Genomic DNA, 219,519 nt, shown 5'->3' with positions numbered 1-219,519 from the left:
TCAATGTCGCCAAGGGCGTTGGCGCGATCTTCGCCGCTGCTCGCCTTCGATTCTAATCGGCGGAAAGTGGCGATTTAGCCCCGGTCGATTTCCTTCGATGTCGCGACCGCCAGGGCCTCGTCTGCCTCCTTGGAGAGTGTAACGAGCTCGAGGATCGGGCGAGGGGCCGAACAAAACGCGAGGCGATCGCGCACGATGCAGGAAAAGCCGCTATCGGTCGAAACGCGAAACCCTTCCGGGATCTCCTCCTCAAACCATCGGTCACCCGCTTCGATGCAGTCGCGAATATCGTTCAATGTGACGAAGGACGCGCCACCCCACGACGAGGGAACGCGCCCGTGAATTGCGTTGGCCAATGCCATGGGACGAACATGCCCGTTGATCTCCCGCGAATTGGAGATGGGATGAACAGTGTTCATTGGTATTTTCTCCGATAGAATGGATATGAATGTGAAGCGCCGCGAGGGCGGCGGCGCTCCCGCGATCACCGCGCGCTTTTCAAGGCCGCCATCCTTTCCCCGAGCAGCCAAAGCGCCTTGTTGAGCTTGATGTCCTGATCGATACCGTTCACGGCGCGGGATTTCACGCGACGGCGCCCGCCAAGATCGTCGCGGACAACACCACGCAATCCGCCCTTGATGGCGTTTTCCTGCACGACGTTCCAGACTGTCCAAAGATCGTCGGCGCGGTCGTCATGACGGCGGGGGATCAGCAACTGTTCGGCCTTGATCGGCGTCGTGGTCTCGCCATCCTTGTCTCCAAAGCGCAGGACATGGGCGGCGTCCGCGAGAATATCCCTCTCATCACGGTTCAATCGCAGGGTTGACCAATCCTGTGGGGCGACAAGCGTGCGTTCGGCCTCGCCAAGCACGCGATAGGTCTCCTCGATAACCTTGTGCTGGACATCGCCGGAATGGCGAACCTTGATGGCATCGATGGTGCCGGTCCGCGTCACCAGGGAATTGAGGCAACGAACCCGAAACAGTCCCGCCATCAATTCATAGGCGCTGGTGCCGTCATTGGCATTCTTGAGGAGGATTTCGCAAACGGTATCGCCGACATTGTAAACCTTGCCGTCGTCGATGCGGCGCAAGCGGATCAGATGCTTGGTGAAGTCGGCTTTTCCCTCAATGCGACTGTGCGACTGCTTCGCCCCGACCGGCATGAAGCCTTCCCGGACGAGACCCCGCAGAATCTCGATGGTGGGAATAGGCCGGAAGCGTTCCGACCGGCTTTCATGGGCGGTCACCGCGAAAATGGAAGGGGCAATGCGGCGCATTTCGGCTTCAGTCAGCGCGCGGCCAGTGTCGAAACGCGCGGTCTCGGTATAGATGCTCATTGTCAGTCTCCATTGGTTAGGGTTGCCATCCGCAGGGTAAGCCCCTCGGGCGAAGCCTCCCCGGTCTTGCCTGGGGAATGGCCTCTGACATTCCCCGGGACAGAGAGGGGAGGGCGAAAGCCCGCCCCACGGCGGCGAACGGGACTGTCAAGCGGCGTGGCGCGGAAGCCGGGGTATCTTCACGGGTCCGCTTGCGGACTGGCGCGGAAGATGAACCGGCTTCACGGGCCGCTTGACCGGCCTGGGCGGCGATGTCAGGGGCGAGCAAATTGAAGCGGCCCGGCACGGGCCTCATCAACGGATGCGTCAGCGCTGCGTTCGATAAACGACCGTTATCGGCGGAAGAACCGGGTGGGTGCCATCAACATCGAACGCGCTCCTTCGCGGAATGCGCCTCGGCCAGCAAATTGAGAAAAGGCCCCGCCTGATTGGCGGGGCCCCGGATCTCAATCGCGGTTCGGGCGGGACCAGATGAGCTGGTAGCCATCCTCGCCTTCGACCTCCGTGAGCATCGCGTAGATCGGGGAGGGGAAGCTCGGATCGTCCAGCTTGACCGAGAGATAGTCACGGTCGCTCTCGTTGGAGCGCTTCTGCCAGGCGGCGCCGAGCTCAACCGGACCGGCGTAGACGCGGAAGTGCGGACCCTTGTCGGAGGGGCTTTCCACGCGGGTAATGCGTGCCTTTACGTTGAGGGCGAGGGTGCGGATTGAGCCGACGAAGCCGCTTTCAGTCGAAGTGAAGGTGCCGATGGTAGCCATTTTCCTATTCCTTTTACTATTTCGAGCCGCTCCATTGCGGCTCGATGGCAGTCACAAAAGCCGGGGACGATCAGACCGCACCCCGTGGGGCCGGAACACGGTGGAGGGCGGCGCGGAGAGACTTTCTTGTCTCGCGAGGAATGACGGCGAAGCCGGAAGGGGATGAAAGTCTCGTGGCACCGTTGCGGGAAGATGAGCGAGGCGCAGCCGTTCTCCGGTCAGACCTGCCCCATCGAGCCCGCATGTGGAGCCGCGGCGAATTGGCGAGGGAATATGACATTGGCGATCAGCACGGGGAAATTTCGGACAGATGGCCATGTCCGGCTCAACTGGACCGCCAGACTGACATGAAGGCATGCGCATTCCCTCGCGTGACGTCCGGCGAGGGTCGCGCTCGCGGGGCAAACTCGCAGTCATGGAGTTGCCGCGCGATTGGTCGCTTGGAGGAAAACCGCTTTAGCGCACAAGACCGTTTGTCACCGAGTCCAAGCACTCCCGGAAGCGGAGACCCAACACTCCGAATCGGTCGATCTCGGGGGAAATTGGATCTCAGCACCACGGATAGGCCACGTGACCCCGCGAGCCGGCGAGGAAACCGGCACCACCAAGAGCGGCGGCCGGCATTGACGCCCCATCCGGCATGAAGAGCATCAAGCCGCCTTCCAAGCGTCCGCCATGGGCCGCGGTCCGTGGAGGCACCCCCGCTGTCGAGCGCGCGGCCAGCCCATCGACATGTCGTCGCGCTATCGCGAGCGCTTGCGGGAGCGGGTTGGACAGCACCGGAGACGCTTCGGCCGGCACGCTCGGACCTGACTGACGCTCACCGGCGGGCTCCGTTTCGCTGGGAGCTGCCTTGACGCCGCTGTCGCGCCCTGCTCACCCGCGCGGCAGGCCCCGCGAGGAACGATTTACAGGCAGCGCCGGAATATCTAGGCCTGTTGCCGCGATTTCGCGAAGGCCATGACCGTCAAACGCCGCTGTAGCCGCAGCCGCGTAGGAAAAAAGTGGCCGCCTCGCGTGCATGATCTTCCATTTGTGTCTTCACGGGCGTGAGATCGGCATGAAATAGTGAAGAGATCATCATCGGCAGTAACACCAGATCGATGAAGTATCGGGTCGTGGCTTCAAGGCTGGCCGGCGCGAAGGCGGGCAATGGCTTGAGTTCCTCGGCCTCCGCCAACTCCGCCACGAGTTTCATCGCGGTAGCCGTTCCGTGTGCTCGCATGGCGTAGTGGATCGTCGTCGCCAGATCCGGATGGCGGGTCGCTTCACCGATCACGCTGCGTATGAGCCCGATGGTCTCCGACCTTATGGCCCGCTGGAGGATCAGGACCCCCGCGGATTGGAAGCGTTCAAGAATGCTGCCCGATGTGGCGGAGGCGACCATCTCGCCAGATTTTTGCGCCCAACGGATGACGACTTCCCTGAACAAGGTCTCCTTGTTGATGAAGCGCGCATAGATGCTCGGCTTGCCGGCCCTCGCCACCTCGGCAATCTCGTCGATGCTGGCGCCCTCATAACCTCGAGCGATGAAGACCTGGAGCGCGGCCTGCAAAATTCTGTCCTCGACTTCCCCCGCCCTCTCCCTCGGGGGGCGCCCACGTCGCGTCGCATTTGTCTTCCCCGGTATAATCTGGGGTTTTACCATCTCTCGCGGCATGACGGACCTCACTGTTTTTTGATTGGCTTGGAGGCGGTTTAGCACCCTCCGCGGCTCTTGACTAACACCCAGATCAGTTCTACGTCAATATTTAATTGAACGTTTCGTTTCAATTTAAGCCCAATGACGGAAGAGGTAGAAGATGAGCACGCCTCAGGATGAGACCCTCGGAAAATTGATCGTGCTGGAGCCGAAGAGCGCCGGCACCAAGGTAAATCATGAGCAAGGCGGCCTCCCGGCCGAACAGGAAAGAGCGGAAGCGCCGCAGCCCGGCGATAAAACCCTATCCCTCGACGAAAACGAGACGCCGGAGCCGGATGGTCCCGGCCAAGAGGACGCGACTGACGGCCCCTCCCGGCGTCGGCGAATGCTCCTGATCGGCGGAAGCGCGCTCGCTGCCGCGGCGGTGGCAGCCTTTCTCTACTGGGACGACGCCTCTCATTATGAGAGCACCGACGATGCCTTCATCGCCGCGCGTCAATATGCCATCACCTCTCGGGTAGCCGGCTATATTTCTTCCGTCCCGGTCACCGACAACCAGCACGTAGCGAGCGGCGAGGTAATCGCCCGCATCGATGATCGCGACTACCAGACGGCTCTTGAGCAGGCCCAGGCGCAGGTCGCGGCGGCGAACGCCAATATCAAGAATACTGAGGCGCAGAAGCGGGTTCAGCAAGCGAATGTGGAAGAAGCCGAGGCGCAGGTCGCACAGGCCGAGGCCAATCTCGTCTTCGCCCAGCAGCAGAACGACCGCTATCAGGGATTGGTGAAGAGCGGCTCCGGCACTCTTCAGGAAGCGCAGCAATATACCTCGCAACTGCACCAGCAGCAGGCCGCGCTCAACACCGATCAGGCTTCGCTGACCGCCGCGCGGCGTGAGCTAGATGCCTATGACTTCCAGATCGCCAACGTTCAGGCCACTCTCAAGCAGGATCAAGCCCAGCTCGACCAGGCCAAGCTCAATTTATCCTACACGACGATGGCGGCGGCTCAGCCTGGTCGAGTGGTGCAGTTGTCGGCCGGCGACGGCGAATATGTGCAAGCGGGCACGAATCTGGCGATGTTCGTGCCGGACAAGCTCTGGGTCACGGCCAACTTCAAGGAGACCCAGCTCGATCATATGCGTCCAGGCCAGCCGGTAACGCTGACGATCGACGCCTATGGGGGACGTACGATCCATGGCCATGTCGCGAGCGTGCAGCCGGGATCGGGAACGGCATTCTCATTGCTTCCCGCGGAAAACGCCACTGGCAACTATGTGAAGATCGTCCAGCGCGTTCCCGTGAAGATCGAGCTTGATGACGTGCCGAGCGATCTCGCGTTGGGCCCCGGCATGTCCGTCGTCCCGACGGTGCGCACCGATGCCAGCCCCTCTTTGTGGGAAAGCCTGAGGAATGTGTTGTGAGCACGAACGCTGCCGCCGGATCGGCGCCGAACCCTTGGATCATCGCGATCGTCGTCGCGCTTGCCAGCTTCATGGAAGTGCTTGACACAACCATCGCCAATGTCGCCCTGAACTATATTTCCGGCGGCCTTGGTGTCAGCCAGGACGAAGCGTCCTGGGTCGTCACCACCTACCTCGTTTCCAACGCCGTGATCGTGACGGCCACGAGTTATCTCGTGCGAATTCTCGGCCGCCGGACTTTCTTTCTCGGCTGCCTCGCACTCTTCACCATCAGCTCCGTTATGTGCGGTTTCGCGCCCAATCTGCAATTCCTGCTGCTTGCCCGCATCCTGCAGGGTATCGGTGGCGGCGGCATGGTGCCGGTCGCGCAATCCATTCTGGCCGACAGCTTTCCACCTGAAAAGCGGGGGCAGGGCTTCGCCCTGTTCGGCGTAGCCGTCGTCGTCGCCCCCGTGGTCGGGCCGACATTGGGCGGGTGGCTTTCGGATAACTTCTCATGGCACTGGTGCTTCCTGATCAACGGCCCCGTCGGCGTCTTGACGCTCGCCGCCGTTGCCATGCTGATCAAGGAGCCGGCGGGCGCCAAGCAAGAACGTGCCCAGAAACGCGGGCGGGAGCCTGGCTTCGATTGGATCGGCTTCGGGCTAGTCGCCACCTTCCTTGGAATGCTGGAGCTGATGCTCGACAGAGGACTGGAGGACGATTGGTTCGGCTCCAGCTTCATCGTCGTGGCGGCTGTGATCTGCGCGCTTGCCTTCCTGCTGATGATCCCTTGGGAACTGCGGCACCGAAATCCGGCCGTCGACATCAGGATGCTGGTCGGTCGTCAGTTCGGCACCTGCTTTCTGGTGATGATGGCAACCGGCGCGCTGCTGCTCGCCACGACGCAATATCTGCCCCAGCTGGTTCAGCAGAATCTCGGCTACACGGCCACATGGGCGGGGCTGATGCTGTCGCCCGGCGGCGTAGTCACCATGGTCATGATGTTCGTGGTCGGTTTCCTCTCATCGAAAATACAGCCGAAATATCTGATCGCGATCGGCGCCGGCTTCGTCGCCCTGTCGATGTATCAGGTAACCAGCGTCTATGGCGCCGCGGGTTTCTGGTATCTCGCCGCGGCCCGCATGCTGCAGGGGATTGGCCTGCCATTCATCTTCCTGCCGATCACCTCGGCTTCCTACGACGGAATTCCCGCTAGCAAGACCGACCAGGCCTCCGCGCTGCTGAACGCCGCCCGCAATACCGGCGGATCGATTGGCGTGTCGTTGATTTCCAACATTATCACCCATCGCGAACAGTTCCACCAAAGCCGCCTGGTGGAACACATCATCCCGTCGAACAGCGCCTACCAGGATACCTACGGTCAGTTGAGCAGCTATTTCATGGCGCAAGGAAGCTCACTTTCCACCTCCCATCAACAGGCACTCGCCTGGATCAATCAGCAAATTCAGAGCCAGGCTTCGTTTCTTTCCTATGTCGATGCTTTCTGGGTCCTGACGCTGATCTCGCTCGCGGCCATCCCTCTTGCCTTGACGCTGCGCAACGTGACGCTCGGCAAGAAGGCATCCATGGGACATTGATGCGCCGTCACTCCCGGCCGGAGCTTTCGAGGCGACGGAAGTTCCGACCGGGACGAGCCGGCCGCGCATACTGTGAGCGCAACCGTTCATCCGGCCATTGCGATGCATCGACGGTCTTCCTGAACAAAACCCTGACAGCTGTCAGGGTTTTGGCCCAAGCTCGCCAGAGGGGTGACGCGAAGTATATCGCCTTTGTGTCGGTCGCCGGGCGACGCGCACCTACCAAGACAGCCCTTCTAATAGCCGCCGTTTGCAAAACCCTGACAGCTGTCAGGGTTTTCGCGCGTCCACCAAAGCCAGACCACGCTCGCTCCAGCGAGAGAGAACTCCCAACTTCAAAGTTGAAGGTCGCCTCCAACCGGCCGCGATCATTACCCGCGAATATCGCCATTACCGCTACTCGCGCTCAGCGAAGTTCCAACACGTCAATCGAGCATACGCGGCTTTCCTCGTGGCGATCCTGGCGCATCCTGCCGCCAGGTCGCAATGCCGCGTTGATTACCGCGAATTCCATCACCCGTGGCCGCGAGCTCGGACACCCTGGAACAGCCGCGGCAATGTTCGCAAGCCGCGCCGACCGACGTGCTCGGGATGAACGGCGCGCCTGCTCTAGCAGCAGAGTTCCTCGCATGGATACGATGGGCGGCAGCCCCATCTGGTCCATCGAGGCCTGTTCGCCTGGCGTTCATTCGCTCGTGATCCGACTTTCCGCGCGACTTTTTCATTCGCCCGTCCAATCCGGGAATCTTGCTGTTCCATGGAGCTTTCTTTCGACAGCTCGTTTACGGCGGAAAGCAGTATCATTGCGCGCCCCGTGGCGCTTCCAACGACCTTTCCGGCCGTCGCCGCCGTGCTCGGCCGCCGCAGGATGCTGCTTGCAGACAGGGATGGACATCTATTGGGGCGCACGGGAGAATCCGCGATCGTCTTGCCGGAGCGGTCTCTTTCACCTCGACCGCCAGCCCGGCAGCAGCTACGCAACCTTCGCAATCAATGCGGGGCCTATATATTCGCCACTCAGCTTCGGCCATCGAAAAGCCAGGAAAACTTCAGCTTGCCGGTTCTGGCCAATGTTATTCACGCCTGGCCAGAAGCATAAATAGCTGACGAATAACAGCTGACACGAAGGAGAAGACATGACGACTGCTTTACGATTTGTGATCGGCGAGAGCGACGGATGGCTTGTGAGCCACCGCGCGAATTCGGCGCTCCCCGGCTATCTCATCGTCGCGTCCAAAGGATTGGCCAATGACCTCTTCGATTTACCCGATGGCGCGCTACGCGAGATCGGCCCGCTGCTGGCGCTGTCTCAAGCGACCCTGAAACGAGAACTGGGCGCTCCACGCGTCTATATCGGCCGATATGGCCACATTCCCGGACTTCCCTTTCATTTCCATGTCATCCCCATCTACGATTGGGTGGAGAAACTGTTCTGGCAAGATGGCCGATATCGTATCCTCGAACAATTGGCGGAGGGGGAGGGGGAGACCGGGACGGACGGGGCGGAACTAACCCTATTCGTCTGGCGGGAGTTCTGCGAACGCCGGCGGGCGCCTCCGATCGAGGGACCGAGCGTTTCTAAGACCATCGCTCTCCTGCGCGAGACGATGGGGTATCCCCTGCGGGCCATCGAGTCTGGCTAACCGACAATTTCCTTGACTAATGGGCCTGGTTAGCGTGCTATATCGCACGAGACGGACGAATTGCTTCGCTTCTCCTGCCCAAATTTGGCGCCGTCTAAATATCGGATTTTCAAAGAGAATTTTTCCATCGAGAAGCTATAGCAGGGTTAGCTTCCATGAGCCATACAGTATAGATGGAAGCTCCCGAGGCATGGAAACGCGTTGCTACGCGAGCGGCGATTTCGCTCCCGGGATGGGGTAAAATAGCTTGCGGACGGGCATTTTTTGTCAGCTTTTGGATAAATTTCCGCCCAGATTCGCCAATCACCAAATAGCTCGGACCGATAAAACTCCTGGAGTTCGTGCTTGCTCGCTACCATGGCTCCAGTTGCGGCCGGCGAGTGGTAGGCCAGCGGCGAGAGATCGGACGATGAATACGATCGGCCGGGACCGAGTTTGGCCAATGTACCTCAAACCAAGCTCCTTTCGCGTCCACCGCGGACGGGCTCCTCGATCGGCGCCGATCCCCAGATCGCATTACAAAATTGTAAGGGTGCTATTCATTTTCGGTTAAGTCTCGATCGGTCATCAAGGTCATGCGTGAACACGCAGCATCAACCCCCAATGCTTACGAGGTTTAACATGAAAAGCCTGCTTCTCTCTTCCGTGATCGCCCTGGCATCCGTTGTCGCCGTCAGCGCTCCCTCTCAGGCAGCTCCATTCCATCGTCATCACCATGATTGCTTCGTGAAAACCGTGAAGCATAAGGTTCATGGCCACTGGGTCATTCGCAAGGAACGCGTCTGCCGGTAATCCACGGCCCGGATCCGAGCCGCCGGCAATCACCGACGGTCAATGGAACGGCCATGGCTGAAAGATTGGCTTTGGCCGTACCATTTGCTGAAAATGACATATCATGCCGCCCACTCGGTAACGCTCGAGCCCTGGTTCAAGGGCCCTATTACAATCGTGGATATGCTGGAAGCCGAGCAACCATCCGTCATGAAACCCTCGATATGGTAGCGCCGTCGCCGATATTTGCTCGAAGCAATGCCATGAGCGCGGGACCAAGTGAAAATTCACCCCGCGTCGCCTTGGAAGTAAGATCTCGCAGATACGCGCCAGCCGAATTGATATGCCCAGATCGCTCGAGGATGCATGCCATCGTCGCGGCGGCGTTTTCCGGCCCCATTATCTCGCAAGCATCCTGATAGGCCGAAGCACCGACGCCCAGCATCGATCGCACGACGACAGCCGCGGACATCAGGTCCCGCCAGTTGTCGATACCGCCCGTCGGTCCATAAGAGCTTATTTCTGGGCATGCCTTCAGCACGAGGCTTAACGGAAAGATCCGCATCGGTTCTTTCCGCGACCTGTCTCTTTCGATGGATCTCGTTTCCAGCTTTGTTCGAAAGCTTGGTTCAAGTTCATTAAGGGATTCGGGATTCGAACTCTGTATGTGCTGCTCATCCTGGGCATCATTGGTGCTATAATTTTCAACTTTTTGCTGCGTTTCCAAAAGGTTGATGATCTCGCGGCGAAGAAGCTCCATGTCTTCGAGAATACAGACGATCTCGCGGATCGTCGGTGAACGAGGAATGCGGGCGACAATGGCGTTGTAGCTGTCCTCGATCAGCGACCAGTCGCCACCGATGCCTTCCCCGCAGGCCGCCGCGATCAATTTGCGGACGTCGCGCCGGCAGATCGTCAGGCTTTCCTTGGCGCGGCGTAGCGCCATCCGTTCCGCCACGACCTGCTGGGCCATGATTGCGAGTTCCTCCGCGCGCGCCAGCAGCGGTGAGACATCGAAGCCGAATGCGTTTTCGATCTCGCCCGTCCTGCCTTTTCTCGCATAGCGCTTACCGTTGGCGCTATCCTTTCTGACGATCAAGCCAGCCTCGACGAGAAGCGCGAGGTGCCGGCGAAGCGTGGCGCCCGCGATGCCGTGAGCGCGCAAGGTCAGCTGCGCGTTGGATGGAAAGACAACAAGCTGGGCGTCCTGGCGCAGCTCGCTTTCCGGATGGAAGCTCAACAGGGCGTCAAGCACGGCAAGGCTGCGATCCTGCAATCCGAGTTTTTGCCGCGCTTCGGATACGTCTCGAAAGACTTTCCATTTATCGACCGACTTGCCGGGTTCGATCCTGTTCACGGCGATCTGTCGCCGAAGCAGGGCAAGCGTCATTGGCCGCCGCCCAAAAGGCGTCGTTACACTTCCATTCTGCATTTTCCTCACCTTCAAGAGGCAAAAGAAATACGATCACCAAAAACGGTGCCAAAGACTCTTGACTGGGATTCGAGGAAATGCGATTCTTCAGTTGCTACATTGAAGAGAAGGCTTCCACGACGGCAACGTTTGGGGGCCTTTTTTCTTTTGCTAGGTTTCCTTTCTAATCAGAAAACCCTGACAGCTGTCAGGGTTTGCGTTTGTCTCTCGAACGAGTGAAACGCTCGACAAGGTCGGGCAGCTCCTCCTCGACAAATCTTACGAATTCCGTACCCAATTTGCCCTCGGCGGAGATTCGAACCTCCCGGGGCGAGGTCATGAACACACCAAGCCTGGCTCCCGATCCATCGGAAATCGCGATCTGGGTGTTGCGCCCTTCGGGCGAAGGCTTGATTGCCTTCAATGCCACCTGAAATCGCTGGTCCGAGGTTTCATCGGCGTCATTGACGTCGGAGAGAGCGGCGCGCACCACCTCAAGGGCATTGGGGGCCGCGGATATTGTCTTGGCCAACTCCAGCCAACGCGGTCGGCCGACCTTCGGAGCCCTGCCAATCGCTTCGATGATATCCGCCGGGATCGTGCGATAGACGCTCCGCATTCGCGCGAGCTCCGCGTCCTCGATGGAAAGAGCCGCGTAGATATGGCGCGCCTTGATGCCCGCATCGTCCATGCGCGAGGCGAACAAGGCGCGTTCAATCCATGTCAGATCTTGACGACTCGCGTTTTCAATACCCTGGGCCAGCACCAGGTCGAGATCGGATATCTCGACCTCTATGGCACGCACGGCGCGGCCGAGCTCGAGGGCGGCACGCCATCTGCGATGGCCATAGACAACCTGATACCGATCGCTCGAGGTGGGGTGCCGTCGAACCTGGATCGGAACCTTCTGGCCTTCCTCCTCGATGGAGCGCTTGAATCTCTCGAAATCACCCGGATCGTCGTCGGGCAGGCGATCCGGATAGGGCGAGGCATCGATCACATGTGGATCGAGATCCTGGATCCAGCCTTCGCCGGATTCGACAATGGCGCGCAGTCGATCGCGCTCCGCGCGGATATCGCCGATCGCGCGATGCGCCGCGCCGATCACCCCGGCACCGACGCGTCCAGGCTGCGCGGGGACAGGGCTGGAAGGCGACGGTTCTGGCGTGCTCTCGCCGCTTTCCAATTCGGCCGAAAGCAGGCCGAAACTGGCGACGATGGATCGTCTCGGGCTCTTGCTCATTCACGCCCCCAACTTGCATTGATGAGATGAACGATGGCTTCGTTGACGGCGTCGACGGCCTCGCGGGCGCGCTTGTGCGTGTCTCGGCCGATCTGCCCCATCTCGAGTTCGTAGAGGGAACGCTTGGCGAGCCCCGCGGCCTCGACCGCGGTGCTCTCGATCGCCGTCGGCAAGAGAACATCGGTACCGAAGAGATGACGCAGCATCGCGACGACTTGCGATTGCGGCGCATCATTCGGGTCGTGGCGCGTGATCAGATAGCGGATGAAATCCTGGTCGAGCTGCGCACCGCTTTCGTCGAGCACGCTGATCAGGTCGCCCATCATGAGCAGGAACTGGCTCATCGATGCCACGTCCAGCATGGCCGGATGCACTGTGATGATCATGCTCGTGGCGGCGTAGATGGCGCTAAGGGTCAGAAATCCGAGCGACGGCGGCGTGTCGAGGATGACGATGTCGTAATCCTCCTCGACCTCGGCAAGCGCGAGCTTCAGCCGCTCGAAGAAGATGGCGCCGGAGCCGGACCTTTGGGCGAGAACCCGCGGCGTCTCGTGCTCGTACTCCATGACTTCCAGGTTGCCCGGAATGAGATCGATGCCGTCAAAATAGGTTTTGCGGATGATTTCGCGGATCGAGCGCCTCTCGGTCGCCTCGTATCTGAGCGCCGCATAGATGGTTTCATTGGCGCCGACATCGATTTCCGGCTGGGCGCCGAACATGGCCGAAAGCGAGGCCTGCGGATCAAGATCGAGCGCCAGCACGCGATAGCCATGCAGCGCGAGATAATGCGCGAGGTGAACGCAAGTGGTCGTCTTGGCGCTGCCACCCTTGAAGTTGGCGATCGCCATCACCTGCAGATGTTCGCCTGGCCGGCGCCGAGGCAGGAAGCGAAGGGCTTCCGCCGGCTTCTGCTTGGCGAACAGCTCCCGCAATTCGTTGATCTGGGCAAGCGTGTAGACCCGGTGATTGTTCTCCAACCTGCTCGGGGTGGGGCCTCGGCCCTCGCTCGACATCAGCTTCAGGGTCGAATCCGGGATCGAGGTCAGCTTGGATACTTCATTGGTCAGGAACTGGCGCAGCATCTTCTCGGATTTCGGCGGATACATCCGCGTTCTGAGCTGCTGGAGCTGACCAGACAGCACAGTCGCATGGCGCGCGATCTTGCTGCCTGCGTTTTCCTTTGAAGGAGCTATAGTCTCCGTGCGGTTCGCTATCGCCATTTGTCCCTCTTGGCGGCCTGTCGCCGGTTTGCCGACCTTTGCCCGCCAGAAGGTAGAACACGATTCTGTCAGGCCGTCCAGAGATTAACGGTTAATGACCGGTTAACGTGTGACAGCCAAGACCTTGGCCTTTGCTATTTAATACACTGCTTTTCTTCAATTTTCCGCGGTAAGTCGCCGAAGACGATCGCAGCGATGACTCACACCTTTTGATAGCAAGGCGCGGCTACCGTCGATCGTCCGACGCATATCCGGCTAAGATTAGCGAAGAGAATCACTCTACCGGCGTGGGTGAGTCGCCCTCGTTGGCGCCGGCTTAACGACTTCGTTGTGAAGGAGCCGGTATTTGATGCCCATAGCCGAAGCCCAGCCTGCTCACTTCGGACGCCACCCTTTTCCCGCCGAGATCATCGCCCATGCAGGGTGGCTTTGTCACCGTTTTCTGTTTAGTTTTTCGCGATGTTGAAGACCTGCCGGCCGAGCGCGGCATCGACGTTTCATTCCAGACCGTCACAGAATGGCGGCGAAGCTCGGTCTAGAATTCGCTCAGCAGCTGCCAGGGCAAGATCGTAACGATCAAGCTTCCGTCGAGCCGCTAGCTCTTGGAACCGATAGATGCTTTCGCGCCGGAAGCATTAAACGCCATAGATCGCCTGAACGATATCTCGTGGAAAGGCTCCCATGCAGCCTTCGACCGCCGTGTTGGACATGATCGCCGCCGAAATGCCTTCCAAGGGATCGATGAACCAACTGTGTCCATAAACGCCGCCCCAGCTTACCGATCCCTTCGCCATTGGAACCTCCGCCAAGACGGGATCCCGGATCACCGCACCCAAAAAAGAGAATCCTTCTCCTGGTTTGCCCGGGCGCGGGATGTCGCCAATCTGGTTGAGAAGCGCCGCCCTTGCGGTCTCCGCCTTCAAGATGGGCGCGCCGCCGCCGCGAATGGCTTCGAGGAAGGTGATTAGATCCGGCGCCGTGCCCACCATGCCCGCTCCGCCGGATTGGAAAGCCTTCGGATTGAACAGCCTGGTCGGCTCAAAGGTAAGCAGGTTGCCGCTATCATCCGGAACCAAATGGCGATCGCTCATTCTGACGGCCGTCGGAGCGGCATCGGCGTAGGGCGTGGCAAGTCGCTCCGGATCGCTCACCGAAAAACCGGTGTCGCTCATGCCCAGCGGTCCCGCTACATGACGACGCACCGCCTCTTCCAGGCTGCAAGCCTCGATCCGCGCTATGACCGCTCCAAGAACGTCAATGGCGATCGAGTAAGACCAAAGTTTGCCCGGTGCGGCCAGCAGCGGAAAGGTCGACAGTCGACTGAAGTTCTCCTCGAAGTCGAGATCCGTATCGGCGAGGCCAGCGTTGAACATCCGCTCGGATGGCGTGGTTTTGGGATCCGCTCCATAACCGAGACCCGCCGTGTGAGTGAGCAGGTGCTGGATGGTTATATCGGCGATCTCTCCATCTGGCTGCCGGGGTCGGAAATAGGGGAGATAATCTCGGGCGAGGTCGCTAAGCGCCAGCCTGCCCTTGTCGACAAGAGCCAGGGCCGTCGCCGCCACGAGCGGCTTGGTCACGGAAGCGAGACGGAATATCGTCCGCGTATCCGTGGCTTTTTGGGTTTCTCGATCGGCATGACCAGCAGCGCGGCTATAGACGGTCTCTCCGTTTTTGACGACGATCACGACAGTGCCGACGATCTTGCCGGACGTGATCGCCTTTTCGATAACCGCGTCGATCCCTGCCTTCATCGCAACCATCCCTCCCCGTGCTTCCGGATAAGCGGTCGTAGAACCGCATATTCCAGCTTGGTTCGCAAGGCGGCGCGGCGCCGATAGTGTCCTTGTCGAGCTACAAGCGATGCCGGATACCGTGACCTAGACGATCAATCGAGCCGCCCGGCCGTTCTTCCGCTCGGCATCGTTGTAATAGCTGGCGGCCTGCGCGACTGACTTATGCGGGGAGGGCCGCATCGCCTCCCGTTGGGGTATGCCTCGTTCGGCCGCCTCGGTCGGATAAGCCGAGCGCGGGCCGTGTGCCGGGAACGCCTCTGGATCGAGGCCCGCTGGGCTGCGACGCGTTCTTCACAAAAGCACATGTGATCCGCGGATCATCGCCAGCTTCGCTCCAAGGCCATCAATACCTGGTGGGTAATCGCTTCGCCGATCAAGGCGTGAAATTCAGGGCGAACTACTATCGCGTCTCAAGCACGGTTAAGACGGCGCCACCTTTCGACACCGCCTCAGTGTAAACATCGCGCGAATATCCGTTGTGGACGAATCATCACCATCCCTTGTCGAAGGCCGAGTCGGCTCTACTTTGCGAATCATCAATGATTTGTGGGGGTTAGTGATTTTGAGTTATGATTGGAGCGGCGTCAGGACCCGGCGCATCAAGGCGATCAAAATGGCGGTTTCCGTGGGGATCGCCTTGGCGATTCTCGGCACTCCGACGATGCTTTGGCTGCATGGTTCGTTTTGACCACCAAGGCGCTTGAACCGTCCGCGGACGACGCCGAGCAGGTTCATGTCTAGCGCCTTTCGGACAATGGGGTTGGAATGCATAACCCCATTCTTGGCGATGAGAGCGGTCGCTTTCATCGCGAAATGCCGATGTGTTAGGCCTTTTTCTCGACTACCGATCGGCCTGCGAGCCGTGGAATTCCAGATTCTTCGATACATGATCGATAAAACGGGCCAACAGCGGGCTCGCATGTTCGCGATGCCAGCAGATCCCAACCGGCCATCTTGATTCCGGTCCCGTGAGAGACTGTTTGTGGCTGGACCCCGCCAATGCCTGCACGCCACGCCAGGGCAGGAATGCCGCGCCCAGGCCGGCGGAAACGATGGCGTGCACGGTTAGTATGTCGTCGGCATATTGGGCGATGCGAGGCTCGAAACCGGCAAGCGAACACCAGCGCCTGATCTGATCATCCAGTCCCGGTCCGCGCGATGGCGAAAGCGCCACGAAGCCAAGCTCGTTCAACTCCGCCAGCCGATCCTGGGCCGGTATTGTCACCCCGCTTGCAAGCACCAGGGCCAAGTGCTCTTCGATAATGGGCATGAAGGCCAGGCCGCTATCCTCCTCCGGCGCCCGGCAGAAGCCGATATCAAGCCTGCCGTCGAGCAGGCGCTGATGCTGTTCCCGCGATGGCAGATCGTTGAGCGTGATGCTGCAATCGGGCGTCGTCGCACGAAAGCCGGCGATCAGCCGCGGCGCCACGACAAGGGTCGATATTCCAAATCCGACATCGAGGTATCCGGTAAGGCCGGCCATGGCGCGATGCATCTTCCGGTCGACATCGTCGTTCAAATGAAGAAGCGGGCGTGCTTCGCGCCGCAGAAGTTCTCCGAGAGGCGTCAGTTTGGCGCCATGGCGGCCACGCTCGAACAATGCTCCGCCGATCGCGGCTTCCAAGGCTTGAATCTGCTTGGTCAAGGTCGATTGGGTGACGAACAGTTTCGCCGAAGCCTTGCCGTAGTGGCCTGTGTCGATCAATTGAACGAAGGATCGGAGGAGCTTTATTTCCATTCTGTCCAGGAATAATTTCAATCGATAAAGTCATTTTACGAAAGAGAAGCCGCATGGTCAAATTGCTTCATGGCGAAAGGAGCAATCGACATGGCGCTCAAGATTTCATCCGTGCAGTTTCAGCATCGGGCCAATGACAAGGCCTTTAATCTCTCTCGCGTGGAGCATTTCACGGAAGAAGCCGTGCAGGCCGGCAATCAGCTTGTCGTCTTTCCCGAGATGTGCATCTGCGGATATTGGCACGTTCCCAAGCTCGACGGTCCAGCGCTGCATGCGCTGGCGGAGCCGCTCTCCGGTCCTTCGATCAGCCGGGTAGCCGCGCTCGCGCGTAAGAAGGGCATCGCGATCGGCGCGGGCTTCCTGGAATTGGGTGAAGACGGAAAGCTCTATAACAGCTACGCGGTCTGCATGCCGGATGGCCCCATCCATTGCCATCGCAAGCTGCATGCCTGGGAGCATCGCCTCATTTCCAGCGGCGATGCGTTCACGGTCTTCGATACACCTTGGGGAATTCGGGCCGGCATCCTGATCTGCTGGGACAATAATCTGATCGAGAACGCGCGGGCGACCGCGCTGCTTGGCGCCGAACTCTTGATCGCGCCGCATCAGGCTGGTGGCGGGCATTCGGTTAGTCCGCACGGGCTGAAGCGGATACCGGTCGAAAAATGGATCAATCGCCACGAAGATCCGGAGGCGATCGAGGCCGAATTTCGAGGACCAAACGGTCGGGAATGGTTCATGCGCTGGCTGCCGTCGCGCGCCCACGACAATGGAATGTTCCTCGTCTTCAGCAATGGCGTCGGACAGGATGAAGACGAAGTGCGCACCGGCAACGCCATGATCCTCGATCCCTATGGTCGGATCCTGGCCGAAACCTGGGCGGCCGCCGATGCGAGGGTGAGCGCTGAAATCGATCTGGCCTTGCTCGACAAGTGCACGGGCCAGCGCTGGATAAGAGGCCGGCGTCCGGAGCTTTATAGTATCCTGACACAACCCAATGCGAACGGTCTCGCCCCAATGGACGCGCGTTACTCGGAAGCGTCTACCCGCACCGGCGGGTAGGGCGGATTTCCATATCCCGGCCGTCGTCTATTTACCCGTCGTTCCTTCGAGATCGGCATAGACCAGATAGCGCAGCGGTCCCGAGGTCACGGCGTCGAAGGGAAAGCAGGTCGCCAGCACGAGATGGACGCCGCGCGCGTTGGGGTCGATCTCTGCTTCATCCCAGCGGGCAACGGCCATGCGGGTCACGCGGAAAGTGAAGGTCCGACCATCGCTGCGTGTGATGCGGATATGGTCGTTCACACCGATATCTTTCAGGAAAGTGAAATGGGTATCGCGGTGCGCCGCATAGACGGCCGTACCCTCTTGGCCCGCTTGCGGGGTATTGTCGAGATGACCGGGGCCGAAGGCAAGCGCCTGTCCGCTCGCACCCTTGAGCGCGATGGCTAAAACGCCAAGGCGTGGAACTTCGATACGCGCCACCGGCCAGGTGTCGGCCCAGCTCCAGGGCTTGACCGCTGCGCCTGATATCACGCTCTCGGCGAATGCGCGCTCCAGCAGAAGCTGCGCCAAGGCCGCCTTGGCGTAGATCCATCCTCCCTGTGCGGCGAGGAAGAGACCGGCGGCGATGAGAATGCCGGCCGCGAAAGTCAGGAGGGAGCGCGCTGGCGCGCTCCCGATGGTCTGGATGCGAGTGGCGGCGATCATGCCCGGCTCCTTCGCGATGCGAGGACCAGCAGCGAAGCTCCACACAGAAGGGCAAGCAATCCCTGGAGAATGAGAAGCATTCCGGGCGTCGCGGTCTGCGGCAGCGGAACGCCGGCCGGAGCCGGCGCGGAGATGGGTTCAAGCTCCGCATCGCCATCCACACCCTGCGACCTATCAGCTGTCTGCTGATGTTTGTTGTCGGCTTTCGCATCCCGCGCCGCACCGATGCCGAGGAGCTTGTCGTAATCCCAGCCCGCGGGAAGCTGCAATGGAATGTCGGCCTGTGTCAGCGGCGCGTTTGCCGGGCGCAGACGCTTCATATCGACAGCGACGAGACTTGTGAGGCGCGTGACCAGATGATGGTCGAGTGCCAATCGCAGGATACGCTTGTCGGCATCAGCCTGCGTGATCTTGCCGAGCGTGAGATTGACCTCGGCGTCATCGATCTGGCGGCGAGCCCAGATCTTCGAGATGCCCTTGGCATTGCTTGCCTGGTCGAGCGGCAGGGAGATCGTCCACGCGCGATCGCCGATCTCGCCGCTGACGGTCAGGGTTCCGGCTGCCTTTCCCATCCGGGCCGCCAGAACCAGCGGTTCGCCATGGTAGATGTCGGGCAGGAGATTGGGCGACAGGTTGACGTTCTTTTGCGAAAAGGCGGCCGCGACGTCGGTGACAGCCGGGTTCTCCAGCTTGTCGAAGAGGGCGCGCATGTGCTCGTTCACCTCGGCGACCGAACCGATGTGGGTGAAGCTGCCCTGGCCTAGTTCGGCGGCGCGGTTCATCAGGTACGTGTTCGGCGCCGAGCCGATGCCGACCATGAAAATACGAGAGCGTCCCCGCGATTTCGCGATCGCATCGAGAAGCTGCTGCTCGTTGCTGACCTCGCCGTCCGTCAGGAACATGACCTGGCGCAATCCGCTGGCCTGGTGGCTGTCGTCGAGCGCTGCTTGAAGCGGCGGCAGCATTTCCGTTCCGCCGGCGGCCTCCAGGCCGGTGACGAAGCGACGGGCCGAGGCGATATTCTCGGCCGTCGCCATCACCGAATCGGAGAAGAATTTGGTCATCGTGTTGTCGAAGCGAATGACGTTGAAGCGATCATTCGGCTCGAGCCGGGACAGGGCATAATCGAGGCTTGCTCGTGCCTGTTCGATCGAGGTGCCGCCCATCGAGCCGGAATTGTCGATGACGAAGACCACTTCGCGGCCGGCCTTTCGCGGCGTCGCCACCGCCGGCGGCATTACATAGGCAAGCACATAATCATCCTGGCCGACATGTTCGCGGAAGAGGCCGACGCTTGGCATATTGCTCGCGACGGCGCTCCATTCTAGCACGAAGTCGCGATCGGCGGCCGCATCGCCATCAAGGACGATCCGGCGCTCGGTGTCGCTGACCTTGTCGATCTTGACCGCGTGATAGAGGCTTTGGACGTCATCGAGCGGGAAACCGGCGTTGAGATTGACCTTGAGGGTGACGGGGTTGGTGCGATCGCCGCCAGGAGCCATCAGGGGTGTCGAGATGGATTTGTCGCTGACCTCACGCGATGGGCGCTGTTTGGACTGACCCCAGCCGGCCTTTAGATCTGCCTGCTGCGTGATGGGCGATGCGTCTTGCGGGCTGTAGCGCGGTGCGACGACGAGCGGCACCCGCAGGGAGAAGCGACCGTCCGCCAGGCGGACCGACTGCTGATATTCGATCTGCACGACGATCTTTTCATGCGGGCCAATATTCGCGACCGCATTGGTGAAGACATTCGGGCGCTGCTGTTCAACCAGGGACGCTTTCTTTCCTTCTGTGCGCGCTTTCTCGTATATGGCACGCGCGGCCTGCTTCTCCTTGATATCGGCGACTACGACCCGGTTGCCGACGATCATCTTCAGGGAATAGACGGCGCTGTCTTCCGGAAGTGGAAATACGTAGAGGGCTTCGACCCATTTGTCGGTCGTGTTCTCAAAGGCTTGCGTGAGTACCGCGCGTGCCGTCGGTCCGCTGACGTCGAGATCGACATCGGTCGCGAGCCGGGGTGCCTCGATATATTTTCCCTCTTCCTTGGTCTGAAGAAGAAGGCTGCCCGCGCCCATTTCGTCCGGCGTGACGAAGGCTGCGGGTTGCGCGTGCGATTCCAGGGGATGCAGCAGCGCGAAAACGACGGCGAGGACCGGCAGCAGAATGGCATTGCTGAACCAGAGCAGCAGGCCGAATCCGATGAGGAAATTTTGCCGTTTCTGGTAGCGCGAGACGTGTGGCGAGGCTGACATGACAGGCTCCTTATTCGCTGGTGGAATGACTGAAGCCATTGTGAACAAAGGCTATTTTCTCGCCAGCGTAAGCTTTGCCCTCTTTCGTCCGCATCTTGCCGCAAACGGTCTTGCCGGTTACGGCCATGTGTGGAATTGTGAAGAAAATTACGCAATCAGGAAACGAGTGAATGGTCCAGGGCGACCCCTATTTGTCCGACAGCCAGAACAGCGCCGTGGCGGCGCGGGTTCGCGAGGAGATCGCCCGACGGCGCATTTCCAGGCAGCGTCTCGCCAATGATGCGCGCATTAGCCTTTCGACCTTGGAGAAGGCTCTTTCGGGCCACCGGCCCTTCACGCTGGCGACTCTCATTCGGCTGGAGCAGGCGATGGGCGTCGTGCTGCGGGAACCCGCTGGAACGCAAGCCCCCATCGTAAAGGAAAGGCCCGGCCATGCCCCCGAGGAACTTGGTGCCTATTCCCGCGCCTCGGTTTCCTGGCTTGAAGGCACCTACCTGACGCTCCGTCCGTCCTTCGGCGATGCGAAGGCGATTTTCGCCTATTGCACCGAGATCGCCTGGGATGAAGACGGGACCTGCCTGAGCTTCCGCGAACGCGAGCGCAGCGATGCCTCGTTTTCACAGCAGGGCTCGGTGTCGGTGCCGCACCTGTCGGGGCATATCTATTTGGTGACGAATTCGTCGGGGCAGTATCGCATGGCGATATTGTCGAGACCCAGTATCACCGGCGAGATGTTCGGCTTGCTGACGACATTGCGCGCCGGGCAGGGCTCGCATCTCACACCCGTCTCGACGCCGCTCGCCCTCCTGCCGATGGCGGCATTCGCGCAACCGTCGCTGGGCCGCGTCCTGGCGGGCGATCAGAATCACCAGGCATATTCGGCCATCATGCATAGAATTACCGGAGAAAATTACGCCGGCTTCATCGGGTAGGGGCGCCCTTAGCGGGCGTCATGAAAGATGATGCCGACAGTGTGGCGCTTGCCTGAGCGGACCCGGCTTACCCCGTGCCTGAGATTGACACGGTAGTTCCCCTTGGTTCCCCGCACGGGCCGATTATGGACTGCGAAGGCGACGGCATCACCTTGTCGAAGCGGCACGACGTCCACGCGGCTTTGCATGCGCGGCCGCTGTTCGGTCAGGACAAACTCACCACCGGTGAAATCCCGCCCCGGCTCGGACAGCAGAATGGCCACCTGGATTGGGAAAGCGAGTTCGCCGTAGAGGTCCTGATGCAGGCAGTTGAAGTCTCCCGGCACGTATTGCAGCAGCAGCGGCGTCGGACGCCGCTGACCGGCCTCGTGGCATTGCCTCAGGAAGGCGGCATGCTCATCGGGATAGCGTTCCTCAAGGCCCATGCGTTCATTCCACCGGTTTGCGATATCGGCGAGACGAGGATAGAGCGCGGTGCGCAATCCACCGAGAAGCCCCGGCAGCGGATAGTTGAAATAGCGATATTCGCCTCTTCCGAAACCGTGGCGCGCCATGATGACGTGGCTGCGGAAATGACGTTCCTCGGGATAAAGGCGGGAGATTGCGTTGCATTCATCGGGTGCGAGAAGCTTCGGAAGGACGGCGCAGCCGAAGCCGTCAAGTTCTCCCGCCAGCGACGGCCAATCATAGGCGTCGACCCGGGCCACGATGGGGCTTTCCAAGGAACCCGGAGCAAAAGTAGAGATCGATACGTTCATGTTCATATCCTCGGTCTGGGCGGGCTTTCGAGGGCGTTCGAGGCCTGCGAATGCCGCGATAACCTGGAGCCTAGCGCCTGAACCGGAGCTGCCGCCACCCGATTTCCGATGAGCGGCTCACACGAATGGGCCTCGCCGGCTACATTGCGATACAATCGCGCCGTTTCCTGAAATCTCGCGGATACAATTCCAGGCGATCTTCCCGCGAGATCATCCATCAGGCAGGAGGCCAGAATGAAATTTGCGTTCCTCGGTGCATTTGCCGTCTCAGGCCTTGCCGTCGGCGTCGCCGCTTCGCAATCGGCGGGTTCCGCGACGCTGCCGGAAAATGCCTCGCCGATCTATGGTGTGACCATACCGGAAGGCTATCGGGACTGGAAATTCATCGCGCCCGCGCAGGAAGCTCCGCCGCTCGACGAACTTCGCGCCGTGCTCGGCAACGATATCGCCATTGAGGCCTACAAGAAGGGCACGCTGCCTTTCCCGGATGGCTCGATCCTCGTCAAGCTGGCCTACAAGCGCAAGCAATCGACGGAGTTCGCGCCGGCAACGGTGCCGGGAGCGCCGACGACGGTTCAGGTCATGGTGAAGGATTCCAAGAAATATCCCGACAGCCACGGTTGGGGTTTCGGGCGGTTCGTCGATGGCAAGCCGGTCGATCTCGCCCAACATGAAACTTGTCTCAGCTGCCATGTCGGTAACGTTAGGGATCACGATTACGTCTTCACGCGCTATGCGCCGTAAGGTGCGCTAACGCGATTAAGTGGAATTGGCCGGCCTGATCTCATCATAGGCGGCCGGACGGCTATCCATGGTTCTCCTCCCGCCGAGATAGCCGCCTCTATTTGGCCGATGGGCGAGGTTGCTCCGAGCAAGCAGCCATCGAACCGCTTCCATCTTCACGGAAGACAACTTTCACAAACCCGCGCAATCTCCACGGTGCTGCCTCGGGAGAAGTCTCCAAAATTCTTCTTCGCCGGCTAATTGGGCAGGTTCCGGAATTCGGGGCCTGCATTTTGTCGGTGGCAAAGTCAACGCGCGCAGTTCTGTATTCCATTGTAGCCTCGGTCGATCCGGACACGGAAGGATACAATTTGGCTGAGTTGAGGACACAACCGGGATACACGCCGAAAGCATAACTTCGCGGCATTCAACAAACCTCCCAAACTTTTTGGAGATCCTGATGTCGCCTTTATCCTTCTCAATGAACAGACGTGCCTTTGTGACCGCCGCTGCCGTCGCTGGAGCAGCGTCGCTCCTGAAGCCCGCCATGTCCTTTGCCGCATCGGACGCCTTGCCTGATGGTGTGAAGCCGTTCAAGGTCCATGTTCCCGACAGCGCGATCGCCGAGTTGAAGCAAAGGCTTGCGACGGCACGCTGGCCGCTCAAGGAAAATGTCGCTGACGATTCTCAGGGCGTGCAGCTCGAGCGTCTGCGCGATCTCGTCGAATATTGGGCCGACGGCTATGATTGGCGAAAGGTGGAACAGAAGCTCAATTCCCTGCCGATGTTCGTGACCGAAATCGACGGGCTGGATATCCACTTCATTCACGTGCGCTCCCGGCACGAAAACGCGATGCCGCTGATCATGACCCATGGCTGGCCTGGCTCGATCCTGGAAATGCTCAAGGTGATCGATCCCTTGACGAATCCGACAGCGCATGGTGGCAGCGCCGAAGACGCCTTTCATCTCGTTGTGCCATCGATCCCCGGTTTCGGCTTCTCCGGTAAGCCGACGGCGAGGGGGTGGGGCTCTGACCATATCGGCCGCGCTTGGGGCACGCTGATGCTTCGTCTTGGCTACGAGCGCTTCGTCTCGCAGGGCGGCGACTGCGGCTCCGTCATCTCCCAGCGCATGGCGCTCCAGAACGTACCGGGATTGCTCGGTATCCATCTCAATATGCCTGGGATCGTCCCCAAGGAGATTGCCCATATTCTGGCTGCTGGCGATCCCGCTCCGGCCGATCTGACGGATAAGGAGCGTGCCTGCTTCGACAAGTTGGCGGAGTTCTACCGCGATAGCTCGGGCTATGCCAACATGATGGTCACCCGTCCGCAGACCATCGGTTATTCGCTCGTCGACTCGCCGGTGGGTTTGGCTGCCTGGATCTACGACAAGTTCGCCACCTGGACTTATAGCAACAAGCAGCCGGAAAAGGTCCTGACCCGCGACGAGATGCTGGATGACATCTCCCTTTACTGGTTCACGGAAACCGGAACCTCCGCGGCCCAGATCTACTGGGAAGACCATTCCAACAACTTCAATGCCATCCAGATTCCGACCCTGCCGGTCGCGGTCAGTGTCTTCCCGGGCGAAATCTACCAGGCACCAAAGACCTGGACCGAGCGCTGCTATGGCAACCTGATCTACTTCCACGAAACGGACAATGGCGGGCATTTCGCGGCTTGGGAGCAGCCGACGATCTTCACCAACGAAGTCAGGGCGGCATTCCGCTCACTACGCTAAGCGGACGATGCATCTGACTTGGTGGAGGCACCCGCGGGCAAACGATGCCCCACGCTTGGCCGCGGAAGAGGGGGAAGCGTATAGCCTTCCCCCTCGCCAGCCGATAGCGGATGCTGGCTGATTTGATCCAGCCGATTCTCGCTGGATCGCTGAGTCCTTACGCAAAGGCGCTTCGGCGTCCGGAAAGCGAACCCACACCCATCAGGCCGGCCAGGATGACCGGGATGCACACCAGATAGGCGGTGCGAATGCCGGCGTGTTCGGCAATGAATCCAAGCAAGGGCGGCGCCAGGAAGAAGACGACAAAGGACATCTGGCCGAGGGCCGCGACGTTGACATGGGCCGGGCGGTCAGTGCGCTGGGCGGCGGCCGAGACCACAAGCGGATAGACCGCGCTGCAGCCGGCGCCCATGAAGGCAAATCCCAGAAGCGCGACGTTGGGGTGAGGTGCGAGCCAGACGGCGCAAAGCCCGGTTATCGCCAGGAGCATCAGGGAAAGCGCGACGTAGCGGGAGCCGTAGCGATCGACGAACCCGTCGGCGAACAATCGCGTCAGTGCCATGAAGAAGGTGAACAGCGTCAGGCCGAGGCCGCCGACGAAGGGTTCGACGTGAAAGACGTCGCGCATGTAGATCGCCGACCAGTCGATGCCGGCACCCTCGACCAGGAATGCCGCGATGCCGATGACGCAGAGCGGCAAAAGGCCGAGCGTCGGCAACGCGATGTGATGGGTCTCGACATGATCCTCGGTCGGGCGGGCCGGCGCGTTGCGCATGCCGGCAATGGTAATCGAGCCGACGATGAGGACGAAGATAAATGTCAGGCCGAGATGCACGTGCATCGGCACGCCCTCCTGCCGGATCACCGACGACACGAGTGCCGTCACAAAGAAACCGAGGCTCCAGAACCCGTGCGCCCGACTCATGACGCCGCGGCCGAGCTGGGCCTCGATGCGATCGATCTCGACGTTGAGATTGATCTCGAGCGCACCTGCCAGCAATCCCTCGCAGAAGAGGACAGCGAAGACCAGCGGAGCCCAGCCCATCCACGGCACGAGCGCGAGGGATGCGGAGGTTCCGAGCACGGTGATGAATGCCGTCTTGCGCGTGCCGAGGCGTGCGACGATCGGGGAGACGAAGGTGAGTGATATGAGCGCGCCGATCGCCGCACCGATCAGTGTCAGGCCGAGCTCGGATTTGTCGATGCGCAAGGCATCCTGCAGATCGGGAAGGCGCGAAAGCATCGCGCCCATCGAGACCGCGAACAGGAAGAAGCAGACATAAATTCGCTGCTGCGGTTCAAGACGCATTTCGGCGCTCCAGGAAATCTGAACACGAGAGATGGAAAGGGTCTATCCGAAAGCAACCTGCGCTGGCAATACGAAGGCTCTTAATTCATCAGACAAATTAGAAGCGTGGGCTAATTCGGCAAGTGCGCGCGACCGATCAGAAAAAACCCGCGACTGGACAAAAAAATTCGCCGACCTAACTCAGCCGGCGGGACACGCATAAATCGCATCGCTCTCATTTTTCATCCTTCGTCAACAGATCAGGAAACGGCAGATCAGATATGGGATTAGCACCGCTCACCAGGCCGGCGGGCCAGACGTCGCAAACGGATTTGAACAGCTACAGGCTGATACCGCTCTCCAGTTGCCCGATTCTAGGCAGCAGTGCGGCATCGGGACTGCCGTCCGGCGTCGTTTTTTCCGGCCGGTCCTTCGAAGCGGCAAGCGACAGCGCCCTATCCTGCTGCGGTCGCTATAACCTGAGGAACAGCCTGCATCAGGGCGTGGCCGCGATCGGCGATGACGGACATCTGATCTTTGCCGTCAACAGCTGGGTGAGCGGGCAGCGCTGCACGGTCATGGGTGCCTTCGACCCCATGGGCAAGCCAGTCGCGCCGACCAGACCCCAGCAGGATTTGCTTGGAAAATATTTCCAGTCGCCCGAGCGTCCCATCGTTCTTGATTCAAAGGCGAAGAGCGACATCGGCTTCAAGACGAATGGGCTCAATCCGAACGTTGGCGTCTATGTCGGCAACAAGACGATCATCTTCGACGTCAAGGCACGGTCGTCGGATGGTAAGACCGAAGGCAGCGCCACGATCACGACCGATTTCAACGGCAAGGTTCAGGATCAACTCTACGAGCTGTCGACCAAGGGTAACAATTCGTCCCTGAGTGGCAGCTATGAACGCAGAGGCACCCAGACAGCGGAGAGCCTCAAAGCATCATGGGACAAATGGTCCTTGGAGGGCAAGCATTCCCAGGATGGCACAAGCAGGAACCGCGAGCTCAATCTTTCCTATCGCGCCACGGATAAGATAACGATCAAGGCCTCCTGGAGGCCGGACGTGAAGCCGCCATCCACGCCTCCGCGCATAAGCGACTATTCGATCTTCTCGGCCACCAACCCCAATCCGCCGCCGACCCCTCCCAACTATAGCAACTACATGATCACGCTCGAAATCAAACTGCCCTGAGCAAGGCTGTTTCAATTGAGTTAGGCCGTCCGCGGCGAAAGACCGTGGACGGCTTGATTTTAGCGGGCAGGGCATCGAGAAATTTTGATGCTTGATACGGTGGCCAGTGGATTGATCATGCGCCAAAATTTGCCGGCAGCGACGACGGCTTGCGTGTGCCGATCAACACCAGCGCCAGGCCGGCGGCGGCCAGCAGACCTCCGGCGATCGAGACCGCCGCATAGCCAAAACCAAGGCTGATGACGGCGGCACCCGTTGCGGCTCCAAGGGCGTTACCAAAATTGAAGGCTCCGACATTGATGGAGGAGGCAAGGCCTGGCGCTTCCGCCGCCGCTTCCATGACGCGCATCTGCACGGGCGGAACGATCGCGAACGCCGCGCCACCCCAGAGAAGCAGGCCGATGGCGGCTCCTGCGTGGGTGATCATTGCCAATGGCAGCGCGAACATGATCGCCGCGAGCAAGGCCAGGAAGATCTTGGTCGCGCCGTCGAGCGACCAGTCGGCCAGTCGTCCGCCAAGCCAGTTGCCGATCGTGAAGCCGATGCCGATCAGCACCAGTCCGAGGGTCACGAAGCTATTGGAAGCGCCGGTGAGTTCGGTAAGCGTGGGAGCGACATAGGTGTATAGCGAGAACATCGCGCCCGCGCCCATGACGGTGGTCGCCATGGCGATGAGAACCGTAGGATGGGTGAGCACGGCCAGTTCCCGCCTGATATCAGGCATGGCACCGCGCTCGCCTTTCGGAAGAGCGATCCAAAGCGCGGCGATGGCGGCGACACCGATCAAGGCGGTTCCAGCGAAGGCCATGCGCCAGCCGATCGCCTGACCGACCCAAGTCGCGGCCGGCACGCCGCCGATATTGGCGATCGTCAACCCCATGAACATGGCGGCGACCGCGCTTGCCTGTTTTTCCTTCGGTACCACGCTTGCCGCCACGACGGCACCCAGGCCAAAGAAGGCGCCGTGGTTGAGGCTGGTGACGAGCCGGGCAAGCAGCAACGTGAAGTAGCCCGGCGCCATCGCCGACATGAGATTGCCGATCGTGAAGATGCTCATCAGCAGCATCAACGCCGTGCGCTTGCCGAAGGGGCTGAAGGCGAGCGTCATGAAGGGGGCGCCGACCATGACGCCGATCGCATAGGCACTGATGAGGAGGCCTGCCGTCGGGATCGAGACATCGACCCCCTTGGCGATGACCGGGAGAAGTCCCATCGGCGAAAACTCTGTCGTGCCGATGCCGAAGGCGCCGATCGCAAGCGCGAGAAGAGCCCATCGGGCGTGAGAGGGTGTTTGGGCCTTTTCGGCCGTCGAAATCTTGGCGTCCATGTTGAAACTCCTTAGGCGTCCCATTGGGGCGCGAGGCCGGGTGGGCTGACAATGCGGCCATCCGGGCGGGCGAGAGCGGCGATGGCGATCATATCCGCCTCGTCGAGATTGAAGTCGAAGATCGCGATGTTCTCCTTGACGCGCTCGGGATTGGCGGTCTTGGACAGCGCGATGTGGCCCTGCTGGATCAGCCAGCGCAGCCCGACCTGCGCGGCGCTCTTGCCGTATCTGGCGCCGACCCGCTGCAATACTGGCTCTTTCGGCACGGCACCGTCGGCCATGCCGTAATAGGCGGTGATCGCGACATTGTTCGCTTTCGCCGCCGCGATAAGGGCCTGTTGAGGCAGATAGGGATGGATCTCGACCTGATTGGTCACGATCGGCGTGCTGGAAAGTCTGGCCGATTCCCGCATCTGCGCGATATTCTGGTTGCTGACGCCGACGAAGCGGGTCTTGCCGGCGGCCTTGACGGCGTTCAGCATTTCGATCTGGTCGGCGACCGGCACCTTGTCGCCCGGCCAGTGCAGCAGCAGGAGATCGACACGGTCGGTCTTGAGCTTGTCGAGGCTCTCGTCAACCGAAGCGGCGAACTTCTCCTTGCTGTAATTGTCGACCCAGACCTTGGTGGTCAGGAAGAGGTCGTCCCGTCTTGCGCCAGCCGTTTGCAAGGCCCTGCCGAGCGCTGCCTCGTTCTGATAGATCTGCGCCGTATCGAAATGACGGAAGCCGGCTTCGAGCGCGGCCGGGATGGCACGCTCCACTTCCGCGTCCGACATGCGGAAGACGCCGAAGCCGAGCGCGGGAATTGTAGCGCCGTGGGCGGTAACGGTGAGCATCGAAAACTCCTTTTTGAAAATCTCGACGGCCTTGGCCGCCTTGAATGGATGCCGCGCCGGATTTGAAGGCGCGATTTCTTCGGCCTATGAAATAGAGAGAGCATCCGCACTTGATAATTGGGCAGCTTTTCACATTATTTGTGAAACCAAATCAAAAATAGGTGCTCCATGGACAATCGCGTCGGGGAGATGCAGGTATTTCTTCGGGTGGTGGAAGCAGGCAGTTTTTCCGAAGCGGCGCGCCTATTGCGCATGACGCCGTCCACCGTCAGCAAACTGATCTCACGCATCGAATCCCGGCTCGGCGTTCGGCTTGTCGAACGCTCGACGCGACGGCTATCGCTGACCCTGGAGGGGCGGATCTACTATGAGCGCAGCCAGGCCCTGCTGCATGATCTCGACGAGGTCGAGCAGGAACTGGCGCAGGGCGCGACGTCCACGGGCGGCACTGTACGGGTCAACATTTCCGTTGCCTTGGGCGTGCTCGGACTTGAACCGCTCTTGCCGGAATTCTGGCAGAGTTATCCCAATGTCGTCATCGATCTCTCGCTGTCGGATGAAATCGTCGATCTTTATCTCGACCGTACCGACGTCGCTTTTCGGGTCGGGGCCTTGCCGGCGTCAGGCATGATCGCGCGCCGCATCGGCATTGCCCGCCGCAAGATCGTCGCCGCGCCCAGCTATCTCGATCGCCATGGAATACCGTTGACCGTCGATGATCTCTCGCGGCACAATTGTCTGGGGTTCAATTTCCGCCGTCTCGCGCCCGTCTGGCCGGTAAGGGAAAGCGGCCGCATCGTCGATCGCGCCATGACGAGTTCGCTGCTCGCCAACAATGGCGAAACCGTGCGGCGCATGGCGCTGGCGGGTGTGGGGCTCGCCCGCATGGGGGACTATCACGTCCGCGCCGACATCGCGGCAGGCCGTCTCATCGAGGTGCTCGCCGATGTCGTCGAGCCGGATGAGGAGCAGATCCATGCGGTCTTTCTCGGCGGCGCGCGCATGCCGCAGCGCGTGCGCGTCTTCCTCGATTTCGTCGTGCCGCGCCTCCGGCAATTCCTTGAAGGGGAGGCCTGAGCGGCCTTGGTGGGGATTTAATCCCGGCCATGTTCTGTGCCGGCAACCCGCCACCGAGACGTCGGCGGGCAGGGATCACTGCAAGGGTCGCGATATCGCGCCGGGTCGAGGCTGGATCGACGGATTTTCGTCCTCCTGATCGGTCTCGAGCCGCTGCAGGATCGGGCAATGCGGACGATGGTCGCCCTGGCAGGAATTAACGAGCATGGTGAGTGTGTGCTCCATATCCTGCAGGTCGGCGATCTTTTTCTTCAGCGCTTCGATGTGACCCTGAGCCAGGCGCTTGACCTCGGCGCTCTGCCGGGTTTCGTCTCGCCAGAGTTCCAGAAGCTCGCTGATTTCAGTGACGGCGAAGCCGAGATCGCGTGCTCGGCGGATGAAGCGCAGCATGTGCACGTCGTTATCCGAATAGTCGCGATAGCCCGATGCCGTCCTGCCGGCGGCCGGAATGAGGCCGGTCTCCTCGTAATAGCGGATCATCTTGGCCGAAACGCCGGATGCCTTTGCCGCTTGTCCGATATTCATGAAGCTTCTCCAATGACAGGCACCGCCTGATGTCGCCGATGGCAGGTGGGCCTTCCAACCATGGGAAGGTCAATAGCATATTTTTCGCCAGGGGGCACTTGACCTTACCACGGTTGGAACCTCCACCTTGAGCACCATGAGATCAAAACCTACGGGAATTCTCGATAGGCCCACGGTCAAGGTCGAGACGACCGCCTTTCAACCGATACTCGGGCAGGTGGTTGAACAAGCGGGCCGGCCGGCAGTCGCGAACTGGGCAACCAAGGTCATGAAAAGCTCTCCACGATCACCATCGACGCAGAGCCGGTTGAAGACGCCTTCGGTTCAGGGACCAAGGAGCGCGAGGCTGCGGTGAGCGGTACCATGGGGATGTTGCTGTGAGTAAGAGGAAGCAATCGATGCACCGACGTCGTTTTCTAACAGGGCTGGCGGGCCTGGCGATTTCCGGGCCGGCCGCGGCCCAAATGATGCATGACATGGGACATATGGGGGCAAACGGCGCTCATGACATGCCGATGACCGGCGGCAAACCTGTCTTGCCGGAAGGGCAGCCCTTGCGTGAGTTGCCGCGCTTGATGAACGAGGCTGGCGAAGCGGGTCTGTTCAAGGCAAGGCTTGCCGCCGAACCGGGGTCGGTTCGTTTCGCCGAGGGGCTCGACACGTCCGCGCTCCTCTATAACGGCGGAAATCCGGTGATCGAGGCGTATGAGGGCGATAGGGTCGAGATCAGTTTCAGGAACGGCATTCCCGATGAGCCGACGACGGTTCATTGGCATGGGATGCCGGTGCCTGCGGATCAGGATGGCAGTCCCATGGAGCCCGTCGCCTCGGGCAGCGAGCGCCTCTATGCTTTCGATCTGCCGCAAGGCAGCGCCGCATCCTATTGGTTCCATCCCCATCCGCATGGCCTTACCGCCGCGCAGGTCTATCGCGGACTCGCGGGCGTCTTCCTGGTCAAACCCAAGGATGACCCGATCCCCGCCGAATATGGCGATACGATCCTCATGTTCACCGATCTCCGGATCGGCGAAGATGGAAGCATACCAGCGAGCAACATGATCGATCTGATGAATGGGCGCGTCGGCGATCATATCCTAGTCAATGGCCAGAAGAATCCGGTCCTGGCCGTGGCGAAAGGGGAAAAGCGCCGCCTGCGCCTCCTCAACGCGACAAATGCGCGATTCCTGCGGCTGGCATTCGAGAATGCCGCCATGGTGCTCGTCGGAACGGATGGCGGCCTTATCGAAGCTCCCGTCGGCATAGACGATTTGTTGCTCGCGCCGGCCGAGCGCGTCGAACTCATCATCTCCTTCGACAGACCGGGAGCGGCGAAGCTTGTCACGCTCGGGTATGAGCGTGGGTGGATGGGGCCGGGCAAGCCCGAAGAGGTCGGCATGACCTTGCTGACGGCAAATGTGTCGGAGGAAGCCGCGCCTGTCGCGCCGCCGCTTCCCGCGAAGCTGCGCACCATTGACGGCTTCGCGAAACCGTCGGTCACGCGTCGCTTTGTATTGACGGAATCCATGGAAGGCATGGAGATGAAGTTCCTTATCAACGGCGCCAGCTTCGATATGAACCGCATCGACGAAGTCTCGAAGGTTGGACAGGTCGAATTATGGGAGATCGTCAATCAGGCGGACATGGACCATCCGTTTCATGTGCATGGGGCGCAGTTCCAGCTTGTCGAACGCGAAAAGGATGGCGAGGTCACCAAGCCGTCCTACCGCGCCTGGAAAGACACCGTGAATGTTGCCGCCGGCGAGACGGTACGCATCCTGCTGCGACAGGATTTGCCGGGGCGGCGCATGTATCATTGTCACATCCTCGAACATGAAGATCTCGGCATGATGGGCACGGTCGACGTTAAGGCCTGACAAGCTCGGTCATCAATCGAAGCGAAGAGGGAAAATCGTCGTTCCCTTCATCCCTGGCCTCGGATCTCGATCAGGTTGAGGCCGAGTTCGCTTTTGCCGGTGTGGATGTGCTGTTCGGGTCTTGCGCGAACAGCGGGTTCGGCGCTTTTATGTAAGCGCGTCCTACTGCAGCCAAGTGTTCGCGGCGACCTTGGAGGAGGGTCGATCGCGATCCCGCGGTGGATGCCAAATTGTGCTGACGGTGGCATTCAAGGGGAGGACTCGATGGCCGCTAATCATCAGACGCAATACCGCGAACGCGTGCGCTCTGCCCATGAGGCCGTTGCCTTGATACCATCGGGCGCGAAGATCGCCATGCCGATCGCTGCCGGTCAGCCGCCCGCCATTCTCGCGGCATTGGCCGAACGTGCGCGGGCCGGCGCGGTGGACAATGTCCGGCTCTACTACCTGCTTTGTACAGGCGTCGCCGGCTCGAGCGTGCTCGACTTCGACCTGCGTGACCGCATCATTCCAATGAGTTATTTTCATGGAGCGGTGGATCGCGCCCTGGATAAGCGGCGAATGGCCGAGATGCTGCCCGCCGCCGAAATCGTGCCGTGCCATTTCAGTCAGGTGCCGCGTTCCCTGGTGGAGCATGTCGGCGTCGATACGTTGATCGCCACCGTCTCGCCCATGGATGCGGACGGAAATTTCAGTCTCGGCGCCAGCACGGATTATGCCCTGGCGGTCGCCCGCAAGCCCGGTGCCCGGCTGATCCTCGAGGTCAATCCCAGCATGCCCTATGTGCGGGGCAATTGCATGATCCCGGTCTCAAGCGTCACCGCGCTTGTCGAGAACGACGCAAGCCTGCCGGCGCTCTCTGCCGCACCTCGCTCGGAAGTCGATGATGCGATCGGCGCCATCGTCGCGGGACTCGTGGACGACGGCGATTGCCTGCAGATGGGCATCGGTGCGTTGCCGGACGCTGTTTGCGCCGGTCTATCCCAGCACCGCCACCTGGGCATCCACACCGAAATGATGACATCGGGACTTGCCGCTCTGGTCAGGGCCGGCGTGGTCGATAATAGCCGCAAGCAGATACATGTCGGGCGAACCATCTTCACCTTTGCGCTGGGAGACAAGCCGCTTTACGACTTCCTGAACGATAATCCCGATGTCGAAGCACATCCCGTGGATTATGTGAACAATCCCTTCGTCATCGCCCAGAATGACCGCATGGTGTCGGTCAATGCCACGCTGCAGATCGATCTCAATGGCGCGTGCAATTCCGAATTCGTTAATGGGCGGCAGTTCAGCGGCACGGGCGGGCAGGTGGATTTCGTCCGAGGCGCCTATGGCTCACGCGGCGGCCGCTCGATCATCGCCTGTCATGCGACGGCGGCCAAGGGAACGCTTTCGCGTATTGTTCCAACGCTGACAGGTCCAGTAACGACGTCGCGCAACGATATCCATATCGTTGTCACGGAATATGGCTGGGTGAACCTCAAGGGAAAATCGGTGGCGGAGCGGGCGAGGGCGATGATCGCGCTTGCCCATCCCGATTTCCGGGAGGAGCTTGATCGGGCTGCCCACCAGGCGGGGTTCTACGCGCCGGATTGACGTCATCAGCGTTGATCTTGCATGGGGATAAGAAGAACCGGGGGGAAATCGGATCCTTCCGGCTTTGATCGGACGTCAACCGATCGATGGAAGAAGCCTGAGGGATCGGAACCTCAGGCTTCTCATACCCGGCGCTAAGCCGGGTAATTCCATATTAGAAGCTACGCTGGAAGCGCAGGATACCAGCCCACTGATCCTGGTTCACGGAATCGAAGTTGGTGTAGGAGACTTCCGGCTCGATGAGCAGGTTCTTGACCGGGTTCCACTTGACGTTCGTGGTCGCGGCAAAGATCTTCGAGTCGGTGTAGGCGAGCTGGAGGTTCCACTTCAGCTTTTCGTTGATCGGAACGCCAACGCCGCCCCAAACAGCCCAGTCACCCCAGCCGCACTTCGATGCATCGTTAGCCGGGCAAGAAGAGCGAGCCAGGTTGGTGCCCGCGTACTTGTTCAGGTTGTCGCCGTCCGTGTTCCAGCCGCCCATCAAGAAGGCCGAGAAGACGCCGAAGTCAGCGTCGACGCGAGCCTTGATGGCGCCTTCCGACTTAATGGAGTCGTAACCGCCGACAACCTTGAAGCCCCATGCGCCGGACTTGAAGCCGGCACCGGCAACGACGTCGGGAGCGTAGTGGTTGGCCTTGTCGTCGCTTGCCCAGCTCGCGCCATAACCAGCGCCCGAGCCGCTGGAGTTCGAGTCTTCAACCGAGACGACAGCCGTGAAGCCGTTGCCGGCATCGTAGGTGTAGGTCAACTGGTTGAGTTCGTACGGGCCGTCATAGATCACGTCGTCGTTGATGACGTCGCCGGCATAGCCGATGTAATAGTTGAACTGCGAGTCGGCCTTACCGACCAGGAAGCCGCCGAGGCTGATGTTGGCGAACAGCAGCTTGGTGGAGGTCGAGTTGCCTTCCTGCCAATCCCAACGGATGACGGTATTGGTCTTCAGCGGGCCATATTCTGTGTCGGTCGCGGTGTCGAGGCTCAGCTGAGCGCGGGTATGCCAGAGAGTGCCGTTGTGGCTGTTGGCATTGTAGGCATCGTACCACTTGCCTTCGGTACGGACCATGCCGCCGACCTTGAGGCAGGTTTCGGTACCGGGAATGAAGAAGTAGCCAGCACCATATGCGTCGCAGATGCGAACGTATTCCAGCGGCTCCGGCTCGGCGGCGACGATCGCGTCAGCAGCATGAGCACCGGATACCGCCGCCAGAGCGGCAGCGGAGCCGAGAAGAAGGCTCTTGATGTTCATTGTAAACTCCTTGTCGTAATTATTTCTACGTAATCCAAGGAGCGAGCATAATAGGCTAGCATGGAAGTGCTCCCCGCAAACAGGAAGCCAAACCAGGCGCTGCATCTGCAATAGACCGCCGGTACTATCCCCACCCCGATGGGACCTCGTTAGCTGGCGGCTGAAACAACAACCCCACCAGATCGCAAGCTAATCAGATCCCGATGACAGAGCTATATACATTCAGATTGTTTGTAAATCCGACCCGGAGCCATTCGAAAACGGAAAAACTGGTTGTTGATTTAATGCAACACATGCTTGGCGGGAAAATTCGGATAGGAACCCCCATCCAAGCAATCAAGGGATCGATCGAATGCTCGGATGGCCCAACCTCTCTCCTCTCATCGGCGGCGTCAGCATGCGATCGCAAACAGCTCCATCGCATTGGCGAAGCCCTTCAGCGGCTGCCGCCCGATCGAGATCGCATCGGTGATATCAGCCTTTTGCTGGAATGGGCCTGATATCAGGAGCGCTTGGCCGCTCTCGCTGCAGACGTTCTGGATACGGCTGACGATATTGACGTCAGGGCCGATCAAGGTGAAGTCCAGGCGGTTGCCGGAGCCGACATTGCCGTAGCTCACCTCGCCATAGTGCAGCGCGATACCGACCTTGACACGGATGCCTTCATATTCGAAGCCGCTTATTTCATCGAGAATTGTCTTCGCCGCGGTCAGCGCCGCATCGCAGGCTCCGGTCGCATCGACGCCTGGAAAGAATGCCAGAACCGCATCGCCCATGAATTTCAGCACCTCTCCACCTTCGTGGGTGATCGCCGGTATCACCTTGTCAAAATAGGCGTTCAAGAGCCCGAGCACGGTACCGCCTGGCAGCCGATTGGAAAGCTCGGTGAAGCCGCGTAGGTCGCACAGCAGAAGTGCGGCCTCCATGGATTCGATTTCTCCGCGACGGATGTGTCCTGCGAGGATGCGGCTCGCCGTCATCGGGCCGATATAGGTGTCGAGAAGGCTGAGTTCGCATTGTCTGAGGACGCGAAGTTCGCACGTGTTGCGCAAGGCCGGGAGGATGCGTTCGATCAGATCATGCTCGCCGGATGTGAAGCCGCCTGGCCGCCGCGTGGCGAAGACGGCGCAGCTGATCGGTCCGTCGGCGTTGCAAAGCGGCGCCACGATCAATTGCACGAGCCCCCGGCCGGAAAATATGTCGATATGTTGCCAGCGCCCATGCGGACTCTCGCCCGGACCGACGACGAGCGGTTCGCGCATCTCCTGTGCCTTCATGAGCGGCGTATTGGCAAGCGCGAGACGCGAGCCATGTTCGCGATCATGGATCTCGACCGGCTCGCCGGGCGCCCAGGCGAAGGTGCGGCCGATGAATTCGGGATGCAGCGTCGTCAGGTGCAGCGTCAACCGATCGATGGGAAGGCCGAGGGCCCGCAGGCGGCGGCCGAGCCCGGCGACAAGGCCGGCCTCGTCGAGGGCGTGGCATTCATCGCCTGTCAGCCATTCGATCAGGCTGAGGGTAGCCGCAGTATTGACGCCAATATGGCCCGTCCTGGAATTGATGATCGAGGTCTTGGGCATGTCGTGCAGCAGGGTCATGGCTATCTCCTCCTCTTTGAGATGCGGCGCTCAGTGTGCCGCACCGCCGGAAAGGTGGCCGGGTTTCTTCAGAAGCAGGCTCGCGACGAGGGCGATGACCAGCGCGACGCCGAGCAGGAAGAACGTGTCGCTGAAAGCCATGATGTTGGCCTGCTTGCGAAGACTGGCGGCGATGGCGACGATCGCCTTGTGCGTGGCAAGCGCCTGGTCGCTGACACCATGGTTCATGAAGTAATTCGTCAGATTGACAACGCGGGCACGGGTCGCCTCTTCGAATGCCGAGACCGAATTCGTGAGAATGTTGGAATGAAACTGCTCGCGCTTGGTGAGAAAGGTCTGCAGCGCGGCGATGCCGACCGCGCCACCGAGATTGCGCATCATGTTGAAGAGCGCCGAGGCGGAACCGGCATTTTCCTGCTCGATGCCGGCGGTGGCGATCGCTGTCAGCGGCGTGAAGGCGAGCGCCTGGCCGACGGCGCGCACGATATTCGGCCAGAAGAGCTGATCGCTGGCATAGTTGCCGGTTATGTGAACATTCATGAAATTCGAGGCGGCAAAGAGCGCGAAGCCAACGATGATCAGCAGGCGGGCATCGACACGTTTCATCAGCCGTGGCACCAGCGGGATCAGGATGAGCTGCGGAATGCCGGTCCAGGCAAGCACCATGCCGATCTGCTCGGAATTGTAACCCTGAATACGCGTCAGGTAGATCGGCAGGATGAAGACCGAGCCATAGAGGGCGACACCCATCAGGAAATTGGCGACGATGCCGAAGCCGAAATTGCGGCGCGCAAGCAGGCGCAGGTTGAGGAGCGGATGGGCGGCGCGAAGCTCGATGATGAGAAAGAGCGTCAAGGAGACCGCGGCGATGACAGAGAGGCGGACTATGAAAGGGGAACCGAACCAGTCGTCCTTGTTGCCTTCCTCAAGCACGGTCTGCAGCGCGGCAAGGCCAACCGCCATGGTGATGATGCCGGGCCAGTCGCCCTTGGCGAGCAGCGAAAGGTTCATCGGCGCGCGATCGAGCGAGGCCCAGAGCATGCCGATCATGAGAATGCCGGGCACAAGATTGACGTAGAAGATATATTCCCAGCCCCAGTTTTCCGTGAGGTAGCCGCCGATGGTCGGCCCGATCGCCGGCGCGAAGGTCGCCGAAAGGGCGAAGAGCGCGAGGCCGATCGGCTGCTTGGGCTTGGGGAGCAAGGTGATGATGATCGTGAAGGCCATCGGGATCAGCACTCCGCCGGAGAAGCCCTGTATGGCGCGCAGCACGATCATCTGCTGCAGATTGGCGGCAAAGGCGCAGCCGACCGAGAAAAGCAGGAAAAGGAGGGCGTTGGTCAGCAGATAGATGCGCACGGAAAAGACGCGGGCGAGCCAGGCGCTAAGGGGAATGACCACGATTTCGGCGATCAGATAGGAGGTCGAGATCCAGCCGCCATCGTCCGTTCCAGCGCCGATCGCGCCCTGGATGTCGGCAAGCGAGGCATTGACGATCTGGATGTTGAGAACGGCCATGAAGGCGCCAAGTGTCGAACCAACGACGGCGGTCCACATGCGAAGCGGGCTCATGGCGGGCCGGGCAACCGGAGCCGATACGGCTGAATTGTTGTTTGCGGCGATCTGAAGGGTAGCCACGACGTGTCTCCTTCCGGCTCATGCCAGAATAATCTCATGACGATACAGAGGTGATAATCGATGAAGATCGGGAAGGATCATCCAGCGTGGCTGGATAATCCTTGTGCGTCCGTCGTCGATGTCTGGATGGCCTTGGTGTCGATTTCCGGCTCCACCGACATGCCCGAGCGCAGCAAACCGACGAGGTTATCGTCATCGATGACGATCTTCACCGGTATGCGCTGGACGATCTTGGTGAAATTGCCTGTCGCATTGTCCGGTGGCAGCAGCGAGAATTCGAGCCCGCTTGCCGGCGAGAGGCTGTCGACGTGGCCCTTGATGGTGATGTCCGGGAAGCTGTCGACCTTGATTTCGACCGACTGTCCGGGACGTACATAGGTGAGCTGCGTCTCCTTGAAGTTCGCGACGACATAGACCGAGTGCAGCGGCACCACCGCCATCAGCTGCGTTCCCGATGTCACATACTGCCCGACGCGAATCGAGCGGGCGCCGACCGTGCCGTCAACGGCGGCGACGATGTTGGTATAGGAAAGATTGAGCTCGGCCTGCTGAACGGCCGCAGCGGCCCGATCGCGCTGGGCGGCTGCCTGATCTCGCTGGGTCTGAAGCACCGGCACCTTGTTCTGAGCAGCGACGAGCGCGGCCTGATCGCGCTCGACGGCGGCGGCTGCCTGCTTTCTGGCCGATGCCGTCTCTTCGGCGCGCGACTGTGTGCCGACGCCGTTGGTGATCAGCCGAGCCGAACGCGCTGCATCCGATATCGCATAATCCAGGGAGGCTTGCGACGCGTCGACCGTCGCCTTGGCCTGCCCGATCAGCGATTGCTGCAGCTGGATCTGCGCATCGATGTTGGAAATCGCCGCATCCGCGGCCTTCAGATCCGCCTTCGCCTGGGAAAGTGCGGCCTGGAAATCGCGGTCGTCTATGCGGGCGAGCACCTGGCCGACCTTGACCTTATCATTGTCGTTGACAAGCACATCCTTGATATAGCCGGCGACCTTCGGCGCGATCGTGGTGTAATCGGCCTTCACATAGGCGTCGTCCGTGGATTCGATGAAGCGCCCGACCGTCCAGTAGCGATAGCCGAAATCCGCCGCGATCGCGACGCCAGCCAGCAGCGCGGCGATCAGCACGCCGCGCTTGATGAGCTTTCCGCCTGTCTTGGGCGTGGCCGAAGCGACAGGCGCTTCGACGGTCACACCCCGCGGGGCTTCGCTCGTGGGAGACCTTGCGACCTCGTTGGCCGGAGCAGCGTCGGCTTGGCTCGCGTTCTTGAACGCTTCGTTGCGGGGGAGTTCCACCATCGTCCGTTTCCTTCAATGCGCCACCCCTTTGCCCGGGGTCATTTTGATGCGATGAAGATGCATCCGAACCGTCCTTCTGATAATCTCCTCAAATCGGGAAGGATCATCAAGTCACAGTGGATAATCCGAGGACAATATGGATCGGTTGACCAGCCTCACAGTCTTTGGCCGGGTGGTGGAATGTGGCGGCTTCTCCGCCGCCGCCCGCCGGCTCAACATGTCCGTCACCATGGTGGGCAATCACGTGCAATCGTTGGAAGACCGCTTGGGTGCGCGGCTTCTGAACCGGACGACGCGCCGGATCAGTTTGACGGAAACCGGCAAATATTATTATGAGCGTTCCTCACAGATACTGGCCGATCTCGAGGAGGCCGATCGGGCCGCCGGCGCGCTTAGTACCATGCCGCGAGGCACGCTTAAGCTCTATACCAGCGGCGCAATAGTCCGCTTCCTGCTTCCCGTCGTCAACGAATTCATGACGCAATATCCCGCGATCTCGCTCGATTTCAACGTCGGCGAACGGTCGATCGACATGGTCGAGGAGGGTTACGACCTGATGATCCGAACCCTCCCCGCATCCGACTCGACACTCGTCGCGCGCAAGCTCGCGCCCTGGCGGCACATGCTCGTTTGCTCGCCCGAATATCGTGACACACATCCGATGCCGAAGGTTCCGGCCGACCTCGCGGAGCATAATTGCCTGCAATATACCTATTACCCCTATGGCGACGAATGGCGTTTCGAGGATGCTGATGGCAAGCAAGTGGGCGTCAAGATTTCTGGCAATGTCGTCTCCAACAGCGCGGAGACACTGCGCTTTCTCCTGGCGAGCGGGCAGGGCATCTTTCTCGCTCCGAGTTTCATCGTCTTCGAAGAGGTCGCCGCTGGCCGTCTCGTGCGTGTCATGCCCGACTATCGCGCCGTGGAATTCACGATCAGCGCGATCTATCCGAACCGTAGCCATCTGCCGACGAAAGTGCGATTGTTCATCGACCTTTTGGCGGAGCGTTTCGTCGAGCACCGCAAGTGGATGACCTGAGCACAACAAGGCCGAGTCCTTTCCGTCGGTGACGCAGCAGTGAATGGAGCCATCTCAAAGCCATGGCGAACCGAATAACATGCGAGGCTCGTCCGGAGCTGCCTGCGATTCAGATGCGGAACGGATTGACCGACGTCTTCGTGGAAGTTCTCGCCATTGCTGCTTCGGTGTTGGCGCGAACGAGGTCGGAGCAAGCGTTTGCATCCTGGATCGCATCGCGAGATCAGGCGGTCTTGGGACTTGGGGCGGTGGGATTCGACATCGCCGAAATGCCCTGGCACGTCGCGACATTTGCCGCGGATCGGAATTTTGTAATTCGGGCGATCACCGCCGCGGAATCGAAAGTCGGTTGGGAAAAGCTGGGCTACGAGCCGAAGGAAGACTGGCTGATGCCGCGCCTGATGCGTTTGCGAATGCTGGTGTCGGCATTCGGACCACACAATATCAGGGCAAGCGGCGCGGCGATCCATTCGACCTTTTCCGAGAGCGACCTCAGGCGCTGCGAAACGCATGGGATCATCATGCATGCTTACGGATGCCTCGTCTGCAACAGGTCGGGGCCTTCCTGAAATTCACGGGCATGTGGCATGGCCTTACCGATCGTACAGGACGTCCTCGGGTCCATCCGGCCGGTGGCGGCATCATGACTGCGGTTGTTCGGCGGGCTGGCGCGTTTCCGCCTGGCGTGCGGCCGACGCGAGGCGCCGTTGCGCCCGGATGGCGCTCCATTGTTGATCGATCAAGACGCCGATCAGGATGACGCCGCCCATGACGGCGAAGTTGAGCGAGGAGGGGATACCCAAAAGGTTGACGAGGTTCTGCAATTCCTGCAGCAGGATCGTGCCCAGCACCACGCCGATCAGCGATCCTTCACCGCCACGCAGCGAAAAGCCGCCAAGCACCGCCGCAGCGATCGCGTAGAGCTCATAGAATTGCCCATGGCTCGCCGGCGAAATGGAGCGGGTGTACATGGCGAAATAGATCGCTGAAAGCGCCGTCAGCACGCCGCATATGATGTAGGCGACCGTTACCATCTTCCTGGTGCGGATGCCGGAATATTTCGCCGCCTCCTCATTCTTGCCGATGGCGTAGAGATAGCGGCCGTAGACGGAGCGATGCAGAACGATCCACATGACGGCGGCGATGATCACGAGCGCGATGAAGGTGTTCGGCACGCCATAGAAGCGGCCGGCGGTCAGGAATTCGAGGGTGGGAAAGTTCTGGCCGAAGGCGAAGCCTGCCGTGCCGTCCGCTGTGTAGAAGCGCGCCGCGCCACGATAGATCAGGAGGCCGCAAAGAGTGACGACGAAAGGCTGGAGGTTGAGCCGGGTAATCAGCCAGCCATGGATCGCTCCCAGGAGGCCGCCAAGGATCAGGATCAGCGGCAGGGCGATCGCCCAGGGCATGTTCTGGACGGCGATGAAATCGATGAACAGGACGCCGAGCAAGGCAACCAGCGAGCCGACGGACAATTCGATGCCGCCGGTGATGATGACGAAAGCCTGGCCGATCGACAATATCCCGAAAAGGCCGATAAGGTTCGACGTATTGGCGAGGTTGATCGGCAACAGGAAGCGCGGATTGATGATCGTCACGACAATGCCGACAACGATAATCAACAAAAGCAGGCCCAGATCTTTCTTACTCATCTATATCAATTCCCATTGGCCGCGGCCGTTAGAGCAATTCCAAGCGAAGTGCTAAGCATCTTTCGCGGGAAATTGCGCAAAAACAATGAGATAGAGCGGTTCAGGTTTCCTTGGATAGCTGAACCACTCTAGTGTAGCGTTTTGCCGACGGCCAGCAAAAGCACGTTTTCCTGACTGAACTGATCCTTTTCGAGGATGCCGGAGATCCGACCCTCATGCATGACGGCGATGCGGTCGGAGACGCCGATCACCTCTTCCATGTCGCTTGAGATCATCAGGATCGCCACACCGGCATCGGCAAGCTTGCGCATCAGGCTGTAGATTTCGCTCTTCGCGCCAATATCGATACCGCGGGTGGGCTCGTCGAAGATCAGCACCTTCGGGTGCATCGCCAGCCATTTGGCAAGCACGACCTTCTGCTGGTTGCCGCCCGAAAGCGTGCCCGTGCGGGTCGCGATCGATGGTGTCTTGATGGCGAGCTGCCTGCGCTGCGTTTCGGCCATGGCATTTTCCCGCTCCGGCGAAACCATGGAGCGGCGCGCAAAGGCCGGGAGGTTGGGCAACGATATGTTCTGCGAGATCGGCATATCCAGCAGGATGCCATTCAGCTTGCGATCTTCGGGCACCAGGAAAATGCCATTGGCGACAGCGTCCCTGGCGGATCGCAGTTTGAGCTCGCGTCCGCCGAGGGCGATGGTGCCGCCATAGCTATGGTCGACCCCGAACAGGACGCGGGCAAGTTCCGTCCGGCCTGAGCCGACGAGACCGGCAAGACCCAGGATTTCACCGTAACGGATATCCAGGTTGACGGGCTGCGCCGGATAGGCGGCTGTGCGGACCGCCGCGATCTTCAGGGCGATATCGCCCGGCGGACGGGCCGCTTCCACGGAGCGCGCGGCCAATGCCCGCCCGATCATCAGCTTCACCATGCGATCATGGTCGATGGCGTCTTTCGCCAATGTGCCGACAAGCGTCCCGTCGCGCAGAACGATGACGCGATCGGCGACACGTTCGACCTCATGCAGGCGGTGCGAAATGAAGATGACGCTGATGCCTTCGGCTTTCAGCGAGGATATGACGGCCAGCAGCTTTTCCGTCTCGGCAAGCGGCAGGCTCGAGGTCGGCTCGTCGAGAATGACGAGACGGGCATTGATGGACAACGCCTTGGCGATCTCGACCATCTGCTGCTGGGCAAGCGATAGTGACGCCACCGGCGTATCCGGCGAGAAATTGGCGCCGACGCGCTTCAGAAGAGGGGCGACCATCTCGCGCAGGCGGGCGCGGTCGACCAGTTTCAGGGCGCCGCCGCGCAATGGTTCGCGGCCAAGGAAAATATTGGCCGCGACATCGAGATTTTCAAAAAGGTTTAGCTCTTGATGGACGAAGGCAATCCCGGAGGCGATGCTGCTTTCGACCGTGAAGGCCCCGTGCTCGGCTCCATCGAGCCGAATACTGCCATGATCCGGCCTGACGACGCCGCCAAGGATCTTCATGAGCGTCGATTTGCCGGCGCCGTTCTCGCCGACAAGACCGATCACTTCGCCGGGGCTGACGTCCATCGAGAAATTATCGAGCGCGACCACGCCCGGATAGGTCTTGCCGATTCCCGAAAGGCTGAGAAAGGGCATCGTGGTTTCAGCCGATGCCAAGTTATCCGAGCGCTGGTTCATAACGAATATCATGCCTGTGCGATGTGGCTTCGAGAGCCGCGGCGACGTGAGCAACTGCATTCGAGCAGCGCCGGTCCTCGCAACCGGCGCTGCTGGTTGGCCTTAATTGCCAGCCATGGCCTTCAGATTGGCCGCATAGGCATCGACGTCGTCCTTGCCGATGATTTTCGTCGGGATGATGATCAGCTTGTTGGCGGGAATGCCCGATTTGTCGCCCTTCAGGTAGGCGGCCATCAGCTTCATGCCCTGATAGGCCCAGAGATAGGGCTGCTGCACCACCGTCGCGGCGATCGTTCCTTCCTTGACGCCGCCGAGCGTGATCGGATCATCATCGAAGCCGACGACGGTGATCTGGCCGAGCTTGCCGGCTTCGCGCAGTGCTTCATAGATGCGGGGCGTGTTGTAGGAGTAGAAGCCGACCATGCAGGTGACGTCAGGGCTCGCGACGAGCGCGTCTTCGACATTCTTCTTCGCTCTCGTCTGGTCGATGTCGTCGCCGCGCACGTCGGTCAATTCGATCTTCGTGCCCGCCAGGCCATCCTTCATGCCCTGAATGCGCTCCTTGGCATTGTCGGCGCCGAGAAGTCCCACGAAGCCGATGCATTTGCCCCCGTTCGGCATGGCTTTCTTGGCGATCTCGGCGGCCTGCTTGCCGGCATCGACGTTCGATGAGCCGATATAGGCGACGCGGTTCGTATCCGGTGCGTCGCTATCGGTGGTGAACAGCGCCGTTTCCGAGCCGATCTTGTTCAGCCCCTCCGTTGATGTCTTGGGATCGACGGCCGAAACCATGATGCCCTTGACGCCGGCCGCCACGAGGTCTTCCATCAATCGCTGCTGGATCGCGACCGACGATTGTTCAGGATATTTCAATTCCATGTTGAAGTCCGGCAATTCGGCCTGAGCCTTCTTGACGCCGGCTTCGGCCGCCTTCCAGAAGTCGGACGCGCCGTTGACCACAAATGCGAGAGTGGGCTTGTCCGCGGCATAGGTCGCCGTCGCATAGCTCAGCAGCAACCCTGCCGCGAAGGCGGCAGCGCCCCGTGTTACGTATTTCATGATCGTCCTCCCATAGATCCGCCTGCGGGATCTGGTTGCAACTCGCGGCAGGCCGGTCCTGAGCCCCCTCCCAGGGTTTTCTCGCCAAGCGAGATAAGGCACGTCCCACCACGACACCGACGGTATACGACTAATTTCAATTAGTAAATAGTATTAGTAATACAGTTGCCTGCGCGCGAAGCGGCGGACTCTCGAAAATCTAGCTATTTGGTTCAATTGCCAGCGATCTCGCGCTTGAAGATGTGGGTGGCGATTGTATGCCCTATCCGCACCGGTTGCCGAGATCGTGCAATTGATGATAATAAAAATTAGCGCATGAAGGCGGCCGTGGGGATCGTAGGCCGTTTTCGCTTCAGGGGAGATGAGACGCAGTGAAGAAGATATCGGCCGCAAACGGCGATCGCACGGCCACCGACAACAGGGCAACGAAGCGAAGCGGCCGTCGTTCCGGTACGAGGGTCACGATGACCGATATCGCCAAGGCGGCTGGATGTTCGCAAAGCGCAGTATCCTTCGTCCTCAACAATACGCCGGGCATGCGGCTATCGCAGCAGACCCGTGAGAGGGTCATCGAGGCAGCCCGCCAGCTTGGCTATGTCGCGCCGGTGCTTGCCGCGCCGCCGGCGCTGCTGTCTCCGTCGAGGCTCGATGGCGTCATCGGCTTTGCCGTCGACCAGCTTGCAACCAGTCCGGAGGCGGTTGTCGCGATCGAAGGAGCGCGCCAGGCCTGCTGGAATGCCGGAAACGTTCTGCTCGTCGCACAGACCATGAGTGATCCCGTCATGGAGCCGAGAGCGATCAAGGCGCTCACCAACAGCGGCATCTCGGCGCTCATCTACATGACGATCTTCACCCGCGAGGTGGAGGTGCCGGATTATCTTTATGATCTCAATATCCCGATCATTCTTCTGAATTGCTATACGTCCGACTATGCCTTTCCGTCCGTCGTTCCGAGCGAAATCGCCGGCGGGCAGACCGCGACCCGGCATCTGATCTCGCATGGGCATCATCGCATCGCGACGATCACGGGCGAACCGTGGATGCAGGCCGCCCAGGATCGATTGACCGGTTATCGTCGCGCCCTGGCGACGGCCGACATTCCATTCGATCCGGAGCTTGTCATAGAGGGTGACTGGTCGGCGAGCGCCGGCTATGCCGGCACCATGAAACTACTTTCGCTCCGCGAGCGCCCGACGGCGATTTTCTGCCAGAACGACCGCACCGCCATTGGCTGCTACGAAGCGCTGAAGGAGGCTGGCCTCCACATTCCGGAGGACATGTCGGTCATGGGTTATGACGACGAGGACATCTGCCGTCATCTCATGCCGCCCTTGACGACCTCCGTCCTTCCTCACATGGCAATGGGCCAATGGGCGATCGAGCATCTGGAAACGGCCGTCTTGCCGCGAGAGCGCCGCTACCAGATCACCAAGCTCGAATGCTCGCTTGTCAAACGTGCGTCGGTTGCCGCACCGGCTGGCATCAGAACCGGGCGCAAGGTGCGAAAGGTTTGATCGGGTTCGCCGGCAGGCGCGGGGCGATCCGTTCGCCTGGCAACCTGTAGAGGCGTCTTGGCGACTGACGGTTCGATTGCTACCCTGCGCGTCATGACGGTTCTCTCTCCGGATACCCGCCCGCCGCTCCGGCTTTTGTTCCGGCTGCCGTCGCTCACCCTGCGACTGCTGTGGCGCTTCTGGCCGCAGCTGATGGCGCTGTGGCTGCTCGGCCTGATCGGAAATTCGCTTCTCAACGAACTGGCGGTCATGATCGGCCGGCTGAATGCGCTGGCCGGGCTGTCTACCCTGGCCCTTGTCGTTCTCCTGAAGCTTGTCATTATCGTCGCGCTGTTCGAGACCGTGCGACCCGGGTTGGCCTCGCTTGACGCCGCCTCGCGCGCTGCGGCTGCCTCGCCGGAAACCGATACCGGCGACGGCGCCGCGACGCCCAGCTTTACCTCGATACTCGCGCTGACCCTCGTACCATTCTTCGCCTACTATGCCGCCTGGGGATTTCTCGGCGACACGGTGAGGGAATATTCCAGGCTATCGCTCGACCTGATGCCGTTCGGGGAGGATTATAATCCTCTGAAATTCGGCAGCAGTGCCTGGCTCCTCGTCTCGGTTGCCATCGCCTGGGCGGTCAGGCGCTTTGCCAAATTCATGCATTCGCGTTCGAAAGCGCCTGTCTGGGCTGTCATCATCGTTGTTTGTGAGGCGAACTGGGCCTTCATCGGTCTCTTTGTTATTTCGACCTGGGAAGGCGACATCCGTTCCTGGGTCGCTAAGCTCCCCGAAACGATCGGGCATTTTTTCGGCTTTCTCAATCCGGTCGGCGATGCCGCGGCGGCCACCATCTTTCCGCCGACGGCGGAGGACGCGTCGCTTTCCTTTTCCAGGCAAATGCGCGGCCTGTTCCTTTATGCTCTTTATCCCGTCGTCTGGCTGACGCTCGCAGCCTTGGTCTATGGCTACGACATCAATGGCGAGCGCCCGCTGACGGAGGGCCGGTTGGCGCGCACGGTTTCGCGCTGGCGGTCGCTGCCAAAGGCGATCCGTGATTTCATTTCGCATTTCATCGCGGGCACGGCAAAACGCTATCGTGCCTTGGCCGAGGGTGTCGGGCTGACACTCGGCTCCGGTCTCGGGCTGATGCTATCAGTCATTCTGCTTTACCGGCTGCTGGATTGGAGCTCGGCCTGGGCCTGGTACGGCCTCTCCAGGCTGATCGGTCCGCACGATCTGCCTTTGTGGCAGATGATCGCGCAGGCCATTTCGCTCGTCTTCGGCAGTCCCAGCGCGCCGGGTGACGGCGTCCTCATCATGCCGATAAAGATCTGCCTGCTTGCCGCGGCTCTGGAAATCGGTTTCGCGCAGGGGCGGGAATGGCGCCGCGGCGGAAGCTGAAGCACGCAGCGGTTCAGCCTCTCGTGGCTCTGCTTTAATTCAGCCGCAGCGGAAAGGATATGGCGTCCGGTCTCGTCGAAGCGAAGCTCAGCTGTGCCGACAAGGAGGGGATTGCGTCGGCCGGCACGACGAATTTTTCCTCCATGAGCGTATTTGCGCTTTTGGCGGGCGGCTGGCGCGATACGGTATCGCAGCCATCGATGGGAGTGGCCTGTGGATCGAGGTCGCGGCTGAGATCCTTGGAGAGAATGAAATTGAGGGACTGCCAGCGACGGCCCTTCGGGTCCGTCAGGGTCAGGCTGCATTGAGCCCAGGACTGTCCGATATCGTCTTGGGCTCTCGCGGCCAGCCTTACGATCACCAGGCGCATCTGGCCGGGGAAGGTCATTTTCCCGTCACGTCCGTCGCCGATCACCCTTGCCTGGTCGAGTGTCCAGGAGGCCTTGGCATAGGTCTGCCCGCCGATATTGCCGCTTACGCGCAGCTCGCTTCGCTTGATGTAATCCTCGGCGTTGCGCCATGCGTTGATGGCATAATAGCCGGCGAGCAAGAAGGGCAGGCTAAGCAGAGATGCCAACCAAAGCCGTCGTTCTCGTCTAGACGCCATTATTACCGATCTCCGCGCGGTCGCGGGTCTCGACGCTTCCACCGTCGAGCTTGACGCGAATTTCCGAATCCAGCTGAGGTGATGGCTGCCTGGAAAGCACCAGTGTCATATTGCTCGTTTCGTCTTCCGGCAGTTCGAAGATGAAGATGCCTGAGGTCGGCAGGCCCGGCTGCAAGTCCCTGGATGGCAGAAGGCGAGGGGCACCATCGGCACGATGGGTCTGCCGGTAGGAGCGGCCGGAAGCTCCTTCAATCGCCGCGGCCTGGATGGTCATCGTGTCATATTTCGACTGCAGCTCGACACTGACGATCAGCCAGACGCCGTCGGTCTGTCGCTCGACCGGCTTGCCGTAAGAGGTGAATGCGATCGTTTTCGCGCGCAGGAGCTTGGCGACCTTGACGCTGAACGTCTTGCTCGACACGGTGTCCTTCTGCGGTCCCGACGTTTCGATGGGACCGGTTAGGACGGCGTAGCTCGGTGTCGTCGATTGCAGGAAAGCCAGGAGCAGGGCGGTCACGCCGACGAGCAACACGGAAAGCAAGAGACGTGTCAAGGATTTGCTCCTTGCCCCGCCGAAAGCGGCAAGCCGACGCGCGCCACGTCGTTCGGATTGAGCCAGCCCGGCGCGGCATAGAGATTGTCCTTCGGCTTGTAAGTGGTTCCCACGATCGCGACATTCAGCACTTTGGGAAGCGCCTGCGTCGCGGGCAATTGCCAGACGACCTTGACCTTTTCCGGCATCATCGGCTGAAGGTCCCAAAGCAAATCATTGTCCCGGACGAGATAGAATTGCGGGACCGGCGGATTTTCGAGATTTTCGAGCTTCAGCGTACCCCGATAGGAATTCGAGCTTTCCGCCGTCATGTTCTCAAGGGTCAGATCGAGTGTCAGCGCTTTCTTGCCATCGGGAAGGTGTCGGCCATCCGGCGTTTCGGCAGCGACGCGGCCGGAATGAAGCGTCACCATCCATTGGCCGGCATCGACGGGTTTGCCAGACGCCACCTGTGCCACTTCCGCTTCTTCGCGGGTTTGGTAGATCGAATACCCAAGCGAGAGTGCGCCCGCCAGAAGGCCGCCGATACCGGCGATGATCCGTGTATGGAGCGCCTTGTTGACTTTGCTGATGGCGGACTGATTCATTGCCTGATGCGATCGGGTGGTGACTTTCGCGGCCTGCATCCGAAGAGCGGGCGGCAATCTCTATTTGGTTCAGCCGGTCGATACGGCAAGGGTGGGTGGTGCCGGAGCGCTGGAATATGTGCTGATATCACCGGATAGGCACTTGGTAAATCGATTTGCAAAAGCATTTGCAAATCGATTTACAATGCCGTAGCCTGCGCGCATGACCACAATCGCCAAAGTTGCCAAACGTGCCGGAGTGTCGCCGACCACAGTGTCGCATGTGCTCAATCATGCCGACCGTGTCTCGGCGGATTTGCGCAAGCGCGTTCAAGAGGCAATCGCGGAGCTTGGTTATGTGCCGAACCCGCTCGCCCAAAGCCTCAGGACCGGCCGCACCAATCTCGTTGCCATGCTGATCCCGGATATCCGCAACCCCTTCTATCCGGAGATGGTGCAGGCGGCGCAATCCGATCTCGAGGCGATCGGGGTCGATCTCCTGATCTTCAATACCGATGTTCCCGGAGGCCATTCACAGGAGCACGGCGAGCACTATCTCCGCCAGATCCGTAGCCGGCGCATTGACGGTCTTATCGTCGGCGATTTCGCGCTGCACGGCATGCATGACGCGCTGCTTGAAATCGATCTGCCGACCGTGTTCATCGGCGACCTGCCAAACAAGGCGGTCGACAGTGTCAAGATCGACGATTTCGGCGGCGGCCATCAGATGGGAACCTATCTGGCGAAGAAGGGCCATCGTCGCATAGCGCATCTGACCGGCCCGTCCTTCTTCGCCGAGGCCATGGCGCGCGCCGCCGGATTCGAGCAGGGCTTGCGTGACAACGGCGTCGAGCCGATCGCCGAACTGCGGCGGGAAGGAAGTTATCTTGGTCCGTCAGGGCAAGAGGCGGTCGATTGGCTTCTGGCAAGCCATGGCGACAACCTGCCGTCGGTGATCTTCTTCGGAAACTACCTGATGGCGGCGGGAGCGCTCGCCGCCTTCTTCGATCGTGGCATCAGCGTGCCGAAGGATATCGGCGTCGCCGTCTTCGGCGACCAGCCGCAGCTCGAATATGTCAGGCCGAGGATTACAAGGGTCGGCAACACGCCGACGCTGCTTGCCCACCGCGCGACCGAGATGCTGCTGGAGCGGCTTTCGGGAGCTTATGCCGGCCCCGCTCGTTCGGACGTGATCCCCTGCAATCTACACGCCTACGATACCGCATGAATTGAGGCTCCGTCACCCGGGAGGAGAGTGGTGACGGTAATGCAAAATGGGAGGAAGTCATGACTGGTAAGGATAAGTTCATCGCCCCCGCCACCCGTCGCGGCGTGCTCAAGAGCGGCGCGATCCTCGCCGCCGGCGCGGCTGCCGGGTTGAGCGGTTTTCCCTACATTTCGCGCATGGCCGTCCGTGCGCAAGGCGCGCCGTTGAAGTTCTGGCAGTTCTACGCGCCGGGCGGCCCGGTCCAGAGCCAGATCGACTGGTTCGAGAAAGCGGTTGCGGCCTGGAACGACAGCCATCCGCAAAAGGTTGAACTCGAATATGTGCCGAACGCGGAATACATCAATGGACCGAAGCTCGCGACCGCATTCGCCTCTGGCGAGGGGCCGGACATCTTCCTGATCTCGCCGGGCGATTTCCTGCGTTATTACAATGGTGGCGTCCTGCAGGACCTGACGCCCCATATCGATGCCAAGGAGGATTTTCCCGAAAGCGTGATCGCCAACCGCATGGTCGATGGCAAGATCTACGGTATTCCGATGGAAGTCGAGCCGATGGCGATGTACTATTCGGTCAAGGCTTTCGAAGAGGCGAAGCTCAACGAAAACGACGTTCCGAAGACCTGGGACGATCTGCTTGAGCTTGCCAAGAAGCTGACGACGCCGAAGCGTTTCGGCGTGCTCTTCGAGACCCAGCCGGGCTACTATCAGAACTTCACCTGGTATCCCTTCCTCTGGCAGGGAGGCGGCGAATTCCAGGGCAAGGACGGCAAGAGCGCCTTCGATTCTCCCGCCACCGTGCAGGCTCTGAAGTTCTGGCAGGATGCCGTCAACTCGGGGGCGGCTCCGCGCCAGGTGATGGGCAGCGGCGCCAATGACACCGTCGCCAACCTCGCCTCGGGCTATTGCGCCATCCAGAATGTCGGCATCTGGGGCATCTCGCAATTGCAGAGCAACGCCAAGGATTTCAAATATGGCGTCTTCCGCCTGCCGACACCGCCAAATGGCAAATATGTGACCGTCGGCGGCGGCTGGGCCTTCGTCGCCAACGCCAAGAGCAAGAATCCGGATGCGGCGGCACAGTTCTGTGCCTGGGCGCTGGCCTCCAAGGATAAAGGCTCCGTTCAGCGCGTCGCCGATTGGTGCACCAAGGGCAAGTCGGACATGCCACCCCGCGAAAGCGCTCTTGCCGCCGGCGGCGATGCCTTCAAGACCGGCATGATCGGCAAATTCGCCTCCGATGTCTATCCGGGCGCGCGTGCCGAACCGCGCGTGCCGCCAGAGGTCTACAAGATCATTTCCGATGCGATCCAGCAGACGCAGCTCGGCGGCGCCGATCCTCAGGCGGCGGCAACCTCGGCCTCGCAGCAGCTCGACGCGTTCCTTGGTTCCTATAGCGGCGCGCCGATCCTTTAAAAGAAACGTCGGCCGCCGCGGCAATCCGCTCAAGCGGCCGTCTCTCCTTCCGGGACGAGATCATGACGACAATTGCAGATGCGACGACAAGCCATGCGAATGGCAGGCGCAAAGGCCTTTCCGCCCGGCATCGCGAGTGGATCGCGGGCTACCTCTTCGTATTGCCCGACGCCCTCGGCCTCTTTCTGTTTCTCGGCGTGCCGATGCTTCTGTCGCTCGCCCTGAGCGTCTATGAAGTCAACGGCTTCGGTGGCTACAATTTCGTCGGCGCCAAGAACTATATCCGCATGTGGCACGACCCCCTGTTTTGGAAGGGAGCGAGGGTGACGGCGCTTTATGCCGTCATGCTCGTGCCCTCGCTTTACGTGACCGGTCTGGGGCTGGCGCTTCTCGTGCAGCAGACCAACCGTTTCAATGCCGTCATGCGGTCGATGTTCTTCGCGCCAAACATGGTGAGCCTCGTGGTCGTCGCCCTTGTCTGGCAATTCATGGTGATCGACAAGATCGGCGTCGTTGGTCAGACCATGGCGAACCTCGGTCTTCCCGCTATTTCATTTCTCGGCGATCCGAATTTCGCATTGATCACCGTCGTGCTTGTCAGCGTCTGGTTCCTGATGGGCTTCTATATGCTGATCTTCCTAGGTGGCCTGCAGGACATACCAAAGGAGTATTACGAGGCGGCGATGATCGATGGCGCCGGCCCGGTCAAGCGTTTCCGATATATCACGCTGCCGCTCTTGAAGCCGACGAGTTTCTTCGTTCTCATGGTGTCGATGGTTGCCGCCGTTGCCGGTGCCCAGGCCTTCGACATCATCTACGTCATGACCAAGGGCGGCCCGGCCAATTCGACGGCGGTGCTGATCGTCTACATCTATCAGCAAGCCTTTTCTTTCGGCGCCTTCGGCTATGCGGCCGCGATGTCCTCGATCTTGGTCATCGCGCTCATGGCCGTAACAGCCATTTTCTTCGCCGTCACGCGCGGAGGACGTTTCGATCATGCCGAATGATGCCTCCAACGCCTATCTCGCGCGATCGCAGGTAACGCTGGTGCGCTGCCTATGGATGCTGATCGCTGCCATCCTGGCGCTGATGACGCTGTTCCCGCTGCTCTGGATGGTCTCGATCGCCTTCAAGCCGGCAGCCGAATCCTTCTCCTCATCGCTGATACCGGAAGCGCCGACGCTCGACAATTTCATCTATGTGCTGACGGGCGTGCCCTTCATGCGCTACATGCTCAACAGCTTCCTTGTGTCGGCGACGGTGACGATGGTCGCGCTGTTCTTCCACACCATGGCTGGCTATGCGCTCGCGCGCCTGCGCTTTCCAGGCCGTGAGATCATATTCCTGGCGATCTTCTCGACCTTTCTCGTCTCGCTGCCGGTGGTGATCGTACCGCTCTTCATCATCGTCAAGGCGATGGGCATGATCAATTCCTACGCGGGGCTCATCATTCCCGCGATCTTCAACGCCTTCGGCATCTTCCTGCTGCGGCAGTACTATCTTTCATTGCCGCGCGAGATCGAGGAGGCGGCGGTGATCGACGGCGCGGGTTACTGGCGGATCTATTGGAGCGTAATCCTGCCATTGAGCCGGCCGATCATGTCGGCGCTCGCTATCCTGTTCTTCCTCGCCAACTGGAATTCCTTCCTCTGGCCGTTGACGATCACCTCCAATCCGAGCCTCTGGATGGTGCAGGTCGGCATCGCCAACTTCAAGAGCCAGTATTCGGCTTCCTGGAACTACATGATGGCGGCCTCCACCATCGTCGCCATCCCCACTCTCGTCCTCTTCGTGATTTTCCAGCGGCAGATCATGGACTCGCTGAAGACCAGCGGCCTGAAATAGCCGTTTTCCTCAAGACAGGAGACATCTATGAGCAATCTCGGCCTTTCACCCTTGCGTGGGCTGGCTAAACTGCGCGAAGCAAGGACGCGCCGCTTTTCGAGCTACGACCGCACCGGCGGCAACGACGACCGCTTCCATATCGAGCCGGGAAAGACGGAGGTGATCGCCGAGCACTCGGGCGCCGGCATCATCACCCATATCTGGGCGACGCTTGCCTGCGAGAGCGAGAATTTCCTGCGCAAGATCGTGCTTCGCGCCTACTGGGATGGCGAGACGGCGCCGAGCATCGAGGCACCGATCGGCGATTTCTTCGGCATGGGTCATGGCCGCACGGCGAATTACGCCAGCCTGCCGATGCAGGCGAGTCCCGAAGACGGCAAGGCGTTCAACTGCTACTTCCCCATGCCCTTCGGCTCGCACATGAAGCTCACGGTGACGAACGAGGCCGAACACGACCTGCTATTCTACTATTATGTCGATCTCGAGCTTCATCAGACGCTAGAGGAGGACATGGGACGCTTCCACGCGCAATATCGCCAGTCTCAGCCGCAAGGCATGAGCGACACGGGCCTCACCAACGAGGAGTATCTCTTCGGCGGCGAGAACGCCGACGGCAAGGAAAACTACACGATCCTCGAGGCCGAAGGTCGCGGTCACTATGTCGGCGTTCTCTACAATGTTTATTCGCGCCGCCGCTCCGAGGTGTGGGATTGGTACGGCGAAGGCGATGACATGATCTTCATCGATGGCGAACAGGGGCTCTCGGTGCCGGACACGGTGCGCAAGCCCGATCCGCGCATCGGGCCGAAGGCGGGGCTGATCGAACCGCGAGATGAATCCACATCCGGTGCCAACGACGCCTGGCCGCCGACGCTGCACGGCACCGGCACGGAGGACTATTTCAATACGGCATGGTGCCCGACCCAGGAATACAGCGCGCCTTATCATGGCATCATCGCCGCCGGCGGTCCAAACTGGACCGAGCCGGTGACGCTCTACCGTTGGCATATCGAAGATCCGGCGATCTTTCAGAAGCACATCCGCGTGACCATCGAGCACGGCCATGCCAACCGACGCTCCGACGATATTTCCTCGGTCGCCTTCTGGTATCAGGCCGAGCCGCACAGGCCGTTCGGCGCATTCCCCGAGGTCGCGGAGCGCGTGCCGACCTTCCGCCGGCCATTCAAGGAAATGGAGATCGCCGTGAAGAAGGCGAGGGGCTGAGAGCGGCAGCCTGAACTTCACTACAATCGCTATTCCATGCCTTGATTTTGCACAAATGCATCCCTAAAAGAGGTCATATGTGACCTTTTAGGGATTCGCCATGACAACGATCAGCTTAAAGGATGCCAAGGCGTCATTTTCCCATGTCGTCGATCAGGCTGCCGCCGGTGAGTTCGTGACGATTACGCGCCACGGGCGCGCTGCAGCCGTCGTCGTCAGTGTGAGGGCGGCCGAGGCGGCAAGAAAGGCGATCCGGAGCGGCCGGCCGAGCCTGGTGCAATATCTGAAGACCTTTCCGGGTGATTTCGATCCTAGCGATGATGTTTTCTCAAGAAATCCCGCTCCCTCTCGTGAGGTCGATTTGTGAGCTTTCTTCTCGACACCAACGCGATCTCCATGTTCGCCCCCTCCAAGGCAAGTGCATCGAACACGTTTGCCGAATGGGTGGATGACCAGGATCGGCGGGACGCAATCTATCTTTCTGCGTTGACTATCCACGAGATCGAAAAGGGCGTTCGGTTATTGGAAGCAAAAGGTGCGAAGACAAGGGCAGCAGGGATTCACACTTGGCTACAAGGGCTAATTGCCGGGTATGGTGATCACATCCTGCCCGTCGACAAGGATGTTGCGCTTGAATCCGGAAGGCTCGAGGCGAAGGCGGTCATTGCCGGGCATAATCCAGGCGCGGCGGATGCAGTCATCGCAGGAACGGCAAGTGTTCATAGACTCGTCGTGATCACAGCCAATCTCAAACACTTCCTACCGTTTGAAATCCCCGTCCAGTCGCCAGACCAACTCGCGCGCTAATGCTCCGGTTTGAATAGAGCGTCCTGGCAATTGCAAAAACAGCAAGCTGGAGCACATGGCTTGGTAAGCATGCGCTACCGGCATTTCCCTTTCATGCATCAAAGAGATCCTGTGGATTCAACCTGAAAGCGGGATGCTCTCGTGCGAATGGATGAATTGAAAAAGCGCTGCGTTAGGGCGCTTTATGTATCGGGCGCGAAACGTAAGAGGACGGTTTCTTTCGCCGCGTCGGGTTAATGCCATAGGCGAGTTGCTGGTCTCATGCGTCTCATACTTGTCAATGATGTTTCGATCGTTCGCGGTGGCGCGACCAAGGTGGCGCTGCAATGTCTCGAGGCAAGCAGGGATGCCGGGCTGACATGCGCCATGCTGGTCGGTGATGATGGCGAGGGCCTCAAGCCGCGCTTTGCCGACATCCGCACGGTCGCGCTGGGCGAGCGCGCCCTTCGGGAAGGCCCGGCGACCGTCGATATCCTCGCGAAGAACTACAATCGGCGGGCCTATGAGGCGATGGAGGGCCTGCTTCGGGAATCGGATGAGGAAACCGTTGTCCATGTACATGGCTGGTCGCAGATCCTCTCGCCCTCGATTTTCTATGCGCTTGCCAGGCATCGGGTCAAAGTCATCGTCACGGCGCATGATTTCTTCCTGACCTGCCCGAATGGCGGCCTTATCAATTTCCGCAGCGGCGAGGTTTGCGACATCAAGCCGCTATCTCTCGCCTGCCTGACGACCAATTGCGACAAGCGCAGTTATCTCCATAAGCTTTGGCGCTTCCGCCGCACCCTGACACAGCAGGGGGTCGGCGAGAGGTTCTGGAGCCAGGTGGGCATCGTCCTGGCGCATGAGAGCATGGAGGCGTTTCTACGCACTGGCCCCTTCCGGCATTTCACGACGCTGCGCACGCCGACGCAGCCATTGACGCCGGCGCCCGTCGAGGCGTGGCGCAACCGCCGCACTGTTTTCCTCGGTCGCATGTGCTGGGAAAAAGGGGTTCAGACACTGGCGGACGCGCTCAACAAGAGGGGCAGGACGGCAACGCTGATCGGGCGTGGGCCATTGCTAGCCGAGATGCGGCGGCTGTTGCCGCATTGCCATGTGCCTGGCTGGCTAAGCGACGAAGAGGTGAGCGAGATCGCTGGCACAGCGCGCGTTTTCGTCATGCCGTCGCGCATGCCGGAGCCTTACGGCCTGGTCGCCGCCGAAGCATTGATGTCCGGCATCCCGGTCATCGTCAGCAGCAATGCGTTGATCGCGGCGGAGGTCGAGGAGAATGGCGCCGGCCTGGTTTTCGATAGCGGCGATGCGGATTCGCTGGCCGAGAAATTGATGGCGACGGATGACGATCGATTGATGCGGCGGCTGAGCGAAGGGGCATTGGCCCTTGGCCGCCGCATCGCGCCGAGCAGGGCGGAATGGGGGCGCCGCATGGTGGATATCTATCTGGGACGGGGCGATTTTTCCGCATAGTGATTGGGGGGAGACGATGGTGCGCGCATTGGTGACTGGTGGTTGCGGTTTCGTGGGCCGGCATCTTGTCCGGCGGCTTCTTGCCGAGGGCTTGGATGTCGTCTGCGTCGATTCCCTGGTCGCGGGAACGGGCGCGCTGCATCCGGAACTGTGGCAGCGGCTTCGGCGTTCACGCTTCACCTTTTGCGAAGAGGATTGCCGGACGTTCTTCGCACGGCCTCCCGAACATTTCGACTATGTCTTCCATCTGGCCGCGCTCGTCGGCGGTCGCTTGACGCTCGAGACGCGCGCGCTCGACGTCGCCGAGGATCTGGCGGTCGATGCGGAACTGTGGCAATGGGCATCGCGCGCCAAACCCGGTTCGGTCATATTTTTCAGCTCCAGCGCGGCCTATCCGGTGTCGCTACAGACCGTCGCCAATCATCGGCTGCTGTCGGAGGAGATGATCAATTTCGACGCCGCCGTCGGTGTCCCCGATCTCAGCTATGGCTGGGCAAAATTGACCGGCGAATATCTGATGAAACTCTATGTCGAACGCTACGGCCGGCGGGCCATCGCCTACAGGCCGTTCAGCGGCTATGGCGAGGATCAGGATCTTGCCTATCCTTTCCCGGCGATCTGCCGCCGCTTGCTTGCGGAAAAGGGCGCTCCCGAGGTCTTCGTCTGGGGCTCGGGCCGTCAGTGCCGGGATTTTATCCACATCTCGGACTGCATCGACTTCATCTGGCGGACCAGGGAGCTGCTTCCAGACGGGGCAAGCCTCAATCTATCGACCGGCACCGCGACTTCCTTCATCGAACTGGCCGAGACGATCAGTCGGCGGATCGGCTGGCAGCCGGCTGTCAGCGGGCGATCGAATCATCCGGAAGGTGTCTTTTACCGTTGCGGCGACACGGCCCTGCAACGCTCCTACGGACTGACCCCCACGGTCGGTCTGGAGGAGGGGATTGCGCGCATGCTCGCATATCTTCAGGCCGAGCAGGCGTCATACGCAGTCGCCATCTGACCCCATCACCAATCATGGTTGTCACGTCCCGTCGATGAGGTCCGGGGCTGACCGGTTGTGCCCCATCTGAATTCGGCGGCCCACCGCGATCGCTCAGGCCACGCGTCAATTCGACCTCGGGATCATCCACCGATCTGACGAACCGCGAAATAGTGCTTGCGCGTCTCTTATAATTAGGTAAGTTACCTAACAAATGGATCGGGACGCATGATTGCTGGAATTGATATTGGCGGAACCAAAACGCAGCTCATCGCCGAGATGAATGGCGAAACCGTTGGCGAAAGAGTCGTCCACACCGCTGAATGGCGCGCTCGCGTCGATCATGATGCGGATGCGCGGGCCCTCGTTTCGCTGCTTGTGGCGACGACCGGAGCCATCCCAAAGATCACGGTCGTCGGCGCGCATGGCTGCGACAGCGACGAGGATCGGCTTGGGCTGCAAGCAAGGCTCGCCCGGCACTTGCCCGGCGCCGTGCTGGTCCTCAACGACTCCGAGCTGTTGCTGCCGGCGGCGGGCAAGTCGACTGGCATTTCCGTCATCAGCGGCACCGGTTCAATTGCGGTCTCGCGCGATGCCGCGCGCAGGATGATCGCATCCGGCGGGTGGGGGTGGTATCTGGGTGACGAAGGAAGCGCGAGCGGTCTTGTGCGGGAAGCGGCCCGGACCATCCGATTTGCGCTAGACCAGGGCCAACCGCTTGATCTCCTCGGTCGCAGCCTCATCGAGGCCCTTGCGATATCGTCGCCGATAGAGATCGGGCGGGCGTTGGGCGAGATCGGATCGGCAGCCGGCATAGGCCGCTTCGCGCCGCTCGTATTCGAGGCGGCGGATGCCGGTTCGCGATATGCCAACAAGGTCATCACGGAGGCGGGTGCCTCCCTTGCCGAGCTCACCGCGCAATTGCTGGAACGTGGCGCGCCGCGTGGCGATGTCGTTACCGGCGGCGGCGTCATTGCCCGTCAGCCGCGGCTTCTGGCGGCCTTCAAGACCGCCCTCAGTGACCGCTTGCCCGATCTGACGCTGACCCTTCTCGACGAGCCGCCGGTGGCGGGGGCATTGGTGCTCGCCCGCAAGCTCAGTCGTGGTGACCTGCCGGCCACCTTGCCGCCGCCGCATCTCGACGGCGAGCTGAAAACCGCTGATGATTGGAGAGCCGCATGACCTCCCGGAAGATCATTCCCGCACGAAACTGGGGGCAGAGATTGATCGCGGTCGTGCTGATCGCTGTCGTCGTATTGCTGGCGTTCATGGTCGCCACCAGCCGTCACATCGCCTGGTCGGCCATACCGCAATATATCTTCGACGAGACGATCCTGGATGGGGTCAAGCTGACCATCCTGTTCACCGTCTTGTCGATGATCATCAGCATTGTTGCCGGCGCCATCCTTGCCACGATGCGGCTCGCGTCCAATCCGGTGCTGTCCGGTTTCGCGAGCCTCTATATCTGGTTCTTCCGCGGCACGCCGCTGCTGGTTCAGATCATCTTCTGGTTCAACATCCAGCTCTTCATACCGAGTATCGATGTCGGATCGATTCATATCGACACCAACTCGATCGTCACGGCTTTCGTCGCGGCGCTTCTTGCCCTCAGCCTCAATGAGGCGGCCTATATGGCGGAGATCATTCGCGGCGGACTGCTCGCCGTCGATAGCGGCCAGCATGAGGCCGCCAAGGCGCTCGGTTATACGCCCGCCCAATCGATGCTGCGCATCATCTTTCCCCAGGCGCTTCGCGTCATCATCCCTCCGATCGGCAACCAAACGATCTCGATGCTGAAGACGACCTCACTCGTCTCCGTCGTTGCGGCCCAGGACCTGCTGACGCGCGCGCAGAACATCTATGCCAGGAACTTCCTGATCATCGAACTGCTGATCGTTGCCAGCATCTGGTACCTCGTGATGACCACGATCGCCTCCGCCATCCAGCTCGTCATCGAGAGCCGGCTTGGAAAATCCACGAACCAGGCGCCTGGCCTCCTGCAAGGCGCCCTGCGCCTCATGGGCGCGGAAGGGAGAAACGGATGAGTGCTCCTGCAACATCGTCCTCGGCAAGGGCCCTCGTCCAGGCGATCGACGTCCACAAATCCTTCGGTTCGCTCGAAGTGCTGAAGGGCATCAATCTCTCCGTCGACAAGGGCGAGGTCGTCTGCCTGCTCGGTCCCTCGGGAAGCGGGAAATCGACCTTCCTCAGATGCATCAACCACCTGGAGCGAATGACGGCGGGCCGCATTCTCGTCGACGGCCAGTTGATCGGCTATCACGAGCGCGGCGATGCCCTGCACGAGATGAGCGGCAAGGAGCTGGCCGTGCAGCGGCGCGACATCGGCATGGTGTTTCAGCGCTTCAATCTTTTCGCTCACCAGGACGTGCTGACGAACATTTCGCAGCCGCCGATGCTCAATCGCGGCAAGCCGCGCGAGGAGGCTCTGGCCCGGGCGCGGGAGCTCCTGAAGATGGTCGATCTCGAAGGCCGCGGCAGCGCCTATCCCTATCAGCTCTCCGGCGGCCAGCAGCAGCGCGTGGCGATCGCCCGGGCATTGGCGATGAGCCCGAAGCTGATGCTTTTCGACGAGCCGACATCCGCGCTCGATCCCGAACTCGTCGGCGAGGTGCTGAACGTGATGCGCAAGCTCGCGGCGGACGGCATGACGATGATCGTGGTGACGCATGAGCTTTCCTTCGCCCGCGACGTCGCCGACCGTATCGTATTCATGGATCAGGGTGTCGTCGTCGAGGAAGGGCCGGCGCGCGACGTGCTCGACAATCCGCGGCAGGAAAGAACCCAGGCGTTTTTGAGACGGATGCACTGACTGGCAGGCACCGCGACAAGGCCGCACGTCCTTCACGTGCACGAGCAAAAAAGGGGAATGACAATGACAGGGAAGACAAAGCTGACAATCACCTTCGCCTTGGCGACCATGCTCGCGAGCTCCACGGCCTGGGGCGCGGGCGTCGACCAGAAACTGCACGCCATGCTGCCCGAAAAGATCCAGTCCTCGGGCGAGATCAAGGTCGGGACGGAACCGCAGACACCGCCCTACGATTTCTACGGCGAGGACAATAAGACGATCATCGGCCTCGAACGCGATCTTCGCGACGAGATGGGCGCGCGTCTCGGCGTTAGGTTTACCGACGTGCCGGCGCAGTTCGCCAGCATCATTCCCGGCATCCAGGCCGGCCGTTTCGATATGGGCATGTCCGCCTTCGGCGATTTTGCCGAGCGCGAGAAGATCGTCGATGTCGTCAACTACATGCTCGAGGGCACCAGCATCATCGTGCTGGAGGGCAATCCGAAGGGCGTGCACAAGCTGAAGGACGCCTGTGGGCTCAATGCCGGCGCGGTCCAAGGCTCGATCCCGCTTCAGCTCCTGGACAAGCAGAAGACGCTCTGCCCGGCCGATAAGCCGCTTAACGTCATGCAGTTTCCCTCGAACGACCAGATCAAGATCGCGCTGCAGAGCGGTCGCGTCGATCTTTCCATGGATACGACGGGCGTCGCGGCCTACAGCCTCCAGCATCAACCGGCGGGTAACAAGAAACTGGAGCTCCTGACCGGTGCCCAATATGCGGTGGGCTACCAGGCAATGCTCGTCGGCAAGGATGATCCGAAGCTGCGCGATGCCCTGGCGGCCACCATGCAGTCGATGATCGACGACGGCTCCTATGCCAAGATCTTCGAGAAATGGGGCCTTGGCGAGAACAAACTCGACAAGGTCACCATCAACGATGCGGCGCGCTTCGCCGACTACATGAAGCTGGATTGAGATCGGCCAATCCGCAGGCGGCCGCTACTTACGCGGCCGCCATTCCTTGCAACGAAATGGGAATGATCATGACAGACAGAGTGCCTTACCGCGAAGCGATCGCATTGCAGCCCGCTGCCCTCAACACCTGCTTCAATGCCGTCTCCAAACGGCTCGAAACGCTCGATCTGGAGCCGGTAAGGCGTGGACCGACGGTCCTCGTCGGGATCGGCGCCAGCCTCTATGCGGCCGTCGTCGCCGCGGCGCAGATGCGCGCGCAGGGCCTGCGCGCCTTCGCCCTGCCGGGTACCGATCTCCATGACCCATCCGTCGATGCCGGCGAGGCCTATATCGCTTTTTCCGCCTCCGGCCGCAGCGAAGAGCCGGCGCGCGCGATGGAGCTCCGTCCCAACGCCCATTCCTATGGTATCGCCAAGGCGGACGGCACCCCGATTTCGCGGGTCGTGAAGCATATGATCGCAACCGAGAGCGGCGCGGATAGCGGTCCGAATACGACAAGTTATCTCGGATCGCTTCTGAGCGCGGCCTTGCTCATCGACAAGGCCGGTCGCCCGTCCGGCGCGAATTGGCGGGAGCTTTCAGGTCGCGCCGAGGCCGTATTAACCGAAACGCGCGCCCAGGCCGACAAGGGAGCCAAGTTGCTGGCCGGCAAGACGTCAATCGATTGCGTTGGTGCGGGCACGGCACTCGGCACGGCCGGCTATGCCGCGCTCCTGATCCGCGAGGCCGCGCGCGTCGCCGCCCAGGATTGGGATACGCTGAACTTTCTCCATGGGCCGATGGAGCCGAACGACAGGGATAGCGGCGTGCTGTTGTTCGGCAACGGTCGCGAGGTGAAGCTGGCTCGCGATCTCGCCGGCTTCGGCATTCCCTCCGTCCTCGTCACCGCGCGGACCGATATCGCGGATGCCGACAATCTCGTCGTCATCCATGTGCCGGCCTTCTCCGAAGGCATTGGCGATGCCATTCTGCAGGCAATTCCCGCGCAGTTGCTGATCGCGACGCTCTCGGAGGATGCCGGCCTGCCGGTCTGCGAATTCCGCTACCGTCAGACCGATACCAAACGCGACATGTGAACCTCTCAGATGCTGATGCGACCCACGGTCAGCGCATTCGGATAAAGGAAGGCGGCCTTGCCTTCCTCTCCTAAAAGTCTCGCCATGGCGAAGTCGATGGCGAGGCGCACGGCGCCAAGAACGGTCGCCTGGTTCGATAGCTGGCCATTGACCACTTCCACAGGCCAGCACAATTCCCTCACCACATCCCTCACGCCCGGCAGCAATTGCGGGTTCTGCCCGACGCCGCCGCCAAGCACGATCAGTTGCGGATCGAGCACGCTGACGCAGGCGGCGGCCAGGTTTCCGACATCGCGGGCGTGCTGCTCGACAATGGCGCGCGCCGTGCGGGATTGTTCCATGCGGGCAAAAAGCTCGCTGGTGCTTTTCGGCGGCGCACCTTCGTTTTCGGGCCAATCTAGCGCCGCGCGCTCGAGAAGGGCCGTGGATCCCATATAGGTTTCCACTTGCTGCCATTTCGGCCGCTCATGTTGCGACCACGGAAAGGGCAGGTGGCCGATTTCGCCGGCGCCACCCTTAAAGCCCCGGAAAAGCCGGCCGTCCAGCACGATGCCCATGCCGGTCTTCACGCCGATCTGCATGTAGATCGCGAAGGAATACTGTTTTGCCGATCCTTCGTGATATTCGGCAAGGGCAGCGCAGTTGACGTTGTTTTCAAGCAATACGGGCGCGGCGTAGATGGCCTGCAAATGTTCCAGAACGGGTATCAAGGTTTCGCGGCCGGACATTCTCTCCAGCGATGCGGAAATGATGTTCGGCAGGGCGATCGCGATTGCGCGCAACGGCGTCGATCGGGCCTCGAACTGGGAAAGCAATCGTGTGACGACATCTTCTATCAGACGAAACCGTTCATCGGCGGATTTGTCGACAAGCGGCATTTCTACGGTCGCGAGTGTTGTCCCGTCGAGGCCGCGGGCAATGGCGTTGATATGGGTCGTGCCGCAATCGACGCCGACGACGAAGCCCGCCTTTGGTCCTAGACCGTAGGTGACGGAGGTTCGTCCGATCGAGCCGCGATTGATGCCGACCGGCGCGAGCAGGTCGTGCCGTTCAAGTTCGCTGACGGCCGCCGACATGGTGGGTTTCGAAAACATCAGCGCCGCGCTCAATTGCGGTCTGGTCGCGGGGCCGCTGCTCGCGATGGTTCGCAGCACGGCCCGCGCGCTCTCCGTCAGCGGCGGCGCGTCAATTCCGGTCTGTTGCCAAGCTGTACTCAAAGGACACCCGGGGCAGTGAAGTCATTCGTAAAGCTCCCTTACCATCGGTGTCATGAAATTGACAGTCATATCCTATTGAAAAATATCGATTTGCTCGAACGGTCGCATGCGAATGCCATTCTGTCAGATGGCGGTAAAGCCGTTGTCGACGAAGAGGTGGATGCCGTTGACGAAGTTGGACTCGTCGGAGGCCAGATAGAGTGCGGCGCGTGCCACATCCTCGGGCTCGCCGATGCGTCCTTGCTGGGCCGCGATCGCCGCATCAGAGACATCGACGCCGAGAGCCTGCAGCTCCGCAACCTCGCGCAGCCCGTGCGGCGTGCGGATGAAACCGGGACAGACGGCGTTGCAGCGGATATTGCGATCGCGGAATTCCACCGCGATGGCGCGGGCGAACATATGAACCGCTCCCTTCGTCGTGTCATAGAGCACCTCCATCGGTGTCGCCGCGACGGCGGAGATCGACGAGGTGCAGACGATGGAGCCGCCGCCGGCGGCGATCATGCCCGGCAGCACCGCCTTGGTCATCAGGAACATCGAGCGGACGTTGACGCCGTGCAGCCACTCCCATTCCTCGAGCGTCGTTTCGAGGAATGGCTTGATGACGATGGTGCCGGCATGGTTGAACAGTACGGTCACGGCGCCAAAGCGGCCCTCGATGTCCTTGACCGCGGCATTGACGGCCGCTTCATCCGAAACATCGGCAACCCAATGATCGGCGATGCCGCCGGCATCGCGGATTTCGCGCGCGGTCTGTGACGCCGCATCGCCATTTCTGTCGATGATCGCGACCTTCGCGCCTTCGGCCGCGAAAAGGCGGGAGGCCGCACCGCCCATGCCGGTGGCGCCGCCCGAAATGATGGCGATCTTGCCCTTGAGCCTGTCTGTCATGTGTTCCCCCATCCGCCGCGTGTCCAGGACCGGCGCCTTGCGATCATTTTGCGATCCCCTTCGAAATCGTCGAACCTGTCGAGATTATCGCGAAAGATGCGCTCGGTTCCATGGTGAGGCAAGGGCAATCAGGGGGCGGTTCCGGATTACCTCATCGCAGATAGTGAATATGCGGCCGGGAGTGGTGAGGAGAGGCTTCGATCCTTGCCTCGACAGCAAAGACGTTTCTCAGCAGATCTTCGGTCAGCACGGATTCCGGGGTGCCGGAGGCGACTATCCTGCCTTGCTGCATGACAATCAATTCATCGCAGAACATGGCGGCATGATTGAGATCGTGAAGAGCGATGATGCTGGTGACCGGCAGGCCGGCGACCAGCCGCATCAGGCTGATCTGATGCTGGATATCGAGGTGGTTGGTCGGCTCGTCGAGGATCAGTTCCTTCGGCGCCTGTGCCAAGGCGCGTGCGATGTGGGCGCGCTGCTTTTCGCCACCCGACAGGCTCTGCCATCGGTCGTCGCGTTTCTCGCTCATGCCGGCGCGTGCGAGAGCATCTTCGACCGCCTCGTCATCCGCCGCCGTCCAGCCGGAAAACATCGAGCGATGCGGAAACCGGCCGAGCCTCACGACATCGATGATCTTGAGATGGGCGTTGGTGGTGCTGTGCTGCTCGACGAAGGCGATGCGCCTTGCGATCGAACGGCGGGACATCCGTCGCAGATCCTTCTGTTCGAGCGTGATGCGACCGGAATTCGGCCGTTTCAAGCCGGCAAGCAGACGTAGGAGCGAGGTCTTGCCGGAGCCGTTCGGTCCAAGCAGGCCGAGCATCTTGCCCGCGGGCGCCTCGAAGGTGACCCCGTCGACTACGGTCTTTGTGCCGATTTTCCAGATGACGTTGTCGGCCTTGATGCTCATGATGCGCGCTGGAACCGGTAGAGAATGATAGAGAAGAAGGGAACGCCCACCAGCGCCGTGACCACTCCGATCGGCAGAACCTGCTGAGGGATGAGGGCGCGCGAGGCGATATCCGCCAGCACCATGAAGATCGCTCCGACAATGGCGCAGGCCGGCAGCAGCCGGATGTGGAGCGGGCCGACGAAGAAGCGGGCCGCATGCGGCACGACGAGACCAACAAAACCGATCGATCCGACCATGCTGACGATCGTTGCCGTCATCATCGCGGTCAGCGCGAAGAGCCAGATCCGCGCCCGCCCGACATTGACGCCGAGAGACGACGCGGCCTCGTCGCCAAAGGCGAACGCATCCAGCACGCGTGCATAGAGCAGGCAAGCCACGAGGCCGAAACCGACAATGGTCGCGACCAGCATGAATTCCGGCCAGCGGACACCACCGAAACTGCCGAGCAGCCAGAACATCACATCCCGTGCCTGCTGCGCGTTTCCCGACGTCGTCACGATATAGGATGTCGCAGCATTGAACAGCTGTGAGGCGGCGACGCCGGCAAGGATCGTGCGGTCGGCGCCGCCTCGCGTGCCGTTCGAAAGCAGAGCGACGAAGAAGAAGGCCGCGAACGCGCCGGCGAAGGCACCAGCCGAAAGGGAAACCGCGCCCGCGCCGATATTGAGTATGACGATCGCGACCGCGCCGGTCGAAGCGCCCGCCGAGATGCCGAGCACATAGGGTTCGGCAAGCGGGTTGCGAAGGAGCGACTGCATGATCGCGCCCGAGAGCGCCAGGCCCGCTCCACAGAAAGCGGCCACGAGCGCCCGGCTGAGGCGATAGTCCCAGATCACCGTTTCGTGGATGCGGTTAAGTTCGATCCCCGTCCATCCCAGCCTGTTGGTGATGGCATGGAAGGTCGTCGAAAGCGGGATCGGTAGATCACCGATACCGACGCTGACGCCGATCGTCAGGCTGATCGCCGCGAGAGAGGCAAAAAGCAGCAGGCCGATGATGGCGAGCTGCCTCAGGGTTCGATACACGTCGGTCACTTCAGAAGACCAAGCGCCTTCAGCTGCTGGGCGACCTGCTCGGCGCCATAGATCGTCCGGATGGTCGGATTCATGGCCTGGCCGTCCATGACGACAATCGCCTTGTTCTTGACCGCGGCTAGCTGGCTGACGGCGGGATCGGTGGTGAGAAACTTAATCTTGGCTTCAGGCTTGTCGAGCTCCCAGCGATTGCGGTCGAGGCTGGCGACGACGATGACGTCCGGATTGGCGGCTATGATGCTCTCCCAGCCAAGCGTCGGCCACTCCGCTTCGGTGGCAATGGCATTGCGGCCGCCAAGCAGGTCGGCGATATAACCCGAGGGGCTGTTTTTGCCGCCGACATAGGCATCCGCGGATGGCGACGGGCTGGAGAACCAGAAGACATAGGAGAGCTTCTTGCCATCCTTCGGCGCATTCGCGCGCAGTGCCTCTTCCCGCTTTTTGAAATCCGCGATCAGCGCCTGGCCCTTGTCGCGGACATCGAAAATCTGCGAGAGTTCGTCGATTTCCTGGTAGAGCGTGCTCATGTTCCAGACCTGGCTGCGGGCGGCATTGCCGTATTTATCCTGAGAGGCGCCCTGGGCCGGGCAGATGCTGGGGGAAACATAGGTGGGAATATTGAGCTTTTCGAAGTCCTCGCGCTTTGCCACCTTGCTGCTCGGTCCCATCAGGGTCGGCAGCGCGGCAGTGACGAAGTCAGGATTTTCCGAGAGGATCGATTCAAAGGTCGGGAATTCGACCGTCAGCAGCTTGACCTTGGAATTGGCTTCCGCAAGCTGCGGCAGAACCTTGTTGGGCCAGAAGGCGGTGCCGACCATTTTGTTTTCGAGGCCGAGCAAAAGAAGAATTTCGGCACTGTTCTGTCCAAGCCCGATCGCGCGCTCCGGAGCCTTCTGGAACGTGACCTTGGTGCCGCAATTGTCGATGGTCAGCGGATAGCTGGTGGAGGCAGCGGAAGCTGCCGTTGCGGCAAAGGCGAGCGCCGCGCAAAGAGCTGAAACGGTCAAAACTGATTTCAATATCGTCACGAATATGTCCCGGTGGCTATGGTCAGCGCGATCGGACGAAAGCGCCCGCGCGATATAGCCTCGTCGCCCGGTCACAAACAAGAGGAAAAAAGTCATATTATGCTGCGAGCATTTGTAAACTTTGCCCGCCATGCATTCCCGACAGAAGACGTATTTCATCAGCTCCGGTTGGCTGTGTCATCCTCGCGTCCGGGTCTGGAAAGGAGGAGGCGGTTCATCTCTGGAACGAAGCGAACCATTCTGAAGCCTGCCATCTCCGGGATTTTCCTTGAGGCTGTATTTTCAGGATGGGCAAAGGCGCGGACCTCTCGAATCCGCAGTTCCCGGTCCGCCAGCCGTAACGCCGCCGTGACCAATTCCGATGCATATCCGCATCCCCAGGCATCCCGAAAGAAATATCCGATTTCGCAGCCCCAGCCTGGTTCAAACGGATCGTCGTATAGGCGGCCCCAGCCGATGATTTTTGCATCATCCTTTCTGATCACCGTCCAGGGTGCATATCCGTCGCGCCGATGCTGCCATTCATGAACGGCGATCCTGCGACGGCAGGCGGCAGGTGTCGCGTCCACATGAGTGTGCCTCATGGCTTCCCGGTTGCCGAGAAATTCGAACAAGTTGGCGGTATCGGATAGGAGCGAACGGCGGAGCAGCAGCCGCGGCGTTTCGACCTGCGATCCGAAGTTGCTCAAATGATTTCACCTTTCATATGCGAATGTTTCACGAAGCGAACGGCAGGCCGACATGGCCGAGCCTTCAAACCGCCCGTCGGAGGTAGAGGCTACGACTTGCCCAGCCGAAATGGCGTTGAAGAGGGTGGAGAAATGCGATTGGGTGCCTATTTCAATGATCGGGAAATGGAGAGCAGGAGGACCGGAATAATGGCAAAGAATACGATTTGCTTGTGGTACGACAAGGACGCGGAGGCCGCCGCCAAGTTTTATGTCGAGACTTTTCCAGATAGCGCCATGGGCGCCGTCATCCGCGCGCCGGGAAACTATCCGGAGGGCAAGCAGGGCGATGTGCTGGTCGTGGAATTCACGGTCGCCGGTGTCTCCTGCGTCGGCCTGAATGGCGGCCCGGTGTTCAAGCACAATGAAGCCTTTTCGTTTCAGATCTACACCGAGGATCAGGCAGAGACGGATCGCTATTGGAACGCCATTGTCGGCAATGGTGGCCAGGAAAGCGAATGCGGCTGGTGCAAGGACAAATGGGGCGTCTCCTGGCAGATCACGCCGCGTATTCTGATGGAGGCGCTTCGCGAGGGCGGCGATCAGGCGAAGCGCGCTTTCGATGCGATGATGACCATGAAGAAGATCGATGTGGCAGCGATCGACGCGGCCCGGCGTGGCTGAGGACTGAAACGGCTTGCCGAGCACGCATCCCATCCCAAGGTTGCCGAGGTCATGGTGATCTGGGATGGGGGGCGTGCGCGGGGCTATGATTGCTTTTATTCAAGACTCCATTAAATATGCGCTCAGGCATATGAAATCGGCTGTTGTGGATCGGATAATAACAACTTATCCTTGATCGAATGCAGAGGCAGGCCAATGGCGGTTGACTGGTGAGGTTTACAGAGGATGGCCGCACGGAACGCCGCCAGCTGGAATCATTGCAAGGTCACCGCTGTCTTCAGTGGGCGACCTGCACGACCGCGTGATGAACGCCTTGGTCAAGGAATTTGGCTGACCGAACCTGCCAGTCCCCACAAAAGTCGCTTCCGATGCAAAGATTGGCCGCGGGCTGTCATGTGCTTGCGACTGCTTCGGTGCCTGCGGGTTTCCGGGAGGATTGCCGTGAAATCCCGTCACACCGACGCCATCAGAATTCCTCCCGTCCTGTTCCCGAAGAGTAGAGCTGACACTCATGATAAAACGCATGATCATCATGCTGATCATCATAGGCCTGATCCTTGGCGGGATCTTCGGCTTCCAGGCATTCAAGAACCGCATGATCGCGGCCTATCTGGCTAATCTCAAGTCGCCACCGCAGACAGTCTCGACAATCACGGCGGCTATGAGCCCGTGGCAGACGACGCTGCAATCGATCGGCAGCTTCAATGCCGTCGAAGGCGCCAATCTCTCGGCGCAGGTCCAGGGCATTGTCCAGAAGATCGGATTCGAGGATGGTCAGGACGTCAAGAAGGGCGATCTCATCGTGCAGCTGCTTGCCGATCAGCAGATCGCGACGCTGGAACAATACAAGGCGTCGATGACGAATGCGCAGATCGCCTATGAGCGCGATTCCAAGCTGATCAAGGCGAACACCATCGCGCAAAGCCAAGTCGATAGCGATCTGGCGAACTGGAAGGCGGCGCAGGCGCAGGTCGCGTCGCAGCAGGCGCTGATCGATCAATATTCGATCCGCGCTCCCTTCGATGGCCACCTTGGCATCAGGCTGGTCAGCCTCGGCCAGTATCTGCCTGCAGGAACCGCGGTCGTCACCTTGCAGTCGCTCGATCCGATCCAGTTCGATTTTTCGATGCCGCAACAGGCCCTGTCGCAGCTGAAGGTCGGACAGGCGGTGACAGCGACGGTGGATGCCTATGGAAATCAGACGTTCGACGGCAAGATCACGGCGATCAGCCCGCTCGTCGATACCCAGAGCCGTAACATCACCATCCGGGCAACCTTCCCCAATCCCGATCGCAAGCTGTTGCCCGGCATGTTCGGCAACATAACTGTGGTGGTCGGGGATCCGAAGGAATACATCTCCCTGCCGCAGACAGCCGTCACCATCAACCCTTACGGCAATGTCGTCTATGTGGTGACCGACAAGGGCAACGGCGCGGATGGCAAGCCGCAGCTCGTCGCCAATCAGAAGTTCGTCAGCACGGGACAGGCCCGGGGCGACCAGATCTCGGTGACCAAAGGGTTGAACGCGGGCGAAGTGGTGGTGACCTCCGGTCAGCTGAAACTGAATAACGGCTCGCCTGTCATCATCAACAACGAGGTGCAGCCGTCGAACGATCCCAACGCGAACCCGGCAAATCCCAACTGAGGTGTGGCGATGAATATCACCGATATCTTCATCAAGCGCCCCGTTCTTGCTCTGGTGGTCAGCGCGTTGATTATCGTGATCGGCTACCAGTCGTTCCGTTCGCTAACCGTGCGGCAATATCCGCAGACCCAGAATGCCGTCGTCACGGTGACGACCACCTATCCCGGTGCGGCGCCCGACGTCATTGCCGGCTTCATCACGACACCGCTCGAAAACGCCATCGCCCAAGCCAACGGCATCGATTACATGACCTCGACGAGCACGAGCGGCACGTCGACGATCACCGTCAACCTTCGGCTTAACTACAGCGCCGATGCGGCGATGACCGAAATCAACGCCAAGGTATCCTCCGTTCTCAATCAATTGCCCACGGGCACGCAGCAGCCGATCATGACGGTCTCCATTGGCCAGTCGATCGACGCCATGTATATCGGCTTCCGAAGCGACGTTCTGGCCAGCAACCAGATCACCGACTATCTGACGCGCGTCGTCCAGCCGAAATTGCAGGCGGTCAACGGCGTTCAGACGGCCGAAATCCTCGGCGCGCGAACATTCGCCTTGAGAGCCTGGCTGCAGCCGGACAAGCTTGCCGCCTATGGCCTGTCGGCCGGCGATGTCTGGACCGCGCTTGGCGCCAACAACTATATCTCCGGCATCGGCACCACCCGCGGCCAGATGACACAGACGGTGCTGACGGCGCAGACCGACCTGCATTCCGCTGATGAATTCAAGGAAATGGTGGTCAAGCAGATCGGCAGCACGATCGTGCGGCTGAAGGATGTCGCGACCGTTGCCCTCGGGTCCCAGAATCCCGACGTCCAGATCGGCTTCGATGGGCAGGACGGCGTGTTCATGGGCATCCAGATCGCCCCGACAGCCAACCTGCTCGACGTGATCGCCGGCGTGCGTGCGGTGTTTCCAGGTATACAGCAGCAATTGCCGCAGGGGCTCGAAGGCTACATCGTCTACGATTCCAGCACTTTCGTTACCACCTCCATCGATGAAGTCGTAAAGAGCCTGGTCGAGGCTCTCGTGATCGTCATTTTCGTGGTCTTCGCCTTTCTCGGTTCGCCGCGATCGGTTGCCATTCCCGTCGTCGCCATACCTCTGTCGCTGGTCGGCACTTTTGCGATGATGCTGATCTTCGGCTTCTCGATCAATCTTCTGACGCTGCTTGCCCTGGTTCTGGCGATCGGCCTCGTCGTCGACGATGCCATCATCGTGGTGGAGAATGTCAACCGTCACATCGAAGAGGGATCGACGCCCATGAGGGCGGCGCTGGACGCGGCGCATGAACTGGTGGGGCCGATCCTGGCCATGACGGTGGTGCTGATCGCCGTCTACGTTCCGATCGGTTTCCAGGGCGGCCTGACGGGCGCGCTGTTCACGGAGTTCGCCTTCACGCTTGTCGGCGCCGTTACCGTGTCCATGATCATTGCGCTGACGCTGACGCCGATGATGTGCTCGCGCATCCTGAAGCCGCACCTGACCGATCGCAGCGGCTGGGAAGAGCGTATCTCCGACTTCATCGACCGTCGCTTTTCGGAAATCCACCGGCCCTATGTGCGCATGCTGCACGGCAGCCTGAACACGGTGCCGGTGGCATTGGTCTTTGCTGTGATCGTGCTTGGCAGCATCTATTTCCTCTATACCAGCGCCAAGACCGAGCTGGCTCCCAACGAAGACCAGGGCTTCCTGGCCGCGCAGGTGACGAACCCTCCCAACGCGACGCTTCAGCAAAAGCTGCTGAATTCCAACCAGGTCACCAAGATCTTCCGCAGCTTCCCCGAAACCGACAAGACCTTGCAGGTCGAGGTGCCGGGCACATCCTTCGAGGGTATGGTGCTGAAGCCCTGGGACCAGCGCACGAGAACGGCGGACCAGCTGCAGCCACTGGTGCAGGCCGATCTGGCGAAGATCGCCGGCGGACAGTCCGTGGTCTTCCAGATACCGCCGCTGCCCGGCGCCAGCGGTCTGCCGGTGCAGTTCGCCATCGGCAGCACCAGCGGCTTCGAGCAACTCAACGAGGTATCCACCGCCTTCCTGCAGGAAGCGCAGAAATCCGGCGAGTTCATCTTCCTGACGAAGGATCTTTACGTCGATAATCCGCAATATTCGATCCAGATCGATCGCAGCAAGGCCTCGGCCCTCGGCCTGTCCATGAACAATGTCGGTTCGGCGCTCGCCTCCATGCTGGGTGGCGGCTATGTCAACTACTTCAGTATCGACAACCGCTCGTATCAGGTCATCCCGCAGGTCGAGCAACGGTCGCGCCAGACCATCGATCAGATCATGAACTATCCGATCGCGAACGTGAACGGTAACAAGATCCCGCTTTCGGCGATCGCGACGGCGAAACTCCAGGCCACGCCGCGCTCGGTCGCCCATTTCCAGCAATTGAATTCGGCCACGATCTCCGGCGTGCCGGCGCCTGGTGTTGCCGTCGGCGATGCGCTGAATACATTGAAGTCGATCGCGGCACGGACGTTGCCGCAGGGCTACTCGGTCGACTATGGCGGGCAGTCGCGCCAATATGTGCAGGAATCGAGCGGCATGGCGACCACATTCGCGCTCGCCCTGATCATCGTGTTCCTGGCGCTTTCGGCGCAGTTCAACAGCTTCCGTGACCCGTTCATCATCCTCGTGTCGGTGCCGATGTCGATCGCGGGCGCGCTTGCCTTCATCAGCCTCGGTATCGGCGGCGCGTCGATGAACATCTATACGCAGGTCGGATTGGTGACGCTGATGGGTCTGATCAGCAAGCACGGTATTCTGATCGTCGAGGTGGCAAACACGCTGCAGGCCGAGGGAAAGACCAAGCGCGAGGCGATCGAAGGTGCCTGCGGTATCCGCTTGCGGCCGATCCTGATGACGACGGGCGCCATGGTTCTCGGCGTCGTGCCGCTGATCCTGGCGACCGGAGCAGGAGCTGTCGCGCGCTTCAACATGGGCCTGGTGATCGCCGCCGGTCTTGCCATCGGAACGCTATTCACGCTCTTCGTCGTCCCGGCGGTCTATATGCTGCTCGCCGCCGATCATCACAAGAAGGATGCACCGGAAACAGAAGCAGAACCGGCTCCCGCGCATTGAGTGGGGGGCTAGTCAAAATGCGTAGCGAGGCTATCGTGCCGGCTGTCGGTCTTCAGGCGAGGGAGGCGATCCTTACGCAGGGATCGCCATATTGAGTTCTGCCTGACGTCCGAGATGCGTCATCCAGTCGACGAAATCGGGCCGGCTCTTGATCTGGCGACCGTAATGGCGGGCAAGCGCGGCCGTCAGATCGCCCTTTCGGCCGAGCTGTTCGTCGGCAAATCCGATCATCTGGGAGTTCGGCCAGGCCTGCGGACGGATGGCGACCAGACGAGTAAACAGGCTCTCACCGGGCTCATCAGGGTTTGCTTGCGCCATCAAGGACAGCATGGCGGCGGTCGAGCGCGATACGCCCATGTGGCAATGCACCAGCAGATGGCTCGAAGCCCCGGGATATTGTCGCGCCTGAAACTCGGAGCCGAATTTCAGGATGGCTTCGACATGTTCCGGCCGGGGCATGACCCGCCCTGGAGCCGTCGCGATGATATCGTGAAAACGAAGCGTCGTGCGATGATGCTTGGCATAGGAGTGGAAGACATCGAGCTCGGGATATTCCGGATCGAGGAGGGAAAGCACATGGGTGACGTTTCGCGCGCGTTGATCGGGCAACTCCTCAATGCCACAAACCGTGAGTTCTGGAGAGAAAAGCACGCTCATTGTGATATCCTTCAAACCGGCTGGCGATTCCCCGGCGCTTCGATACGATATAGCGCCATCGCTCTGAAGTGAAAATGCTTTTTCCCCCTGTTGCCGCGAAGTGACGCGGCAAGCCGTCCGCGCAGGCTAGGTCCTTGAAAACAAGACGACCCGCGTTTTGATCCCTTCTTCGTCCATCTCCAGGATACGATAGCCGAATGTCCCCGTATCGGCCGTGAGACGTTCGGATTGCTTGACGATCTGATAGGAGACCGCTGGCGAGACATATTGCGTGATGTTTGCCTCCCGGGCTTCGTCGATCATGTGGTAGTGACCGCAGAACAGGGATATGCGGCAATCCATGCTGATCAGAAGCGATCTGACCTCGTCCCGATCGCGCAGGGCTGCCCCGGTTCGATCTATCGGCGTGTCGAGCGGCAGGATCGGATGATGCAGGAAGATCGCGGCCTGCCTCACACCTTCGAGTTCGCGGGCGAGCCACCGGCGCTGGTCGACGCCCACGACGTTGTCGGACGTATCGAGGAAAATCCGTTTCACATGCGGATCTTGCTGCGAGTAGCAAAGTTTCCCAGCCACGGTAGCGCCGCCCATGTCGTGGTACGGCGCGACATCGCCGTAGGTATCGTGATTGCCGAGGATGAGCGACACATCGAAGGCATGGGCGCGCAGATGCTCGAAAAAGCCACCAACCGAGCACGCGGTGCCGATATCGCCGCCGAAGACGATCTTGGAAATGCCTCGGCGGGCAATGTCGCCGAGGACCAGGCGCAGATGATGCTCGTGCTCTCGCGGCGTATTCTCATAGCCCATTCTGTCGCCGGCGATTTCGGTCTTGGTGACCAGCTTCTGGCCGAGATGGGTGTCGGTGAAAAAGGCGAGGATGGTCTTTGTCGTGGGTCGGTTCCGCGGCAATTGCTTGAGCGGTCACTCTAGGACGGCGATCTGTCCCAATGCTTCGACACGTGTCGAAGCATGCGAACTATTTCGGTGTTATGATGCAGGCTGGTGTGAAGGGGCCTAGACATGACGACCCAGCCGAATATAGCAGCCGTTGCCTTTCTGATTGCCGATCCCGCGCGGGCGGCCAATTGTCGGCGCTCCTCGATGGCCGGGCGCGGCCAGCCGGCGAGCTCGCCCACGCGGCCGGCGTGACGGCGCAGACAGCCAGTTCGCATCTCGGCAAATTATTGGCCGGCGGGCTGCTGGCCGTGGAAGCCGAGGGGCGGCATCGATATTACCGTCTCGCCGGTTCCCATGTCGCGCTGGCGCTCGAGACCCTCGCCTCCATCGGTCCGGCGCAATCCGTGCGAAGAAAGCCGTTGACCCGGGATGCGCGGAAGCTTCGGTTCGCGCGTTGCTGCTATGATCATCTGGCCGGCCGCGTTGGGATCGCCCTAACCCATGGATTGGTGGAGCAGGGGTTCCTTGTCGCGGCCGAAAAGAAGCGGTTCGAACTCACGCCTGATGGTGCGAAGTGGTTCGACCGCATGGGCATGAACACGGCCAGCATCAGACCCACGCGCCATGGGCTTGCCCGGCAATGCCTCGATTGGACGGAGAGAGAACATCATCTTGCTGGACCGCTTGGCGTTCATTTGACCAAGTTCCTCTTGGCGAAGGGTTGCATACGGCGGGCACCTTCGTCCCGGGCTGTTGACGTCACGCCGAAAGGTTGGAAGGTGTTGAAGGAGCATTTCGGCATTGACGAGCAAGCCTTGCTCTGACGGGCGCTCTCCGCATTGACTTCATTTCGACAATGGATGATTTTGGTACGCCATATTATGGTATCCGAAGATCGAGGGTGTGGAAATGAATGACGATGCGCATGGCGCCGCGATTCGCGTGGAGCGTCCGACGAAGACGTTGCGGGAGCTCGCCCTCGACAAAGTGCGAGAGGCGATCATCAACGGCTATTTCCGCCCGGGCGACCGCCTGGTCGAACGCGATCTTTGCGCTCAACTCGGTGTCAGCCGCACGATCGTGCGAGAGGTGCTGCGCCATCTCGAATCCGAAGGCCTCGTCGCCAACCTTCCGAACAAGGGGCCGATCGTCGCGCAGCTCAACCATGACGAAGCCAAGCAGATCTACGAGATCCGCGCCGCGCTCGAAGGGATGGCGGCACGGCTTTGCGCCGAGCAGAACAACCCCGCGATCGCGGATGCTCTGGACAAGTCGCTCGAGGACATAAGGCATAGCTACCGCGAGAGGGACATGGCCGGCGTGCTTGCCCACACATCGTCCTTTTATCAGACGCTGTTCAGCATGGTCGACCGCCATGTGGCCTGGGGCGTCGTCAACCTTCTGACCGTGCGCATCAATCACCTGCGCTCCATGACGATCAAGACGCAAGATCGCGATGTTCAAGGACCCGCGCAGATGGCGCGTATCGTCGATGCTATCAGGCGCGGCGACGGCGACGGCGCCTATCAGGCGGCGATGGATCATGTCGCCAGCGCAAGCGCCATCGCCCAGGCCGTGCTTTCCGGGCGGCGGCCGATCGATTGATTTCCCACGAAGGCCATGAAGATGACGGCTTCCTCTTCCTTTCTCGGCTTCCCGGACCGTCTCGATGACGGTCGTCCGCCGCGTGTGGTGATCTTCGGGGCGGGTCATGGCAGTACCTATCCTGGCAGGGACAGCAGCGGTCATGCCTTGTCGGCGAGAGCCATCCGGGACGCCAGCCAGGATGATGCCGGCTTAGTCGATCACTGGGATTTCGATCTCGGTGGCCCGTTGTTTGCTGGTAAGCCCGCTTGCTGCGTCGACGTCGGAAACGTTGAGACTGTCATGCACGACAATGCCGGCAACCGCGATCGGATCGAGGCAAGGACGCGCGGCGTGCTTGCATTGCCGGCCATTCCGATCCTGCTTGGCGGCGATTGTTCCGTCACGATCCCGTTCATCGCCGGCTTTGCGGATGAGGGGCCGGTCTGGATCTTGCAGATCGATGCCCATATCGACTGGCGCGACACGCTGCATGGCGAGCGCTACGGCTATTCAAGCCCGATGCGGCGGGCAAGCGAGATGCCGCATGTCGCCGGAATGGTGCAGGTCGGCCTGCGTGGCGTCGGCAGTGCCCGCCCTTCGGATATCGAGACAGCGCAACGTTATGGCAGCCGCTTTGTCACGGCCCGCCAGATCCATGCCCAAGGGGTCGAGGCCGCTCTCCGGCACATTCCGAAGGGTGCTCGGGTCGTTGTCTCCCTGGATTGCGACAGCATCGATCCCGGCATCATGCCGGGCGTGGCGGCTCGCACGCCCGGCGGCCTCACCTATACGCAGATCATCGACCTGATCGCCGGCCTCGGCCGGCGAGCTGACATCGCGGGTTTTGATCTGGTGGAGCTCTATCCTCCCGCCGATATCGACGGCCTTTCGGCCCTGACCGCCGCGCGCATTGTCGTCAATGTGATCGGCGCCGTCATCCGCCAGGGCTAACGCCCGCGAAAATCTCGCCATGCGACGAGCCGGCTTGCGCCAAGGCGGATGATGTAGGGAGCCGTCACGCCTCATCAAATTGTCGTTTGCCTGGCGGAGCGGGTTGACACTGCTACCCCTTCGGTGTGACGGTATACCATAATAACGAATACGGAAGCGGAATATCGGCGGCTTAAGATCCGCGACGACAAGCATCGCTTTCGCGGGCATTTGCCTCTACCCCTTCATAAGCTACTGATATAGCTGATTATTTCTGACAGCGACGGGTTTTTTATTCCGGTCGTTCAAAGCTGCTTGACAGTTCAGTATTATGGCATACCATCATATCTAATCCTAGATGAGAGCGAGCCATGAGCCTTCAGATCCGAAAAACCGTCCTGCAGATCGAAACGACGCTTGTTGAAGGGGGCAGGGCGGCCACGCCGTTGAAGCTCTTCTCGGCATGCGCGATCGTCAAAAACCCTTGGGCTGGTCGTGGCTTCGTCGCGGATCTGAAGCCCGAGATTCATGCCGCGGCACCCGTTCTCGGCGAACTGCTCACCAAGATGATCATCGATGCGGTCGGATCGGGCGAGGCCGTCGAGGCTTACGGCAAATCCGCCGTCGTCGGTCTCGATGGCGAGATCGAGCATGCATCCGCGCTGATCCACACTCTTCGCTTCGGCAATCATTATCGCCATGCCGTCGGCGCCAAATCCTATCTCGCCTTCTGCAACACGCGCGGACCGGCCAATGCGCCGATCATGATTCCGCTCATGGACAAGAATGATGAAGGTCGCCGCTCGCATTATCTGACAATCCAGACGTCGATACCGGATGCACCGGCCGCCGACGAAATCGTCATCGCGCTTGGTGCCTCGATCGGTGGTCGGCCGCATCATCGCATCGGCGATCGCTATCAGGATCTTAAGGATCTGGGACAGGACGTCTCCAATCCGGCCGGCGTTTAAGAGATCGGGCGTCTGGATGCCGGCGATGGAAACGATGGATCAGAACAAGGCCGATCTTCTGAATGTGGGAGGCTTGCCTCGCAAGCACACGGCGCGCGGCACAGCCTATCATGAAGTCGGCAAAGGTGAGCCGCTGGTGCTGATCCATGGCGTAGGCATGCGGCTTGAAGCCTGGATGCCACAGATCGAGGCTTTTTCCAGAAGCCATCGCGTCATCGCCGTCGATATGCCGGGTCATGGGGAAAGCGTTGGTTTGCCTCCGGGCAGCAAGCTGGAAGTCTTTGTCGCCTGGTTCGGCGGCTTTCTCGATGAGATGGCGTTCAGTGAGGTCAATGTCGCCGGCCATTCGATGGGCGCGCTCGTTGCCGGAGGGGCCGCCGCCACCTTCGGTGAGCGGATCAAGAGGGTCGCCTATCTCAATGGCGTCTATCGGCGCGATCCCGAGGCCAAGGCGGCCGTGCTGGCACGCGCAGCCGCGATACCGATTTCAGGTGTCGACAAGGAGGGCCCGCTGCAGCGTTGGTTCGGCGATGATGCTCAAAGTGGAGTCGCGCGGGAACTCACGCGGAACTGGTTGAGCCTTGTCGATCCGAAAGCCTATGCCACGGCCTATGCGGCTTTCGCCGGTGGCGATGAGACCTATGCCGATCGCTGGCCCGATGTCGGGGCACCGGCCTTGTTCCTGACGGGATCCGACGATCCGAACTCGACGCCACGGATGGCGGAGGAGATGGCCGCGGCGGCACCCAAAGGCTGGGCACGGATCGTCGAAGGGCACCGCCATATGGTGAACCTGACCGCGCCAGTTATCGTCAATGAGCTGCTTGCCGAGTGGCTTTCATGCGGGGAGGACGCAAGATGACGGCACAAGATTTCGATCCAAGGGCGCTGCGCGACGCCTTCGGCGCGTTTCCGACGGGCGTGACGGTCGTCACCGCGCGCGATCAGGCTGGTCTGCCGATCGGCTTTACGGCGAATTCCTTCACGTCGGTATCGCTTGAGCCGCCGCTTCTTCTTGTTTGCCTCGCCAAGACCTCGCGTAATTTCGCGGCCATGACGAGCGCGAAGCACTTTGCCATCAATGTGCTCTCGGAGACGCAGAAGGCGGTCTCCAACACCTTTGCCCGACCCGTTGAAGACCGGTTCGCCGCCGTTGAGTGGACTTCCGGGGCGTATGGCTGTCCGATCCTCGCCGATGTCGCCGCCTGGTTCGAATGTGCCATGAGCGAAGTGATCGAAGCAGGCGATCACGTTGTCCTGATGGGACGTATCGTCTCGTTCGACAATAGCGGCCGCAATGGGCTTGGCTATGCCCGTGGCGGCTATTTCACCCCGATCCTGGCGAGCAAGGCGGTCTCCGCTGCGGCGGAGGGCAATATCGAGCTGGGTGCCGTTCTCGAGCGCGACGGTGAGATCCTGCTGCTCGGGGACGATGTTCTGGCTCTTCCCAATTGCGAGGGCAGGGAGGGCAGCCCCGCCGATATTCTCGGTCAGTATTTACAGACGCTGACCGGCCTAACCGTGACCGTCGGCTTTCTCTATTCCGTCTATGAAGGCAGGAGCGATGGCAAGCATCACATCGTCTATCGGGCCTTTGCTTCACAAGGTGAGCCGCGCACGGGCCGGTTCCTCAAGCCGGATGCGCTCAAGACCGCGCATTTCAAGACCAGCTCCACGGCCGATATCGTCTCCCGCTTCGCGCTGGAAAGCCAGATCGGCAATTTCGGGGTCTATTTTGGCGACGAGACCTCCGGCATGGTGCGACCGGTTTCCGGAAAGGCGGTGCGGGCATGAAATTCTCTCTCTTCGTTCACATGGAGCGCCTCGACGCGAACCAGACGCATAAGAGCCTCTATGAGGAGTTCGTCGCGCTATGCGAGATCGCCGACAGGGGCGGCATGCACGCGATCTGGACGGGTGAGCATCATGGGATGGATTTTACCATCGCACCGAACCCTTTCGTGACCATCGCCGATCTGGCGCGGCGGACATCGCGGGCACGGCTTGGCACGGGAACGGTGATCGCGCCCTTCTGGCATCCGATCAAGCTTGCCGGTGAAGCCGCCATGGCCGACATCATCTGCGACGGCAGGCTCGATATCGGCATTGCCCGCGGCGCCTACTCCTTTGAATATGAGCGATTGTTGCCGGGTCTCGACGCCTGGGGCGCTGGTCAGCGCATGCGCGAGCTGATCCCGGCCGTCAAAGGCATCTGGCAGGGGGATTACGCCCATGAGGGCGAGTTCTTCAAATTCCCGCCGACCACCTCGGCGCCAAAGCCGCTGCAGCAGCCCAATCCGCCGATCTGGGTTGCCGCGCGCGACCCGAATTCGCATGAATTCGCCGTCGCCAATGGCTGTAATGTCCAGGTGACGCCGCTCTGGCAGGGTGACGATGAAGTCGAGGCGCTGATGGGGCGGTTCAATGACGCCTGCGCCAAGAACCCGGACATCGAGCGACCGAAGATCATGCTCCTGCGTCATACCTATGTCGGCTCGTCCGAGGATGACATCGCGCAGGCCGCCCATGAGCTCAGCGTCTATTACAACTACTTCTTCGCCTGGTTCAAGAACGAGAAGCCGATCCATCAGGGCCTGATCGAGCGCATCCCGGAAGAGAACATTCGCGCCAATCCCATGCTGTCGGATGCGGTCATGCGCAGCAATAACGTCGTCGGCGATGCCCAAACCGTGATTGCCCGACTGAAGGCCTATCAGGCGATGGGCTACGACGAATATTCCTTCTGGATCGACACCGGCATGTCGTTCGAGCGCAAGAAGGCATCGCTCGAACGCTTCATCGCCGAGGTCATGCCGGCATTTCAGGAGTGAACGCCATGCAGCGCTTCCAGTATTACATCGACGGCGAATTTCTGGATGGGGAAGCCCGCTTCCAGAGCATCGATCCCGCGACTGGCGCCGTCTGGGCAGAAATGCCGGAAGCGCGGGAGGCTGATGTCGACCGCGCCGTCGATGCCGCCGAGAAGGCGCTTTACGAGGGCCCCTGGGCAAAGATGACGGCGACGCAGCGTGGCAAGCTTCTCTACAGGCTCGCGGATCTCGTCGCGGCCAATGCGCGGAAACTTGCCGAACTGGAGACGCTCGACACCGGCAAGATCATCCGCGAGACCTCGGCGCAGATCGCCTATGTCGCCGACTATTATCGCTACTATGCCGGCATCGCCGACAAGATCGAGGGCTCCTACCTGCCGATCGACAAGCCGGACATGGATGTCTGGCTGCGCCGCGAGCCAGTCGGCGTCGTCGCCATGGTCGTGCCCTGGAATAGTCAGCTTTTTCTCTCGGCGGTGAAGATTGGACCGGCGCTCGCCGCCGGCTGCACCATGGTCGTCAAGGCGTCCGAAGATGGTCCGGCGCCGCTGCTGGAATTCGCGCGCCTGGTTCATGAAGCCGGCTTTCCGGCCGGCGTCGTCAACATCATCACCGGTTTCGGCCCTTCTTGCGGCGCGGTACTCGGGCGGCACCCCAAGGTCGCGCATATCGCCTTTACCGGCGGACCGGAGACGGCACGCCATGTCATCCGCAATTCGGCCGAGAACCTTGCTTCGACCTCGCTGGAACTGGGCGGCAAATCACCCTTCATCGTCTTTGCCGATGCCGATCTCGAGAGCGCCGCGAACGCGCAAGTCGCCGGCATTTTCGCGGCGACTGGTCAAAGCTGCGTTGCCGGCTCGCGGCTGATCGTCGAGGCCAGCGTCAAGGATGCCTTTCTGTCGATCCTCAAGCGCAAGGCCGAGGCGATCCGTATCGGTTCACCGCTCGACATGGCGACGGAGGTCGGCCCGCTAGCTACGAAACGCCAGCAGGATCATGTGGCCGCTCTCCTCGAGAAATCCATTGCGAGCGGCGCTCGGCTGATCACCGGTGGCCAAAAGCCAGACGGCGTGGGTTATTACTTCCCGCCGACGATCCTCGATTGCGATGGCGTCAACTCGCCGTCATTGGCTGAGGAATTCTTCGGGCCGGTTCTGTCGGTTGTCTCGTTCGAGAGCGAGGCAGAAGCCTTGAGGCTTGCAAACGATACCCGCTACGGCCTGGCATCCGGTGTCTTCACCCAGAATCTCACACGCGCCCATCGCCTGATGAAGGGCATCCGCACCGGCGTCGTCTGGGTCAATACCTATCGCGCGGTATCGCCTATCGCGCCCTTCGGCGGCTTCGGCCTTTCCGGCCATGGCAGGGAAGGCGGGCTTGCGGCGGCGCTCGATTATACGCGCACCAAGACGATCTGGCTGCGCACATCGGACGATCCGATTCCCGATCCCTTCGTCATGAGGTGAGACCGATGTTTTACGAGATCCGCACCTACCGGCTGAAGAACGGCACGACCCCGCAATATCTGAAGGTGGTGGAAGAGGAAGGGATCGCCATCCAGAAGGCCCATCTCGGCGATCTCGTCGGGTACTTCTACTCGGAAATCGGTGTCATCAACGAGATCGTGCACATCTGGGCCTATGCAAGCCTCGACGATCGCGAGGCGCGGCGCGGGCGGCTGGCCGCCGACCCCAAATGGCAGGCCTTCCTGCCGAAGATCCGCGACCTGATCGAACAAGCGGAAAACAAGATCATGAAGCCCGCCGGTTTCTCCCCATTGGGATGAACGGCGGGTGCGTAAGGCATGCCTCTAAAAACCGAAAACAAGGACAAGGGAACATGAAAGCAAGAATTGCACTCGCGGCCTTTGCCGCTATGATGGCCGCATCCATGCCCGCCAAGGCCGACACCATGGTCTTCACGAGCTGGGGAGGAACGACGCAGGATGCGCAGAAGGTCGCCTGGGCCAACCAGTTCACGGCAAAGACCGGTATCGGCGTCATGCAGGACGGCCCAACGGATTACGGCAAGTTGAAAGCAATGGTCGAAGCCGGCCAGGTGAGCTGGGACGTCGTCGACGTCGAGGGTGATTATGCCGCGCAGGCCGGCAAGGCGGGTCTGCTCGAAAAGCTCGACTTTTCCGTCATCGACAAGTCCAAGCTCGATCCGCGCTTCGTCAGCGACTATTCCGTCGGTAGCTTCTATTATTCCTTTGTTATCGGCTGCAACGCCGATGCGGTCAGCGCCTGCCCGAAGACCTGGGCTGATCTCTTCGACACGAAGAAATTCCCCGGTAAGCGCACCTTCTACAAATGGTCCGCGCCCGGCGTCATCGAAGCGGCGCTCTTGGCCGATGGCGTTCCCGCCGACAAGCTCTATCCGCTCGATCTCGATCGCGCCTTCAAGAAGCTCGATACGATCAAATCCGATATTGTCTGGTGGTCGAGCGGCGCGCAATCGCAGCAGCTGCTGGCCTCGGCCGAAGCGCCTTTCGGTAGTCTCTGGAATGGCCGTATGACCGCGCTTGCCAACAGCGGCGTCAAGACGGAGACCTCCTGGAGCCAGAACATCACGGCAGCGGATGCCCTTGTCATCCCCAAGGGTGCGCCGAACCTTGAAACGGCGATGAAATTCATCGCGCTCGCGACCTCGGCACAGTCGCAGGCCGATTTGGCGAAGGCCACCGGATATGCGCCGACAAACCTCGGCTCGGCGAAACTGATGGACCCTGAAATAGCCAAGACCTTGCCGGACCAGCAGACCGCCAGTCAGGTCAATGCCGACATGAATTACTGGGCCGCGAACAGGGATGCGATCGGCAAGAAGTGGTACGCCTGGCAGGCGCAGTAAGCGGCGGAGATGACCAGACCACCGCGGACAAATCTCCGCGGTGGGGCAATGCGAGGTCCAGGCCTGTGCCTAGCGATCGCTGCTCAACAGCGCCCATGGTGGGAAAGGATTGCCATGTCGACATACGTAGACGTCGCGGACGCGGCCGCACCGGCGCGCAAGACGGCAGGGTCGACCGGATTCGCGCAGGTCGCGCCGGCCCTCGCCTTCGTCGCGATCTTTTTCATCTTTCCGGTCATCGCCTTGCTTCTGCGCAGCGTGATGGAGCCGGCTTTCGGCTTCGGCAATTACGCCGAATTGCTGGGCTCAGAAACCTATCTAAAGATCTTCGCCAACACGTTCATCGTGTCGGGCGTCGTCACCGTCCTATCGCTGTTGATCGGCTTTCCCGTGGCATGGACGCTGGCGATCATGCCGTCGCGCTGGTCCTCGGTCGTCTTTGCGATCCTGCTGCTGTCGATGTGGACGAACCTGCTCGCGCGCACCTATGCCTGGATGGTGCTTTTGCAGCGTACGGGATTGATCAACAAGATGCTAATCGGCATGGGCCTGATCGACAAGCCGCTTGCCCTCGTCAATAACCTGACCGGTGTGACGATCGGCATGACTTATATCATGCTGCCCTTCATCATCTTGCCGCTCTACGGCGTCATCAAGAAGATCGATCCGGCCGTGCTGCAGGCGGCGGCACTGTGCGGTGCCAGCCGTCTGCAGTGCCTCACTCGCATTCTGATACCGCTTGCCGCTCCCGGCATGATGGCAGGAGCCCTGATGGTGTTCGTCATGTCGCTCGGCTACTACGTCACGCCGTCGCTGCTTGGCGGCACCGCGAACATGATGCTCGCCGAACTCATCGCCCAGTTCGTGCAATCGCTCGTCAATTGGGGCATGGGCGGCGCGGCCGCCTTCGTCCTGTTGGTCGTCACCCTGACGCTCTATGCCGTCCAGCTGCGGCTCTTCGGTGTTCAAAGCACGGGGGGACGCTGAGATGTTGCTGAATTTCGATCGTCTCGGCTGGTGGAAATATGTGCTGCTTGCCATCACCGTCCTGACCGCGGCCTTTCTTCTTCTGCCGATCCTGTTCATCGCCGCCTTGTCGTTCGGCTCATCGCAATGGCTGATCTTTCCGCCGCCGGGCTGGACCTGGCGCTGGTACGCGGAACTGCTTTCCGATCCGCAATGGCTGGCTTCCGCCTGGACGAGCTTCAAGATCGCTTCGATCGTCACGGTGCTTTCGGTGCTGCTCGGTCTTGTGACCTCCTTCGGCCTGGTGCGCGGGAAGTTCATGTTTCGCGATGCGCTGAAGGCACTGTTCCTGACGCCGATGATCCTCCCCGTCGTCGTCTTCGCCGTCGCTCTCTACGCCTTCTTCCTGCGAATTGGGCTGGGCGGCACCTTGGTCGGCTTCGTGTTGTCCCATCTGGTCCTGGCGCTACCCTTTTCCATCCTGTCGATCGCTGGCGCGCTCGAAGGCTTTGACAAGTCGATCGAGGATGCCGCCGTGCTTTGCGGCGCATCTCCGCTCGAGGCGAAGATCAGGGTCACGCTGCCCGCCATCAGCCATGGATTGTTCTCGGCTGCCGTCTTCTCGTTCCTGACGTCCTGGGATGAGGTGGTCGTTGCGATCTTCATGGCGAGCCCGACGCTGCAGACGCTGCCCGTCAAAGTCTGGGCGACGCTCCGGCAGGACCTGACGCCGGTCGTCGCAGCAGCCTCCACACTTCTCATCCTTTTGACGGTCATGCTGATGACGCTGGCCGCGATCGTGCGCAAGGTTCTAAAAAAATGAGCGAATCCTTCCTGAAGATCAAAGGCATCCGCAAGGAATATGGTCCCGTCGTCGCGGTCCACGACGTCAATCTCGAGGTCAAGCGCGGCGAGTTCCTGACCTTTCTCGGCCCCTCCGGCTCGGGCAAGAGCACGACGCTCTATATCCTCGCCGGTTTCGAGAACCCCACCAAGGGTGATATCCTGCTGAACGGCGAGACGCTGCTGTCGACGCCATCGCACAAGCGCAATATCGGCATGGTGTTCCAGCGCTATACGCTATTTCCGCATTTGACCGTCGGAGAGAATATCGCCTTTCCGTTGAAGGTGCGCCGCAAGTCCAAGGCGGAGGTCGACAGCCGGGTCAGGGAGATGCTCCGCCTTGTCCGGCTGGAAGGCTTCGAGGATCGCAAGCCCGCGCAAATGTCCGGCGGCCAGCAGCAGCGCGTCGCTCTTGCAAGGGCACTCGCTTATGATCCGCCGGTGCTTTTGATGGACGAGCCGTTGTCGGCTCTCGACAAGAAATTGCGCGAAGAGATCCAGCACGAGATCAAAAGGATCCACGAGCAAACCGAGGTAACGATCCTCTATGTGACCCACGACCAAGAAGAGGCCCTGCGGTTGTCCGATCGTATCGCCGTCTTCTCCAAAGGCATCATCGATCAGATAGGAACCGGCCCGGAACTCTATGCCAATCCACGTACCCGTTTTGTCGCCGAATTCATCGGCGACAGCGACTTCATCTCCTGTCATCTGCTTTCATCGGACAATGGCCAGGCGACGATCTCACTCGGCGACAAGATCATCTTCGACAGCATCCCGGTTCACGGCCGGCCGGCGTCGGGGAGCAAAGCGGCATTGATGTTGCGGCCGGAACGCATCCGGCTCGGGCGCGAGGCGGGCGTGAGCAAGGGCCTCAGCGCGACCGTCAACGATATCACTTTCCTCGGCAACAACGTGCATGTGACCACGCGGATTGCCGCCGGGGAAATCCTGTCCGTGCGCCTGCCCTTCGGCCACGAAGCCATCTCTGGTCTAAGCCGCGGCGATAACGTGCATCTGGAGTTCGATCCCGACGCCGCGCATGTCTTCTGTTAGCGCTGACCGGAGGCCGGCGTGGTCGAAGCACGATGAAGACAATGGCAGCGAGGACGGCAGCCCTATTTGCGCCAGAGTGCGTTCTATACCATGCGGAGCTCCCTCCATTTGTATTGCGCAGCGGCCAGCCGTTTTTCATCAATGAAAAATACCCTGCAGATTTGGCTGTTTATCGCTCTGGCATCTCTCCCTATGTCTGCCTGCAACGATAGATGATCGTGGAGGACGACATGCTGACCAAACCCGATAGCACGACCACAATGACGCTCTGGAATGGCCGGGAAATCCCGCGCCTGGGCATGGGATGTTGGGCGATCGGCGGACCGTTTTATGCTGGCGATGTGCCGCTCGGCTGGGGTGACGTCGATGATGACGAATCGGTCCGTGCCATCGACCGGGCGGTCGATCTCGGCGTTCGCTTCTTCGACACCGCCTCGAATTACGGGGCTGGTCATTCCGAAGAGGTGGTCGGCAGGGCGATCGGCAATCGGGACGATATCACCATCGCCACCAAATTCGGCTTCGCGACGGACGAGAAGACCAAGCAAGCCACGGGCGCCTTTTCCGATCCTGCCTTTATCCGGCGGTCCGCTGAGACGTCATTGCGCCGCTTGCGCCGTGATCGTCTGGATCTGCTGCAGTTCCATCTTAACGATTTTCCGCTCGAAGCTTCTGACGAGGTATTTGAGACACTCGAAGCGCTCAAGGCCGAAGGCAAGATCGATGCTTTCGGTTGGAGTACGGATCATCCTGACCGCGCCGCACGTCACGTGCATCGCTCAGGGTTCGTTTCGGTTCAGCATACGATGAACGTCTTCGAGCCGGTCCCGGCGATGATCGATGTTATCGAGCGTAATGGTCTGATCTCCATCAATCGCGGTCCGCTCGCCATGGGGCTGCTCAGCGGCAAGTTCACGTCTGACAAGGCAGTCGGAGAAAAGGATGTGCGTGGTGCGGGCCTCGACTGGATGGTCTACTTCAAAGACGGCAGGATTGCTCCCGAATTTGCCGCGCGCCTGGAGGCGGTCCGCGATCTGCTGACCGAGGGGGGCCGCACCCTCACACAGGGTGCGCTTGCCGGGTTGTGGGCGCGTTCGCCGCGCACGCTGCCAATTCCGGGCTTCCGCACGGTTGCTCAAGTCGAGGAAAACGCCGGAGCCTTGGCCAAGGGACCGCTGCCGGCGGATGTGATGGCGGCAGTCGATCGGGCGCTGGCGGGTCTCCAATCGTCGCTCCACGAAAGGATGACGGGGCATGACGGTTAGGTCTCTTTGCCGTCGTGTCGCGGCCGCGATAACCCGTCGGCGATGCGCTCTCAATTGGAGTTTCATTGCGCCGCAGGCAGTCATAACTGCGTAGGACAATGTCGTGGATTTCAGCGGCTGGTGATCTAGGTTGGAAGGGTCATGTGTTCGTGTCCCCTCAAGAGCAGTAAAGTTTCGCAAAAACCTTTGAACATAAATCTCGGGCATCTAGTGAGATTCATCGGCCGGAATATGTAATGGCACGCCCGCATTTTCGGCCGCCGCTCGCAGTCGCCTGTCTCTGGTCCACAAGGCTGCCTTCGGCGCGAAAAGCTTCGTTTGCACTGTGTGATCGTCTACTGACACGCACGGAGGTGGCGAAAGCTCTGCCTCGCTAGCGTGAGACAGAGCTGAGAGGTTTTGTGAACCTCATGCGAAACTTCGATTGGGGGCGCCAGTCTCGCACGATCCAGCCCTAAAACGGATAGCTGACATTGACCTGAAGCGACCAAACCAAACCCGTGTTGGCCATACTTATGGCCGCACAGGAGTAAACGTCAGCCACGCGACGGCTTCCGTCCGCTCTTCAGCGGCTTCATTGTGATGACATCATCGGCCACAGGAACGAAGAACTCGGAAATATCGCAAGCCAGCGCTTCCGCAATCTTCTCGAGCGTCGTGACAGTCGGGTTCCTATTGCCGCGCTCGAGATAGCCCACATAGGACGCTCGACATTGGCCTCAAGCGCGAGGTTGTCCTGCGAGATCCCTCGCATAACCCGTATCCGCCTCAGATTCAGTGCCACTCGCTGCCGTGCATCCATGGCGGAAACACAACATTTGACAGTCGATAAAACCACGTATTATAGAACTATAAAAGATGGTGCTGAACGAACCGCAGGTAGCAGGTTTGCTGTCACCGGGGGTGGTAACCAGTCGCGGTGCGTTTCCCAGTGTTCGATTCTCCGAACGGCGCGGGTTCCGGAACTGAGGCGGCGCCGCCAGCTGGCGCGACCATTCGCTTTTATGCTACCGAGATTCCATTGGGCCACGGGTTATCGTATTAGCTCCACTTCAGCTGCAAGTCCATTCCAGCGTTTCCGAGACCCCTCCACGGACGATCGCTCATGTCCGTCAGACCTTGGCGGTTGCTCCTTCTTCCCGCAGCGTCAGGAACTTTCGAGTGACTGCGGCCAGATTGTCGTCAAGCCATTTTGCCATAGCCTCTTCTTCAGCGAGATTGGACTGAATGGCGGCCATGGCAGTAGTAAAGCCGCCAGCATTCGCGACGGTCAACAAGGACTTGTAGGCGGAGATCTCGAAGTTTTCGAACGCGAAATTGGCAAAGGAATTCTTCAGGATCTCGTCGCCGGCCATCGTGTGACCCATGGCTGTCATCGCGCCGGTGAATGACAGCGCCATGTCCTTGAATGTAGAATGGTCTTCGTCCAGCCCATCGAGTACCTCTTCGAGACGTGCAATCTGGCTATCAGTCTCCCGAATATGCTGTTCGAGTTTCGCTGCGACTTCGGGATAGTTTTCGATGCGTGACAACTGCGGCTTCATAATGCTCAAAGCCTGATTTTCCATCGCGTGGGCATTTCTGAGTCCGACAATAAAGACGTCGCGGATTTCGTTGTCTGCCATGATGTCCTCCATTGGTTCGCAGCTTCGAACTCCGACATGCCGACATTGTTCCTGCAGGAGTCTGATCGGCAGAGGACAGCCCAAGGTACGCCACACGCGCGTGACAGCGTTCAGACCTCAACGCTGCGAAAGATGCTTGAGGCACAGCGTGTGCTTGCGTGGCGGATGGCCGCGCCAGCATCCCCGTCAGGATCTGCGGCGGGCCAGACCGTTAATTCGAAAACGCCCGGAACATTCCTCCAGGCGGTCGGTTAGTTGCGATCACCGAGGAGGGTGTCGCATGTACCACCATGTCAAGAAGCTTATGTATACAGTCCGGGTCGACGAGCCTGACCCGAAATTCGGCAACATGTTGCTCGAGCAATTCGGCGGCGCAACGGCGAACTCGCCGCGGCAATGCAATATTCCATTCAAGGTCTGAACTGTGAGGATCCTAGTCGGAAAGACCTCCTCATGGATATTGGAACCGAGGAGCTCAGTCACCTTGAGATTGTTGGTACTCTGGCCGAATGCATTTGAAACCTCTGAAGTCGGTCAGAGAAGAGCCAGAGACGGACCCGCTGATCGCAATTGCCGGCGGCGGGTAAATCTCTTCAATTCGATGGGAAACCCGTGGACTGCCGATTATCTCAAGATCACCGGAGAATTGGATGTTGATCTGCGCAGCAATATTGCAGCGGAGGCGCGGGCAAAGATTGTCTACGAGCGCCTGATCGATTTTTGCCGCGACCCGGGAACCATGGATGCGCTGCAATTCCCTGATCACAAGAGAAATCACCCACATGCGTGCGTTCTCTCTAGCCCTTGAGAGCATGGGAAAGCCGCCGCTCAGCGTCGGGAAAATCGCGCCGACTGCCGATCTTGTCGATCAGTTTTTCAATGACTCGACGGGAGAAGGCGATCTCGGGGAAGTGGATACGCGAGGCCCTTCGAACGAGGGCGGAGATTGGGAGTTTGTCGAGGCCCCAGCCTTCCAGAACATCAGGAATACCGAGAGCGACGGTCCAGCCATCAAAGCGCGCAGCGCTCTTTCCGAAGGACCGGAAGCGATTCAGGACGTGCTCGTCGATGAGTTGCGTGGCCTGCTGCACGCGGAAAAGCAACTTTTGAAAGCCTTGCCGAAGATGCAGAAAGCCGCTCGCAGCTCGCAGCTGCAAACGCTTTTCGAGCATCATCTCGCTGAAACAGAGACACAGGTCGATCGCTTGATCGAATGTCTCCGTCTTCTCGGTTCGACTGCGCGCGCCAAACCCTGCAAGGGGAATGGCCGGTCTGGTCGAAGAAGGTGAGGAGGTGATGGCAGACGGTAAAATGAAAGAAGAGGCCCCTGCGGATCTGGCGTTGATCGGTGCCGCGTTGCGCGTCGAGCACTACGAAACCGCGGCCTATATGACTGCACGGAATCTCGCCCTGCAACTTGGTCAACCCGCAGTTGCTCACGCTGTCTCTTGGCGAGGAGCAGAATGCCGGTCAACTGTTGGATCAAGTCGCCCAGCCGCTGATGTCCGCCGCAAGGATGCCGCGCAGTATCATTTGAGGAGAGAATGTGGAACTGCAGAGGAACTGTTCTTTCGCTTCGGCCTCTCATCGAGAGAACTTGGTTTGCTGATGACAGCCAAGCGTCGCAAGCCGTGTTTCGATGAACTGACAAAGGAAATGTCGTTGTCATACCTTTTCGACTGGTGGCTTTGATCCGATCCAAATCGAGCGCGAAGATACTCACAGCGCCGTCCAAGCCCTGGAAATCTGCATCAAATATCTAGGACAACGATCAATAGATGATAATGAAGCGAAGCGTCGCCAGCGAGGTCATCGTGTCTGGGAGGAAGAAGGGCGGCCGGAAGAAGGTGATCTCGATCATTGGCGGCGAGCCGAAGAGCGGCACGTGGAGACGGAGTATGATGCGCCACCGGGTTTCCGAAGGCAGAGGGAAGCGAACGAAGTCTCCGCGTCCTACTCGTGAGTAACGCTTTTGCAAGCCTGAGAGGGGGTAATCTCTGTCTGTCGGCCATGAGGGCCGCGGATTTTGAATCTTTTACAAAACCAGGTGAGAAAAATGCTATGGTTCCTGCTGAAGCAGCCTGGAGTGGCGGATGCCTCTGCGGCAGCCGCCGATACGCTTTCCGGCAGGCGCCTCGCTATGCCGGATACTGTCATTGTACGATGTGTCGCCGGGCAACCGGCGGCCCGTTTGCAGTGCTGGTGCAGGTGGACCTTGCCGATATCGAATGGACCACGCCACCGGCGGTGTATCGCTCGTCACCTATTGCTGAACGCGGCTTTTGCCCCGTCTGTGGATCACCGCTTTTCCTGCATTATTTCGATGAAGACGTCCTACGCATAACAGCAGGCACTCTCAATGATCCGGATCGTATCGCGCCGGCGGGACACTATGGGGTCGAAAGTAGACTGAGGTGGGCAATGTGTGGTGGCGACGGCCTGCCCGAAGAGGAAACGCGCGAGCGCTTTTAGCCAATCTATTGCGAACTGAAGCGAAAGCATCTTCATTGAGAGGTTTTAAAGCATCATGGTTGAGACCGTCCATGTGTTCGCCTTCGGAGCTTTGAAAAAGGGGTTTTTGCTACATCAGCGAGGCTTGGCAGGCGCGCATTATTGTTGCCGCGCTCAGACGAAAAAGGCTTATCCAATGGTGATCGCGGGTCAGTGGTTTGCGCCCATGATGTTTGATGAACCTGGAACCGGATCGATCGTCAGCGGCGAACTCTACGAACTGAGCGGGGAAATGCTAGGCAAACTCGATCGGCACGAGTCCGTCGGCCAGCCTGGCCACTTTCGCAAATGGATCGAACTTGAAACTGCTAGCGGCAATCTTGCCGACGCTTTTGCCTATTTCAAGGCTCGCAGATTGGCGGTGCCGATGCACACTGGCTATCTCTCCATTTATGACGACCGTCGCTTCGTTCCACCAGAACGAAGAAGCTGAGCGAGAGATGGTTATTTCGAAATATGGGCGCGCCAAAGGGAAGCTGCGATGATTTGCAGAGCTGCGGCATTCGCTACGCTCGCGAAGGCGCGGACGTCGCTATCAATTATCTTCCTGACGAAGAGCCCGATGCAAAGGAGGTCATCGCGCTCATCGAAAAGGAAGGCCGCAAGGCGTGCAGAAAGATAAGCAATTGGTGGAACTGGCGACGGTGGCGCGAAGAGTAGGCGATCCGGATTGATTGTCGCGCGGAGAGACTCGTCTCATGAGGCTTTCTCTACAAAGCGAGGAAGACCCCCGAACAGCTGCAGCTTCACATGCCGCCAGGCCCCGGTTGAGCAGCACCCTCGACATCAGTTTTAAGAGGTCGCTTCGGCCTGTAGCGCTGTCCAGCGATACAGGCGCGGCTATCGGTCAGTGACGCTCAATCGAATGAAAGTCTCTCAGAAACGTAGCAAAAGCCCGTACAGCAGGAGGCGTGTAGCGCTGTTTGGGATAGTAGAGGTACCAGCCCGGAAAATAGGGAGACCAATCGTCCAGGATTTGAATGAGACTCCCACTTTCGACCAGTGGGCGGACATATTCCTCCTCCCAAAAGGCGATGCCTACGCCTTGCACCGCTGCCGATATGGCCAAATCTCGATGGGAAACCGCGAGCGGCCCGTCGACGGCCACCACCAGGGCTTGCCCGTCCTTTTCGAACTCCCAATTATAGAAGGTGTGGGTGCCTGGCTGCCTCCAATTGATGCATTGATGAGCAAGGAGATCGGTGGGTGTCCTGGGGCGCCCATGCCGGTCGATATAGGCAGGTGAGGCAACGGCGATCTGGCGCAGGCGACCGCCGAGCTTCAATGCGACCATGTCGTTCTGCAGAAATTCGCCGAGACGGATGCCGACATCGAAGCCTGCCTTCACGATGTCGATCACCGCATCCTCTATGGTCACATCGAGAAGGATGTCAGGATAAGTCTCGTGAAAAGCACCTAAGACCGGCTCAAGGAACGGTTTTACGGCAAGTCTCGGCACGTGCAGCTTGACGCTACCAGCGGGCGTGTCGCGGAAGCTTCGTACAGTGTCAGCCAGAGCCTGAATTTCCTCCATCGCCGGCTTGAAGCGGGCCAGGACATGAGCGCCGGCTTCTGTCAGAGAAAGGCTTCGCGTCGTGCGATTCAGCAACCGTACGCCTAGTCTCTCCTCAAGTTGGCGGATTGTCTGACTCAGTGTTGATGGTGAAATCCGTAGATGACCGGCGGCCCGGGCGAAGCTGCCATGCTCCACCACCGCCGCGAATGCACACAGATCCGCGTATTCGCGACCTCGCATTATGCCTCCGAAGTCAAACTATTCATTCGGTTTATATGGCATAGATATAGCAATAGATCAGTCCTACATCACCTGATGCGACGTCTCCGCTTGATCCAGGCAGGGACGCTCCGGTTCCACGTCTCGCATCAAGAAGCCCTAGCGCAATGACCTCGCCCGAAGTTTCCGCAGTCGGCAATCATCCAGCCGCTTATCGATCAAACCTGATCCTCACCGCCGCCATGATGGGCGTCGTGCTGGTGTCGATCGATGTGTCCGTGGTGAATGTCGCGCTCGAGGCGCTTCAGCGCTCGTTCGAAACCAAAATGAGCGGCCTCCAATGGATTCTCAACATCTATACCCTTGCCTATGCAGTATTTCTGCTGAGCGCGGGAGCTCTATGCGATCGCCGAGGCGCTCGAACAACGTTCCTGCTTGGTCTCGGCGCTTTCACGCTGGCATCACTTGCCTGCGGCCTTGCTCCTTCTTTTCCGATCCTTCTGGCCTCGCGCTCGGTTCAAGGAGTAGGGGCCGCGCTGCTCATTCCATCCGCCATGGCAATGCTGCGGCAAGCTTATTCGGATCCGACGAGGCGCGCTCAGGCGATAGGCTTGTGGGCCGGCGCGGGGAGTCTTGCTCTGGCGGGAGGTCCCGTTCTCGGCGGCGCGCTCATCGGGCATTTCGGATGGCGCAGCGTCTTTCTCATAAACCTGCCGATAGGCCTCATAGGAACCTGGCTGGCCTCTCGCTTCGCTCCATCCTCGCCTAGGTACGAACGGCGCGACATCGACATCGCCGGACAGCTGGTCGCCGCCATCGCGCTCGCGTGCTTCACGGGCGCGCTTACTCAGGCCGGAGATCTTGGATGGAGCAATCCGTGGGTCGGCGGAGCTCTGCTTGCGGGTATCCTTCTCTTTATCGTCTTTCTGTGCATCGAAAGGGTGACGAAACATCCCATGATGCCGCTGACCTTATTTCGAAGCCGGGCCTTCTCCGCAGCGATATGGGTCGGCGCTGTTGTCAACTTCGCCTTCTACGGATTGGTCTTCGTCTTCAGCCTGTTCTTTCAAATCGTGCAAGGCAGGTCTGCCTTCGAGACGGGACTTGCCTTCGTGCCGATGACGGCCATCATTATGGTGGTCAACATCGTGGCCGGTCGATTGATCGGAGCTAGAGGCTCCCGTCTGATCATGCTTGCAGGCCTTCTCATCGCAAGCGGGGGATACGCCGCGATGCTGTCGATCCACGCGGCTACACCGTTTTGGACAATTATCCCTGTCTTTCTCATCGCCGGAGCGGGCATTGCTCTGATCGTTCCATCGGTCATGACGACGGCGATCTCGGAATCCGAGACCGGACGCGCCGGTATCGGAGCGGGCGTCCTCAATTCCGCTCGTCAGATCGGCGGTGCTATCGGTGTTGCGCTCTTCGGCTCAATTATCGGGGCGGTCGGCTCGACCGCCTTCGTCGAGGGCATGCATATTTCGATCGGGCTGGCCGTCGCAACCTTTGTCGCTTCGGCTGCGGCCGTATTTGTGTTCATACGATCATGAGCAGCGACATCTCGGAGGATTTCCGGGATGAAAAGCCTTTACTGCGTGAGTCTCAGCAATACTGCCAGAGAGCCGGCTGCTAGCAAAGGCGGTGATAGTCACCATACCATTGCAGCCGCCGCTTCGGGCAGCTGCAATGTCGGCCGATTCCTTGCCTTTAGCGGGTGCTTTCTCTTGATGGATGTTCCGTATCTACCCCTTTGAGGAGCAAGGTCAGCCGGGTGGCGGCGCCGCGCAGGTGGTTCTCTGCGGCAAGCCGCGCGCCCTGCGCATCGGCATTGGCAATTGCATTGTAGATGGCGATGTGTTCGCCTTGCACCTGCTCGAGCAAGGCGTTGCGCAGGGTGCTGGCACGGGCTTTGCGGATGAAATTTCGGACATGGGTTTCGAGGAAGTCCGACATCTCCCGAAAGTACGGATTGCCGCATGCATCGACGATCTCCCGGTGAAACGCCAGATCCTCCTCAATGCCGGCTGCACCGTTGTCGAATGCCATCTGGATGGCGTTCAGCCGACGCTCGATCTCTCGAAGCTGCTTTTCGGTACGCCGCTCTGCTGCCAGCGCCGTTGCAGCGGATTCAACCGCCATCAGCAACTCGATAACATTCTGGACATCCAGCGAATCCGTCAGATCGACGCCTGCCAACCGGAACGCAACCTCCTTCGTCTCGATGACAAAGGCTCCGAGCCCTTGACGCGTTGCGACCAGACCATCGCGCTTGAGCGTGCCGATCGCCTCACGCACAATGGGCCGGCTCACGCCGTATTTCTCCGAAAGAACACGCTCCGTCGGAAGCTTGTCGCCCTTTGCGTAAGTTCCGGACGTAATGTCGGCACGGATACGGCCGGCTACCGAATCCACAAGCGAAGGGCCGCGTGTTACCCTGTGATCTAGTACCATGCGCACCTCCGAGCGTTTTCCCCGACTCTGCCATCCGGAGTGGTTTTAACAGGCTTTGCCTCCTGCCACTGCCCTACTGCATCTTTTTCCGCAAGAATAGCAGAAAGTACTTGTCAGGCAACCAGGTTATATGGTTCTCTATCCATCAGAGGAGGGTGGCTGAGCAGCCGCCGCGACGGTTATCCGGTCGAGCGAAGCAGGGAAGGAGCGTCATTCAGGCAAGACGCTTCCGGCAACGCGCGCCCTGCCGGGACTCAGTTTGTCCAGGGGGAACGCGTTGGGCTTCTCGCGTGAACTAAGCAAAAAGGGAGGAATGCATGAGCTTTTTTGACGACGTGACACGGCTGCGCGGGCTGGCGCAGGAAGCCACCGAATATGCGGAATTCAGCCGTCGTACCCTTCTGAAGGGAGCCGTCGGCGTAATTGGGAGCGCCGCGCTCGCCGGTACCGCCACGCTGGCAAGTGCCGACGAAATCACGCCGCCGGTACCTGGCAAGAAGGTGCGCATCGGCGTGCCGCTGACTTATGGACCGTTCAACCAGCCCTGGCGTCGCGGCTGCTGGCAAATCGTCAAGGCAGTGCTCGATGCCGGTGGCGAGGTCGTCACAGTTCGTGGCGAGCCGACCAAGGCAAGCGAGCAGGCCGCTTCCCGTGCATTGCTGGATCGCGGCATCGACGCTCTCGTCATGGGTATTTACTCCCAAGAATCCGAGACGGCCTACATCGCCGACGAGGCACATAAGCGCGGCATCAAGACCGTCGGCTTTACGATCCCGGTGAAGGATTCCCCCGCCGTCATGGACGACGTGTGGGGCACCGCCACCACGCTCGGATATTTCGTGCAGAACTACTGCAAGCGTCAGGGCACCTTCGCCCAGACCGCCGAGCAGCGTGGCTACTTCACGCCGTTCGACATGGAAGTCGATATGTTCGAGCTGATGTGCCGCTACGAGCCGCGCATGAAGGTTCTTCCCTTCATCGACGGTGGACAGGGCACGACGGACGAAATTTCCGTTGGCCGCAAAAATATGCTTTCCCTGCTGCAGGCCAATCCCCAGCCGGGCTCCTTGGCGGGTTTCATATCGTGGTGGTGGCCATTCACTCTTGGTGCCGGCCAGGCGCTAAAGCAGATGAATCGCGATGACGTTCCTCTGTTCAACCACTACCTCTCGACTCAGTTCCTCGAAGCCTGGGCCGCCAAGCAGGTCCCAGTCGTCTTCAGTTGCGATTCTCCGTTCCCCGAAATCGGTCGCAAGACCGGTGAACTGGCCGTTAAGCTGGCGCGTGGCGAGGATGTGCCAAATATCGTCTACCGCATTCCGGTCATTTCCAAGACACCTGATCAGGCGACTGAGGCCCTTGCCGAACTCAAAAGCTGGGATGAACAAGCGATCGCGCTGCTCAAGCAGTTTGGTGGCTAATGGCTGATGTAGCAAGTGGCAAGCAACATTTCGAGTTCGCCACATCGGCACCCGGATGCACCAAACACAAGGCGGCCAATTCGGCACTTGGCCAAATGAGCCTTCCAATGATCAAGAACGACTGGAATAGAACAGTGACGAAAGCTGAGCTGGATGATACCGCCAATACGACGAAGCGCGAAAAAATCGTTCGGAAAACACAGGTTGCGGGGCGAAAGGAATCGTTGGCAATGCGGTTCCTCCGACGGTGGGGCACGATCGTCGTGCTGCTTGCAGCCGGAGCAGGTTTTTCGCTGGCGTCGCCTTACTTCGCGACATTTTCAAACCTGAATAATATTCTTTTTTCAATGATTGTTAGCGCGCTCGTGTCACTGGGACTGACATGGGTCGTTGTGGCAGGAAGTTTTGACCTTTCGATTGGATTGACCGTCACAACGTCATCGATCGTTGTCGCTTTTCTAATCCCGGTCCTTGGGCCTTGGGTGGCGATTGGCGTTGCGCTTCTCGCGGCCTGCTTGATAGGGGCGGTCAATGGTCTTCTCGTGACCTATGGGAGACTGTCAGGTATCGTCGTGACGCTTGGTGTCATGTTTGTGCTGTCGGGCATCAACATATTCATCACCGGTGGCTATCAGGTGCCTGTCGGCTATGACGAATCAGCTTTCCTCTATCTTGGGCAGGGCAAGCTTGGAATGGTTGGCGTCCCTGTCCTCATTCTGCTTGCCGTCTTCCTTGTCGCTTTGATCGCCGGGTCACGTACACGTATCGGCCACTACATAGCAGCGGTCGGCGATAATCCCGTGGCAGCGTTCTATTCCGGCATCAATGTGTATCGGTGGGTCATCCTTGCTTTTATTCTCTCCGCTCTCATGGCCGGGATTGCCGGGGTCCTCGTGACGTCGATTTCTTCATCTGCACAGCCCGTGGGTGGGGAGGGATACCTGCTGGAGGCGTTTGCTGCCGTCTTCCTCGGTGCAACGGTCTTGGGTAAAGGAAAGCCGCACTTGCTCGGGACGCTCATCGGGGTCTTCTTCCTCTACATGGTGGACTCCGGCATGAACATGGTCGGGTTCCCGTTTGCCGCCCGCCACATCTTCCAAGGTTCGGTTCTCATCATCGCGGTCGGTGCCAACGCGCTTCTCAATCGCGAAGAAGTCCATCTGAAGTTTATCTGAGGGCAAGATCATGACCGGGACGGCGCTCGTCGAACTGAAAAATATCGAGAAGGAATTTGCCGGTACCAAAGCCCTCAAAGGCGTGAGCCTCGACTTTCTCGCTGGGGAAGTACACGGGTTGCTTGGCGAAAACGGCGCAGGTAAATCGACGCTGATTAAGATTCTCACCGGCGTCTATTCGCCAACCGCCGGTGAAATTCTCCTCGACGGCGTTCCTGTGCGGGTTTCCAGTCCACCGGAAGCACATCGCCTAGGTCTTGGCGCCGTCTATCAGGATGCTGAGCTTGTGCTCAGCTTCACCGTTGGGCAGAATATTCTTCTCGGCAACGAGCCGGGCCGGATTGGCATCAGCGGGCGAGAAATCCATGATGAGGCAGCGCGGATTCTCACTTTGATGGGCATCGATCTTGATGTGCGCCGTCTTGCCGGGACGCTGTCAGCAGCGGAGATGCAACTCGTCACGCTCGCGACCCTCTTTCATCGGCGCTACAAGCTCATCGTGCTGGACGAGCCGACGGCGCGCCTCTCTGCCGCAGAATCGGAAGTTCTCTTCCGCATCATCGAACGCTTCAAGATGGAGGGTGTTGCCATTGTCTATATTTCTCATCGCCTCAAGGAGGTGCAGGAGATTTGTGACCGCGCCACCATCTTGCGGGGCGGAGCCGTCTCCGGCACACTGAATCGAGGGGAGGTCACGGAAGACCGTGTCACCGAGCTGATGGTGAATCGCAACCGCGCCGAACTTTCCATCTACAATTATGGCCGCCAAGTTCGCCCTGAGATCCTACTGAAGGTTAAAGATCTAGCGACCACCAAGCTGTCGCCGCTGTCCTTTACGGTCCAGGCGGGTGAGGTTCTTGGCATTACCGGGCCGGTGGGCGGCGGCATGGAAGATGTCGCACGCGCACTTGGGGGCGTTATCCGCCATACAGGCAAAGCCAGCCTGCGTGGACAGGCTATCAACGTCAAAACGCCGATGGCTGCACGTCGCTCAGGTGTGGCCCTCGTTCCAGAAGACCGGCGCAAGCAAGCTCTCTTTCCATCGCTTTCGGCGGCTGAAAACATCTGCCTTCCAGTCATGAGCAGACTAGAGCGGTTTTTGGCCATCAGTCCACGCGTGATGAAAACATATACCGATAGCGTCATGGAGCAGCTCGCTGTGCGCCCGCGTGATTCCGCCATCCAAGTTCGCTTCTTTTCCGGAGGAAACCAGCAGAAGCTGGTCATCGGTAAATGGATGAGTGCAGGCGCATCGCTTTACATTATCGTTGAACCGACGAACGGCGTCGACGTGGGGGCGATCAAGGAAATCTACGAAATCATTCTTCAACTTGCACAGGATGGAGCTGCGGTATTGCTGGTCTCATCTTCGTTGCGAGAGACGTTGACTCTGGCTGACCGCGTGATGGTGATCCACGACGGCAATTGCGTTGCGGAGGCACCGAAGACCAGCTGGACCTACGATGAGTTACTGGCGGTAACGTTGAGTGGCAAATTGAAAGCGCCCGCTAAGCGACTGCATTTTTCCATCAGAGGAGGAGAGACGACATGAGCACTGATGTAAGGCTCTATATGTTCCAGACAGGACAAATCCGGCAAAAGGAAGTCGATATCAAGCTCGGTTATAGTCAGCAGCCGTTCTTCACGCCGATACCGTGGTATCTGATCGTTCATCCCAAGGGCAATATCGTCATCGATGGCGGCACGGCCGTCGAGGCGGCAGTCGATCCGGAAGGTTGGTGGGGCGATACGACCAAGAAGTACTATCCGATCATGGATCAGTCGGAAGGCTGCGTGAACCAGCTTGCTATGATTGGCATGAAGCCTGATGACATCAAGTTCGTGCTTCACTCTCACCTTCATCTCGATCACTCGGGCGCCTGTGGCAACTTCCCCAAGGCTCGCCATCTGGTGCAGCGCCGCGAGATCGACTGGGCTTTCTCCGCCGACTGGTTCATGCAGGGCGGCTACATCAAGAAGGACCTGACCAAGGACGGCATCACTTGGGACGTTATGGAAGACGAGGACCAGTACGACGTCTTCGGCGACGGCAGCGTGCAAACATTCCTGTCGCCCGGTCATACGCCCGGCCACCAGTCCATCATGGTCCGCTTACCTAACAGTGGTCCAATCTTGTTGGCGATTGACGCGGCCTACACGATGGATCACTGGAACGAGAAATGCCTGCCCGGCGCTCTGACCTCGGCGCGTGAAGCCGCCGCGTCCGTGCGCAGGCTGCGCCGCATCGTTGAGAAGGAAAACGCGGTCGTCGTCCCCGGCCACGACATGGAAACATGGCAGACCTTCAAGAAGGCGCCCGTGGAATACTACGACTGATCTGCACAAGAAGATACCGTCGGCGGAGATCCTCCGACGGTAGGCGTGGCCGCCGTGCACTGGCGTATTGCCACGCCACCCTCATACTCGACCTGAAAATAACCCACGATGGCCGTCGCAAGGCTTCCGTCTCGGAGCTCCTGTTTTCAAATGCATGATATGATCCTCAATGAGATACAGCAGCGGTGGAACGACGCCGCGGCGATCTGGGATAGCAAGGCGCTTGCTCGGATCTACACGAGCGACGCCGTTTTTTTCGGCCTGCTCCCGAGGCTCTATGTCGGCCGCGCGGAGGTCGAGGAGTATTTCGGCAGCTACGAAGGTAGCCTCCGGGGCGTTACGCTGTCCCTCGTGGATCAGAATATCCGTTCTCTGGGTAAGGGCATGTTCATAGCGCAGGGTTTCGGCAACATCGTGAATCACCATCTGGACGGTACAATCTTGCGCAACAGGGTGCGCTCATCTTTCGTCGTGGTGGAGACGGAAGACGAATGGCTAATAGCGCTTCATCATTTTTCAAATCTTTAGACTCAAGCGACATGTGGCCAAAGTGTTTTGATCCGTCAAGTCGTAGGCACTCCGGATCGGAAATGTCCAAGATGGCATTTGCGGGGGGCCGGCGTCCTCATGTATGTCTGCGCCCCCGCAACTTGATGGAAACGGCGGAAGCATTGCCACGAGCGCTTTAAGAGCGAGCGCCACAGTTGGTGTTTTTGAAAACTGCAGAAGATTCTGGCACGACGGTGTCAGATGATGCTCCCTGCCATACTAGCTCATTGAAATGGAACAAAGTAGTTGAAGGGACCGCAGGTTCAGACCCTTTCAAGAGCCAAGTGCATTGCGGCGATCAGCGCTGATCTTCCTGTATAGCGTAGGTCGCAAATTCATTGGGCTCGTTCCGGTCTGTCGCCGGAACATAGTGATGAACGCGGAAGAACTGTTATATCCTAGGATCTTTGCGACAGATTGCACTGATCTGCCGTCTTCGATCAGCGACAGCGAAGCAATCAGCTTCAGCCTTTGTCGCCATTCGTTGAACGATATGCCGAGATGTCCGCTGAATCGGCGTGATAGAGTTTTTTCCGTGGTTTGAAGAGATCGTGCCCATTCTGATAGGGAGCGGCGGTCGCTCGGATCCGCCTGCAGCGCGTCGATCAGCGGCTGCAGCAGATCGTCGCCCGAGACGGGCAGGAAGCTCTCGCGCCTTGGCGCGTTCAGCAACTGATCGATCAGGACGAATGCAAGCCGCCGATCCGCATCCGTCTCCGGCACCGTTATCCCACGTATGGCAAAATCAGCAAGGATCGCCTTGATGAGTGGGCTGAGCTCGAGCGTGCAGGCTGTTTCGGGCATGCCGACGCAGAGATCGCGGTCGATATAAATCGAGACGAATTTAACGTTTTCACGGTTATGGCAGGCGTGTAACGCGTTAGCGGGTATCCATGTTGCGTAATGAGGCGGACAGAGAAAACGCCTTCCCTCAACCCGCGCTTCCATTACGCCGCTGACAGCATAACCGACCTTGCACCAGGGTTGCCTTTTCTCCTCAAAGACGGCACCGGCCCCATAGCTTTCCGTGCGGAATGACAGAGGCGCCGGGTCTTTGCCGACAGGAATGACAGTCTTCATCCTTCGTCCTATCGTCGTAACTCAATGTCCTTTTATCGCTATATATCGCAAGAAAGACTTTTGCTAGGCAGGAGCCGATACGAACAAGGAGGCTCGAAATGCCTATCAAATATCTGCTCTTCTCGTTGCTGGCAGTCCTCATCTGGGTGGGGAATACCATCGTCAGCAAGCTGGCCGCAGGCACCATTGCGCCCGGCACTATTGCGTTCGAGCGCTGGTTCATCGCATTCGTCATCTTGACGCCGCTGGTCGGACGGGATGCCTGGCGCCGGCGTCGGACAATCGCGTCCCACTTGCCCAAGCTCATCCTGCTCGGCCTGCTGGGCATGGCTGCATGCCAGGGCCTCGGATATTACGCCGCCGGATTCACCACGGCCACCAACATGGCGATCATGCTCTCGCTCGTGCCGCTGCTGACGTTGATCCTCGGCGCAGTTTTCTTCCATGAGAGGCCCTCCAGCCTTGCGGTGATCGGTGGCGTTGTTTCCTTGTCCGGCATCTTTGTCGTTCTCAGCCACGGCGATCCATCGAGGCTTCTGTCGGAGGGAGTGGGGCGCGGCGATGCGATGATGCTGGTCGCGGTTCTGGCTTATGCCGCTTACGGCATTCTTCTGAGGCGCTGGGCCATTCCGCTTGCCACCTGGACGTCGATTTATGTGCAGATCGGTGCCGCGGTCGTGCTGCTCGTCCCAAGCTATCTGCTGTCGGCCCCATCCGGTTTGAACCTGTCAAATACGGCCATGGTGCTTTACGCGGCAATCCCCGGTTCAATCCTTGCGCCATTCGTTTGGATGTCGGCGGTAAAGCATCTCGGCGCGGCCCGCACGGCGATCTTCATGAACCTGATCCCGATACTTACCGCCATCGTTGCGGCCATCTTTCTCGGCGAGACCTTGTATGTCTACCATCTTATTGGTGGCGGCATGACGGTGGCGGGTATCATCCTCGTGCAGCGGAAATCTGTCCGCGAACGGTCAGACCAGAGGACAGTGGCGACGAGAGCTCAATAAGTAGCAGGCCGAAGACCGTGGCTATAAGACGCCGGGCTGCCCGCTCCACCTCCACTATGGTGGTCCCTTGCCTCGTGGTTTCATTTGGCGGGCTCCTGCCGCCGTAGACGATACCTCCAGCCAGCAAAGATATTCCGCGGCTTGCTTGTACACGGACAGAACGACACGACGATACCGCAATGGCTTCGACACCCACTGCAGCCTAGCTCGGCGGCACGCGTTTCAAAGTCGAACTCGAGGTCGAACCGGGCGTCGGTCGCACCATTTCGTAGACAGGCGCGGCTAACTCAATCGCAAGCGGCGACCGATCGGCCTATTTTCGAGCAGTCTTGAATCATCTCCGGGCTGCTCATCATGCGGTCGCGCTCACGAGATGGTTCGATACCGTCGAGATGAACGCACGAAGACGCTGAAGACGTCGTAGGTCCCGGTGATATCCCATCCAGATGTCTCGCGCCGGCGGCGGCATCGGCAGTTCCAGTCTGCGGATACCCGCGATTTGATCGCCGACCACGCGGGGCAGGACGGCGATCCCGACGCCTTGCCGACACATGCGGCCCTGGACGTTACGGTTGTTCGATCGCAGGACCGGTCTCGCGTTGGGGAAGCTCTCGGTGAGCCAAGCGATATCGGGAAACTGCCCTGTCGACGTATCGTGGGTGATCAGCCGGAAGCCAGCCCCATCGCCATATTTAGGATCAGGTGATTCTTCGGCGATGTAGACGCCGTATTCAAGCCTGAAGAGGCGCCGCTGAACGACATCGGCGGTGTTGAACGGGACGATACGAAAAGCGACGTCGGCCTCGCGCTGGGCGAGGTTGAACAGGCGCGTGCCGGTCAGGATCTCGACATCGACATTGGGATAGGCGTTCGAGAAATCCGCCAGTATGGGAGGCAGCACGTACGCCCCGAACCAGTCGGCTGATGAAACGCGCAGACTGCCTTTGAGATTCTGCTCCTGCCCCGCAAGCCGGCGTTCCATGGCCAGCGCGCCTTCTTCCATCTGCTCCGCCAGCGCGATGATCCCGTGGCCCTCTTCGGTCAGGACAAGACCGTCCGCGGTCCGCTGGAAGAGCGTGTGGCCGATCGCCTGCTCAAGTGCGCGCAGGCGCCTGCCGACGGTCGGATGGCTTGTCTGAAGAGAACGCGCCGCGCCGCCGAGCGTGCCGGATCGCGCAACCGCAAGAAAGATTTTGACGTCACTCCATTCCATCGCGGCACCCTTACAAAACTGAACGCCGAGAATACATTTTTGTCACTTAAAGAACAAATCTAAGCACCTAGATTCCCACCATCGGCCCATCGGCCCATCTCTCGTGTATCACCTCATGTCCTTCGGAAGGAACGGCAAATGTCCCTCAAGTCTCTCTATCTCGGTGCTGCGGCTCTTGCAGTGGTGTTCGGCGCGCCGTCCGCTTTCGCGCAACCGGCCCAAAATGTGATTTTGGTCCATGGCGCGTTGGTCGATGGCAGCGGCTGGAGGGGCGTTTATGAGCGCCTGGTGGCCAAAGGCTTGAAAGTCACGGTCGTCCAGGAACCGAATACTTCGCTGGCGGACGATGTTCAGGCGGTTCACCGCGCTATCGAGCAGCAAAATGGGCCGATCGTCCTCGTTGGCCACAGCTATGGTGGTCAAATCATCACCGAAGCCGGCGTCGACCCAAAGGTTTCGGCACTTGTCTATGTCGCGGCCATCGTCCCGGATGTTGGCGAGAGCGTAGGCGATCTGTTTGCGAAGTGGCCGAGTCCGACCGCGGACGCGTTCAAGTCGACGTCTGACGGTTTCCTGCTGTTCGATCCAGCGAAGTTCCGGCTGGGATTCGCCGCTGACCTCTCCAAGGCCGAGACGGATTTCATGGCCAACTCGCAGGTGCCGGTATCAGCGAAGATCCTCGGAACCAAGACGCAACACGCGGCCTGGAAGACCAAGCCGAGCTACGGCATCGTGGCCGGGCTGGACATGGCTGTCGCCGTCGAGGCGGAGCGATCCCTGTACAAGCGGGCAAGTGCGAAGGTCACCGAGGTGCCTGGTGCCAGCCATGCGGTTTATATCTCGCACCCGCGCGAAGTCGCCGACGTCATCGCCGAAGCGGCGAGCAAATGATGCCGATGCCTTGATGTTCAGGCTCAGGGCTGCGGATGTTTCGTGACCCATGCGCCGAAGCCACTCCTGTGGTTTCGGCATCGCGATCGGCCAACTCATTGGCGCAGGTCTCGGTCTGACGATCGCCCGGCGGCTGGGTCCGACCCTGCGCCAGCTCTCATCCGAACAACAGGAGATAGAACATGCAGATCGGATTTATCGGTCTCGGCAGTATGGGCTCGGCAATGGCCCTGAACCTAGTGAAGGCAGGCTATGACGTTTGGGCCTGGAACCGTAGCAAGGTCGCCCGGGATAGTGTCCCCGGGGTGACGCTTGTCGAATTCGCGGCGGATGCATTCCAGGCTGATGCAGTCTTTACGATGCTATCCGACGACGCTGCCATTCGAGAGGTGATCCTCGATGCTGGCCTGCTCGCAAGCGCGCAACCAGGGCTGACCACCCATGTTGTCACATCAACGATCTCGGTCGCTTTCGCGCGAGAACTGGAGCTGCTGCACGAAGAGGCGGGCCTTGGCTATGTGTCCGCACCGGTTCTCGGACGACCGAACGTAGCGGCGAGTGGCCAGCTTAACATCCTGGCGGCCGGGAAGGCCGATGCAATTGCCGCGATCGAGCCGCTGCTCGCTCCCCTCGGCAAAAAGGTCTGGAAGTTGGGGGAGAACCCCGCTCGGGCGAATGCGGCGAAGCTCGCCTGCAACATGATGATCGCCATGGCTATCGAGGCGATGGCGGAGGGTGTCGTGCTGACCGAGAGCGTCGGCCTCGACAGCGCGGATTTCTTTGAACTCATCCTGGGCACCCTGTTCTCGGGCCGCGCCTATGAGAGCTACAGCACGCAGATCACGGAACGGTCCTTCGAGCCCGGCTTTAAGGCCAAGCTCGCACTCAAGGACATCCGCCTGGCAACTGAGGCCAGCAACGAGATCGGACGCACGCTCCCGATGCTCGAAGCTATCCGCGAGGGGCTCGACAAAGCCGTTTTGGCGGGCCTCGGCGAAAAGGATTGGTCGATCATGGCCGATATGACGGTTCGTGGCGTCGATAGCTTGGCGTTACCTGAAACCAACGCGGAGACAAACCAATGAAGACTTGGCTCATCACAGGCTGTTCAAGCGGCTTTGGCCAGCGGCTCGCGCTTGCTGCGGCACAGCGCGACGATCGGGTCATCGCGACGGCCCGCAATGTCAAAACGATTGGAGAAATGGCTGAGCCTTTCGCCGGCCGCATGATCACCTTGCCGCTTGACGTGACGGATGCGGCGGCAGCCAAGGCAGCGGTCGCGAACGCGGTCGAGACATTCGGCGGTTTTGACGTGCTCGTGAACAATGCCGGCTACGGTCTGTTCGGCGCGATCGAGGAAGGTACGCCCGAAGAATATCGGCCGATGTTCGAGGTGAATGTGTTCGGGCTGATCGAAACCACCAGAGCCGCTCTGCCTGTCCTGCGACGTTCGGGCGGAACGATCGTCAACATGTCGTCCGGCGCAGGCATCGCCGGCAGCGGCGGTGGCGGATATTACAATGCCGCCAAGTTCGCCGTGGAAGGGATTTCCGAAGCGCTCGCTGACGAGCTGAAGCCGTTCGGCATCCGCGTGCTGATCGTCGAGCCTGGTCCGTTTCGCACCGATTTCCTTGGTCGTTCGATCACCATAGCGGCCAAGGAGATGCTGGAATACGCCGCGAGCTCGCGCAAGCACTATCGCGAAACCAACAACGGCAATCAGGCGGGCGATCCCGACAAGGCGATCGCGGTGATCCTGCAGGCAGTCGATGCTGACAACGCTCCGCTTCATCTGCCGCTCGGCCCGATCGCGCATTCGATCGCTGAGCGCAAGCTGGCTTCCTTCCGCCGCGATATCGACGCCTGGCGCGACATCACGATCGCGACCGATTTCGACCAGCCCTGAGCGCTGGCCGCAAGCTCTGTTTGAATGTCAACCTCGATTGGAAAGGGATCATGATCGCAACTTTGAAGGGGTTTACCCAGCAGCTGGTGCCAGTGAATAGCATCAAGATCAACGCCGTCACGGGAGGCTCCGGTTCACCGATCCTTCTGCTTCACGGCTGGCCGGAAACGTGGTGGGAATGGCATCACGTGATGCCGCTGCTGGCCGAGCATTTCAGCGTCGTGGCCATGGATCTGCGCGGCGCCGGTTTTTCCGACTGCCCGCTTGACGGCTATGACAAGGCGACGATGGCGCGGGACGCGCACGAGGTCATGGCTGCACTTGGGCATGAACGCTACGCCGTGTGCGGCCATGACATTGGCGGAATGGTGGCGTTGCGGCTGGCCGCAATCTATCGAGAGGCTGTTACCCACCTGGCCGTCCTCGACGTTCCCCTTCCCGGCTGGACACAATGGGAGGCGATGACAGCGAGGATCTGGCACTTCAGCTTCCATATGAACCGGGATCTACCCGAGCGCCTGATTCATGGCCGTGAATATGACTATGTTTCGGCCTTCATGGCGGAGCGGTTCTACGATCACAGTGCCTTCAATCCGGAGGACGTCGAGATCTACGCCAAGGCGATGGCTCTCCCGGGCCGCACGCGAGCTAGCATGGAGTGGTATCGCACCCTCACCGCTGACCATGCGGCCGCGCTGGAGTACAAAAAGCAGCCGCTCGAGATACCGGTACTGGGTCTCGGGGGCGAGCAGCGCTTCGGTGCGCATATGGTCTCGATGCTCAAGGAGTTCGCCAGCAATGTGACGGGCGGCTCGATTGAGCGGTGCAGCCACTATGTCGTGGACGAGCGGCCGCATGAAGTGGCGGCCGCTCTGATCGATTTTCTCAAGGCCAATTGAAAACTGCGGTCGCCCCGCCGTGAGGCGGGGGATGGCGCCATTGCGGGCGAGTTGCGCCCGATCGCGTTCGATCGAATAAATGAGAAAGGAAGACTATCATGACTGCACCTAAAGTTCGCGGCGTCAATCACATCGGCATCACGGTGCCTGACATCGAAGCAGCAAAATCGTTCCTGGTGGAAGCATTTGGCGGTCAAGTAATCTATCAGTCCTTTGGACCGCAGGACCCACCGCGGCAAGGACCCGAATTCGAGCGGGCCACTGGCGCTCTCCCTGGAACGGTTGTGCGTGCGCAGGCGATGGTCAAGATCGGAACCGGACCGGACATTGAGCTCTTCGAAATGCATGGCCCCGAACAAGCCCAGCCGGTTCGGGCGAGCGACTTCGGCATTACGCACTTTGGTGTCTACACCGACGATATCGACGCATCGGTCGAGCGCTTCGAAAAGGCCGGTGGCACGTCTCTTACCGCGCCACGCGCTATTCCCTACGCAACCGAAAAAGGTCCTGGAAACAAGGTCTGCTATTGCCGCATGCCATGGGGCACGACCGTGGAATTCATCACCACGCCCGACCGCATGGGCTATCACGACCAAACGAATCTGCGCAGGTGGCAGGACGAGGAATGAGCGTAAGCTTTGAAATGCATGGGCGCGCCGAAAGCTTTTAAGAAAAAGGATGCAGGAGATCTATCACGGCGAAATGTCCAAGCACATGGACGTGTTCCGGACTGTTAAAAACGAGCTGTTTCCGAAGGGAACCTATGCGTGGACTCGGACGGGTGTCTCCGAGCTCGCCCACCCGGGACTTCTGGCTGAGGTGAAATGTGTTGCCGTCGAGCGATAACGGAACCTATATGTCGCGAACCATCCCTTTACATTGAAGCAGAGAAGTTACAACCGCTTAGAGAATCCGAGGCAGCGGACTCTGGTTTCAACTCTCTTCAAGAGCTTACAGTGTAACAGATCGCGTCGACTTCCTGGGTATGAGCGTCGGAGCCGATACCCGAATACGGTCATCTGGCGATATTGCGTCGCTTCCCAATAAATCGAGCGCATTCGCAGCAATCTGCTCGAAGGGCACCCGCAGGGTGGTCAGTGGCGTAGAGAGATGGCTGACAATCGGAATGTCGTTGTAGCCGACCAGTGAGACGTCGCCTGGCACTGACAGACCCATGCGCATGAGCCCTGATAGTGCGCCGATGGCTGTATTGTCGTTAACCGCAAACATTGCCGTCGGGGCTTGCGGCAGGTGCATGATTTTCTCGGCCGCTTCCGCGCCGGATTCGATTCCGAAAGTGGATGGAACAATGAGGGATGGATCGATCTCCAGCTCCATTTCCATCATGGCCTGGCAATAGCCTTCCACGCGGGTCCGCGCGCTGGAGGCATAGGAGGGACCCGCAATGACTCCGATCCTGCGATGACCAAGATCAAGCAGGTGTCGCGTGGCGAGATATCCACCAAGCCGGTCATCGCCGATCGATGAAAGACTATGACCATCGGTTCTAAGCGCCAGAACCGTCGGCACACCTCTTGCCGCCAATATGTCGGGAAAGTCATCGTCGTCGCGCGCTGTCGACAAGATGAGCCCATCGACGCCGCGCTTCAGAAGCGACTCCGCAGCAAGGCGATCGGCTTTCGGCTTCTCGTCCGTAGTCGCGACGATGGCAAACCGCCCGGTCCTGCTGCAGGCTTTTGCAAGGGATTCGTAGAGCATTGCCATCACTGTGTCCGTCAGCCTGGGTACGATAATCCCCACCGTCATGGTATTGCCGCGACGAAGACTGGCCGCAGAAACATCTCTGACGTAACCGAGTTCCTCGGCGATCTTTCTGACGCGTCTGGCTGTTTCGCTGTCCGAGCGCGGCAGGCGTTCATCTAAAATTCTCGACACCGTCGACTTCGAAACACCGGCTGCGGCCGCGACGTCGAGAATCGTTATGCGCGTCTGACGAGCGCTATCTTCCACCGTTGAATTCATTTGGAATTTCCGTGCCGGCGAGTCCTGATCTGCTTCTGGATCCCATGATGCCTGAAAAATCCTGTTGACTCCAGCGAAATCAGAAACGATATTGGGAACGTTCCCATTAACGATCCTGTCGCTGATTGTAAATCGGATAGCGACGACAAGGAGGAGACCACCCATGAACCCAATGGACCTCAGAGGCTTGAGCCCAGCACCGGTGACCGCATTTACCCGCGACGGCGAAGTCGACTATGCGGCGAACATGCGGATCGCAAAGTGGCTCGCGTCGATGGATGGTGTGAAAAGCCTCGTCATTCTTGGCCACGCCGGCGAAGGCACGTTCCTGACCGAAGAGGAGCGCCTCAAGCTGATCCGCACCTATGTCGAAGCCGTGAATGGCGAGATTCCGATCATAGCCGGCATTACGGGCGAGGGCACTAGGGTTGCCGCCGAAGAGGCGAAGAAATGCAAGGCTGCCGGCGCCACAGGGGCCCTTGTCTATCCAAACCACGGATGGCTGCGCTTTGGCTTTCAGAAGGGCGCGCCGCAAGACCGTTACAAGGCGATCTGGCAGGAATCCGGTCTGCAGTGCATCCTGTTCCAATATCCGGATGTCACCAAGGCCTCTTACGATCTGGACACGCAGCTTGCGATTGCCACCCAAGAGGGGGTCGTTGCGACCAAAAACGGCGTTCGCAACATGAAGCGCTGGTATGTGGAAATTCCGGAGCTGAAGAAGGCCAATCCGAACCTGCAGATCTTGAGCTGCCATGACGAATGGCTGTTGCCGACCATGTTCGATGTTGACGGCCTCCTGGTCGGCTACGGCAACATCGCACCCGAGCTGCTCATCGATCTCATCAGGGCCGGCAAGGCGCAGGATTATCCCGAAGCCCGCAAGATCTTCGAGCGCCTGCTACCGGTCACCCGCGCGGTTTATCACCGAGGTTCGCACATGGAAGGCACCGTCGCTCTCAAGCTGGGCCTCGTCCATCGCGGCCTCCTCGATCATGCCACGATCCGCGAGCCTTTGAAGAGCCTCGGTGAAAAGGCTGAGGCCGAAATCTTCGCCGCGTTTGACGCCGCGGGCATCGGCCGTGTCGGGCAGCTTCTGGCCGCCGAATAAGGAGAAAGGCGCCTCCGCCGTCACGCGGCGGAGGCGTATTCCATGGGGACACTGCTGATAGCTCAGGGAGTGATGCTTTGCGAAAAGGCGCCGCCTGTGATCCGCTGGAAAGTCATTGTGCCCATTAACAGCCGCGTCTTCGGATTGCCGCCAGCTGGATGAGCCGGAGCCGAAGCGAGATGTTCACCGCATAGATTCAATGCCAGGTCGGGAGAGGCGGGGACCGGGTAGAGGGAGGATAAAATGAATATCGAACAGCGAATGACGGCGTCGGTTACGCATGTGATCGATCCGCAAGCTGACATAAGCGCGCGGCTGGAGCGGCTGCCCGTCACCCGCGAAGTGTTCTGGGCTCGTAATATCGTCGGCGCCGCGACATTCTTCGATGGCTATACCGTTATCGCCATTGCCTACGCCATGCCTGTACTCGTGCACGAATGGGGCCTGACGCCCAGCCAGACGGGCATGATCCTGTCGATGGGATATCTGGGGCAACTGATCGGCGCCGTCCTGTTCGGCTGGTTGGCCGAAAAGATTGGCCGATTGAAAGTTCTTCTCTTCACCATCCTGCTTTTCGTCAGCATGGACATCGCTTGCCTCTTTGCAGCCGGCGCGGCAACGATGATGGTGTTCCGCTTCGTTCAGGGTGTTGGCACCGGGGGCGAAGTTCCGGTTGCCAGCGCCTATATCAATGAGCTCATTGGTTCGAAAGGTCGCGGGCGCTTCTTTCTTCTCTACGAAGTGATGTTCCTGCTCGGCCTCGTCGGTGCGGGCCTGATCGGCTACTTCATGGTGCCGCTTTACGGCTGGAAGGCCATGTTCGTCGTCGGCCTGATCCCGTCTGTGCTGATGATCCCGCTGCGCTGGTTTCTCACTGAGTCTCCGCGCTGGCTCGCCGCCAACGGTCGTTACGAGGAAGCCAATCGCATCGTCGCCAGGCTGGAAGACAGTGCTCGTGCGGCAGGCAAGATGCTTCCCGAGCCGAAATATGCCGCGGTTCCCGCGCGTAAGTCATCTGATTGGCGCGAGCTTTTCCAAGGGATCTATCTCAAGCGCACGCTCTCCATCTGGGCCATGTGGTTCAGTGCCTACCTCGTTGCCAACGGCACGATTACCTGGCTGCCCACCCTTTATCGTCAGACCTTCAACCTGCCGCTCGAAACCAGCATATTTTATGGGTTTGCAACGTCGGTGGGCGGCGTTGTTGCAGCGGTGATTTGCGCACTGCTCATTGACAGGGTAGGCCGCAAACGCTGGTATGCGGGAGCATTGCTCACAGCTCCTATCCCGCTTGCAATCCTCGCTTGGCTTGGCGCGACTTCTGCCATGCAAGTGCTGGTGCTGGCCGGTCTTGCCTACGCCATCGTTCAGACGGTCACATTCTCGTTGTATCTTTACTCCGCGGAGATCTATCCCACGCGCCTTCGGGCAATCGGGACGGGTGCTGGAAGTGCATGGCTTCGTCTGGGATCCTCGGCAGGCCCGATCGTGACGGGCTTCCTGCTCTCGTCGATGGGCATCCAGTACGTATTTATGGTCTTCGCTGCGATTTTGCTGCTCGGTGCGCTCATAACCGCCGTGTTCGCCGTGGAAACCAAAGGCCGTACGCTCGAAGAGCTTTCTCCGTGAAACGACCGCATCCCGTTCCCTCTGAGAAAGACGAAAGCAGCAGGCATATATGCTCCGTTCAGCCGCCTGGTTTCAGGATGAAGCCATTAATGAACGTTCGCTATGAAAATCTTTAACAATCTGCTTGCCGCGCTTTTATGTGTCGGCCTGTTGATCGGCGCGGGTGCTGCTGTGTCGGCAGCCCCGATGACGAACATGACGAAGCCGGAGGTCCAATCATCCGTCCAAACGGTCCGTTATCATCATCGTCGTCATTAGCACCGGCCACGACATCATCGGCAGTGACCGCGGTCACGACCGGCATCAACGCGGCACCCGCATTGTTCAAATGGATGCGGCGGCTAACACCTGGCGTGTCGGCACGTAACTGCTCGATCTCTGCCTTGCTAAAAGTCTTTATTTCTATTGTCATGCGGGCATTTTAGGATCGAATGTTAGGTTAAAGCAACCAGTCCGACTCGAAGCGCGCTGCAAACTGAAACGGAGTGCCACAATCGGCGATATTGCGCTCCGCCGGTTGGAGACTATGGAGCCGTATGAGCGCAACGGGCAAGGCCGAGAGGAGGCGTCAGCCGTCTGGTCAACCGGGATAATTCCACGGCAGTTTCTGCCTAGCTAACCGGAGAGGGCAGCTTCGGATTCTAACAAAGATACCGAAGCGGCTTGCGGCCCGCCGAAGTATTCGATGGCGTTGACGGGCGTGTACTTCAACATCGCGCAGGGGCAGGACTCGTGGCGATGCGTCCCCAGTCCTGGAGGCGACCGAACATGATCTCAACGCGACTGCAACACCAAACTACGTCCCAGTGTCGAGGATCTCGCCGCCGATGAAATTGAGCGCGTCTTTTCAGATTTATTCGCACGGCCCGCCCGCCCGCAGTGTCGATATCGATCGCCTTCGGGAGGCTTATGCGGAAATACCGGCCGGCTATCTCGATATGATCACACAGATGACGGATGTCGTGCTTCTTTGGAAGCGAAGGGGAGAACTGCGCGTGTGGGGGCCGGATGATGTTATCGCAATGGATCAGGCATACGGTGTATCGGCCAGGATTCCGGGTGCGATGCCCTATGCTGACAATGGCGGCGGTCAGCTGTTGGTGCACGGCGTTGGAGTGGAGGGGCTTGCGACCTATCTTGTTGATGCCGGATCGCTATTCCTAGACGATGATGCGTCGTTCGTAGCGCCCGATCTCGATACCCTGCTGAAAACCGAGCTAGGGGCCGAAATTGTTTTCCAGTCGGATGAAGTGCCTGACGACGAGGCAGGAGGGCCAGTGGCACAAGCATGAAAATGATCCCCGTCATGAGCAATAGGCGGGCAACCTCACTTGGCGACAACCAGGCTTGGACACCGAGCTCGGCCTCGTCGTTGAGTATCCGTTCTCCTATCCGTGCTGCATGATAGTAACGACTGACGGGAGAAGAACGGTCACGCCAGCCGGTGCTCTGAAGGAGACACCCACAAAGCGGACGGGTGATGCGCTATATGAGCTCGTTGGCAATCAAGCCCCGCGACGGCTGCGCGATGTTCGAGAACGTCATGCGCGGTACCATAGCGAATCATTCTCGGAAATCTGCTCTTATTGCGGAAAATTCGATATGATTCATGGACGCTGCTGCCCCTCATGCTAGCCACCAGGGCAGAGCCGCTCCCTTCTTTTGAATTTTCTCACCGTTTAGGTCCTCAGTTAGGTTAGAAGTAGTCATCCAAACAGGCCTGCAAACCATGGCGATTAGTCAGCCTTGAACATGCACATCTATCAGTCCGTCCTTGGCTCCAGATCGGCAATCTTGGAGCGCAAGTTATTGTGCCGCTTATAAAAATTTGCACAAATATATGCTGCTTGAACGACAGGGTCGGCGGTTCGCATACCTTCAAGAGCTAATTGCATGCGGGAAACTTGCCTCTCGCATGCTGATGCGCCATTTTGCAGACGGCAGAGTCTCAATTCTCGAAGCGGCTGTCACGCGCATCCCAAAGATCACGATTGTCGAGAATATCGAGTGGGAGATCATTCTCACCAATTGCAATTTGCTGAGAACAGGCAGGTGGCTTCCGTGACGGCAAGTCTCGGAGGAGCTCCCTTAGTATGTGCGCGTCCTGCCGAAGGAGCGCAGAAGGAGATTGACTGATACGGCGACCTTGTCGATGTCGCGAATATCCTGCGAATAGTCTCCCGTATAGAGCTTCACGATCATCTGGTCTCGGATGGGACCTTCGAGGTCGAAATGGAGGTGGAGATAATAGGCCTGCCGATCGCCACCCCGGCTTACGCTTCTGCCCCGTTGGGTTACCTGCTTCAGTTCGGCTTCGAAGGGTGCAAAACCCTGCAGGTGCAGCGATACAAGTTTTGATCCGAAGCGCGAATCGACCGGCACGGCGACAACGGCCTTATCAAGCGCCAAACTGACCAGTCGGCCGGGGATATGATCCACTGATGCCGGCTCATCCAATTTGAACGCATGAAACAATCGCTGTGGCTTCTCAAAGCAAATGAGGGATGCGATGACTAAAACGACAATATTGATGCCTGCCCAGAAAGCGGCGATCGGCGAAAACTGCGCCTCGATCTGTGTAGTCTCGGGAACAATATCGATGAGCAGTCCAAGGCCTGTGATCGCTATCAAAGCCGCGATCCAGGCAAAGGTATATTTGTCGAATTGATTTGCCTGGTTGCCGCTGCCTTTTGGTGTCACCCTGAACGGTTTGCCGAACGGCCTTATTAGGCTCGACACGACGGTTGGTAGCATTCGAAAGGTCGCGAATGTCCCAACAGCACTTGAGATGACGGGCAAATAGCGCGTCGGCGTTATCCAGAGCATCAGAAGGAAATAGGATGCAAGCAGCGGGACCTGATAGGAGACGTAGTCGGCGATATCGGTGAAATAAAGTGGCAGGAGCCCGAACCAGAGATAGACGATCGGGATGATCAAGATCATCAGCCGCACCAGATACTGGACTATCCATGAAGCGGGCAGAAACATGATCCGCTGGAAGAGGGTCAAGCCCGGACCGCGCAACGGGCCATTATGCAAATAAAGCGTCTGAATGCCGCCCTGGCACCAGCGTTCGCGCTGAACGAAATAGCCGGTCAGATTTTCCGCAGCGAGCCCCATTGACAGCCGCTCGTTCAGGTAGCGCGTCTTGTAGCCTTTGTTGAGCATCGAGAGTGTGGTCAGCAAATCCTCTGTGATGGATTCTGTCGGGAAGCCACCAATCTCCTCGATCGCCTTGCGCCGAGCGATCGAACACGAGCCACAGCAGAAGCTGACATCCCATCCGTCGCGGCTGGGCGCGATCTCGTCAAAAAACAGCCGCTGCTCGTCCGGCCATATGTTCTCAAGCCCTAGATTCGTCTGGACGGGATCGGCATTGAAGAAGTGCTGCGGCGTCTGGACGATACCGATGCTTTCGTCGGAAAAGAAGGGCAGTGTGCGGCGAAGAAAGTTCCTATAGGGCACGAAGTCGGCATCGAAGACGGCAACGAATTCGCCCGAGCTGACTTGCAGACCATTATTCATATTGCCCGCTTTGGCGTGAGAATTGTCGCGGCGGGTGACATGAACAGCGTTTTTCTGTTCGCAAAAAGTCTTGAGCCAGTAGCGGCGCTGGTCGTCGAGGACATAAACCTTGAGCTTTTCTGCAGGGTAATCGAGTGAGAGTGCGCCGACAATTGTTCGCTCCAGGACGTCGAGCGGCTCATTGTAGGTGGGTATGAAGACATCCACCGTCGGCAGTTCGCGTTGGTCACGCGAAAAAAAGATCTTACCAAACTTGTCTGCCTCGCGGCTCCGGTCGACGTAGCGGCTCATCAGGATGAGGAACAGCACAACGTCGGTAAATGCCAGGAGTTCGACGATAAAGACGAGCCAGACCCAATAGAAATTCGCCCCATCATAGGGGTATGGAAGGACGGTCTGCGTGAACCGCCAAATCATGTAGCGTAGTGCGACGGCCGCGACGAATCCGCAGGTGGCTGTCCTCGTCCAGCTATGATGACGCGACCAATTGAATGGGCCCAGCAGAAAGAAGGCTGTTACGAAAAAGGTTGGGGCGAGGGCTAGAAGATACTGAACCACAAGTTCTTGACCCATTTCAAAACGCCAAATCCGTGCCTGGGAAAGCGGACTTGGACCGAACGTCCCACTTGGCAGAAATTTTCGAAGTCACCATTCATGAAGGAGGGTTCGAGACGAACCCTGATGCGGGCATTGCGCTGTGATGTAAGGGGCAGACTAGCCGCAAATGAATCGGTTTCCGTGGCCGCCGAGCTGCCCTTTACAGAAACGACCGAACCTTTGAAAACATCGCTGCGCCCGAGCAGCCGAACCTGCGCGCCGAGCCCAGGATAGATCTCGTCATAGTCAACTTCGGGGACGAGGATGTCGACGAACAGCTCCCGACAATCGAGAAGTCGCATCAGTTCATTGTTGAGCACGACGTTGGAACCACTGACGATGCTTCTGCTCCAAACAACTCCATCGAATGGCGCGGTCACGGTTGCCGATTCGAGGCTGCTGACGCGAATGCCTTCTTCCGTCAGTTGCTTTTCGACTTCGGCGGCGCGAGTTTCATTCTCCGCGATCCGCGAATTCAGGTCGCTGATGTGGACGATCACCTCATCCTGGCGCTGGCGGGAATATGGCACGTCATTCTGTCCATCTCCGAATACGAAAATACCCTGTCGAACGGCGTTCAATCGCTGTTGCAATTGATCGACAGTCAGGTTGCTCACTTCGACCTCGCCTCCGGTCGCCGCGCCGGCAGCGCGTGCTGCGTCCACCATCCGCTGGGTGAGTATGCCCTTGGATTCCAATTCCTTCCGGCGATCGAGGTCGACCTGCGCGGCGAGATCCTGTGCCTGCGAAACCTCGACCCTCTTACGCAGGATCTCAACTTCGCGTTCAAGATTGGAAATCGTTGCCTGCTTGAAGATTTCGAGCCGATTTCCCAGCTGATCGCGAAGTTGCGTGAGATCGTCGCGTTCTTTTTTCAAAGCTGCCACGCGATCGAGAGCGGTGTTTCGCTCGGCCTCAAGCGAAGCCAGAACGGCACGGTTCACGCGCGGATTGCTGATTTCCACGAGAGTTTCGCCGGCTTTCACTGGAATGCCAACCTTTGCCGGCTCGCCCGAAATCACGCCATCAATGGGCGCGTTGAGGAGAGCCAGGCGGGCATTTACGGTGCCATCTCGGCTTGTATAACCCGTGATTGCGGGTAAGGAGACGACGATAGCAAGCGCCAGCAGCAGAAGGCCGACGGTCACACGGGTAATGCGATGATTCCAAATCATGTCACCTTACAAAGACCAGCGGGGTTAGCGATGATCGATTCGCCGACCTTGGCCGACAGAAATGCAACTGAGTCTTGTATAATTTAGCTTGAAGGAATTTAACGGGCAAGTGGTGGTGATTTGCTTGTGTTAATGAATCAGAACATGTTGTCCCATTAGCAGTCGGTTGCGGTTCAAGGCTCGCCCTGCACCTGCTCGCGAATATTGTTGGCGAGGGAGTGTGGGTTCACCCCTAGGAGCTGCCAGCCGCCTTCGCCTTGATCGGTCATTCCACCAAAGCCAATGTCCGGTATTGAGGAATTTCAAACAGTTGGCTTTTGCAACGACAGGGTCGGCGGTTCGCTTTCTACTTCAAGAGCAAGTATGTGTTTTCCTTTGGTTGGTTCAATACTCCATAGAGGCTGCTCGACATGAGGGATCCCCAGGCTCTTACCCGCCTCCTGTGAAGGGGCGAATTAGATAGCTCTGTGCCTCCCGGACGCTTCCGCTGGGCATTGATCGACCCGTCGCTGACTTGTCGAACTGGTGAGCGATTGAACGCGCTCAGCTTGCTCCGAAAAGTGCGCTCTTGAGATTCGTCTCTATGAAATCGCGTCCTTTGAACAGGATCGGCATGTTGTGCGTGTCCGCACAAGCGTAAGATAGGCAGTCGGCGAAATTGAGTTGGGCGGGATGGCCTTTACCCTTGCCGTAGGCGGCGAAAGCTTCGACTGCGCGTCGCGCGATAGTATCGGTGATTGGGATCACGGTGATTTTGGCTGCGTGAAGAAAAGCGTCGAACATCTCCTGGGCATCCAGGACCTCCAGGCCAAGAATACGCGCCAGGTTGATGGTCGCTTCAAGCCGGACATGCGCGCCGGTTTGCCGATCCGTGGCGCTGTCGATCGCGGCCAGATAGGTATCGGCATCCGCCTCTCCGGCAAGGATGGCGACGATTGCTGAGGTCTCTATGAACATTATTGACCCCAGAGCGCGTCGCGTTCCTCTCTGGTCAAGGGCGCCGAGGGCGGAAACTTTGCCTTGGCAAGTCCGCGTGCGCGGATTTCCGCGACGTGCTGCCTTAGGGGAACAGCTTCATCGGCCCGCTCAATCTCGTGCTGTAAGGCAAGCTTAATAGCGGCGGTCAGGTTTGAGGCGCCGCGTTTGCGCATAACAGCTTCCGCCAAGGTGCGAACTTCCCGATCACGGATGCTGAGCATATGGCGTCCCTTTAATGTCATGACAACGATCGTATATACGTATGGACGAAATTTGTCCATACAAGAGTGAGCCCCACCATTTGACTCTCGTCTATATGTGTTTAACCCAGTAACAACCAAGGAGTCCCGGTCGATAGCTCGGCTGTACGCGACAGGTGGCGACCCGTACTGGATTGCGGGGCTGTCAAATTCGCAACACATGCTGGGACCTTTAGTTTTCGAGTTTCTAATGGATGGACAGCCACCAAATTGATGATGTTATGGGCTCGTAAGCTCCGTTTTGGTGGTAGGGGATGCGATTTACGGACTTTCGGCGTTTCAGGATGCTCCGATCGCGTGCCTTGCGTGGTAGTAGTGGCGCGTCTGAACTTTACGAATCTTGGGTCTATGACGCCTTTGATCGGTTTGAGCGTGAGATGGAAGCGTTCTGCCGCCGCTCACTGTTTTCAGTTGTAATTTGAAAGTCGGGCCCGGCAAGGTCGGGAATACCCGATGTAATAGCGAGGGGCCGAATCTATCTGCGCCCCCTGAACCGGTCGAATGCCGTCAGACGCTGGACCGGGGGGTCAGCATCCTCCCAGCGGTAGATCTCGATTCGCAGGAAGCTAAGCTCGTCGTTCATGGCCTCCTCGGCGATCTCGATCCACCAGGATTTCGGACGGCCGTCGCTGCCATCAGACCAGCGATATCCCCGTTCCTTCAGCCGGTCCTTCAGATCGAAGGGCGAGTTTTCCGCGAAGATGCGCACGCGGGAACGCTGGCTTGCCTGATAAAGCTCGGCAAATGGTGTTTGACCGTTATCGCCCTGAGGAAGTGCCAGGACTTCCAGCAGCGCAAAGCAGTCATCGACGGCCCGGTGCCCGACATGAAAATACCCACTCTGGTTGATGAGGTATCCAAGCTTGGTTCCCTCATAGCCCCTGAGACTCCAATCGATCTCGGAATTGGAACAAGCCCAGGCCTTGCGGGCAAAGATCGAGGAAAAGGCCTCGCAAAAGGGGCGATCGAAGCCGGCATTATGGGCAATGACGAGATCGGCGGGCTCGATGAGCGCACGCACCGCCGTCATGTCGATCATCTGGCCATGAACCATGGCGTCCGTGATGCCGGTCAGCCGGATCACGTCGGCCGGGATCGGGATGCTCGGTTGCTGCAGTCCGCCGTAAATGCCGGTGACATCTCCGATCTTGCCGTCCGCATTGAAGGTGAAGCCGATTAGGCCGATTTCAATGATCTCGTCCTTCCTCGCGTCGAGACCGGTTGTCTCGGTGTCGAGGATAACGCCCCTCAGCGGATAGCCCGGCCTTAGGGCAGGGGCGATCGCGCGTGGCTCGAGTTTTTTCAGGATCTGATAGCGTCCGGTTGCTTCCAGCATCCGCACCATCTCGGCTTCATCGGGCGATGATCCGATCTGCCGAACGCGCAGGCTGGCTGCCGACGCTTTGCGAACGGCCTGCGCATTCTCCGAAAACATGTCCAGCTGAGACGTCATTGCCCGTCCAATTAAAAGGATCACGTAAATTTAATGCGCCGGTCGCCACTTGAGAAGCTTTCGGGCCTGTCCGGTGCCCGATACCCACCGATATTGAGCATAGAGGGCTAGGAGAGAACTCCGCTCAAACTGTGTGATCGTCTACTGACACGCACGGAGGTGGCGAAAGCTCTGCCTCGCTAGCGTGAGACAGAGCTGGGAGGTTTTGTGAACCTCATGCGAAACTTCGATTGGGGGCGCCAGTCTCGCACGATTAATCTCCAAGACGCGCAAGGCCGACGCCGGCAAGCGCCATTCGCCGGACGGTCTCGCCATTGTTGGCAAGCAGCGAGCCGTTGACGGCGCGATCCACGATCCGGCCACTCTCCTTGAGCGGCCAGACCGGCGCGGCGCGGCGAAAGTTGAAGCCGAGGCAGTTGTGCTGTCCAAGATCCTCGACGGTTCGCGGCGTGCCGTTGCGTTGCAGATAAGTAGGGGAGGCGACGATCTTCCGGCGGGCAACACCGATGCGGCGGGCCATCATGCCGGAGTCGGGCAGGCGGCCGACGCGAAAGGCGACATCGGTGCGGTCGAGATAGAGATCAACGATCTCGTCGGAAAGTGAGAGATCAACTATGATGTTAGGGTAGGCCTGCCAGAAGGCCGGCAACTGCGGCTCCACGCCGAGTACACCGAAGGCAACGGAGGCATTTACTCGGATCGTCCCGCCCGTGCTGGCGGCTCCGTGCGACAGCTCGCGTTCCACCTCGTCGAGATCGCCGAGCAACGCGTGGCTGCGCTCATAGTAGAGTTGCCCCTCGGCAGTAAGCGAGAGACGTCGGCTCGAGCGCTCGAGTAAACGCACGCCGATGCGCGCCTCGATCCGTGCGACGAGCTTACTCACGGTCGAGGGTGTCATGCGCAGGAGCCGAGCCGCCTCCGAGAAATTGCCTGCCTCGACCACACGCAGGAACACCTGCATCTCACCCACGCGATTATCCATGCCGTCATCCCTCTTTGATTTCGTTTCACAGATACTGTGGAACTCGGAGGGATTATCAAGCCCCCTGGCGCGTCGTATCTCCATGTCATGTCAAGGATTTCAGCTCTCGATCTGATCCGCAGGCCGGATCGCCTCACGCTCGGCATTGAATTGCCGCTTGATAACGACTGGTCGCCCGCCGGCGAAGCTCGGCGGGTGTCCACCGGGCGCCAGCGCGGCGTCCCCGATCTTTCGGTGCAGGTGGACCTCGTCCGCAAGGCTGACACACTTGGCTTCGCAGCGGTGTGGATGCGCGACGTGCCGGTGTTCGACGCCGTCAACATGGGTGACGCCGGCTCGGTTTACGACGTTTTCACCTTGCTCGGTTACTTCGCCGGCGTGACGCATAACATCGCGCTCGGCACCGCCGCCGTGGTGCTGCCGATACGCCATCCGATGATGACAGCGAAAGCTGCAGCCTCGGTGGATGCGCTTTCGGGCGGTCGGCTAATTCTAGGTGTCGCCTCAGGCGACCGTCCGGTAGAATATCCGCTGCTTGGTCTCGATTTCGACGCGCGGGGCGACGCCTTTCGGGAAGCAGTCTCTTATTTGCGAGCGGCGTGGCAGCCCGGCGGCCTGCCGGTGAATGGCGCGCGTGTCCCGACCCTCGACCTGCTGCCGCGCCCCGCGCAGCCGACCATACCCATGGTGGTGGCGGGGCAGGCGCGCCAGGAAGACGGCTGGCTTGCCGACAATATGGACGGACGTTTCGTCTATCCCGGCAGTCTCGAGGAGATGGCGGGGCAGGCTGCACAATGGCGCGACGCCACATCCGCTCGCGGCGCTTTCATCAGCGCCCTCCATCTCGATCTGCTGGACGATGTCGACGCTCCGGCCGAACCCATCCGCTTCGGCGCTCGTGTCGGCCGCAAGGCCCTTATCACCCATATTGACGCCCTCGCTGCAGCCGGCGTCGATCACCTGGCCATCAATCTGCGGCAGTCGGCACGCCCGCCGGCCGAGATCATCGAAGAACTGGCGTCGGAGGTCATGCCGGCGCTCAGGACCAACCCGAAGGCGCAAGCCGCCTGACGATCAAGGAGAGAAAATATGGGCATCGTAAATGCGCATGGGGCGCAGATCCCGGCGCTCGGCTTCGGCATACTTCGGATGTCGGACGCTGAGGTCGAGGCCGTCGTGCCGGCGGCACTCGAGGCGGGCTTCCGTCATTTCGACACCGCGCAGATCTATCAGAACGAAGCGGCGCTCGGTCGTGCGCTTGCCGCTGCTGGCGCCCGCCGCGAGGATATGTTCCTCACCACCAAGGTTTGGGTCGACAATTACAGCGAGGACAAGTTCGCCGCGTCCGTCGATGAGAGCCTCGACAAGCTGAAGGTCGACCAGGTTGATCTTCTGTTGCTGCATTGGCCGGGCGACAGGGTTGCGATTGCGGACCAGGTCGCGATGCTCAATGCGGTACAGGCAGCGGGCAAGACGCGCTTTATCGGCGTCAGCAATCAGAACATCGCTCAGAGGAAGGAGACGATCGCTCTGAGCAAGTCGCCGATCGTCACCAACCAGATCGAAGTACATCCCTATCTTAGCCAGCGCATGGTGGCAGCTGCGGCGAGGGAAGCAGGCCTCGCCGTCACCGCCTATTTCGGCATGGCCGACGGTGCGGTGCCGTGCGATCCGGTGTTGCAGAAGATCGGTGCCCAATACGGCAAGAGCGCCGCGCAGGTCGCGCTGCGCTGGCTGATCCAACAAGGCTATGTCGCGCTCTCCAAAACCGCCAGGCCTGAACGCGTCCCGGAGAACTTCGCGATCTTCGATTTTTCGCTGACAGATGCCGACATGGTGGCGATCGGCAAGCTAGCACGTCCCGATGGTCGGCTTGTGAGCCCTCCCGGCCTTGCCCCAGCCTGGGACTGAGGGGGATCACGCGATGCATGGTTCGGCCTCCCATTCTCAGGCAAATGGCGGTGCGAAATGGTTGAACTGGCCGCTCCTCGCCCTTGCCATCGGTGCCTTCGGCATCGGCACCACGGAGTGCATCCCGATGGGGTTGCTTCCGGTGATCGCTCACGGGGTGGATGTGTCCACGCGCCCGACCGTTTTGCTGGCAATGGCAACCACGGTCATGGGCGCTGGCGCCATGTTCACGCTCTACACCTATGTCGCTCCCGTCCTCGCGGACCTGACGGGCGCCTCCGACACCTTCGTTACGATCGGCTTGGTGCTGATCGGTGTTGGTTTCACGATCGGAAATGGTCTCGGTGGCCGGCTTGCCGACTGGTCACTCGACGACGCGACGAAGATCTTCCTTGCCGCGCTCGCGCTGATCATGGTGGTGCTGCCGTTTGTCCTGACCAGCCATGCCGGCGCAGCGATCGGTTTGCTGTTGGGGGACCGCTACCTTCGCCATCGTTCCTCCAGTCCAGATGCGGGTCATGGAGGCGGCGGCGAAGGCGCCCGGTCTCGCATCGTCGATCAATGTCGGCGCCTTCAGTTTCGGTAACGCTCTCGGTGCGGCAGTGGGCGGCGGCGTCGTAAGCCTTGGCCTTGGTTACGCAGCCGTTCCGGTGACGGGCGGTGTGCTTGCGGTGGCGGGCCTCGCTCTCGTCCTGCTCTGTCGGAGGCGTGTTCCTCCTGCGAACTTGTGAAGCTTGATATTCTGGAGAAATCAACTTGAACACCACGCCTTTCCCAATGGCTGGACATTGCTTCGAGGTCGATTACGGCGATCTCATCGCGACAAATGCCTATTCAAACGACGGCAGAACGCTGACCTACGAAATTATCAAGGGCGCGCTGAAGGGAAACACTGCCACAGTCGGTTTCGAGTGGCGCCACCTGTTCGGGCGAACCTACGCGATATCTTGGCAGGAGGCAGATGGCTCAACCGTCGTTCACATCGACAACTTCGAAGTAGGCCGCTCGCTCGCCTTTTTCACGACGTCCGACGCGCAGTTCTTCCGGCTGGAGGGTGGATTGCGATCGCTCGGCATGACCGATCGAAACCAAGGAGGTAAATAATAAATGGACTTGCAACTCAACGGAAAGACAGCGCTCGTCACCGGCTCGACGGCCGGGATCGGCCTTGCGATCGCCAAGCGACTGACGGCGGAAGGCGCCGAGGTGGTGATCTGCGGGCGCAATCGGCAAAAACTCGACGCTGCGGCCAGTGAGACCGGTGCGCGTGGCGTGCTCGCGGATCCGGCAACTGCAGAGGGGGCGGCGGCCCTCGTCTCGGCGCTGCCGGATGTCGACATCTTGGTCAACAATCTCGGCATCTACGAATCGAAGCCCTTCGGTGAGATCACCGACGAGGACTGGCGGCGGTTCTTCGAAATCAACGCCCTGTCCGGTGCTCGTCTCGCCCGCGCTTATTTTCCTGGCATGATAGACCGCGATTGGGGGCGTATCATCTTCATCGCAAGCGAAAGCGGACTGATCGTGCCGCCTGACATGATCCACTACGGCATGACCAAGACAGCGCAGCTTTCTATCGCGCGTGGACTTGCCGCGAACACGAAGGGTACTCGTGTGACCGTCAATTCCGTGCTGCCAGGCACAACCCGCTCGGAAGGAATTGTCGACTTCCTCAAGAGTGTCGCAGATAATCCGAACGCGCCGGAGGCCGAACTTGAGCGCGCCTTCTTCGCAAAGGATCGGCCGACGTCCCTGATCCAGCGGATGATAGAAGCCGATGAAATCGCGACCATGGTTGCCTATATCGCCAGCCCACTCTCTGCCGCGACGAATGGTGCCGCCCTGCGCGTTGACGGCGGCATCACGCCCACCATTGTCTAGGAGCAACACTATGTCGAAGCAAAAAAGAGTCATCGTCGTCCCGGGTGGCTTCCTAATGGTACTTCGCCAGGGAGACGACGTCTTCGAACATCTGGAAAGCTTGATGAGAGAGGCGGACATTCCGGCCGCGTCCATTCGCGGCTTTGGATTTGCCGGTTCGGTCCGCTTCGGCTTCTTCGACTTTACACGTCGGGACTATGAGCCACGGGACTTTACCGACATGGAAGTTGCCGGCCTCACGGGAACGCTTGCGTGGAAGGACGGAAGGCCTGCCGTCCATGCCCACGCCACGGCGGCCGGCCCGGATTTCCGGGCAGTCGGTGGACACCTTCTCGGCCTTATCGTCGGCCGCGGGTCAGTAGAGATTACGATCAGCGTGCATGACCGGCGCCTGGAGCGGCATTTCGAAGAGGATATCGGAGCAAACGTGCTACAGCTTTGATCGCATCAGGCTTCATGCTTCTTTCCTCGCGGGGCGCTGCCTCTGCAGCAGAGAAGCGAGCGATTCAGTGCAGGATTTCCCTGCTCGGCGGGTGCTTCGTGACGCCGATCACGTCGTCGTGTGCAGGCGCCATGTAGACGATCGCGCGTAGACCACTGCGAGGGGAGCACGCGGCAGCTACCCTTGAATTGCCGAAACGGTAAGGTAATCGACACCAGTACAATGGTTGAGCGCTAGGGAGCAGCCGGCTCGCCGGCTTAATTGAATGTCCGCTTGCCGACGATCAACGATCGACGTTGAAATCAAGGGTTCCATAGGCTGGGTTACCGTCCACAGTGACCGCTCGCCATTTGATAGTGTAAACTCCGGGCTGGAGCGCAGCTCTTAGCGGCACGTTAAGGTCTGTTTTGCTTCTGCCCAATTCCGGCTCTTCAATCGGGATTGTCCTGCGTTTTGAGTCGATGATTTCGATGCGTGCACTTGCCGGATCCACACTCACCGGGAAGGTGAGGACCACATTGGCCTCGGACGCGGTGTCCGTTTCCTCAGAAGCGGGTATCATGGCTTCAAGGCTTGCGAACGCTGATGAAGGAGCAAGCACGAGAACCGCAAGGGAGATCCAGGCGCCATATTTCAAACTGGCTCTCATTAGGCGAAAACCTTTCAATCGAATGGAAGCGTAACAAACACCCTGGGCCGAGCCCACCTCGTTGGAAGTGCAGTAACTTCCTTGGCCTCTTCATAGATCGTTGATGAAATACTTGAAACTATACAATGGTATCATCTAGCGTAGACGCATTCTCGATTGGCGCCTGGAAGCGCTTTGCCATGGTGCACGAGCCAGACGCAACGCGGTCATCGCTCCCGACTACGAGTTCTGAACGCAGGTCCTTTCAGAATCGAGCGCATCAGTCGGGTATGCCGCTGAACCGCGCGGCATCCTGGGGCGCGACCATCATTCGTGCATGTGCGCGAAGGTCATCAGCTCCGAGGGTGCGCAGATCCTCGTGGAAGTCAGCAAGCACCGGCGAAATTCAATCACTCGACCCGTCGCTAACCGCTTTCGAGACGGGCGACAAACCGAGGGCTATCTGGCGTTCGCCACCACCGCGCAAGCCGTTTGGAGCGCGAATTTTCGCGTTCTATCGGCTTCAGTGACGCGGACGGCGACGCTTGCGCCGCATGGGCGTGTCATATCTCATCAAGAGCGACTTCCTATAGGTTAACCCCTCGCAGATTCGACTCTCGACGAGGATTTTCGGGCCAAGCTGGTTTAGTGTTCTTGCCGGCTGGCTGATTTGAGAGCGACAGGTCCGTCGGTATCCATGTTGAGCTCAGCATTGTCGACCATGATAATTCAACAACAGTGGGGCCGCTAGATGCCATTCTGTTGATATGCCCCTTGTCATAGCATCCCAACGACTATGCTTCGGCTGGGATAGCTGCCCGAACACCGTGCAGGAACACACGTAGCTCCATCTCCACAACGCCCTTAACGTCGCTCACAGGTAGATTGTATATGAACTTTCGCACGCCGAGGTAAAATATCGCTGCATGGAGTCCCCAGACCGCTTCAACTTCCATTGGAGAAACGGCCACTTCCGAGACCGGCCGTTTACTGTGCTCGTGACGCAGCTCGTCGATAATTAGTGGAAATATGCGCTCCTTCAGAAGGCCAAGATATCGAGCGTTAAAATCGAGACCTTTCAGGCCGGAGAACATGAAAAGTCGAACCCACTCATATGTGAGAATTGCCTCGGAGTAGTCGCGATAGAAATCCAGGAGGCGGTTTTCGAGCGAGCGTTTACGATCCTTGATGACGTCTTCCCAGAAAGGATTCCATCGCCGGACGAATCCTTCCTGATACACCCTTTCAACTAACGCCTCCTTGTTGGGGAAATAGCGGTAAAGCAAAGGTTGGGTGATGCCGAGCCGCTTGGCAAGCTCGCGCGTCTGACCTTCGAAGCCGAATTCGGCAAAGAAGCTGACAGCCCCGCGAACGATTTCCTGTTCCCTCTCGTCCGGCGCCAGCCGTCTCTTCTGCTGCTTGTCCGTCATAGCTTCATCCTCGCCGCTTTCATTAATTTATCGGCTATTTATCAATGCGTTGCAAGCATGTCCGGTCAGCTTGCGACTTATTCGGCCATCTCCACAAAAATTTCCGGCTTGACGGCGGTTGAATACATTTTATATTTATCGAGTGATAAATAGAGATTGGAGGATTTCTATGGTGAGGAGAAGGGAATTTATGCTCGGCGCGGCTAGTCTGGCGACAATGCAGATGGTGCGGCCGGCATGGAGTCAGTCGTCCCCAATCAGGATCGGGATGCTGAGTGTCAAATCAGGCCCGCTTGCCGCAGGCGGCAGGCAGATGGAAGACGGCTTCAATCTGTTCCTGAAGGAACGTGGAAATACCATTGCCGGCAGACCGGTCGAACTGATCGTGGCCGATACCGCAGGCCAGCCTGCGCAGGCGAAGACCAAGGCGCAGGAATTGATACTGCGATCCGGCGTTCACATGGTGGTTGGACCGGTCGCCGCGTTCGAAGCTCTGGCAATCAACGACTATTTTCAGGAGGCGCAGATTCCGTTTATCTGCTGCTCAGCAGCGGCTGAAGATCTGACTCAGCGCAAGCTCAATCCCTGGTTCATCCGCACCTCATCCACTTCCGCGCAGCCGTGTCACGCCCTTGGTGATTACGCTGCAAAAGAGTTGGGGTATAAGCATATCGCAACGATCGCGGACGATTTCGCATTCGGGCAGGAGCAGACCGCAGGTTTTCAACGTGTTTTCGAGGCAAGTGGCGGATCGATTACGACCAAGCTCTGGGCTCCTCTCAATGCGGCAGATTACGGTTCTTACATCTCCCAGCTTTCGGGCGTCGACGCGGTATTTGCGGCTTTTGCAGGTGCGAACGGGCTGCGCTTTCTCAAGCAGTACAACGAGTACGGGATGAAGGATCAGATCCCTGTCATCGCCGCAATGACCACCGTGGATGAGGGTGTGCTTCACAGCATGGGAGATGAGGCGCTCGGTGTCGTCTCCGCTGGCTGGTATTCCGCTGCGCTCGGGACGCCTGAAAACGCAAAATTTGTCTCGGCCCTGCGTGGTGTCGCAGGTTTTGATCCCGGTTTCTACTCCGCTGGATCCTACTCTGCCGGATTGGCGCTCGAAAAGGCACTGGCTGAAATTGGCGGGAAAGCTGAGGACAAGAATGCGCTGATGGCAGCGCTGAAGAAAGCTGTCGTTGCAAACGATCCGCGCGGTCCATGGCAGCTGGATTCCTACGGCAACCCCGTTCAGAACATATATATCCGCAAGGTTGAACGCAAGGACGGCCGGCTCGTGAACACCGTCGTCAAGACTTACAACCAGGTTTCGCAGTTCTGGACCTATCCACCTGAAGCATTTCTCAAGGAGCCGGTCTACTCGCGAAACGATCCGACACGGATCTGACGAGAACCACATCAAGAAAGGATGTCGTCGGATGATTGTCGACGCACATAATCACGTTATTCCCGAGAATATTGTCACACACCTCCAGAAGGACGTTGACACCTTCGGGGTGACAATCGGTGGTTCAGGAGGCTCCCGTCGGTTGGTTCACCGGGAAGGCTTTGCCTATCCCGCATTCAGCGAATTCCTCGATCCTGTCGAGAAGGTTCGCAAGCTTGATGAGCGGGGGCTGGATATGGCAGTCATATCGCCATCGCCGACGCTGTTCTTCTATCGCATCGCTGATGAACACAATGCCGAGTTCGTCCGCCTGCTCAACGAGCAGATCGCCGCTTTCGTGCGATCTGCTCCTCATCGTCTGATCGGGATGGGAACGCTTCCGATGCAGTCGCCAGAAGCCTCGATTGCGGAGATCGACCATCTGGTCGACAGTCTTGGAATTCGATCGGTGATGATCGGCACGCACATCGACGGTATGCAGCTTGCCGATCCGTCTTTGCGGCCGGTTCTCAGGCACGCGGCCGCACGTGGCGTGTTTATCCTGACGCATCCATATTATTTCGGCTCAAAGCCCGGCCTCGAACCCTACTACCTCACGAACTTGATCGGTAATCCGCTTGATACGACCGTGATGGCGGCGCATTTGATCTTTTCCGGTGTCATGGAAGAAATCCCTGACCTTAAAATCTGCCTGTCACATGGCGGTGGTTTTGCACCCTATCAGGTTGGCCGTCTCGTCCACGGCTGGAACGTCCGCCCGGAAGCAAAGACGCCTGCTTTATCCCCCAGGCAGCTTCTGAAGCGCTTCTACTTCGACACCATCACGCACGATCCGCAGGCGCTGCGCTATCTCGTGGATTTTGCAGGTGCCGATCATGTTCTGCTTGGAACCGACCTCCCGTTCGACATGGCGGATCCGGATCCGGTGAAGACGATTTCTGACGCGGGGATAAGTGAACAGGATCGCACTCGTATTCTTTCAGGAAACGCTATCGAACTTTGCTCCGCAATCACTCCCCGGAGGCTTGCAAATGCCGGCTAATCTTCAAACCAAATTGCCCGACGAGGCTCTGCAGACGATCCGCGGTATCTATGTTGATGGGGCCTTCCGCCCCTCTTCCGGTCATGAATTGATGGAGATCCGTTCGCCGGCAACCGGCGAGATAATCGAAAAGGTCGCTCTGGCGACTGAAACCGATGTGGATCTTGCTGTTCAAAGTGCAGGCCGTGCATTCCGGTCAGCGGACTGGGCAAAAATGTCCGTCCGCACGCGTGCGCGTCTTGTCAACAAGCTTGCGGACGTCATGGAGGCGCATCTCGGGGAACTCTATGAACTCGAAACGCTGAACAATGGTCGTCCTGTCAGGGAGACGCGGGCGCAGCTTGCGCGGGTGCCAGATCTCTTCCGCTACAATGCAGGCTTGGCGCTGGCAAAGCGTGATGATGTTATTCCCGTCGAAGGCGACTATCTGACTTATACAAGGCGTCTCCCGGTCGGGGTCGTGGCAAACATCACGCCGTTCAATCATCCTTTGCTGATTGCCTGCCGCAATCTCGCACCGACCTTTGCATCGGGTTGTACAACGGTGGTCAAACCATCGGAGTATACCCCGCTGACCACGATGCGGCTTGCGGAAATATTCTCGGAGGCTGGCCTCCCGCCAGGTGTATTCAACATTGTCACCGGCAACGGTGCGGTAACCGGCAAGGCTCTCACGAGCCATCCAGGCATTCGCAAGCTGGTTCTGACCGGTGGTACGCAGGCCGGCCGTCTTGCTGGTGCTTCCGCGGCTTCGAATTTCGCGCGACAGACACTCGAGCTCGGGGGCAAAACTCCTGTTATGGTTTTCGAAGACTATGATCTCGATCAGGCCGTCAATTATGCCGCATTCGGCGCTTTCGTCGGTGCCGGTCAAACGTGCGTCTGCGCGGCCCGTCATATTGTCCAGCGTTCCGTTTATGATCAGTTCGTCGAGAAGCTGGCTCAAAAGGCGAAAGCCATCCGGGTCGGCGACCCTTTTTGTCCCGATACGCAAATGGGGCCGGTCATTTCTGAACGTCAGCGCGCCCGCCTGCTCGAATATGTGCAGATCGGCAAAGAGGAAGGAGCGCGATTGGTAGCTGGTGGCAAGATTCCGGAAAACCTCGGCAATACAGGCGGCTTTTTTGTCGAACCCACGGTCTTTGCCGATGTGGGCGCGCATATGCGTGTTGCGCAGGAAGAAGTCTTCGGCCCGTTCACTGTGGTGATACCGTTCGACAGCGAAGCGGATGCGGTTCGCATCGCAAACGACAGCCCCTACGGCCTCGCTGCGGCTGTGCGTACACGCGACGTTGCCCGTGCGCATAGGATGGCAGACAACATCGAGGCGGGCATCGTGTGGATCAATGACCATCACAGGGTCGATGCCGCCTCTCCGTGGGGTGGTTTCAAGCTTTCCGGAACGGGACGCGAGTTCGGCAAGGAAGCATTCGAGGCATATTTCGATGTCAAGGCTGTCATGGTCAATATCGGGGATCGCCCGTTTGACTGGTATGACATGGCAGCCAGCGACGTCAGATTGAACTGACAGGTCGCCACTGGCGTCATCGGCGCAATCGCTGCGCCAAAATTGTAGCGATCCGACCCCGGCGTTTCTGGAGATCCTTGCCGATCCCCGGGCCGGTCTCGCTCGCCCCACTCTGGGAGGAGATTGGATGTACTGGATTACTGGAGTTTTCAACAGTCTGGCCTTCGCTGCGATATTGTTCGTGCTTGCAGCAGGGTTCTCGCTGATTTTCGGTCTTTTGCGGGTGGCAAATCTCACCCACGGTGCCTTCTTCATGCTGGGTGGCTATCTGGCGGCTTCAACGGCCGGATTGGGCTTCTTTCCCGCAGTCCTTGCTGCGGCGCTTGGATGCGCTCTGCTTGGCGGTGTTGTTCAATATGTGTTGATGCAGCGGCTCGCCGGGAAGGAACTTGCCCAGGTTCTCGCGACGCTTGGATTGTCCTTCATCATCGCGGACCAGTGCCTGCTAGTCTGGGGAGGCGATCCAATCGCGGTATCGGCTCCGAGCTATCTTCAGGGCGCTGTGCGGGCAGGCTTCTTCGCCTTCCCCCTGTACCGTCTTTTCCTCATCGGCGCAGCCGCTTTGATTGCTGTTGCACTCTGGCTTCTGGTTGAACGTACGACGCTCGGTGCCCGGATCCGCGCCGCGGTCGATGACCGGGATATGGCGCGAGCCGTTGGCATTCCCGTTTCGAAGCTCTTCACGATCGTCTTTTGCCTTGGTTCTGCCCTTGCAGGGGCAGGTGGCGCTCTGGCGGCGCCGGTCATGTCCGTTTATCCGGGCCTTGATGTCGAAATGCTGCCACTTGCGTTGCTGGTGGTCATTCTCGGCGGGATCGGCAGCCTCGCGGGCTCCTTGATCGGAAGTGTCGTGATCGGAATCATATACACATTTGGCCAGATGCTCCTGCCTGATCTTGCTTACGTAATTCTCTTCCTTCCCATGGTACTTGTTCTCGCGGTGCGCCCGGAAGGCCTGCTTGGGAGGGTTTTGGCATGACCCGTTTTGCTGGCGTTCTCTCACTCGTCCTCGGCATTGCCATTCCCCTGATGATGCCTGGCGAATTCCAGCTCGGCATTGCCACACAGATTCTCGTTTTCGGCCTGTTTGCCGTCAGCGTGAACATCCTGGCTGGATTTGGCGGGATGGTGTCCCTCGGCCATGCGGGCTTTTTGGGAGTGGCGGCCTATGCGTACGCCATCCTCGTCAACAGTTACGCGATGAACCCGGTAATGGCAGCGGGCGCGACGCTTTTGATCGGCACCGCGCTTGCCGCGCTGTTCGGGGTCATCGCATTGCGGACAAAAGGTCTCGGTTTCCTGATGATAACCCTTGCGTTAGGGCAGATCGTATGGGGTGTCGCTCTCCGCTATACGAGCCTGACCAACGGCGACAATGGTATCAGCCTGCCGGCCGATGGCATGCTCGCGGCATCTCCGCTCGGCCGCTATTATCTTTGCCTTGGGGTACTGTGTTTTGTTCTTGGCGCGCTCACCGTATTCGTGCGTTCGCCGCTCGGAGCCGCTCTGAACGGAGTTCGCGATCAACCCCGGCGCATGAGCACGCTTGGATATAACACCTGGGCGATCCGATACATCGCATATGTTCTCTCCGGCACAACCGCGGCCCTGGCGGGCATTCTCTATATCCAGATTTTCCGCTTCATCAGCCCGCATGCGCTTTCGCTCACGGCGTCGTCCGAAGGTATCCTGATGGTGATTTCCGGCGGAATCGGCACCCTGTTCGGACCAGTCGTCGGGGCGGCTATCGTGGTGCTCCTCAAGAATGTGGCCAGTGCTTACACCGATCGCTGGCCGACACTGCTGGGTTTGATTTTCCTGTTCATCATCTTGGTCATGCCGGACGGCCTGCTTCCAGGTCTCAAGCGTTTCGGCCGTGCTTCTCTCGCTCGTTTCGGACGGCACGCATCCAAATCATCGCCCTATGTCCCTCGATCCCAGGAGGCACGTTGATGGCCGCACTCGAAGTTTCCGGCCTCGCCAAGAGCTTTGGTGGATTGCATGTCATCCAGGGGATCTCTTTCTCGGTCATGCCGGGCGAGCGGCGCCTAATCCTTGGCCCGAATGGAGCGGGAAAAACCACGCTGTTCAATCTAATTGCCGGTGATCTCAAACCGAGCGCCGGTCGTATCGTTCTCGGGGGACAGGATGTTTCAACGCTGTCGACGCATCGCCGTGCCGCTTACGGTATCGGGCGAACCTTCCAGATCCTGACGCTGTTTGCGGGTGAAACACTCCTTAGGAACGTGATGCTGGCGGCGCTCGGGCGTACACCACAGCGGTGGCATCCGTTTCAAAACATGGACAGGCATTCGGAGCTGGCCGAGTTCGCCATGGATATGCTTAAGCAGGTCCATCTCGATCACCTTGCCCGACGCCAGGTTTCGGAAACATCCTACGGTGAGCGCAGGAGGCTCGAAATCGCAATGGCGCTGGCTCAGAAGCCGGTGCTGCTGCTGCTCGATGAGCCGCTCGCCGGCTTGTCACGGGAGGAACGAAAAGCAGTTGAGTGCCTGCTCGGTGAGCTGCCCCGTGACCTTACTATCCTGATGATTGAGCATGACATGGAGGTGGCCCTTGCGTTTGCCGAACGCATTGCATTGCTCCATCACGGCAAGCTGCTGGTGGATGGCACCCGTGACGAGGTGATCGCCGATCGTCGTACGAAGGAGGCCTATCTTGCCCAATGATCCACAAGCCCTCGTTCTGCAGGGGGTAAACAGTTACTATGGGGACAGCCATATCCTTCAGGATGTCTCGTTCTCTGTCGCGCAGGGCCACATTCTGGCTCTGCTCGGCCGAAATGGTGCGGGAAAGACCACCTGCATGAACACGGTGGCGGGCCTGATGAGGCCGAGGGGCGGCAAAATCTCGATCTTCGGTCGCTTTGTCGAGGACCAGTCACCCGAAAAGATTTGCCGGGCCGGAATTGCGCTGGTTCCACAGGGGCGGCGGATATTCCGAAACGTGACCGTCACGGAAAATCTCAAGGTCGCACAGATACAAAATGCACCCGCCGATCGCATCCGCTGGACCATTGAGGATATGTTCGGGCTGTTCCCCCGCCTTGGCGAACGCAAGAACCATCATGCCGGCCTTCTGTCGGGTGGCGAGCAGCAGATGCTCGCGATCGGACGTGCCCTGATGACCAGCCCGGCTGTCCTGCTGATGGATGAGCCCACGGAAGGTCTCGCACCGCAGATCGTCGCGGAGGTGGGTTCGATCATCACAAAGCTCAAAACGCTGGGGTTGACGATCGTTCTGGTCGAGCAGCACACGAACTTCGCACTGAGGCTTGCGGATGACGTGGTGATCATCTCGACCGGCGAAATAGTGCTGCGAGAGAAAGCGGAAAAGGTCGTCGCCGACGAGCAGCTATTGGAAAGCCTTTTGGGCGTGCATTGAATGCCAGCCCGCCTGCCAGGGAGAGTGACACATGACACCGATCAAACATGCAATTATCATAGGCGGTTCGATGAGCGGCCTCTTCGCGGCGCATCTGCTCCTTCGCAAGGGATGGACCGTCAGCGTTTACGAGAGGATATCATCGGAACTTGCAGGCCGCGGAGCAGGGATTGTCACCCATAAAGAATTGTTCGATGTGCTGGATGCCTGCGGGATCGACAGCGCAGCGGCAAAGGTTGGTGTCAGTGTCGCAGGGCGCCGTGTCTTCGATGTGGAAGGAAACATTGCGGGAGAACTCGCTCTTCCCCAAGTTCTCACCTCATGGGGAAAACTCTACGCCATCCTGAGGGATACGTTACCGGAAGGCTGTTACCACTATGGGCAGAACCTGACGCGCGTCATACAGGATGAGACGAGGGTCACAGCAGAATTCGGCGATGACAGCACGGCCGCCGGCGACTTGCTGATCGGCGCCGACGGGATTTTTTCCACGGTGCGACTGCAATTCATGCCCGACGCCATGCCGAGCTATGTCGGTTACATCGCCTGGCGCGGCCTTGTGGATGAAGTGGATCTATCGCCAGCCACTCGCGATGCGATCTGCAACCATTTTGCGTTCTCGCTTCCTTCGGGCGAACAGATGCTGGGATACCCGGTCGCCGGTGCCAATGAATCGGTCGAGGTCGGCGAGCGCCGTTTCAATTTCGTCTGGTATCGCCCAGCAGCACAGAACGGGGCTTTGCAGACCATTCTTACCGACACCGATGGCACGACCCATGCGCTCTCCATTCCTCCGACCAAGATCCGCCCCGAGGTAATCAGGGAAATGCGGGATGCCGCGCGGCGCTCGCTCGCTCCGCAGTTCGCCGAAGTGGTCGACAAGACACAGGCGCCATTCATTCAGGCCATTCAGGATCTGGAGACACCCCGCATGATGATCGGCAACAATGTTGTGCTGATCGGTGATGCCGCCTTCGTCGCGCGCCCTCATGTCGGCATGGGCGTGACGAAAGCGGCGGTTGACGCGTTCGAACTCGCCGGAGAGTTGGGGCGTACGGAGAATATCGCTGAAGCGCTTTCGAAATTCGAAGCGAAGCGCCTTGTCTATGGCGCCGCTGTCATTCGCAGAGCTCGCCACCTGGGAGCTTACATGCAGGCACAAATCCTGACCGAAGAAGAAAGAGCGATGGCTGAACGCCATCGCCACCCCGACGCGATCATGAGCGAGACGGCCGTTTCGACCGGCATCGCAGCCTGAAACATTAACGAAAGGAATTGGATATGGGTGATTTTGTATTTGAACGCTGGCCTGCCGCACCTGAGAGCATGGATAAAGCAAGGGCAGCGGAGTTTGTCGCAAACGCTGGGAACGGTCGCGTGGGAAGCAAGCTTGTCTCGGAAACCGACAGGGTGCGCGTGTGGTCATTGACACTTAAACCGTCGGAGCGCATCGGCTTTCACACGCACGTCCTAGACTATTTCTGGACAGCGGTGACAGGCGGCACCGCGCGATCACACTATGGGGACGGTCGTGTGGGGGAAACGACCTACGCTCCCGGCGACACGAAGCATTTCAGCTTCGGTCGTGGCGAGTTCATGACACATGATCTTCAGAACATCGGCGATACGGATCTCGTGTTCACGACCGTCGAATTCAAGGACAGTGCCAACGCGCCGCTCGACCTTTAGGCGTCATTGCTCAGACTGGAGTTCCTCATGGACAATCCCCGAAAAATCAGTCTTGAAAGCATTGCTGCGCGCAGCAGTTTCAAGAGGCTCTGTTCTGCACGTAGTCGCCTTGGTACGCTACTCGCAATTGCTATGGCGACGATCTACTTCGCCTTTATCATCACGGTAGCCTTTTTGCCCGGAACGCTCGGGCGACCGATATTCGCGGGGTCATCGATCAGCATCGGTATCGTAGCGGGAATTGGGATCATGGTCTCGGGCTTCCTTCTGACAGCAATCTACGTGATCTACGCATCACGCCACCTTGATCCGATGGTTGAATCTCTCAGGAGGGAGCCGTGATGCGAAAGAGCGTAATTCTGGCCGCGGGATGTGCCGCGATCCTCTCATCGCCTCCTGCTTGGGCCGACGCCATTTCAGGCGAAGTGACGCGCCAGCCTGTCAATCCGCTTGCGATTGCCATGTTTCTGGTCTTTGTGTTGGCGAGCCTCGCTTTGACGATATGGGCAGCACGGCGCGGGACGCGCACAGCCAGAGATTTTTATGCAGCCGGGGAAGGCTTGAACGGATTGCAGAATGGCCTTGCCATTGCGGGTGATTATACGTCGGCAGCTACATTCCTCGGTGTCACCGCGCTTGTCTATGGTGCGGGATACGATGGAATGATCTATGCGATCGGTTTCCTCGTGGGCTTTCCTATGATCCTTTTCCTCGTTGCAGAGCCGCTCCGCAATCTGGGCAGGTTCACGTTTGCCGATCTTGCTGCCTACCGGCTTTCCGAGAGGCCTTTACGGACGGTGGCGGGTGTCAATACACTCGTGATCGTCCTGTTTTATCTGATCGCCCAGATGGTCGGGGCAGGAAAGCTCATCGAGCTCCTCTTTGGTTTGCCCTACTGGGTCGCCGTGGTTCTCGTGGGCGCCCTGATGATGCTCTATGTGACATTGGGGGGAATGCTGGCGACGACGTGGGTTCAGATTACGAAGGCCGTTCTCCTGCTCTCGGGCGCGCTGCTGATGTCTGTTCTGATCCTGTCGCAGTTCGGGTTTAGCCTGGAAACCCTGTTCAGCACTGCAATCTCGGTACATCCGAAGGGATCGGCCATTATTGGGCCGGGCGGTTTGGTCAAGGACCCGGTTTCTGCGATTTCGCTGGGAACCGCCCTCATCTTTGGAACAGCTGGTCTGCCGCACATTCTGATGCGGTTCTTCACGGTGGCTGACGGGCGCCAAGCAAGGACGTCGGTTTTGGTTGCGACGGGCTTCATCACGGTTTTCTATACGTTGCTGTTCATACTCGGATTCGGAGCCATAGCGCTTCTGACGACGGATCCGTCTTATAAGGACGCTGCCGGCGCAATTCTGGGCGGAAGTAACATGGTGGCGATCCACGTTGCCGATAAGCTGGGCGGATCGGTGTTGATGGGCTTCATATCCGCCGTCGCCTTCGCAACGATTCTCGCCGTCGTATCGGGACTGACGATGGCAGGGGCGTCCGCTGCTGGCCACGATCTGTTCGCCCGGGCAATGTATCGAGGGAAAATTTCAGAGCGCGCTGAAATCCTTGTGTCAAAGTTTTCCGCCGTCGTAATCAGTCTGCTTTCGATCGGTTTGGGGATCGCGTTCGAAAATCAGAACATTGCCTTTCTGGTTGGGCTCGTTTTCGCTATCGCCGCGAGCGCCAATTTTCCGGTTATATTGCTGTCGGTTGTATGGCGTAACCTGACGACGCGCGGCGCCGTTGCGGGTTCGATTGTCGGGTTGTTAACGGCGCTGCTTCTGGTCGCCCTAGGACCAGCAGTCTGGACGAATGTTCTGCGGCTGGGTGCGGCTCCGTTTCCCTATGATAATCCGGCTCTTTTCTCAGTTCCTCTCGCGTTTCTGGTAACGTTCATAGTTTCGCTTTCCGACAGGAGCAAAGCGGCAGGATTGGAGAGGTCGGCATTCGAAGCCCAGTACGTGACGGCTCATACAGGATTCGGGCCTTAGCCGTGGCAGAGCGGATGGCGCGTCTTCAGGCAAGCGATGCCGCCTACGACGCGCCCCTCGCAATTGATAGCGGCAAGCTTGACACGAAGGCAGTTGCTACCACTGAGACAGGAACGAAGAGGCCGGCCGTGGGCGCCGCGCAAGCGGGGTCGGGGAGTGATCTCTATGCGGCTGCACTGAAGGCAGGCCTCAGCGGCCAAAATCTCGAGCTGAACGGCCAGCGCACAAAGGAGGATTTCTTCAACGCCGATATCAAAGGACTCGGACGTTTATCGAACAGGTTGGTGCCTAAGCAGTCACTTTTTAAGCTGAAGCGCGGCGCGGTCATCCCGGCGACATTGATTACCGGCATCAATTCCGACCTTCCTAGCCGCATCACGGCGCCGGTAAGCCAGAACGTCTTCGACTCGGCGACGGGCGATCGCCTGCTGATCCCGCAAGGTCCAGGTTATTTGGCCGTTACGACAGCAAAAATGTCCTTCGGCCGATCCAGTGTACTGGTCGTCTGGACGGATCTCATTTTTCCCAATGGCGCCACGCTTCAAATTGGCGGCATGGCGGGAACGGACGCGCAGGGCTATGGCTGCTTCAACGACAGAGTCAACAACCATTACTTCAGGACTTCCGGTTCCGCGATCGTCGTTGCGCTTATTGGAACCGACATCGATCGGGCAATCCCGCAAAGTTCGACGCTGGCAACGCAAGACACAGCCTCCGATGCCGCCTGCCACAGCTTCGCCGAAACCTTCGGTCGGGTCGCCGAGCGCACGGTCGACCGAAACCTGGACGTGCAGCCGACACTGCAGATCCGTCCAGGATACAAGTTCAACGTCCTCGTCGACCAGGACATTATCCTTCCCGAAGATTACAGAGGCTGATGCTTCATCCTTGACGGCAGAGTCAGATATACTCCTTGCAGTCTATCGGGTTGCGGGCATCTGTCTCACTCTCGCACGATCGAAAGCAACACCTCAACCTTCCACATGCCCGCGGAGCCGACAATTTTCAATTCGGCCAGATGCGAATACCGGGCGGCTCTGCGGAGATAACGCCGCGTCGGAGGAGCATCGTTTACACCCGGATTGGTTCATGAGGCCGCATACGGGGATTTGCATTCGATATTGACCCACATAGCGGCTGAGAACTCATCGGCGACTTTCGATATTGGCCGTAAAGGCAGCTCGCGGTGAAATTTGAAGTTGACTGAAATTTGACGCGAAAGGACACACCTCTTCCGAGCGAACCGCACCGCGGCGAAACGTCACCGCAGCGCGGACCGGGCCTCGCTAGCGTGGCATGATTCCCGGCTGGTCGTTTGGTATCTTCGCAATGTCCTGCAGGTTCATGTTGAGATGCTGAGCGACCAGAGACGGTGGTGTGTGCGAAAGCCAGGATGAGAGGCCAATCTCTTGATATTCCGGCACTTTGAAGACAGCGACGAATTGCAAGTCGGTTTTGCCGGTATTTTCGATGATGTGACCCTGGCTTTTCTTGACATAACCAATGTCTCCAGCCTTAAAATCAGCAGTCTGGCTGCGGGGGCCAGCATCGAATACGGTCATTCGGCCTTCTCCCTTAATCCAGTACTGCCACTCGTCTGCGTTCGGATGCCAATGCATTTCCCTCACTGCTCCGGGCTTGATCGTCTCAAGTGCGGCCGCGATGGTCTTCGAGACTGTGAATGCGCTGCTGTCCGCAAGCTGCAGAATGCCGCTCGAGTTCTGCTTGACCGGTTTTGAGGCTGCCAACCGGTAAGTAAAGGGAAAGTCTGGAAGTCCGGCGCCCGCAACGGCTTCCTGATCCGACGAAAGCGGACCTGGCAGTTCACCCTGAAAAATCCAGAGGTCGCTTAGTGGGATTGATTTGAATGCGTCCTGAGGCATTCCGAAGTTCTTGGTCAAGAGCGCCGGCGGCGTGTGGGCGAGCCAGTCGGTCAGCAGCAAGGTGCCATACTCGGATTGGTCTCCTTCGTCGAAGACGATGACGAATTCACATCCGTCCGGCCCAAGGCCTTGAAGCGAGTGAGGGAAGCCGGCTGGGAAATACCAAAGATCACCAGCTTCGACGTCCTGCACGTAAGCGCGGCCCTTTGCGTCGAGTACCGTGATGCGGCAACGTCCGTTTGTCATCACCGCCCACTCAGCAGCGCGATGCCAATGCATCTCGCGTATTCCGCCCGGACCAAGCCGCATGTTCACGCCTGACACGGCCTCGGAGATGGCGAAATCCGCCTTGGTTACCTGCCGCGCCCAGCCGCCATTTTGAATGCGTTTCGGGGCATTGTTGAAGGACGCCCAGAACAGTTGCATGTCGCCGACATCGGTCGCCGGCGGATCCTGGAAGGACGGGAACTGCTCTCCAAGCGCAGGATTTTTTGGTCCCGGATCGGTTAGCCCTGCGGGATTGGCGTTGATGGCCCCTTCCGCAGGTCGATCCGGATTTCCAAACGAAGCCGCATTTGCCGTCGCGGCAAGTGCGACACTTCCTGCTGCTCCGAGGGCAAGCACTTTACGTCGTGACAGGTTATCCATAGTCCTGATCCCTTTCAAACTGGATTGGAAACGGTTGATCGACAATGCGCACGGTCCGTCGGCGACGGGAAAGTGAGCCCGTCTGCCGTCCGATTTGGCAATGCTTGTTGCGGTTCTCGATTAATCCGGACGCTATATCTCGGAGAGGCGAACCTTTCCGGAGACGGCCATAACTGTCTGGATGAAGGAAACATGCCTGCTGGCGCAGATTGGCGCCCGGTAGCCGGGTGTCATCAAAGCCGCGGCACCGGCGAGATTTGCGAGGGTAAACCAGAGAGGATTATGAGCAGTTCCGACAATGCTCGCACTCGCTAGAGATCCAGCGATGAGTGCCACCGAAAGGTGAACAGGTGGGCGAGGGAGTCTTCGTACATTGCCGGGCCTCTTCCGCAAATAAGAGCGTTTCAGGAGTTGCTTGTGAAAGAAAACTAGGCAATCGACGATCTGCTGTGAACCATACGCAAGTTTAGGTTCGTTCATACGATGTCATCAGAGCAATCGCAGAACCAACAGCGCGAGCTGAACAGGTTCCGTGCGGTAGGTCACGCCTATTGCTTTCCGCGCAGGTGAAGGAAGCTTGATTGTCCACGCCTAACACGACGTGCAGGGCCGCGTTGCATGAAGGGGCCGATGCTATCATGTCAGCATTACCTGTCACGAGAGATCAAAACAGGAAGTCATCTCGTTCAGGAAGCCCAATTGCCCGGAGTTCGATCTCTGCAAACGACAACGTCTTCAACTCTCCCTCGGCACTATACCTGGCTATCGCGTGTTCAATCGATTGCGTCAGCTCTTGGTGCTACCCCAACTAAACCTCTGTATAGATGCCAGCCGCATATGCGGCGCTCTATTGTGAACTGAAGAGCCATCTCACAAATCGCCGTGCATCGGCGCCAGCGGGCATTGGCCCGATAATCCCGCCTGTTATGGCAAGACTTTCGAACCTCTGGGCGACTGGCCGATAGCGCATGCCTGCCGCCTCCCATTTGTTGGCAAAATAGGAGCCGAGAGATGTCTCATTCCACAAAGTTTGACGAAGCTTCTCCGTTCAATCGGAGACCGGCCCCGTTCGGCAGGATAGGCGCCCCTGGTCTGATGCTGCTTTTGTTGACCGTCTGGCCCTTCCAATCCATGCGAGCTGCCTTTGGGGAGGAGGCCCGACAAACGACCCCGGTTCCGGTGCAGGCGGTTAACGCACGATACGAGGATGTACCCGTCTATATCGAGGGACTCGGTACGGTCCAGGCTTCTAATACCGTCACCATCAAGACGCGCGTTGACGGCGAGCTGCAAAAGGTTCTCTTCACCGAGGGCCAGGACGTCAAGAAGGGCGATCTTCTCGCCGTAATTGATCCGCGCCCCTATCAGGCAGCGCTCGACCAAGCAACCGCAAAGATTGTCCAGGATCAGGCTGATCTTGCCAACGCCCAATACTTGCTTGCCAAGGATCAAACCCTGGCGAAGCAGGCGATTGCCACGCAAGAGACGGTGGAAAGTCAACAGAGCCAGGTTGACGGGCTAACTGCGAAGTTGGTCCAGGATAAGGCGGCAAAGGAGGCGGCGGAAATTTCCCTGTCCTATACGCAGATCAAATCTCCAATCGATGGTCGCACGGGCATCCGGAAGATCGATGTGGGCAACCAGGTGCACACGACGGATACGAACGGCATTGTCGTCGTCACGCAAACACGTCCGATCGCCGTTCTGTCGTCCTTGCGCGAGAGCGATCTTGAAGCGCTTCGCCAAGCCATGCGTGCCGGTCCCGTGGAGGTCAATGCGTTAACCAGCGACCGTTCGCAAAAGCTTGCTACGGGTACGATTTCCCTCATCGACAATGAAATCGACCAGAGCAGCGGCACGATCCGCATCAAGTCGACCTTTGAAAATGCCGATGATGCCTTGTGGCCGGGGCAGTTTGTAACACTGCAGGTGCGTGAGAAGGTCCTTTCTCACGCGCTGACCATACCGTCTTCCGCGCTTCAGCGCGGGGCAAACGGATTCTTTGTCTACGTGGTGAACACCGACAATACTACTGCCGTCCGTCCCGTGGTACCCGGTCCGATCAGCGAGGGCAGCGCCGTGATTTCTAGTGGTCTGGAAGACAACGACACGGTCGTGACTGAAGGACAGTATCGACTGGAAGCCGGAACGCGAGTGTCGATACAGACATCCACCGCAGTCGAAACCAACGGGCAAAAGGATTGATCCATGCCTATCTCCTCCTGGTTCATCCACCGACCGATCGCGACTTCGCTGATCATGGTCGCGCTCGTTGCGATCGGAGCGGCAGCCTATCCGCTTCTTCCCGTAGCCCCGCTCCCGCAGGTCGATTTCCCGACGATCCAGGTTTCGACCCAATTGCCCGGCGCCGATCCAAAGACGATGGCGTCCTCGGTCACGCAGCCGCTCGAACGGCAATTCGGTCAAATTGCGGGTGTTACGCAGATGACGTCATCGAGCACCTTGGGAAGCAGCTCTATCACCTTGCAGTTTGATCTCTCGCGCAATGTCGATAGTGCTGCCCAGGACGTTCAGACGGCCATCAATGCGGCCGGCGGACAACTTCCGGCTGGACTGCCATCGCCACCAACCTATCGTAAGGTCAATCCGGCGGACCCGCCGATCATGGTCTTGGCTTTGACCTCCGACGAATTGCCACTGACCAAGGTGGATGACTTCGCCGAGAGCATACTAGCCCAGCACATCAGTCAATTGAACGGTGTTTCTCAGGTTCTCATATTTGGCCAGCAGAAGCCTGCGGTGCGCTTGCAGATCGACCCCAATGCCATCGCGCAGCTCGGCCTTTCGCTGGAGGATATCCGCAGTGCCGTCACGACGCTGACAGCCGATGCACCAAAGGGAACTGTTCAGGCGCCCGAACGCACCTACACGATCTATGACAACGACCAGCTCCTGCAGGCGCAACCATGGAACGATGCGATCGTCGCCTACAAGAACGGGGCACCCATTCGCGTTCGCGACATCGGGCGAGCCGCGGATGGAGCGGAGAACACGCAGATTGCGGCATGGTCCAACGGCAAGCCGGCGATCCTTTTGCCAATCTTCAAGCTGCCGGGGGCGAATGTCATCGATACGGTCGATCAGATCAAGGCCATTCTTCCGCAGCTTCAGGCGATTGCACCGAGCGCTCTGCATGTTTCGATCCTCAGTGACCGCACCGTCACCATCAGGGCCTCGGTCGCCGATGTGGAAACGACACTATTGATTACGATCGTCCTGGTCGTGATGGTGATTTTTCTGTTCCTGCGGAATTTCTGGGCCACTGTGATCCCCGGCGTAACCGTCCCGCTTTCGCTTCTGGCAACGCTGGCGTTGATGTACGTCGTTGGCTTCAGTCTAGACAATCTCTCGCTGATGGGTCTCAGCATTGCCATAGGCTTCGTGGTGGATGATGCTATCGTGATGATCGAGAACATTCATCGACACATGGAAATGGGCAAGACGCCCAGACAGGCGGCGCTCGACGGATCCGCTGAAATCGGATTTACCATAATATCCATCAGTATATCGCTGGTCGCCGTTTTCATTCCATTGCTTCTGATGGGAGGGATCGTCGGCGAGCTGTTTCGCGAGTTCGCGATCACCGTCACCATGACCATCGTCATATCCGCGCTGGTGTCGCTCACTATCACGCCGATGATGAGCGCCCGATTTCTTCGACCCGAGACCAAGAAAGGCCATGGAAAGCTCTATATGGCATTCGAACATGGCTTCGACGCCCTGCTTGCCCGCTATGCCAAATCGCTGGACGCAACGCTGCACCATCACCGTGTGACCTTTGGAATCTTCTTGTTATCGATCGCAGCAACCGCCTATTTGTTCATCGAAATTCCAAAGGGTTTCTTCCCCACGCAGGACACAGGTCTGATCACCGGCGTGCTAGAGGCATCGCAGGACATTTCCTTCAAGAAGATGTCAGCACTGCAGCTTGAGGCTGGGACTATCGTGCAAAGCGATCCCGGTGTTGCAACCGTCGGAATGCAGGTGGGCGGTGGCGCGGGTTCCACGCTCAACACGAGCCGTATGTTCATTACTCTGAAGCCACTTGATCAGCGTCATGCCTCGGCCAGCGACATCATCGAGAGACTGCGCCCCAAACTTGCGCAGTTGCAGGGCGCACAGCTCTTTCTTCAGTCCGCCCAGGACATCAATGTTGGCGGCCGAAGCTCGGCAACGCAGTTTCAATACACCTTGCAGGACGGCAATGCCGAAGAGCTCGACAATTGGGCTCAAAAGCTCTTGGCCAAATTCAAGACGCTTCCTGAATTGGCAGACGTCGCAACGGACCAGCAGACGAGTGGCGCCACGGTTAGCCTGGAGATCGATCGGGATCAGGCAGCCCGGTTTGGGATTGCGCCGCAAGCGATAGACAACACTCTCTATGACGCATTCGGGCAAAGACAGGTCACCCAGTATTTTACGGATCTGAACAGCTACCATGTCGTGATGGAGGTTGCGCCCGAATATCAAAATTCACCTTCAACGATCGACAATCTCTACATCAAATCGCCGCTCACGGGAGAGCAGGTGCCACTCAATCTCCTGGTGAAACAAAGCACGAAGCCGACAGCGGTGCTCGCGGTCAGCCATCAGAGCCAATTCCCCTCGGTGACGCTCTCCTTCAATCTGTCGAAAGGGGTTGCGCTTAGCCAGGCCGTCGCAGCGATCGGCAACGCACAGGCATCAATGGGCGTTCCCTCGACACTGATTGGAACCTTCCAAGGCAATGCACAGGCTTATCAATCGTCTTTGGCGAGCGAACCTCTGCTGGTCCTTTCCGCAGTGATGGTCATTTATCTCATTCTCGGTGTCCTGTATGAGAATTATTTCCATCCTCTGACTATTCTCTCCACTTTGCCCTCCGCCGGATTAGGTGCGCTGGCAGGTCTTTGGGCGTTCGGATTTGATTTTTCGGTCATCGCCTTGATTGGCGTTGTCCTGTTGATAGGCATCGTGAAGAAGAACGGAATCATGATCGTCGATTTTGCTATCCAGGCTCAACGCGAGGCAGGAATGTCCGCCGAGGCAGCGATCCGGCGGGCATGTCTCCTTCGTTTCCGCCCGATCATCATGACGACCTCCGCGGCACTGCTGGCCGGCGTCCCCCTGATCCTCGGTCACGGGACCGGTTCGGAGCTTCGTCAGCCGCTTGGTTATTCCATCGTGGGCGGATTGATCATCAGTCAGATCATGACGCTCTACACCACGCCGGTTGTCTATCTTTACCTCGAAAGATTGGCAGAGCTCCTGTCTCGCCGCTCCCGACCCGCAGCTGACAGGTCAAGCACACAGGACGCACGCAATGGCTCAGACGACCCTGGAGAAATGATCGCCACGAACGATCATTAAGCAAGATTTGGCGCCAGAGTGTCGGCATTTGTCATGCGGCAATCCCTCCAAATACAAACCAGCCACCGCAGGACCCCGGTTCGTCCAGCCGAGATCCCGCGGCGTTGCTGCTTGCCATTTCATCATGGAGTATGACCGATGAGTGGTGTGATCGATCTGGGCCGGTCGCGTATTAGCGAGCGTGGTAGTCAAGAGCTTCGCATGCTGTTGCAAAAGGAGAACGGAGGAGGCACGCTGACGGCGGACTAAACCTTTGTATAGGTTAGATCAGACGCCGTTCGGTTTAAAGTAGGCCGATAACGAGGGGAGACGCAATGTCATTTGGTGCTGGAGGATTATTGAGCCGCCGCGGTGAGGGTAGGCACGATGTGGTCCTCGCAGCCACGGCGCTCATCCTTGCGATCACTGTATTTTACGTCGACACTTTTACCAATATCGAGAGCGCCATCGCAGTCCTTTATGTGATCGTCCTGATGCTGGCATCAGAGCTTCTCACTCGTAAAGGATTGATTGTCGGTGCCCTCGGCTGCGCCGCCCTTGCGCTTTCCTCGTATTTCCTCACCCATGGCTGGGATCCCGATCTGCAGACATTTCTCCGGCTGGCTGTTTCGATTGCTGCGCTGACGATCACAACGGCCCTTCTGCTGCGAACCGAAGCCTTTCGTCGTGAGATATTGGAGACGAACGCAGCTCTGGCCGAAAGCGAAAAGCGATATCGCGCAATCTTCGATCAGGCGCGCGTCGCCTTGTGGGAACGCGATTACTCCCGCGTTCGCGCATTCTTGATGGATATCAAGAAAACGGGCGTGCGCAGCTTCAAAGAGCATGTGCGCGAAAATCCCAACGTTGTTTCCCGCTGCATAGACATGACCCGAAACGTGGCGTGGAACGAAGCGGCGCGTGAATTGCTCGGCGAAAGCTCGATCACAGGAGAGATCAGCTCCATGCGGCAATTGATTGTCCCGAACGACCCCACCTTTCTCGAGTTGATGGAGGCGATTTTCGATGAACGTGATCATTTCGAAGGCAAGGGCGCGATCATCACGACCTCGGGCGAAAAGAAACAGGTTCTGTTGAGCGTTCGCTTTCCCGACAACCAGAGTGCATTCCAGCGTGTGGTGGTCGGGATGTTCGACGTGACGCAGCGTGAGCATATGCAACAAGCGTTGCGAGATGCCGAAGCAGAGCTTGCACATGCCTCGCGCGCCGCAACCGTCGGGGCCCTGTCGGCATCGCTTGCCCATGAGCTCAATCAGCCGCTGGGCGCCATCGCGGTCAATTCGCAAACTCTTCTGCGTTGGCTGGATAGAGATCCTCCAGACCTTGTTGCCGCGAGGCGGTCGGCCGAACGTATGATCCGCGATAGCAATCGGGCGAGCCAGATCATTCAAAACACGCGCAATCTTCTGTCCCGGAAGGAAAGCGAAACCGAGTGGATCGACCTCGAAACGCTCGCGGCGGAAACGCGAATCCTGATGGATCACGATCTTCAGCGCGATGATGTGACGGTCGATCTTGTAATTGAGCCTGATCTGCCCCTTGTCAAAGCCGTGCGGATCGAGATTCAGCAGGTCCTCATCAATCTCATCACCAATGCCATCCAGGCTATGGTATCGTCAGGGGCAGTCTCTCGCCGCGTATCGATTTCACTTGGCCGCCATGAGAATGGCCAGGTGAGGATCGTCGTGCGCGATAGCGGCCCGGGACTTTCCGAAGAAGATATGACACGAATATTTACACCTTTCTTTTCGACGAAACCTCTGGGCATGGGAATGGGATTATCCATATGCCGAAGCATGGTCGAGGCGAGAGGTGGGCGACTGGATGGTACAAATCACCCAGAGGGGGGCGCCGCCTTCCACATGATATTGCCGATCGAGGACGAAGATGAGTGACCGCAAGAGCCCGAGCAGGACAGATGAAGATCTTGGCCCCGTCGTGTACGTGATCGATGATGACGACTCCATGCGTGAGGCGCTTCTTGATCTTTTTCTTTCGCTCAAGATGGAGGCGGCCGGCTTTGCCAGCACTCGTGATTTCCTTGACGGTCTCGATCGCGATCGCCCAGGCTGCATTCTCCTTGATGTCAGGCTGCCGGGCATCAGTGGGTTGGACTTTCAGAACCAGCTGGAGGCCATGGGCAGCCGACTTCCCATCGTCTTCATCACCGGTTTCGGGGATATTCCAATGAGTGTGAGAGCCATGAAAGCCGGCGCCGTCGACTTCCTCACGAAACCCTTTCGCGACCAGGACGTTCTCGACGCGGTGGCGGCGGCGATCAAGAAGGATGCTGCCGTCAGACGCGAGACGGCTGCCAGTGACGCGGTCCTCTCGCTGATTGCAACGCTGACCCCCCGTGAGCGCGAGGTTATGAACGCCGTTGTCACAGGCAAGATGAACAAGCAGATCGCATTCGATCTCGGGATCAGCGAGATTACGGTCAAGCTGCATCGCGGGAACGTGATGCGCAAAATGCAGGCCCGATCGGTCGCCGATCTGGTTCGACTCACGGAAGCTGCGAACACGCGATAGGCATACCTAAACTAATGTATGGTACCAATTTTGGCGCAATCGTCGCATTCTGCGCCAACAACACTTCTTACCGACTATCCTAGGTCAGACTATTGTGCCCCATAAATCAACCATCGCTATTGTCGACGACGACGAAGCCATTCGGGAAGCCCTCGATGACCTCGTACAATCGTGCGGCTACAATAGTCAGCTTTTCACGTCCGCCGAGGAGTTTCTGTCCTTCGAGGATCAGGCGAGCATCGATTGTATGCTCGTCGATGTGAAGATGCCCGGTTTGAGCGGTCTTGAGCTTCAGGACGAATTGAACAAAAGTGAACACAAGCCTCCAATGATCTTCATGACATCTTACAAGGATGATCGAACCCGCGCGGCGGCCATGGATGGGGGGGCTTTCGCTATCTTTGGCAAGCCAGTGAACATCGACCAGCTGATCGCCTGCCTCGAAGAGGCTTTGGTACCGCGATAGATCGGGCTGTGCGAGTGGCAACGATCTTGAACACGAATATTGCCGGCTGTCGAGCGGAACACCGACAGCAATTCTCGCTCGCGGAATGCTGGCACGTTGGTCAGGTTGCGCTTGCGTTTTGGTCATCCCGCGTCTGCCGACATAACTCTCTCTTCGACATGGCGGTTATAGAGGCGTACGACGCCTGAGACGCCTGCAGCCGATATTTGCGGCGGATCGGTGAAAGCAACCGTGAGAATGGGACTAAGCGAAGGGCTTACCGCGATAGACCTACGTATAGTGTCACTCTCGCTCGACCCGGCGTAACTTCATCGACAGAATAATTGTCTATTGCCCCGCCGCGGAGGATGGCCATGTTCCGAGTAGAGAGTACCTTCAGCAAAACCATGAAAGCATCACGACGACTTGGATGTGCCTTTGTCGTGGAACCGCTGCGCGCGGTGCGAGCGGCCTTGCATGAGCACGAGAGCAAGGGCGAGGTATTCGATGAGGAGAGGTTCAAAGCTCGGCTGGCCTCCTATTTGAAATCGGTCGAAGCTGCTACTTCCGAGTGATCAGCGACCACTGTAGGTCTTGACGCTTGTTACACCCTCAACTGATGGACGATAGCGGCGGCGCGGTCGGGCCTGAATTCGGCTAACCATAGCACCGGAATCAGAGGGCAGGGCCTCGCCGCGGTAATTGCCGCCGATTGGTCGCAGCTTCACCCGTTTCGCAGCTCCCTCTACAGCACTGACCGCAGTAAAATCTCCTCACAGTATTGCGGGCTACCTCGGATTTGCGCGGCCAGGCTGAGAATATCCTGTGTTTGATGCAGAAAAAGTTTCCGAGATCGTTCGGCGCCCAGTCCAGCTGCTTTCACATCTCGCTGGATACTGACACAGAGCTGACCATCAGCCAATATGCCTTTGAAGGACCCCTGATCGAACCGTTGCTACCGACAGGTCACGAGGCATGCAACGCGGGGATTGTCGGTAGAGCTCAACGGCACCTTCTGAGCGCTGCAATCTGGGACGGCGCGGCGAACTACATGATCCCATGCCCCGCACACTACGTGCGACGGTTTCAACTCATCAATGAAGAAAATGAGTAGCGCGAGGTCGGATAAGCGGCTGCCGAGAGATTTGCAAAGCTGACTAGATCGATCGACGTCACCTGCAACGAGATTGCGGTGATCCCAAGCTTTGATTGCGTTCCGTCTGTTGTTCCCGGGCAACTCATCGCCGCGTCCACAGAAACCAAGATGTGAAGTATAGTCCTATCAAACTAACGTATAGTCCGGTGAAACGAATGTTCGATGGCTGCCTTTCAAAATATATCCTAGATTCTTCATGTCAATCATTGAAGGATATCAAGACATGACCTGTAATCAGCATAATGATGACCGAAGCTTCTCCAAACTGGCCATTTTGGCCGCCTCGCGCATGGCGATCTTGATCGTTGCAACAGGAGCACTGACGTCGGCAGCACTCGCCAGCACAACATGTGCAGGACTAAAGCAGGCGATCAACTCCGACGGAGCCTATCTGTATCACTACACAGATAAGCAGCAGCCGGACCTCGACCTCTATATCCGCTATGTAAAATCGGACACCAAGTGCGATCCAGGCGACGAGCTCCAATCCCGCCTGGTTCCGGATCTCGAGAACTGCTACGTACCGACATGCGTCTTGGGGCCTGGCGAGGACGATCGGTAACATCAATTGTAGCGGCACGAGAGATCGCGCCCTGTCAATATTTCAGCGACGAAGTGCATACTTGCCGTGTAGCGATACGAGAAAAACCGTCCCCTGGACAAGGGGACGGTCTTCGGCGCATCGAGATGCGCCGGCTTCGATGGAGGGGAGGGCATGCAGGGTAATTGGCCGCAAAGGCCGTTCACATCCCGAGCGGTGATGTGATATTTCAAACCGGCGCGGGAGATGTAGAGAACCACTTCGATTCAGTGTCGTATGAAACCTCAACGCAGAGAAATCGATATAACGCCACATCCCCCGTTTGTGGGAAACGCAATCTCACCTGGCTATTTCACCGCAATCCAATAACGTTTGATATTCTGATCGCGCATTTGATCAACTCGGCACCACCGTCGCTCGAGAGCCCAAATCAATTCCGGACCGCCCAGACGACTGACTTTTGTGCTCAGCACTCAGCAATGCGGCCAATAGTGTGACGGTATCGCCGCCACTCTCGCGTTCGCCTTCCCCGTTCGATTGAAGATACCAGGAGAAGGCGAAGAGGCGCGCCACTGGTCATCCGTGCTGCGCGCTGGCGTCCGTCAGCCAAAAGGATAGAGCACAGATTGCAGCTGCGACCGCGACAGTGACAGCCGACGCGATGACGAGGATCTCCCAACTTTGGGCATACAGCAATCCCGCAGCGGCGGGGCCGCAGGCGAGTCCTAACTTGGAAGCGAAGCCGCCAACTACCGTGGCATAGCCGCTTTTGTCGCCTCTCGAGCATGCTGCCAGTACATAAGGCAGCGCAACCGCCATGGTCAGATAGATCACCGCTACACAAAGCGCGAACCAGACAGGAGTCGTTCCGGCGAATACAAGTAGTTTGGTCAGACCAGCAACGAGGAGGGCCGGCGCCACTGGCCGCCATCCGAGATGGCGGCTCAACGAGATCATTAAAAGAGATCCGGGAATACCTGCTGCCAGCCCCACGCCGACAACCACGCCTGCAAAGGCGGGAGATTGTCCGAGATCGACGGCGATGCCGATCAGGAACGCGCCGAGGCCCAGATTAGCGGCTTGAAAGAGAAAGATGCCGGTGACGTTCAGGAACAGCGGCAGCGTAAACCACTTCGATGTCGACCCGCTTCGAGAAATCCGGGCGGAACCCGGTTGATGAAAGCTCGGCAGCAAGGGCACGAGGGCGGCCGCGACAAAACCGAACGCCGCAAGCAAGCCGAAGACCATACCGCCAGGCATCATGTGAGTTAGCAGCGACGATGTACCGATGCCCAATCCACCGAAGCCGAAGTGAAAAACAAACAGTATGCCAAAGCTTTGACGCGCATCGCGGGTTTGAGACATCAGGGCATAACTGACTCCGACAAGGAGCCCGCCCGCGAGCCCATGAATGAAACGAATAATGAGCAGCCAAAGATAGTGCTGGACTGCCATCGTCATCAAATCCGCCATTATCAGTACTGCAAGCAGCCCGAGCAGAAACGCTCGCCAAGGGACGCGCGACACCAGTACAAGCGCCAGCAGCGCGCCAACCATCGCCCCATAGCCATTCACTCCGGCCACGAACCCTGCCTGATCGGGGCGCAAGCCGTACTCTGTTCTAAGAGTAGCGATCAAGGCGGGCATGATGTCGACATAGAGCGGCCCGGCCATCGCTACGAACGCTAAAGTGATATCAACCAGTAGCGTGCTATTGCGCGTCACGCCCTTTCCTGCCGATGTAGGCTGGGTGGCGGTGTGCTCAGTCAAGGCTTACTCTCCTATCCGCCACACCGGCGTCAGCACGGCTCTTATTGGCTGGCGACCTTGGGCTTTCCAGGGCGCTTCTCGGACCTGAAGACACAGAGGCAGTATTTGCTTGCGATAACTTGAGAGCGGTTTCCCTGCAACGGACCTGCCAAGCGACCATACTGTTTTGCTCTGCGATCGTTTGGGCTCGGCGCAAGCAGGCTACCGCATCGTAGGGTCGTTCACGATGTACGAGCTCCGCTTTCACACGCAGCAGTTCGGGCAGATGCCACGCCTCGCCGCTTTCGGTACTCATTGCCAGGGCGTCTTCGATGTAGCGCAATCCCTCGTCATGGCGACCGCCACTCTGCATGGCCTGTGCGAGAAGGCACAAAAACAGTGATCGTCGAACTGGCCACCGCGTGCGCTTGAGTTCCTCAAGACCGCCAAGAAGGTGCTCGATGGCGGCATCATTCGAACCCTGGCCGAACAAAAGGGCTCCCCGAAAGCAGCGGCCCCAAGCTCGCCACGGTCCAAAGGCTTGCTGCCCGGCAGTATCCTGCAATAGGTCCACGCGCTCGGCCATCAAGTCAAGTGCGCCAGCGTAGAACGGAAGCGGGCATCCAGCTTCCACCAATACAAGCGAAAGCGTAGTCGAGTGCCCCCGCAACCTTGCGTCGGCAATGCAACTTGCGGCTGATGCGAGAGCAGCTTCCGACTTGCCGAGCAGCCATAACGTCATGGCCTGGTAGGCGCGCGCGCTGACTCCCTGATCGTACTGCATCCGTACGATGGGACTCAACGCAGGAGAATCGCTATCGAGAAAGGTTTCGAAACATTCGTACGCTGCCGGAATCTGTCCCAGATAAAGTTGTGAAAGACCCAGGAGCCTTTCGCCGATCTTAAGGTTCGCCGGAGATAGCTTTTCCGCCTCGAGGCATGCCAGTTTTCGGAACGACTCAGCAGTTGCCAGAGATAGATGATACCGACCTGCAGCGAGTTCGGAAAGCCAGGTGCCGTACAGCGCGTCCAGCTTGAGTGAAGGATCTCCCGAAGTGGTGGCGATCGCTGCCGTTCTCGCCCAAAGTTTGTCAATTTCAGGTCCAGGTCCGATCGTATAGACCAGGGCGGTTCCTAGCGAACTCAACAGAGAGACCACTCGCGCAGGGTCGGTTTGGCTGCGTGCTTCCAGAGCTGCTGCGCCGCGTTCGAAATAGACAAGAGCCTCGCTGACAAGTGAAAGCTCAAACCATATGGTTGACGACGCGATCGTGAGTTCCACTCCCAGCTCTACGTCGCCACCAGGACCGAAACACCATGCCAAACAGGCACGAAGATCATCGATCAAACACGCGCTACTGGCGAGGCGGTCGGAACTTGCGGCATGGGCGCCGCCGCGGTCGAGGGCGGCGATTTTCGCCTTCACGTGCGCGGCGTGACGTTTGCTCAGGCGATCGAATTCTCCGCGCTCGCGAAGTTTGCCTCGCGCGTATTCCCGGGTGGTCTCAAGTAACCTGTAGCGTGGCACTTCTTGGGTGAAATCAGCGCTTACAAGCGATTTCATGACGAGGCTGGCGATGTTCTCGGTTGTACTCCAGATCGGCTCCGCAATCGAAGCCACCTCTGCACCAGCATCGAGGGAGAAGAGGCCCGGGAATATGGAGATTCTCGAGAAGGTCGTCTTTTCGCTGTCGGAGAGTTGGTCATAGCTCCAGTTAAGAGTGGCCTGCAACGTCTGATGGCGTGGCAGAGCGGTGCGTTGGCCGGACGTGAGTAATTGAAAAGCATCGTCGAGGCGCTGTCCGAGCCCCTGAACGCCATAGGAATCAACCCGTCCGGCCGCCAACTCTATCGCCAGGGGCAGACCTTCAAAACGTCGGCAGAGCTCCACAATGATTGGAATGTCCATCGCCCGTGGTACATAGCTGCCCAGCACCGCCGCAGCCCGCTCGACGAAAAGGCGAACAGCTGAAAAGCTAAGTAGATCCATGGGGGAAACGTCCCGGTCAGCGGGTGGCACCTCCAGACCAGGAAGACGCAAGACAAATTCGCCGGCCGCACGGAGTGGTTCGCGGCTCGTGGTGAGGACCCTTGCTTTTGGTGAACTTCGCAGAAGCTCCTCAGTCGCCTGCGCCGTTGCCTCCAACAAGTGCTCGCAATTGTCCAGTATAAGTAGCGGATCATTGATTGGCAGCGGTTGTGATAATGGTTGCTGCTCAATGTTCAACGTTGCCGCGATCGCCGCCTTCATTGTGCTCGCAACGTGCAAATCATCCGAAACCCGGGCCAGGTCTACGACGACAACAGCGCCATGCCGCGGGAGTAACAGGCGTCCCACTTCGATTGCGGTTGTTGTCTTTCCGACTCCGCCACTCCCTGTGATGGTTATCAAACGTCTTTCGGCCAGGTGTGCGGCCAACGCAGCGATGACTTTCTCGCGACCGATCACGGATTGCAGGGGGCTGGGCAGGTTATGGAACGCCAACGGTTGGCGTTGTGGTGGCCCGATCTCCAAAATCTCGGAGGCGAAGAATTCCACCCTGCCTGAAAAGACATACCCCTGCCTTGCGACGTTATCGATGTATGTCTGTCCGTCCTGGCCATCACCTAAGATGCGCCTGAGCGCGGTCATCTGCACGCGCAGATTGGCCTCCTCCACAAATAGTTTCGGCCACGCGCTTGCTATCAGGTCCTGCTTGGAGACGACCTGACCTGCGCGTTCTACCAACGTGATCAATATCTCCAGGGCGCGACCGCCCATCGCCACTGCATTGCCGTCCTTCGTGAGCTGCTTCGTTGCGAGCGACAAACGAAAAGGACCGAAAGAGGCTTCGGAACGATCTACGTTATGGTTCGACAAAGGAGGCACTTGAAAGTCGCCGTGTCCAAATTCCTTATTATTGCCCGATCCGACGCAGCTGCGCCAGTATACGTGAGTATATAGTCGCGTATCGGAAGACGCGGATTTCGCTGAAATCCATGCCAAGCCTGGATAGAGCGATACCCCGGCCGATCCGCCTGCACCGAAAGTTGTGCTATACGGCTCCATTGGCGTCAAGAGGCTCCCTGGAGCGGCCCGGTACGGTTTGCCCGCTTCTGCAAAATCCATCCGCCTAGCTCACGGTGCATTCGGGATCAGATTTTACAGTTTTTTGCACCTTTATCCGGGATTTTGCGCTATCCCTGCCATAGTACGACCTGACGGAGAGTGCCATGTGCGAAACCGCCTGCTCCAAATTGCTCATGAGTTTGGTAGATGGAATTGGAGATCCTGCAGCCATAGATCCGCGGGGCTATCGTTTGATTCATCAAGCTCTCACCGAATCGGCCTCTCTGGGCACGGATTGCGAAATCGAACAGATGGTCCGGGCCAGGAATGTCCCTGCGGTACGTCAGCGCGTTCAGGTGCAATTCGAGTACGATCCAAATCATAGGATATCGGCGCTGAGAATACTCTTCGAGCAGGATGGTGAAGTCGTCCGCTTCTGGCTGATCCGAAATCGAAGCGAAATACTGGAGTTACTTCTTAATACAGAAGGAGCGGATATAGACGAGCTGACCGATCTTTTCACTGTAATCTACGTTAATATGCAAACAGTGAAGAAATATACTGAGCTCGGTCGAAATATAGAATCGCTTGATATGATAGAAAAAACGATACCTGAATTACAGACGTTTTGGCTCAAATCAAAAGATTACAGTAAACGGCAGAGAACGGTTAAAATATCAATTGCTAATACTACAGATATTCATTGCTCTACCTGAGGGAAGGCAATATTTCGTAGGCACCTCTGTCAGGGCTTGATCATGGCAATCCCGCCCAGGTGAAGTTTGTCGCCGAGGTCTGGTCGAAATCGATGGTCCTCCGGCGTCTTATGCCAAGCAATGCTATATTCCTCGGCTCGACGCCACGTGCCAGATGACCTTGCAGGAACCCGGGAAAGCAGCTTCATGATCGGAGCGATTAGTTCATTTCCAGAGGGGCGGTTCGCAACGGCTCCGTTGCAATGGCATGACCTGACGCTGAAAAGATCTTGATCGACGAACGCGTTACATCAACCGGATCAGTGAACTTTAATGTGAAGTTTTGTAGATCGATAGCAGAGGCGTCCCCAAATCGCCTCGCGTTCAGCCGGTGCTCCATTCGCCGCAGCAAATGAAGCTACCAGACTCTTTTACCATCAGCACCTTCCTGAACATGATCCACCTTCTTCTTCCCAAAGCGAGATATCGAAAACAGCTTATAGCGCGCACCATTCCACCCGTAGTTGAGTGAGGGGTGCTGAAGTGAGACCGACAGCTCGAGCATCGGAGCGGGCTCACGTCAGCTGCAGAAGGTTGGGCAACGCTTTGCGTATCGATGCGGTGCCTCTTAACCGGCAGCGGAGCGGACAATCGTCACAGGCACACCCTTATAGGCGGGCGTTCCTGATCTTTGATCAAAGTCGTCAAGACCAACAACCGCGTTCATCTCGGGATAATAACCCGCGACCGAGCCTTGAGGAATATCGTATTCGATCGCCGTGTATCCGCGCACGGACCGGGCTGGTCCCTGAGCGGTCATCGCGTGAATGTCGATCTTGTCGCCCTCTTGAAGCCCGCGTGCGTTCAAATCGGCCGCATTCATAAAAATAACATCACGCCTGCCAAAAATCCCTCGATAACGGTCATCCAGCCCATACACGGTTGTGTTGTACTGGTCATGGCTCCGGAGTGTCGTCAACACCAGTGTACTTGGATCCGTGAGGCGAGGATCCTCATCAAGACCAGGCGCGGTCAGGAAATTAGCTTTGCCGCTAGCCGTCCGCCATTCACGATGCGACGCCGGGACGTCCAATCGGAACCCACCGCGCACTCGGACACGCCTATTAAAATCGAAGAAGTCCGGGAAGACGATCTCTATCTTGTCGCGAATGCGATCGTAATTCCCGATCATCCCCGCCCAGTCGATATCGTATTTGCTGCCGAGTGTCGCCGCAGCGATACCGGCGATAATTGCTGGCTCGGACTTGAGGAACGGGCTTGGCGGGTCCAAGAAGCCTTTTGACGCGTGGACCATCGACATGGAGTCTTCTACCGTGACAGCTTGGGGGCCGGACGCTTGCGTATCCAAATCGGTTCGCCCAAGGCACGGAAGGATCAACGAATTCTTTGCTGTCAGAAGATGAGACCGATTAAGTTTGGTTGAAATCTGGACCGAAAGGTCGAGCTTGCGCATTCCGTCGAACGTAATCGTCGGGTCCGACATTGCTACCGCAAGGTTGCCGCCAAGGCATATCAGAGCCTTCGACCGGCCATCTGCGATGGCTTTGATCGCCTCAATAGCGTTGTGTCCCTTCTGACCGGTCGGCCTGAAGCCGAAAGCTCTCTCAATTCCATCGAGCAGGCTGTCATTTGGGATCTCTGTAATGCCGACGGTGCGATCACCCTGAACGTTGGAGTGTCCACGCACCGGGCAGATACCCGCACCCTCCCGTCCGATATTGCCTCGCAGCATCAGCAGGTTCGTGGCCTGCTGAACATTGGCGGTTCCTCTCGCGTGTTGCGTAAGACCCATTCCGTAGCACAGGATGACGTTCTTTGCCTTCAGGTAGACGTCGACGGCGCTCTCGATTGCATCTCGGGTCAATCCGGAATAACGCAGGATGTTCTCCCAGGTTGTTCGCTCGACATCCTTTCGCAGGTCGTCGATGCCGACCGTGTGTTCCTTTATGAAATCACGGTCAAGAACCCCTGCACCACCGCTTTCAAGATCCTTCTCGTCGCGCTCGAAAATCGACTTTATCATCCCCTTGATGGCCGCGAGATCGCCACCCGTGCGGACCTGATGGTAGGCCGAAGCAATCTCGGTGGAGGAGAAAGTAACCATTTCTATAGGGTTTTGTGGTGCCGCGAATTTCTCCAACGCTCGCTCCTTGAGCGGATTAAATACTATTATTGGCACTCCGCGGCGTGACGCCTGATGGAGCGTTGTCATCATACGTGGATGGTTCGTTCCGGGGTTATGCCCGAAGCTGAAGATCGCATCCGCATGATCGAAATCCTCGAGCGTCACCGTGCCCTTACCTACTCCAATCGATTCCGGCAATCCAACGCTGGTCGCCTCGTGACACATGTTCGAGCAATCGGGGAAATTGTTCGTGCCAAAGGCCCGAACAAACAGCTGGAATGTGAAGGCAGCCTCGTTCGACGCTCTACCTGAAGTATAGAATTCCGCCTGATGGGGGCTTTCAAGTTTGTTGAGTTCCCTTGCTATGATCGCAAACGCGTCATCCCACTCGATCAGCCGATAGTGGTCGCTGGCGGCATCATAGGCCATGGGGTGTGTCAGTCTCCCCTGGTTCTCCAACTCATGATCCGTCCAGTTCCAGAGTTCCGCGACGGAATGTGCCTCAAAGAACTCCGGCCTGACACGCTTGGCTGTGGATTCCCACGTAATCGCCTTCGCACCGTTCTCACAAAACTCGAATGACGAGGTGTGTTTCGGATCCGGCCATGCACAGCCGGGGCAATCGAAGCCCTCAGGTTGATTTGCCTTCAGTAGCGTCGCTGTGCCCTGTGCAAGGACTTGCTGACGGGCCAGGGTCTGGGCGACCGCCTTCAGCGCACCCCATCCACCCGCCGGTTCATGATATGGTCTGATGCCGTCTGGCCGCTTCCTTGTCATGGCAATCTCCACTTTTCCGGAAAGGAGAGGATAGCAGGGAGGGACACACCAAGGAGCTATACTGAAGGATAGGCGATGCCAACTGTCGTATGTTCCCGAGGCTACATCTGTTTAGGCGCCGCTCTCTTTCGACGGACCCACCGAAACTCCACCTCGTGCCAGTGGATCCATGGGCATTAGTGAAGAACCATAAAGTTCATATCCATGGCCACTTTGGCCGGATGGAGAGCGGTCTCTCACCTGTCAGTTCGATTAGCACCCGAAGATGATCACACAGTATCGAAAACTGTTTGGTCGGAGTGTGCGTTGCCCGCACCGCAACACCTTCGAAAAGGTAGCGCTAATGGAAACTTCAAACCTTCGTCTAAGCTTTGGACACCAGAGTATGATTTCGAAACATGGACGAACCGCATAGATTGCTCTCAACGCAATCCGGGTCGTCACCGGGGAATAGCTTTCATCGATAGACGCCATATCAGCAACACGAACAGGATTAAAACTATGAGCCGCATCTCAATCAATTAATCGACACTGCAACTGTCACGCCCTCTTTGCCTGGCATCAGTCATAATGGTAGCGAAGCCATAACCGTGTCGCAAACTGGAAAGAAAGCCATGGAATTTTGATAGAAGCTTCGATGCCGGGCACCGGTGATTATCAGAACCGCAAAAGCCATATCAGACGGAAAAAACATAACCATCCCGCGTTCGGCCAAAGTGGTCGGACACGCCCCAGCAGCTCTCCGCGCTGACAGCCACTCGCCGGAAATCGAAAGCCGGGCGTCGACATCAAAGATGTGTCAGACGTCCACCAGGCGTGAGCGGCAATCAACTTCCGAAGCTGCCAAGTCAAGGTATACTGGCCGCAATTCACCTAAATCAGAACCCTCGACCGCTTAGTCACCCGCCTGCAGCTGGACCGCTGCTGCAAGCGCCCATACCCTCGCGCTCCCCGCCGGGATCGCCGAGCAAAAATGATCAATAATCCCAAATTGAAAGGAATCAACGTGCGCACTCTTCTCATCGCATCGCTAGCCGCCATGATCGTTTCCCTCATCGCTACTGGCGACGCATTCGCAGCCCCGCACGCAGAGGTTGGCCGTCTGGATTGCGACGTTTCCGCCGGCATTGGCGTGATCGTCGGCTCGCAACAGGAGATCTCGTGCAACTTCGTCCCAACCGACGGCGGGGTCGCGCAAACCTACAGGGGCAAGATCACCGAGTTCGGTCTCGATGTCGGCGAAATCAGCAAGGCAAGCATGGCTTGGCTTGTATTTGCACCTGCTACCAGAAACACGGAAGCACTTGCCGGAACGTACGCCGGCGTAAGCGCTGATGCGGCCATTGGCCTCGGCCTGGGAGCGAAAGTTCTCGTCGGCGGCGAACATGGAACGGTTTCACTGCAGCCGGTGTCCCTCCAGGGCGAAGAAGGCTTAAATGTTGCTGCCGGGATCACGGCCCTGACGCTTCGTGCGGCTGACTGATTTCAACGGGCGTGCGACAACCGGGTGGCACGCCCGTAACATGACAGTCAGATGGCACCGCCGTCCCATCCCTTCGCGCCGATGTGTGAACACCGAAAGATCAACGGGAAGACGGCTGTAATGTTAGATCCGCTGACGAAACATACGAAGGACAAGGCTGCCCACCACGCGCAGGACGCACATGACGAACCGGCTATCTTTGCCGACTGGCGCCATCTCCGGCGCTCCGCGGAACTCCGGGCAAGCCTGCCGGATCCGCGAGATGAAGCCCGGTTTCGCAGACCATTTGCAATTCCCAGCACCCATCGTTACAGCCTGACGATCACATCGACAGAAGCGGCATCGAAGACCTTCAATGGCGATACATCGTCGATCTGGCCGACGAGCAGAAAGGTGAGCTCAGCTTGCTGGAATCCGAGGTTACCGAGAGTATTGCAGCCTGGGACGCTCTCACCGGGAATACCGAGGTCGAATTCGACGATAACGAGGATTTGGGCGCGCGAGTAGCCGATTACGTGGCAAGGTTCGGCAGCAGCGGGTTTTTTATCATCGGTTTTGCGGGCTTCCTGACGATCTGGATGACTTGCAACATGGCACTTGGTCGACATGAGGCATTTGACGCCTATCCGTTTGTTTTGCTGAATCTCTTGCTTTCGAGGATCGCGGCGTTTCAGGCGCCGGTAATCATGATGAGTCAGCGTCGACAGGAAGCAAAGGACCGTCTGCGTGCAACCAAGATTATCAGGTCAATCTGAAGGCAGAGCTCGAGATCCGCCGGCTGCACGAGAAAGTCGACTTCCTGATTGCAACCCATTGGAAACGCCTGGGCGAGATACAGTCGCACGCAGGCCAGCTTGGTCTCTGCCCATGCAACGGGTCGTCAACAACAAGGACCCTGCCGAGTGAGCCGGCGCTTCAGAAAACCTCTTGCATCGAAGGAACCTGCGCGGATTCCTCGGGCGATTCGTCGCACTAACCCGGGTGGTCGTGTGGCCAAGATAAAACGCGAGGCGATGGTCCAACTATGCGACTTATTCCGATCCTGATCCTTACGGTGTTGCTCGCGGGTATCCTCGCGCCTCTCTTTATCTTGGGTGGCGATGAACAAGTTCCACCAGGACAATCCCTTCAGAGGGATCCATAAATTTGCCCTCATATGAACGAGCTGCCGGCGAGAGCGTCAGATGCACGTTCATCCTGAACGAAAACAGCGACGCTTTTGGCTTTCGAAGACGAGATTGCTGCGACAAAGCTCGAGACCTGAGTTACTGCCTTGGCAACGTGGCTTTGCTCGGCACGGGATGCTGCAAGGCCAGAAGATGGCCCGTTCGCTTGACCCACGCTGAATCATCGGGTGCATATCCGGGACCTGACGCCCGTCATCTTTATGGCACCCATATCATCGGCATTGAGGAAATAAGCAGCCGACATCCAGGGCTTCACTCATAAGTATACAAGACAAGTCGGACCGAACGCTGTTTGGTACACACCTCATCCCGATCAGTCATCACAGCGTCCTGATTTGCGATGAGAGTTGGCAAGGGGTTGGGGTGAACCTTCAGGGTAGGATCCGGGAAGACGAAAAAAAGAGTGTATTCTGTGCCCCATCGGCGCTGAGCGACGGCTACGCCTTGGTCGAGCGCCCCGACGTGCGAGATGCTGTTGGAGGCGGATCTGATGCGTTTGGCGGCCAGGGAGGATTCCCTTGCCGGGGAGCTTCCGCAACAGGTACACGGCGACCGACGAGGTTAAGACCATCGCCAAACATCTGGAAGAGGTATTCCGGGAGAGCAATTGCCCTCTGCGTTTGGGTTGATTCGATGCTTCACTGGCTGACAGAGACCGTTGCCGTCAGACCCGCCGTCAGTCGTACGCCTGGCGGAAGCGGAGGATCCAGTTCCACCCGGACCGGAACGCGTTGTGCGAGTCGAACCCAAGTGAACACTGGATTGACAGTGGCAAGCCCTGACGAATCGGAGTCTGCATTCGGGACAGAAATTCCTCGTCCGACTCCAACAACTCGTCCGCCGAGCTTCTCAGGGTAAGCCATCAGCTTTACGATTGCCCTATCACCAACTTCTATCTTGCTCAGCAGGGTCTCTTCAAAATAGGCATCGATCCAGAAACTGTTGCTGTCCACGATCGATAGTGCCCGTTGCCCGTTGGTAGCGAAATCTCCGGGCTGTATCGCCAGATTCGTTATGTATCCGTCGACAGGTGAGAGGATCCGCGTGCGCTGCAGGTCGAGGTTTGCCTTGTCGAGATTGGCACGAGCCTGGCGGTATGTGGCCGCAGCCATATTCGCTGCGGTAAGATAGGTCTGCTCGGACTCCTTCGAAACGGTAAGTTCGTCCAGCTTCACGCGCCTGGCGGCCTCAGCCTGCTTGTTGTCCATATCGGCTTTCGCGATGGCAACAGCAGCGTCAGCGCTCGCAACTTCGATCTGATAGTCTGCGGGTTCAATCACCATCAGGACGTCGCCCTTCTTCACATATTGATCGGCTTTAACGGCGAGCTCTGCCACTCTCCCTGATACCTGCGGAGCAATTGCGACTACATACGCCCTTACGGCTCCATCTCTTGTCCATGCGGTTTCCATATAGTTCTTCCAGATAAGCCAGGTACCTCCTACAGCGAGGAGGACGGCGATGGATGTGAAGATCCGAGGAAGCAACTTCCATCGAGTTTTGAGTTGTTCCGGAGAATTGCCTGAAGTGTTCATAGAAACGATCCCGATAATACGACGATAAGCGAAAGAATTATTATGTATATACAAATATTAAAGAGACCGCTGTGCCAGACGAAACGTGAAAGGCTATAACGATTGCTTAGGACGCTAAGAGGGATCGTCAGAATCCACGCGGCTAACATCATGAGAACAAACGGAGCTACATAGACGCCCTGCAAATTCACTTCAGAGTACATATTGCTTTCCCCGGCTTTTAACGCTCACATTGAATTCACCAGACCGGAGCGAAGCAGTGGTCCGCGATCTCGAATAATGTCCATCAGAATCCGAAGTTGAGCGCGAGAACAGACCGTCCGATCGTCCGATCCCGGGATGCTTGAGGATAAAATGAGTTGATCCAACTGCGAGAGCCGGCATTCTGCTGCCGATAGGTCGCCTGAGGCTAGATTATGAAACGCCTGCTTCAGCATTGTAAGAAAGGAAGTTCGGTCGAGTTCGTCGATCAGCCTTGCCACCGAATGCCCGGCAGAAGAGATCGCCACCAGATCCATAAACCGCTCATCCGATGATGTCGCTGGGAGGCCGTAGAAAATTGAAGATAACAGCCCAGTCCACCTTGAGGACGACATTCGCGACGCATCCGCGAGAAGCCGTCTGAAACGACCGAGAGAATAGCCTATCAGACGCCGCTCGCGGACGGAAGGATCTACGGCTGGAAAGATGACGAAAAGCAAAGATCCGAATGTTGATCCGGCAAGGATAGCCAGTGCAAGATTGAAGTAGTTACTTGCACTATAGATCGGCGGATTTCCGATCCCTAATAGCGGGAGTGAACACACCGACATTGCAAGGAAAAGTACGCTATGCCATTTTCCCGCTTGCATGAAGCCAATCGCGGCCAGGAGTGCGATCAACAGCATGATAAGTTGAGGGAATCCGGTCAGTGCGGGTAGAATTCCAAAATACAGGCATCCACCGAGTACCGCTATGATCGCAACGCCGATTGAATAATCTTTTGCCAGAACCAGAGCTCGATCTCCAAAAGATGCGAATACGAGTGTCGCGATAGCCGCGAACACGACACAAAATTGACCTGTCGGCCACGCCGTCCAGATCCAGAACGTGGAGCTAACCAATACAGCAATAAATACTCTTGCTCCGGCCATGAGGACAGGCGCCGGGTCAATAACGATTGGAAGCGAGAGCGAATGTGGTCGAGCGGTTGCTCCCTCTTTTCCAAGAACCGCCTCGCAATCAGCTATCGCTTCAAGGCACGCGATAACTTCCTTGGTTCCGTCAATCACGACCTGAGCCGCAGGGCTCGTCTTTTTGATCCGGGAGAGAGCGGCCAGAGCCGCGTCGCTTGCCTCTTTGAAAAGCAGGGGGTTATTCGGATTATCCGATGCATCCAAGCAACGGAAGATTGCGTGTGCCTCTTGTTTTGCGTCCGCAAGGCCCTCGTTGCTGGCGGGGAGATGGTCGATATTTCGCCATCCGACGATCGCCTGCAGCAGACTTCTCAGCATGTGGTTTAGATTACCTTGCCTGGAATGCAGATACGATGATTCGCCAATGGCAGAATCTACTTGATCTCGCAGTAAGCCGAGCGAGCGAACCATCTCGTGCCGAAGGAAAGTGTGGTCGACACTGGCGTTGTCGGAATGGAGCGTCTCGCAGATGCCAGCAAACAATTGCTTTGAAGTATCCTTAAGCGTCCTCGACAACTGGCGCGCCGCGGCCGCGTTCTCGGTCATCAGCACCACAAACGCAGTGGCGCCAATGCCGATGCAAATCTCACCCACCCTCGTTAATGCGATAAAGAACGCCGTTGTCGGATCTGAGATAGAGTCAGCAAAGATAATGGTCGCAGTGATTCCTGCCAGGCCCGCTGCATAGGATGCGTAATTTCTGAGAAAGGTCACGGCGCAACCGCAGAGACCGCACCACACGGCTAATGACAGGATGAGAATATCCCGCTGCTGGGCAAAGAGCGCCAGGAGGCCCACCATGACCAACCCGCCGATAATGGTGCCGATGACGCGGTAGCGCCCCTTCTGCAGAGATGCGCCAAGGTTGGGTTGACAAACGATCGCCGCAGTTGTCGCGGCCCAAAATGAGTTCTGAAGCTCAAGCCAGTACGTAATGAAGAGGGCAAGGCAGACCGATGTCGAAAGTCGAAGCGCAAATAGCATACGGATGCGAAGCGGGCCCAGGGCCCCTGCAGTGAGCCGGCTCTTCGGGAAAACTGCGCTCAAGATATCAACACTACCGTTGGTGCGGCCGCCCATAAACATCATCCCGGTGCAATCGGATGATTTGATTATAGCTACGCGTGACGTCGTATGAATTATACGTCAGGTAACCTAGACCTATACGTGGGTTTGATTTGCGTCGCCGTTCAATCAGGCCGTTAAACTTCTGGCTCTTTTGCGACCTTGTGAGCATATTCAGGGTTGCTCCGGGGCAATCGCAACGACCACGATCGCGCATGATGGACGATGCAACTCTGCCATATTCCTAGGCATTTCCGGATGGTCGGCCCTAAGTTGGAGCCGCATCGCTTGAGAGACCGATCGGAAGGTCCGGAGCTCGATGGGAAGTTGGTAGACCCATCATGTTGGGATGAATGCTTATTGATCGTCAACAACAATGGGGCTGGGACGATCTGCGCCGTTCACATATTCTGTTTTCCAGTTCCCGTCAGGCATTTGATATGAAATCTCAGCGCTGTTTCCAACAAGGTGTTGGCGCTGTGCAGCGGCGTTTGCCGCGGCTAAGGCTTCTTTATGATCCGGATATGTTTCGGACCATACCTCATCCAGGCGGTATCCATATCCACCGTCGTGCCTTCCAACATGATATACAATGCGCATCAATTTCTCCATTTCTTATAAAGCTCTGCGACATATCACACCGCGAGCGCGGACTTCGTGAGACAGACGGTCCGGGACCGATTTCGCTCGACCCATTCCAAAGACAGGTAACGGAGGGCTTGCGCAAGCTATCCTTCTGTATGATTGGTGGCCGCGCTTCGTCCGAATATGCCTCAAAGCCCGTGTCAAACACCTGAAAAAGGCGAGTAGCCTTTGACGACGACATCCGCTCCCTGAGAGACTTCCACTCCGCGTATCGCGAGCTTTTTTAAGCATGTGCGAAAGACGCCATCTCGGCGCAACATCTGTTAGACATATGGGAATGAGCGACAGGACTTTGCCTGCGAAGCGTAAACCCGACGCGCCAAGGGCGTCTGGTCACTGACAGCGCGCGCCCATACCCCCGTATATCGGTTCCATGCCAATGGATAGGAAGCAATGTTCCCCACCACCAGTTAGTGTGCGAGTGGTGAAGACCATGACTTTCCCAGATCAAAGGAGCTGCAAATGAGTTCGAAAGGACGAGCCTCTTATCGAGACGTTTCGCGGAACCACTCCCTTGGCTTTCGGAAAGTGAAGTGACGCCGAGAAGACAGCCACTAAATGCCGATTGCCAGTTCAAGCACGCAACGCACGAAATTATAAGGACAGTTTCAATGGAAGACGCACAATCGAAGCAAACTGACGGACGTGGTCATGCATCAGAAATGTCCAAGGTTGCTCATTCGACAAAATCGCTGCAGCGGTTGCGCCAATTGGGTTTTTTCAGATTCGATTTGCCTGTCGGCAGTGACCTCGTTTCGGAAGGGGTTTCCGAGTTCAATGAAGTTGGCTTCTGTAGCTCGGGCGAGGTACTTTTGCTGATCGGAAACGGCTTCGAGCGCGTTGACACTTTCACCGTTCGGTCGGGCGATGTGTTCTTTCTGCCGGCGGGAAATGCCTATAGCGTCCACAACGTAGCGAACGGACCATCGCGTGTGATCGTTGCGGTTGCTCATGATGGGATCGACCCCAGCAAGCTGCCGCTGGCGGGCGACGAACATGTCACTGTGATTGACGCCAAGGACTGCGATGAAAATGGCACTTCGAATTCACACGCCTCCTTCAGGCAAGGGAATGGCTACGAGCTTCTTTTTCGCGACGAAGGTGATAGTAGTACGAGGGAGAGAACGGTTGCCGCCGTATTCGACAAGGTAATCCTCGCTCGTGAATTTGGCGTGCCCGAAGCTCAGCTTCCTGACATGAATTTTGACTTGCACGACGCGGTCGTCGTCCGTCCGATTGGCACAGAAGTTTATCAGGATGACGGGTTTTCAGCGCTCAGCCTCGACTAGGCGCGTTGCGCAGGCTTCACACTCGACCGCGAGATGCTCGCCAAGCGTACGGAACAGGATCGGGGCGGCCTTCCTATGCGCCTGCAAACGAGGCAGCAATAGGTGGAATGCTGAACACTTCGGCGACGCGCAGGTCGCAAAGCGATCCAACGGGACTGCAGAGATTTCTGTGCCGCGGTCCCGGCTGGATGCGATTGCATAAGCTCCAGCCAGCGGAAGAAGACCGATCATTACCAGAACGACAAATAGCAAACCACTGCCTTTGCAGGGCGCAAATCTGAGGCCGAAACGCGGAAAAAAGCGATTAAGAGACGCGTCAGATAGCAGACATACTTATTTCGCGGGTCAATTCGGTCAAGGAGAACCGTTGCAATGCGAGAAGCTACTGAAGTCCATATGTTTTCAAGGGAATAGGATGTCAAAGTTCGATTTTTACCAGCCCGTCTTCATGAGAAAGAAGCACTCGATTGAGCGAATCGCAAGCTTGGACGACGCGCTCGAACTCCTTGAGGAGTGGCCCCATGATCAACGGGACCTGGTCTATGAGACGATATATGCTGCATGTGTTCGCGCCAGGCATGGCCATTTCCCGCTCGCCGCAGTTCGTGAGAACTTTCGAAAGTTCATTAACCGGGCTCAACTTTTAGCTGAAGACGATGCCACGATACTCCTGCCTGCGCAAGGAAACAGTCGCAGCGTATCCAATCCGGTTCGAACCTGCGCTACCAGCGAGAGCATAAAATGACATCGCACAAGCCGATCGCACCGAAGAGGCGAGATCGCCCCATCGGCTGTCCAAAAGAGGGCTGAGGTGGCGACCTCTTGTCGAAGCCGTCACGACCGGGTATCTTGACTTATCCAAGGGTTGATGGGGAGGAGCTGAGCTCAAGCCTGGATGGTTGCCGCTAGGTGGCGGTAATGCCTTCAGCAATTGACAGGGAGAAAGCGGCGCCTTGTTCTCTAGATCAGATCCCCAAACGACTCTTATTGCGCCACCACCAACCGACGCCTTCGGATGTCCATTTGACAAGCTTTACAAGAATCAGACTCTCCGCGGTGCGGATATCGAAATCTTTCGTAAGGGAACACGCGACGCCTGTTTGGAACAAATTTCCACGCCGGCCAGCGACCGCGGTTTCGTGGTAGGGGTGTCAATGCTCGTGGGGCATACCCGGCGCGTCTTTTACGAACATCACTCGGCGACATACGTCTTTTCTGAGAGCTCGATCTATGTACGACGTCTCTCCGAAGCCTACAAGGCTGACCTTGGGAAGCCCTTTGACTTTGTACTGCTGGAAATCTCGCCTGCTTCGCTAGATCGCATCGCACTCGAAAGCGATTTTCCGACTGTTAGTTCGCTCCAAGTTCAGAACGCTGCGGCTGATCCGGTACTGTGGCACATGGCGCAAGCGATCACCCCGGCGCTTGAGCGACCAGAAGAGTCGAGTAAGCTGTTCGTCGATCAGCTGGCTACCGCAATGGGTACCCACATCATCCAACGATATGGTGGCAAATCGTTCAGCGTGAGCCGCGCTAGAAAGCTGTCCAGGGCTCACGAGTCCCTTGCAAAAGACCTGCTTCTCGACAACTTGAATGGCGATATATCGGTCCTGGAAATCGCCAAGGCTTGCAATCTGTCGCGCAGCCACTTCACTCGTGCCTTTCGGGAAACCACGGGAATGACGCCGTATCAATGGCTTCTGAACGAACGGGTGAGCCGAGCGCGTGAGCTCTTGCGGAACTCAGACATGGCGATATCCGAGATCGCGGCCTCATGCGGTTTCGCGGACCAGAGTCACTTCACTCGTGTATTTTCAAGCAACATCGGAGTTTCTCCGGGGCGATGGCGGCGAAAGGCCTAGGGTCAGGCAGCAACGTGCTTTCGCACCTATGCGGATTTCTGCTGTGCAATGTCTCGTGCCAAACTAATCGAAAAGCTGAAAATTGTTCCTGGTGCCGCGGCCTCCACCATAAGGTTGCCGCCGTGGGCCTCGATGATAGACCGACATATAACCAGCCCCATTCCCATGCCGGTTTCCTTGGTCGTAAACATTGGATCGAAAATCTTGTCGGCCAGTGCATCCGGGATGCCATGTCCAAAATCCCGCACTGAGACTTTTATGCCATGATCAACTTTCTCTGTAGAGATCAGAACCTGTCGGTCGCCAACGGGCGTTGTTCTCATGGCTTCGATTGCATTGGTCAGCAGGTTGAGGATGACCTGCTTAATCTGCGTCGCGTCGGCTGGAACAACCTCACCTTCCAGGCCGAGTTTCGTGAGGACCCGGGTATGGCTTGTTTCGATCTCCGATCTCGCGATCATGATAACTTGCTCGATCAGCGAATCTACATTCGTGGGTTCCGCGACCTGCGGACTCTGCTTTGAAAGGGCTCGAAGCGAGCGAATGATCTCGGCGACGCGTTCCATGCCGGCCTTGATGCCTTCTATACCGATTATAGCTTCGCCGATATCTGGTTCGGAACGCTTGAGCCAGCGGAGAGATGCGGATGCGGACGCAGATATGGCCGCCAGCGGTTGGCCGATCTCATGGGTGATCGACGCTGCCATGCTACCCAATGCCGTGAGCTTTGCTTTCCTTTCCAGTTCTGCGCGTGCGTCACTAAGTTGGGTTTCACTTTTCAAGCGGAGCTCACTCTGCTCGACGAGATTGGCGTAAAGGCGTGCATTTTCCAGTGAAATCGCTGCCTGAGTTGCCAGAAGTTTTAGAAGGGCAATCTTGCCTTCTGTGAATACGCCGGCCACGAGATCGTTCTGAAGGTAAATGAAGCCAACGAGACTTCCACGCTTCAACAAAGGAACGCAAAGCACGGAGCGAGTAGGTCGACTATCAAAATACGGACCAAGGAATTCCTGGCCATCAAATCGCGCGTCAGTCAGGACGAGCGGCTGGCGCGTGCTCATTACGGCGTCGATAATCGAGTAAGGAACTGCTCCTTTGAGCGGAAGACCCCTTGTATTTACAACCACCGCCTCTCCTTCGATCCAAGCAGTGGCCTCCACACTAAGCTCACCATCATCCAGAGACACGAGTAGACCCTGATTCGCGCCCGCGTGAATAAGCATGCTCTTCATTAGGGTCTCGACCAAGCGGTCCAAGACGACTTCCTCGGAGAGGGCCTGCGACGCTGCCACGACGGCTTCTTGGTCGAGTGGAATCTGGTCAGGTTTACCGCGGCCCTCGCGACTGTCTAATATCTCCGCAAAGTTCTCGCGGAGGAGGCCGGCTTTCCGGTTGGCGCCCCATCGTTCGTAAGCCTCAAGAGCTGCCCGAATGTAGAGCTTGGCACTTACAATTCTTCCCTGCTGACGACTGTGATTGCCAGCTAGTTCAAAAGCGAGCGCTTGCTCATGAATGAAGCCCGCCGACTCAGCCGCCGAAACAGATCGCTCATATAAAGACGTCGCCAACGAGTGATCGCCATTCAATCTCGCCAGCTCGGCATCGATAAGAAGAAGCTTGTTTCCGAATGTCTCAGGATTAAGTGCTGTCCAGATTTCAAACCGGCCGCGCAGATGTTGAATCCGCCGGTCGATTTCCGAACCTGGAGAATATGAGGTTTCAATCCGTGCCAACGACAGCGCGAGAAAAAGGCTGCAGTAAGCAGTGTCGATGTGTGCGGCCAACAGAGGTATCAGGTCTGCCGCTTCCTCAAGCGATGCAAGCGCGCGTTCGTAAGCGCCGTCGTAATAGTGTGAAACCCCCTGGTAGAGCCGTATCCAAAAGACAGTTGATGTCGCTACGATCTTGGCATTGCCAAAATTCCAATCGATGCCTTGCAGGGAGCCGTCGTTCCATCCTGACAACGTTCGAATAAGGTTTAACTGGCCTGTAACCAGATGTTCGATGTCCTTATAATTTAGCTGCCGTGTCAGCGCGATTGCCTCGACTGCCTCCTTAGCGATCTCATCAAGGTGATGACCGACAATGATGAGGTCGGAAACAAGATGATTGCGAGCGTAACAGGTCATTCCGACATCGCCGGCAGTATGTCCTATTCTGATCGCATCGCGGATGCGCTGCAAAGAGTAGCTCATAGGCTGAGTCCAAGGGCTTATCTGATCCACGGCAACTAGCGTAGCAGTATGTTGCTCCTCATATCCGTGCTGCTCGACCAGAGATAGCGCGACCTGGCCATAGGAAAATCCATCGCGATAATCGTCGTATAGCGACGCAATCATCACACCGAACCAGCTTAAACCGTAGGCGGATTCCGAAGTCGTACCGTATTGTAGCGTGAGTTCCACCATCTTCGCCACGTGCAGAAATCGCAGTCCATCACGCGTAAAAATAGAGGAAATGAGCGTCGCCAGTATTCCCATCGCGCATTTGATGCGGGGATCTGCCATCAGAGGAAGATTCTGCAGTGAAGATATTTGCCGGTCGCCCAGCGAACGCTTAATGTCTTGGTATGCCTTGTCTAGTTCTTCGCGTGAAGCTCCTCGTTTGAGATTGATACCAAGGAGTTCCAACCCGGTAAGAGCGGCGTCAATCGCACCTTCATAATCCGATTGAAGGGTTAGTAGATTAGCACGCAGTCTATATACTGATGAGCGATCCAATGCCGAATCCGCCCTTTCGACAAGTTCATCGAGCTGGGTCGCCGCTCTCTTCAAGTCGGCTGCAGCAAGCAGACTCTCGCACCACAGCAAACGCGACCGGTAAACTAATGGGTACGCGCTGGACCACCAGCTTTCATCCGTGAGCCAGTAGGCCGTTTCTCCATAGCGAGAGGCTTGACCGATCGCCGCCGAACGCCTTGCATGGACCAAAGCTATCAAGAGAGTCTCAACGAAACTCCGGCGCTGGCCGTCAGATAATTTCCGAGGATCACAACGTTCGATCTGGCTTGCTGCAGCAAAGGCTGCCTCGCTGGTGAAGATTTCGGACAGCTTGATCATGTGCTCTGCGATGAGAGAATGTGTCGTGGCACGTTCTTCGTGAGAAAGGAGTGCGTAGGCTGCCTCCTGGACCCGATCATGTGAAAAGCAATAAAATCCGTTGACTCTGTCAATGAGACCCGAATCGACCAAGTGTCGCGACCGCTGCCGCAGGGTGCCGACATCCGTTGTGACAATTGCCGAAAGGAGCAGCTCCGGCGTGCGTGGACCTGTGCACGCCATGATCTGGAGCACCTCACGGCACTCAGGGCTTACCTGGCTTAAGCGTCTGATCATAAAATCCACGACGTTGTCCGCGGCCGGGTAGCGCTTCACATCCTCTGCATTCCAGGACAATGCCTTGTTTGGAATCGAGAAATCGATGACCCGCTCTTCTATGAGCGCCTGGAGCAACTGACGAAGAAAAAATGGATTACCCAGGGTTTTAGCGTACAGCAGATCCGTGAGGGTCTTGATTTCAGGTGCGTGCGCATGAAGCCCGCTGGCGATCAGTTGTTCCGCCGCGCCTCTTGAAATTGGTCCGACAATAATCTCGTGGAAGGATATGTTGGAGTTTCGAACATGGGTTATGAGGCCCCCCGGACTATTGAGGGAGAAGCTCTCTTCTTCCCGATAAGCCCCAAGAAGTAATATGTTCTCCAGCTTCTCGGCGGTGAGCATTTTGAGGACCGCGATCGTTGGCTCGTCAGCCCATTGGAGATCATCCACAAAAAGCGAAAGCGGGGCCAACCTTGATGCAAATACGGCCAGTGCCTGAACCAGTGCTTTTTGAACCCTGATTTGCGCCAAATGTGCAGGAACATCTGCCATCTGCGGTTGCGCCCCAACGATCAGTTCGATCGTTGGAACAAGATCCACAATCAATCTGACATGAGTATCCAACCGGTTTAACAGCGCATCGCGCAGTTGCGACAATGCCTCCGGAGATCGTTGCATCGCTTGTTCGACGACTGAGCGAAGTATCTGGACGAGAGGAGAGTAAGGTATGTCCCTCTGTTGCTGATCACTTTTTCCGTAAGCGAACAGAATTGACGCGCCAGCGCGCCTTTTCGTGGAGTTGACAAGAGCGCTCTTTCCGATTCCCGCGGTGCCTGAAATGAATACCACGGCCCCTTCGCGCGTAGTTTCGAAACGCGCGAGTACCTCAAGGAGATCCGCCTCCTCCCGACTCCGGCCGAAGAGCGCATTGGTGTACTCCGGACCGTTGACCGCATCCGTGAGGCCAAGCTCAAAGGAGGAAATTTCTCCCCGAGACACAAGTTCGTCACGGCACCTGACGAGGTCGACATACAAAGATGCGGCAGCTTGGTATCGTTGAGACGGATCCTTCCTCAAAAGGCGGTTCAGGATCCCTTTAATGACCAGCGGAGTATCTGGGCGCAATACGGTGATGTCGTAGGGCTCCACGGCAAGATGGGCGTGCCTCAACTCGGCTGAAGTCCCGTCTTTAAAAGGAAAATGCCCTGCGAACAGCGTGTAAAGCAGGGCGCCGAGTGAATAGAGATCACTTCTGTGATCACTGGAAGGGTCAAGTGAACGAAGCTGCTCCGGTGCCCGATACCGCACATCATCAGCTGTCGAGAGTTTCCGCGTCATCGCGTCTGAAGAACGATTGCGCTCTTGGACGCGCGTCCCTAAATCTCTAAGCGCAACCTTTCCACTGCCATCGACTGCCAGGTTTAGCGGGGTAAGCGGAATGTGCGTGAAGCCGTCGCCGTGTGCCGCTGCCAGAGCATCGGTGGCCGAAATGGCGATTTCAAGAAATGTCGCAAGAGGCATCTCAGCGCTCGTGCGCACTAATCCAGCAGATGAGCTGCGCTCGTATACCAGAACGGTTTCATCCGGCGTACGGATAAGGTGGTCTGGTGTATCCATCCATGACGCACGCTTATTACCGACAACAGCGAATTCATTCTCGAGAATGCGGTCCGCTTGGGCAGAACCAGCCGGACTTACCAAGGCATCCCATGTCTTGCCGCTTTGCCTGTCATGAAGCGAAACCAGCGTGAGAAAATCAGATTGCCACAATATCAAGCGGTCACATGCGTTCAACCACGCAAAATCCAGCGGCGGCATCAATTGTCTCCGTGCAAATCTGCCGATTGCGGTGAGAGAGGGAAGTGAGGCGCTGTCTGGTCGTTCACTTGTTTCACGTAGCCAATCGGGTTTCTTCTAGTCGTCCCTTCTTCAAGCATGAGTGTTTGAAGAAGGGATCCCCGAAGTTCGAGGAATGATCGGACGGCCTGACGCCTTCCATTGCGAGAAAGCTCGGCGCAACGAGCATCCACGCATGCAAACAACAATCTAGTGATTTTTATGGAGAATGTATTGAACATTCCGCTCATTCGGGCAGCCTGAGTAAACAATACGCGGCCTGATTACCTCTTGATCATCCAGCCTATTCTTTAATCGATAGATGGATCTTTGCCCCGAATACTACTCTATAGGAGGCAAGCGAAACGAGTTCGTCTTAGCAACTTCAAAGCAGGTCTGTCGGGCCATGCGAACAAAAATCTTCAAAAGAAGAATCGCATGGATGATGATTGCGAATCGTCGCCGCGCAAGTGGCTGATGCACTGCCGATACATACTGTCGATGACAACGACAGGAAAAAATCGCGTGAACTTTTCCCTGATTCGACGCTCGCCAACTTGCCGGGGTCACGGGTGCGACGAACGCAATGATTTGCTGCTCGCTGAGATTAGCGCCGCGAATTTAGCCGCCCGGTGTCAGGAACTGACAGATCCGTCGCGTAAGGTGCATTGCAAGGATGGCCGTGGCGAACCGATGTCTGGAGGGGAGCAGGCCTGTGCATTTCGAGATCCCAGTAGCGTCCTGCCTCGTCCAGTGAGCGGGCGTATCAACCCTCTTCCGGTTCACCCGGGCGAGGTCGGGATCTTACTGCGATGCTCCAGGTATTTCCGATGCCAGCGGGCAATATGTCGCTTCGCCAACCAGGCAATTTTCGCTGTCCTGCCAGATTTTCACTGTACTGCCTGCAAAGGAGCCATTGAACCGTCATGCCACAAAAGCCTGGTTGCGGCCTTCGGCCCCAAAGAGCGCGTCAACGCCTTTCGGCCACCTGCAAATATACTCCGGTATATCACCTACAAACAGGGGTTTTGCTCAAGCTAGATACCAGTACGATTCCGTTTAGGAGCGTCTTCGAGCACAATCGCATCATCGTAAGAATGTTGCAGCAGGAGACAGGTTATGCAGTCCAACATGATAGCTATTGAAGGTCCGATTGCCGGTCTCAGCATGTCCCATTTGACTGCGGAGAAATCCTCCGAAATCTCGTTACTTTTGCTGAAGGCCCTTGGTTGCGTGGAGGACGACGAGGACTCCGCGATTGACCTGGTGAAACGAGCCTCAACGCTATTCCAGTCTGGTGAACGGTCATCCATCGATGGTCAGTGCCCAATCAGTGGCGGCCTTGCGGGCTGGCAGGTCTCCAAATTGCAAACCTACATTTCAGAGCATATCGACCAAGGCATCTCGCTCGCGGATCTGGCTTCGGTCGCGAAGTTGAGCGCAAGCTATTTCTCTGTCGCCTTCAAGGCGACCTTTGGGTTACCTCCCCATGCTTACGTAATGAAATGTCGAATTGAGACAGCTCAAGGCCAGATCCTCAACACCAATCTTCCGTTGTGCGAAATTGCTCTCAATTGCGGACTGGCGGATCAGGCCCATCTCTCCCGGGTATTCAAGCGGGTAACCGGAATGACGCCCAGCGCGTGGCGTCGCTTCAAAACCTGCAAACGCGAGGTGGCTCGCAGCCGAAGGTCGGATTATATGCCGTTCGTGGCGGCAGCCTAGCTTCGGTACACTCGAAGGAAGTTGGCCAAAAGACTGCACCGCAGCGCGGGAGCTAGTCACTTCGAAGGATTTGCGCCTTCTGTTGCTCGTGCAGGCTCCTGAACCTAGTCGGACTGCGCAACCTTCCGTTTAATAGCCAAACTCGCTTTGCCAAACCAACGCGCATCCGCGCTTGCTCATGATGGTCACTCCTCCACTTGCCAGGAATGGTGTCTGCACGTCTGGCATTGCCTGAGGGGCGATCCAGAATGGGTGGTGTACTATATTTCAACTTTGGCTCTTCGTATTTCGGCAACCGGCCCGCTAAAGGTCGATTCATCAAAAGCATCCCTGTTCGCCCCTTCGCATCCGACTGAGTGCGATATCACGCCCTGCGCCCATGCCTAAGGGCGGCATCGCTCACATGCGAATCTTCCAGATTCTTATTGTCCTGATGCGCACATGCGGCGCCAACTGGCCACGAAACGACTCGCTGGAATCGCCGACGTTTGGATGGGACGAAAGGGTATCTCATGTCAGGGCTCCTTCTTGCAGCGGTGAGTAGCCGGTTGGAGAGCCTCCGCACAATTTTCCGTGGGCCTGCCGCGTTCGGGAAGGCCGTTCCTGCTGTCGCGCGAGGTTAGGTGGATATCGTTCGACGAGTGAGCTGCGATTCTCAGCACATTCAGCGGTTAAAATGAACAAGATCAGCAATCCAGAAAGGCACACTGAGCAGTAACAGACAATCGCGCCAGAGCCGCGACCGAACTAAAAAATGTCGCTCCCCTGTGGATAAGATCCTTGGTACATCGCGGGAGATCGTCAACTGTTGCTGATAGTCAAGTGGGCTTTCAAGCTGTTTTGGTTGTCAGCGTGGACTGAATTGCCGAGAGTAGGCGGGGGCGTCGCCAAATCGTCAAATCTGGTCTCCCACGCCGGGTGCAGCCTCGTTTATCATCGCTACCAGTGTCTCGCCTTCGAAAGGCTTCTGAAGCATCGGAACGTCGGGTCCAATTTGGGCTCGCACAACATCATAAGACGACGCCGTAAGGAAAATTATAGGTGTACTAATATTCTGGCTTCGAAGTAGATTGAATAAGTCTATCCCGCTCATTCCACCCATTCTCACATCGGCAAGAATGCAAGCTGATGCCGATGCGTCAGCTACAGACAAGAACTCTTCAGCCGAAGCATACGCTTTCGCGTTGAAACCAAAAGAGCGAAGTAGGCTACCGACCGCTTGGCGCACTGTTGCTTCGTCATCAACAATCGATATTTCGGGGTGAATTGACACTTTTTTGGGAGCCGATCTCCGACTATATCGGGTTAGTGACCGTCTCTCCTACCGTTTTTCCGGCCGGAAGAGAATTATACGCTAGTATATCCTAGAGCGCGGTATTGCATCGCGGCAAATGGACACGCGGTCGGACGACTTAATCAGCCTTCGCTTGAAGGCTCAGGACTTCGGCCATCCGAACCAGGTCCGCGAATGTTTTAGCCCTCATCTTGCGATTGACCTTGCCTCGATGGATCTTAACGGTGATTTCACTAAGACCCAATTTTCCCGCTATCTGCTTGTTAAGAAGCCCTGCCGTGGCCATGGCCATGATTTCACGCTCCCTGGGAGAAAGCGCTTGATATCTGCTGCGAATGTCCTGTTCGCGAAAACCTGAAACTGTCTGCTGTCTGCTGCGCTCGACAGCAGACGCGACCGCGTCCAGTAGATCCTGCTCTCTGAATGGCTTTGGAAGGAAGTCGACTGCTCCCGCCTTCATCGCGGAAACCGTCATTGGAATGTCACCATGTCCGGTGACGAAGATGACAGGGACACTCATTTCGTTGTCCACCAGTTTGCGCTGAAATTCCAATCCACTAGTAAAAGGAAGCCGGACATCCAGGATCAGGCAGCTCGCAGTCGACAAAACCTCGTCGTCATGCAGTCCCTGGGCATTTTCGAATGTCTTTACGTCGTAACCGACGGATCGCAACAGGCTGCTGATACCGTCTCGGACAAGCTGTTCATCGTCTACGATCACGACATATGGTTTTTCTGACATACGCGGTTCCGTCCCCGGTTGTGCGGGACAATCTTTTAAGGGCACTTCGGTCACCGTTCAACTATACCAGGGTATAGCTGGGGACTGGCTGTTTCCTCTCGCATTTCACGTTGACCCAACCGGCAAACTCAATTTCTCCGGATGAGCGAGGCGTCACATCCGGACTTCTTGGGTGAACATCCGCTACAGAAGATCGCGACCGCGTTTTCCAGCTCTTGTTCTTTCGTCGGGAAAGAATAATTAAAAGTTGATTCGCGAATAGGCCGCGCTATGCGGTAGCTGTATCAGCAATACACACGAAATAATCCTGTCTCTCTTTTCAGGCGAACCTACAGCATCGGCACACAGGAACAGCGCATGAGGTCGAGAGCGTCGACGACTGCGTGAAAATGACTTGCTGGATCTGCACATGCCCGACAGAGCATCACCCGCGTTGAGGTCATACTCAATCGTCTTCAACGCGGTGAGCCTGCCACCGGCGATTTTCAGGTCTTCGCGTATGATCTCGTCAAGCAGGGTTTGCATTACAGCCGGTACGGACCGACCGCCCAAGAAGATTCTTCGTCGAGCCATTGCGATAATTTCATTCAAATGACAGTCGTCCGGCACAAGAATCCAGTGGCATGACGTTGCATCACATACATGGGCGAAAGCACGTGAAGGGTGTGAGAATGACGCTTTCGGGACGGAACTTTTGGGTCGGCGTTGGAGCGCTTTGTGTAATCGGCGCTATCGGCCTCGCTATTGCTGCCTGGGTTGTGTACAGGCCGGAAATCCCCAAGATTCCCCGCGCGAAGGGAAAGTCGTTCGCGCCGGAACTGATTCAGAAAGGGGAACAACTTGCCACCGCGGGAGATTGTATCGTTTGTCACACCGCAGATAACGGTCGCGCTTTCGCCGGATCCCGTCCATTAAGCACGCCGTTTGGCGTGCTATACTCGGATAACATCACGCCGGATGAGTCGACGGGTATCGGCAATTGGTCATTCGAAGCCTTCAAACGCGCCGTGAAGGAAGGCGTGAGCCGGGATGGCAGTCATCTTTATCCTGCTTTGCCGTATGAACACTTCATCAAAGTAAGGGATGAGGATCTCTATGCGATCTACGGATTCCTGATGAGCCGAGAAGCCGTCTCCCAGGTCGCTCCGTCAAATGAGCTGCTGCCTGGACTAGGCATTCGCCAATTGCTGGCGGGTTGGAAACTGCTTTTCCTGCACGGATCTGTCCAGCCGGAGGAGGCATTCAGGACAGCCGAATGGAACCGCGGAAAGTACCTTGTGGATGGGCTCGCCCATTGTGGAGCCTGTCACACGCCGCGAAATCTGTTAGGCGGCGAGGAATGGGGAAGGGAATTCCAAGGGGGAGTTGCCGAGGGGTGGAATGCGCCTCCCCTGGATCCCAGCAATCCCTCGGCGAGCCGTTGGAATGTTGATACGCTCATCGGTTATCTCACCACCGGAACGAACAGCGCGCACAGCACGGCGGCCGGTCCGATGGGGCCCGTAGCGGAGGGGCTTTCGCGCCTGAACAGTTCGGATGTCCGGGCGATCGCAGTCTATATCGACTCCGTGATGCACCCCGATGGCACGGCGCCGCCAGATCCGACAACTGGTGACAAGGCTCGGCCAACCGCCGCCACGGCTCTCGCGAACGGTGAAGCAGCCACGCTGTTTCAAGGAGCGTGTGCCGGCTGCCATGAGCCTGATAGCCCAATGGCCTTTCGGGGACGTCCGCTTCTGTCGGCGACCTCCGATCTGAACTCGGAGGATCCCCGCAACGCAATCCAGGCAGTGTTGCAAGGTATCGGAGCGCCGGTGGCCAGCAACGCACCATACATGCCTTCCTTCGCTGACAATCTTACCGACGGGCAGATTGCGGATCTACTCGGCTACGCGCGGTCGCGCTTCACTTCGAAACAACCCTGGCCGGGGCTCGAACGAGCCGTTCGCGATATCCGTAAGGAGAACCAGAAATGACGATTTCCATAGTCGTGAACGGCAAGAAATGTGACGTCGGCTCCGATCCGGATACGCCGCTTCTTTATGTCTTGCGTGATGAACTTGAACTCAATGGCGCCAAATATGGATGCGGACTTGGTCAATGTGGCGCATGCACGGTTCACATTGAAAACAGGGCGATCTTTTCATGCCTGACACCGGTGGGAGCTATTGGCAAGCGGCAGGTTCGAACTCTTGAAGGGTTGGGGACCATCGATAATCCGGGCATCATTCAAAAGGCTTTTCAGGACGAGCAGGCAGCGCAATGCGGTTATTGCATCGCCGGCATGATCATGCGTGCGCAAGCCTTGCTCGAGGAAAATCCAACCCCCACGGATGACGAAATCCGCGACCATCTGCAGCCCAATCTCTGTCGATGTGGAACACATTCCCGCATCCTGCGCGCCGTCAGGCGCGCAAGCAAAGACATGAGCAAGGAAGGATGACAGGCATGAGCGCGACCCTTACACGCCGCTCCTTCCTGGCGGCCAGCGGCATCGCAGTTGCCTTTTCATTGACACGGCCGGCTCTGGCTCAACTGGCCGGCGGGGGGGAGGGAGGACCAGGTCCGGCCATCATCGCGCCTGACCTCCCTGGAAGCCTCAAATCGTCGCCGTATCTCGACGCGTGGATACAACTTGACGAGGAGGGTAACGCGACGGTCTTTTCAGGAAAGGCCGAGCTCGGCCAAGGCATCAAAACAGCTTTGCTTCAAGTCGCTGCGGAGGAACTCGATCTTCCGCCACATAGAGTGACTTTGGTGACCGTCGACACGCTCCGCACCCCCGATGAGGGGCTCACGGCCGGCAGCCACTCCATGCAAGATGGGGGAACGGCGATAAGGAATGCCGCAGCGAATGTCCGCATGCTGTTGCTGCAGCAGGCGGCAAAGGTGCTTGGAACGGATGCCGCGAGCCTCAGCACGACCGGCATGGGCACGATAATATCGCCGAATGGAAAAGCCATCGGCTACGGCCAGATTGCCGGGTCCCTTCTGCTGCATGTAGAAGCCATTCCCAACGCGCCGCTGCGCGTCAAGTCACAGTTTCGTACCATGGGATACAATCTACCGCGTGTCGACATCCCGGCGAAGACCACGGGTGGGGCCGCCTTTATACATGACATGCGCCTTCCAGGAATGTTGCATGCGCGCGTTGTGCGGGGACCGAGCGAGGGGACTAGGTTGAAACTGCCTCCAGCAGAAGAAATCGAAAGCATGCCCGGCTTGTTCAAATTCGTCAGAAACGGTGATTTTACCGCTGTGCTTGCGGAGAGGGAATGGGATGCCATCAAGCTGATGCGCAGTCTTCAATCAGCGCCTTACGAACTCGCCCATACTCCCTTCCCGCACGGCAGCGTCGAGGAGACGCTGAAATCCCTTCCCTGGAGGGATATCGTCATTCTCGACACCGACGAAGCCGCATCGGTCGCGGCAAAGTCCGTGAAGCAGAAATACTCACGGCATTGGATCAGCCACGGCTCGATAGGGCCTTCATGCGCCGTCGCATGGCTGAAGGATGATATGCTGACGATATGGACCCACAGCCAGGGCACATTCGACGTGCGGAGGGTGGCGGCCGAATTGCTCGGACGGCCAATCGAAAAGATCCGCGCAATCCATGCGGAGGGTGCTGGGTGTTATGGACAAAACGGTGCCGACGATGTAGCCGCCGAAGCCGCCATGCTTGCCATGGCCGTACCAGGAAGGCCGGTTCGCCTCCAGTGGATGCGCGAGCAGGAGTTCGGCTGGGAACCACTCGGACCCGGGATGGTGACCGAGGTCGACGCCGCTATCGACACCAACAACAGGATCGTTCGCTGGAACTACGGTGTGTGGAGCAATCCTCACAATAACAGGCCGGTCGGGGCCGGTGGAGTCCTGATCGGAAATGAAGTCCAGCCTTCATTCCAACCACCCGAAGGAAAGCCGATTCCGATGCCGGAAGGTGACGGAAGCCGAAATTCGAACCCGCTCTACGCCTTCCCGAATATGCATGTCATCTATCACTTCATCAAGGACATGCCCATTCGGGTGTCCGCATTGCGGTCGCTCGGCGCGCATCTGAATGTATTCTCGATCGAGAGCACTCTAGACGAACTGGCTTTGGCTGGTGGAATTGACCCGCTTGATATTCGGCTGAGCCATATGGAGGACGAGCGAGCCAGACAGGTGATTCAGACTGCCGCTGATGGCTTCGGTTGGAGAAAGCGGAAAAAGGCTGAGCCGCTGCAGGGATTTGGGATGGCCTTCGCGCGCTATAAGAACCTCGGGGCATATTGCGCGCTCTGCATGGAGATAACCGTCGAGCGCGACACTGGGTTGATTGCAGTCCAGCGTATCCACGCGGCCACGGATTGTGGTGAGGTCGTTTCGCCAAATGGGGTTCAAAACCAGGTTGAAGGCGCTATCATTCAATCGCTTAGCTGGTGTATACATGAAGCGGCGACCAACGATGGAACCCTCCGAACCAGTTTTGATTGGAGCGCCTATCCGATCCTCCGATTCGTTGAGGTGCCCAGGAAAATCGACGTCACGGTCATCGAGCAGCCGGGGCAACCCTTTCTTGGCGTGGCCGAGTGCGGGCAGGGACCCACCTCCGCCGCCCTTGCAAACGCGCTTGCAGACGCGACCGGGATCCGGTTCACCCACATGCCCCTAACGCCGGAGAAGGTACGAGCGGCGATTGTGACATTGTAACGGAGATCCAACAACACGTGACCGGCAGTGAGGTTTCAGCGCTCTGCGCTTGTGGTACGCGGCAAGCACGTGGTTCCTGGATGAGAGCCTGTTCGCAATCACCGCGCGATACTGCCTGCCGATCCTGGCCCTCCGGCTTCCCAAGCTATTTGCTCGGGAGTAGCGTCGCTCATGGCACAAAGGTTGACTTGGCGAGCCTCACGGGAGCGGTGGCTCAATTCAATGTGACCACCCATTTACCTCATGGGGAAGATTGGAAGCGGAACAAAACCGCAGTATCGCTTCGATTTCGGCAGCATTTCTCGCGATCGATGTCGTCAGGGGCAAGATAGTGACGATATCCGCTAGACGGTTCGGTGCTGATCGGGGACAAGGTCTACTATATCGGCAAGTTTTAATCGCAAGGCGGCAATGAAGCTCCGTACTTTCGGAAGTACCAACCGAGCGGTCGGATAAATAGCCCAAATTCCGATAGTCTCGGGCTCCGCGCGAGGGATATCCAGACGAACCAACCTCCCGGCCTGGATATCTTCTGACACGTTCCAGAGGGAAAGGAGAGCGATTCCGCCTCCACAGACGCAGGCAGAGTGACAACCCTCAATGTTATTACTTGTGAAGCGGAAATTGAGGCGGACGTGCCGCTCGGCTCCAGCTTCGAGGAAGGTCCAATGCGTGGCACTTCGAAGGGGAAGGCAGCTGTGATCGGTCAATTCGTCCAGCGATAGGGGCCGCCCGTGCCCGGCAATATAATCCGGGCTGGCAACAAGAACTCTAGGATTGTTGGCGAGCTTTTGAGCAATAAGACTGCTGTCCCGCAATCGTGCAATTCGTATGGCCAGATCAGTACCCGTGGCAACAAGATCAGGTAAACTGTCCGTCAAGTCCAACGAAATGCGAAGGTCTGGGTTATCGCGGAGCAGTTGCGGCACGAGGGGACTAACGAACTTCGTTCCGAACGATACCGGGGCCGAGACCCTTAACAGTCCTGCCGCACCGCGAACGCTGGAACGAAGCCGGGCTTTCGCTTCGGCCTCGTTCTCGACAAGCGCGGTGGCAAACGGAAGAAACGTTTCACCTTCCGGAGTCAAAGATATGGACCGCGTTGTACGATGCAGAAGTCGTACCCCTAGCGCTTGCTCGAGAGAGGCAAGCCGCCGGCTGACAGCCATTGCTCCCAAGCCCAATCGTCTGCCGGCTTCGGCCAGGCTTCCCGATTTTACGGCCATTGTGAAAACGAGGGCGTCTTCCGTATCCATTATATCGCGCTTCGTTATGGAGGCAGAACATCCAAGACCACTAAATGCATCCATCGTAAAAAGCTAGATATCTTGCAGACGTAACCTAACTGAGGTGAATGCCATGGATATCAATGCCCAACATACCCGCCGAACGAAAGCGGGCCTGGGAAAAACCGCGCTCTTTGCTATGGCCACCGCAAGTGGCATTGCGGTTGCGAACATTTATTATAACCAGCCGATGCTCGGCATCATCGAGACCGACTTTGGGAATGACTCAATTACCGGGTTCATACCTACCGCAACGCAGCTGGGATATGCTCTTGGGCTCTTCTTTCTCTTGCCTCTGGGTGACATCGTACATCGCAGGAAGTTGATAATCACTCAGTTTCTGATCCTGTCGTTGTCACTGGTACTGGCCGCCCTATCACCGACTGCCTGGACGCTGGTCTTGGCGTCCTTGCTCGTCGGTGCCAGTTCGACCGTGGCACAACAAATCGTACCGTTTGCAGCTTCGCTGGCGGCTCCTGAAAAGCGTGGCTCAACTATCGGAACAGTAATGGCGGGCGTCTTATCCGGCATTTTATTCAGCCGGACCCTGTCGGGTTTTGTCGGACAGCACTTTGGCTGGCGCGAGATGTTTTGGCTCGGGGTGCCGATGGCCCTGGCTGCATCGGGTTTGATGTATCTAACCCTTCCAGCACACGCACCCACGTCCAGAATGCCATATGGCAAGGCCCTGCGTTCCCTCGCCCACCTGTGGAAGCGGGAGGGGGCTCTTCGCACGGCCGCTCTGATGCAGGCTGCGCTCTTCGGTTCGTTTACCGCGTTCTGGACTGTGCTGGCGCTATATCTGGCTACACCAAAGTTCAACCTCGGTGCTGACATCGCTGGCCTGTTTGGCATTGTTGGTGCAGTCGGGGTTTTCGCAGCTCCGCTGGCAGGCAAAGTTGCCGACCGCAAAGGCCCACATTTCGTCGTGTGGCTTGGGACGTTCCTGACTATCGCCGCATGGCTTATGTTCGGCTTCTGGAGCTCTCTTATGGCGCTTGTGATCGGTGTTATTGTCTTGGATTTTGGCATCCAAAGCGCGCTGGTCTCCAACCAGCACATTGTCTATGCGCTCAACCCGGATGCACGTAGCCGTCTCAATACCATTTTCATGACTGCAATGTTCCTCGGCGGCGCGGCAGGCGCCGCTCTCGCCTCGGCAGCATGGACCTACGAAGGCTGGGTTGGAGTAAGTGTCCTGGGCGGCTCTCTGGGATTGGTCGCACTTTCCATACGTGGGTTGCGCATCGTCCGTCCCAGCACTCCCTCGGCAAAGTGAGGGTGGATAGGATGAAACCGTTACGCATTCGCATCGTAGGGGGGTCCCTGGCAGGCCTGTTCGCAGCAATACTGCTCGCCCGCGACGGGCACGAAGTGAAAATCTATGAACGCTCCTCTTCCGGATTTGCGGGACGGGGAGCAGGTCTGGTACCTCAGAGTGAGGTGTTTGAAATACTTCGCGAGATCGGAGTTGAACACCTCGCTACATTCGGTGTGGTCTCCCATGACCGCATCTGGTTCGATCGAACCGGTTCGATCGCGCGGCGGGCCCATATGCCACAGACGCAGATTTCGTGGGATTTGCTCTATAAGACTCTCGTGGGACGACTCGATCCGCAATGTTATGTTCTGGGTCGGCCGATTGTATCGGTCCGCGAGGAAGACGGCGCCGCTCTTCTCGAGTTTGACGACGGCTCGGTTGAAAGCGCCGATCTTGTCATCGGCGCAGATGGCGTTGGCTCAATCGTTCGATCAACCATCAATGAAGATACAGCAAGCGAGTATGCGGGATACGTAGCCTGGCGGGGTCTCATTGCGGAAGATGACCTTCCGAACACTGCAAAGGTACTGGTTGGAAATTTCTCCTTCTATGTCGTTGAACGCAATCATGCACTTGGCTATCTCGTTCCCGGAACAGAGGGAGAGCTCTCGGAAGGTAGCCGGCGCTACAATTGGGTCTGGTACCGTTTGGTCGATGGGAATGAACTTCCTCAATTATTTACAGGGACATCAGGAAGGACTTTTCAATTCTCGCTACCTCGGGGGGAGTTGCCGGAAAAACAGCTGGTTCGCCTTCGAGCTGATGGCGATCGTCTGCTTCCAAAGCCCTTTGCGGACGCTGTGTCTGTCGAGCCCGAACCCTCGATACAAGCGATATTCGACTATGAGTGCCAGCGGATGGTGGGCGATGCAGTAGCTCTGGTGGGCGACGCGGCTTTCGTAGCTCGCCCGCACACGGCGATGGGTGTTGCCAAGGCGGCAGCTGATGTGATGGCGCTGCGTCGGGAGCTACAGGAACACGCTGATCTCCGCCGGGCTCTCAGGCAATTCGAAAGACAACGTATCGATATTGGGAAAAGCATCGTGGCCTATGGCCGTCAGCTTGGAGCGTCGGCGCTTTAACTCTTGATGTAACTCCGCGATGGGAGAGGGCGCTATTACAAGATCACATGGGCTGCGAAGGCACAGGCAGAGCGCTGGCGGACGCGAGACGGCCGCCGCAGCGTGCCCTCCGCGCAAGTTCGTCCCGATGCTCCAGCCCAGGATCAAACTTTCTTTGGTGGAAGTTTCCACTGCCGATCTACACGCACGGCAGCACGCCCGAACTGGCATTGCGAGTCGACGAACTTAATGAGCAGGCGTCAGCATGACAGACTTGGCAGAGTTGATCGGTGCCGGCATAGACGTCACTCCGGTACGTCCCCTTAAGGAATATGAGGGATATGCGATCCGTCGATCGGACAGTCCCTGCCGCGCGTAAATGTTCATGTCCAGAACGGGCATAAACTCGCGGAAGAACGGGACGAGCGAAACAGCGTCTTGCGGGCATTTCAGGAAAGTTGCTCCCGCCAGAAGGGGCGCCGGGAGCTGATCCCTAATTCCGATTTCATAGGCCGCCAACGCCTGGGCTGATCGCATTGTTGCGGTTCGATCCGCTCGCGCCTTGGTGAGCGATTCCGAAAACATGTCGGCGTACGGTTGCGCGTTACATTGGCTTACCGAGTACTTATCTCGCGCAGCGATGGTGACAGCCTCCTCGACGGACGCGCCCAGATCCGAAACGCTCAATTTTGCTAGTCTGATAGCAGCCGAGCTTCCTGGAGATCGACTTCTCTTACCAGCTTGCGTGCAGTTTGATCATCGATCAAGTGATCTCGCAGCATTCGATAAAAAACTTTGCGCTCGGCTCTTAGAGCTGCGAGCCTCAGTTTCCCCTCTATCTTTTCTTCCTGTTTTACGGCATCGGCATCCTCGCCGGTTTTCGCGCCGCCCTCCAGCTGCCGCTTATATGTATCGAGAAGATGGCTGCCAACGTTCATGTAGGTAACCGCGTCGATACCCTTGGCGGCGGCCTGCTCCTGCATGATGGCATCCACAGCAGCGTCCGCTGCCTGCTTGCGTGCTGCGTCCTCCTGCTGCCGATAGGTGGCTTCCACGGGAAGACTCAAGCACCTCAAAAGCACTGGCAACCCGATAGCCGCAACTATCAATGATGCCATGATCACGCCAGACGCGAGGAATATCGCGAGATCACGGTCTGGAAAAGGAGCGCCGCCAGAAAGGGTCAGGGGCAGCGACAGGACAGCCCCCAGCGTTACCGCTCCGCGGATGCCCGCCAGCGATGTAACGACGATCAGGCGAAGATTTGGCGCCATCGCCGGCGCCTTCGTCTCGCCCGATCGATAAAACATCCATTGAAACGATACCCAAACCCAGACAAACCTCAGAGCGGCCAGCACAATGTAAATTGCCACAACATAAACGACCAACCAATAGATCTGTCCGTGTCCCGTTTCCCAGACCACACTGGCCGCATTCATAACAATGTCTGGAAGCTGCTCCCCCAGCAGCACAAAAATAACACCGTTGGCGACAAACTGTACGGTATCCCAAACGGTGGTGCGACGTACCCGTGTGATTGCGAGTGTCTGACTGGATCGCTCGACGTAACTCATAGTTATACCGGCAAATACCGCCGCCAATATTCCCGAAGATTTCAAGGATTCTGCCAACAGGTACGCGCCGAATGGAATGAGCAGGCTTATCAATATCTGCTGACCAGCCTCCTCGCCGAAGTGGCTCGAAATGATGTTTTTCAGCTTCGTTACCCCGAGAGTGACTGCAACACCGGCAAAGCTTCCGGCACCAGCCAGCCATAGGAAATTCTCCACTGCCTGCCACAAAGAAAAAGTTCCTGTCAAAAGGAACGAAACAGCTATCCCCATACACAGGAGTCCCGAGGCGTCGTTGAGCAGAGACTCCCCCTGAAGAATGTTCATCAAGCGCTCCGGTATTGGAACTCGGTTCGCGATAGCGGAGAACGCGACAGGATCCGTCGGCGAAATGACCGCCCCCAAAGCAAACGCGACCGCCCAGGGCATCGACGGGATCATCAAATGGACGAGGAGTCCGATGCCACCGACGGTAAAAACAACCAGTCCCAAGGCCAGTTCGAGAACTAAAACCTTATCCCTCAATAGCCCCTGCTTGGAGATGCGCCAGCCGTCCAGAAACAAAAGCGGCGGCAAAAATAACAGAAAGAATACGTCTGGGTCTAAAGTTATGCTGAGGTCGGCAACAGAGGCGATTATCGAACCCAGCACAATCTGAACGAGTGGAAGCGGCACGGAAATTGGGTTTATTCTCGTGAGGGCTCCGCTGATGACGACGGCAAGAAGCAGGACTAGAACGACGGCCGTGATCTGCATCATCCACCCAATGGCTATGTCGATGTTGCGGCTTGCTGACGGTGGGCCAGCAAGCCGGTAATTTGTCCGGAAAACCTCCTGGCCGGGAAGACGAAAGCCCGCATTGAACTGGCAGCGCCCACATTTGCGTTGAGGGAGACCGGATTAGTGATAACTTTTGTCGCTCGAAACTTTACCCTTGAAGAGGGAATAGACGAGGAGGGTGTAGATCAACGTGATCGGAAGGACAAACACTCCCGCACCCCAGAACATGAAGGCCAGGCTGGAGTGTGGCGACGCAGCTTGTTGCAGAGTGATGGAAAACGGAACGATGAAGGGAAGAAACGAGACTGCCAACGTCCCGTAGGCCGATAAGAAAAGGAATGCAGCTCCAAAATAGGGCAGCCCGTCAATCCGCCGTCGATAGCCCTGATAAATGATAAGGCAGCTCAGCGCGCCAATAAGCGGGAACAGCAGAAGTATCGGACGCTCTATCCAACGGTGCATCACCGGAAGTTCCATTGCGAGCGAATAGATAAATGCCAGAAGAAGGAAAACAAGCACACCGACCAGCAGCTTCGGAACGAAAGAATAGGCGAGAGCTCGAAGGTCTTCCTGCGTCTTTTTTACCAGCCATCCCGCTCCGAGCAGAGAATATCCGAGGCACAATCCGACGCCGCAGAGAATGGGAAAGGGTGAGAGCCAATCGAAGGCGCCCCCCGTGAAGCGGCCATCCTGGTTTTTGATTCCCTCGACCATTGCGCCCACGGCCGCTCCCTGCACGAAGGTCGCTACTGTCGAACCGCCCGAAAATGCCAGGTCCCAGAACCACCTGCGGTTCGTACTCTTTCCCCGGAATTCAAACGCCACGCCCCTGAAAATCAAAGCCGACAGCAGGAGTATGATTGGAATATAGAATGCGCTCAGCACCAGGGAGTAAACAACTGGAAAAGCGCCGAAAAGAATCGTTCCCGTGAGAACAAGCCAGGTTTCGTTGCCATCCCAGACAGGTGAGATGGCGTCCATCATCTGGCGTCGGTGTGCCTCGTCCTTTGTGAATCCAAACAGAATTCCAACGCCGAGATCGAAACCGTCGAGCAGCACGTAAAGTATAAGGGTAAGAGCGAGAACCGCTGTCCAAAATTCGACCATCTTCGTTACTCCGCTGGGTTGGCTTTTTGAGCGATCACGTCTCCGCCGACGGCCAGCGGCCGCTTCGGGTTTATGACCTCCTCGATCTCGTATGGACGGATCTCTGGGCCGCGCCGAAGCATCCGATAGATATAGACGATGCCGGCCACCGCGATCGTCGTGTAGATCGCTGTAAATATGGCGAGGCTAATTGCGACTTCACGAACCGTGAGAGACGGAGTAACAGCCTGGGATGTTCTCAGCACTCCATAGACCGTCCATGGTTGCCGGCCCACCTCGGCCGTAAACCACCCGGTCAACGTGGCCACGAAACCGATCGGGAAGCAGAGGAAAATGCCCCACAGCAACCAGCGTTTTCCCTGAATCTTGCGTGCCGACGTGGTCCAATATCCGTACCATGCGACCAAAAGCATCAGCAATCCGCATCCGACCATTATGCGGAAAGCGAAGAAAGGAATCAGTACCGGAGGACGCTCATCCGGTGCAAAGCTCTTGATACCAAGTTCTTCGGAATCGAAAGTCATCGAACCAATCAAACTTCCCAGATAAGGAATGGCGATGGCGAATCTGTTGGTTTCCGAGGTCTCGTCCGGAATAGCGAAGACAATCTCCGAGGCCGGCTTCTCATTTTCCCACCGGCCTTCGATCGCTGCAAACTTTGCGGGCTGCTTGTCATGCACGTAGTCGCCCGTAAGGTGACCAAAAAAAAGTTGGATGGGGACAAGAATGGACGCCAAGCCCAGGCCCATTTTGATCATTGCAGTCCCTTCCGTGATCAGTCGCCTGTCGATCAGATACCAGGCGCCCGTTGCCGAGATGCAAAATGCAGTCGTAATATAGGCAGCAAGAACCATATGAGGAAAACGGACCCAAACCACCGGGCTGAAGATGATCGCCATCCAGTCAGTGGGTATGAAAATACCGTTGGCGTCGAGTTCAAAACCTACGGGCCATTGCATCCAGGAATTGTTGACCATGATCCAGAAGGACGAGAGGCTGGTACCGAGGGCTACCATCCCGCATCCGAACAGGTAAAACCATGCGGGGACTCTTGATCGACCGAACATCATGACGCCGAAAAAGCTGGCCTCAAGAGCAAACGCGGTGAAGCTCTCATACCCAAGCAACGGCCCCTGGATCGGTCCCGTTTTCAGCGAAAGTTCGCTCCAATTGGTGCCGAACTGGAAAGCCATCACGACACCGGTAACAACGCCAAGGCCAAAGGCCACAGCGAAGATTCTGAGCCAGAAGTCGAACAAGCGCCGATACAAGGCGTTTCCTGTAGCGAGCCGAAGAGCCTCAAGAAAGGTTAGAAATGCGGCAAGCCCAACCGTAAAAGCAGGGAACAAAATATGAAAAGACACCGTGAAAGCGAATTGTAATCGCGAGAGAAGAAGCGCGCTTAAATCCATTTCAAACTCCTACGCTTGATGAATCAACCCGACCACTACTGAGGGAAAAGACTTACGTGACGGCGGGTATGAATATCTGGAACTGCCGGAAAGCATTTGGGTATTTCACCTGATCTGATCGATTGAACCGCGAGATCCCATGGAAAACTCATTACAAATATTTCTCAGTTCTTCGGCATTTAGATGCTTCCAGGCAAGATGGAAAATACGGGTGACAGGGTGGTACGCTATACATCGCGACAAATGCAGTTGAAGACCGATACCCAGAAAGGCATCAAGAGCTGTCGGTATGTGCATATCTGTCGATACAAAATACTGAGATCGAAGTATGTTAGGAATTCGATGCTTTCTTATTGTATGTTCTTTCGAAGTATGGACGAGAATGCTGAATTCAGCACGCTCAGAAGAGCGGAGCCGTTATAGCCGGCGATTTCATCGCCCCATAACTCGGCGGATGCGCCAGTTATTATGTTCGCAAGCTCGGCAACATGAACGTCACAGCTTGCGACTGGGTGTTTAAGACAGTGGCCCTAATACAGAGAACCTTCCGTTGATATCGTCGGAAAGGCCTCGTGATCGACAACGGAGTGCCAATGCTCGGCTTGCTCCGATCATCGATAGATATCGGAGAATGGGGTCAAAGAAACAAAAGCAGCGCATCCTCGTCGCCAGATTAGCGGCGCTGCGACTGAAACATGGGATCGCGCAATCAGGGTCGTCGCCATTCGGCTCTGCAACGTCACAGCATTGGGGAACCGAAACTGCCCGACGCATTCATCCCAGTCGCCGAACCAACCATGCAGTTATAAGAGAAATGGGTGGAATGGGACTGGATATCTCAATGGCGTTGCTCCAGGGCGGGAAGACCTCAGAATGGCTACCCGGAACCTGAGCTCCGGGATGACGCGCCACATATTGTCACGCAACTTTTGACTTCACCTGATCGTAAATGAAAGGGTAGTCTGTGTAGCCGTGAGCGCCTCCGCCAAAAAAGGTGCCAGGATCCGGCTCATTCAATGGCGCGCTCGACCTTAATCTTTCTGCAAGGTCGGGATTAGCGATGTACAAGCGACCGAATGCGATCACATCTGCTCTGTCAAGCTCGAGGGCTCGTTCTGCTGTCTCACGGGTGAATCCCCCGGCAAGCATCAGAACGCCCTTGTAACGGTCACGCATATCCCGGATTATCTGATCCCACCGAGGATCGGTAATATTGTCGACGACGGTACCCACGATTGCGGGCTCGACAAGGTGCAGATAAGCAAGACCGCGATAATTCAATTCGGTGGCAATATAACCGAACGTCTCTTCGGGCGTATCGTCGTGCATGCCCATAAAGCGGCCCATAGGAGTTAACCGTACCGCTACTCTTGAACTTCCAACAGCTTCGACAATTGCGTCTGTTACCTCAAGAAGAAGTCTGGCCCGATTTACAGGAGTTCCCCCATAGGCATCGGTCCGACGATTGCTCGAACTATTGATGAACGAGTCAAGCAGATAGCCATTTCCGGCATGGATTTCCACTCCGTCCATACCGGCCTCGATTGCATTCTTAGCCGCCTGTACATAATCCCGCACGATGCTTTTGATACCTTCAGTCGTCAGCTCCTGGGATACCGGTACGTCGGCCCAGATCCCGTTTCCGTCCTCGTCGATGATAAACGTCTTGCCCGATACAGGGAGAGCAGACGGCGCAACCGGAAGCCCGTTGCCTGGCTGAAAAGAGGGGTGCGAAACACGCCCGACATGCCATAGCTGCAGAAAGATCCGGCCCCCTTTTTCGTGAACGGCGTCGCTTACCTTGGTCCATCCCGCAATCTGCTCGCGCGTATGGATCCCAGGCGTCCAAGCATATCCTTGTCCTTGTTGTGATATCTGCGTGGCTTCGGTCACAATCAGCGCCGCACCTGCACGCTGGCGGTAGTATTCGACATTCATATCCGTGGGGACATTGCCCGGTTGGCCAGCCCGTGACCTTGTCAGTGGCGCCATCGCAATCCGATGCGGCAAGAAAAGATTGCCCATGTGGATTGGTGTGAATAGTTTTTCTGTCATTGTTACTACCTTTCTTGATCGGACATTCCATCCGGGCCGGCCAGCAAAGGGGCGCGGATGAGGGTCACGCTGATCATTCGCTCGGCCATCGGTTAGCTGCTGCAACCAGAGCTCTGGGAATTCAGAGCGCCGCAAGCCACATTAAGCCCCCTTTGAAGGCTGCTCTTGTACCGTCCAACAGGATTAGGAGGATCGCATTCCAACTTGCCGACCTGAATCCTGCCACCTTACGTCTCAACTGTGACCGTTGCTCGAATCCGACTGGTTGATTCCATGCTATTTGCGAAGAGCATTCAAGAGGCAAACCAAGGTAGGTCTGACATGTACCGGAGTATAAGTTCAACTCGGCGCGTTTGACGTTACGTTGCGTAGGTCACGTCGCGCCGCCGTCCCAAGCGCGTGACCCTCCACTTTGGTAACTCCCCTTGCCAAAGCTGCGGACTCCCATCCGCAAAGGGCCGCCCTGCAAACAATGGGCGGCCCGCCCGGGAGATGAAGACGGCGTTTCCAAGCAGGTCCATATGGCTCCCTCGGTGCCAAGTTGTTTTGAATAGACAGTTGAAGGAACGCCGACAGGCGACGCATCCTGCAACAACGACTTGCAGGATGCAGCGAACGAGATAATTGACGCTCGGGTCGCAGTCTCCTCGACCACGGCGAAATGGCATGGCGTGATACCATGCTCATCCCCGGGGCTTTAAGACCTGCGCATCCCGTTATGACAATGCCGGGGAAGCGTCAACTCACCGAAGTGCGGCGCTCATACGGTTGTGCAACGGGTTGGTTGTAAACAGATATCCTCGGGCGAATGCTCGTCATTGCGTCCTGAAAGTCCAGGGTGAGAATTTTCGCATATATGAAATGGCGAGACGTTTGATTATCTTTAGGACGCTCAATATCGCGAGCGTCAAATGCCGCAGTACGATGCAGGTTCGCAATCAACGCAAGTCAATCCCAACGCATGGTGCTTGCGTTGCCTTGCGGATATGTGAAGCTCTTACCTCGTCTCGACGAGTCGGGTGCAATTCAGGATTGCTAGCGGACAACCGCCGGGAAGGAGCGCTCATCGGCGTCCTCCATATCAGTTCCTATCAAGTACACATCGCCATGCTCACGTATCACCTCGCGCAGCGCGGCAAGACTTACGGTATCATCTGCCTGGACCTCAGCCAGGTGCAGGAGAGTGCTGTCCAGCTCGCCGGACAGCCGACCTTTTACGTCCGCACTCCTGGTTCTCGGTTTGCGTTTATCTGCCATTTCCCGGTCCATTCTATTCGTTGGGCGTGCCTGCTTCATCACAGCGACGATAAAATCAGACGCTGTGATGAAGCAATTTATTGATCTAGCCCCAGACGTTTGTCTTCGCCAGATCGATCAATTCACTTTCACGGCCATTGAACACCGCCTTCACCATGTAAAGGGTAAAACCCTTTGCCATTTCCGGCTTGATAGAGGGGGGAATGGGCAATTCGGTTCGAGCGACCACAGCATCAACCAATACAGGCCCGTCGTGGGACAACGCTTCGCGGATGCCGGATTCTACCTCGTCGGGCCGCTCGATGCGAACGCCCTTGATACCGATTGCCTCTGCCATGGCCGCAAAGTCCGGATTTGTGAAGTCCGTTCCAAACGGAAGAAAACCTGTCGACTTCTGCTCTACCTCCACGAAACCAAGTGCAGAGTTGTTGAAGACAATGATCTTGGCGGGGAGTTTCAACTGCGCAAGTGTCAGCAATTCGCCCATGAGCATCGATAAACCGCCGTCGCCAGACATTGAGATCACTTGACGGCCAGGGAAAGCCGCCTGCGCTCCGATGGCATGGGGGAGAGCATTTGCCATAGAGCCATGCCAGAACGATCCGACGAGGCGGCGCCCGCCGCCAAGGGCCAGGTAACGCGCAGCCCAGACGGTGGGTAGCCCGACGTCGCAGGAGAACACGGCATCTTCACTTGCAAAATCACTCAACGCTTTTGCAATTTGCTGTGGATGTATGATGTGCTTGCTGCGGTCCTCATCGGCGAGGCTGTCGAGTGACTTTCGTGTCTTCTTGTAATGGAGAACCGCCTGCTCAAGGTGTCCGCCGTCGGTATGCTCCTCGATAGATGGTAGCAAAGCACGCAAGCTAGGACCGATGTCGCCGACCAGACCGATATCCACCGGCGCGCGGCGGCCGATCTGGCCAGGGCGAATATCGATCTGTGCGATCCGCACCGAGTTACCCTCGGGGTAGAACTGCCGGTAAGGGAAATCGGTCCCGAGCATCAGAAGTACATCGCAATCTTTCATGGCATAATAACCGGATGAAAAGCCGATAAGCCCCGTCATGCCGACGTCATACGGATTGTCATGCTCGATGAATTCCTTCCCTTTCAGGGCATGAACAATTGGAGCATTAAGTTTTTTGGCAAGTGCGATGACCTCTTCTCGAGCATCGGCAACGCCCGACCCGCAAAAGATCGTCGTTCTTGACGATCCGTTCAACAGCTTGGCAAGTGCTTCAAGTTCCGTCTGCCCGGGTACCACGACGGGTGGCTTGGGCAAAAGGCCCGAAACGCGGGGGTGATAGGGTGTCGCGGCAGGCTTCAGCGCGACGTCGCCGGGAATGACGATCACAGAGACGCCGCGCTTGCCGATGGCTTCGCGGATGCCGATTTCCAACGTCCGCGGCATCTGAGACGTGTCGGAGACCAACTCACAATAGTGGCTGCATTCCCGGAACAGGTCCTGAGGTCGTGTTTCCTGAAAGTAGCCTGAACCAATCTCTGACGAAGGGATCTGAGCCGCTATCGCCAGGACGGGGACACGGGAGCGATGCGCGTCGAAGAGACCGTTGATCAAATGCAGGTTACCTGGGCCACAACTTCCGGCGCAAACAGCGAGCGAACCCGTCAGGTGGGCTTCCGAAGTCGCAGCGAACGCGGCTGCCTCTTCATGGCGGACGTGGATCCACTCGATCGTCCCGTGCCGACGAATTGCATCGGTTATTCCATTCAGACTATCGCCGACCACACCATAAATACGCTTCACCCCCGCGGCGGCCAGGATTTCAACAAATTGATCTGCAGTCGTTTGTGACATGCTTTGTTCTCCAGAAGAGGTTGCATCGGAAGCTAGTGGTAGGGCCCGAAGAGGAGTTCGGTCTTGTCCAAAATCACTGCCGACGACTGTGCTGTGTTCAAAAGCACGCTTTCCGCACTACCGCGTGTGCGCAGATGACGTCTCATTGCGCTTACCTCGCTACGCTGATCCTGTCTGGGGACCTCCGGTTCGCCAACTGGCCATCGGGCAACGTCGTTGCACCTTCATGCGACTTTTGAATAAATTCGCCGGCGATAGCAGTGGCATCCGGCGTTTCGGAGGTCGCATGGCAACATCGTTCAACAATAAAGCGTTCGTTCAAGACGCGGAAAGCTCTTCTGTGCTTGTGGAGATGAACTTGAACGGTCGAAGCTCTCAAGATTGAAGGAGTATTCCCACTATGAGTAGCTGTGCACATCAATCAGCTGTGCGGTTCGTCACCCCAAGAACCTACGGATGTGAGGAATGCCTGGAGCAGGGTCTGGAGTGGTTCCATCTACGCCTTTGCCGAGAATGCGGTCATGTTGGCTGCTGTGATCAATCGATCGGTAAACATGCCACCGCCCATTTTCATGAAACCGGGCACCCGATCATCGAGGCATATGATCCGTCGGAAGGCTGGGGCTGGTGCTACATCGATAAAATGTTCGTCGATTTGCCCAATCAGACGCGCCAGAATGGCCCTATTCCCCGTTACTATTGATCGGAAGCCCAATGGCCAATCAGGCACCGAGCGACGAGCAGGCCTTTCCCATCCTCGACGTTCAGCAAGTACAGATAGCAAAGCGATTCGCGTCGGGCGCAGCGATCTATTTCAAGGCGGAGGATCCAATCCTTGAGATCGGCGCCGTAAATTCACCAGCTTGGCTCGTGCTGGAAGGCGGCTTGACCGTGTTCCGCCGGGACGGTCTAAGTCATGAGAAAGCGATTGCGACGTTAACAGCCGGTCAGTTTTCAGGTGATGTCAATCAGCTGTCCGGACGTCCTTCGTTGGTCGGCGCTCGGGCTGGAGAAGGAGGCTGTATCGCAATTGCCTTCGATGCACCCCATGTGCGCGCGCTGATCATCGGATCCGCGGAGATCGGCGAGATCGTCATGCGCGCTTTTATTCTTCGGCGGACCGCCCTCATAGATAGCGGGAACGCAGGATGTGTACTCATCGGAGTGCCGGGTAGCTCACGGCTGGTGCGGATTCAAGGTTTTCTCCGCCGGAACGGCTATCCCAATTTCGTTCTGGATTCGACGGCCGATCTCGACGGACTCTCCATAGTAGAGCGGCTAGGAATTACGCCGGCCGAACTGCCGATCATGGTATGTCCCGGTGGCAAGATCCTGAAGAATCCCGACGAGGCGGCGGTCTCACGTGGTCTTGGCATAACGCCGACACTCGATCGCAATCGCATTTACGACGTGGCAATCTCGGGTGCTGGGCCAGCCGGTTTAGCTGCCGCTGTCTACGGAGCCTCGGAAGGGCTGGATGTTATCGTGCTTGAGCAGCGAGTGGCAGGCGGCCAAGCTGGCGCTTCGATGCGCATCGAAAACTATCTGGGCTTTCCGACTGGCATCACAGGAGAAGCGCTCATGAGCCGGGCGTTCGATCAGGCGCTCAAGTTCGGCGCAGAGATCGCGCTTCCAATGCCTGTGGCTGCTGTTGATGCACCGGGTGATCCCGCGATGGAAGCGTTCAAACTGACGCTGGCGGACGGCCAGACGGTAAAGGCGCGTACAGTCGTGATCGCCTCTGGAGCTCGCTACCGGATTCCAGCCATCCCAAACATACAGAATTATCAAGGCGCTGGAATTTCTTACTGGGTGTCGCCCATCGAGGCAAAGCTGTGCGGAGGTGAGGAGGTTGCTTTGATCGGCGGCGGAAACTCGGCTGGCCAGGCGGTCGTCTATCTCGCTCCCCAGGTCAAGCATCTACATCTCGTGGTGCGTCGCCCGCTTGAAGAGACAATGTCCGCATATCTCATTGAACGCATTGCCGCGCTCGCAAACGTTGAGGTTCATGTCAATTGTGAGGTCGTCGGCGTCGGCGGAGACTCCGAACGCCAGCTATCATCGATCACGATGGTGGATCGGACCGCCGATAGTCACAGGAAACTGAATCTGCGTCATCTGTTTATATTCATCGGAGCAGATCCTAACACGGAGTGGTTACCTGCCGGCGTCGATGTGGACGACAAAGGATTTATCATTACGGGACAGGATCCTGAGAGATCCACCAGGCCGCGAAGGTCGCGCCAGTCGCTCGAAACCACCCTTCCGAATGTCTTCGCAATTGGCGATATTCGCTCGGGATCAACCAAACGGGTCGCCGCCGCCGTGGGAGACGGGGCCGCCGTCATCAGCCAGATCCACGAGGCGTTGAAGGCCCTGCGCTAAGACTGGTTCTATAGCATTCCCGGGATTGAGTGCAGCCTCTTCCATGGAGTTCCGGCAAGACTTACTCGCATCTCCGTTTCGCAATCGATGGCGTGTCGCAATGTATAGGCCGGCAAAGACGGAAAGAACGAATTTGTCCAAACGCTGGTCAAAACAAACAAGCGCCCCCGATCACCGATGGCCTATTCAGTGACTCGGACAGCGTGCTCCAGATGTCGCGGTCCGTTTTGGAAAGGCAACCATGACTAACAACCCGGATTTTTCCATCACGCGTCGTCAGGCACTCGTCGCAAGCGCAGCCTTTTCGGCCGTTGTCACGATACCCGACCTGGCACTTTCCGCTTCTCATTCCAAACCCTCAAAAGGAAATCTCGAAATGACCGACGGCTTCGTCAAAACCAAGGACGGCGTGAATATCTACTATAAGGATTGGGGTCCAAAGGATGCTCAGCCGATTCACTTTCATCACGGTTGGCCGCTCTCGTCCGACGATTGGGACGCCCAGATGCTGTTCTTTCTTCAACACGGTTATCGCGTCATAGCGCATGACCGTCGTGGCCATGGCAGGTCGTCGCAGGTAGCGGCAGGTCATGATATGGACCACTATGCAGCGGATGCCAATGCCGTTGTCGAGCATCTCGATCTGAGGAACGCGGTCCATGTCGGTCACTCGACGGGGGGCGGCGAAGTCGCGCGCTATGTCGCCAGGTTCGGCGAGGCGCAGGGACGCGTGGCAAAGGCCGTTCTGGTCGCCTCCGTGCCGCCGCTGATGCTGAAAACCGCGAACAATCCCGCTGGCCTGCCGATCGAAGTCTTCAATGGTTTTCGTGATGCATTGGCCGCGAACCGTGCCCAGTTCTTCCTCGATGTACCAAGTGGACCTTTCTACGGATTCAACCGCCCGGACGCGAAAACCTATCCAGGTGTTATCCAGAATTGGTGGCGTCAGGGCATGATGGGCAGCGCCAAGGCTCACTATGATGGCATCAAAGCCTTCTCCGAAACCGATCAGACGGACGATCTCAGGAAAATCACTGTGCCTACTCTCGTGATGCATGGCGATGACGACCAGATCGTGCCAATCGCCGACTCCAGTTTGCTGTCTGTAAAGCTCGTCAAGGACGGCACTCTCAAGGTATACAATGGCTACCCGCATGGCATGCTGACCACCCATGCCGATGTCCTCAACCCCGACCTGCTGGCCTTTATCAAGGCCTGATTCAAGCATGACATGATAGCGTTGTTTGACCCGTGGCCGGAATCGTGAGCCACGGGTTTGCTTTCTCACCGCTCGATCTGCTTCGCAACGGCACCTGATCCTGTGGTGATTGGAGGCTTGGAGCAAAGAGGTCCAAACAAGGAGCTGTTTGTTCAAGCGGCCGGATCGCAATTGCCGGATACTCCTTCTCGCAAAGGAGGTGAACCACGATGACAGCGAAACCCCCGAGTAAGATCGACACGACGCGGGACGGCATCGATGCGCTTCCTGAAATGGAAGACATCGCCTCGGAACTCCCGTTTTTCAGAGGCGACACGGAGATCGGCCAGCGCCTGGAAAAAGCACTTCGGGAAGAGTTTTCCGTCCGCGATCCAGCGGTCGGCCGAATGGAATAAAACGCTCTTGAACCCAAAGAGGATAACATAATGGAACAGGCGCTCAAAACCCGCCGCACCGCTGACCTGAGGACACCCTCAGGTCTCTCCGCGGACGCTGTCAGGGACATCTCGGCCGCGGCTACCACGCTGCTTGCAGATGTCTTTGCCCTCTATCTTAAGACGAAGAATTTCCACTGGCACATGTCCGGTGCGAGTTTCCGCGATTATCATCTGCTCCTGGACGAACAGGGTGACCAGATCTTCGCCATCACCGATCCGCTGGCCGAACGAGCCCGCAAGCTTGGCGGAACCACATTGCGTTCCATCGGAGACATCTCCAGGCGCCAGCGGATCGCGGACAACGATGCGGACTTCGTGCATCCTCACGAGATGCTGGCGGAATTGCGCGAGGATAATGGCAGGCTCGTCTCAAGCATGCGTGCTTTGCACGATACCTGCGGCGGCCATGGCGATGTAGCGACGACAAGTCTTCTCGAGAACTGGATCGACGAGGGCGAGCGCCGTGTGTGGTTCCTTTTCGAGATCCTTCGCGATACGAATCGTTGAGATGAAAGGGGGGTACAGACCAGTGCCCCTTCTTTACCCGTCTTTCAATCCGCCCTCCTCACAGTTTCGACAGGGGCATTGGAGTGAACGAGCTGCATGACCGAACTATATCGGACGTTGACACTTTCGAGGGGACCTGTCGGTCCTGGAGATTTGGCGCAGGACCAGCTTGGCAGGGAACATCATCCGCAGCCATCTTCGTCTTAACGACGTGGAGCTGAAGTTCAAGGTCGCCCAGCGGCCGAGAAAAACTCGACCTGTTCGCGGATCATGTGTCGGCCTGATGTCGAAGTCCAAAATGGGCCGCACCGCAAAGCAACTCCACCTGGCGAGGCTCGGCTACGATGGTTCCTGCCGCCTTTGCTCGGCAAGGGAAGGTGGATCGACAGAGAGAATGACGAACAACAGGACGAGCCACATCGCGCGTTTGGCATTTGAATCCGGAGATGCCCTCATGTTCGACTGATCCCAGGATGGGGCGATCATCGCCAATCAGGGCGCAAAGTCACGGATTACGCATGAGAGACTGAGCTTGCGGCAGAGCCTCGCAAATCTACCTTATCAAGGGCGTTCAAAAAACTTTCGCACAAACTCCCCGTCATTGATTCGACGACTATGGGAAAGTGAACGCGAAAAGATCTTTGCTTACTGACATTTGCATCGCCGACATCGCTTGCGGCTAACGTGGTTTCGTCGGCAGCAACCACCTTAGCCGCGCGTTTGACCGCCAATGGAACGCCACCGCGGATCCGACAAAAGATCGTGACTACGTCGCATTACCAGCGCAATCGGCGAGCGGGTAGAACAGCACGATGCGATCGCCCACGCCGGTTGATTGGTACGCTCCATTGTCTCCAGGTCAATTGACGTTGGCGACAGCCGCTGAGACGATCGGCTGGAATTTGCGCCGGCGATATCTAAGCGGGCTGCGAATAAACCTCAGTATACTCAGGTCACATGCACGTATGATGTACGCACAGCGCTATGCCTCATATTATCGTGATGTCGATAGCATTGGAGACATTCTATGAATATACGTTCGCACCTTACCTCATCTGAGGTTTTCAACGTGCATCGAAGGGCTGTCATGCTGGTCGATCCATCTTTAACGCAAATGTCTCCGCTTGTTGAACGCCTCATCACAGAGGGCTTCGATGTGTACCTTGCTGATGGGGTTGAGACGGTGGCGGCGCATCTCAGGCAGAGAGCAATCGCCTACGCGATGACGGAAATCCGCCTGAAGGACGGAGATGGCTTTGCAGTCATTGAGGCAGTAAAGCATGCCTGTCCCCTTAGCCGCATCATTGTGCATAGTGACTTTTGCACGCTTGCAGCGACAGTGCAAGCGACCAAGGCCGGAGCAAGCGACGTGTTGCCGAAGCCGCTCAACCTGGACTTCCTCATTACGGCAATCCTGGACAGAAGCTTCAACGTTGCAGAGTTTGGCGAGTTTCTGTATGACCCAGCTGTCCTTCGCGCCAAGTACATCGCCGATACCTACCGCTCATGCGGAGCCAGTACAGCTCGCACGGCCCGAAGATTGTCAATGCGCCGCAGGACCTTACAACGCATCATCAAGCGAGAAAAATACGTTTAGACTTACGTCATCCCGGCGTTCGTGTTTCCAGCCGCAGAACTCAATTAATTCATAAGCGGGGCAAAGGAACGCATTCACTCTCAATAACATGGCTGATGTCGCGAGATAGCTGGCTCATTTACAGCACCGATATCGCACTTATCCGATGGTACAAGATGACTGTTGCAGCTTTCTTTAATGACTACAAGATTGCCATCTCCAACCTGAATGCAGCACCGGTCGCCGCTTCTAGCGAGATTCACGGCGACTCCCAGCTGCGTCGGAAGTATCTTCGCATGAGTACAGATGATGGCACAGCCGACTTTCTATGCTCCGGCACGCTCTCTCACATCCGCGCAATGACAGAGGCGTTCGGGATTCATAATCGCGAGTCGAAGCCCAGCAATACAGAATACGATATCGCTGAACTGGTTATCCGAGCTTCTGAGCACGCGCGATCGGCCGGCTATAGCGATTTCGAGTTGCTCGGTCTTTGCAATTCGCAATCATTTGTTTTGAGTTCAAGGAGCGAGCGGCTCCGGCGCGAGTATCCCTACTTTGGATCCGTATCGACTACGGGCGAGGACGCACGGCGGTTCTCAGAACTACTGACGTTCATGGGCATGGAGCTAGCTTCAACCACTGAAGTGGTCGAGACCGTCGAATGCAGGCGGGAACGTATCGCATCCTGGCTTCCTTTCATGCTTATGGAGCACGACAGGTCACTTGAGACTTCGTCGCGATCCATTGCGAGTGGCCGATATTATGAAGTCTACGACTTTGAAAGCGGAACTCTCCAACCCCTCGGATCGACATTGACTGCCTCCATTTCCCTTCCGGGTCTCGCTGGAAGCCCCGAGGCGACAATCAGCAGCTTGCACTTCCATGTGTATCTCGGGGACTCCTTGTCGGTCCTGGTACTGAATGAGCCCACCTCAATTTCGCGTGTCGATGGCGTCGAGCTGCCTTACGAAGCTTTTTCGGTCTATAGCGCTGGTGAACTATTGTGCGCGGAAAGTCAGCGGCCGACATCACGCGAACTGATGCTCCGCTTGCTTGCGAGCCCCAGCCTAACCCGCTTTGCATTATCCGGTCCTCGAGCTTCCGGCCCTAACTGTGGAGTCTTTTATTCGTCGCCCCGACGACTCTTCAAGGTCACGCCAGGAGACGGATTGCTGATGCTGAAGCTTGACCAAGAGACGTTCAACTCGAACGTTGACCGCCTGCTATTGGACATCTCGCCGCGGAGTCATTCCGGGTTCTCGCAGTCGCGGTCGGCCACCCCAGTCTTTCACAATTACAAATAGGAATAAGGGAATGAGCGCAGTTACTCTCCAATTTCATGCACCAGGCCGAGAAACCGACAACAAAGCCTTTGTGGACGAACTGAAAAGGATCGTCGGGAGTGGTAATGTCCTGACAGATCCGTCAAAGACGCGCCGCTATCGAAAGGGTTTCCGGTTCGGAGAGGGAAAAGCGTTGGCTGTCGTACGCCCTGGATCGCTTGTCGAACAGTGGCGCGTGTTATTGCAATGCGTACAGAACAAAAAGATCATCATCATGCAGGCATCCAATACCGGCCTGACCGGCGGTTCGACGCCTGACGGTGACAACTACGACCGCGATATCGTCATCGTCAGCACGACACGCATGGATAAGATCCAACTGATCGATGGCGGAAGGCAAGTGGTTTGCCTGCCCGGAGCGACACTTTATCGACTCGAAGCCGCACTCAAGCCTTTGAATCGAGATCCTCACTCGGTCATCGGCTCGTCATGCATCGGCGCATCCGTCTTCGGTGGCGTAAGTAACAATTCCGGCGGCGCCTTGATTCACCGAGGCCCGGCCTATACAGAGATGGCCCTCTACGCCACGGTAACGGCTGCCGGTACCGTCAAACTGGTCAACCATCTCGGCATTGATCTGGGGACCGAGCCGGAAAAAATGCTGGCCGCGCTCGAGAACAAGACCTACAAGCCAACCGATATTGATCTTAGCGGTGAGCTGCGGGCTTCTGACCACAATTACAGCAAGCATGTGCGCGAGATCGATGAACCAACTCCCGCGCGATATAATGCCGATCCGGCTCGCCTGCATGAAGCCTCGGGAAGCGCGGGGAAAGTGATGACATTTGCGGTGCGTCTCGACACGTTTGAGAAGCCAGAGAGCACGCAGGTATTCTACGTGGGTACGAATGATGTCCACGAGTTGACGAAAATTCGCCGTGATATGCTGAGCGGTTTCAGCGATATCCCGATTTCTGCGGAATACCTTCATCGCAAAGCGTTCGACATCGCCGAGAAGTATGGCAAGGACACCTTCCTGGCCATCCAGTATCTCGGGACGGACCGCTTGCCTGCAATGTTCGCGCTCAAGGGTAAGTTTGATGCGATGGCCAGCCGGCTGCCCCTTATGCCCCAGGGCTTGAGCGATCGAGTCATGCAGTTTATCGGAAGCTTATTTCCCAAACATCTTCCCAAACGTCTCCGCGCCTATCGCGATTCCTACGAACATCACCTGATGCTTAGGACAAGCGGGGCTGTGACCAACGAGGTCCGGAATTATCTCACTAAAATGTTTCCCACCGCGCGGGGCGATTACTTCGAATGTGAACCCCGCGAGGGAGAGAAGGCATTTCTTCATCGCTTCGCCGCCGCTGGCGCGGCCGTTCGTTATCGGGCTATCCATCGCAACGAGATCTCGGATATCGTCGCACTCGACATTGCATTGCGCCGGAATGACTGCGACTGGTTCGAGAAACTACCTGCCGAAGTGGACGATCAGATCGAACACAAGCTGTACTACGGTCACTTCTTCTGTCACGTATTCCACCAGGATTATATCGCCAAGAAGGGCGTCAACACCACCGAACTCGAACATAAAATGTGGGATCTCCTCGATCAGCGCGGCGCACAATATCCGGCGGAACACAACTTCGGCCATCTGTACAGAGCGAAGCAGCCGTTAGTTGATCACTACAGGTCCCTTGATCCGAAGAACATGTTCAATCCGGGTATCGGCGGATGCACGAAGTGTGTTGACTGGCGCTAAAATCGGCAGTCTGAATCTGCGGCGACCATATAGGTAGGCGATCTCGCAAGTCTGTGAAGATTAATTGAAACCGACGAACTCTTGCTTGCAAGGGTGGCGAAAGTCGCCCTTGCAATGCTGCGCAACTCACAGACAGGCGAATATGAAACGTGCTTGCGGCTCAGCGTTCTGAGGGGAGTAGGGCAAGCTTCGAAAGCTGCATGTTTGCAGTTCGGACGACAGGGATATGCGCGTCGATTTTCTGAGGATTGTTCAAAGGACGTCAGTTTGGAAAAGACGAGGTAACGAAATCAGCATACTTGAAGCATCTTCTATAACGCAGCAAATCTTTCGATAATGTGGAACCAAATTAGAATGGATGCCTTCGATCGACAAGGCGCAGTTCAAGGCCAAGCGGGTGAGGGGATAGCCCTGTCACGCAGTGCGTTGAGCTCGATTTTTCTTAAGCGAGTGGTGTTGGCTGCAATCGTCGGGGTGGGGGCGGGGCTCACAGGAGCTGCGCTTGCGCTTTGCCTTCATTGGGTTCAACACATTTCATATGGCTATTCCCTGAACACGCTCGTCAGCCCTGAGAGTTTCCTCGAAGGAGTTGGGCAATCAAGTCCATTACGACGCATCGGAATCCTGATCGGATGTGGCGTCGTAGCCGGATTCGGGTGGTATGGAGTGACGACTTATCTGAAGCCTCTGATCAGTGTCGCGAATGCGGTAAAATCGCCCTGGAATCCGATGCCGCTTCTAGCCACCATGGTACATGCTCTGCTGCAGATCGTCACTGTTGCGATGGGATCTCCGCTCGGCAGGGAAGTCGCACCACGAGAGTTGGCAGCCTTTTTAGCACAGCGGACAGCGCTTGCGGCAAGGATTTCCGAAGACGATGCACGGGTGCTCATTGCGTCCGGTGCCGGGGCCGGCCTTGCCGCAGTATATAATGTACCAGTTGCGGGAACATTGTTCGTTATGGAGGTCTTACTAAAAACCTTCAGGCTTTCATCATTTGCATCCGCAGCAATCGCCAGTACGATTGCAGCATTGGTCGCGCGCTGCTTCCTCGGTGGTGCCCAGCAATACGATGTGCCCGACTATGGGGTCGACCACGCCATCTTACTCTGGTCCGTATGCATGGGACCGATATTCGGAATCGCTGGCTTCGCCTTTCAACTGTGGGCTACGCAGTTACGAAAAGTCGCATCTCGTGGTCCGCAGATGATCATGTATTCTATCGTATCGTTCGCGATCGTCGGGGTACTGTCGGTCGGACTCCCGCAACTGCTCGGTAACGGCAAAGGTCCCACAGAGCTGTCGCTAACGGATGACATCGGGCCGCTCTTTGCACTGGTCCTGCTTGTCACGAAGATCGCCATCATTGGGCTCGTGTTAAGAAGCGGGGCGAAGGGAGGCTTGCTGACACCGGCGTTAACGTTAGGAGCGCTGATGGCCGTTGTCATCGGCGGCATATGGAGCTTGTTTCTTCCGGCTGCGCCGCTTGGCGCTTTTGCCATCATCGGTGCCGCCGCATTTCTCTCATCATCGATGGCGATGCCGATTACAGCGACCTTCTTGGCATATGAGTTCATGCAGCCTGGTTTTGGATTCGTTGTTCCGATCGCTGTTTCAATTTTCGGTGCAACAGTCGCTCGCATGTCGCTCACCCGGCTGATAAAACGGTAGTGAAGAGCGCTGCCGACGGTAGCCTCAATTCTAGAAAGGATCAACCTGGCTCCTCGGTGGTATTCAATATAGGGGTCAGAACAAGATCAGTGCGAAATCGATGGGATGGAAGGCTCCCGCTCCGCCGGTGCTAGGATAGCATCGTTTAGGATGGACAAACCGGGAGCGTTCGAATGGAAGAGATTTCTACGGTAGGCATCGATATAGCGAAATCGGTGTTCCAGGTTCATGCGATTGATGTCGATGGCAATGTAGTTGTGCGGCGACAGTTACGTCGCCAACAGATGCTGAAATTCTTTGCGCAGGTGCCACCCTGCCTCATCGGTATTGAGGCTTGCGGAACCGCTCATTATTGGGCACGCGAGCTTTCTGCTCTCGGGCATGACGTGCGGCTGATGCCGCCAGCCTATGTGAAGCCTTACGTCAAAAGGCAGAAAAATGACGCCGCGGACGCTGAGGCGATCTGCGAAGCAGTGACGCGACCGACAATGCGTTTCGTGCCGGTGAAGTCCGTAGAGCAGCAGTCAGCGGCGATGTTGCACCGTTCAAGAGCTCTGCTCATCAAGCAACGCACGATGCTTCTGCACTCCATCCGTGCCCATCTTGCCGAGCTTGGCATTTCGATTGGCGTCGGAATTGGTCAGATGGCGCGTGTCGTGCGGGAACTTGCGCAAGGTGAGCGCTCGGATCTGCCGGAGCTTGCTCGGTTCGTGCTGGAAGCGCTAGCCAATTTGGTTTGCGATCTGGCGCAGCGACTTCAAGCGATCGAAAAGAAACTGATCTCCTGGCATTACCGAAACGATCTGTCGAATCGGCTGGAAACCATCCCAGGGGTGGGCTTTGTCACGGCGTCGGCACTTTCTTCGATCGTTCCAGATCCGCAGGTTTTTAAGTCGGGGAGGCATTTTGCCGCCTGGCTCGGCTTGGTGCCGCGACAGAACTCATCCGGCGGCAAGACCCGTCTCGGCCGCATCAGCAAACAAGGAAATCGATATATCCGGCAATTATTGATACTCGGCGCCACCTCGGTCTTGCGTTACATTCGCCGGGATGGAGGCAGCGGTACTGGGTGGATTGGCGGCTTGCTGCGCCGCCGGCCGCCAAAGGTCGCAGCCGTTGCTCTTGCCAACAAGATGGCACGCATTGCATGGTCGATCATGAAGCGAGGCGGCGAATACGAGGAAATCAACGATCTGAGAGCGGTTCAGCCCGCAAATTGCTGAGGCCGTTCGAAGTTTGAGGCGAAAAAGGTAAGTGAAGGCAGCAACTCGATCCCGATGGATCAGCCGAACCCGTTTAGCGTAGCGGACGTCAAAAGTCCGTCTAATCGATTGGGGGCACGATCCTGGCGGAACCCTTCAAGGCCAGCAGTCGAAAGAAGGGCTGCATCAAAGGCCGGACACACGACTGCACTCGAGACGCGCTGCATAACGAAGCCATTTTCCCTCACCGCGGGAGCCTTCCACACACGGCGTCCTTGGCGCGGTCTTCGCCGTGTGGATACGCGCCAACCGTCCGCTGGTCTACGCCAATCTCGGACGCGCCTTCGAATAGGCCGTTGCGCCGGTCGCCGGTCGCTGCCTGGCCGCCGCATAGATGTTCAACAAAATATATGGAGTTACCGATGCTGGATCATATCGATCATTGCTGTGCAACCTCGCGAGCCAAAGGAGCCTCTGTCAACGCGGCCACCATCCATCCACTCGAACCGCTGACGCCGGACGAGATCCGCAAGGCCGCCGAGATCGTCCGGCGCGACCCGCCCTATGGCGTCGACACCCGCTTTGGAACCATCCAGCTTCTGGAGCCCAGCAAGGTAGAGCTCCGCGCCCGGCTTGCCGGCGGGCCGATTTTGCGGCGTGCGCGCGTCAACGTCTTTAGCGCTGCCGCTGTCAGTGTCACCAAGATGATCGTATCGCTCGACGACGAGAAGATCATCTCGTCCGAGACCTTGCCGGGCAAGCGGCCGATGATCCAGCTTGAACAGTTCCTCGGCATCGAGAGCATCGTGCGCGCCAATCCCGAGTTCATCGCCGCCTGCGCCAAGCGTGGGATCACCGAGATGGAAAAGGTCTGCGTCGATCCTTGGTCGGCAGGGAATTTCAGTGTACCCGGTGAGGAGGGCCGGCATCTCTGCCACGTATTCGTCTGGCTCAGGCTTCGCGAGAACGAAAATTTCTACGCCCATCCGATCGAGGGGCTGAATGCGGTGGTGGACCTGACCACCAATGAGGTGATCCGCGTCGACGACTACGGCGTCGTGCCGGTGCCGATGAAAGAGGTCAACTACGAACACCAGTTCCTGACCGAGTTCCAGCCCAAGGCAAAGCCGATCGATGTCGTTCAGCCGGAAGGTGTCAACTTCAGGTTCGATGGCCACAGGCTGACCTGGCGCAACTGGTCGCTGGTGGTCGGCTTCAACGCCCGCGAGGCGCTGACGCTGCACGACATCTCCTTCGACGGCCGGCCGATCGTGCACCGCGCTTCGATCGTCGAGATGACGGTGCCCTACGGCAGTCCCGACAATGGCCATTTCCGCAAGAACGTGTTCGACATCGGTGAATACGGCATCGGCAAGCTCGCCAATTCGCTGTCGCTCGGCTGCGACTGCCTCGGCGTAATCAAGTATCTCGACGTCACCCTGAACACCATGGACGGCGAGCCGTGGACGATCGAGAAGGCGATCTGCGTGCACGAGGAGGATTCCGGTCTGCTCTGGAAGCATATCGATTTCCGCAGCGAACGAGCCGAGATCCGGCGGGGCTCCAAGCTGGTGATCTCGACGATCTGCACTGTCGGTAACTACGAATATGCGCTCTACTGGTATCTCTTTCTCGACGGCATGATCGAGTTCGAGGTCAAGGCGACCGGCATCATCAACACTGCGGCCTGCATTCCCGGCCAGCCGGGCAAATACGGTCGCGAGGTCGTGCCTGGGGTGATCGGCCATATCCATCAGCATATTCTTTGCGCCCGGTTGGAAATGGCGGTGGACGGCGACGCCAACAGCGTGGTCGAGTGCAACACCTACGCCGAGCCGCTCGGCCCGGCAAATCCTTACGACAACGCTTTCTACGAGCAGGAGACTGTCTTTGCGCGCGAAAGCGAGGCTGCCCGGTGTGCCAATCCGGCGTCGCATCGCTACTGGAAGGTCATCAATCCCAACAAGATCAACTATGCCGGCTCGCCGGTGGGCTAGCGGCTGGATGCAACGCATTGCATAACACCCTTCGTGCATCCGGATTCCCCTTCGGGCAAGCGCGCCGGCTTCGTGCAGAACCATCTCTGGGTTACGGCGCTTGATCCCGAGGAGCGATTTCCCGCCGGCGAGTTCATGAACCATTCGGATGGCAGCGGCGGGGTATCGGATTTCATCAAGAAGGATCGGCCGATCGAGAATACCGAGATCGTCCTCTGGCACGTCTTCGGTCTGCATCATCCGGTGCGGATCGAGGATTTCCCCGTCCAACCCTGCGTGACCACTGGCTTTAAGCTGATGCCGAACGGCTTTTTCGACGGCAATCCGGCGATAAACCTGCCGCCGGAGGTGAATGCCGCGAGTTGTAGCGCCTAGAGGGGCTGGCTGGTTGCGCTTCCGCTCAAGGGACAGTTGCCGACAATATTCTGCCGAGGGAAGCCTGAGATGGATGCGCAAAAGCCATGCATATTGATGTCATTCTGATGAGCGGCTTGCTGCTGGGTTTTGCCGGCAGCGCCCATTGTGCCTGTCTCTGCGGCGGCATCGTCTCGTCGCTGATGCTGGCGCATGCGCCTGAGAACCGCCGCTCAGGCTCCTTCTTGATGATCCAGTTCGGCCGCATATTGACATATGCAGTCGCTGGCGGAGCTGTGGGCTCGACGATGGAGATATTCGGTCAGCTGTTGCGATTTTCGGGCGGGCAGGAGGTACTGCGGCTGATCGCCGCCGCCGCACTTGTCTGGTCGGGGCTTTCGATCGTCGGCATCCTGCCAAAGATCCGCCGACTAGACGGTGGGATCATGGGTATGATCGGCCAAATGCCAGCGGCCATCTCGGGGTCCTTCAACGCATCGGCACCACTCGTTGCCGGAATCTGCTGGGGGTTGGCGCCCTGTGCGATGGTCTATAATGCGCTGATGACGGCGATGCTGACCGGCTCGATGGCCGGCGGCGCCTTGTTCATGACCGGCTTCGGGCTTGCAACTATTCCCGCCGTTGCGGCTGTCGCCGCCGGCGCGGTGATGCTGACTGGGTCACGAACTGCGCGCTGGCTAGGTCCGGCCCTGCGGCGCGGGGCAGGGCTGACACTCGCAGCCATTGGTGTTCTGAGCGCGACATTCCCGGCCGCCTCGCTTGCGAGCCTTTGTCTCGGCTGAGGTATGTGCTGGTGGCACCGTAAATTCAACCGGTAGACGAGCTATCACTCGCCTATGAGCGAAGCGTGCAACAAAAATTCACCGGCGTTTGGCATCTTCTTTGAAATTGCCGGTCTGTATAAGCGATATTTCCTAAGGCAGCGGCCGCTTTACAAGCAAGACAATAAATTAGAATGCAGGTGACGCCTCTTTCCGGCAGGGCAGATGGAGAAAGAGCCTAGGGCAGATAGCGGTCGCCCGCGCAGTTGTCCGGACGAACGCTCTCAAGCCAAACAATATCATGTTCGCCTATCCTCTACTTAGAGGCGTTGCCGTTGTTCGTCCCCCCAGGTCGCTTCTTATTTCATGTCCACTCCTGCAAACTCTCATCCCTGAAACTGATAGAAAGGCTAAAGCGTTACACACGTGGCGTAGCCGATCCGTGCCACATCAGGAACTTACCCTTCTGGGCCAAATCTCTTCAAGACTTCAGCCGACGGTACTATTGCTTAAAAATCAGTGACGCTCTATATGTAGGTACTTACCTACGTGGAGGTTCGCCTATGAGCATGACGAGTTTGTCCAGCAGAGAAGTCAATCATGACGTCAGCAAAGCTAAAAAAGCTGCTCAGAACGGTCCTGTGATAATCACAGATCGCGGCAAGCCATCGCACGTCCTAATGACCTACAGTGAATTCGAACGTTTGTCAGGGAAACGCAGGAACCTCGTTGACGCGCTCGCTATGCCCGGCCTTTCGACTATTGAGGTGGATACGCCTAGAGCCAAAATCGCGGCACGCGAGGTCGATCTGTCTTGAAGTACTTGCTCGATACGAACGTCGTTTCCGAACTGCGCAAGGTTGGGGATGGCAAAGGAGATGCAAATGTCACGCAATGGGTTGCCTCGCAGGATGCCAGTGAACTCTTTATCTCCGCTATCACGGTGCTGGAGATCGAACGCGGTATCTTGAGCGTTCAGCGCCGCGATGCGTCACAAGGCGCCCGATTGCGAGAATGGATGGATAGCCGCGTTCGCCCGGAATTTGTGGATCGCATTCTGCCCATAGATGATGCCGTCGCCACGCGCTGGGCTCATCTTCATATTCCCGACCGCCGCAACGAGGCTGATGCCTTGATCGCTTCAACGGCGCTAGTCCATGGCTTGACTGTCGTCACGCGGAATATCAAAGATTTCGATGGAACTGGTGTGATCATCGTTGATCCGTGGCAGGGCTGAACTTCCAGGTACAACCGAGGAAGATATAGCTCAGGTGCAGCAACGGGTGCACCGAGAACCTTATCACGTGCTTGGCTTTTGGTTGAAGCAGATCGACGGTTCGATTCTATTCAAGAGCAGGGTACTTTGAGTAACAGCTGTAATGGAACAAGTTCGAGCCCGCGGCTCCGACAGGGGACGCACTCTTCACCGTGGAGCGGAGTTTCGCACTGCCGACGTCCAGGTGGCAACGTGATTGGCAACGGTGATGACATCTTCGGCGGGTTGAACCTGGAGTCGGCTTTACCCTTTGAGGAAGATCGTCAGTTCCCGAGCCACTGTTTCCGGATCTTCCCGCTGCGGGAAGTGGCCAACGTTCTGAAGGACGATCCTGTCGAAGGGACCGGAAAACCTCTTGTGGAGGTCTTCGGAAAGTTCCGGCGGATTGACGCCGTCCTCCATGCCCTGAAAGTAGAGCGTGGGAAGTGAAAGGGATCGCGTCTCCCTGATGCGGTCCTCGAGCCAGACGCTTCGTGGATCGGGCTCGGCTTCACCCCACCGAACTCTGTAGCTGTGGAGGGTAATGGCCACCCACTCCGGATTGTCGAAGGATCTCGACACGGTGGCGAAGGTCTCCTCGTCGAACCAACCGTCGGGGCTCCAGTTTTCCCATTGAATCCGTGCGAACCCGCGCGGATCCCTCTTGATGGCATCGGCGCCGCGCTTCGTTGCCATGAACCAATGATACCAATAGCGCTGCGCCTGCCGAAAGGGCGGCGTCTTCAGCCCGCCAAAGCGCGGCAGCGAGGAAAGAAGCGCCATTCTGTCGACCCGGTTCGGCCATCCGATGGCGAGCGCTTCGGCGATGTTCGAACCCCAGTCGTGACCGACGACGGAGAACCGTTCGATCCCGAGACCGTCCATCAGGGCGATCGCGTCCATTGCGAGAATGGCGCCGTTCGCGGTCCGCAATGCCATGTCGTTCCGGAAAACGGATGCGCCGAAGGCGCGCAGGTAGGGCGCAATCAGGCGAAGGTTTCGGTGCTGCAGGTTTGACGACACAGCTTTCCACGTGGAGGCGTCGTCGGGCCATCCGTGCAGCAAGAGAACGGGATCACCATGGACTGCTCCGCATTCTTCGAAAGCAATCCGCAGGTCGTGAGTGTCGAGGTGCGGCATGGCGATCTCCTGGTTCGATCCAACAACACAGAAAGGCGGCACTTGGTTCCGACACCTGGAACATTGCAGCGTCACCTGAGTTGGTACCCTGGGCAGTCGCGCCCGGCATGCCGAAGAGGCAATGATGAGATCCCAGCACCCATTTCCGATCAGCCGACGATCCGTCCTTGCGGCGGCAAGCACGATGCTCGCGGCCTCGGTCTTTCCCAGCGCCGCCTGGTCGGCTTCGAACATGCAGGAGAACACGCATATGGACGATCCAACGACGAAGTACCCGAAGCCGCCGTTCCAGAAGCAGAGCCAGCCGTTTCCCGGCCTTGCCGGCAAGATGAACCCAAAACCGGATCACGGGGAGACCTCCTACAAGGGCTCTGGCCGTCTCGTCGGACGCAAGGCCCTGATCACCGGAGGCGATTCCGGTATGGGACGCGCCGCAGCCATCGCCTACGCTCGCGAAGGCGCGGACGTCGCCATCAACTATCTTCGGGACGAAGAGCCCGATGCGAAGGAAGTTATCGCGCTTATCGAGAAGGAAGGCCGCAAGGGCGTGGCGCTGCCCGGCGATCTGCGTGACGCCGCCTTCTGCGAAAAACTGGTCGACGAAGCAGTCAAGGCGCTGGGCGGTCTCGACATCCTCGTGAATAACGCCGGGCGGCAGCAGCAGGCCCAGTCGATCGACGACATTACCTACGAAGCCTTCGACGCGACGATGAAGACCAATATCTACGCGACGTTCCTCCTGACGAAAGCCGCCCTCAAGCACATGAAGCCAGGATCGACGATCATCCAAACGACGTCGGAGCAGGCCTATGACCCCTCGGCTAATCTCGTGGACTACGCGATGACCAAGGCGGCAATGATGAACTTTACCAAATCGATGGCGAAGCAGCTCGGTCCGAAGGGCATTCGCGTGAACGGCGTCGCGCCGGGTCCGATCTGGACGCCGCTTCAGGTCAGCGGCGGAGCGACTATGGAAAAGCTCGAAAAGTTCGGTGCAGACACCCCGATGGGCCGTCCCGGCCAGCCCGCGGAACTCGCGTCAATCTACGTGCAGCTTGCGGATCCGCAGGCGAGCTACGCCACGGGACAGGTCTACGGCGCGGCGGGCGGCGGGGGCCAGCCGTAAACTCGCCGATTTCGCCGAAACGCCGATTGACGCGTGGCCGCCTACGACACCGAGGAGTGACGGTGGTCGGTGGGCCTCCGCCCCCAATTCACTCGCAACTACCAGCCGTCCATCGAGGCATGCGAAGCCGAGCCCTTGTCATCCGCGTGCGTTTAGCGGATCAGCTGTGCGCACATTGAAGCCGCTGTAGAATTGGTTAGCTCTGCCGGCATTCGGCCGATCATTGATGGTGTCTTTCGCTTTTCGGAAGCCCGTGATGCCTATACGCAGGCCGCGACACACCAGCAGTTCGGAAAAATCGTTATCATCGACGAATGATCGCGAAAAGGGCGGTCGAGGCAGAGCGCCCCAAACTGTGT

General features: G+C 58.2%; 185 protein-coding genes and 6 pseudogenes. 119 read left to right on the top strand and 72 right to left on the bottom strand.

Annotation, left to right across the window (positions count from 1 at the left end):
- Window positions 1-74 precede the first annotated feature (74 nt).
- The 4 genes from AC13RC_RS23650 to AC13RC_RS23635 form a co-directional block, all read right to left on the bottom strand.
- The gene (locus AC13RC_RS23650; RefSeq protein ID WP_488558600.1) at window positions 75-419 is read right to left on the bottom strand and encodes a hypothetical protein; all 345 of its coding nucleotides are present in this window, start codon (window positions 417-419) and stop codon (window positions 75-77) included.
- Between the two features lie 65 nt (window positions 420-484).
- Window positions 485-1,339 (bottom strand): DUF932 domain-containing protein, encoded by an 855-nt coding sequence (locus AC13RC_RS23645; RefSeq protein WP_488558599.1) that lies wholly within the window; start codon window positions 1,337-1,339, stop codon window positions 485-487.
- A gap of 446 nt (window positions 1,340-1,785) precedes the next feature.
- Window positions 1,786-2,097, bottom strand: a complete 312-nt coding sequence (locus tag AC13RC_RS23640) for a DUF736 domain-containing protein (protein WP_152094509.1) — start codon at window positions 2,095-2,097, stop codon at window positions 1,786-1,788.
- Window positions 2,098-3,064: 967 nt separating this feature from the next.
- Window positions 3,065-3,652 (bottom strand): TetR/AcrR family transcriptional regulator, encoded by a 588-nt coding sequence (locus AC13RC_RS23635; protein WP_162748852.1) that lies wholly within the window; start codon window positions 3,650-3,652, stop codon window positions 3,065-3,067.
- A gap of 247 nt (window positions 3,653-3,899) precedes the next feature.
- Between AC13RC_RS23635 and AC13RC_RS23630 the strand changes: the two genes are divergently transcribed.
- The 4 genes from AC13RC_RS23630 to AC13RC_RS23615 all read left to right on the top strand — a co-directional run bounded on the left by AC13RC_RS23630 (window position 3,900) and on the right by AC13RC_RS23615 (window position 9,177).
- The gene (locus AC13RC_RS23630; protein WP_488558598.1) at window positions 3,900-5,162 is read left to right on the top strand and encodes an HlyD family secretion protein; all 1,263 of its coding nucleotides are present in this window, start codon (window positions 3,900-3,902) and stop codon (window positions 5,160-5,162) included.
- On the top strand, window positions 5,159-6,742 hold the full coding sequence (locus tag AC13RC_RS23625; RefSeq protein WP_488558597.1) for a DHA2 family efflux MFS transporter permease subunit: 1,584 nt from the start codon (window positions 5,159-5,161) through the stop codon (window positions 6,740-6,742). Before AC13RC_RS23630 ends, AC13RC_RS23625 begins: the two co-directional genes overlap by 4 nt.
- Window positions 6,743-7,878: 1,136 nt before the next feature.
- Window positions 7,879-8,385, top strand: a complete 507-nt coding sequence (locus AC13RC_RS23620; protein WP_183814151.1) for an HIT family protein — start codon at window positions 7,879-7,881, stop codon at window positions 8,383-8,385.
- Between the two features lie 621 nt (window positions 8,386-9,006).
- Window positions 9,007-9,177, top strand: a complete 171-nt coding sequence (locus AC13RC_RS23615; protein WP_173004651.1) for a hypothetical protein — start codon at window positions 9,007-9,009, stop codon at window positions 9,175-9,177.
- Window positions 9,178-9,364: 187 nt separating this feature from the next.
- Here the strand turns inward: AC13RC_RS23615 and repC are convergent, their stop codons facing one another.
- From repC to repA, 3 genes are all read right to left on the bottom strand, one after another.
- Complete coding sequence (gene repC, locus AC13RC_RS23610; protein ID WP_472517552.1) at window positions 9,365-10,588, bottom strand: plasmid replication protein RepC; 1,224 nt, start codon at window positions 10,586-10,588, stop codon at window positions 9,365-9,367.
- A gap of 187 nt (window positions 10,589-10,775) precedes the next feature.
- The gene (gene repB, locus AC13RC_RS23605) at window positions 10,776-11,810 is read right to left on the bottom strand and encodes a plasmid partitioning protein RepB (protein ID WP_113366235.1); all 1,035 of its coding nucleotides are present in this window, start codon (window positions 11,808-11,810) and stop codon (window positions 10,776-10,778) included.
- A complete protein-coding gene (gene repA, locus AC13RC_RS23600) occupies window positions 11,807-13,030 on the bottom strand; it encodes a plasmid partitioning protein RepA (RefSeq protein WP_069614999.1) in 1,224 nt (407 codons plus the stop codon). Before repA ends, repB begins: the two co-directional genes overlap by 4 nt.
- A 349-nt stretch (window positions 13,031-13,379) precedes the next feature.
- On the opposite strand from repA, the pseudogene AC13RC_RS23595 reads away from it, so the two are divergent.
- A pseudogene (locus AC13RC_RS23595) lies at window positions 13,380-13,586 on the top strand (IS6 family transposase); the annotation flags it as partial.
- Window positions 13,587-13,665: 79 nt separating this feature from the next.
- Here the strand turns inward: AC13RC_RS23595 and AC13RC_RS23590 are convergent.
- The 4 genes and pseudogenes from AC13RC_RS23590 to AC13RC_RS23575 form a co-directional block, all read right to left on the bottom strand.
- Window positions 13,666-14,784: a serine hydrolase domain-containing protein gene (locus tag AC13RC_RS23590; protein WP_488558596.1), complete on the bottom strand. Its 1,119-nt coding sequence runs from the start codon at window positions 14,782-14,784 to the stop codon at window positions 13,666-13,668.
- Between the two features lie 126 nt (window positions 14,785-14,910).
- A pseudogene (locus AC13RC_RS23585) lies at window positions 14,911-15,105 on the bottom strand (integrase); the annotation flags it as partial.
- Between the two features lie 288 nt (window positions 15,106-15,393).
- Window positions 15,394-15,561 carry a hypothetical protein gene (locus tag AC13RC_RS23580; RefSeq protein WP_156090777.1) on the bottom strand — a complete coding sequence of 56 codons (168 nt, stop codon included), beginning with the start codon at window positions 15,559-15,561 and terminating at the stop codon, window positions 15,394-15,396.
- A 106-nt stretch (window positions 15,562-15,667) separates the two neighbouring features.
- Window positions 15,668-16,564, bottom strand: a complete 897-nt coding sequence (locus tag AC13RC_RS23575; protein WP_183814142.1) for a LysR family transcriptional regulator — start codon at window positions 16,562-16,564, stop codon at window positions 15,668-15,670.
- Window positions 16,565-16,654: 90 nt separating this feature from the next.
- On the opposite strand from AC13RC_RS23575, the gene AC13RC_RS23570 reads away from it, so the two are divergent.
- Window positions 16,655-17,626 (top strand): nitrilase family protein, encoded by a 972-nt coding sequence (locus AC13RC_RS23570; RefSeq protein ID WP_183814141.1) that lies wholly within the window; start codon window positions 16,655-16,657, stop codon window positions 17,624-17,626.
- A 27-nt stretch (window positions 17,627-17,653) separates the two neighbouring features.
- Here AC13RC_RS23570 and AC13RC_RS23565 read toward each other — a convergent pair whose 3' ends face one another.
- Together AC13RC_RS23565 and AC13RC_RS23560 are read right to left on the bottom strand one after the other, a co-directional pair.
- Entirely contained in the window at window positions 17,654-18,274 is a 621-nt protein-coding gene (locus AC13RC_RS23565; RefSeq protein ID WP_183814140.1) for a class GN sortase, read from the bottom strand.
- A complete protein-coding gene (locus AC13RC_RS23560; protein WP_488558595.1) occupies window positions 18,271-20,529 on the bottom strand; it encodes a marine proteobacterial sortase target protein in 2,259 nt (752 codons plus the stop codon). The genes AC13RC_RS23565 and AC13RC_RS23560 overlap by 4 nt, the downstream gene beginning before the upstream one ends.
- Before the next feature lie 170 nt (window positions 20,530-20,699).
- Here AC13RC_RS23560 and AC13RC_RS23555 point away from each other — a divergent pair, with 170 nt between their 5' ends.
- Window positions 20,700-21,461, top strand: coding sequence for a helix-turn-helix domain-containing protein (locus AC13RC_RS23555; protein WP_113421304.1), 762 nt, complete (start codon window positions 20,700-20,702; stop codon window positions 21,459-21,461).
- 8 nt (window positions 21,462-21,469) lie between these two features.
- Here AC13RC_RS23555 and AC13RC_RS23550 read toward each other — a convergent pair whose 3' ends face one another.
- Entirely contained in the window at window positions 21,470-22,219 is a 750-nt protein-coding gene (locus AC13RC_RS23550; protein ID WP_371865533.1) for a 2OG-Fe(II) oxygenase, read from the bottom strand.
- A 234-nt stretch (window positions 22,220-22,453) separates the two neighbouring features.
- Between AC13RC_RS23550 and AC13RC_RS23545 the strand changes: the two genes are divergently transcribed.
- Both AC13RC_RS23545 and AC13RC_RS23540 read left to right on the top strand, forming a co-directional pair.
- Entirely contained in the window at window positions 22,454-22,963 is a 510-nt protein-coding gene (locus tag AC13RC_RS23545) for a cytochrome P460 family protein (protein ID WP_113421306.1), read from the top strand.
- A gap of 439 nt (window positions 22,964-23,402) precedes the next feature.
- Window positions 23,403-24,686: an epoxide hydrolase family protein gene (locus tag AC13RC_RS23540; protein ID WP_488558594.1), complete on the top strand. Its 1,284-nt coding sequence runs from the start codon at window positions 23,403-23,405 to the stop codon at window positions 24,684-24,686.
- Window positions 24,687-24,843: 157 nt separating this feature from the next.
- Here AC13RC_RS23540 and AC13RC_RS23535 read toward each other — a convergent pair whose 3' ends face one another.
- Window positions 24,844-25,995 (bottom strand): MFS transporter, encoded by a 1,152-nt coding sequence (locus AC13RC_RS23535; protein ID WP_488558593.1) that lies wholly within the window; start codon window positions 25,993-25,995, stop codon window positions 24,844-24,846.
- A 260-nt stretch (window positions 25,996-26,255) separates the two neighbouring features.
- Between AC13RC_RS23535 and AC13RC_RS23530 the strand changes: the two genes are divergently transcribed.
- Window positions 26,256-27,170, top strand: coding sequence for a hypothetical protein (locus AC13RC_RS23530; RefSeq protein WP_488558592.1), 915 nt, complete (start codon window positions 26,256-26,258; stop codon window positions 27,168-27,170).
- Between the two features lie 115 nt (window positions 27,171-27,285).
- Here the strand turns inward: AC13RC_RS23530 and AC13RC_RS23525 are convergent, their stop codons facing one another.
- Window positions 27,286-28,497, bottom strand: coding sequence for an MFS transporter (locus AC13RC_RS23525; protein WP_488558591.1), 1,212 nt, complete (start codon window positions 28,495-28,497; stop codon window positions 27,286-27,288).
- An 11-nt stretch (window positions 28,498-28,508) separates the two neighbouring features.
- Window positions 28,509-29,333, bottom strand: coding sequence for an aldo/keto reductase (locus AC13RC_RS23520; RefSeq protein ID WP_488558590.1), 825 nt, complete (start codon window positions 29,331-29,333; stop codon window positions 28,509-28,511).
- A 168-nt stretch (window positions 29,334-29,501) separates the two neighbouring features.
- On the opposite strand from AC13RC_RS23520, the gene AC13RC_RS23515 reads away from it, so the two are divergent.
- The gene (locus AC13RC_RS23515) at window positions 29,502-30,410 is read left to right on the top strand and encodes a LysR family transcriptional regulator (protein WP_488558589.1); all 909 of its coding nucleotides are present in this window, start codon (window positions 29,502-29,504) and stop codon (window positions 30,408-30,410) included.
- A 75-nt stretch (window positions 30,411-30,485) separates the two neighbouring features.
- Here AC13RC_RS23515 and cueR read toward each other — a convergent pair whose 3' ends face one another.
- Window positions 30,486-30,935 (bottom strand): Cu(I)-responsive transcriptional regulator, encoded by a 450-nt coding sequence (gene cueR, locus AC13RC_RS23510; RefSeq protein ID WP_113333342.1) that lies wholly within the window; start codon window positions 30,933-30,935, stop codon window positions 30,486-30,488.
- A 398-nt stretch (window positions 30,936-31,333) separates the two neighbouring features.
- On the opposite strand from cueR, the gene AC13RC_RS23505 reads away from it, so the two are divergent.
- Window positions 31,334-32,809 carry a multicopper oxidase family protein gene (locus tag AC13RC_RS23505; protein WP_488558588.1) on the top strand — a complete coding sequence of 492 codons (1,476 nt, stop codon included), beginning with the start codon at window positions 31,334-31,336 and terminating at the stop codon, window positions 32,807-32,809.
- A 264-nt stretch (window positions 32,810-33,073) separates the two neighbouring features.
- The gene (locus tag AC13RC_RS23500; RefSeq protein WP_113355843.1) at window positions 33,074-34,408 is read left to right on the top strand and encodes an acetyl-CoA hydrolase/transferase family protein; all 1,335 of its coding nucleotides are present in this window, start codon (window positions 33,074-33,076) and stop codon (window positions 34,406-34,408) included.
- A 154-nt stretch (window positions 34,409-34,562) separates the two neighbouring features.
- Here AC13RC_RS23500 and AC13RC_RS23495 read toward each other — a convergent pair whose 3' ends face one another.
- From AC13RC_RS23495 to AC13RC_RS23480, 4 genes are all read right to left on the bottom strand, one after another.
- Window positions 34,563-35,654: a porin gene (locus tag AC13RC_RS23495; protein ID WP_113396260.1), complete on the bottom strand. Its 1,092-nt coding sequence runs from the start codon at window positions 35,652-35,654 to the stop codon at window positions 34,563-34,565.
- A 392-nt stretch (window positions 35,655-36,046) separates the two neighbouring features.
- Window positions 36,047-37,234, bottom strand: a complete 1,188-nt coding sequence (locus AC13RC_RS23490; RefSeq protein ID WP_488558604.1) for an adenylate/guanylate cyclase domain-containing protein — start codon at window positions 37,232-37,234, stop codon at window positions 36,047-36,049.
- A gap of 48 nt (window positions 37,235-37,282) precedes the next feature.
- The gene (locus AC13RC_RS23485) at window positions 37,283-38,890 is read right to left on the bottom strand and encodes an MDR family MFS transporter (RefSeq protein WP_488558587.1); all 1,608 of its coding nucleotides are present in this window, start codon (window positions 38,888-38,890) and stop codon (window positions 37,283-37,285) included.
- 77 nt (window positions 38,891-38,967) lie between these two features.
- Window positions 38,968-40,194 (bottom strand): HlyD family secretion protein, encoded by a 1,227-nt coding sequence (locus tag AC13RC_RS23480; protein WP_145323603.1) that lies wholly within the window; start codon window positions 40,192-40,194, stop codon window positions 38,968-38,970.
- A 136-nt stretch (window positions 40,195-40,330) separates the two neighbouring features.
- On the opposite strand from AC13RC_RS23480, the gene AC13RC_RS23475 reads away from it, so the two are divergent.
- Both AC13RC_RS23475 and AC13RC_RS23470 read left to right on the top strand, forming a co-directional pair.
- Entirely contained in the window at window positions 40,331-41,233 is a 903-nt protein-coding gene (locus AC13RC_RS23475) for a LysR family transcriptional regulator (RefSeq protein ID WP_113354631.1), read from the top strand.
- 113 nt (window positions 41,234-41,346) lie between these two features.
- Window positions 41,347-41,802, top strand: a complete 456-nt coding sequence (locus AC13RC_RS23470) for a hypothetical protein (RefSeq protein WP_183814124.1) — start codon at window positions 41,347-41,349, stop codon at window positions 41,800-41,802.
- Between the two features lie 72 nt (window positions 41,803-41,874).
- Here AC13RC_RS23470 and AC13RC_RS23465 read toward each other — a convergent pair whose 3' ends face one another.
- The 3 genes from AC13RC_RS23465 to AC13RC_RS23455 all read right to left on the bottom strand — a co-directional run bounded on the left by AC13RC_RS23465 (window position 41,875) and on the right by AC13RC_RS23455 (window position 45,611).
- Window positions 41,875-42,882 carry an ABC transporter permease gene (locus AC13RC_RS23465; RefSeq protein ID WP_488492888.1) on the bottom strand — a complete coding sequence of 336 codons (1,008 nt, stop codon included), beginning with the start codon at window positions 42,880-42,882 and terminating at the stop codon, window positions 41,875-41,877.
- A 128-nt stretch (window positions 42,883-43,010) separates the two neighbouring features.
- On the bottom strand, window positions 43,011-44,552 hold the full coding sequence (locus AC13RC_RS23460) for a sugar ABC transporter ATP-binding protein (RefSeq protein WP_488558586.1): 1,542 nt from the start codon (window positions 44,550-44,552) through the stop codon (window positions 43,011-43,013).
- A gap of 102 nt (window positions 44,553-44,654) precedes the next feature.
- On the bottom strand, window positions 44,655-45,611 hold the full coding sequence (locus AC13RC_RS23455) for a sugar-binding protein (RefSeq protein WP_113333353.1): 957 nt from the start codon (window positions 45,609-45,611) through the stop codon (window positions 44,655-44,657).
- A 371-nt stretch (window positions 45,612-45,982) separates the two neighbouring features.
- On the opposite strand from AC13RC_RS23455, the gene AC13RC_RS23450 reads away from it, so the two are divergent.
- The gene (locus tag AC13RC_RS23450; RefSeq protein ID WP_488558585.1) at window positions 45,983-47,125 is read left to right on the top strand and encodes a LacI family DNA-binding transcriptional regulator; all 1,143 of its coding nucleotides are present in this window, start codon (window positions 45,983-45,985) and stop codon (window positions 47,123-47,125) included.
- A 57-nt stretch (window positions 47,126-47,182) separates the two neighbouring features.
- Window positions 47,183-48,514: a hypothetical protein gene (locus AC13RC_RS23445; RefSeq protein WP_488558584.1), complete on the top strand. Its 1,332-nt coding sequence runs from the start codon at window positions 47,183-47,185 to the stop codon at window positions 48,512-48,514.
- Between the two features lie 34 nt (window positions 48,515-48,548).
- On the opposite strand, the gene AC13RC_RS23440 is transcribed toward AC13RC_RS23445, so the two are convergent.
- From AC13RC_RS23440 to AC13RC_RS23430, 3 genes are read right to left on the bottom strand one after another with little or no spacing between them, the layout of a single operon-like run.
- Window positions 48,549-49,091: a hypothetical protein gene (locus AC13RC_RS23440; protein ID WP_488558583.1), complete on the bottom strand. Its 543-nt coding sequence runs from the start codon at window positions 49,089-49,091 to the stop codon at window positions 48,549-48,551.
- A gap of 19 nt (window positions 49,092-49,110) precedes the next feature.
- Window positions 49,111-49,674: a DUF4352 domain-containing protein gene (locus tag AC13RC_RS23435; protein ID WP_145323591.1), complete on the bottom strand. Its 564-nt coding sequence runs from the start codon at window positions 49,672-49,674 to the stop codon at window positions 49,111-49,113.
- Window positions 49,671-50,261, bottom strand: a complete 591-nt coding sequence (locus AC13RC_RS23430; RefSeq protein ID WP_488558582.1) for a hypothetical protein — start codon at window positions 50,259-50,261, stop codon at window positions 49,671-49,673. Before AC13RC_RS23430 ends, AC13RC_RS23435 begins: the two co-directional genes overlap by 4 nt.
- A gap of 202 nt (window positions 50,262-50,463) precedes the next feature.
- On the opposite strand from AC13RC_RS23430, the gene AC13RC_RS23425 reads away from it, so the two are divergent.
- The 14 genes from AC13RC_RS23425 (at window position 50,464) to AC13RC_RS23360 (ending at window position 64,071) form a co-directional block, all read left to right on the top strand.
- Window positions 50,464-51,468, top strand: coding sequence for a LacI family DNA-binding transcriptional regulator (locus tag AC13RC_RS23425; RefSeq protein WP_488558581.1), 1,005 nt, complete (start codon window positions 50,464-50,466; stop codon window positions 51,466-51,468).
- A 59-nt stretch (window positions 51,469-51,527) separates the two neighbouring features.
- Window positions 51,528-52,880 carry an ABC transporter substrate-binding protein gene (locus tag AC13RC_RS23420; protein WP_152094532.1) on the top strand — a complete coding sequence of 451 codons (1,353 nt, stop codon included), beginning with the start codon at window positions 51,528-51,530 and terminating at the stop codon, window positions 52,878-52,880.
- 62 nt (window positions 52,881-52,942) lie between these two features.
- On the top strand, window positions 52,943-53,887 hold the full coding sequence (locus tag AC13RC_RS23415; RefSeq protein WP_113354640.1) for a carbohydrate ABC transporter permease: 945 nt from the start codon (window positions 52,943-52,945) through the stop codon (window positions 53,885-53,887).
- Window positions 53,877-54,725, top strand: coding sequence for a carbohydrate ABC transporter permease (locus tag AC13RC_RS23410; protein WP_488558580.1), 849 nt, complete (start codon window positions 53,877-53,879; stop codon window positions 54,723-54,725). Before AC13RC_RS23415 ends, AC13RC_RS23410 begins: the two co-directional genes overlap by 11 nt.
- Window positions 54,726-54,752: 27 nt before the next feature.
- Window positions 54,753-55,949: a glycoside hydrolase family 172 protein gene (locus tag AC13RC_RS23405; RefSeq protein ID WP_113390881.1), complete on the top strand. Its 1,197-nt coding sequence runs from the start codon at window positions 54,753-54,755 to the stop codon at window positions 55,947-55,949.
- Between the two features lie 100 nt (window positions 55,950-56,049).
- Window positions 56,050-56,316: a type II toxin-antitoxin system Phd/YefM family antitoxin gene (locus tag AC13RC_RS23400; protein WP_488558579.1), complete on the top strand. Its 267-nt coding sequence runs from the start codon at window positions 56,050-56,052 to the stop codon at window positions 56,314-56,316.
- Window positions 56,313-56,756, top strand: a complete 444-nt coding sequence (locus AC13RC_RS23395) for a PIN domain-containing protein (RefSeq protein ID WP_488558578.1) — start codon at window positions 56,313-56,315, stop codon at window positions 56,754-56,756. Before AC13RC_RS23400 ends, AC13RC_RS23395 begins: the two co-directional genes overlap by 4 nt.
- 261 nt (window positions 56,757-57,017) lie before the next feature.
- Window positions 57,018-58,226, top strand: a complete 1,209-nt coding sequence (locus AC13RC_RS23390; protein ID WP_488558577.1) for a glycosyltransferase family 4 protein — start codon at window positions 57,018-57,020, stop codon at window positions 58,224-58,226.
- A 16-nt stretch (window positions 58,227-58,242) separates the two neighbouring features.
- The gene (locus AC13RC_RS23385; protein ID WP_113354645.1) at window positions 58,243-59,232 is read left to right on the top strand and encodes an NAD-dependent epimerase/dehydratase family protein; all 990 of its coding nucleotides are present in this window, start codon (window positions 58,243-58,245) and stop codon (window positions 59,230-59,232) included.
- A gap of 207 nt (window positions 59,233-59,439) precedes the next feature.
- Window positions 59,440-60,393 (top strand): BadF/BadG/BcrA/BcrD ATPase family protein, encoded by a 954-nt coding sequence (locus AC13RC_RS23380; protein ID WP_113390885.1) that lies wholly within the window; start codon window positions 59,440-59,442, stop codon window positions 60,391-60,393.
- Window positions 60,390-61,256: an amino acid ABC transporter permease gene (locus AC13RC_RS23375; protein ID WP_113390886.1), complete on the top strand. Its 867-nt coding sequence runs from the start codon at window positions 60,390-60,392 to the stop codon at window positions 61,254-61,256. Before AC13RC_RS23380 ends, AC13RC_RS23375 begins: the two co-directional genes overlap by 4 nt.
- The gene (locus AC13RC_RS23370) at window positions 61,253-62,041 is read left to right on the top strand and encodes an amino acid ABC transporter ATP-binding protein (RefSeq protein ID WP_183813703.1); all 789 of its coding nucleotides are present in this window, start codon (window positions 61,253-61,255) and stop codon (window positions 62,039-62,041) included. The genes AC13RC_RS23375 and AC13RC_RS23370 overlap by 4 nt, the downstream gene beginning before the upstream one ends.
- Before the next feature lie 63 nt (window positions 62,042-62,104).
- On the top strand, window positions 62,105-62,995 hold the full coding sequence (locus AC13RC_RS23365; protein WP_183813701.1) for an ABC transporter substrate-binding protein: 891 nt from the start codon (window positions 62,105-62,107) through the stop codon (window positions 62,993-62,995).
- A 68-nt stretch (window positions 62,996-63,063) separates the two neighbouring features.
- On the top strand, window positions 63,064-64,071 hold the full coding sequence (locus AC13RC_RS23360) for a phosphosugar isomerase (RefSeq protein WP_113420134.1): 1,008 nt from the start codon (window positions 63,064-63,066) through the stop codon (window positions 64,069-64,071).
- Window positions 64,072-64,076: 5 nt separating this feature from the next.
- Here AC13RC_RS23360 and AC13RC_RS23355 read toward each other — a convergent pair whose 3' ends face one another.
- The 6 genes from AC13RC_RS23355 to AC13RC_RS23330 all read right to left on the bottom strand — a co-directional run bounded on the left by AC13RC_RS23355 (window position 64,077) and on the right by AC13RC_RS23330 (window position 69,846).
- The gene (locus AC13RC_RS23355; protein WP_488558576.1) at window positions 64,077-65,288 is read right to left on the bottom strand and encodes an ROK family transcriptional regulator; all 1,212 of its coding nucleotides are present in this window, start codon (window positions 65,286-65,288) and stop codon (window positions 64,077-64,079) included.
- A 123-nt stretch (window positions 65,289-65,411) separates the two neighbouring features.
- Window positions 65,412-66,179: an SDR family NAD(P)-dependent oxidoreductase gene (locus tag AC13RC_RS23350; protein ID WP_488558575.1), complete on the bottom strand. Its 768-nt coding sequence runs from the start codon at window positions 66,177-66,179 to the stop codon at window positions 65,412-65,414.
- A 151-nt stretch (window positions 66,180-66,330) separates the two neighbouring features.
- Window positions 66,331-67,092 (bottom strand): ABC transporter ATP-binding protein, encoded by a 762-nt coding sequence (locus AC13RC_RS23345; protein WP_488558574.1) that lies wholly within the window; start codon window positions 67,090-67,092, stop codon window positions 66,331-66,333.
- On the bottom strand, window positions 67,089-68,129 hold the full coding sequence (locus AC13RC_RS23340; protein ID WP_113390891.1) for a FecCD family ABC transporter permease: 1,041 nt from the start codon (window positions 68,127-68,129) through the stop codon (window positions 67,089-67,091). Before AC13RC_RS23340 ends, AC13RC_RS23345 begins: the two co-directional genes overlap by 4 nt.
- Window positions 68,126-69,157, bottom strand: a complete 1,032-nt coding sequence (locus AC13RC_RS23335; protein ID WP_488558573.1) for an ABC transporter substrate-binding protein — start codon at window positions 69,155-69,157, stop codon at window positions 68,126-68,128. Before AC13RC_RS23335 ends, AC13RC_RS23340 begins: the two co-directional genes overlap by 4 nt.
- Window positions 69,158-69,315: 158 nt before the next feature.
- Window positions 69,316-69,846 (bottom strand): GNAT family N-acetyltransferase, encoded by a 531-nt coding sequence (locus tag AC13RC_RS23330; protein WP_488558572.1) that lies wholly within the window; start codon window positions 69,844-69,846, stop codon window positions 69,316-69,318.
- Window positions 69,847-70,035: 189 nt separating this feature from the next.
- Here AC13RC_RS23330 and AC13RC_RS23325 point away from each other — a divergent pair, with 189 nt between their 5' ends.
- The 3 genes from AC13RC_RS23325 (at window position 70,036) to AC13RC_RS23315 (ending at window position 75,244) form a co-directional block, all read left to right on the top strand.
- The gene (locus tag AC13RC_RS23325; protein ID WP_113333372.1) at window positions 70,036-70,509 is read left to right on the top strand and encodes a VOC family protein; all 474 of its coding nucleotides are present in this window, start codon (window positions 70,036-70,038) and stop codon (window positions 70,507-70,509) included.
- A 523-nt stretch (window positions 70,510-71,032) separates the two neighbouring features.
- A complete protein-coding gene (locus AC13RC_RS23320) occupies window positions 71,033-72,154 on the top strand; it encodes an efflux RND transporter periplasmic adaptor subunit (RefSeq protein WP_233788749.1) in 1,122 nt (373 codons plus the stop codon).
- Between the two features lie 9 nt (window positions 72,155-72,163).
- Complete coding sequence (locus tag AC13RC_RS23315) at window positions 72,164-75,244, top strand: efflux RND transporter permease subunit (RefSeq protein ID WP_113354655.1); 3,081 nt, start codon at window positions 72,164-72,166, stop codon at window positions 75,242-75,244.
- Between the two features lie 72 nt (window positions 75,245-75,316).
- Here the strand turns inward: AC13RC_RS23315 and AC13RC_RS23310 are convergent, their stop codons facing one another.
- Entirely contained in the window at window positions 75,317-75,901 is a 585-nt protein-coding gene (locus AC13RC_RS23310; RefSeq protein ID WP_488558571.1) for a tyrosine phosphatase family protein, read from the bottom strand.
- Window positions 75,902-76,027: 126 nt separating this feature from the next.
- Window positions 76,028-76,813 (bottom strand): metallophosphoesterase family protein, encoded by a 786-nt coding sequence (locus tag AC13RC_RS23305; RefSeq protein ID WP_488558570.1) that lies wholly within the window; start codon window positions 76,811-76,813, stop codon window positions 76,028-76,030.
- A 176-nt stretch (window positions 76,814-76,989) separates the two neighbouring features.
- Here AC13RC_RS23305 and AC13RC_RS23300 point away from each other — a divergent pair, with 176 nt between their 5' ends.
- The 14 genes from AC13RC_RS23300 (at window position 76,990) to AC13RC_RS23235 (ending at window position 90,103) form a co-directional block, all read left to right on the top strand.
- Window positions 76,990-77,625, top strand: a complete 636-nt coding sequence (locus AC13RC_RS23300; protein WP_488558569.1) for a transcriptional regulator — start codon at window positions 76,990-76,992, stop codon at window positions 77,623-77,625.
- An 85-nt stretch (window positions 77,626-77,710) separates the two neighbouring features.
- On the top strand, window positions 77,711-78,406 hold the full coding sequence (locus tag AC13RC_RS23295; RefSeq protein WP_488558568.1) for a GntR family transcriptional regulator: 696 nt from the start codon (window positions 77,711-77,713) through the stop codon (window positions 78,404-78,406).
- Between the two features lie 21 nt (window positions 78,407-78,427).
- Window positions 78,428-79,339, top strand: a complete 912-nt coding sequence (locus AC13RC_RS23290) for an agmatinase (protein ID WP_488558567.1) — start codon at window positions 78,428-78,430, stop codon at window positions 79,337-79,339.
- A gap of 350 nt (window positions 79,340-79,689) precedes the next feature.
- Window positions 79,690-80,289 carry an amino acid synthesis family protein gene (locus AC13RC_RS23285; protein ID WP_488558566.1) on the top strand — a complete coding sequence of 200 codons (600 nt, stop codon included), beginning with the start codon at window positions 79,690-79,692 and terminating at the stop codon, window positions 80,287-80,289.
- A 25-nt stretch (window positions 80,290-80,314) separates the two neighbouring features.
- Window positions 80,315-81,151, top strand: a complete 837-nt coding sequence (locus AC13RC_RS23280; protein ID WP_488558565.1) for an alpha/beta fold hydrolase — start codon at window positions 80,315-80,317, stop codon at window positions 81,149-81,151.
- Window positions 81,148-82,083, top strand: a complete 936-nt coding sequence (locus AC13RC_RS23275) for a flavin reductase family protein (protein WP_488558564.1) — start codon at window positions 81,148-81,150, stop codon at window positions 82,081-82,083. Before AC13RC_RS23280 ends, AC13RC_RS23275 begins: the two co-directional genes overlap by 4 nt.
- Window positions 82,080-83,120 (top strand): LLM class flavin-dependent oxidoreductase, encoded by a 1,041-nt coding sequence (locus tag AC13RC_RS23270; protein ID WP_488558563.1) that lies wholly within the window; start codon window positions 82,080-82,082, stop codon window positions 83,118-83,120. Before AC13RC_RS23275 ends, AC13RC_RS23270 begins: the two co-directional genes overlap by 4 nt.
- 5 nt (window positions 83,121-83,125) lie before the next feature.
- Entirely contained in the window at window positions 83,126-84,589 is a 1,464-nt protein-coding gene (locus tag AC13RC_RS23265; RefSeq protein WP_488558562.1) for an aldehyde dehydrogenase, read from the top strand.
- Between the two features lie 5 nt (window positions 84,590-84,594).
- Window positions 84,595-84,909: an NIPSNAP family protein gene (locus AC13RC_RS23260; RefSeq protein ID WP_113396227.1), complete on the top strand. Its 315-nt coding sequence runs from the start codon at window positions 84,595-84,597 to the stop codon at window positions 84,907-84,909.
- Between the two features lie 53 nt (window positions 84,910-84,962).
- Complete coding sequence (locus tag AC13RC_RS23255) at window positions 84,963-85,973, top strand: ABC transporter substrate-binding protein (protein ID WP_113333384.1); 1,011 nt, start codon at window positions 84,963-84,965, stop codon at window positions 85,971-85,973.
- A 114-nt stretch (window positions 85,974-86,087) separates the two neighbouring features.
- Window positions 86,088-86,960 (top strand): ABC transporter permease, encoded by an 873-nt coding sequence (locus AC13RC_RS23250; protein ID WP_113396225.1) that lies wholly within the window; start codon window positions 86,088-86,090, stop codon window positions 86,958-86,960.
- 1 nt (window position 86,961) lies between these two features.
- On the top strand, window positions 86,962-87,762 hold the full coding sequence (locus tag AC13RC_RS23245; RefSeq protein WP_113396224.1) for an ABC transporter permease: 801 nt from the start codon (window positions 86,962-86,964) through the stop codon (window positions 87,760-87,762).
- Window positions 87,759-88,838 (top strand): ABC transporter ATP-binding protein, encoded by a 1,080-nt coding sequence (locus AC13RC_RS23240; RefSeq protein WP_488558561.1) that lies wholly within the window; start codon window positions 87,759-87,761, stop codon window positions 88,836-88,838. The genes AC13RC_RS23245 and AC13RC_RS23240 overlap by 4 nt, the downstream gene beginning before the upstream one ends.
- A 230-nt stretch (window positions 88,839-89,068) precedes the next feature.
- Window positions 89,069-90,103: an aldo/keto reductase gene (locus AC13RC_RS23235; protein ID WP_488558560.1), complete on the top strand. Its 1,035-nt coding sequence runs from the start codon at window positions 89,069-89,071 to the stop codon at window positions 90,101-90,103.
- A 536-nt stretch (window positions 90,104-90,639) separates the two neighbouring features.
- On the opposite strand, the gene AC13RC_RS23230 is transcribed toward AC13RC_RS23235, so the two are convergent.
- Window positions 90,640-90,801 carry a helix-turn-helix domain-containing protein gene (locus AC13RC_RS23230; RefSeq protein WP_488558559.1) on the bottom strand — a complete coding sequence of 54 codons (162 nt, stop codon included), beginning with the start codon at window positions 90,799-90,801 and terminating at the stop codon, window positions 90,640-90,642.
- A 414-nt stretch (window positions 90,802-91,215) separates the two neighbouring features.
- Window positions 91,216-91,728, bottom strand: coding sequence for a ferritin-like domain-containing protein (locus tag AC13RC_RS23225; RefSeq protein WP_488558558.1), 513 nt, complete (start codon window positions 91,726-91,728; stop codon window positions 91,216-91,218).
- A 280-nt stretch (window positions 91,729-92,008) separates the two neighbouring features.
- Between AC13RC_RS23225 and AC13RC_RS23220 the strand changes: the two are divergent.
- The 4 genes and pseudogenes from AC13RC_RS23220 to AC13RC_RS23205 all read left to right on the top strand — a co-directional run.
- Window positions 92,009-93,265 (top strand): annotated as a pseudogene (locus AC13RC_RS23220) (DUF892 family protein).
- A 473-nt stretch (window positions 93,266-93,738) separates the two neighbouring features.
- Window positions 93,739-94,200 carry a GFA family protein gene (locus tag AC13RC_RS23215; RefSeq protein WP_488558557.1) on the top strand — a complete coding sequence of 154 codons (462 nt, stop codon included), beginning with the start codon at window positions 93,739-93,741 and terminating at the stop codon, window positions 94,198-94,200.
- Window positions 94,201-94,255: 55 nt separating this feature from the next.
- A complete protein-coding gene (locus AC13RC_RS23210; protein WP_488558556.1) occupies window positions 94,256-94,672 on the top strand; it encodes a gamma-glutamylcyclotransferase family protein in 417 nt (138 codons plus the stop codon).
- A gap of 68 nt (window positions 94,673-94,740) precedes the next feature.
- Window positions 94,741-94,842: pseudogene (locus AC13RC_RS23205) on the top strand (SDR family oxidoreductase); the annotation flags it as partial.
- Window positions 94,843-95,086: 244 nt separating this feature from the next.
- Here the strand turns inward: AC13RC_RS23205 and AC13RC_RS23200 are convergent.
- Entirely contained in the window at window positions 95,087-95,995 is a 909-nt protein-coding gene (locus tag AC13RC_RS23200) for a LysR family transcriptional regulator (protein ID WP_488558555.1), read from the bottom strand.
- A 146-nt stretch (window positions 95,996-96,141) separates the two neighbouring features.
- Between AC13RC_RS23200 and AC13RC_RS23195 the strand changes: the two genes are divergently transcribed.
- Window positions 96,142-97,527, top strand: coding sequence for an MFS transporter (locus tag AC13RC_RS23195; RefSeq protein ID WP_488558554.1), 1,386 nt, complete (start codon window positions 96,142-96,144; stop codon window positions 97,525-97,527).
- A 157-nt stretch (window positions 97,528-97,684) separates the two neighbouring features.
- Here AC13RC_RS23195 and AC13RC_RS23190 read toward each other — a convergent pair whose 3' ends face one another.
- The gene (locus AC13RC_RS23190) at window positions 97,685-98,428 is read right to left on the bottom strand and encodes a FadR/GntR family transcriptional regulator (protein WP_145634945.1); all 744 of its coding nucleotides are present in this window, start codon (window positions 98,426-98,428) and stop codon (window positions 97,685-97,687) included.
- A 317-nt stretch (window positions 98,429-98,745) separates the two neighbouring features.
- Here AC13RC_RS23190 and AC13RC_RS23185 point away from each other — a divergent pair, with 317 nt between their 5' ends.
- The 5 genes from AC13RC_RS23185 (at window position 98,746) to AC13RC_RS23165 (ending at window position 103,889) form a co-directional block, all read left to right on the top strand.
- Window positions 98,746-99,849 carry a sugar ABC transporter substrate-binding protein gene (locus AC13RC_RS23185; protein ID WP_488558553.1) on the top strand — a complete coding sequence of 368 codons (1,104 nt, stop codon included), beginning with the start codon at window positions 98,746-98,748 and terminating at the stop codon, window positions 99,847-99,849.
- Window positions 99,849-101,024 (top strand): ABC transporter permease, encoded by a 1,176-nt coding sequence (locus AC13RC_RS23180; RefSeq protein WP_488558552.1) that lies wholly within the window; start codon window positions 99,849-99,851, stop codon window positions 101,022-101,024. Before AC13RC_RS23185 ends, AC13RC_RS23180 begins: the two co-directional genes overlap by 1 nt.
- Before the next feature lie 10 nt (window positions 101,025-101,034).
- On the top strand, window positions 101,035-102,576 hold the full coding sequence (locus AC13RC_RS23175; RefSeq protein ID WP_145634938.1) for a sugar ABC transporter ATP-binding protein: 1,542 nt from the start codon (window positions 101,035-101,037) through the stop codon (window positions 102,574-102,576).
- Window positions 102,573-103,361, top strand: coding sequence for an AttM family quorum-quenching N-acyl homoserine lactonase (attM, locus tag AC13RC_RS23170; protein WP_145634935.1), 789 nt, complete (start codon window positions 102,573-102,575; stop codon window positions 103,359-103,361). Before AC13RC_RS23175 ends, attM begins: the two co-directional genes overlap by 4 nt.
- 150 nt (window positions 103,362-103,511) lie before the next feature.
- A complete protein-coding gene (locus AC13RC_RS23165; protein ID WP_488558551.1) occupies window positions 103,512-103,889 on the top strand; it encodes a YybH family protein in 378 nt (125 codons plus the stop codon).
- A gap of 294 nt (window positions 103,890-104,183) precedes the next feature.
- Here AC13RC_RS23165 and AC13RC_RS23160 read toward each other — a convergent pair whose 3' ends face one another.
- Window positions 104,184-104,990 (bottom strand): AraC family transcriptional regulator, encoded by an 807-nt coding sequence (locus tag AC13RC_RS23160; RefSeq protein ID WP_145324646.1) that lies wholly within the window; start codon window positions 104,988-104,990, stop codon window positions 104,184-104,186.
- Between the two features lie 98 nt (window positions 104,991-105,088).
- Here AC13RC_RS23160 and AC13RC_RS23155 point away from each other — a divergent pair, with 98 nt between their 5' ends.
- Window positions 105,089-106,000: a DMT family transporter gene (locus tag AC13RC_RS23155; protein WP_488558550.1), complete on the top strand. Its 912-nt coding sequence runs from the start codon at window positions 105,089-105,091 to the stop codon at window positions 105,998-106,000.
- A gap of 352 nt (window positions 106,001-106,352) precedes the next feature.
- Here the strand turns inward: AC13RC_RS23155 and AC13RC_RS23150 are convergent, their stop codons facing one another.
- On the bottom strand, window positions 106,353-107,213 hold the full coding sequence (locus AC13RC_RS23150; protein ID WP_145324650.1) for a LysR family transcriptional regulator: 861 nt from the start codon (window positions 107,211-107,213) through the stop codon (window positions 106,353-106,355).
- 138 nt (window positions 107,214-107,351) lie between these two features.
- Between AC13RC_RS23150 and AC13RC_RS23145 the strand changes: the two genes are divergently transcribed.
- The 5 genes from AC13RC_RS23145 (at window position 107,352) to AC13RC_RS23125 (ending at window position 111,538) form a co-directional block, all read left to right on the top strand.
- Window positions 107,352-108,104, top strand: coding sequence for an alpha/beta fold hydrolase (locus tag AC13RC_RS23145; protein ID WP_488558549.1), 753 nt, complete (start codon window positions 107,352-107,354; stop codon window positions 108,102-108,104).
- 182 nt (window positions 108,105-108,286) lie between these two features.
- Entirely contained in the window at window positions 108,287-109,189 is a 903-nt protein-coding gene (locus AC13RC_RS23140) for an NAD(P)-dependent oxidoreductase (protein ID WP_488558548.1), read from the top strand.
- Window positions 109,186-110,010: an oxidoreductase gene (locus AC13RC_RS23135; RefSeq protein WP_488558547.1), complete on the top strand. Its 825-nt coding sequence runs from the start codon at window positions 109,186-109,188 to the stop codon at window positions 110,008-110,010. Before AC13RC_RS23140 ends, AC13RC_RS23135 begins: the two co-directional genes overlap by 4 nt.
- 50 nt (window positions 110,011-110,060) lie before the next feature.
- Complete coding sequence (locus AC13RC_RS23130; RefSeq protein WP_488558546.1) at window positions 110,061-110,909, top strand: alpha/beta fold hydrolase; 849 nt, start codon at window positions 110,061-110,063, stop codon at window positions 110,907-110,909.
- A 98-nt stretch (window positions 110,910-111,007) separates the two neighbouring features.
- Entirely contained in the window at window positions 111,008-111,538 is a 531-nt protein-coding gene (locus tag AC13RC_RS23125; RefSeq protein WP_145324660.1) for a VOC family protein, read from the top strand.
- Between the two features lie 322 nt (window positions 111,539-111,860).
- On the opposite strand, the gene AC13RC_RS23120 is transcribed toward AC13RC_RS23125, so the two are convergent.
- Window positions 111,861-112,892 (bottom strand): LacI family DNA-binding transcriptional regulator, encoded by a 1,032-nt coding sequence (locus AC13RC_RS23120; protein ID WP_145635258.1) that lies wholly within the window; start codon window positions 112,890-112,892, stop codon window positions 111,861-111,863.
- A gap of 163 nt (window positions 112,893-113,055) precedes the next feature.
- Here AC13RC_RS23120 and AC13RC_RS23115 point away from each other — a divergent pair, with 163 nt between their 5' ends.
- The gene (locus tag AC13RC_RS23115; RefSeq protein ID WP_488558545.1) at window positions 113,056-114,003 is read left to right on the top strand and encodes a dihydrodipicolinate synthase family protein; all 948 of its coding nucleotides are present in this window, start codon (window positions 113,056-113,058) and stop codon (window positions 114,001-114,003) included.
- A gap of 243 nt (window positions 114,004-114,246) precedes the next feature.
- Complete coding sequence (locus AC13RC_RS23110; RefSeq protein ID WP_488558544.1) at window positions 114,247-115,632, top strand: MFS transporter; 1,386 nt, start codon at window positions 114,247-114,249, stop codon at window positions 115,630-115,632.
- 112 nt (window positions 115,633-115,744) lie between these two features.
- Here the strand turns inward: AC13RC_RS23110 and AC13RC_RS23105 are convergent, their stop codons facing one another.
- A complete protein-coding gene (locus AC13RC_RS23105; RefSeq protein WP_488558543.1) occupies window positions 115,745-116,044 on the bottom strand; it encodes a hypothetical protein in 300 nt (99 codons plus the stop codon).
- Between the two features lie 415 nt (window positions 116,045-116,459).
- On the opposite strand from AC13RC_RS23105, the gene AC13RC_RS23100 reads away from it, so the two are divergent.
- Window positions 116,460-116,924: a hypothetical protein gene (locus AC13RC_RS23100; RefSeq protein ID WP_145324554.1), complete on the top strand. Its 465-nt coding sequence runs from the start codon at window positions 116,460-116,462 to the stop codon at window positions 116,922-116,924.
- A 796-nt stretch (window positions 116,925-117,720) separates the two neighbouring features.
- Here the strand turns inward: AC13RC_RS23100 and AC13RC_RS23095 are convergent.
- From AC13RC_RS23095 to AC13RC_RS23070, 6 genes and pseudogenes are all read right to left on the bottom strand, one after another.
- On the bottom strand, window positions 117,721-119,715 hold the full coding sequence (locus AC13RC_RS23095) for a glycosyltransferase family 2 protein (protein WP_488558603.1): 1,995 nt from the start codon (window positions 119,713-119,715) through the stop codon (window positions 117,721-117,723).
- Complete coding sequence (locus AC13RC_RS23090) at window positions 119,697-120,929, bottom strand: HlyD family secretion protein (RefSeq protein WP_488558542.1); 1,233 nt, start codon at window positions 120,927-120,929, stop codon at window positions 119,697-119,699. Before AC13RC_RS23090 ends, AC13RC_RS23095 begins: the two co-directional genes overlap by 19 nt.
- 543 nt (window positions 120,930-121,472) lie before the next feature.
- Window positions 121,473-121,886, bottom strand: a complete 414-nt coding sequence (locus tag AC13RC_RS23085) for a type II toxin-antitoxin system VapC family toxin (RefSeq protein WP_488558541.1) — start codon at window positions 121,884-121,886, stop codon at window positions 121,473-121,475.
- Window positions 121,886-122,149, bottom strand: a complete 264-nt coding sequence (locus AC13RC_RS23080) for a type II toxin-antitoxin system VapB family antitoxin (RefSeq protein WP_488558540.1) — start codon at window positions 122,147-122,149, stop codon at window positions 121,886-121,888. Before AC13RC_RS23080 ends, AC13RC_RS23085 begins: the two co-directional genes overlap by 1 nt.
- 493 nt (window positions 122,150-122,642) lie before the next feature.
- The gene (locus AC13RC_RS23075) at window positions 122,643-123,620 is read right to left on the bottom strand and encodes a 3'-5' exonuclease (RefSeq protein WP_488558539.1); all 978 of its coding nucleotides are present in this window, start codon (window positions 123,618-123,620) and stop codon (window positions 122,643-122,645) included.
- A 256-nt stretch (window positions 123,621-123,876) separates the two neighbouring features.
- Window positions 123,877-124,602: pseudogene (locus AC13RC_RS23070) on the bottom strand (LysR family transcriptional regulator); the annotation flags it as partial.
- A gap of 87 nt (window positions 124,603-124,689) precedes the next feature.
- Here AC13RC_RS23070 and AC13RC_RS23065 point away from each other — a divergent pair.
- The 6 genes from AC13RC_RS23065 to AC13RC_RS23040 all read left to right on the top strand — a co-directional run bounded on the left by AC13RC_RS23065 (window position 124,690) and on the right by AC13RC_RS23040 (window position 128,836).
- Window positions 124,690-125,673, top strand: coding sequence for a TIGR03571 family LLM class oxidoreductase (locus AC13RC_RS23065; protein WP_488558538.1), 984 nt, complete (start codon window positions 124,690-124,692; stop codon window positions 125,671-125,673).
- Between the two features lie 18 nt (window positions 125,674-125,691).
- Window positions 125,692-126,513 (top strand): aldo/keto reductase, encoded by an 822-nt coding sequence (locus AC13RC_RS23060; protein WP_488558537.1) that lies wholly within the window; start codon window positions 125,692-125,694, stop codon window positions 126,511-126,513.
- Between the two features lie 13 nt (window positions 126,514-126,526).
- A complete protein-coding gene (locus tag AC13RC_RS23055; RefSeq protein WP_488558536.1) occupies window positions 126,527-127,099 on the top strand; it encodes a hypothetical protein in 573 nt (190 codons plus the stop codon).
- A 170-nt stretch (window positions 127,100-127,269) separates the two neighbouring features.
- On the top strand, window positions 127,270-127,617 hold the full coding sequence (locus tag AC13RC_RS23050) for a MoaF-related domain-containing protein (protein WP_488558535.1): 348 nt from the start codon (window positions 127,270-127,272) through the stop codon (window positions 127,615-127,617).
- A 3-nt stretch (window positions 127,618-127,620) separates the two neighbouring features.
- A complete protein-coding gene (locus AC13RC_RS23045; RefSeq protein WP_488558534.1) occupies window positions 127,621-128,394 on the top strand; it encodes an SDR family NAD(P)-dependent oxidoreductase in 774 nt (257 codons plus the stop codon).
- Window positions 128,395-128,404: 10 nt separating this feature from the next.
- On the top strand, window positions 128,405-128,836 hold the full coding sequence (locus tag AC13RC_RS23040) for a PPC domain-containing DNA-binding protein (RefSeq protein WP_488558533.1): 432 nt from the start codon (window positions 128,405-128,407) through the stop codon (window positions 128,834-128,836).
- Window positions 128,837-129,119: 283 nt separating this feature from the next.
- On the opposite strand, the gene AC13RC_RS23035 is transcribed toward AC13RC_RS23040, so the two are convergent.
- Both AC13RC_RS23035 and AC13RC_RS23030 read right to left on the bottom strand, forming a co-directional pair.
- Window positions 129,120-129,473 (bottom strand): copper resistance CopC family protein, encoded by a 354-nt coding sequence (locus AC13RC_RS23035; RefSeq protein WP_488558532.1) that lies wholly within the window; start codon window positions 129,471-129,473, stop codon window positions 129,120-129,122.
- A gap of 785 nt (window positions 129,474-130,258) precedes the next feature.
- Window positions 130,259-130,894, bottom strand: a complete 636-nt coding sequence (locus AC13RC_RS23030; RefSeq protein ID WP_488558531.1) for a TetR/AcrR family transcriptional regulator — start codon at window positions 130,892-130,894, stop codon at window positions 130,259-130,261.
- Window positions 130,895-131,084: 190 nt separating this feature from the next.
- On the opposite strand from AC13RC_RS23030, the gene AC13RC_RS23025 reads away from it, so the two are divergent.
- The 12 genes from AC13RC_RS23025 (at window position 131,085) to trbI (ending at window position 142,823) form a co-directional block, all read left to right on the top strand.
- Window positions 131,085-132,293: an ABC transporter substrate-binding protein gene (locus tag AC13RC_RS23025; RefSeq protein WP_488558530.1), complete on the top strand. Its 1,209-nt coding sequence runs from the start codon at window positions 131,085-131,087 to the stop codon at window positions 132,291-132,293.
- A gap of 31 nt (window positions 132,294-132,324) precedes the next feature.
- A complete protein-coding gene (locus AC13RC_RS23020) occupies window positions 132,325-133,335 on the top strand; it encodes an amidohydrolase family protein (RefSeq protein ID WP_488558529.1) in 1,011 nt (336 codons plus the stop codon).
- Window positions 133,325-134,863: an aldehyde dehydrogenase gene (locus AC13RC_RS23015; protein WP_488558528.1), complete on the top strand. Its 1,539-nt coding sequence runs from the start codon at window positions 133,325-133,327 to the stop codon at window positions 134,861-134,863. The genes AC13RC_RS23020 and AC13RC_RS23015 overlap by 11 nt, the downstream gene beginning before the upstream one ends.
- 127 nt (window positions 134,864-134,990) lie before the next feature.
- Entirely contained in the window at window positions 134,991-135,842 is an 852-nt protein-coding gene (locus AC13RC_RS23010; RefSeq protein WP_488558527.1) for a branched-chain amino acid ABC transporter permease, read from the top strand.
- Window positions 135,839-136,816, top strand: coding sequence for a branched-chain amino acid ABC transporter permease (locus AC13RC_RS23005; protein ID WP_488558526.1), 978 nt, complete (start codon window positions 135,839-135,841; stop codon window positions 136,814-136,816). The genes AC13RC_RS23010 and AC13RC_RS23005 overlap by 4 nt, the downstream gene beginning before the upstream one ends.
- Window positions 136,816-137,553, top strand: coding sequence for an ABC transporter ATP-binding protein (locus AC13RC_RS23000; protein WP_488558525.1), 738 nt, complete (start codon window positions 136,816-136,818; stop codon window positions 137,551-137,553). The genes AC13RC_RS23005 and AC13RC_RS23000 overlap by 1 nt, the downstream gene beginning before the upstream one ends.
- Entirely contained in the window at window positions 137,543-138,268 is a 726-nt protein-coding gene (locus AC13RC_RS22995) for an ABC transporter ATP-binding protein (RefSeq protein ID WP_488558524.1), read from the top strand. Before AC13RC_RS23000 ends, AC13RC_RS22995 begins: the two co-directional genes overlap by 11 nt.
- Before the next feature lie 31 nt (window positions 138,269-138,299).
- Window positions 138,300-139,526, top strand: coding sequence for an FAD binding domain-containing protein (locus tag AC13RC_RS22990; RefSeq protein WP_488558523.1), 1,227 nt, complete (start codon window positions 138,300-138,302; stop codon window positions 139,524-139,526).
- A gap of 23 nt (window positions 139,527-139,549) precedes the next feature.
- The gene (locus tag AC13RC_RS22985) at window positions 139,550-139,957 is read left to right on the top strand and encodes a cupin domain-containing protein (RefSeq protein ID WP_488558522.1); all 408 of its coding nucleotides are present in this window, start codon (window positions 139,550-139,552) and stop codon (window positions 139,955-139,957) included.
- Between the two features lie 27 nt (window positions 139,958-139,984).
- On the top strand, window positions 139,985-140,299 hold the full coding sequence (locus AC13RC_RS22980) for a DUF485 domain-containing protein (RefSeq protein ID WP_488558521.1): 315 nt from the start codon (window positions 139,985-139,987) through the stop codon (window positions 140,297-140,299).
- Window positions 140,299-141,945: a cation/acetate symporter ActP gene (actP, locus tag AC13RC_RS22975; RefSeq protein WP_488558520.1), complete on the top strand. Its 1,647-nt coding sequence runs from the start codon at window positions 140,299-140,301 to the stop codon at window positions 141,943-141,945. Before AC13RC_RS22980 ends, actP begins: the two co-directional genes overlap by 1 nt.
- Window positions 141,946-141,959: 14 nt before the next feature.
- On the top strand, window positions 141,960-142,823 hold the full coding sequence (gene trbI / locus AC13RC_RS22970; RefSeq protein WP_488558519.1) for an IncP-type conjugal transfer protein TrbI: 864 nt from the start codon (window positions 141,960-141,962) through the stop codon (window positions 142,821-142,823).
- A 408-nt stretch (window positions 142,824-143,231) separates the two neighbouring features.
- On the opposite strand, the gene AC13RC_RS22965 is transcribed toward trbI, so the two are convergent.
- Entirely contained in the window at window positions 143,232-144,476 is a 1,245-nt protein-coding gene (locus AC13RC_RS22965) for a cupin domain-containing protein (protein WP_488558602.1), read from the bottom strand.
- A gap of 1,095 nt (window positions 144,477-145,571) precedes the next feature.
- On the opposite strand from AC13RC_RS22965, the gene AC13RC_RS22960 reads away from it, so the two are divergent.
- The 7 genes from AC13RC_RS22960 to AC13RC_RS22930 all read left to right on the top strand — a co-directional run bounded on the left by AC13RC_RS22960 (window position 145,572) and on the right by AC13RC_RS22930 (window position 154,541).
- Window positions 145,572-146,681 (top strand): efflux RND transporter periplasmic adaptor subunit, encoded by a 1,110-nt coding sequence (locus tag AC13RC_RS22960; RefSeq protein ID WP_488558518.1) that lies wholly within the window; start codon window positions 145,572-145,574, stop codon window positions 146,679-146,681.
- Between the two features lie 3 nt (window positions 146,682-146,684).
- Window positions 146,685-149,846, top strand: coding sequence for an efflux RND transporter permease subunit (locus tag AC13RC_RS22955; protein WP_488558517.1), 3,162 nt, complete (start codon window positions 146,685-146,687; stop codon window positions 149,844-149,846).
- A gap of 314 nt (window positions 149,847-150,160) precedes the next feature.
- Window positions 150,161-151,741 carry a sensor histidine kinase gene (locus AC13RC_RS22950; RefSeq protein ID WP_488558516.1) on the top strand — a complete coding sequence of 527 codons (1,581 nt, stop codon included), beginning with the start codon at window positions 150,161-150,163 and terminating at the stop codon, window positions 151,739-151,741.
- Entirely contained in the window at window positions 151,734-152,378 is a 645-nt protein-coding gene (locus AC13RC_RS22945; protein ID WP_488558515.1) for a response regulator transcription factor, read from the top strand. Before AC13RC_RS22950 ends, AC13RC_RS22945 begins: the two co-directional genes overlap by 8 nt.
- A 94-nt stretch (window positions 152,379-152,472) precedes the next feature.
- Window positions 152,473-152,844 carry a response regulator transcription factor gene (locus AC13RC_RS22940; protein ID WP_488558514.1) on the top strand — a complete coding sequence of 124 codons (372 nt, stop codon included), beginning with the start codon at window positions 152,473-152,475 and terminating at the stop codon, window positions 152,842-152,844.
- A 353-nt stretch (window positions 152,845-153,197) separates the two neighbouring features.
- Entirely contained in the window at window positions 153,198-153,398 is a 201-nt protein-coding gene (locus AC13RC_RS22935) for a hypothetical protein (protein ID WP_488558513.1), read from the top strand.
- A gap of 804 nt (window positions 153,399-154,202) precedes the next feature.
- Window positions 154,203-154,541: a hypothetical protein gene (locus AC13RC_RS22930; protein ID WP_488558512.1), complete on the top strand. Its 339-nt coding sequence runs from the start codon at window positions 154,203-154,205 to the stop codon at window positions 154,539-154,541.
- A gap of 555 nt (window positions 154,542-155,096) precedes the next feature.
- Here the strand turns inward: AC13RC_RS22930 and AC13RC_RS22925 are convergent.
- Both AC13RC_RS22925 and AC13RC_RS22920 read right to left on the bottom strand, forming a co-directional pair.
- The gene (locus AC13RC_RS22925; RefSeq protein WP_488558511.1) at window positions 155,097-156,290 is read right to left on the bottom strand and encodes an MFS transporter; all 1,194 of its coding nucleotides are present in this window, start codon (window positions 156,288-156,290) and stop codon (window positions 155,097-155,099) included.
- Window positions 156,283-159,378, bottom strand: coding sequence for an ATP-binding protein (locus tag AC13RC_RS22920; RefSeq protein ID WP_488558510.1), 3,096 nt, complete (start codon window positions 159,376-159,378; stop codon window positions 156,283-156,285). Before AC13RC_RS22920 ends, AC13RC_RS22925 begins: the two co-directional genes overlap by 8 nt.
- Window positions 159,379-159,482: 104 nt before the next feature.
- Between AC13RC_RS22920 and AC13RC_RS22915 the strand changes: the two genes are divergently transcribed.
- Window positions 159,483-160,034: a hypothetical protein gene (locus AC13RC_RS22915; protein ID WP_488558509.1), complete on the top strand. Its 552-nt coding sequence runs from the start codon at window positions 159,483-159,485 to the stop codon at window positions 160,032-160,034.
- 607 nt (window positions 160,035-160,641) lie between these two features.
- On the opposite strand, the gene AC13RC_RS22910 is transcribed toward AC13RC_RS22915, so the two are convergent.
- Window positions 160,642-162,936, bottom strand: a complete 2,295-nt coding sequence (locus AC13RC_RS22910; protein ID WP_488558508.1) for an FdhF/YdeP family oxidoreductase — start codon at window positions 162,934-162,936, stop codon at window positions 160,642-160,644.
- Window positions 162,937-163,942: 1,006 nt separating this feature from the next.
- On the opposite strand from AC13RC_RS22910, the gene AC13RC_RS22905 reads away from it, so the two are divergent.
- Both AC13RC_RS22905 and AC13RC_RS22900 read left to right on the top strand, forming a co-directional pair.
- Window positions 163,943-164,419, top strand: coding sequence for a DUF992 domain-containing protein (locus AC13RC_RS22905; protein WP_488558507.1), 477 nt, complete (start codon window positions 163,943-163,945; stop codon window positions 164,417-164,419).
- Window positions 164,420-164,823: 404 nt separating this feature from the next.
- Window positions 164,824-165,174 (top strand): DUF1003 domain-containing protein, encoded by a 351-nt coding sequence (locus tag AC13RC_RS22900; protein WP_488558506.1) that lies wholly within the window; start codon window positions 164,824-164,826, stop codon window positions 165,172-165,174.
- A gap of 1,070 nt (window positions 165,175-166,244) precedes the next feature.
- On the opposite strand, the gene AC13RC_RS22895 is transcribed toward AC13RC_RS22900, so the two are convergent.
- The 4 genes from AC13RC_RS22895 to AC13RC_RS22880 all read right to left on the bottom strand — a co-directional run bounded on the left by AC13RC_RS22895 (window position 166,245) and on the right by AC13RC_RS22880 (window position 169,981).
- Window positions 166,245-167,141, bottom strand: a complete 897-nt coding sequence (locus tag AC13RC_RS22895; RefSeq protein ID WP_488558505.1) for an efflux RND transporter periplasmic adaptor subunit — start codon at window positions 167,139-167,141, stop codon at window positions 166,245-166,247.
- The gene (locus AC13RC_RS22890; RefSeq protein WP_488558504.1) at window positions 167,138-167,344 is read right to left on the bottom strand and encodes a DUF1656 domain-containing protein; all 207 of its coding nucleotides are present in this window, start codon (window positions 167,342-167,344) and stop codon (window positions 167,138-167,140) included. The genes AC13RC_RS22895 and AC13RC_RS22890 overlap by 4 nt, the downstream gene beginning before the upstream one ends.
- Window positions 167,345-167,368: 24 nt before the next feature.
- Window positions 167,369-169,396, bottom strand: a complete 2,028-nt coding sequence (locus tag AC13RC_RS22885; RefSeq protein ID WP_488558503.1) for an FUSC family protein — start codon at window positions 169,394-169,396, stop codon at window positions 167,369-167,371.
- A gap of 342 nt (window positions 169,397-169,738) precedes the next feature.
- Window positions 169,739-169,981, bottom strand: coding sequence for a DUF2188 domain-containing protein (locus tag AC13RC_RS22880; RefSeq protein WP_488558502.1), 243 nt, complete (start codon window positions 169,979-169,981; stop codon window positions 169,739-169,741).
- 656 nt (window positions 169,982-170,637) lie between these two features.
- Between AC13RC_RS22880 and AC13RC_RS22875 the strand changes: the two genes are divergently transcribed.
- From AC13RC_RS22875 to AC13RC_RS22865, 3 genes are all read left to right on the top strand, one after another.
- The gene (locus AC13RC_RS22875; protein ID WP_488558501.1) at window positions 170,638-171,315 is read left to right on the top strand and encodes a cupin domain-containing protein; all 678 of its coding nucleotides are present in this window, start codon (window positions 170,638-170,640) and stop codon (window positions 171,313-171,315) included.
- A 415-nt stretch (window positions 171,316-171,730) separates the two neighbouring features.
- Window positions 171,731-172,060, top strand: a complete 330-nt coding sequence (locus AC13RC_RS22870; RefSeq protein WP_488558500.1) for a DUF982 domain-containing protein — start codon at window positions 171,731-171,733, stop codon at window positions 172,058-172,060.
- A gap of 208 nt (window positions 172,061-172,268) precedes the next feature.
- Window positions 172,269-173,177, top strand: coding sequence for a helix-turn-helix domain-containing protein (locus AC13RC_RS22865; protein ID WP_488558499.1), 909 nt, complete (start codon window positions 172,269-172,271; stop codon window positions 173,175-173,177).
- 26 nt (window positions 173,178-173,203) lie between these two features.
- On the opposite strand, the gene AC13RC_RS22860 is transcribed toward AC13RC_RS22865, so the two are convergent.
- Window positions 173,204-178,312, bottom strand: a complete 5,109-nt coding sequence (locus AC13RC_RS22860; protein WP_488558498.1) for a trifunctional serine/threonine-protein kinase/ATP-binding protein/sensor histidine kinase — start codon at window positions 178,310-178,312, stop codon at window positions 173,204-173,206.
- A gap of 1,137 nt (window positions 178,313-179,449) precedes the next feature.
- On the opposite strand from AC13RC_RS22860, the gene AC13RC_RS22855 reads away from it, so the two are divergent.
- Window positions 179,450-180,055 carry a helix-turn-helix domain-containing protein gene (locus AC13RC_RS22855; RefSeq protein ID WP_488558497.1) on the top strand — a complete coding sequence of 202 codons (606 nt, stop codon included), beginning with the start codon at window positions 179,450-179,452 and terminating at the stop codon, window positions 180,053-180,055.
- Window positions 180,056-180,950: 895 nt separating this feature from the next.
- On the opposite strand, the gene AC13RC_RS22850 is transcribed toward AC13RC_RS22855, so the two are convergent.
- A complete protein-coding gene (locus AC13RC_RS22850) occupies window positions 180,951-181,328 on the bottom strand; it encodes a response regulator transcription factor (protein ID WP_488558496.1) in 378 nt (125 codons plus the stop codon).
- 139 nt (window positions 181,329-181,467) lie between these two features.
- Complete coding sequence (locus tag AC13RC_RS22845; RefSeq protein ID WP_488558495.1) at window positions 181,468-182,091, bottom strand: response regulator transcription factor; 624 nt, start codon at window positions 182,089-182,091, stop codon at window positions 181,468-181,470.
- 671 nt (window positions 182,092-182,762) lie between these two features.
- On the opposite strand from AC13RC_RS22845, the gene AC13RC_RS22840 reads away from it, so the two are divergent.
- The 3 genes from AC13RC_RS22840 to AC13RC_RS22830 are packed head-to-tail and all read left to right on the top strand — an operon-like array spanning window position 182,763 to window position 186,786.
- Window positions 182,763-184,067 (top strand): c-type cytochrome, encoded by a 1,305-nt coding sequence (locus AC13RC_RS22840; protein ID WP_488558494.1) that lies wholly within the window; start codon window positions 182,763-182,765, stop codon window positions 184,065-184,067.
- The gene (locus tag AC13RC_RS22835) at window positions 184,064-184,534 is read left to right on the top strand and encodes a (2Fe-2S)-binding protein (RefSeq protein ID WP_488558493.1); all 471 of its coding nucleotides are present in this window, start codon (window positions 184,064-184,066) and stop codon (window positions 184,532-184,534) included. The genes AC13RC_RS22840 and AC13RC_RS22835 overlap by 4 nt, the downstream gene beginning before the upstream one ends.
- A complete protein-coding gene (locus tag AC13RC_RS22830; RefSeq protein WP_488558492.1) occupies window positions 184,531-186,786 on the top strand; it encodes a molybdopterin cofactor-binding domain-containing protein in 2,256 nt (751 codons plus the stop codon). The genes AC13RC_RS22835 and AC13RC_RS22830 overlap by 4 nt, the downstream gene beginning before the upstream one ends.
- Before the next feature lie 344 nt (window positions 186,787-187,130).
- On the opposite strand, the gene AC13RC_RS22825 is transcribed toward AC13RC_RS22830, so the two are convergent.
- On the bottom strand, window positions 187,131-188,042 hold the full coding sequence (locus AC13RC_RS22825) for a LysR family transcriptional regulator (RefSeq protein WP_488558491.1): 912 nt from the start codon (window positions 188,040-188,042) through the stop codon (window positions 187,131-187,133).
- Between the two features lie 103 nt (window positions 188,043-188,145).
- Here AC13RC_RS22825 and AC13RC_RS22820 point away from each other — a divergent pair, with 103 nt between their 5' ends.
- Window positions 188,146-189,351 carry an MFS transporter gene (locus AC13RC_RS22820; RefSeq protein WP_488558490.1) on the top strand — a complete coding sequence of 402 codons (1,206 nt, stop codon included), beginning with the start codon at window positions 188,146-188,148 and terminating at the stop codon, window positions 189,349-189,351.
- Between the two features lie 11 nt (window positions 189,352-189,362).
- Window positions 189,363-190,475 carry an FAD binding domain-containing protein gene (locus AC13RC_RS22815; protein ID WP_488558489.1) on the top strand — a complete coding sequence of 371 codons (1,113 nt, stop codon included), beginning with the start codon at window positions 189,363-189,365 and terminating at the stop codon, window positions 190,473-190,475.
- Between the two features lie 671 nt (window positions 190,476-191,146).
- Here AC13RC_RS22815 and AC13RC_RS22810 read toward each other — a convergent pair.
- The 6 genes from AC13RC_RS22810 to poxB form a co-directional block, all read right to left on the bottom strand.
- A complete protein-coding gene (locus AC13RC_RS22810; RefSeq protein ID WP_488558488.1) occupies window positions 191,147-192,784 on the bottom strand; it encodes a Na+/H+ antiporter in 1,638 nt (545 codons plus the stop codon).
- Between the two features lie 141 nt (window positions 192,785-192,925).
- Window positions 192,926-193,912 carry a cytochrome d ubiquinol oxidase subunit II gene (gene cydB, locus AC13RC_RS22805; RefSeq protein ID WP_488558487.1) on the bottom strand — a complete coding sequence of 329 codons (987 nt, stop codon included), beginning with the start codon at window positions 193,910-193,912 and terminating at the stop codon, window positions 192,926-192,928.
- 5 nt (window positions 193,913-193,917) lie between these two features.
- Window positions 193,918-195,324, bottom strand: a complete 1,407-nt coding sequence (locus AC13RC_RS22800; protein ID WP_488558486.1) for a cytochrome ubiquinol oxidase subunit I — start codon at window positions 195,322-195,324, stop codon at window positions 193,918-193,920.
- Window positions 195,325-196,242: 918 nt separating this feature from the next.
- Window positions 196,243-197,379, bottom strand: a complete 1,137-nt coding sequence (locus tag AC13RC_RS22795) for an alkene reductase (protein WP_488558485.1) — start codon at window positions 197,377-197,379, stop codon at window positions 196,243-196,245.
- 1,035 nt (window positions 197,380-198,414) lie between these two features.
- Window positions 198,415-198,636, bottom strand: coding sequence for a hypothetical protein (locus AC13RC_RS22790; protein ID WP_488558484.1), 222 nt, complete (start codon window positions 198,634-198,636; stop codon window positions 198,415-198,417).
- A gap of 85 nt (window positions 198,637-198,721) precedes the next feature.
- On the bottom strand, window positions 198,722-200,458 hold the full coding sequence (poxB, locus tag AC13RC_RS22785; RefSeq protein ID WP_488558483.1) for a ubiquinone-dependent pyruvate dehydrogenase: 1,737 nt from the start codon (window positions 200,456-200,458) through the stop codon (window positions 198,722-198,724).
- 400 nt (window positions 200,459-200,858) lie between these two features.
- Here poxB and AC13RC_RS22780 point away from each other — a divergent pair, with 400 nt between their 5' ends.
- From AC13RC_RS22780 to AC13RC_RS22715, 14 genes and pseudogenes are all read left to right on the top strand, one after another.
- Entirely contained in the window at window positions 200,859-201,161 is a 303-nt protein-coding gene (locus AC13RC_RS22780; protein ID WP_488558482.1) for a UBP-type zinc finger domain-containing protein, read from the top strand.
- Window positions 201,162-201,172: 11 nt separating this feature from the next.
- The gene (locus AC13RC_RS22775) at window positions 201,173-202,843 is read left to right on the top strand and encodes an FAD-dependent oxidoreductase (protein ID WP_488558481.1); all 1,671 of its coding nucleotides are present in this window, start codon (window positions 201,173-201,175) and stop codon (window positions 202,841-202,843) included.
- A gap of 376 nt (window positions 202,844-203,219) precedes the next feature.
- Entirely contained in the window at window positions 203,220-204,062 is an 843-nt protein-coding gene (locus AC13RC_RS22770) for an alpha/beta fold hydrolase (RefSeq protein ID WP_488558601.1), read from the top strand.
- 209 nt (window positions 204,063-204,271) lie between these two features.
- Window positions 204,272-204,457, top strand: coding sequence for a hypothetical protein (locus AC13RC_RS22765; RefSeq protein ID WP_488558480.1), 186 nt, complete (start codon window positions 204,272-204,274; stop codon window positions 204,455-204,457).
- 30 nt (window positions 204,458-204,487) lie between these two features.
- Window positions 204,488-205,006, top strand: coding sequence for a Dps family protein (locus tag AC13RC_RS22760; RefSeq protein ID WP_488558479.1), 519 nt, complete (start codon window positions 204,488-204,490; stop codon window positions 205,004-205,006).
- Between the two features lie 1,027 nt (window positions 205,007-206,033).
- Window positions 206,034-206,603: a response regulator transcription factor gene (locus AC13RC_RS22755; RefSeq protein ID WP_488558478.1), complete on the top strand. Its 570-nt coding sequence runs from the start codon at window positions 206,034-206,036 to the stop codon at window positions 206,601-206,603.
- 155 nt (window positions 206,604-206,758) lie between these two features.
- Window positions 206,759-207,889 carry a hypothetical protein gene (locus tag AC13RC_RS22750; RefSeq protein WP_488558477.1) on the top strand — a complete coding sequence of 377 codons (1,131 nt, stop codon included), beginning with the start codon at window positions 206,759-206,761 and terminating at the stop codon, window positions 207,887-207,889.
- A 10-nt stretch (window positions 207,890-207,899) separates the two neighbouring features.
- A complete protein-coding gene (gene dld, locus AC13RC_RS22745) occupies window positions 207,900-209,633 on the top strand; it encodes a D-lactate dehydrogenase (protein ID WP_488558476.1) in 1,734 nt (577 codons plus the stop codon).
- Window positions 209,634-209,987: 354 nt separating this feature from the next.
- Window positions 209,988-211,304, top strand: a complete 1,317-nt coding sequence (locus AC13RC_RS22740; protein WP_488558475.1) for a chloride channel protein — start codon at window positions 209,988-209,990, stop codon at window positions 211,302-211,304.
- A 173-nt stretch (window positions 211,305-211,477) separates the two neighbouring features.
- Window positions 211,478-212,527: an IS110 family RNA-guided transposase gene (locus AC13RC_RS22735; RefSeq protein ID WP_488558474.1), complete on the top strand. Its 1,050-nt coding sequence runs from the start codon at window positions 211,478-211,480 to the stop codon at window positions 212,525-212,527.
- 389 nt (window positions 212,528-212,916) lie between these two features.
- Window positions 212,917-214,878, top strand: a pseudogene (locus AC13RC_RS22730) (primary-amine oxidase).
- Between the two features lie 86 nt (window positions 214,879-214,964).
- On the top strand, window positions 214,965-215,660 hold the full coding sequence (locus tag AC13RC_RS22725; RefSeq protein WP_113420973.1) for a sulfite exporter TauE/SafE family protein: 696 nt from the start codon (window positions 214,965-214,967) through the stop codon (window positions 215,658-215,660).
- 542 nt (window positions 215,661-216,202) lie between these two features.
- Window positions 216,203-216,457, top strand: coding sequence for a type II toxin-antitoxin system Phd/YefM family antitoxin (locus AC13RC_RS22720; RefSeq protein WP_113352359.1), 255 nt, complete (start codon window positions 216,203-216,205; stop codon window positions 216,455-216,457).
- The gene (locus tag AC13RC_RS22715; RefSeq protein WP_488558473.1) at window positions 216,454-216,876 is read left to right on the top strand and encodes a PIN domain-containing protein; all 423 of its coding nucleotides are present in this window, start codon (window positions 216,454-216,456) and stop codon (window positions 216,874-216,876) included. The genes AC13RC_RS22720 and AC13RC_RS22715 overlap by 4 nt, the downstream gene beginning before the upstream one ends.
- Window positions 216,877-217,158: 282 nt before the next feature.
- Here the strand turns inward: AC13RC_RS22715 and AC13RC_RS22710 are convergent, their stop codons facing one another.
- A complete protein-coding gene (locus tag AC13RC_RS22710; RefSeq protein ID WP_488558472.1) occupies window positions 217,159-218,034 on the bottom strand; it encodes an alpha/beta fold hydrolase in 876 nt (291 codons plus the stop codon).
- Between the two features lie 232 nt (window positions 218,035-218,266).
- Here AC13RC_RS22710 and AC13RC_RS22705 point away from each other — a divergent pair, with 232 nt between their 5' ends.
- Entirely contained in the window at window positions 218,267-219,160 is an 894-nt protein-coding gene (locus AC13RC_RS22705; protein ID WP_442967340.1) for an SDR family oxidoreductase, read from the top strand.
- 138 nt (window positions 219,161-219,298) lie between these two features.
- On the opposite strand, the gene AC13RC_RS22700 is transcribed toward AC13RC_RS22705, so the two are convergent.
- Window positions 219,299-219,519: hypothetical protein (locus AC13RC_RS22700; RefSeq protein ID WP_488558471.1), on the bottom strand; the 221-nt coding region annotated here is incomplete at its 5' end.

The organism is Martinezella sp. CNPSo 3890, from assembly GCF_057784455.1.
This window is presented reverse-complemented; position numbering and strand designations above follow the sequence as displayed.

What these genes read in the sequence shown, in the direction of transcription:
- AC13RC_RS23650 (WP_488558600.1), bottom strand. Translation starts at nt 419, where the DNA reads ATGAACACTGTTCATCCCATCTCCAATTCGCGGGAGATCAACGGGCAT.
- AC13RC_RS23645 (WP_488558599.1), bottom strand. Translation starts at nt 1,339, where the DNA reads ATGAGCATCTATACCGAGACCGCGCGTTTCGACACTGGCCGCGCGCTG.
- AC13RC_RS23640 (WP_152094509.1), bottom strand. Translation starts at nt 2,097, where the DNA reads ATGGCTACCATCGGCACCTTCACTTCGACTGAAAGCGGCTTCGTCGGC.
- AC13RC_RS23630 (WP_488558598.1), top strand. Translation starts at nt 3,900, where the DNA reads ATGAGCACGCCTCAGGATGAGACCCTCGGAAAATTGATCGTGCTGGAG.
- AC13RC_RS23620 (WP_183814151.1), top strand. Translation starts at nt 7,879, where the DNA reads ATGACGACTGCTTTACGATTTGTGATCGGCGAGAGCGACGGATGGCTT.
- AC13RC_RS23615 (WP_173004651.1), top strand. Translation starts at nt 9,007, where the DNA reads ATGAAAAGCCTGCTTCTCTCTTCCGTGATCGCCCTGGCATCCGTTGTC.
- repC (WP_472517552.1), bottom strand. Translation starts at nt 10,588, where the DNA reads ATGCAGAATGGAAGTGTAACGACGCCTTTTGGGCGGCGGCCAATGACG.
- repB (WP_113366235.1), bottom strand. Translation starts at nt 11,810, where the DNA reads ATGAGCAAGAGCCCGAGACGATCCATCGTCGCCAGTTTCGGCCTGCTT.
- repA (WP_069614999.1), bottom strand. Translation starts at nt 13,030, where the DNA reads ATGGCGATAGCGAACCGCACGGAGACTATAGCTCCTTCAAAGGAAAAC.
- AC13RC_RS23590 (WP_488558596.1), bottom strand. Translation starts at nt 14,784, where the DNA reads ATGAAGGCAGGGATCGACGCGGTTATCGAAAAGGCGATCACGTCCGGC.
- AC13RC_RS23580 (WP_156090777.1), bottom strand. Translation starts at nt 15,561, where the DNA reads ATGAACCTGCTCGGCGTCGTCCGCGGACGGTTCAAGCGCCTTGGTGGT.
- AC13RC_RS23575 (WP_183814142.1), bottom strand. Translation starts at nt 16,564, where the DNA reads ATGGAAATAAAGCTCCTCCGATCCTTCGTTCAATTGATCGACACAGGC.
- AC13RC_RS23570 (WP_183814141.1), top strand. Translation starts at nt 16,655, where the DNA reads ATGGCGCTCAAGATTTCATCCGTGCAGTTTCAGCATCGGGCCAATGAC.
- AC13RC_RS23565 (WP_183814140.1), bottom strand. Translation starts at nt 18,274, where the DNA reads ATGATCGCCGCCACTCGCATCCAGACCATCGGGAGCGCGCCAGCGCGC.
- AC13RC_RS23560 (WP_488558595.1), bottom strand. Translation starts at nt 20,529, where the DNA reads ATGTCAGCCTCGCCACACGTCTCGCGCTACCAGAAACGGCAAAATTTC.
- AC13RC_RS23555 (WP_113421304.1), top strand. Translation starts at nt 20,700, where the DNA reads ATGGTCCAGGGCGACCCCTATTTGTCCGACAGCCAGAACAGCGCCGTG.
- AC13RC_RS23550 (WP_371865533.1), bottom strand. Translation starts at nt 22,219, where the DNA reads ATGAACGTATCGATCTCTACTTTTGCTCCGGGTTCCTTGGAAAGCCCC.
- AC13RC_RS23545 (WP_113421306.1), top strand. Translation starts at nt 22,454, where the DNA reads ATGAAATTTGCGTTCCTCGGTGCATTTGCCGTCTCAGGCCTTGCCGTC.
- AC13RC_RS23540 (WP_488558594.1), top strand. Translation starts at nt 23,403, where the DNA reads ATGTCGCCTTTATCCTTCTCAATGAACAGACGTGCCTTTGTGACCGCC.
- AC13RC_RS23535 (WP_488558593.1), bottom strand. Translation starts at nt 25,995, where the DNA reads ATGCGTCTTGAACCGCAGCAGCGAATTTATGTCTGCTTCTTCCTGTTC.
- AC13RC_RS23530 (WP_488558592.1), top strand. Translation starts at nt 26,256, where the DNA reads ATGGGATTAGCACCGCTCACCAGGCCGGCGGGCCAGACGTCGCAAACG.
- AC13RC_RS23525 (WP_488558591.1), bottom strand. Translation starts at nt 28,497, where the DNA reads ATGGACGCCAAGATTTCGACGGCCGAAAAGGCCCAAACACCCTCTCAC.
- AC13RC_RS23520 (WP_488558590.1), bottom strand. Translation starts at nt 29,333, where the DNA reads ATGCTCACCGTTACCGCCCACGGCGCTACAATTCCCGCGCTCGGCTTC.
- AC13RC_RS23515 (WP_488558589.1), top strand. Translation starts at nt 29,502, where the DNA reads ATGGACAATCGCGTCGGGGAGATGCAGGTATTTCTTCGGGTGGTGGAA.
- cueR (WP_113333342.1), bottom strand. Translation starts at nt 30,935, where the DNA reads ATGAATATCGGACAAGCGGCAAAGGCATCCGGCGTTTCGGCCAAGATG.
- AC13RC_RS23505 (WP_488558588.1), top strand. Translation starts at nt 31,334, where the DNA reads ATGCACCGACGTCGTTTTCTAACAGGGCTGGCGGGCCTGGCGATTTCC.
- AC13RC_RS23500 (WP_113355843.1), top strand. Translation starts at nt 33,074, where the DNA reads ATGGCCGCTAATCATCAGACGCAATACCGCGAACGCGTGCGCTCTGCC.
- AC13RC_RS23495 (WP_113396260.1), bottom strand. Translation starts at nt 35,654, where the DNA reads ATGAACATCAAGAGCCTTCTTCTCGGCTCCGCTGCCGCTCTGGCGGCG.
- AC13RC_RS23490 (WP_488558604.1), bottom strand. Translation starts at nt 37,234, where the DNA reads ATGCCCAAGACCTCGATCATCAATTCCAGGACGGGCCATATTGGCGTC.
- AC13RC_RS23480 (WP_145323603.1), bottom strand. Translation starts at nt 40,194, where the DNA reads ATGGTGGAACTCCCCCGCAACGAAGCGTTCAAGAACGCGAGCCAAGCC.
- AC13RC_RS23475 (WP_113354631.1), top strand. Translation starts at nt 40,331, where the DNA reads ATGGATCGGTTGACCAGCCTCACAGTCTTTGGCCGGGTGGTGGAATGT.
- AC13RC_RS23470 (WP_183814124.1), top strand. Translation starts at nt 41,347, where the DNA reads ATGCGGAACGGATTGACCGACGTCTTCGTGGAAGTTCTCGCCATTGCT.
- AC13RC_RS23465 (WP_488492888.1), bottom strand. Translation starts at nt 42,882, where the DNA reads ATGAGTAAGAAAGATCTGGGCCTGCTTTTGTTGATTATCGTTGTCGGC.
- AC13RC_RS23460 (WP_488558586.1), bottom strand. Translation starts at nt 44,552, where the DNA reads ATGAACCAGCGCTCGGATAACTTGGCATCGGCTGAAACCACGATGCCC.
- AC13RC_RS23455 (WP_113333353.1), bottom strand. Translation starts at nt 45,611, where the DNA reads ATGAAATACGTAACACGGGGCGCTGCCGCCTTCGCGGCAGGGTTGCTG.
- AC13RC_RS23430 (WP_488558582.1), bottom strand. Translation starts at nt 50,261, where the DNA reads ATGAATCAGTCCGCCATCAGCAAAGTCAACAAGGCGCTCCATACACGG.
- AC13RC_RS23425 (WP_488558581.1), top strand. Translation starts at nt 50,464, where the DNA reads ATGACCACAATCGCCAAAGTTGCCAAACGTGCCGGAGTGTCGCCGACC.
- AC13RC_RS23420 (WP_152094532.1), top strand. Translation starts at nt 51,528, where the DNA reads ATGACTGGTAAGGATAAGTTCATCGCCCCCGCCACCCGTCGCGGCGTG.
- AC13RC_RS23415 (WP_113354640.1), top strand. Translation starts at nt 52,943, where the DNA reads ATGACGACAATTGCAGATGCGACGACAAGCCATGCGAATGGCAGGCGC.
- AC13RC_RS23410 (WP_488558580.1), top strand. Translation starts at nt 53,877, where the DNA reads ATGCCGAATGATGCCTCCAACGCCTATCTCGCGCGATCGCAGGTAACG.
- AC13RC_RS23405 (WP_113390881.1), top strand. Translation starts at nt 54,753, where the DNA reads ATGAGCAATCTCGGCCTTTCACCCTTGCGTGGGCTGGCTAAACTGCGC.
- AC13RC_RS23400 (WP_488558579.1), top strand. Translation starts at nt 56,050, where the DNA reads ATGACAACGATCAGCTTAAAGGATGCCAAGGCGTCATTTTCCCATGTC.
- AC13RC_RS23390 (WP_488558577.1), top strand. Translation starts at nt 57,018, where the DNA reads ATGCGTCTCATACTTGTCAATGATGTTTCGATCGTTCGCGGTGGCGCG.
- AC13RC_RS23385 (WP_113354645.1), top strand. Translation starts at nt 58,243, where the DNA reads ATGGTGCGCGCATTGGTGACTGGTGGTTGCGGTTTCGTGGGCCGGCAT.
- AC13RC_RS23380 (WP_113390885.1), top strand. Translation starts at nt 59,440, where the DNA reads ATGATTGCTGGAATTGATATTGGCGGAACCAAAACGCAGCTCATCGCC.
- AC13RC_RS23375 (WP_113390886.1), top strand. Translation starts at nt 60,390, where the DNA reads ATGACCTCCCGGAAGATCATTCCCGCACGAAACTGGGGGCAGAGATTG.
- AC13RC_RS23370 (WP_183813703.1), top strand. Translation starts at nt 61,253, where the DNA reads ATGAGTGCTCCTGCAACATCGTCCTCGGCAAGGGCCCTCGTCCAGGCG.
- AC13RC_RS23365 (WP_183813701.1), top strand. Translation starts at nt 62,105, where the DNA reads ATGACAGGGAAGACAAAGCTGACAATCACCTTCGCCTTGGCGACCATG.
- AC13RC_RS23360 (WP_113420134.1), top strand. Translation starts at nt 63,064, where the DNA reads ATGACAGACAGAGTGCCTTACCGCGAAGCGATCGCATTGCAGCCCGCT.
- AC13RC_RS23350 (WP_488558575.1), bottom strand. Translation starts at nt 66,179, where the DNA reads ATGACAGACAGGCTCAAGGGCAAGATCGCCATCATTTCGGGCGGCGCC.
- AC13RC_RS23345 (WP_488558574.1), bottom strand. Translation starts at nt 67,092, where the DNA reads ATGAGCATCAAGGCCGACAACGTCATCTGGAAAATCGGCACAAAGACC.
- AC13RC_RS23325 (WP_113333372.1), top strand. Translation starts at nt 70,036, where the DNA reads ATGGCAAAGAATACGATTTGCTTGTGGTACGACAAGGACGCGGAGGCC.
- AC13RC_RS23320 (WP_233788749.1), top strand. Translation starts at nt 71,033, where the DNA reads ATGATCATCATGCTGATCATCATAGGCCTGATCCTTGGCGGGATCTTC.
- AC13RC_RS23315 (WP_113354655.1), top strand. Translation starts at nt 72,164, where the DNA reads ATGAATATCACCGATATCTTCATCAAGCGCCCCGTTCTTGCTCTGGTG.
- AC13RC_RS23310 (WP_488558571.1), bottom strand. Translation starts at nt 75,901, where the DNA reads ATGAGCGTGCTTTTCTCTCCAGAACTCACGGTTTGTGGCATTGAGGAG.
- AC13RC_RS23295 (WP_488558568.1), top strand. Translation starts at nt 77,711, where the DNA reads ATGAATGACGATGCGCATGGCGCCGCGATTCGCGTGGAGCGTCCGACG.
- AC13RC_RS23290 (WP_488558567.1), top strand. Translation starts at nt 78,428, where the DNA reads ATGACGGCTTCCTCTTCCTTTCTCGGCTTCCCGGACCGTCTCGATGAC.
- AC13RC_RS23285 (WP_488558566.1), top strand. Translation starts at nt 79,690, where the DNA reads ATGAGCCTTCAGATCCGAAAAACCGTCCTGCAGATCGAAACGACGCTT.
- AC13RC_RS23280 (WP_488558565.1), top strand. Translation starts at nt 80,315, where the DNA reads ATGGAAACGATGGATCAGAACAAGGCCGATCTTCTGAATGTGGGAGGC.
- AC13RC_RS23275 (WP_488558564.1), top strand. Translation starts at nt 81,148, where the DNA reads ATGACGGCACAAGATTTCGATCCAAGGGCGCTGCGCGACGCCTTCGGC.
- AC13RC_RS23270 (WP_488558563.1), top strand. Translation starts at nt 82,080, where the DNA reads ATGAAATTCTCTCTCTTCGTTCACATGGAGCGCCTCGACGCGAACCAG.
- AC13RC_RS23265 (WP_488558562.1), top strand. Translation starts at nt 83,126, where the DNA reads ATGCAGCGCTTCCAGTATTACATCGACGGCGAATTTCTGGATGGGGAA.
- AC13RC_RS23260 (WP_113396227.1), top strand. Translation starts at nt 84,595, where the DNA reads ATGTTTTACGAGATCCGCACCTACCGGCTGAAGAACGGCACGACCCCG.
- AC13RC_RS23255 (WP_113333384.1), top strand. Translation starts at nt 84,963, where the DNA reads ATGAAAGCAAGAATTGCACTCGCGGCCTTTGCCGCTATGATGGCCGCA.
- AC13RC_RS23250 (WP_113396225.1), top strand. Translation starts at nt 86,088, where the DNA reads ATGTCGACATACGTAGACGTCGCGGACGCGGCCGCACCGGCGCGCAAG.
- AC13RC_RS23245 (WP_113396224.1), top strand. Translation starts at nt 86,962, where the DNA reads ATGTTGCTGAATTTCGATCGTCTCGGCTGGTGGAAATATGTGCTGCTT.
- AC13RC_RS23240 (WP_488558561.1), top strand. Translation starts at nt 87,759, where the DNA reads ATGAGCGAATCCTTCCTGAAGATCAAAGGCATCCGCAAGGAATATGGT.
- AC13RC_RS23235 (WP_488558560.1), top strand. Translation starts at nt 89,069, where the DNA reads ATGCTGACCAAACCCGATAGCACGACCACAATGACGCTCTGGAATGGC.
- AC13RC_RS23225 (WP_488558558.1), bottom strand. Translation starts at nt 91,728, where the DNA reads ATGGCAGACAACGAAATCCGCGACGTCTTTATTGTCGGACTCAGAAAT.
- AC13RC_RS23215 (WP_488558557.1), top strand. Translation starts at nt 93,739, where the DNA reads ATGAGGGCCGCGGATTTTGAATCTTTTACAAAACCAGGTGAGAAAAAT.
- AC13RC_RS23210 (WP_488558556.1), top strand. Translation starts at nt 94,256, where the DNA reads ATGGTTGAGACCGTCCATGTGTTCGCCTTCGGAGCTTTGAAAAAGGGG.
- AC13RC_RS23200 (WP_488558555.1), bottom strand. Translation starts at nt 95,995, where the DNA reads ATGCGAGGTCGCGAATACGCGGATCTGTGTGCATTCGCGGCGGTGGTG.
- AC13RC_RS23195 (WP_488558554.1), top strand. Translation starts at nt 96,142, where the DNA reads ATGACCTCGCCCGAAGTTTCCGCAGTCGGCAATCATCCAGCCGCTTAT.
- AC13RC_RS23190 (WP_145634945.1), bottom strand. Translation starts at nt 98,428, where the DNA reads ATGGTACTAGATCACAGGGTAACACGCGGCCCTTCGCTTGTGGATTCG.
- AC13RC_RS23185 (WP_488558553.1), top strand. Translation starts at nt 98,746, where the DNA reads ATGAGCTTTTTTGACGACGTGACACGGCTGCGCGGGCTGGCGCAGGAA.
- AC13RC_RS23180 (WP_488558552.1), top strand. Translation starts at nt 99,849, where the DNA reads ATGGCTGATGTAGCAAGTGGCAAGCAACATTTCGAGTTCGCCACATCG.
- AC13RC_RS23175 (WP_145634938.1), top strand. Translation starts at nt 101,035, where the DNA reads ATGACCGGGACGGCGCTCGTCGAACTGAAAAATATCGAGAAGGAATTT.
- attM (WP_145634935.1), top strand. Translation starts at nt 102,573, where the DNA reads ATGAGCACTGATGTAAGGCTCTATATGTTCCAGACAGGACAAATCCGG.
- AC13RC_RS23165 (WP_488558551.1), top strand. Translation starts at nt 103,512, where the DNA reads ATGCATGATATGATCCTCAATGAGATACAGCAGCGGTGGAACGACGCC.
- AC13RC_RS23160 (WP_145324646.1), bottom strand. Translation starts at nt 104,990, where the DNA reads ATGAAGACTGTCATTCCTGTCGGCAAAGACCCGGCGCCTCTGTCATTC.
- AC13RC_RS23155 (WP_488558550.1), top strand. Translation starts at nt 105,089, where the DNA reads ATGCCTATCAAATATCTGCTCTTCTCGTTGCTGGCAGTCCTCATCTGG.
- AC13RC_RS23150 (WP_145324650.1), bottom strand. Translation starts at nt 107,213, where the DNA reads ATGGAATGGAGTGACGTCAAAATCTTTCTTGCGGTTGCGCGATCCGGC.
- AC13RC_RS23145 (WP_488558549.1), top strand. Translation starts at nt 107,352, where the DNA reads ATGTCCCTCAAGTCTCTCTATCTCGGTGCTGCGGCTCTTGCAGTGGTG.
- AC13RC_RS23140 (WP_488558548.1), top strand. Translation starts at nt 108,287, where the DNA reads ATGCAGATCGGATTTATCGGTCTCGGCAGTATGGGCTCGGCAATGGCC.
- AC13RC_RS23135 (WP_488558547.1), top strand. Translation starts at nt 109,186, where the DNA reads ATGAAGACTTGGCTCATCACAGGCTGTTCAAGCGGCTTTGGCCAGCGG.
- AC13RC_RS23130 (WP_488558546.1), top strand. Translation starts at nt 110,061, where the DNA reads ATGATCGCAACTTTGAAGGGGTTTACCCAGCAGCTGGTGCCAGTGAAT.
- AC13RC_RS23125 (WP_145324660.1), top strand. Translation starts at nt 111,008, where the DNA reads ATGACTGCACCTAAAGTTCGCGGCGTCAATCACATCGGCATCACGGTG.
- AC13RC_RS23120 (WP_145635258.1), bottom strand. Translation starts at nt 112,892, where the DNA reads ATGAATTCAACGGTGGAAGATAGCGCTCGTCAGACGCGCATAACGATT.
- AC13RC_RS23115 (WP_488558545.1), top strand. Translation starts at nt 113,056, where the DNA reads ATGAACCCAATGGACCTCAGAGGCTTGAGCCCAGCACCGGTGACCGCA.
- AC13RC_RS23110 (WP_488558544.1), top strand. Translation starts at nt 114,247, where the DNA reads ATGAATATCGAACAGCGAATGACGGCGTCGGTTACGCATGTGATCGAT.
- AC13RC_RS23105 (WP_488558543.1), bottom strand. Translation starts at nt 116,044, where the DNA reads ATGACAATAGAAATAAAGACTTTTAGCAAGGCAGAGATCGAGCAGTTA.
- AC13RC_RS23100 (WP_145324554.1), top strand. Translation starts at nt 116,460, where the DNA reads ATGAAATTGAGCGCGTCTTTTCAGATTTATTCGCACGGCCCGCCCGCC.
- AC13RC_RS23090 (WP_488558542.1), bottom strand. Translation starts at nt 120,929, where the DNA reads ATGATTTGGAATCATCGCATTACCCGTGTGACCGTCGGCCTTCTGCTG.
- AC13RC_RS23085 (WP_488558541.1), bottom strand. Translation starts at nt 121,886, where the DNA reads ATGTTCATAGAGACCTCAGCAATCGTCGCCATCCTTGCCGGAGAGGCG.
- AC13RC_RS23080 (WP_488558540.1), bottom strand. Translation starts at nt 122,149, where the DNA reads ATGACATTAAAGGGACGCCATATGCTCAGCATCCGTGATCGGGAAGTT.
- AC13RC_RS23075 (WP_488558539.1), bottom strand. Translation starts at nt 123,620, where the DNA reads ATGACGTCTCAGCTGGACATGTTTTCGGAGAATGCGCAGGCCGTTCGC.
- AC13RC_RS23065 (WP_488558538.1), top strand. Translation starts at nt 124,690, where the DNA reads ATGTCAAGGATTTCAGCTCTCGATCTGATCCGCAGGCCGGATCGCCTC.
- AC13RC_RS23060 (WP_488558537.1), top strand. Translation starts at nt 125,692, where the DNA reads ATGGGCATCGTAAATGCGCATGGGGCGCAGATCCCGGCGCTCGGCTTC.
- AC13RC_RS23055 (WP_488558536.1), top strand. Translation starts at nt 126,527, where the DNA reads ATGCATGGTTCGGCCTCCCATTCTCAGGCAAATGGCGGTGCGAAATGG.
- AC13RC_RS23045 (WP_488558534.1), top strand. Translation starts at nt 127,621, where the DNA reads ATGGACTTGCAACTCAACGGAAAGACAGCGCTCGTCACCGGCTCGACG.
- AC13RC_RS23040 (WP_488558533.1), top strand. Translation starts at nt 128,405, where the DNA reads ATGTCGAAGCAAAAAAGAGTCATCGTCGTCCCGGGTGGCTTCCTAATG.
- AC13RC_RS23030 (WP_488558531.1), bottom strand. Translation starts at nt 130,894, where the DNA reads ATGACGGACAAGCAGCAGAAGAGACGGCTGGCGCCGGACGAGAGGGAA.
- AC13RC_RS23025 (WP_488558530.1), top strand. Translation starts at nt 131,085, where the DNA reads ATGCTCGGCGCGGCTAGTCTGGCGACAATGCAGATGGTGCGGCCGGCA.
- AC13RC_RS23020 (WP_488558529.1), top strand. Translation starts at nt 132,325, where the DNA reads ATGATTGTCGACGCACATAATCACGTTATTCCCGAGAATATTGTCACA.
- AC13RC_RS23015 (WP_488558528.1), top strand. Translation starts at nt 133,325, where the DNA reads ATGCCGGCTAATCTTCAAACCAAATTGCCCGACGAGGCTCTGCAGACG.
- AC13RC_RS23010 (WP_488558527.1), top strand. Translation starts at nt 134,991, where the DNA reads ATGTACTGGATTACTGGAGTTTTCAACAGTCTGGCCTTCGCTGCGATA.
- AC13RC_RS23005 (WP_488558526.1), top strand. Translation starts at nt 135,839, where the DNA reads ATGACCCGTTTTGCTGGCGTTCTCTCACTCGTCCTCGGCATTGCCATT.
- AC13RC_RS23000 (WP_488558525.1), top strand. Translation starts at nt 136,816, where the DNA reads ATGGCCGCACTCGAAGTTTCCGGCCTCGCCAAGAGCTTTGGTGGATTG.
- AC13RC_RS22990 (WP_488558523.1), top strand. Translation starts at nt 138,300, where the DNA reads ATGACACCGATCAAACATGCAATTATCATAGGCGGTTCGATGAGCGGC.
- AC13RC_RS22985 (WP_488558522.1), top strand. Translation starts at nt 139,550, where the DNA reads ATGGGTGATTTTGTATTTGAACGCTGGCCTGCCGCACCTGAGAGCATG.
- AC13RC_RS22980 (WP_488558521.1), top strand. Translation starts at nt 139,985, where the DNA reads ATGGACAATCCCCGAAAAATCAGTCTTGAAAGCATTGCTGCGCGCAGC.
- actP (WP_488558520.1), top strand. Translation starts at nt 140,299, where the DNA reads ATGCGAAAGAGCGTAATTCTGGCCGCGGGATGTGCCGCGATCCTCTCA.
- trbI (WP_488558519.1), top strand. Translation starts at nt 141,960, where the DNA reads ATGGCGCGTCTTCAGGCAAGCGATGCCGCCTACGACGCGCCCCTCGCA.
- AC13RC_RS22965 (WP_488558602.1), bottom strand. Translation starts at nt 144,476, where the DNA reads ATGGATAACCTGTCACGACGTAAAGTGCTTGCCCTCGGAGCAGCAGGA.
- AC13RC_RS22960 (WP_488558518.1), top strand. Translation starts at nt 145,572, where the DNA reads ATGCTGCTTTTGTTGACCGTCTGGCCCTTCCAATCCATGCGAGCTGCC.
- AC13RC_RS22955 (WP_488558517.1), top strand. Translation starts at nt 146,685, where the DNA reads ATGCCTATCTCCTCCTGGTTCATCCACCGACCGATCGCGACTTCGCTG.
- AC13RC_RS22950 (WP_488558516.1), top strand. Translation starts at nt 150,161, where the DNA reads ATGTCATTTGGTGCTGGAGGATTATTGAGCCGCCGCGGTGAGGGTAGG.
- AC13RC_RS22945 (WP_488558515.1), top strand. Translation starts at nt 151,734, where the DNA reads ATGAGTGACCGCAAGAGCCCGAGCAGGACAGATGAAGATCTTGGCCCC.
- AC13RC_RS22935 (WP_488558513.1), top strand. Translation starts at nt 153,198, where the DNA reads ATGTTCCGAGTAGAGAGTACCTTCAGCAAAACCATGAAAGCATCACGA.
- AC13RC_RS22930 (WP_488558512.1), top strand. Translation starts at nt 154,203, where the DNA reads ATGACCTGTAATCAGCATAATGATGACCGAAGCTTCTCCAAACTGGCC.
- AC13RC_RS22920 (WP_488558510.1), bottom strand. Translation starts at nt 159,378, where the DNA reads ATGGATTTTGCAGAAGCGGGCAAACCGTACCGGGCCGCTCCAGGGAGC.
- AC13RC_RS22915 (WP_488558509.1), top strand. Translation starts at nt 159,483, where the DNA reads ATGTGCGAAACCGCCTGCTCCAAATTGCTCATGAGTTTGGTAGATGGA.
- AC13RC_RS22910 (WP_488558508.1), bottom strand. Translation starts at nt 162,936, where the DNA reads ATGACAAGGAAGCGGCCAGACGGCATCAGACCATATCATGAACCGGCG.
- AC13RC_RS22895 (WP_488558505.1), bottom strand. Translation starts at nt 167,141, where the DNA reads ATGAACACTTCAGGCAATTCTCCGGAACAACTCAAAACTCGATGGAAG.
- AC13RC_RS22890 (WP_488558504.1), bottom strand. Translation starts at nt 167,344, where the DNA reads ATGTACTCTGAAGTGAATTTGCAGGGCGTCTATGTAGCTCCGTTTGTT.
- AC13RC_RS22885 (WP_488558503.1), bottom strand. Translation starts at nt 169,396, where the DNA reads ATGGGCGGCCGCACCAACGGTAGTGTTGATATCTTGAGCGCAGTTTTC.
- AC13RC_RS22880 (WP_488558502.1), bottom strand. Translation starts at nt 169,981, where the DNA reads ATGCGCATTGTATATCATGTTGGAAGGCACGACGGTGGATATGGATAC.
- AC13RC_RS22875 (WP_488558501.1), top strand. Translation starts at nt 170,638, where the DNA reads ATGGAAGACGCACAATCGAAGCAAACTGACGGACGTGGTCATGCATCA.
- AC13RC_RS22870 (WP_488558500.1), top strand. Translation starts at nt 171,731, where the DNA reads ATGTCAAAGTTCGATTTTTACCAGCCCGTCTTCATGAGAAAGAAGCAC.
- AC13RC_RS22860 (WP_488558498.1), bottom strand. Translation starts at nt 178,312, where the DNA reads ATGCCGCCGCTGGATTTTGCGTGGTTGAACGCATGTGACCGCTTGATA.
- AC13RC_RS22855 (WP_488558497.1), top strand. Translation starts at nt 179,450, where the DNA reads ATGCAGTCCAACATGATAGCTATTGAAGGTCCGATTGCCGGTCTCAGC.
- AC13RC_RS22845 (WP_488558495.1), bottom strand. Translation starts at nt 182,091, where the DNA reads ATGTCAGAAAAACCATATGTCGTGATCGTAGACGATGAACAGCTTGTC.
- AC13RC_RS22840 (WP_488558494.1), top strand. Translation starts at nt 182,763, where the DNA reads ATGACGCTTTCGGGACGGAACTTTTGGGTCGGCGTTGGAGCGCTTTGT.
- AC13RC_RS22835 (WP_488558493.1), top strand. Translation starts at nt 184,064, where the DNA reads ATGACGATTTCCATAGTCGTGAACGGCAAGAAATGTGACGTCGGCTCC.
- AC13RC_RS22830 (WP_488558492.1), top strand. Translation starts at nt 184,531, where the DNA reads ATGACAGGCATGAGCGCGACCCTTACACGCCGCTCCTTCCTGGCGGCC.
- AC13RC_RS22825 (WP_488558491.1), bottom strand. Translation starts at nt 188,042, where the DNA reads ATGGATACGGAAGACGCCCTCGTTTTCACAATGGCCGTAAAATCGGGA.
- AC13RC_RS22820 (WP_488558490.1), top strand. Translation starts at nt 188,146, where the DNA reads ATGGATATCAATGCCCAACATACCCGCCGAACGAAAGCGGGCCTGGGA.
- AC13RC_RS22815 (WP_488558489.1), top strand. Translation starts at nt 189,363, where the DNA reads ATGAAACCGTTACGCATTCGCATCGTAGGGGGGTCCCTGGCAGGCCTG.
- AC13RC_RS22810 (WP_488558488.1), bottom strand. Translation starts at nt 192,784, where the DNA reads ATGATGCAGATCACGGCCGTCGTTCTAGTCCTGCTTCTTGCCGTCGTC.
- cydB (WP_488558487.1), bottom strand. Translation starts at nt 193,912, where the DNA reads ATGGTCGAATTTTGGACAGCGGTTCTCGCTCTTACCCTTATACTTTAC.
- AC13RC_RS22800 (WP_488558486.1), bottom strand. Translation starts at nt 195,324, where the DNA reads ATGGATTTAAGCGCGCTTCTTCTCTCGCGATTACAATTCGCTTTCACG.
- AC13RC_RS22795 (WP_488558485.1), bottom strand. Translation starts at nt 197,379, where the DNA reads ATGACAGAAAAACTATTCACACCAATCCACATGGGCAATCTTTTCTTG.
- AC13RC_RS22790 (WP_488558484.1), bottom strand. Translation starts at nt 198,636, where the DNA reads ATGGCAGATAAACGCAAACCGAGAACCAGGAGTGCGGACGTAAAAGGT.
- poxB (WP_488558483.1), bottom strand. Translation starts at nt 200,458, where the DNA reads ATGTCACAAACGACTGCAGATCAATTTGTTGAAATCCTGGCCGCCGCG.
- AC13RC_RS22780 (WP_488558482.1), top strand. Translation starts at nt 200,859, where the DNA reads ATGAGTAGCTGTGCACATCAATCAGCTGTGCGGTTCGTCACCCCAAGA.
- AC13RC_RS22775 (WP_488558481.1), top strand. Translation starts at nt 201,173, where the DNA reads ATGGCCAATCAGGCACCGAGCGACGAGCAGGCCTTTCCCATCCTCGAC.
- AC13RC_RS22770 (WP_488558601.1), top strand. Translation starts at nt 203,220, where the DNA reads ATGACCGACGGCTTCGTCAAAACCAAGGACGGCGTGAATATCTACTAT.
- AC13RC_RS22765 (WP_488558480.1), top strand. Translation starts at nt 204,272, where the DNA reads ATGACAGCGAAACCCCCGAGTAAGATCGACACGACGCGGGACGGCATC.
- AC13RC_RS22760 (WP_488558479.1), top strand. Translation starts at nt 204,488, where the DNA reads ATGGAACAGGCGCTCAAAACCCGCCGCACCGCTGACCTGAGGACACCC.
- AC13RC_RS22755 (WP_488558478.1), top strand. Translation starts at nt 206,034, where the DNA reads ATGAATATACGTTCGCACCTTACCTCATCTGAGGTTTTCAACGTGCAT.
- AC13RC_RS22750 (WP_488558477.1), top strand. Translation starts at nt 206,759, where the DNA reads ATGACTGTTGCAGCTTTCTTTAATGACTACAAGATTGCCATCTCCAAC.
- dld (WP_488558476.1), top strand. Translation starts at nt 207,900, where the DNA reads ATGAGCGCAGTTACTCTCCAATTTCATGCACCAGGCCGAGAAACCGAC.
- AC13RC_RS22740 (WP_488558475.1), top strand. Translation starts at nt 209,988, where the DNA reads ATGGATGCCTTCGATCGACAAGGCGCAGTTCAAGGCCAAGCGGGTGAG.
- AC13RC_RS22735 (WP_488558474.1), top strand. Translation starts at nt 211,478, where the DNA reads ATGGAAGAGATTTCTACGGTAGGCATCGATATAGCGAAATCGGTGTTC.
- AC13RC_RS22725 (WP_113420973.1), top strand. Translation starts at nt 214,965, where the DNA reads ATGCATATTGATGTCATTCTGATGAGCGGCTTGCTGCTGGGTTTTGCC.
- AC13RC_RS22720 (WP_113352359.1), top strand. Translation starts at nt 216,203, where the DNA reads ATGAGCATGACGAGTTTGTCCAGCAGAGAAGTCAATCATGACGTCAGC.
- AC13RC_RS22710 (WP_488558472.1), bottom strand. Translation starts at nt 218,034, where the DNA reads ATGCCGCACCTCGACACTCACGACCTGCGGATTGCTTTCGAAGAATGC.
- AC13RC_RS22705 (WP_442967340.1), top strand. Translation starts at nt 218,267, where the DNA reads ATGCAGGAGAACACGCATATGGACGATCCAACGACGAAGTACCCGAAG.